Origin of the sequence: Microbacterium sp. GCM10027623 (assembly GCF_042666935.1) — a bacterium.
Classification (GTDB): Bacteria; Actinomycetota; Actinomycetes; order Actinomycetales; family Microbacteriaceae; genus Microbacterium.
In genome coordinates, this window is the sequence record NZ_JBHTHE010000004.1 from 1 (window position 1) to 225585 (window position 225585).

Below are 225585 nucleotides of genomic sequence, written 5' to 3' on the forward strand. Positions count from 1 at the left end.
GCCCGGTGCAATACCGGACCCAGACCCTCGCAGCATAGGCTTCAACTAAACCAGTCCAACAAACGCGGACCAGTTCAACGGCCACGCCCCTCCTGGTTCGCTGACCGGCGCCCTCATCGACCGGTCGGCACGCGCTCCAGACCCCGTTCGACGCGGTCGACCTCTTCTCCGATCGCAGTGATGCCGATCTCGTCGACGCTGCTCTCGCTGATGCTCGCCTCGTCGATGCCGCCGTCCGCGGCGCTCGGGTCAGTCACGCGGATCGTCTTGCGTGCGCGGGGGCGCGCGTGGGTGAAGTACAGCGGCAGCCCGACGAACAGCAGGCCGCCGAAGAGGTTCCCGATCACCGTGGGGATCTCGTTCCAGATCAGGTAGTCCCAGAGCGTGAAGTCCGCCCCCAGCATCAGGCCCGAGGGGAAGAGGAACATGTTCACGATCGAGTGCTCGAAGCCCATATAGAAGAACAGCGTGATCGGCAGCCACATCGCCAGGACCTTGCTGGACAGGCTGTCGGATGCCATGGCGAGGACGACACCGGTCGAGACGAGCCAGTTGCAGAGCACCCCGCGTATGAACAGCGTGAGCATCCCCGCGGCTCCATGATCGGCGTACCCCACCGTGCGGCCGTGTCCGATCTCGCCGATCGCGTGCCCGACGGCACTGGGCTCGGTGGAGAACCCATAGGTGAAGTAGATGGCCATCAGGACGGCCACCAGGACGGCCCCCATCAGGTTGCCCAGGAACACCAGGCCCCAGTTGCGCAGCATCGCGCGCACGGTGGCTCCCGGCCGCCGTGCGATCACCGCCAGCGGACCGAGCGTGAAGACACCGGTGAGCAGGTCGTAGCCGAAGAGGTAGAGGATGACGAAGCCGATCGGGAACAGCAGCGCTCCGAGCAGCGGCTGGCCGGTCTGGGTCGAAACGGTGACGGCGAACGCGGCTCCCATGGTGAGCAGCGCGGCTCCCATGAACGCGCGCACGAGGGTGTCGCGCGCGGCCAGCTGCATCTTGGCGGCGCCCGCCTCGACCATGCGATCGACGAGCTGAGGTGGCTTGATGTAGGACACGGAACCTCCAGTGACGGGAGCCCGGCGGGCTCGGCTGCACCCAGCGTCACCGCTCGCCGTTTCGCCTGATCGCACGCTCCGTTACGTGCGGGGAACGATCCGCTCACCACAACGCGATCCCGCTGTGAGGCCTTCGGGGCGGCCGGTGGTGTCCGCCGTCCCGACTAGCCTGGGAGGATGACGCCAGCCGCCCCCCTGCTCTCCGGGCAGACGCCGCTCGCCGTGCGGATGCGGCCGGTCTCCCTCGCCGAGGTCGCCGGGCAGAAGCACCTGCTGCGGGCGGGGTCGCCGATCGTGGCGCTGGCCGACCCCGATGCGAGTTCGCCCGGTGCGGTCTCCATCATCCTGTGGGGTCCGCCAGGCACGGGCAAGACCACCTTGGCGCAGGCGATCGCGCGTTCGTCGGGCCGCCGTTTCATCGAGCTCTCCGCGATCACGGCCGGCGTCAAGGACGTCCGTGAGGTGATGCAGGACGCCGTGACGCAGCGCGACCTCTACGGGCAGACGACCATTCTGTTCCTGGACGAGATCCACCGCTTCACGAAGGCCCAGCAGGATGCGCTGCTGCCTGGCGTCGAGAACGGCTGGGTGATCCTCATCGCCGCCACCACCGAGAACCCGTCGTTCTCGGTGATCTCGCCGCTGCTGTCCCGCTCGCTGCTGCTGACCCTGCAGCCGTTGACCGATGAGGACATCGGGGTGCTCGTCGACCGCGCGGTGACGGATGCCCGAGGTCTGAACGACGCGGTGACCGTCGCAGAAGACGCGCGGGCAGCGCTCATCCGGCTCGCATCGGGCGACGCACGTCGGGCACTCACCGGCCTCGAGGCCGCTGCGGCCGTGGCGCTCTCGCGGGCCGACGGCGATGACGCCGGTGCGATCACGGCGGACGACGTCGCGCAGGCCGTGGACCGCGCGCTGCTGCGCTACGACCGGCAGGGCGACGAGCACTACGACGTCATCAGCGCGTTCATCAAGTCCATCCGCGGCTCCGACCCGGACGCCGCGGTGCACTACCTGGCGCGCATGATCGAGGCGGGGGAGGACCCGCGCTTCATCGCGCGGCGACTCGTGATCTCCGCCGCCGAGGACATCGGGCTTGCCGATCCGCAGGCGCTCGTCATCGCCAACGCCGCTGCCGACGCCGTGGCGTTCATCGGGATGCCCGAGGGCCGCATCCCGCTCGCGGAGGCGACCATCTACCTGGCCACGACCGCCAAGTCGAATGCGGCGTACACGGCCATCAACCAGGCCGTCGCGGACGTGCGAGCCGGCGGGTTCGGCCGCGTCCCGATCCACCTGCGCGACGCGCACTACGCGGGCGCCAAACGACTCGGACATGGCAAGGGGTACCGGTATCCGCACGACAGCGACGCGGGCATCCTGCCGCAGCAGTATCTCCCCGACGAGCTGGACGGCCGGCGCTACTACGAGCCGAAACCGCTCGGCGCGGAGCGCGATGTCGCCGCCAGGCTCGAGCGCATCCGCCGTATTCTCGGCGACCGCTGAGGGCGGATCGCCGCATCTGTTAGCATTGAACGGCTCGAAACCCAGTTTTCGGGCATCCCTCCACTCCTGAACCACTTCCCGACGCGCCCCGGCGTGCGTGGCGAGAAGGCGGAATCGAGGCGATACGCCCGTGAGACGTGAAAGACGCGTCCACGTCATGGAAGGAACACTTCGTGGTCACGAAGTCCCAGGACCGCCGCAAGGTCCGTCTCAGCCGCGCGCTGGGCATCCCGCTCACCCCGAAGGCCGCCCGCTACCTCGAGAAGCGTCCCTACGCTCCCGGCGAGCACGGCCGGACCAAGCGCAAGGCCGACAGCGACTACGCCGTCCGTCTGCGCGAGAAGCAGCGCCTCCGCGAGCAGTACGGCATCCGCGAGAAGCAGCTGCGCATCGCCTTCAACGAGGCTCGCCGCAAGGACGGCCTGACCGGTGAGAACCTGGTCGAGCTGCTCGAGATGCGCCTCGACGCCCTCGTCGTCCGTGCCGGTTTCGCCCGCACCACCGCACAGGCCCGCCAGCTGGTCGTGCACCGTCACATCCTCGTCGACGGTCAGCTCGTCGACCGCCCGTCGTTCCGCGTGAAGCCGGGTCAGCTCATCCACGTCAAGGCGAAGTCGGAAGGCCTCGAGCCGTTCCAGGTCGCCGCGGCCGGCGGACACGCCGAGGTGCTGCCCCCGGTCCCCGGCTACCTCGAGGTCGAACTCGACAAGCTGCAGGCCCGTCTGGTCCGTCGTCCGAAGCGCGCCGAGGTCCCCGTGACCTGTGAAGTGCAGCTCGTCGTCGAGTACTACGCGGCTCGCTGATATCAGTGCACACGAGAGGCGCCGGGGGATCCCCCGGCGCCTCTCGTCGTAGGATGGCGGAATGAAGAGTCTGCTCTGGTTCCTGATCGGTGTGATCGGCGGGTTCATCGCCGCGCACTTCATGAACAAGGATCCCCGTGGTCAGGAGATCGTCGCCGACGTCGATGCCCGCATCTCGGAGTTCACCGGCATCCTCAGCGAGGCCTACCGCCAGCAGGAGGCGCGCCTGGCGGACTCCGCAGACGACTGACCACGATTCGAATCGAGCCGCGTCCGGATGGACGCGGCTCCGCCACGCAAGGAAACCCACGAGCCCTATGAGAACTGCGGAGATCGCGCAGCGCTACCTCGATTTCTTCGAGAAGAACGACCACCTCATCGTCCCCTCCGCCTCTCTGGTCAGTGACGATCCGTCGCTGCTGTTCACGGTCGCAGGCATGGTGCCGATGATCCCGTATCTGACGGGGGTCGTGCCCGCACCGCATCCGCGCATCGCCGACCTGCAGAAGTGCATCCGCACCAACGACATCGAAGAGGTCGGACGCACCGCGCGTCACGGCACCTTCTTCCAGATGCTGGGCAACTGGTCCTTCGGCGATTATTTCAAGGAAGGCGCGATCCGTTACGCGTGGGAGCTGCTGACCTCCTCGGAAGCCGACGGCGGACTCGGATTCGACGAGAAGGATCTCTGGGTCACGGTCTACGAGACCGACGACGAGGCGGAGGCGATCTGGCGCGACATCATCGGCCTCAAGCCGGAGCGCATCCAGCGGCTGGGCCGCGCGGACAACTACTGGAACACCGGTCAGCCGGGACCCGGCGGTCCGGACTCCGAGATCTTCTTCGACCGCGGCCCCGCTTACGGTCGCGACGGTGGTCCCGCTGTCGACGACACCCGGTTCCTGGAGATCTGGAACCTCGTGTTCATGCAGGACTTCATCGAGAACATCCGCGGCAAGACCGAGTTCGACATCACGGGCGAGCTGCCCATGAAGAACATCGACACCGGCATGGGCCTGGAGCGCGTCGCCTTCCTGAAGCAGGGCGTCGAGAACATGTACGAGACCGACCAGGTCCGCCCCGTCCTGGACCGCGCCGTGGAGCTCTCCGGCCGCACCTACGGCGCGGTGCACGAGGACGACGTGCGCTTCCGTGTCATCGCCGATCACGTGCGCTCCTCGCTGATGCTGCTCTCCGACGGCATCCGTCCCTCGAACGAGGGCCGCGGCTACATCCTGCGCCGTCTGATGCGCCGCACGGTCCGCGCGATGCGGCTTCTCGGCGTGGACGCGCCGTCGTTCCCCGCGCTCTTCGAGGCGTCGCGCGATGCCATGAAGTCCGCGTACCCCGAACTCGAGAAGGACTGGGGCGTGCTCTCCTCGGCCGCTTTCGCCGAGGAGGAGACCTTCCGGCGCACTCTCGCCCAGGGCTCGACCATCCTCGACCTCGCCCTCGACGAGACGAAGAAGAGCGGTGCCGCCACGCTCAGCGGCTCGGAGGCGTTCCTGCTGCACGACACCTACGGCTTCCCCATCGACCTCACGCTCGAGGTCGCCGAGGAGGCCGGGCTCTCGGTCGACCGCACCGCGTTCGACGCCCTCATGACCGAGCAGCGCGAGCGCGCGAAGGCCGATGCGCGCACCCGGAAGCGCCAGTTGGCGGACGTGTCGGTCTACCGGCAGTTCCGTGCGCTGGGGGAGACGGGATTCCTGGGGTACACGGATCTGCAGGCCGACTCGCGAGTCCTCGGCATCATCGTCGACGGCATGCCCGTGCAGACGGCATCCGAGGGTCAGGTCGCCGAAGTGGTTCTCGCCGAGACCACGCTGTACGCGGAGTCGGGCGGTCAGGTGGCCGACAAGGGCACCATCGTCGGCACCGGGTTCGAACTGGACGTCCTGGACGTGCAGCGCCCGGTGCCCGGGCTGATCAGCCACACCGTGCACGTCGCCTCGGGCAGCGTCGCGATCGATGACCGCGCGACGACCGTGGTGGATGCCGCCAACCGGCGCGCGGCCCGCCAGGCGCACTCCGCGACCCACCTCGTGCACGCCGCTCTGCGGGACACGCTCGGCAAGACCGCCACCCAGGCGGGATCACTGAACCGCGCGGGGTACATGCGCTTCGACTTCTCCTGGTCGCAGCCGCTGTCCGCCGAGACCCGGTCCGAGATCGAGGACATCACCAACCGGGCCGTCACCGATGCGCTCGAGGTCACGACCCGCATCGTGTCGCTCGACGAGGCGAAGGAAGCCGGCGCCATGGCGCTCTTCGGCGAGAAGTACGGCGACGTCGTGCGCATGGTGGACATCGGCGGCCCCTGGTCCCGCGAGCTCTGCGCGGGCACACATGTCTCGTCGAGCTCTGAGATCGGTCTCGTCAGCGTGGTCGGCGAATCGTCGGTCGGCGCGTCGAATCGCCGTATCGAGGCACTGGTCGGCCAGGACGCCTTCCGCGAGCTCGCCGCCGAGCGCACGATCGTCTCCCAGCTGTCCGCCGCGCTGAAGGCGCCCCGCGACCAGCTGGCGTCGCGCATCGAGGAGCTTCAGGCCAATCTGAAGTCCGCCGAGAAGCGCATCGCCCGGTTCGAGGCCAAGGAGCGCGAGGGCCGTGTTCCGGCACTGGTGGAGTCTGCGCGAACAGCCGGCGGACACCGTGTCGCGGCGACGTCGCTGGGTGAGATCGGCTCCGCCGACGACATCCGCACGCTTGCTCTCAGCGTGCGCGAGCGCCTCGGCTCGGAGGCGGCAGTGGTGGCTCTGGGCGGCATCGTCGGCGGACGTCCGATCGTCGTCGTCGCGACGAACGACGCCGCACGCGCCGCGGGTGCGAAGGCCGGCGCGCTCGTGCGGATCGCCGCCGGCGTGCTCGGCGGAGGCGGGGGCGGAAAGGACGACGTCGCTCAGGGCGGCGGAACCGACGCCTCGGCGATGGACGCCGCACTGGAAGCCATCGTCACGGAGCTCGCGGCAGCGTGACCACCTTCCGGCGCGGCATCCGACTCGGCATCGACGTCGGAAAGGCGCGCGTCGGCGTGTCGCGGTGCGACCCGGATGGCATGCTCGCGGTTCCCGTGGAGACGGTCCCGCGCTCGGAGGCCTCGCTCGACCGCATCCAGCAGCTCGCACAGGAGTGGGAGCCGCTGGAGATCGTGGTCGGTCTGCCGGTGAACATGCGCGGGGAGGACACCGCATCGACGACGGATGCGCGCGAGTTCGCCGCGGCGATCGCCCGGCGCACAGGCGTCGCCGTGCGGATGGTGGACGAGCGGCTCAGCACCGTCACGGCCCACGCCGCTCTGCGCTCTTCGGGTCGATCTCAGAAGAAGTCTCGTAGCATTGTCGATCAGGTAGCGGCGGTTGTGTTCCTGCAGCACGCCATCGACACCGAGAAGAGCACCGGTGTCCCGGCCGGTGCGTTGATCCACCTCGATGAGGAGTCCGTCCAAGATGACTGACGCCGACGGTTCCCCCCAGCGCGATCGGCTGAACGGCCTGTTCGACAACCTCCCGACCGCGGCCTCCCAGCTGCCCGAGCGCTCTGCGCGCGACGAGCCCGCGCCCGGATCGCGTCGCGCACTGCGCGCGGCGCGAGAGGGCGGCGGCAGCACCCAGCCGGGATCGGATGCGGCACCGGACGCGACGGTGCCCGCCACCGCATCGGCCGCGTCGGACTCATCGGCGGCGCCGGACGACCCCGTGTCCGCGGCCGCTCCGGCGCAGGACGTCAGGGGAGAGGCGGCTGCCGCCTCCACGGCCCGGCCCGGCGAGGCGAGCCCGCAGCCCGCCGACGCGGGGCTGCCGGACGTCAGCCCGCTCGAGGATCTGTTCGCCCCGGAGCAGCACCACGCGGTGCCGGCGAAGAAGCGCGGACGCGGCTGCCTGATCGGGCTGATCATCGTCCTCGTGGTGCTCGGCGGCATCGCCGCCGGCGGTGCGTGGGTCTACAACACGTACCAGGACAAGATCAACGACCTGATGGGCTGGGGAGAGCCGAAGGACTACGAGGCCGGCCAGGCGACCGGCGAGGCCCTCGTGACGATCAGGAAGGGCGACACGGGCTCGCCGGTCTCGACTGCGCTGTTCCAGGCGGGCGTGACCAAGACCGATCGCGTCTTCTACGACTACCTCATCCAGGAGGCGCCTGCGGCGACCTTCTACCCCGGGGTGTACAAGCTGCAGAAGAAGATGACCGCTGCCGCCGCGTTGAAGGCGCTCGAGGACCCGGCGTCGCGGATGGAGAACACCGTTCGCATCCCCGAGGGGAGCACGGTCGACTCCGCGCTGCCGCTGATCGTCGACGGCGTCGGCCTCGCGCTGGAGGACCTGAGCAGTGCCGTCAGCACGCCGTCCGACTTCGGCGTCCAGGCGGACAATCTCGAAGGCTGGCTGTTCCCCGCCGTGTACACCTTCGATCCCGGCTCCAGCGCGGAAGACGTCATCGCCCGCATGGTCGCCCGCACACGGGAGTCCCTCGCCAAGGCCGACGTGCCGGATGCGGATGCGCAGCGCGTGCTGACGATCGCCTCCATCATCGAGCGCGAGGGTCGCACACCTGACTTCGCGAAGATCTCGCGCGTCATCCAGAACCGCATCGACGACGGCATGATGCTGCAGATGGACTCCACCGCACAGTACGGCTACGGCGAGCTGCACGCGGGCAAGGCCAGCACGTCCGAAGAGGCGCAGCACAACGACAACCCCTGGAACACCTATGTGATCACGGGCCTGCCGGCGACGCCCATCTCCAACCCCGGCGACGCGGCGATCGAGGCCGCCATGCACCCCGCGGACGGTCCCTGGCTGTACTTCGTCACGGTGAACATGGCCACCGGAGAGACGCAGTTCTCCACCACTTACGACGAGCACCAGCAGGGCATCACGAAGATGCGCGCGTGGTGCAAGGCGAACCCCGGCTCGGGCTGCTGAGGTGCTCTCGCGCACCCGGCTCGCGGTGTGGGGAGACCCGATCGCGCACAGCAGATCACCGCGACTGCACGCCGCCGCCTACGAGCGACTGGGACTCGACTGGGACTACGGACGTCAGCGGGTCGACGCCGCGACCTTCCCGACGGCCCTGGCGGCACTGGACGGATCGTGGCGAGGCCTCTCGCTGACGATGCCGCTCAAGGAGGTCGCGCACGACGCCGCGGACGAGCTCGACGGGCATGCGCGCCTGACCGGCGCGGTGAACACACTCCTGCTCGACGAACGGCTGCAAGGATTCAACACCGACGTCGGAGGAATCGTCGACGCGTTCGCGCAGGCCGAGGTCGGCGAACTGGAAGAGGTCAGGATCCTCGGCGCGGGTGCGACCGCGGCATCCGCTCTCGTCGCCGCCGTCGAGCTCGGCGCGCAGCGCGTCGAGGTCCGCGCCCGCCGGCCTGAAGCCGCGGACCGCCTCCGGCGCATCGGAGGCGAACTCGGTGTCGCGGTCACCGCGGTTGCCTTCGACGCCCCGGCCGCCGATGTCGTGGCGACGATCGCGACCCTGCCCAGCGGCACCGTGCTCGAGCCCTCGGTGTCGGCTGCCCTGTCGTTCTCCGGCGGTGTGCTCTTCGAAGCCGCGTACGCCCCCTGGCCGTCCGCCCTCGCCGCCGGCTGGGGGTCGGCGACGGTCATCTCGGGGTTCGACATGCTGCTGCACCAGGCCGTCCGGCAGATCCGCATCTTCCTGCACGGCAGCCAGGACATCCTGCTGCCCGAGGAGGACGTCATCGTGGCGGTCATGCGGTCGGCGAGCATGGAAGACTAGAGGCATGCTCCGCGTGCTCACGGCCGGCGAATCCCACGGCCCCGAACTCATCGCCGTCATGGAGGGTCTTCCCTCCGGCGTCACGGTCACCGCCGAGGCCATTCAGGCCGATCTTCAGCGTCGCAAGCTCGGCTACGGACGCGGCTCCCGGATGAAGTTCGAGCAGGACGAGCTGACCATCTCCGGCGGCATCCGTCACGGCAAGAGCATGGGCAGTCCCATCGCGCTGCGCATCGGGAACACCGAGTGGCCGAAGTGGACCGAGGTGATGAACGCCGCTCCCACGGAGCTGACCGACAAGTCCCGCGGACGCGGCGCCGCCCTCACCCGTCCCCGTCCCGGGCACGCCGACCTGGTGGGCATGCAGAAGTACGACTTCGACGAGGCGCGGCCGATTCTGGAGCGCGCCAGCGCCCGCGAGACGGCGGCACGCGTGGCGCTGGGCGCCGTGGCCCGCGCGTTCCTCGCAGACCTCGGCATCCGTCTGGTCAGCCACACGCTCTCCATCGGCCCTGTGCGGGTGCCGGAGGGGTCGCCGTTGCCGCTGCCGGACGACGTGGACGCACTGGACGCCGATCCGCTGCGCTGCTTCGACTCCGAGACGTCCGCGCGGATGGTGGCCGAGGTCGATGACGCCCGCAAGGACGGCGACACCCTCGGCGGCATCATCGAGGTGCTGGCCTACGGGCTGCCGCCCGGGGTGGGCTCGCACGTGCACTGGGACCGCCGTCTGGACGGTCGCCTGGCACAGGCCCTGATGAGCATCCAGGCGATCAAGGGCGTGGAGATCGGAGACGGTTTCGAGACGACCCGTCGACGCGGCTCAGCCGCCCATGACGAACTGTTCCCGGCCGAGGGCGGCATCACTCGCGCGTCCGACCGCGCCGGCGGCACCGAGGGCGGCATGACCACCGGGACCGTGCTGCGCGTGCGCGCCGGCATGAAGCCCATCGCGACCGTGCCGCGTGCGCTGCGCACGATCGACGTCGCCTCCGGGGAGACGGCTACCGCCCACCACCAGCGCTCCGACGTGTGCGCGGTGCCGGCGGCCGGCGTCGTCGCCGAAGCGATGGTGGCGATCGAACTGGCGAACTCGCTGCTGGAGAAGTTCGGCGGCGACAGCGTCCGCGAGACCCGCCGCAACCTGGACGGCTACCTGGCGGGCATCCCCGAGACCCTGCGGACGGCTCCGGCGTCGGAGGCGGCGCTGCTCGCCCATGATGAGCTCTCCTGAGCGGCCCGACCCGCCGCTGACCCTGGTGCTCGTCGGCCCGATGGCCGCCGGCAAGACGAGTGTCGGGCGTCGCGTCGCACGCCTGCTCGAAGTCCCGTTCGTCGACACCGACAAGCGGATCGCCGCGCAGCACGGACCGATCCCGCAGATCTTCGCGGAGCACGGGGAACCGTACTTCCGCGCGCTGGAACGCGACGCCGTGGCGGCAGCGGTCGCGGAGGGAGGTGTCGTGTCGCTCGGCGGGGGAGCGGTGACGGATGCCGGGACGCGGACGCTGCTCGCACGGCATCCGGTGGCTTTCCTGACGGTGAGCCCCGAATCGGTCGCCCGCCGCATCACCGGGTCGGGACGCCCCCTGCTGGCGGGCGAGGGCGATCCGGTCGAACGTTGGCGGACGATCTTCGATGAGCGCCGCAGCTGGTACGAGGAGGTCGCGGATCTCACCGTCGACACCTCGCACCGGCCGATGCGGATGCTCGCAGAGGAGATCGCCGCGTGGAGGAAGGAACAGGCATGAGCACGAAGACCATCAGCGTGACGGGGCAGGCCGCGTACGACATCACCGTGGGCCGAGGCATCCTCGACGAGGTGCAGGCCGCCCTGGCACCCGAGGTGCGGAAGGTGCTCGTGGTTCATGCGCCGACTCTCGCGATCCGCGCCGGTGAGCTGCGCGACCGGTTGATGGCCGACGGCTCGCTGCAGGTGCTGCTGGCCGAGATCCCGGATGCCGAGGCGGGCAAGCGGATCGAGGTCGCGGCGTTCTGCTGGCAGATCATGGGACAGGCCGACTTCACCCGCACGGACGCCGTGATCGGGTACGGCGGCGGTTCCGTCACCGATGTCGCCGGCTTCGTGGCCGCCACCTGGCTGCGTGGCGTGCAGGTCGTGCAGGTCCCGACCACGGTGCTCGGTCTCGTCGATGCCGCCGTCGGCGGAAAGACGGGCGTCAACACCAACGAGGGCAAGAACCTGGTCGGCGCCTTCTGGGCCCCCCGCGCCGTGATCGGCGACCTGGACGAGCTCGGCAGCCTGAGCGCCAACGAGGCGACGGCCGGCTACGCCGAGGTCGTGAAGGCCGGGTTCATCTGGGCGCCCGAGATCCTCGACATCGTCGAGGCGGACCCGCAGCGCGCCGTGGACACGTCCTCCGAGGAGTTCCGCCGCACCGTCGAGCTGGCCATCGAGATGAAGGCGAAGGTCGTCTCCGACGACTTCCGCGAGGGCGGGCTGCGAGAGATCCTCAACTACGGCCACACCCTGGGTCACGCCATCGAGCATGCGGAGCGGTACCAGTGGCGGCACGGGGCGGCGATCTCGATCGGCATGATGTACGCCGCCGAGCTCTCCCGCCTGGCCGGCAGGCTCTCCGATGCGGCGGCCGAGCGGCATCGCACGGTTCTGGAGTCGCTGGGCCTGCCCACGACCTACCGTGCCGGGGCCTGGCAGGCCCTGCTGGCCACGATGCAGCGAGACAAGAAGGCGCGGGGCGGGATGCTGCGGTTCGTGCTGCTCGACGACATCGCCAAGCCGACCGTCCTGCAGGCACCCGACGAGTCGCTGATGTTCGCCGCGTACCAGGAGATCGGCGCCTGATACAGTCCGGTCATGCGGAGACCGGCACAGCTCGTGGCGACGGTGATCGTCGCCGTATCGGTGCTGACCGGGTGCGCCACGAGCGGCGCCGATGAGGCCGGGTTCGGCCTGGGGGCGCTCGCGACTCAGGAGGCCCATGCCGCGCTGGAGCGCGCGGGCGTCACCGCCGAAGAGCTGCGCGGCACGCTCCTGGTGCGGAGCGACGGATGCTTCACCTGGTCGGGCGACGAGGGCGATGGCGCCTGGATCGTCTGGCCGGACTCCGCCGTGCCCGATCCTGACGACGGTGGCCGGGTGGTGCTGCCGGGCGGGTCGGTCGTCTCCGACGGGTCGACGCTGTCGGGGCAGGGCTCGCTCGTCACGCTGGCTGATCTGCCCGACGGCGGCAGCCCGGACTCCTACTTCGGCTCCTTCGGCGGGTTCTGCGATGCCGACACCCGGGGAGTGATCCTGCTCACCGACGTCGCACCGGGCTGAGCGGCGGTCGGACCGGTCGCCGCGCTGGTAGTGTGCGGAGCGTGTCCGCACCGCTCCGCCTCCTGCTCCTGAACGGCCCGAACCTCAACCTCCTCGGCACGCGCGAGCCGGAGGTGTACGGCACCGACACCCTGGCCGATGTCGAGACGCTCACCGCACGGACGGCGCGCGAACTCGGGTACGAGGTGCGGGCGCTGCAGAGCAACCACGAGGGCGCGCTGATCGACGCGATCCATGCGGCGCGCGAGGACTGCGCGGGCATCGTCATCAATCCGGGCGGGCTGACGCACACCTCGGTGGCGCTGCGCGACGCCCTCACCGGGGTGAGCCTGCCGTTCGCCGAAGTGCACATCTCGGATGTGTACGCGCGGGAGACGTTCCGCCACTTCTCCTACCTCGACGACGTCGCCGCCGTGCGCGTGGTCGGCAGGGGGATCGAGGGCTACGCCGACGCCGTGCGCGAGCTGGCCGCGCTCATCGCAGACCACGGCGCCTGAGCGGAAGCGGCGTCTGCCAGGCAACCGGCCCATCGCCATCCGATAGAATCGACTCTCGGCCACTTTCTCCGCGCTTCCGCGCCCGGCCATCGAACCTTCTACACGAACGGACTCCACCAGCATGGCATCCACCGCAGACATCAAGAATGGCGTCGTCATCAAGATCGACGGGCAGCTCTGGAGCGTCGTGGAGTTCCAGCACGTCAAGCCGGGCAAGGGCGGCGCCTTCGTGCGCACCAAGCTCAAGAACGTGGTCACCGGCAAGACGGTCGACAAGACCTACAACGCCGGCACCAAGATCGAGATCGAGAACGTCGATCGCCGTGACTTCACCTACCTGTACACCGACGGCGACAGCTTCGTGTTCATGGACCAGGAGACCTACGACCAGATCAACGTGTCCTCCGCCACGGTCGGCGACGCGGCGAACTTCATGCTCGAGAATCAGCAGGTCCAGATCGCCCTGAACAACGACAACCCGCTGTACATCGAGCTCCCGGCCTCCGTCGTGCTCGAGGTCACCTACACCGAGCCCGGCCTGCAGGGCGACCGCTCCTCCGCCGGCACCAAGCCCGCCACGCTCGAGACCGGCTACGAGATCCAGGTCCCCCTGTTCCTCGACCAGGGCACGAAGGTCAAGGTCGACACCCGCACCGGTGGCTACCTCGGCCGGATCAACGACTGACCTTGAGCGCACGCACCAAGGCGCGCAAGCGCGCTCTCGACATCCTCTTCTCCGCCGATGTGCGGGGCGAGACGGTCCCCGTCACGCTGGCCGCCGCCGCGACCCGCGCGGCGAACGAACCGTCGCGTCAGGCCTCTTGGCTGTACGCCCGCGACATCGTCGACGGGATCATCGACCACCAGGACGAGATCGACGAGCAGATCACCACCCACAGCCGGGACTGGAAGCTGGACCGGATGCCGGCCGTGGACCGTGCGCTGCTGCGCATCGGCACGTGGGAGATTCTGTTCAACGACGAGGTGCCGACCGCCGTCGCGATCGACGAGGCCGTGGAGCTCGCCAAGGAGCTCTCGACCGAGGACTCCGGCGCGTTCGTCCACGGTGTACTCGCGCGCATCGACCGCTCACGCTGATCCGTCACGCCAGCCGCGCCCGGACCTGCGCCGGGCGCGTCGTGTCCGAAGCAGGCGGGAGGATGCCGAGATGAGCATCCCGCGCCCCACCGTGCAGCAGCTGCGCCGACTCGCCGGTGACGGCGGCTACCAGCGCGGCCTGGACTACGCCCGACGCGGGTACGTCCAGCGCACCTCGTGGGACGCCGATTCCCAGACGCTCACCGCCGACGTCTTCGGCAGCGGGGTCGCTCCCTATCGCTGTCGGGCGCAGTTCGACGGCGCCGCCATCCTCAGCACAGCCTGCTCGTGCCCCGTGCAGCGTGCATGCAAGCATGTGATCGCCGCGATGCTCGTCGCAGCGGAAGCCGAGTCCGCCGACGCCGCGGCCGAGGACAGACAGCGTGCTGAGCGCCGGGCGTCCTGGCGGCGTCTGCTTCCTCAGGCCGGCCCGACGAGACCGACGTCGGCGCTCGCTCTCGGTGTCGAGCTGCGCGTGCGCCCCTCTCGCAGCGTCGATCGCTGGGGAGCCGCCGCGGCGCGCACCGCCACGCCGCGGGAGCTGGTCCGCGAGCACGGTGAGGTGCAGTTGGCGGTCCGTCCGCTGATGCGCAGCGAATCGACCGGGAAGTGGATCCAGGGCGAGGCGACATGGGACGGCGTGCGACGACCCGGCATCCGATTCGATGCCGCGCAGGCGCGCTGGTTCACCGACTTCCTCGCGATCGCGCGCGACTCGCTCCTCTCCGGCACCGCCGGCGATTGGATCCCGCTCGACCGGGTCGAGTCGCCCCTGCTCTGGCAGCACCTGCACGCCCTGCGCGACCTCGGCATCCCGATGATCGCCACCCAGAAGCACACCGTCGTGCGCATCGCACGCACGGCCTCTACAGGGCTGCGCATCGATCCCGCCGAGGACGGCGGACTCTCCGTCGCAGCCGACGTGCGCATCGACGACACTCCGGTGCCTGCAGCCTCGGTGCGCCCGATCGGCTCCACGGGCATCTACCGATGGGAGGTGATCGGCGCGGCCGTCGAGGTCACGATCGCCCCCGCGCCGCTGACTCCGCCGGTGCGCGCCGCCATCCTCGCCGCGGAGACGATCGAGGTGGACGGCGAGGACCGCGAACTGTTCCTCACGGAGGCCTACCCCGTCATCGCACGCCAGGCGCCCCTCACCGTGGCATCCGGGCTCGAGCTCCCGGCCCCGGCGCGGCCCCAGCCGGTGCTGCGGGTGACGTTCGGCGCCGCCGATCGCATGGAGCACCGGTTCGAGTGGGAGTACCGCGGTCACGGCACCGTCCCGGTCATCGAGATCCCACCCGCACCGGGGGCCTCGGACTTCCGGGACGGGGACGCCGAGCGGCAGGGCCTGCGCGAACTCGAACGACTCTGGGCCTCGGCCAGCGATGAGGCATTCCAGGCGAGGGGAGTGCGCACGGGCGTCGCCACGGCGGAGTGGGCCGCGACCGTGCTGCCGGTGTTCGAGGAGAGCGAGGTGCGCGTCGTCGTCACCGGGCGACGCAAGAAGTACCGTGAGCTCTCGGGGACGCCCGACATCGCCGTGTCCACGGTCGACTCTCCGGATCCCGACTGGTTCGATCTGGGCATCCTCGTCAAGATCGACGGCGTCTCCATCCCCTTCACTCCGCTGTTCACGGCCCTGAGCATGCGGCGCACGAAGATGGTGCTCGTCGACGGCAGCTACTTCTCACTCGCGCACCCGGCGCTGCAGTCGCTGCGCGAGCTGATCGACGAGGCAGCCGACCTGGCGGAGTGGGAAACCGGGCCGCGCATCAGCCGCCATCAGACCGCGCTGTGGGCGGACTTCGAGGACCTCGCCGATCAGTCCGAAGCAGCCGTGTCGTGGCGCGCCCTCGCCCAGGGGCTGCGCAGCGTGGAGAGCATCCCGCCCGCCGCGGTTCCCCGCGCTCTGGGCGCACAGCTGCGGCCGTACCAGAAGCAGGGATTCGACTGGCTGGCCTTCCTCTGGCAGCACGGCCTGGGCGGTGTGCTCGCCGACGACATGGGCCTGGGCAAGACGCTGCAGCTGCTGACCCTGATCACGCACGCGCGTGAGGCGGGGGAGAGGCGCCCGTTCCTCGTGGTCGCCCCGACGTCCGTGCTCGGGACATGGCGCAGCGAGGCGGCGCGGTTCGCGCCCGGGCTGCGGCTGCGGATCGTCGAAGGCACCTCGGCGCGGCGTGACGACCGGATGACGGATGCCGTGCAGCAGGCCGACGTCATCGTCACCTCGTACACCCTGCTCAGGCTCGATGACGACGAGTACGCCGACGTCGACTGGGCAGGAGTCATCCTCGATGAGGCGCAGTTCGCGAAGAACCCGGCGACGAAGGCGCACAAGGCGATCGCGGCGCTGCGGGCACGAGTGAAGATCGCCGTCACCGGCACGCCGCTGGAGAACAGCCTCACCGACCTGTGGGCGCTGTTCTCGCTGACGGCCCCGGGGCTGTTCCCCTCTGCGCGCAGGTTCCGCGAGGACTACGTGCAACCCATCGAGAAGGGCAAGGTCCCCGACAACGAAGAGGGCGGCGAGTACCGCGCGCGCAGGCTGGCACGGCTGCGCCGCCGCATCCGTCCACTCATGCTGCGCCGCACGAAGGAACTCGTCGCGGCCGACCTGCCCGAGAAGCAGGTGCAGGAGATCTTCGTCGAACTGGCGCCCGCGCATCGCGCGCGCTACGACACCGTGCTGCAGCGCGAGCGGCAGAAGCTTCTGGGCCTGCTCGCCGACCTGGACCGCAACCGGTTCACCGTGTTCCGCTCCCTCACCATGCTGCGGATGCTGGCGCTCGCTCCCGGGCTGATCGACCCTGCCGACGCCGCCGTCCCGTCCAGCAAGCTCGATGTGCTCCTGGAGCACGTGCAGGAGCTGCGTGCCGAAGGACATCGCGCGCTCGTCTTCAGCCAGTTCACCAGCTTCCTCGACCTGGCGGCCGAGCGGCTCACTGCGGCCGGCATCGACCACGTGCACCTGGACGGCTCGACGCGTCGCCGCGAGGAGGTCATCGAGAGCTTCCGCGGCGGTGAGCAGCCCGTGTTCCTGATCAGCCTCAAGGCCGGCGGCTTCGGCCTCACCCTCACCGAAGCCGATTACGTGTTCCTGCTGGACCCGTGGTGGAACCCCGCGGCCGAGGCGCAGGCCATCGACCGCACGCACCGCATCGGGCAGGACCGACCGGTCTTCGTGTACCGGCTGATCGCGTCGGGCACCATCGAGGAGAAGGTGCTGGCGCTGCAGCAGCGCAAGGCGCGCCTGTTCACCGCGGTGGTGGACGATGAGGCGATCTTCTCGCAGGCGCTGACCGCCGACGACATCCGCGGTCTGCTGGAGTCCTGACCGAGACGGACTCGCCGCGCGTCGGATATCTCCGGCGCCTCCGCCCCGGTGCACAGGAACGCCTCGGTAGAATCGAGGCTGTCCACAGCGCGAGGAGAGATATGCGGATCACGGGACTCGGCCACGCCGGGATGTTCATCGAGACGGTCGGCGGGAACATCATCTGCGACCCTGTCATCGGTCCGTCCTTCTTCGGCTCCTGGTTCCCGTTCCCCGACAACCGCGGGCTGGACTGGGAGCGCCTCGGCCGCGAGGCCGACTTCCTGTACATCTCGCATCGCCACCGCGACCACTTCGATCCGCGGGCGCTGGAGCGCTACATCCGTAAGGACATCGAGGTGCTGCTGCCGGAGTACGTGACGGACGACCTCGAGAAGGACATCCGCGCCCTCGGCTATCAGAACATCTTCTACGCACCCGCAGGCCAGATCTTCGAGCGCGGCGGCACGAAGCTCATGATCACCCCGCTGCGGGCGCCCAGCGACGGCCCGATCGGCGATTCCTCGCTGAGTGTCGACGACGGCACCGCGTCGATCCTCAACCAGAACGACTCCCACCCGCTCGACCTCGATGCGCTGCTCTCCTTCGGCAAGCCTGAGGCGTACTTCACCCAGGTATCCGGCGCGATCTGGTGGCCCATGGTCTACGACCTGCCGCAGGACGCCAAGCAGAACTTCGCGAAGCTCAAGCGCGAAGCGCAGAACAAGCGCGCCATGTACTACATCGAGAAGGTCGACGCACCGCACGTGTTCCCGATGGCGGGACCGCCGATGTTCCTGCGCGATGACATCTTCCGCTACAACGGCACCGGCCAGGACGATGACTCGATCTTCACCGATCAGAAGGAGTTCCTCGCCCATCTCAAGGAGCAGGCGCCGCAGTACGACGGCCGGCTGTTCGTTCCCGGAACGGTCGTGGAGATGAACCACGGCGAGATGACCGTCTCCCAGTCGCTGTACACGGATGCCGAGATCGCGCACATCTTCGATGAGAAGTGGGACTACCTCGAGGAGCAGCGGGCGACCCGTCAGCAGGAACTGCGCGACGAGGAAGCCACCCGCGCCGAGATCCTGCCTCCGGCCGAGATGCTCGTCGCGATCAAGGAGTGGTGGGAGCCACTGATCAAGAAGTCCCGCACCATCCGCCTCGGCGTCGGCGGCAACGTGCGGTTCATCATCGGCGACCTGGACATGGTCGTCGACTTCCCCAAGGCCAAGGTGCGCGAGTACGCGGGGGAGGAGTGCATCTACTGGTACACGATCCCCGCCGACCTCGTCTCGACGAACATCCGCGATCACGAGATCGACTGGTCGAACTCGATCTTCCTGTCGATGCAGTTCTCCGTCGGCCGCAGCGGCAAATTCAACGAGTTCCTCACGACGTTCCTGAAGTGCCTGTCGGTGGACCGGATCGAGTACGTCGAGAACTGGTACCAGGAGCAGACCGATCAGACCGAGGACGCCGAGATCGGCGACTGGGTCGTCCAGCGGCGCTGCCCGCACCTGCGTGCCGACCTGACCCGCACCGGGAAGATCGACGAGGACGGCGTGCTCACCTGCAGCATGCACGACTGGAAGTGGGACCTGAAGACCGGGAAGTGCCTGACCACGACCGGTCACCCGATCCGCGTCTCGCAGTGCCCTCTCACCGATGAGGCGCTGCGCGTCGGAGCCTGAGCACGAGCTGCTTCAGCGCTGAGCGAGCAGCAGCTCTTTCAGCTCAGAGGGACGCAGGTCGAGCGCGCGCAGTTCGTCGCGCGTGACGAACTCGACCTCGTACGCTCCGCGTGAGGGGTCGTCGAACTCGGGGCCGTCGGCGGCGGTGGGATCGATCGACGTCAGCCGGGGGGTAGAAGACCTCGGAGCTGATGCTGTCGATCTGACGTGCTCCGCATCGTGCGCCAGCAGCCACTCGTGGAAGCGGCGCACCGCGGCATCCGGGATCTCCCAGCCTTCGTTCCGCGCGTCGAGCCGTCCCGCGATCCACGCCCCCCGCGCATCACTGAAGCCGTCGTGCACCCGCTCGACGCGATCGACCTCGCGAAAGGACGCGGCGGTGGCAACAGCCGATTCGGGGAGACCCAGTGCGAGCGCGACAGTCTGCACAGACTTGCGCTCGGGGCTGGACACCGCGCCAGAGTAGGGCGCGGTGACGAACGCCGGAGAGCGAGCGACAGACACGGCGTGTCGACGCGCGACACGCCGAGCTCGGCGCTGCAGCTCCGGTTGACGTCACCAAGACATCGCAACGCCACCGAGTCGCTAGACTGGAGGCATCACCCACCTTTAACACCGTCCTGTGAGGCGGAGAAGGGAAGTGGCCAGTGTCTGCACGTACCGTGCTGCAGGAAGCCGATATCGCGCGCGCTCTGACGCGCATCGCCCACGAGATCCTCGAATCCAACCGGGGCGCGGAGGGACTCGTCCTCCTCGGAATCCCCACCCGCGGCGTCACCCTCGCCGACCGGCTCGGACCGATCGTCTCCGGCATCGCCGGCAGCGAGATCCCCGTGGGATCGCTGGACATCACCCTCTTCCGCGACGACCTGTCCCGGCATCCCACCCGCTCGCCCAAGCGCACCGAGATCCCCGACGGCGGCATCGACGGCAGGACGGTCGTGCTCGTGGACGACGTGCTCTTCTCCGGCCGCAGCATCCGGGCCGCGCTGGACGCGATCCAGTCGATCGGCCGTCCCGCCGCCGTGCGCCTGGCGATCCTCGTCGACCGCGGCCATCGCGAACTCCCGATCCGGCCCGACTTCGTCGGCAAGAACATCCCCTCCGCCAGCTCCGAGCGCGTCAACGTGCGCCTGAAGGAGCTCGACGGCGTCGACGAGGTGACGATCGAATCATGAGGCACCTGCTCGACACCCGCAGTCTCGACCGCGAGACCGCCCTGCAGGTCCTCGACGTCGCCGAGGACATGGCCGACACCCAGTCCCGCCAGGTCAAGAAGCTGCCGACCCTGCTCGGCAAGACCGTCGTCAACCTCTTCTTCGAGGATTCCACCCGCACCCGCATCTCGTTCGAAGCGGCAGCCAAGCGCCTCTCCGCCGACGTGATCAACTTCGCCGCGAAGGGGTCCAGCGTCTCCAAGGGCGAGAGCCTGAAGGACACCGCGCAGACGTTGCAGGCGATGGGGGCGGATGCCGTCGTCGTGCGCCATTCCGCCTCCGGCGCGCCCCGCACGCTGGCCACCAGCGGCTGGATCTCCGCGGGCGTCGTGAACGCCGGAGACGGCACGCACGAGCATCCGACGCAGGCGCTGCTGGACGCGTTCACGATCCGCAAGCGGCGCTTCGGTGCCGACAGTCGCGGCCATGATCTCGCCGGCCTGCACGTCGTCATCGTCGGAGACGTGCTGCACTCCCGCGTCGCCCGGTCCAACGTCTGGCTGCTCGCGGCACTCGGCGCCGAGGTCACGCTGGTCACCCCGCCGACGCTGGTACCGCAGAACGTCTCGCAGTGGCCCGTCCGCGTCATGTACGACCTGGACGCAGCACTGGCCGCGGGACCCGACGCCGTGATGATGCTGCGCATCCAGGCCGAGCGCATGCACGCCGCTTATTTCCCGACTGAGCGGGAGTATTCGCGGCTGTGGGGACTGGACGCATTGCGCGCGGCCGGTCTGCCGGAGAGTAGCATTGTCATGCACCCCGGCCCCATGAACCGCGGCCTGGAGATCTCCTCCGAGGCCGCCGACTCCCCACGATCCACCGTGCTGGAGCAGGTCACGAACGGCGTCTCGGTGCGCATGGCAGTGCTGTACCTGCTTCTGGCAGGGGAGCGGAACGACGAACGAGGGGAAGTGAAGTGAGCCAGGCCCTCGTCATCGCAGGAGTCCAGCTGCTCGGGCGCGACAGCACCGACATCATCATCGAGAACGGCGTCATCACCGAGATGGGTTCAGGTCTGAGCCGATCGGGCGCACGCGTCATCGATGCGGCCGGGCTGGTCGCGCTGCCGGGTCTCGTCGACCTGCACACGCACCTCCGCGAACCCGGCTTCGAAGCATCCGAGACGGTGCTCACCGGAACCCGCGCTGCGGCGGCCGGCGGTTTCACCGCCGTGTTCGCCATGCCGAACACCCAGCCGGTCGCGGACACGGCGGGCGTGGTCGAGCAGGAACTCGCCCTCGGCGAGGCCGCCGGCTACGCCACCGTGCAGCCGATCGGAGCCGTCACCGTCGGACAGAAGGGCGAGCGGCTCGCGGAGCTCGGCGCCATGGCCTCCTCCCGGGCTCGTGTGCGCGTCTTCAGCGACGACGGCTTCTGCGTGTGGGATCCGCTGATCATGCGCCGCGCCCTCGAGTACGTGAAGTCCTTCGGCGGCGTGATCGCGCAGCATGCGCAGGATCCCCGTCTCACCGAGGGCGCCCAGATGAACGAGGGCGTCGTCTCCGCCGAGCTCGGCCTGGCCGGATGGCCCGCCGTCGCCGAGGAGTCGATCATCGCCCGCGACGTGCTGCTCGCCGAGCACGTCGGGTCCCGTCTGCACGTCTGCCACCTCTCCACGGCCGGGTCCGTCGACCTGATCCGCTGGGCCAAGAAGCGCGGCGTCCACGTCACCGCTGAGGTCACGCCGCACCACCTGCTGCTGACCGACGAGCTGGTCCGCGACTACGACGCGCGGTACAAGGTCAACCCGCCGCTGCGCACGCAGGAAGATGTGCTCGCCGTGCGAGAGGGCCTTGCCGACGGCACGATCGACATCGTCGCGACCGATCACGCCCCGCACCCGGCAGAGAACAAGGCCTGCGAATGGCAGGCGGCCGCGAACGGCATGGTCGGTCTGGAAAGCGCGCTGCGGGTGGTCCACCAGTCGATGGTGCAGACCGGGATGCTGGACTGGACCGACGTCGCGCGCGTGCTCAGCACGAAGCCGGCGCGCATCGGGCAGCTCGACGGCTTCGGCTCGCTCGAGGTCGGTCGTCCGGCGCACATCACCCTGTACGACGCGACCGCGCCTGGTGTCTTCTCGGAGGCCGATCTGCACGGACGCAGCCGCAACTCGCCCTACCTGGGACGCGACCTGCCGGGTCGGGTGCAGTGGACCATCCACGGCGGCGCCGTGACCGTCGACGACGGAGTCCTCGTCGAGGATCTGAGCGAGCGGGGCGAGTCGAAGTGACGCGCGAGATCGCCGCGCTGATCATCGCCGGTGCCACCGCCCTCATCCTCATCGCCATGTTCATCGGATGGCGACGACGAATCCGGCGGGACTCCGACCTGTCCGCGCCCATCGGAGTCCCGGAGCACGCCGAGGTCACCGCCCGCCATGAGGTGCTGTACGTCGCCACGACCCGGCACGACCAGCCTCTGGAGCGGGTCGCGGTCCAGCCGCTCGCGTACCGCGCACGCGGTGAGCTCGTGCTCACCGACAGGGGAGTGGCGCTGAGCCTCGACGGCACTCCCACCGTCTTCATCGCCTCGACACGACTCGTCGCCGCCGACCGCGCGACTGTCGCCGTCAATCGCGTCGTGGAGCCGAACGGATTGGTCCGCCTGGTCTGGCGGGTCGCCGACGGCGTCCTCGTGGATTCATTCCTGCGACTCACATCCGCTGAGCCTCAGCAGATACTTCCGGAGCTCGAGCGCCTCTGCGCCGCACCGGAGAACGGAGAACTGTCTTGACCGCTGCACACCCGGGGGCCTCGACCCCGCTGTCACCCGCCGTGCTCGTCCTCGAGGACGGCACCCGCTTCGAGGGCCGCTCCTACGGAGCTATCGGAACCACACTCGGCGAGGTCGTCTTCGCCACCGGAATGTCCGGCTACCAGGAGACGCTGACCGATCCGTCCTACGCGGGACAGATCGTGCTGCAGACCGCGCCGCACATCGGAAACACCGGCATGAACGCGCTCGACGCGGAATCCGAGCGGATCTGGGTCGCCGGATACGTGGTGCGCGACCCCGCCCGGCGCGTGTCGAACTGGCGATCCGAGGAGTCCCTCGACGACGCTCTCGTGCGCGACGGCATCGTCGGCATCAGCGGCATCGACACGCGCGCGCTGACCCGCCGCATCCGCGATGCCGGATCCATGCGCGGCGGCATCTTCTCCGGACCGGCCGCTGAGCTGGATGCCGACGAGCAGCTGCGTCAGGTGACCGATGCGCCCCGGATGGCAGGCCAGAACCTGTCCGCCGCGGTCTCCGTCACCCAGGAGCGCGTCATCCCCGCGACCACCGACCGCATCGGGAACCTGGCGGTCCTGGACCTGGGGATCAAGCAGTCCACCCTGGACAACCTCGCCGCACTCGGGTTCGACGTGCACGTGCTGCCGCAGTCCGCGAGCTTCGCCGACATCCGCGCGATCGATCCCGTCGGGGTCTTCTACTCCAACGGCCCCGGTGACCCCTCCGCTTCCGACGCCCAGGTCGCCGTGCTGCGGGAGGTGCTCGACGCGCGGCTGCCGTACTTCGGCATCTGCTTCGGAAACCAGCTCTTCGGTCGTGCACTGGGACTGGGCACGTACAAGCTCACCTTCGGCCACCGCGGCATCAACCAGCCGGTCCTCGACAAGTCGACCGGCCGGGTGGAGATCACCGCGCACAACCACGGATTCGCCGTCGAGGCCCCCCTCGATGGCACCTTCGCCAGCCCGAACGGCTACGGCACCGTGGAGGTGAGCCACGTCGGTCTGAACGACCAGGTCGTGGAGGGCCTGCGCGCGCACGACATCCCTGCCTTCTCGGTGCAGTACCACCCCGAAGCCGCGGCCGGGCCGCACGACGCCCACTACCTCTTCGCCAGGTTCCGCGACCTGGTTCTGTCAGACCTCATCCAGAAGGACGCCCAGTAATGCCGAAGCGCGAAGACATCAACTCCGTTCTGGTGATCGGCTCCGGCCCGATCGTCATCGGTCAGGCGTGCGAGTTCGACTACTCCGGCACCCAGGCGTGCCGCGTCCTGCGCGAGGAGGGCGTGCGCGTCATCCTGGTCAACTCCAACCCGGCCACGATCATGACCGACCCCGACTTCGCCGACGCGACTTACATCGAACCGATCACCCCTGAGGTGATCGAGACGATCATCGCCAAGGAGAAGCCGGATGCCATCCTGCCGACCCTCGGCGGTCAGACGGCCCTGAACGCCGCGATGACGCTGCATGAGCGCGGCATCCTGGACAAGTACGGTGTCGAGCTGATCGGCGCGAAGGTGGAGGCCATCCGCAAGGGCGAGGATCGTCAGATCTTCAAGGAACTGGTCCTGGAAGTGGGCGCCGACGTCGCCGACTCCCGCATCTGCCACACGATGGACGAGGTCCTCGCCGGTGCCGCCGAACTCGGCTACCCGCTGGTGGTCCGGCCGTCGTTCACGATGGGAGGCCTCGGCTCCGGCTTCGCCTACGACGAGGAGGACCTGCGCCGCATCGCCGGTGCCGGCCTGCACGACTCGCCCACCCATGAGGTGCTCCTGGAGGAGTCCATCCTCGGCTGGAAGGAGTACGAGCTCGAGCTCATGCGCGACACCGCCGACAACACCGTCGTCGTCTGCTCCATCGAGAACGTCGACCCGGTCGGCGTGCACACCGGCGACTCGATCACGGTGGCACCCGCCCTCACGCTCACCGACCGCGAGTACCAGAAGATGCGCGACATCTCGATCGACATCATCCGCTCCGTGGGCGTGGACACCGGCGGCTGCAACATCCAGTTCGCCGTGGACCCGACCAACGGCCGCATCATCGTCATCGAGATGAACCCGCGCGTGTCCCGCTCGTCGGCGCTGGCCTCCAAGGCGACCGGCTTCCCGATCGCCAAGCTCGCGGCCAAGCTCGCCCTGGGCTACCGGCTGGACGAGATCCCGAACGACATCACCGGTGTCACGCCGGCCAGCTTCGAGCCCACGCTGGATTACGTGGTGGTCAAGGTGCCGCGGTTCGCCTTCGAGAAGTTCCCGGCGGCGGATGCGACCCTGACGACCACCATGAAGTCGGTCGGCGAGGCGATGGCGATCGGACGCAACTACACGACCGCATTGCAGAAGGCCCTGCGCTCGCTCGAGCACCGCGGATCCTCGTTCCACTGGGGTCCCGAGGAGCGCACGGTCGAAGAGCTCCTGGAGATATCCCGGACGCCCACCGATGGTCGGATCGTGGTGCTGCAGCAGGCACTGCGCAAGGGTGCGACGATCGAGCAGGCGTTCGCCGCCACGTCGATCGACCCGTGGTTCCTCGACCAGATCGTCCTGATCAACGAGGTCGCCGAGCTCGTCGCCGGGGCACCGGAGCTGGATGCGGCCACGCTGCGTCACGCCAAGGAGCACGGCTTCTCGGACATCCAGATCGCGCAGCTGCGCGGTGTCAGCGACCTCGAGGTGCGCCGCATCCGTCACGACCTGGGCCTGCGACCGGTGTACAAGACGGTCGACACCTGCGCGGGGGAGTTCCCCGCGCTGACGCCGTACCACTACTCGAGCTATGACTTCGAGACCGAGGTCGCGCCCTCGGAGCGCACCAAGGTCGTCATCATCGGCTCCGGCCCCAACCGCATCGGTCAGGGCGTGGAGTTCGACTACTCGTGCGTGCACGCCTCGTTCGCGCTGTCGGATGCCGGCTACGAGACCGTCATGGTCAACTGCAACCCCGAGACCGTGTCGACAGACTACGACACCTCGGATCGCCTGTATTTCGAGCCCCTGACGCTCGAGGACGTGCTGGAGGTGCTCGACGCGGAGGCGCGCAGCGGCACCATCCTCGGCGTGGTCTGCCAGCTGGGCGGCCAGACGCCGCTGGGACTGGCGAAGGGCATCGAGGCGGCCGGCTACACCGTGCTGGGCACTAGCCCTGCGGCGATCGACCTCGCCGAGGAGCGCGAGCTCTTCTCGCGTCTGCTGGACCAGGCCGGTCTCGTCGCGCCGCGCAACGGCACGGCCATCGACGTCGAGGGCGCCGTCCGCATCGCGGAGGAGATCGGCTACCCGGTGCTCGTGCGGCCGAGCTTCGTGCTCGGCGGCCGCGGCATGGAGATCGTCTACGACACCCCCTCGCTGCGCGACTACTTCGTGCGCACCGCCGGCCAGGTCATCATCGAGGAGGGCAAACCGCTGCTGGTGGACCGCTTCCTCGACGACGCGATCGAGCTGGACGTCGACGCCCTGTTCGACGGCACCGACCTGTACATCGGCGGCATCATGGAACACCTCGAGGAGGCGGGCATCCACTCCGGCGACTCCAGCTGCACGCTGCCGCCCATCTCGCTCGGACGCAGCGATATCGACCGCGTCCGCGAGGCCACCAGGTCCATCGCCGAGGGCGTGGGCGTGCGCGGTCTGCTGAACGTGCAGTTCGCGATCAGCGCCGGCGTGCTCTACGTCATCGAGGCGAACCCGCGGGCGAGCCGCACCGTGCCGTTCGTGTCGAAGGCGCTGGGCATCCCGCTGGCCAAGGCCGCCAGCCGCATCATGGCGGGCGCGACCGTCGCGGAACTCATCGACGAGGGCATGATCCCCGTCCAGGACGGGTCGAAGGTGCCGCTGGGCGCCCCGATCGCCGTCAAGGAGGCCGTGCTGCCGTTCAAGCGATTCCGCACCCACGACGGCAAGGTGGTGGACTCGGTCCTCGGCCCCGAGATGCGCTCCACCGGAGAGGTCATGGGCATCGACAAGGACTTCCCGACGGCATTCGCGAAGAGCCAGGCCGCCGCGTACGGAGGCATGCCCACGTCGGGCACGGTCTTCATCTCCGTGGCCGACTCCGACAAGCGCGCCGTGATCCTGCCCGCTCACCGCCTGCAGCAGCTCGGCTTCTCCCTGGTGGCCACCGAGGGGACCGCGGAGATCCTCGGACGCAACGGCATCCACGTCAGTGTGGTGTCCAAGTACAGCGAAACGCAGGAGACCGGGGAGCGCAACATCGTCGACCTGATCAACGACGGTGAGATCGACATCGTCGTGAACACTCCGAGCGGCGGCGCGGCCCGCGCCGACGGCTACGAGATCCGTGCGGCCGCCGTCGCGGCGGACAAGGCGCTGTTCACCACGATGGCCGTTCTCGGCGCCGCCGTGAGCGGCATGGACGCGGCGAACGAGGGCTTCTCGGTGCGCAGCCTGCAGGAGTACGAGCTCGACCGCAGGTCGGCGAAGTGACCCAGTTCTCGGACGCTCCGCGCTCGTTCGGCGTCCGCCTCCGGGCGGCGCTGGACGAGCACGGGCCGCTGTGCGTCGGCATCGATCCGCATGCGTCGCTGCTGGAGCAGTGGGGTCTGCCGCAGGACGCCGACGGAGTGCGCTCCTTCGGACTCGCGGTGGTCGACGCCGCCGCGGGCCGGGTCGGCGTGGTCAAACCCCAGGTGGCGTTCTTCGAGCGCTTCGGATCGCGGGGCTTTGCCGCGCTCGAGGACGTGATCGCCCGCGCGCGGGAGGCAGGGCTGCTCGTGCTCGCCGACGCGAAGCGCGGCGACATCGGCTCGACGATGGCGGGATACGCGTCGGCGTGGCTCGAGCAGGGCGCGCCGCTGGAGTCGGATGCCGTCACGGTCAGCCCGTACCTCGGGCCCGAGTCGCTGCGCGAGACCATCACCACGGCCGTCCGCGCCGGCAAGGGCGTGTTCGTGCTGGCTGCGACCAGCAACCCCGAGGCCGCTGCGGTGCAGACCGCACGAACGGTCGATGTGGGTGCCGGCGACGAGCAGACGGTCGCACAGCGGGTCGTGCGCGACATCGCCTGGGCGAACGGCTCGGTGGCGTTCGAAGGCGGTCTGGGGCCGGTCGGCGTCGTCATCGGGGCGACCGTGGACCGCACCGAGTTCGCGCTCGATGACCGTGCTCTCGCCGGCACGCCGATCCTCGCACCCGGGTTCGGGGCGCAGGGCGCGGTGCCGGAGGACCTGGTCTCCCGGTACGGCGCGATCGCCTCACAGGTTCTCGCCAGTGAGAGCCGCAGTGTCCTCGATGCCGGCCCGGCAGGGATCGCGGCAGCCATACGCGAACGGGCCGCACGGTATCAGGAGGTTCTTCGTGGCTGAACATCGCATCGTCCCCGACGTCGATCGCCGGGCTGCGTCCCAGCGGGCGCTGGAGCGCAGGCGCGCGCGGGCGTCGATCAAACGCGACCTGACCACCCGGGTCACCACCGGCCAGGAGATCCTTCGACAGGCCGTCGAGGAGCCCGACTCGGATGCCGCGACCATGCGGGTGACGGACTTTCTGCTTGCGCTGCCCGCGATCGGCACGGGCAAGCGCGACCGCATCCTGGAAGAGCTGCACATCTCGCCGGTCAAGCGCCTGGGAGGTCTCGGCGTGCGTCAGCTGGCCGCACTGTCGGGATGGCTGGACGCGCGATTCCCCCCGCACACGGCGCGGCCCGGGCGCAGCCGCCTGCTGGTGCTCGCCGGACCGACCGCCGTCGGAAAGGGGACGGTCGCCGCGCACATCCGGGAGAGCCATCCGCAGATCCACCTGTCGGTGTCGGCCACGACCCGTGCGCCGCGGCCCGGGGAGATCGACGGCGTCCACTACTACTTCGTCGACGACGATGCCTTCGACCGGCTGATCGCGGAGAATCAGCTCCTCGAATACGCGACCGTGCACAACCGGCACCGCTACGGCACGCCGCGCGGTCCGGTCGATGAGGCGCTGGCGGCGGGAAAGACCGTTCTGCTCGAGATCGACCTGCAGGGCGCCAGACAGGTGCGCGCTGTCGAACCCTCGGCGACGCTGGTGTTCCTCCTGCCGCCCAGCTGGGACGAACTGGTGCAGCGGCTGGTCGGTCGGGGCACCGAGGACGCCGAGGAGCGCAGCCGCCGACTGCGCACCGCGCGCAAGGAACTGGCGGCCCAGAACGAGTTCGATTATCTCGTCGTGAACGCCGACGTCGCCACAGCGGCCCGCGAGGTCGTAGAATTGGCCTCAGGCTCTGCGCGCTGACCCGTCCGCCAGGACGATGAGTTCCTGAGCTCGCCCCAGGGCGCGCGCTCCGTTTCACCGATTTAGCGACACGTCATCGTCCGATGGCAGCGTCGCCTGACCAGGAGGTCCACCATGGCCGGACACAACCAGGGCATCATCGACCCGCCCATCGACAATCTGCTGGAGCGCGTCTCGTCGAAGTACGAGCTGGTGATCTTCGCGTCCAAGCGCGCGCGCCAGATCAACGACTACTACTCCGACCTGCACGAGGGGAACCTCTTCGACAACGTGGGCCCGCTGGTCGACTCGTCCGTCGAGGACAAGCCCCTCACGATCGCTCTGCACGAGATCAACGAGGACAAGCTGCGCATCCGCCACGCCGAGTGATCTCTCGCACCCTGTGAGCCGCCGACGTCCGGACCCGGATGTCGGCGGTTTCACGCATACTGGCGTCGAGCCGATCCCGGCTCCGCCCGACAACCCTGCTTTGGAGCATCGATGAGCGCGCTGCGCCTGTTCACGTCCGAGTCCGTCACCGAAGGGCACCCCGACAAGATCTGCGACCAGATCTCCGACAGCATCCTGGACGGTCTGCTCACCGTCGATCGAGATTCGCGCGTCGCCGTCGAGACCCTGGTGACGACGGGGCTCGTGCACGTGGCCGGTGAGATCCGCACGGAGGGATACGTCGACATTCCGACGATCGTGCGCGACGTCGTGAACGGCATCGGCTACACGTCGAGCGACATGGGCTTCGACGGCTCGTCCTGCGGCGTGAGCATCTCGGTGGGGGAGCAGTCCACCGACATCGCCCACGGCGTCGACCAGGCTCAGGAGCAGCGCGACGGAGGCTCCACGGACCCGCGCGACGAGCTCGGCGCAGGCGACCAGGGGATCATGTTCGGCTTCGCGACCAACGAGACCCCGCAGCTCATGCCGATGGCCGCCTGGACCGCCCATCGCATCGCCGAGCGCCTCACCGAGGTGCGCCGCTCCGGCGAGCTGGACTTCCTGCGCCCCGACGGCAAGACGCAGGTGACTCTCGGCTACGACGGCTTCACGCCCAAGAGCGTGGAAGCCGTGGTGCTCTCCACTCAGCACCACCCCGACATCTCGCAGGACGAGCTGAAGGCGCTCGTGCGGTCGAAGGTCATCGACCCCGTGCTCGCCCAGACCGGACTCGACCTGGCCGACGATCTGAGCTACTTCATCAACCCGGCGGGCCCCTTCGTCACCGGTGGGCCGAAGGGCGATGCGGGCCTGACCGGTCGCAAGATCATCATCGACACCTACGGCGGCGCCGCGCGCCACGGCGGCGGCGCCTTCAGCGGCAAGGACCCGTCGAAGGTCGATCGCTCGGCCGCGTACGCGATGCGCTGGGTGGCGAAGAACGTGGTCGCCGCCGGTCTGGCGGACCGCGCAGAGGTGCAGGTGGCCTACGCCATCGGCGTCGCCCGTCCGGTCGGTCTGTACGTCGAGACGTTCGGCACCGGAACGGTCTCCGACGATGCGATCACCCGCGCCATCGAGTCCGTGTTCGACCTGCGCCCGCAGGCGATCATCGAGGAGCTCGATCTGCTGCGTCCGATCTACGCCCAGACCGCCGCCTACGGTCATTTCGGCCGCGAGCTGCCCGACTTCACCTGGGAGCGCACCGACCGCGCAGACGAGCTGCGCCGCGCTGCCGGCGTCTGAGGCCGACGTGGCCCCGGAGCCGGTCACTCCCGCGCAGGCAGCGGCGGTCGGCGGCAGCGGCGCACGCCGTATCGCGCGCGTGCTCATCGACTCGCCTCTGCCCCAACTGGATCGTCTGTTCGACTACGCACTGCCCGACGAGCTCGGCGATGTCGCGCCCGGGGTCCGGGTCAAAGCGCCGCTGCGCACGGCCGGCCGCGTGATCGACGGATTCGTCGTCGAGATCGACGTCGAACCGGATGCCGGGCGGGCACTCTCCGAGATCGAGAGCGTCGTCTCGCCGACGGTCGTGCTGCCCGAACGGCTCTATCGTCTGGCGCGCCGCGCCGCCGACCGGGCCGCGGGATCGGCGGCCGACATCCTGCGCCTGGCGATCCCCAAGCGCCAGGTGCGCGTCGAGAAGGCCTGGCGCCCCGCAGCATCCGCTCCCGTCCCGGATGCGGGGGCGCTCACGCGCGCGCGGGAGACCATCGCCCTGTACGACGGACTCGCGACCCTGCTCGCCGCCGATGGACGCGCCGCGGTCGAGGCCATCCCCGTGTCACAGGACGACACGCCCTCGTGGGCTCTGCTGATGGCATCCGCCGCGGCCGTCCAGCTGAGCGAAGGACGCTCCAGCGTGCTGGTCGTGCCCGACTACCGCGATCAGGACGTGCTGCTCGCCGCCCTCGGAATGCTCGTCGCCGACGAAGCCGTGGTGCGTCACGATGCCAGGCAGACGAACCCCGATCGCTACCGCGCGTTCCTGCGCACCCTCGAGGACGCGCCGTGCGTCGTGGTGGGCAACCGCTCGGCGGTCTACTCACCGGCACGCGCCGGGCTGGTCGCCATCTGGGACGACGGCGACCCGCTGCTCGCCGAGCCCCTCGCCCCGTACGTGCACGCGCGTGACGCGGCGCTGATCCGTCAGGAGGAGGAGGGCAGCGCGCTGCTGCTGGTGGGGCACACCCGATCCACCGATGCCGAGCGGCTCGTCGCCCACGGATGGCTGCAGGACGTCACCGCCGCACGACGCGTCATACCTCAGGTTCGCCTCAGCACGCCGCAGGAGCTCGAGCAGACCGCGCAGCGCGTGCCGTCGAGCGCGTTCGCCACCGCACGCACCGCGATCGCGGACGGCCCCGTTCTCGTACAGGTCGCGCGCCCCGGCTTCTCACCGACCCTGGTGTGCGGCGGATGCCGCGCGCCGGCCCGCTGCGTGCACTGCGGTGGGCCTCTGGGCGCGCGGCGTCGGGGCGCGGTGCCGGTCTGCGGGTGGTGCGGTCGCTCCGCCCACTCCTGGCACTGCCCGGAGTGCTCCTCCGACCAGGTGCGACTGGCGTCATCCGGAACCGAGCGCACCGCTGACGAGCTGGGCCGCGCCTTCCCCGGCGTGCGGGTGATCGTCTCCGACGGCGCGCATCCGCTGCAGCATGTCGACGCCAAACCCGCGCTGGTCGTCGCCACACGGGGCGCGGAGCCGGCCGCCGTCGGCGGTTACCGTGCCGTGATCCTGCTGGACGGTGCACGGATGCTGCAGGCACCCGAACTGCGCATCGGCGAGTCGTGCCTGCGCTGGTGGGCGAACGCCGCGGCGCTGGCGGCCCCCGGCGCCCCGATCCACCTGGTCGGGGTCAACGGCCCCGTGGCGCGCGCCCTGGCCACCTGGTCGCCGGCTGCGTACGCCCGCAGCGAGCTCGAGGCGCGCCTGCCCCTGCGCATGCCGCCCACCGCGCGCGTCGCCCAGATCGAGGGGCCGGCCGAATCCGTGCGGACAGCCCTGGAGGCGCTCGCGGAGATCGGGATCACCGGTGAAGCGGTCCTCGGGCCGCTTCCGTCCGGCGACGACGGTCGCGTCCGAGCTCTGGTGCGGTTCGGCTACGCGGCAGGTCACAGCGTGGCTGGCACCCTGCGGGCGGCGGTCATCGCCGACGCCGCCCGACGGCGCCGCGGCCGCGGCACCTCGAGGAGCAGTCTCTCGGTGCACCTCGATATCCTCGAACCAGAGATCTGAACGCGTCCCGACCTCTGACCCCACCCGAACACCCCGAGCGGAGAACCTTCATGCGCCTCGTCTTCGCAGGCACGCCCGCCGTCGCGGTGCCCACCCTGCACGCCCTTGCCGCCGATCACGAGATCGTCGCGGTCATCACGCGGCCCGATGCGCCGCTGGGTCGCAAGCGCGTGCTGACTCCCTCGCCGGTCGCTGCGGCCGCCGCCATGCTCGGACTGCCGATCCTGAAGACGTCGCGACTGGATGAGGACGCGACCGCGTACATCTCGACCCTGAATGCCGACCTCGGCGTCATCGTCGCCTATGGCGGCATCGTCCGGGAGCCGCTGCTCTCGACGCCGCGGCACGGGTGGATCAATCTGCACTTCTCGCTGCTGCCCGCCTGGCGAGGCGCGGCTCCCGTTCAGCGCGCTCTGATCGCCGGGGACCGGGAACTGGGCGTCAGCGTGTTCCAGCTCGTGCCGGCACTGGACGCCGGTGACGTGTTCGCCCTGCGCACGGTGGACGTCCCGGTCGACGCCACCGCCGACGTCGCGCTCGAGCTGCTGGCGTCCGCGGGGGCGGGCGTCACCGAGGAGGTGGTCTCGGGTATCGCCGACGGGACCGCGGAGGCGACCCCCCAGCAGGGCCAGGTGACCCTCGCACCGAAGCTGACCCTCGAGGACGGCGCCCTGGATTGGACCCAGCCGGTGACGGCGGTCCACGCGCGGTACCGCGGTGTGACACCGGAGCCCGGGGCCCACACCACCGTCGACGGCGCACGGCTGAAAGTCCTCGCCGCACGGGTGGCGACCGACGCGCCGACGCTCGCCCCCGGCGAGCTGACCGGCAGGAGAACCGCCGTGCTGATCGGCTGCGCAGAGGGCGCCCTCGAGGTGACGCGTGTCCAGCCCGCAGGAAAGGGCGCGATGAACGCTGCGGACTGGTGGCGCGGACTGCGGGCCGGCGAGAACGTGCGGGCCGGCTCATGAGCGACAACGCACACGGCAAGCGCGGCATCCAGCCGGCGCGATGGGTCGCCTACGACGTGCTTCGTGCCGTGACGGACGACGACGCCTACGCGAACCTTCTGCTTCCGCGGCTCATCGCAGAAGCCGGCCTGGACGCTGCGGACGCGGGGCTGGCCACCGAGCTCGCCTACGGAACGCTGCGTCGCCGCGGCACGTACGACGCGATCATCGCGGCCGCCGCAGGGCGACCGGTCGGGGACATCGACGACGCGGTCCTGGACGCCCTGCGGCTGGGCGCCCATCAGCTGCTGGCGACGCGGGTCGCCCCGCACGCGGCGGTCAACGAGTCCGTGAACCTGGTCGCCGCGGAGGTGGGGCGGGGTGCGTCGGGTTTCGCCAACGCCGTGCTGCGTCGCATCGCACGCGACGATGCCGCCACCTGGCAGGAGCGCATCGAGTCCGGTGCCCGGTCGGACGACGAACGGCTGGCCCTGCGCACCGCCCATCCCGTCTGGGTGATCCGGGCACTGCGCCGCGCGCTGGCGGCAGAAGGACGCGCCGACGAGCTCGACGAGCTGCTGCGCGCCGACAACGTCTCGCCGGAGGTGACCCTGGTGGCCCTTCCCGGGCTCGCCGAGCGCGGGGAGCCGGCCCGGCCCTATGCGGCGACGGCCTTCGCGTCACCGGGCGGGGATCCGCGCGAGCTGCTCAGCGCGTCGGCGGGGACGATCCGCGTGCAGGACGAGGGCTCTCAGCTCGTCGCGCTCGCTCTGGCATCCGCCGCACCCGTGCGCGCGGGGGAGCGCTGGCTCGACCTGTGCGCGGGCCCCGGTGGCAAGACCGCGCTCCTGGCCGCGATCGCCCACCGCGACGGCGCGGCGCTCGAGGCCAACGAGGTCGTGCCCGTGCGGGCCGGCCTGGTCCGTCGGGCGCTCGGCCCGCTGCCGATCGACGTGCCCGTGCACGAGCAGGACGGACGCGAGTTCGCGGCGCAGCATCCGGGCGCCTTCGACCGCATCCTCGTCGACGCACCCTGCACCGGACTCGGCGCCCTGCGCCGCCGTCCGGAGGCGCGCTGGCGGAAGTCGCCCGCCGACGTCGCCGACCTGGTCGTGCTGCAGACGCAGCTGCTGGACGCCGCCCTCGATGCGCTGGCGCCCGGGGGCATCGTCGCCTACGTCACCTGCTCTCCGCACCTCGCCGAGACCTCAGGGGTCGTCTCGGAGGTGCTGCGGCACCGCGACGACGTCACCGAGCTCGACGCGCAGGCTGTGATCGCGGGCGTCGCCACTTCGCCCATCGATCTCGCGCCCCCCGCGGATGGCGAGCCCCGACGTGTGCAGCTGTGGCCACATCGTCACGGTACGGATGCCATGTTCCTCGCGCTCCTGCAGCGCGACACCCGTACCGCCCAGGACACCCGTACCGCCCAGGAAGGATGACCCGTGAATCTCCCCGTCGCCCCCCGCATCAATCCCAGCATCCTCGCCGCCGATTTCGTCAACATGCAGGCGGACCTCGCCCGCATCGCCACCGCCGACTTCGTGCACGTGGACGTCATGGACAACCACTTCGTCCCGAATCTCACGTTCGGCCCGCAGATGGTCGAGCGCATCCAGGCCACGAGCCCGATCCCGCTCGACGTGCACCTGATGATCACCGACCCCGACCGCTGGGCACCCGGATACGCCGAGCTCGGCGCGGCCAGTGTCACGTTCCACCTGGAGGCGGCCGGCGATCCCGTCGCCCTCGCCCGACGGCTGCGGGACATGGGGGCGCGTGCGGGAGTCGCGATCAAACCCGGAACCGCCGGCGAGGCGCTGTACTCGATCCTCGACGAGTTCGATCAGGTGCTGGTGATGACCGTGGAGCCCGGCTTCGGCGGACAGGGGTTCATGCCCGAGACCATGCCGAAGCTGCGCGCGATGCGCGAGGAGGCGCGCCGACGCGGATCGGATGTGTGGTTGCAGGTCGACGGGGGGATCTCCGACGCGACGATCGCCCAGGCGGCCGAGGCCGGTGCCGACACGTTCGTCGCCGGATCCGCGGTGTACGGTGCCGATGACATCGGGGCCGCCGTCACCCGGCTCCGGGAGCTCGCGAGAGCGGCTAGCCTGGAACCGTGAAGACATTCGACGAGCTGTTCGCCGAGCTCCAGCGCACCGCCGAGACCCGCCCGGAAGGCTCGAGCACCGTCGCGCAGCTGGATCGCGGCGTGCACGCGATCGGCAAGAAGATCGTCGAAGAGGCCGCCGAGGTGTGGATGGCCGCCGAGTACGAGAGCGACGAGAACGCCGCTGAGGAGATCTCCCAGCTGCTGTATCACCTGCAGGTGATGATGCTCGCCAAGGGGCTGAGCCTGGAGGACGTCTACCGACATCTGTGAGCGCGCACTCACCAGACCGCTCGAACAGAAAGACATCCATGCTGCGCATCGCCGTTCCGAACAAGGGCTCGCTCTCCGAGACCGCTGCCGAGATGCTCGCCGAAGCCGGGTACACCGGTCGGCGTGACCCCAAGACCCTGCATGTCGTCGACGCGGACAGCGACGTCGAGTTCTTCTACCTGCGCCCCCGCGACATCGCCACCTACGTGGCCTCCGGCGCGCTCGACGTCGGCATCACCGGGCGCGACCTGCTGCGCGACGTGCGTCAGGACGACGCGCGCGAGATCGAACAGCTGGGCTTCGCGCGCTCGACGTTCCGCTTCGCCGCCCCTCCCGGACGCTACGCGACGATCGCCGACCTCGAGGGCGTGCGTGTGGCATCCGCCTATCCGGGGCTCGTCGATGACTTCCTCCGCGAGCACGGGGTCAAGGCCGAGCTCGTGCCCCTGGACGGCGCCGTCGAGTCCGCCGTGCAGCTCGGCGTCGCCGATGTGATCGCCGACGTCGTCGAGACCGGCACGACCCTGCGCCAGGCGGGTCTGGAGATCTTCGGACCCGTGATCATCGAATCCGAGGCGGTGCTCATCAGCCGCCCCGGCGACGCACCGGGAACCGCTCGGCTGCTGCGCCGCCTGCGTGGGGTGATGGTCGCTCGCCGGTTCGTGCTGCTCGACTACGACCTGCCGGCCCGCCTGGTCGACCAGGCCGCAGCGATCGCCGGCGGCCGCGAATCGCCGACGATCTCGCCGTTGCGCGACCCCGACTGGGTGGCCGTGCGCGTCATGATCCCGCGCAAGGGTATGAACCAGGTGATGGACGACCTGTACGCGCTCGGCGCACGCGCGATCCTGGTCACCGCGATCCACGCGGCGAGGCTCTGATGACGCTGGCCGCCCGCGTCATCCCCTGCCTGGACGTGGCCGACGGCCGCGTCGTGAAGGGCGTGAACTTCAAGGACCTGCGGGACATGGGCGATCCGGTCGAGCTCGCCGTGCACTACGCGGCACAGGGTGCGGATGAGATCACCTTCCTCGATGTGACCGCCACGGTCGACGCCAGGGCGACGACCTACGAGGTCGTGCAGCGCACCGCCGAACAGGTGTTCGTGCCGCTGACCGTCGGTGGGGGAGTGCGCAGCGCTGAGGACGTCGCCCGTCTGCTGGCCGTGGGCGCCGACAAGGTGGGCGTGAACTCGGCCGCCATCGCGCGACCCGAGCTGATCGGCGAGATCGCCGACCGCTTCGGAGCGCAGGTGCTCGTGCTCTCTCTGGACGTCAAGCGTGCCGCCACGACCGCATCCGGGTTCGTCGTCACGACTCACGGCGGCCGGGCCGAGACCACTCTGGACGCCCTCCAGTGGGCGGTCGAGGCCATCGAGCGCGGTGCGGGTGAGCTGCTGGTGAACTCGATCGACGCGGACGGCACGAAGGACGGTTTCGACCTCGAACTGGTCCGCCTGATGCGCGACGTCTCCTCCGTGCCCGTGATCGCCTCCGGCGGCGCCGGCGCCGTCAGCGACTTCGCGCCGGCGATCGAGGCGGGCGCGGATGCCGTGCTCGCCGCCAGCGTCTTCCACAGCGGGCAGCTGACGGTCGGTGACGTCAAGGACGCCCTCAGGGCGGAAGGCGTGGTGGTGAGGTGAGCGACACAGCGGGAAACGGGATCGTCGAGAGCGAGATCGCGCGCGTGGTCTGGAACGACGCCGGGCTCGCGCCGGTCATCGTGCAGCAGCACGACACCCGCGAGGTGCTCATGCTCGCATGGATGAACGCCGAAGCGCTGCGGCGCACCCTCACCGGCGGACGTGCCGTGTACTGGTCGCGCTCGCGCGGGGAGTACTGGCGCAAGGGCGACACCTCCGGCCACACGCAGCATGTGCACGGCGTGGCCGTGGACTGCGACGGGGACGCCATCCTGCTCACCGTCCACCAGCAGGGGCCCGCCTGCCACACGGGAACCCGCACCTGCTTCGACGGCCGTGAGCTCACCCTGACCGGGGGCGAATGACGATGCTGCGACGTGCACGGATGCTCGCAGTGCTGGGATTCCTGATCGCGGGCGGCGTCGGCATCATCTCGTCGACGCAGACCTGGATCACGGTCCATCGCGCCGACACTGAGCAGCCCCTGCTCGTCTCGGGTGCGGATGCCCTCGCACTGCTCGCGCCGCTCTCGCTCGCCGTGCTCGCACTGGGCGCCGCGATGGCGATCGCGGGCCGCGTGCTGCGGTACGTGTTCTCGGTGCTCGGGGGTGCGGGGGCGGTCGTCCTGATCCTCGGCACCCTCCCGATCCTGTCCGACACGCCGCTCGCGGCCGTCGCACCATCGCTCACGGAGGCGACCGGACTCAGCGGGGTCAGTGCACTGAGCTCGATCGTCACGGCCCTGGAGCCCTCCGGATGGGCTGCAGCCGCGCTGACGGGCTGGCTGGTGCTGCTGGTCGCGTCCGTCTTCGTCCTCGCCACGGCGCACCGTTGGAAGGCCGGTGGCCGGCGCTACGAGCAGCCCGTGTCAGGTCATCACGACCAGGCCGGCCCGCTGGATCCGATCGACTCGTGGGACGAGCTGTCCCATGGCACCGATCCGACCGGGCCTTCCCGATAGACTGAGATCATCGCCGACCTCCCGGAGGAGAACATGACCAACCCGATCGCCGACCCCGGTCACGGACACTCGCCTGCAGCCTGGATTGCCGTGGTGATCATGCTGCTCGGCTTCGCCCTGGGCACGATCTTCTTCTGCCTGGAGCTGTCCGTCGGCGTCTGGGTCTCGGCTGCGATCGTCGTCATCGGCGCGATCTCCGGCTGGGCCCTCGCACGGGCCGGCTGGGGAGTGAAGGGCCCGAAGTACACGCCGAAGGCACACTGATGGTCCTCGCCGACCTGACGGCCGGCGCTGTCGAAGACGCCGAGCGTCGTGCACGGACCCGTCCGCTCGCCGCCGTGGAGCGCGACGCACGCGCACGGCCGGCCGCGCGCGACGCACTCGCCGCGCTGGCGCCCGCCGATCAGGTGAAGATCATCGCCGAGGTGAAGCGCGCCAGCCCGTCGCGGGGATCCCTCGCGGAGATCCCGGACCCCGCGCTGCAGGCGGCGCTGTACGAGCAGGGCGGCGCCTCTGCGATCAGCGTCCTCACGGAGGAGCGGCGTTTCGGCGGCAGTCTCGCCGATCTCGAAGCCGTGACCGCACGGGTGTCCCTGCCGGTGCTGCGCAAGGACTTCATCGCGACGCCCTACCAGGTGTTCGAGGCGCGTGCGGCCGGCGCCGACCTCGCCCTGCTCATCGTCGCTGGACTGTCGCGTTCCACGCTGGACGAACTGCACACCCTCATCCTCGAGCTCGGCATGACACCGCTGATCGAGACGCACTCCCCAGAGGAGCTCGAGGTCGCGATCGACCTGGGCGCCGCACTCATCGGCGTGAACGCGCGCAACCTGAAGACCCTCGAGCTGGACCGAGACCTGTTCGCGCGTCTGGCTGATCGGATCCCCGACACGGCGATCCGCGTCGCCGAGTCGGCGGTGCTCGCACCCGACGACGTCCGTCGCTACCGCGAGGCGGGGGCGGACGTGGTGCTCATCGGAGAGGCGCTGGTCACCGGCGACCCGGTTGCGACGCTGGCGAGCTACCTCGAGGCCGGATCGATGGTCGTCCGCGACCAGAAGGAGTCTCTGTGAGCCTGCGTGATCAGCACGGGCCATTCTTCGGCGAGTTCGGCGGGCGGTACATGCCCGAATCCCTCATCGCCGCGATCGATGAGCTCACCGTCGCGTACGAGGCCGCCATCGTCGACCCGGAGTTCCGCTCCGAGCTCGCCGCGCTGCTGCACTCGTACGCCGGCCGCCCGTCGCCGATCACCGAGGTCGCACGGTTCGCCGAGCACGCCGGGGGCGCACGGGTCTTCCTCAAGCGCGAGGATCTCAACCACACCGGATCCCACAAGATCAACAACGTGCTGGGACAGGCGCTGCTGACCAAGCGGCTGGGCAAGACCCGCGTCATCGCGGAGACCGGAGCAGGTCAGCACGGAGTCGCCACCGCGACCGCCGCCGCGCTGTTCGGGTTGGACTGCACGATCTACATGGGCGAGGTCGACACCGAACGGCAGGCACTCAACGTCGCCCGCATGCGACTGCTGGGCGCCGAGGTCGTGGCCGTCAGGACCGGGTCCCGCACTCTGAAGGACGCCATCAACGACGCCTACCGCGACTGGGTGGCGACGGTCGACACCACGAACTACATCTTCGGCACGGCGGCAGGACCGCACCCCTTCCCGGCGATGGTGCGCGACTTCCAGAAGATCATCGGCGAGGAAGCCCGCGAGCAGCTTCTCGCCGAGGCCGGACGCCTGCCGGATGCCGTCGTCGCCTGCGTCGGCGGCGGCTCGAACGCCATCGGGATGTTCGACGCCTTCCTGGACGACCAGGGCGTGAAGCTGTACGGCGTGGAGGCCGCAGGCGACGGCGTCGACACGCCGAAGCACGCCGCATCGATCGAGCGCGGCCGCCCCGGCGTGCTGCACGGCGCGAAGACCTACGTGCTGCAGGACGAGGACGGGCAGACCGTCGAATCGCACTCCATCTCCGCAGGCCTGGACTACCCGGGTGTCGGCCCCGAGCACGCGTGGCTGTCCGACATCGGCCGTGCCGAGTACATCCCCGCCACTGACGACGAGGCCATGCAGGCACTGCGACTGCTGAGCCGCACCGAGGGCATCATTCCCGCGATCGAGTCCGCCCATGCCCTCGCGGGCGCGCTGCGCATCGGACGCGAGCTGGGGTCCGAGGCGATCATCGCCGTCTGCCTCTCCGGTCGCGGCGATAAGGACATGGACACCGCTGCGCGGTACTTCGAGCTGTACGACCAGGAGGACCCTTCGTGAGCCGCGTCGAGAACGCCATCCGCAAGGCGCACGAGGCGGGACGCGGCGCGTTCGTCGGCTATCTGCCGATCGGGTTCCCCGACCTGAAGACCAGCATCGACGCCGCCCTCACGCTGGCGCGCAACGGCGTGGACGTCATCGAGCTCGGCCCGCCCTACTCCGACCCGGTCATGGACGGCGAGGTCATCCAGCAGGCCACCCAGCAGGCACTCGCGAACGGCTATCGCACACGCGACCTGTTCACCGTGGTCGAAGCGGTCACCGCGCAGACCGACGTCCCCGTCGTCGTCATGACCTACTGGAACCCCGTCATCCAGTACGGCGTGGACCGGTACGCCGACGATCTGCTCGCGGCCGGAGGAGCCGGCCTGATCACACCGGACATCACGCCGGAAGCCGCGGGGGAGTGGATCGCCGCGAGCGAGCGCACCGGACTGGACCGCATCTTCCTCGCCGCGCCGACGTCGACCGATGAACGGCTCGACCTGGTCATCTCAGCGTCGACGGGGTTCGTCTACACCGTCTCGACGATGGGCATCACCGGCGAACGCGCCGCCCTGGACCGCGCCGCACGCACCCTGGTCGATCGGATGCGCGAGCGGGGCGCTACCTCGGCGTGCGTCGGCATCGGCATCTCCAACGCCGAGCAGATCGCCGGGGTCGTCGAGTACGCCGACGGTGCGATCGTCGGAACCGCGCTGGTGAAGGCGCTGCGCGACGGCGGACTGCACCGTCTCGCCGAAACCACCCGAGCCCTGGCCGGCGGCACGCCGTCGGGCAGATTCGTGACAGGAAACTAGACTCTCTCTCATGTCCTTCGCGCTTCACAGCACCTTCACGAGCGTGCTCACCAGCATCCCGAGCCCTCCCTCCAACGGCTTCGAGATCGGCCCTGTGCCGATCCGCTACTACGCGCTGTGCATCATCGCGGGGATCATCGCGGCGACGCTGCTGACCAACCACCGCCTCACCAAGCGCGGCGCGGAGAGGTGGGTCGTCATCGACATCGCCATCCTCGCGGTGCCGCTGGCCATCATCGGCGCCCGCGTCTTCCACGTGCTCACCCACCCCGGCTTCTACTTCGGGCCGGGCAGCAATCCATGGAACCCCATGGAGTTCGGCTCGGTCTGGGCGATCTGGGAGGGCGGCATCGCCATCTTCGGCGCACTGCTCGGGGGCGCGGTCGGCGCCTGGCTGGGCTGCCGGTGGACGGGGATCCGGTTCTGGACCTTCGCCGACGCGCTCGCGCCGGGACTCCTCCTCGCGCAGGCGATGGGTCGTTTCGGCAACTGGTTCAACCACGAGCTCTTCGGGCTTCCCACCGACCTTCCGTGGGGCCTGGAGATCGAATCCACCAACCCGGCATTCCCTCCGGGGCTTCCCGAGGGCACGCTGTTCCACCCCACGTTCCTCTACGAGGTCGTCTGGAACGCCCTCGGCGTGCTGGTGCTGCTCTGGATCGGCAGAAAGCTGCACCTGCAGTGGGGCAAGCTGTTCGCCGTCTACCTGATCTGGTACTGCTCCGGACGCATCGTCTGGGAATCGATCCGGATCGACCCGAGCGAGATCTTCTTCGGCCTGCGCAGCAACGTCTGGGCGGCGATCATCGGCGTACTCGTCGGAGTCGTCATCCTCATCGTGCAGACGCGTCGTCATACCGGTGTGGAGCCGTCGCCGTACACGATCGGTCGGCACCGTGCTGATGCGGATGTAGAATCGCAGAACGAATCCCATGACTACGTCGACCTGAGTGAGCCTCCGGCCGATGAGATCGGCGCAGGAGCACCAGCCACAAGCACCGCTCCGTAGAGCGAGAGCATCATTCTGACGCCTCGCAGCATGCGGTCATTCCACACTGAACGAGCGGGCCAGCGCTGTCCCCGGTTTCACTCGACACTGAGGACGGTGACTGGTGTACTTCCAGCCTCCCTACGGCGCCTCCGGCGCTTACCCCCCGAAGCAGGGACTGTACGATCCGGCGTTCGAGAAGGACGCCTGCGGCCTGGCGATGGTCGCGACGCTGCGCGGCCGAGCCGGGCACGACATCATCGCGCTCGCGCTGGAAGCGCTGCGCAACCTGGAACACCGCGGTGCGATCGGCTCCGATGCCGGCACCGGCGATGGCGCCGGCATCCTGACCCAGATGCCGGACGTGTTCCTCCGATCGGTCACTGACTTCGATCTCCCCCCGGTCGGCGAGTACGCCGCGGGCCTCGCGTTCCTCCCCCGAGAGTCGAGCGCACGCCGCGAGCAGAAGGCCGGCATCGAGCGCATCGCCGCCGAAGAGGGCCTCACCGTGCTGGGCTGGCGCACGGTCCCCACCGCGAACGAGAATCTCGGCAAGCTCGCCGATGAAGCGCGCCCCGCGTTCGAACAGCTCTTCGTGTCCGCTCCCGGCGGTGCGTCCGGCATCGCCCTGGACCGCATCGCGTACCGCCTGCGCAAGCGCGCGGGTCACGAGCTGGACGCGTACTTCGTCTCCCTGTCGGCGCGCACCCTCGGCTACAAGGGCATGGTCACCACTCTGCAGCTGGAGCCGTTCTATCCCGACCTGCAGAACGAGCTGTTCGCCTCCGAGCTGGCGGTGGTGCACTCGCGGTACTCGACGAACACCTTCCCGTCCTGGCCGCTCGCGCAGCCTCTGCGCATGCTGGCGCACAACGGCGAGATCAACACCGTGGGCGGCAACCGCAACTGGATGCGCGCACGCCAGTCCCAGCTCGAATCCGAGCTGCTCGGCGACGTCACCCCGCTGCTGCCCATCTGCACGGAGGGGGCCAGCGACTCGGCATCCTTCGACGAGGTCCTCGAACTGCTCACCCTCACCGGCCGCAGCCTGCCGCACGCGGTCATGATGATGGTGCCGGAGGCCTGGGAGAAGCAGCCCGACCTCGACCCCGATCTGCGCGCCTTCTACGAGTACCACGCCAACCAGATGGAGCCGTGGGACGGTCCTGCCGCGCTGATCTTCACGGACGGAACCCAGGTCGGCGCCACGCTCGACCGCAACGGGCTGCGCCCCGGCCGCTGGACGGAGACCACCGACGGACTCGTCGTGATCGGCAGTGAGACGGGCGTGCTGGAGTTCGCTCCGGAGCGCATCAAGCGCCGGGGACGCCTCCAGCCAGGACGCATGTTCCTCGTCGACACCGCCCAGGGCCGCATCATCGAGGACGACGAGGTCAAGCGCGATCTCGCCACTCTGCAGCCATGGCGGGAATGGCTCGATCAGGGGGCGGTGCAACTGGCCGACCTGCCCGAGCGCGAGCACATCGTGCACCCGGCCGCCTCCATCACGCGCCGCCAGCGCACCTTCGGCTACACCGAGGAGGAAGTGCGGATCCTTCTCACGCCGATGGGGCAGAACGGCGCCGAGCCGCTCGGCGCGATGGGCACGGACACCCCGATCGCCGCGCTCAGCGACCGCCCCCGTCTGCTGTTCGACTACTTCGTGCAGGAGTTCGCACAGGTCACCAACCCGCCGCTGGACGCCATCCGCGAGGAGGTCGTGACGAGTCTGCGCCTCGGACTCGGCCCGGAGCGCAACCTGTTGACCTGGGGTCCTGAGCACGCGCGCACCGTGAGCCTCGACTTCCCCGTCATCGACAACGACGAGCTCGCGAAGATCCGACACATCGACCGTGCTCTGCCCGGTCGCTCGTCGGCGACGATCCGGGGTCTGTACCACTTCGATGCCGGACCGCACACACTGCAGCAGCGGCTGACCGAGATGTGCGCGGAAGCGGATGCCGCCATCGAGCGCGGTGCGGAGTTCCTGATCCTCTCCGATCGCGACTCGAACAAGGACCTCGTCCCGATCCCCTCGCTGCTCATGGTCGCCGCGGTTCATCACCACCTGATCCGCCGCGAGAACCGCATGAAGGTGGGGCTCGTCGTCGAGGCGGGCGATGTGCGCGAGGTGCACCACGTCGCGACGCTCATCGGCTACGGCGCCTCTGCCGTGAACCCGTACCTGGCGATGGAGACCGTCGAGCACCTGGTGCGCACCGGCTACATCACCGGTATCTCGCCGGAGCAGGCCGTGCACAACGTGATCCATGCGCTGGGCAAGGGCGTGCTGAAGATCATGTCCAAGATGGGCATCTCTACGGTGTCCTCCTATGCCGGCGCTCAGGTCTTCGAGGCGATCGGCCTCAGCCAGGAGCTCGTCGACGCCTACTTCACCGGCACCGAGACCCGCCTCGGCGGAATCGGCATCGAGGATCTGTTCGCCGAGAACCAGGCCAGGCACGACTACGCCTACCCGGAGGACTCCGCGGCACGGGCATACGAGCGCCTGTGGACCGGCGGGGAGTACCAGTGGCGCCGCGACGGCTCACCGCACCTGTTCAACCCGGACACGGTGTTCCGCCTGCAGCACTCCACGCGCACCCGCCGCTACGACATCTTCCGCGAGTACACCGCGCTGGTCGACGACCAGTCGCGGGAGCTGAAGACGCTGCGCGGGCTCTTCGAGCTGCGCACCGGGGAGCGTCCGGCCGTCCCCCTCGACGAGGTGGAGCCGGTCAGCTCGATCGTCAAGCGGTTCTCCACCGGAGCGATGAGCTACGGCTCGATCTCGAAGGAGGCGCACGAGACCCTCGCGATCGCGATGAATCGCCTCGGTGCTAAATCGAACACCGGCGAGGGCGGTGAAGACCCCGACCGGCTCGTCGACCCCGAACGTCGCAGTGCCATCAAGCAGGTGGCCTCGGGCCGCTTCGGCGTCACGAGCCAGTACCTCACGGAAGCGACCGACCTGCAGATCAAGCTCGCTCAGGGCGCCAAGCCCGGTGAGGGCGGGCAGCTGCCCCCGCAGAAGGTCTACCCGTGGGTGGCCCGCACCCGTCACGCCACACCCGGCGTCGGGCTGATCTCTCCGCCGCCGCATCACGACATCTACTCGATCGAAGACCTCAAGCAGCTGATCTTCGATCTGAAGCGGGCGAACCCCAAGGCCCGGATCCACACCAAGCTCGTCAGCCAGTCCGGCATCGGTGCTGTGGCCGCCGGTGTCGCCAAGGCCCTCAGCGACGTGATCCTGGTCGCCGGCCACGACGGCGGGACCGGCGCGAGTCCGCTGAACTCCCTCAAGCACGCGGGAACGCCATGGGAGCTCGGCCTGGCCGAGACCCAGCAGACGCTGATGCTCAACGGGATGCGCGACCGCGTGGTCGTCCAGGTCGACGGGCAGCTCAAGACGGGGCGCGACGTGATCATCGGGGCGCTGCTCGGCGCCGAGGAATTCGGATTCGCCACGGCGCCGCTGGTCGTCAGCGGCTGCATCATGATGCGCGTCTGTCACCTGGACACCTGCCCGGTGGGGGTCGCGACCCAGAACCCGCTGCTGCGCTCACGGTTCACGGGCAAGCCGGAGTTCGTCGTGAACTTCATGGAGTTCATCGCAGAAGAGGTGCGCGAACACCTCGCCGCGCTCGGTTTCCGCTCCCTGGACGAGATCATCGGGCACACCGAACTGCTGCGCACGGACGCCGTCGCGCAGCACGGCAAGGCCGCGGGCCTCGATCTCAGCCCCATCCTGAACGGGCCGGCGTTCCCGGCGAGCGAGCCTCGCAAGAGCGCCCGTCAGCAGGATCACGAGCTGCAGAAGCACTTCGACACCACGCTGATCGCCCTCTCCGCAGAAGCCCTCGACAACGGCGACCCGGTGCGGATCGACCTGCCCATCCGCAACACCGAGCGCGCCGTCGGCACGATGCTGGGCCACCATGTCACGTCGCGATACGGTGCGGCGGGCCTGCCGCCCGAGACCATCGACGTCACCCTGCGCGGCACGGCCGGGCAGTCGCTCGGAGCCTTCCTTCCCGCGGGCGTCATGCTGCGCTTGGAGGGCGACGCGAACGACTACGTGGGCAAGGGCCTCTCCGGAGGCGACATCGTGATCCGTCCGCCGCGGGACGCCTCCTTCGCGCCGCATCGCAATGTGATCGCGGGCAACGTGATCGGGTACGGGGCGACGAGCGGATCGATGTTCATCTCCGGGGTCGTGGGTGAGCGTTTCCTCGTCCGCAACTCCGGCGCCACCGCCGTCGTGGAAGGCGTCGGAGATCATGCGCTCGAGTACATGACCGGCGGCCTCGCCGTGATCCTCGGCGACACGGGGCGCAACCTGGGTGCCGGCATGTCCGGCGGCATCGCCTACGTGCAGGGCCTGCGCGAGGCGCAGGTCAACGCGGGTGCCCTCGCGACCGGGGAGCTGCGGCTCCTCGGCCTCGACGACGCCGACATCGCCGTGCTGCAGGGTCTGCTGACCGAGCATGTGGAGCGCACCGGATCGCCGCTGGCGGCCGAGCTGCTGGGCGACGCGGATGCCCTGCGCACGGCGTTCGTGAAGGTGCTGCCGCGTGATTATGCGGCCGTGCAGGAGATCCGTCGTGAAGCGGAGGCCGCCGGGGACGACCCCGATGGCGAGAGTATCTGGACCCGGATCCTGGAGGTGACCGGTGGCTGACCCCAGAGGTTTTCTGAAGACGACCGAGCGCGAGCTGCCCGCTCGCCGTCCGGTTCCTGTTCGGATCATGGACTGGAAGGAGGTGTACGAACCGACAGATCACACCATGCTGCGCCGTCAGGCCAGCCGGTGCATGGACTGCGGCGTGCCCTTCTGCCATTCGGGCTGTCCGCTGGGCAACCTCATCCCGGAGTGGAACGACCTGACCTGGCGGGACGAAGGCAGCGCGGCGAGCGATCGGCTGCACGCGACCAACAACTTCCCGGAGTTCACCGGACGGCTCTGCCCGGCACCGTGCGAGAGCGCGTGCGTGCTCGGCATCAACCAGCCGCCGGTGACCATCAAGCGCATCGAGCAGACCATCGCCGACGATGCTCTCGAGAACGGGTGGGTGCAGCCGCAGCCGCCGGAGCGCCTGACGGGCAAGACGGTCGCGGTCGTCGGTTCGGGGCCTGCGGGTCTCGCCGCGGCGCAGCAGCTGACGCGCGCAGGCCACACCGTCGTCGTGTACGAGCGCGAGGACCGCATCGGCGGTCTGCTGCGCTACGGCATCCCCGACTTCAAGATGGAGAAGCAGCTCGTCGACGCGCGCATCGAGCAGATGACCGCGGAGGGCACCCGGTTCCGCCCCGGTGTCGAGATCGGCGTCCAGCTCTCCTGGAGCGACCTGCGCGCGCGTTACGACGCCGTGCTCATCGCCACCGGATCCACGGTTCCCCGTGAGCTCCCGATTCCCGGGCGTGACCTGTCCGGCGTGCACTTCGCCATGGACTACCTGGTCCAGGCCAACCGCGTCGTGGCCGGCGACCGCGTCCCCGACCAGATCACCGCGGCGGGCAAGCACGTCGTCGTGATCGGGGGAGGGGACACCGGGTCCGACTGCATCGGCACCGCGCACCGTCAGGGCGCCCTGAGCGTGACGAACCTCGCGATCGGGCGCCAGCCCGCCGCGGAGCGCGGCGAGCACCAGCCCTGGCCCACGCAGCCCACCCTGTTCGAGGTGCAGTCCTCGCACGAGGAGGGCGGCGAGCGGACCTATCTGGCGTCCACCGTCGAGTTCCTCGCCGACGAGAACGGAGCCCTTCGCGCACTGCGCGTCGCCGAGACCGAGTACATCGACGGCAAGCGCGTGCCCCGAAGCGGAACCGAGCGCGAGATCCCGGCCGAACTCGTCCTCATCGCAATGGGGTTCACCGGCCCCGAGACCGGTGTGCTCGGCGACGAGAGCGTCCCGGCCGTCACCCGCATCGGCACCTACCGCCGCGACGCCCGTTTCGTCTCCTCCGAGCCGGGCGTGTACGTGGCGGGCGACGCCGGGCGCGGCCAGTCCCTCATCGTGTGGGCGATCGCGGAGGGCCGTGCCGCGGCTGCCACGATCGACAGCGACCTGATGGGCGCCTCGGTCCTGCCCGCGCCGGTCGCTGCAACGGATGTCGCACTCAGCGTCCAGCCCGCGTAGGCTGAGCGCGGCACCGTCGCCATTTTGTTCCCCTTCCCTTCTTACCCCTGGAGAAGCCGTTGAGACGCGCGAAAATCGTGGCCACACTCGGGCCTGCAACCTCGACCTATGAGACGGTCCGTGCATTGATCGAGGCCGGTGTGGACGTCGCTCGCCTGAACCTCAGCCACGGTGACTACACCGTGCACGAGACCAACTACGCCAATGTGCGGCGCGCCGCTGAGGACGCGGGTCGTGCGGTCGCCGTGCTCGTCGACCTGCAGGGCCCGAAGATCCGTCTCGGCAGGTTCGAGGACGGGCCGTACGAACTGGCCGTCGGCGACATCTTCAAGATCACCACCGAAGACATCGTCGGCAATCGTGAGATCTGCGGGACCACGTTCAAGGGGCTGCCTCAGGATGTGAAGCCGGGCGACTTCCTGCTGATCGATGACGGCAAGGTGCGCGTGCAGGTCCTCGACACGGATGGGACCGTCGTCACCACCGAGGTCATCGTCGCCGGCGCCGTGTCGAACAACAAGGGCATCAACCTGCCCGGTGTCGCCGTCAACGTCCCTGCGCTGAGCGAGAAGGACGAGGACGACCTGCGCTGGGGTCTGCGCACGGGCGCCGACCTGATCGCGCTGTCCTTCGTCCGCGACGCGTCGGACGTCGACCGCGTCCACGAGATCATGGCCGAGGAGGGCGTGCGCGTCCCCGTCATCGCCAAGATCGAGAAGCCGCAAGCAGTCGACGCGCTGGAGGAGATCGTCGACGCGTTCGACGGCATCATGGTCGCCCGTGGCGACCTGGGCGTGGAGCTCCCGCTGGAGGCCGTGCCGATCGTCCAGAAGCGCGCGGTGGAGCTGGCGAGGCGCATGGCGAAGCCGGTCATCGTCGCCACGCAGATGCTGGAGTCGATGATCTCCAGCCCGGTGCCGACACGCGCTGAGACCTCCGACGTCGCGAACGCGGTGCTCGACGGCGCCGACGCCGTCATGCTCTCCGGCGAGACGAGCGTGGGCGACTACCCGATCGTCGTCGTGGAGACCATGGCGCGCATCATCGAGTCCACCGAGGAGCACGGTCTGGAGCGCATCTCTCCGCTGACCAACAAACCTCGCACCCAGGGAGGTGCCATCACGCTCGCGGCTCTGGAGGTCGCCGCGTTCGTGGAGGCGAAGTTCCTGTGCGTCTTCACGCAGTCCGGAGACTCCGCACGCCGACTCTCCCGCCTGCGCTCGGGGATACCGATGCTGGCGTTCACCCCGGAGCCCAGCATCCGCCGGCGCATGGCGCTGACCTGGGGCATCAGCTCGGCCTTGGTCGACATGGTCCAGCACACCGATGCGATGTTCCACCAGGTCGACGAGTACCTGCTCAGCTCCGGACTGGCCCAGGAGGGCGACCGCGTCGTCGTGATCTCCGGGTCGCCTCCCGGGATCATCGGCTCCACGAACGACATCCGCGTCCACAAGGTCGGGGATGCCGTGGGCGGGGCCGCCCCGATCTACAAGAACGGCGTCTGAATCCGCACCGCAGCGCCGAGGAGAGGACCCGTGAGGAGTCCTCTCCTCGGCGCTGTGCTGCGCGGTGGGAGTACGGTGCGTGGATGGTGAAGGAGCCGTTGACGCAGCGGACGCACCGTGCAGGTGCCATGACGTTCCGCACGTCCCTGTCGCGCGGTTCGTCCGCGTCGATCTTCGTGCTCGTGCACGGCATCGGGATGTCGCACCGCTACCTGATGCGTCTGCACCGGGCGCTCCGCGCGCACGGCACGGTCGTCTCCGTCGACCTTCCCGGGTTCGGCGGGCTGCCCAAGCCGTCCCACGATGTCGATGTCACGCGGATGGCCGACGGCCTCGGCACCGTCATCGACGAGCTGGGCGTCGGTCCGGCGGTGCTTGTCGGCCACTCGATGGGGACCCAGTGGGTCGTCGAGCTGGCCGTGCGCCGTCCCGATCTCGCGCGCGCAGTCGTCACGATCGGTCCCGTCACCGATGACCGGGCGCGCACGGTGTGGCAGCAGGCCGCCGCGCTGACGCTGGACACCCTCGGCGAGCCGCCGGGCGCGAACGCCCTCGTCTTCGGCGACTATCTCCGCTGCGGCCCGGTGTGGTACATCCGACAGCTGCGGCACATGCTCGCCTACCCGATCGAGGACCGAGTGGGCGTCCTGGATGTGCCGCTCCTGATCGTGCGAGGCTCCCGCGACCCGATCGCGCCGCGCACCTGGTGCCGGCGGCTGCGCACGGCGGCGAACGACGCCGCACTGGTGGAGATCCCGGGTCGCGTGCACAACGCGCAGCACACGGCACCGCGGGCGGTCGCCTCCGCGATTCTGCACAATCTCGCGTCGGTGACCCAGCACGGACCGCTCCCATTTGCGCCCGCATGGCGGACAGCACCGTGAACCGGATCGTGCGTCGCGCGGCGTGGTGGGCGCAGGACTACGCCTATGCCGCGGCGCAGCAGATCCGCGCTGCCGCGACCCGGCGGCGGCCCGAGGCCTACATCTCGGGGCAGCGGACGCCGCTCGTCGTGCTGCCGGGGATCTACGAGACCTGGCAGTTCATGCATCCGCTCGTCCGTCGGATGCATGACCTGGGCCACCCCGTCCACGTCATCGACGTCCTGCGGCGCAATCTCGATACCGTGCCGGAGATCGCGGACCAGGTCGGCGGATACCTCGCCGCGCACGACCTCCGCGACGTCGTGCTGCTCGCACACAGCAAGGGAGGTCTTGCCGGCAAGCTCGCCATGCTCGGCCCGGAGGCGTCGAGAATCCGTGGGATGCTGGCGGTCGCCACGCCGTTCGGCGGATCGCGATACGCGCGGCTCATGCTCCCGCGCACGCTGCGCGCGCTGTCGCCGCGGGATCCATCCATCGTGAGTCTCGCCGGACAGCGCGCCGTCAACGCCCGGATCGTGTCCGTGTTCGCCGACTTCGATCCGCACATCCCGGAGGGCAGCGAACTGCCCGGAGGCAAGAACGTGCGCCTCGCGACCGGGGGCCACTTCCGGGTGCTCGCCCACCCGGACGTGTTCGCCGAGCTCAGGGCACTCGCCCGGTGAGCGACTCCCGGGGTGCGGCTGCGCTACAGTCGAAGTCGCAGCGCAGGCCGGCGTGGCGGAATGGCAGACGCGGAGCACTCAAAATGCTTTGTCCGTGAGGACGTGTGGGTTCGAGTCCCACCGCCGGCACCAGCTCGAACAAGGATTCACCCCGATAGGATGTAACCCGTGACCGAAGAACAGCCAGACCAGCCCACGGCATCCGCCCCGCGACGCGTCGTCGTCGCCGAGGATGAGTCGCTGATCCGCCTCGACATCGTCGAGATCCTGCGCGACAACGGATTCGACGTCGTCGGTGAGGCCGGTGATGGCGAGACCGCCGTGCAGCTGGCCACCGAACTGCGACCCGACCTCGTCGTGATGGACGTCAAGATGCCGCAGCTGGACGGCATCAGCGCCGCCGAGAAGCTGCACAAGGCGAACATCGCGCCCGTCGTGCTGCTCACCGCATTCAGCCAGAAGGAGCTGGTCGAGCGCGCCAGCGAAGCCGGTGCGCTCGCCTACGTGGTCAAGCCGTTCACGCCGAACGACCTGCTGCCGGCGATCGAGATCGCGCTGGCCCGCCACGAGCAGATCATCACGCTCGAGGCCGAGGTCTCCGACATGGTCGAGCGCTTCGAGACCCGCAAGCTCGTCGACAGGGCGAAGGGCCTCCTCAACGAGAAGATGGGTCTCAGCGAGCCCGAGGCGTTCCGCTGGATCCAGAAGGCGTCCATGGATCGCCGTCTGACGATGCAGGACGTCGCGAAGGCGATCATCGAGCAGCTCGCTCCCAAGAAGTCCTGACGCAATGCGAAGGCCCGGATGCCGTGCATCCGGGCCTTCGTCGTCTCCGCGTCCGGGATCCGCGCGTCAGGCGGACATCTCCCGGATCATGTTCGTGATGCGGATGGTCGAGCACCGTCGACCCTGATCGTCGCTCACCACGATCTCGTGGACGGCCATGCTGCGTCCGAGATGGATGGGGGTGCACACGCCGGTCACGATGCCGGAGGTCGCGGAACGGGTGTGCGTGGCGTTGATGTCGATGCCGACGGCCAGCCTCCCCGGACCCGCGTGCAGATTCGCCGCCATGGAGCCCAGCGACTCGCCGAGCACGACGTACGCCCCACCGTGCAGCAGGCCGACCGGCTGGGTGTTGCCCTCCACCGGCATGGTCGCCACGCTGCGCTCGATGGAGAACTCCGTGAAGACGATCCCCATCTTCTCGGCCAGTGCGCCCATTCCGCGCTGAGTGACCCACTCGATACCCGTCAGCTGTGCCTGATCCGTCACATACCCTCCTCGGCGAGTGTCCGTCGCGCTGGCTAGGCTTGCAGGGTGACGGACTCCGCAAAGCCTACCCTCATGGTCGTCGACGGCCACTCGCTCGCCTATCGGGCCTTCTTCGCCCTGCCGGTCGAGAATTTCACGACGAAGGACAATCAGCACACGAACGCCATCTACGGGTTCCTGTCGATGCTGGTCAACCTCATCAAGGCCGAGAAGCCCACGCACATGGCGATCGCGTTCGACACCTCGCGCCACTCCTTCCGCACCGAGGAGTACCCGGAGTACAAGGCGACGCGCTCCGAGTCCCCGCAGGAGTTCCGCGGGCAGATCCCGTTGCTGCAGGACTGTCTGGCGGCGATGTCGATCCCGGTGCTCACCAAGGAGGGCATCGAGGCCGACGACATCCTGGCCACCCTTGCGCGACAGGGTGCCGAGAAGGGGTACGACGTGCTGGTGGTGTCGGGCGACCGGGACTCGATCCAGCTCGTGAACGATGAGGTCACACTCCTGTACCCCTCGGTGCAGGGCGTCTCCCAGCTGAAGAGGTACGACGCGGCGGCCGTCCAGGAGCGCTACGGCGTGCGTCCCGAGCAGTACCCCGACATCGCCGCTCTTGTCGGGGAGACCAGTGACAACCTGCCGGGTGTGCCCAAGGTGGGGGAGAAGACCGCCGTCAAGTGGCTCACCCAGTTCGGCAGCCTCGATGCCCTGCTTGAGCGCGCCGACGAGATCAAGGGCGTCGTCGGGGGGAACCTGCGCGAGCACATCGAGGACGTGCGCCGCAATCGCAGACTGAACCGTCTGCTCGACGACGTGGAGCTGTCGCTCGGTCCGGACGAGCTGGCGGTCGCCCCCATCGACCCGCAGGCCGTGCGCGACATCTTCGCCCGCCTCGAGTTCCGCACCCTGCTGCCCCGGGTGTTCGAAGCAGTGGGGTCCGGAGATGAGCCGGTCCACGACACCCCCGCCGTCCAGATCCCGGCAGCCGTCGAGTCCTCGCCCGCCGACATGGCCGCCTGGCTGCGCTCCCGCACGGCCGAGGTCGCCGTGAACCTCTTGACCTCGGGCGGGTCGATCAGTCGTCTCGGTGTCGCCGAAGGCGGTGAACTGCGCGAGTGCGACTGGACCGAATCGGCCGGCGCAGAGCTTCGCGGCTGGCTCGAATCGGACGCCGTCAAGGTCATGCACGACGCGAAACCGCAGGTGAAGGCGCTGTCCGCCGTCGGCATCCGTCTCGGAGGTCTCGCCTACGACACGCTGCTCGCCGGCTGGCTGATGCGTCCGAGCCTGCCCGACAAGACACTGGCTCACCTGGTCAGCCGCTACCTGGACGAGAGGCTTCCGGAGTCCGATCCGACGCAGCTCGTGCCGGAGACGGAGGGGGCGACACCTGCCCAGGAGGCCTGGTTCACGCTGCGGACCGCCCAGGCGATCCGTGAGGCGATGCCCGAGTCGGTGGCCTCGGTCCTCACCGAGATCGAGCTGCCCACCCTGCTGGCCCTCGCCGACATGGAGATCGCCGGCGTCGCGGTCTCGCACGATGTGCTCACCGCTTTCTCCGGTGAGCTTCTCGCCCGCACCGACACGCTCGCCTCCGAGGCGTTCGCGCTCGTGGGCCGCGAGTTCAACCTCGGTTCCCCGAAACAGCTCCAGGAGGTGCTGTTCGAGGACCTCGCACTCCCGAAGACCCGCAAGACCAAGACCGGTTACTCCACGGATGCCGCGGTGCTGGCCGACCTCCAGGAGAGCCACCCCCATCGGTTCCTCGACCTGCTCCTGCAGCACCGCGAGGCCACCAAGCTGCGTCAGATCATCGAGTCGCTCGACTCGGCGATCGGCGCCGACGGCCGCGTGCACACCACATACGTGCAGACCGGCAGCCAGACCGGGCGCCTCTCCAGCACCGACCCGAACCTGCAGAACATCCCGGTGCGCACCGAGGAGTCGCGTCGCATCCGCAGTGCGTTCCAGGTCGGCGAGGGCTACGAGACGCTGCTGACCGCCGACTACTCGCAGATCGAGATGCGCATCATGGCGCACCTGTCCGGCGACGCGGGGCTCATCGAGGCGTTCCGGACCGGAGAGGACCTGCACCGCTTCGTCGGAGCCCGGGTCTTCGGCGTCGAACCGGAGGAGGTCAGCTCGGCCATGCGCACCAAGGTCAAGGCGATGTCCTACGGCCTGGTCTACGGCCTCAGCGCGTTCGGCCTGTCGAAGCAGCTGCGCATCGAGCAGTCCGAGGCCAAGCAGCTGATGATGGAGTACTTCGCTCGATTCGGCGCCGTGCGCGACTATCTGCGCGCGTCCGTCATGCAGGCGAAGGAGGACGGCTTCACCGAGACCATCTTCGGCCGTCGCCGGCCGTTCCCCGATCTCTCGAGCCCGAACCGCGTGCTGCGCGAGAATGCCGAGCGCGCCGCGCTGAACGCACCGATCCAGGGGAGCGCGGCCGACATCATGAAGCTCGCGCTGTTCCGCATCCATGCGGACCTGCGCGCGGCAGGGATGCGCTCGCGGGTTCTGCTGCAGATCCACGATGAGCTCGTCGTGGAGGTCGGCGCGGGGGAGTGGGACGCCGTGGAGAGCATCGTCCGCGATCGAATGGCCGGTGCCGCCGATCTGACGGTGCCGCTGGACGTGCAGGTCGGTCGTGGCCAGGACTGGAACGAGGCCGCGCACTGAGGCGACTCCACGATTAGGCTCGTCGGCATGACCGCTGAAGCCCGCACCCCGTCCGCCATCGATGACGTCGCCGAGCGCTGGGTCGACACGCTCGTCGAGCTGTCGCCGGTGCTCGCCACCTACATCGGCCGCAACGAGGCCAACGGGAGGCTCGACGACGTCAGTCCCGAGGGCCACGACCGGTCGGTCGCCGCCGCACGCGTCGCGCTGGCGGACCTGGATGCTCTCCAGCCCGTCGACGGCATCGACGAGGTGACCAAGGCCGACCTGTCCGCGGAGCTGCGCCTGCAGATCGAGCTGCACGACGCGCAGTGGCATCTGCGCGATCTGAACGTGATCGCGTCGGCTCCGCAGGACTTCCGGCAGGCCTTCGACCTCATGCCGACCTCGCAGGTGGAGGACTGGGCCGTCATCTCCGAGCGCCTCGCCGCCGTTCCCGCAGCGCTCCGCGGCTATGTGCAGTCGCTGCGCGAGGGGATCCGCAGCGGCGTGGTGCCCGCACGCCGGCAGGTGCGCGAGGTCGCGACCCAGATCGCACGGTACAGCGCTGACGACGGCTTCTTCGCCACCTTCGCGGCCGAGGCGGCCCCCGACGAGGGTCAGCTCCCGGCGTCCCTCGCACGCGACCTGTCCGACCGCGCGGGCGCCGCGCGCGTCGCGTACGACGAGCTGCGCTCGTTTCTCATCGGTGAACTCGCACCGGCGGCCTCTGAGGAGGACGCGGTCGGGCGCGACCTGTATGCGCTGAACTCCCGGCGGTTCCTCGGTGCGACCATCGATCTCGACGAGACGTACGAATGGGGTCGGGAAGAGCTCGCGCGCATGATCGATGAGCAGGGCGCGATCGCCGACGAGATCCTGCCCGGTGCCACCGTGGAAGAGGCCGTCGCGCACCTCGAAGCCGATTCCTCCCGCAAGCTGCACGGCACGGAAGCGCTGCAGAAGTGGATGCAGGAGACCAGCGACCGGGCCATCGCCGAGCTCGGCGCCAGCCATTTCGACATCCCCCAGGAGATCCGCGCCCTGGAGTGCATGATCGCGCCCACCCAGGAGGGCGGGATCTACTACACCGGTCCCACCGATGACTTCTCCCGCCCCGGGCGGATGTGGTGGTCCGTGCCCGAGGGCGTCACGGAGTTCGACACCTGGCGGGAACTGACCACCGTGTATCACGAGGGCGTTCCCGGCCACCATCTGCAGATCGCGCAGGCCACGTACAACCGCGCAGAGCTGAACACCTGGCGTCGGGTGCTCGCGGGCACCTCCGGCCACGCCGAGGGGTGGGCGCTGTACGCCGAACGGCTCATGGAGCAGCTGGGGTACCTGGACGATCCGGCCGACCGTCTGGGCATGCTGGACGGGCAGCGCCTGCGAGCGCTGCGGGTGGTGCTCGACATCGGCGTGCACCTGCGCAAGCCGCGTCTGGACGGCCAGGGCGTCTGGGACCACGACTACGCGCTCGAGATGATGCGACGCAACGTCAACATGTCCGACGAGTTCCGTCAGTTCGAGGTGAACCGCTATCTCGGCTGGCCGGGACAGGCACCCTCGTACAAGGTCGGCCAGCGGATCTGGGAGCAGGTCCGCGACGGCGTGCGCGAACGCGAGGGGGAGGCGTTCTCGTTCAAGGACTTCCACAAGCGCGCGCTCGACATCGGCGGTGTCGGTCTCGACACGCTGCGCGCCGTCCTGCTGGGCTGAGTCCCGGCGGCCGGGAGCAGTCACACACCGGCCCGCATCCAAGGTGCGGCTCTACGATGAGACCATGTCCGGACCCTCGCTCTCGAGCCGCTCGTCGCTCGCCGCCCGTCTCGATGCGCTGCCGTTCACGCGGTCGCATCTGCGGGTGCTGACCGGATCGGGGGTCGGCTGGGCGCTGGACGCCATGGACGTGGGTCTGATCTCGTTCATCATCGCCGTACTCGCCCAGCAGTGGTCCCTGACTCCCGCTGAGACCGGGTGGATCGCATCCGTCGGCTTCATCGGGATGGCGATCGGTGCCGGCGTCGGCGGTCTGCTGGCCGATCGGCTCGGCCGACGACAGGTCTTCGCCATCACGCTGCTGATCTACGGCGCCGCAACAGGTGCGAGCGCGCTGGTCGGGGGAGTGGCGATGCTGCTCGTACTGCGCTTCTTCGTCGGCCTCGGTCTCGGCGCGGAGCTGCCGGTCGCGTCGACCTATGTGAGCGAGTTCGCTCCTGCGGCCATCCGCGGCAGACTCATCGTCATCCTCGAGGCGTTCTGGGCGGTGGGATGGACGGCCGCCGCCCTCATCGGCTACTTCGTGATCCCGGCGTCGGAGAACGGCTGGCGCTGGGCCTTCGCGATCGGCGCCATCCCGGCCGTGTATGCGCTGGTCGTGCGCTGGGGCCTGCCCGAGTCCCCGCGCTGGCTGGCGTCCCGCGGGCGTATCGCGCAGGCCGACCGGATCGTCTCCTCACTCGAGACGGATGCCGCTCTGCAGCGCACGCGCGTCACCCGCCAGGAGTCCGCAGCCGCCCCCCTCGCGGCCACGGCATCCGGGCGCATGCGCACCCTGTGGGCGCCGGAGTTCCGCGTGCGCACGCTCAGCGTCTGGACGGTCTGGTTCTGCGTCAACTTCGCCTACTACGGCGCGTTCATCTGGATCCCGAGCATCCTCGTCGCGGCCGGCTACGACCTGGTGCGCTCCTTCGAGTTCACCCTGCTGATCACCCTCGCCCAGCTGCCGGGGTATGCGGTGGCGGCCTGGCTCATCGAGGTGTGGGGGCGACGCATCACACTGTCGGTGTTCCTCGCCGGATCCGCCGTCTCCGCCGTGCTGTTCGGCCTCGCCGACAGCCAGTTCACGATCATCGCCGCGGGCATGGCGCTGTCGTTCTTCAATCTCGGCGCGTGGGGCGCCCTGTATGCGGTCACGCCCGAGATCTATCCGACCTCGCTGCGAGCCACGGGGGCGGGGTGGGCGGCCGGGATCGGCCGCATCGCCTCGATCATCGCCCCGCTGCTGGTACCCATTCTGCTCGTCCAGGGCGGTGCGCCGCTGGCGTTCGTCGTCTTCTCCGGCTTCTTCGTCATCGCGACGGTGGCCGCCTGGGGCCTGGTCGACCAGCGCGGGAAGACCCTCGACGACCGCTGACGGGTCGCTGGGCGCCTCCCGGCGGTCATAGGCTGGGGCGCATGGCGGAAGTGCGATTCGTGGCGATCGGAGACTCGTTCACAGAGGGAGTCGGCGACGAGCTTCCCGACGGCACGGTTCGCGGCTGGGCCGACATCGCCGCACAGGGCTGGGCGGACGCCGCCGGTCACCGCATCCAGTACGCCAACCTGGCGATCCGCGGACGCCTCGCCTGGCCGATCGTGGAGCAGCAGCTGGAGCCGGCGCTGGCGCTGCGCCCGACCCATCTGTCCTTCAATGCCGGCGGCAACGACATGCTTCGCCCCAACGCCGACATCGAGCACATCGCCGATGCGTTCTCGCGCGTGCTGCGGCGGTGCGATGAAGAGGATGTACGGCTGATCGTGCTGTCCGGGGCGAACCCGAGCGGGCGCCTGCCGATGGGGCGGATGATCCAGCGTCGCGGTGACCTGCTGTCCGCTGCCGTCGTGCGCAGAATCGAGGACCGTCCCGATGTCATCCGTGCGCTGAACTGGCCGGACGCCGAGCTGTCGCGCGAGCCCTACTGGTCGCAGGACCGACTGCACATGAACATGCACGGCCACCACCGCGTCGCAGCGCGCGTGCTGCATGCGCTCGGTATCGAACCGCCGGCCGACTGGTGGTCTGCGACGTCGCATCCGGCCGCCGGGCCCGACGGCTACGCGTACTACCGGGAGTTCGTCGGCCCCTGGGTCCGGCGGCGGGTCACCCGCACGTCCTCCGGCGATGGACGCGCTGCGAAATACGCGGCCTGGGTCGAACGGACGCCGCAGTGATGACGAGGACGGGAAGACGTATGCCGAGGCGGATCGTCCAGTTGCTGATCGGGCTGTTCCTCTACGGCATCGGCATCGCGTTCATCATCCGCGGGGTACTCGGCGCCGCGCCCTGGGACGTGCTGTCGCAGGGCATCTCCATGCACCTGCCGCTGAGCTTCGGGGTGATCACGATCATCGTCAGCGGGATCGTGCTGCTGCTCTGGATCCCGATACGGCAGAAGCCGGGTGTGGGCACCATTCTCAATGCGGTCCTCGTCGGCCCGTCCGCGGACGTCGGATTCCTGTGGATCCCCGAGACGGAGCTGCTCTGGCTGCGTATCGCGTTCTTCATCATCGGCCTCACCACGCTCGCCGCCGCGACGGGTCTGTACATCGGTGCTCACTTCGGTCCCGGGCCCCGAGACGGACTCATGACGGGACTTCATCGGGTGACGGGTCGTCCGATCTGGATGGTGCGCACCGCGCTGGAGGTCACGGTCGTCGCGATCGGCTGGCTGCTGGGCGGCATCGTCGGGTTGGGCACCGTCGCTTTCGCGCTGCTCGTGGGTCCGATGTGCCAGTACTTCATGCGCATCTTCGACGTGAAGCTGCCCGTTCGCCGCACCGCACCGGACGGCGAAGAGGCGCGCCACGACCCGGTGTCCGGCTGACCGTGGAACTCACACCGATGCGGCCCATCGCGGCCGGCACCGTCAGGCTGCACGACGCACGTCGCAAGGAGCACAGGACCGTCCACCTCGAACCGTTCGAGATCGGCATGTATCCGGTCACCGAGGAGCTCTTCGCCGAACTGCTGGGTGTGCCCTCCCGGCATCCCCGCCGTCCCGCGCGAGACCTGACCTGGTTGCGCGCCGTGCGCTTCTGCAACGCCGCCTCGGAGTGGGAGGGGTACGACCCCGCGTACACCTACGACGGCGAGGACGTGACGTGGCACACCGACAGCGACGGGTACCGGCTGCCCACCGAAGCGGAGTGGGAGTTCGCGTGCCGCGCAGGATCGGTCGGTCCTCACTACGGACCGCTGGCGGACGTCGCCTGGACGGCGTTGGACGGGGTGAGCGAACCGCAGGACGTCGGCGGCAGGCTGCCGAACCTGCACGGCCTGTTCGACACCCTCGGCAACGTCTGGGAGTGGTGCTGGGACCTTCTCGACCCCGAGCGGTACGACGACTACCGCGTGTTCCGTGGCGGCGGCTTCGCCGACGAGGCCTGGAGCGTGCGTGCCTCCGTGCGCCGCGGCGGCGCGCCGCGCATGCACCATGACGATGTCGGGATGCGGTTGGCGCGCGGCGCATTCGACACGGCGGACGCCGCCCAGGGGTGGTCCGCTGCGGCTGACGTCGATCGCGGAGGCCGCGGGGGCCCGCGACCGATCGGATGGACGCCGCGGCGTTGAAGCGCTGCGAGCGAGTAGGACGACCACGAGGAGAAACGCATGTCACGCACGATGGATGTCATCATCTCGCAGGGGAGGGTCGGGGATCGCTCCGACGGCGCGCTTCCCGGCGCGCTCAAGGCCGGCCGGGCACTTGGCCGCCTGCTGGGCCTGGAGCCGCGCATCGTCGGCACGCCCTCTGCGGCGGTCACCGACGACTGGACGGTGAGCCTGCCCGCGGCATCCGAGACCCTGACCGCTCTGCGCGGCGCACTCCGCGAATCGCTCGACGCCGGCAACGTGCCCGTGTTGGCCACGAACACCTGCGGTGCGAGCGTGGGGACGCTTCCGACAGTCGCCGAACGGTTCCCCGATGCCATCGTGCTCTGGATCGACGCGCACGGCGATTTCAACACCCCCGACACGACGGAGTCCGGCTATCTCGGCGGCATGGTGCTGGCGGCGGCATGCGGGCTGTGGGACAGTGGACACGGCGCAGGTCTCGATCCGGCGCAGGCGATCATCGTAGGCGGGCGGGACATCGATCCTTCCGAGGCGGAACTGCTCGACGGAAGCGGTGTCACAGTGCTTCCTCCCGCGCAGAGCACCCCCGCTCGGGTCGCTGAGCTGGTCGGCGACCGCGACGTGTGGATCCACGTCGACTGGGATGTGCTCGAGCCCGGCTACATCCCCGCCGCGTACCGCGTCGAGCAGGGACTCCTGCCGCACGAGATCGCCGCCATCTTCGCGGCGCTGCCCACCGATCAGGTGCGGGGCGTCGAGCTGACCGAGTTCGAGGACGGAGACCCGGAGGTTCCGGCGCGCGTCAGCGTGGAGCTGATCCTGGAGACCTTCCAGGCACTGGGACTTCAGCAGTAGCCGCTCAGCGCCGGCGCTTGCGCTCGGGATCGACCCCGATGCGGATGCGGGTGCGCTTGCGTTCGATGATGATCATCGTGATGCCCAGAGCCCACAGCGGCAACTGGGTGAAGAACGCCCAGCGGAATGCATCCATCGAGTAGGTGGACGGTGTTCCTGCCCCCTGGAGGTCGAGCGTGAGGCCGATCAGGAAGATGGCCGTCAGCGCGGCGAGGAACCCACCTGAATTCGTGACCCCGGTGGCGGTGCTGAGCCGATGCGCGGGGTTGTGCGTGCGGGCGTGGTCGAAGGCGATCATGGATGCCGGACCACCGGCCCCCAGGCACATCACAAGCACGATCAGCAGCCAGATCGGCGCGGGCCCTGGCCAGAAGATCACCAGCAGCCACGCGATGATCTGCACGCCGATGCTCGGCAGGACGAGTGCGAGTGAACGGCGCAGCGGACTGCGCCGCGAGAGCTCGCCGAGAATCGGTCCCAGGACCATGGCCACGACGACGTTGAGGGACAGGAGACCCGCTGCGGCCGCGTTCGAGAGGCCTTCGCCCGCCGTCAAGAACGGCATGCCCCACAGTAGAAGGAACGCGGTGCCAGCGAAGGGGGTCGTGAAGTGGGACCAGAACGCGAGGCGGGTACCGGGATGCGCCCAAGCCGCGCGGATGCCGACGCCAGTGTCGATCGATGAGGTGACCACCCGGATCACTCCGGTCTCGGTGTCCACCGTGACGTCCGCTGCGCGCTCAGGGGGTCGGTTGCGCACGATCGACCAGACGAGGATGGCGAACAGCACGCCCAGTCCTGCGATGCTGCCGAAGGTGATCGTCCACGATGTGGAGTGCAGCAGGGCGGCGAGCGGCAGCAGCGAGACCAGCTGGCCGGCCTGACCGGCGATGCCCGTCATCTGAACCATCAGCGGGCCCCTCTGGGCAGGGAACCAGGTCGCGACCAGGCGCAGCACGGCGGGGAAGATGGCGGCGTCGCCCGCTCCGAGCAGCACCCGGGCGATGATCGCGACCCCGATGCTGGGGGACACCGCCATCACGAACTGACCGAGCGCCATGAGGAGCATCCCGATGACCATGATCGGCCGCGAACCATAGCGGTCCAGCAGAACGCCGATCGGGATCTGCATGCCTCCGTACACCGCGAGCTGCACCACCGCGAACAGAGACAGCGTGGCCGCATCCGCCTGGAACCGCTCGGCCGCATCGACGCCGACCGCACTCAGCGAGCTGCGATTGACGATGGCGAGCACGTATGCCGCAACCGCCACCGACCAGATCAACCAGGCGCGCCAACCCGGCGTCGCATGGGGGAGGGGAGCGGCAGTCACTTCATCGAGACTAGTCCACCCGGGGTAGGCGCTGGTCGGGGCGGAAAGCCCCTTCACCTGCGACGCATCCACGATCTACTCTCGACCCATGAGTCCGATCGGGCATCCCTTCATCGCCCTGCGCCGAGCCCGCATCCTGCCGCGCTGGGTGCGCAGGCTCGACGCCCGCACGTCGCGGGCCATCAACGGCCGGCGCGCTCCCGCGAGGGTGGACCGCGGCCTCGTCCGTCTCTCTCACCTCGCCGACCGAAGCCGACTGTGGCTGGATATCTCGGTTCTGCTGTACGTGATCGGCGGTCGCTCCCGACGCGGAGCCGTACGGGGCATGCTCTCCCTGCTCGTCGGCAGCGTGCTGGCCAACCTGGTCGGCAAGAAGGTCTTCGGCGGCGACAGGCCACTGCTGAAGGATGTGCCGGTGCCCCGGCGGCTGCGGACGTTCCCCGCATCGGCGTCGTTCCCGTCCGGGCATTCGGCGTCGGCGGCCGCGTTCGTCACCGGGGTCGCGCTGGAATCCCGCCGCGCCGGCGGCCTGCTCGCGCCGGTCGGTGCCGCGGTCGCATACTCGCGCCTTCACACGGGTGCCCACTGGCTCTCCGACGTGACCGGGGGGCTGGCGCTGGGAAGCGCGGTCGCCGTCCTGGGACGGATCCTGGTTCCCGCGCGGCCGGAGGCGCCGCACGCGCGATCCGCGCCGTCCGTCGAGTTGCCTGCCCTGCTCGACGGTGCCGGTGCATTCATCATCGTCAACGGGGCTTCGGGGATCGACCCGCGTCGCCCCGATCCCGTCGAGTTCCTCTCCGACGCGCTGCCGAACGCCCGCGTCCACACCCTCCAGGACGGCGACCGCATCGCAGACCTCATGCGCGATGCAGTGGCCTCCGCGCACCCCCCGCTGGCACTGGGCGTGTGGGGTGGGGACGGCACGGTGGCTGCCGCCGCCGATGCCGCGCGCCGCAACGGGGTCCCGTTGATCGTGTTTCCGGGCGGCACTTTCAACCATTTCGCCCGCACCGCCGGCATCCCGACGATCGAGGCCGCACTGGACGCGGTTCGCACGGGTGCCGGTCGGCGCGTGGACGTCGCCGAGCTCGCCCTGGACGGACGCGAGCCGTTCACCGTGCTGAATGCGACCTCCCTCGGCGTCTACGCGGATTTCGTCTCTGAGCGCGAACCGATGGAGAAGAGCCTCGGCAAACCGCTGGCCGCGCTGGTCGCCGCGATCAGGGTGCTCTCGCGCGCGGAGGCGATCCCGGTGAGTGTCGACGGACGTCCAGCCCGGGTCTGGTCCGTCGCGGTGGCGACCGGTGGGAACGACTCGGCATCCATGGTCCCGCTCCAGCGCCGCCGTCTCGACGACGGCGTCCTCGATGTGCGCGTCCTGCACGCCTACGGCAGGATGCCGCGGATTCGCGGTCTGGTGGCGCTGGCGTTCGGGGCACGAGCATCGTCGGTGGTGGACCGGGTTCCCGGGCGCGGCGGGCTCAGGACGATCGAGGCGTTCACCGCCCGGTCGGTGAGGATAGAGGCGGACGCCGGGCCCGACCGGACGATCGGCGTCACGCACGACGGCGAGGTGACGGAGAGCACACGCGGGGCGGGTGTGGTCGCGGCCGTCACGATCGCCGTCGGCGGCCTGGACGTGTACAGCACGGCGGCGCCTGACCTCGCCGGGTAGCACCGGGGTGGCGCCGCAGAATGGTCCGTGACAGAACGCCCGGGAACGCGCAGACTCGAGAAATGACACCGATTCCCTGGGTGCTCCATGTGGACATGGATCAGTTCATCGCCGCGGTCGAGGTGCTGAGGCGTCCGGAGCTCGCCGGGCGACCGGTCATCGTCGGTGGATCCGGGGACCCGACCGAGCGCGCGGTGGTCTCCACCGCGTCGTACGAGGCGCGCGCCTACGGGATCGGATCGGGGATGCCGATGAAGATCGCGGCGCGCAAGGCACCCGAGGACGCAGTCTTCCTTCCCGTCGATCACGCCGCCTACGAGGATGCTTCGGCCCACGTAATGCGTGCGCTGCGAGGACTGCCGGGCGTCATCCTGGAGATCATCGGCTGGGATGAGTGCTTTCTGGGCGTGACGACCGATGACCCCGAGCACGTCGCCCGGGAGGCGCAGCGAGTGGTGCTGGAGGCCACGTCGCTGCACTGCTCGGTCGGTATCGGCGACAACAAGGTGCGCGCGAAGATGGCAACCGGATTCGGCAAGCCCCGTGGAGTGTTCCGACTCACGGAACAGAACTGGTTCGACGTCATGGGGGAGAGGGCCACCCGTGACCTGTGGGGCGTCGGGTCGCGGGTGCAGCAACGCCTGGCGGAGCGCGGCATCCGGACGGTGCGCGAACTCGCGGATGCGGAAGAAGCCGAGATGGTGGACGAATTCGGCCCGAAGATGGGCGTCTGGTATCAGGGGCTCGGCTCCGGACTCGGTCCGGCGGTAGTCGATGACACGCCCTGGATCGCGCGCAGTCACAGTCGCGAGATCACCTTCCAGCAGAACCTCTCCACTCGCGCGGAGATCGACGCCGCCATCGGTGACCTCGCGCGTCAGGCATTCGCCGACTGCGCCGCGGAGGGCAGACCGGTCGTACGCGTGCACCTCAAAGTGCGCTACGCGCCTTTCGAGACGCGCACGACCGGACGCAAGCTGGCGGAACCTGCCACCGGCAGCGCGGAGTTCGTCGCGGCGGCGATGGAGCTGGGCGCGGCGATCGACGCCGACCGGGAGGTGCGGCTGCTGGGCGTGCGGGCCGAGATGGCCATGCCTGACGTCGACGGCACGGTGGAGCGCACTCCCGTGCGCGGGCGGATCTGACGAGATCCGCTCTCGAAATGCCGGGGAATGCGTCTCCGTGGGGCACCGCTGTAGTCTGGCCGTGCGCGCGCAGCGACAGACGGGGGAGAGGTGCGGTGTGACCGATCCTGAGCTTCGCGATTGGCGTGCGAGCTCGCGCGGATACCGACGTTCGGAGATCACGGCGCCCATCGGCCACGGCGAGGGCGTGTGGACCCGCGCGGCGGAGGGTGTGCTTCGTTGGGGTGTGAAGACGGCGAGCGGATTCACCGTCGACCCGCCACGTGCCGTCTCGCCGGGGGACCGGGTGATGGTCACCGTGCGCCTCCTCGCCATCACGATCAGGGAGCCTGTCGAAGTCGTCTCCGTCGTCGAGGAGAGCGATCGCGTCGGCTTCGCCTACCGCACCTTGCCCGGTCATCCCGTCAGCGGCGAAGAGGCGTTCATCGTGCATCGCGACGGCGGCGAGGTGCGGCTCACCGTTCGCTCACTCACGCGACCTGCGCCGCAGCAGCCGTGGAGAGCCCTGTACCCGTTGCTGCGGGTCGCGCAGCGGGTCGCACGACGCCGCTATCTGAGAGCTCTGCGGTGAATGCGACGGTGTTCGTCGCCGAAGATCCAGAACTCTGCACCGCGCGATGGTTTTCCTTTCTGACATAATGTGCATTATCGGCATTCTCTGACGTGGGTGCCGACTGCCGCGAGTGCGGCTGCGAGTGCATCATAATTGCGGGGTGCGTCCACTGCGTCTGTTCTATGTCCTGCCCGCATTCGCGCTCGCGCTGATGGCCGCTGTCGGCTGCACCGCCGACAAGTCGTCGACGGGAGTTCCGTCACCTGCTGCGCCGTCGGGCACTCCGGATGCGGTCGAAAGCACCGATCCGCGTGCATCCGAGGCCACCAGTCCTGAGCAGGCGTTCCGCGTCTGGCTTGCGGCCAGCCGCGAGCCAGACGCAGATGTCGCATGCGGGTACCTCACCGACGCGCTCGTGGATCGGATGCTGGCGGAACTGGAAGCCAGCGGGATGCCGGTGAGCTCCTGCGCCGAGATGGTGTCGACGACCGCGGCACTCTACAAGGCCGTCGGCGATAGCGGCGAGGTCGAGATCCAGACTCTCTCCGAAACAGAGACGGACGCGGTGCTCGACGTCACCTATCTCAGCGGCGACTGCGGGACCGTCGCGCTACAGCGCACTGGTGCCGACTGGATCATCACCGAGCAGACCGAGGAGCAGTGCTGACGACGCTCAGCCCACTCTGGCGACCGCGATGAGGTGCGCGCTCATGTCTCGGATTCCACGCAGAGAAGCCGCCGCCCTGGCGATCAGAAGAGTCGCCTCGACGAGCTCCTCCCCCGCTGATTCCATCGATTCCAGGAGGCCACCGGCGGGACCTTCGACGCCGACGACATCGACGACCGTGAGCCCCGCCGCAGCGACCTCGGCCTCCAGTTCTTCGGCCGTGTGGAAATGTCCTGCGGGGAAACGCATGCCGGATGCCGGCGTCCCTTCTGCCGCAAGCTCCACCCACTCCTCTGGGTACGGCTCTGGAACCGGTCGTCCCAGCGTGGCCTTCCCGAACGCGATATAACGCGAAAGCGCTGCCGCGAAGATGTATCCACCGGGGCGCACGACCCGCGCGGCCTCACGGATCGCCTGAAGACGCTCGTCCCGGGAGGCCAGGTGATAGAGCGGCCCCAGCATCAGTGCGGCATCGAAGTCAGCATCCGGGAACGGCAGATCTCGGGCGTCCGCGACCCGAGCACGCACCCCGGCGCGCTGCGCCTGGGCGACGTGGCGTGGAACCGGATCGACGAGATCGACCTCATATCGCGCGTCCTGCAACGCGCGAGCGTGGACGCCCGCACCGCCGCCGATGTCCAGAATCCTTCCCGAGGGGACGTGCCCACGGACGATCTCCTGCGTACGCGAGAACTCCGCAGGGCCTTGGGCCGACCGGGTGGTCAGCCGGACGTGCTCGTCGAAGACCTCACCGTAGTACGCCTGGATGCGTGCATCGATCTCTTCCTGGTTCGGTGCCGTCATGCACTCGAGAATAGGGCCTGACTCGCACGGTGCCCCGTGTCCTCATGACCCGACGTAGTCGGCGAGGTGCTGACCCGTCAGCGTCGTGCGGTCCGCGACGAGGTCCGCCGGCGTGCCCTCGAACACCACCCGGCCACCGTCATGTCCGGCGCCAGGGCCGATGTCGACGATCCAATCGGCGTGCGCCATCACGGCCTGGTGGTGCTCGATCACGATCACGGTCTTGCCCGAGTCCACCAGACGGTCCAGCACACCGAGGATCGTCGACACGTCTGCCAGATGGAGGCCGGTCGTCGGCTCGTCGAGCACGTAGACCTCGCCCTTCTCCCCCATGTGGATCGCCAGCTTCACGCGCTGACGTTCCCCGCCGGACAGCGTCGACAGCGGCTGACCCAGCGACAGATAGCCCAGTCCCACATCCTCGAGCCGGCTCAGGATCGCGACAGCCGCCGGAATCTTCGACTCACCGGCGGAGAAGAAGTCGCGCGCCTGCGCGACCGAAAGGTCCAGCACCTCCGTGATGTCCAGCCCGCCGAGCTTGTACTCCAGCACCGCAGCTTGGAAACGCTTACCCCCGCAGTCTTCGCACGGCGTCTCGATCGTGTCCATGAAGCCGAGCTCGGTGACGATCACACCGGCCCCCTTGCAGGTCGGACAGGCGCCCTCGGAGTTGGCGCTGAAGAGAGCCGGCTTCACGCCGTTCGCTTTCGCGAAGGCCTTGCGAATCGGCTCCAGCATCCCGGTGTAGGTGGCCGGATTGCTGCGTCGCGACCCCTTGATGGCGCTCTGATCGACCGACACCACTCCCTCGCGCGGCGAGACGGAGCCGTGGATGAGTGAACTCTTCCCAGACCCGGCCACGCCCGTGACGACCGTGAGGACACCCGTGGGGATGTCCACGTCCACATCCTGCAGATTGTTCGCCGACGCCCCGCGGATCTCGATGGCACCTGCGGCGGAGCGCACCGACTCCTTCAACGCGGCGCGGTCGTCCAGGTGCTGACCGGTGAGGGTCCCGCTCGACCGCAGGCCCTCCACCGTCCCTTCGAAGCAGATCTCTCCGCCGGACGCCCCCGCGCCGGGACCGAGATCCACGACATGGTCGGCGATCTCGATGGTCTCGGGCTTGTGCTCGACGACCAGGACGGTGTTGCCCTTGTCTCGCAGTTCGCGCAGCAGATTGTTCATCCGCTGGATGTCATGCGGATGCAGCCCGATGGTCGGCTCGTCGAAGACGTAGGTGACGTCCGTGAGGGAGGATCCCAGATGACGCAGCAGCTTGATGCGCTGCGCCTCTCCCCCGCTCAGCGTGCCCGACGGGCGGTCCAGGCTCAGGTAGCCGAGTCCCAGTTCGACGAAGGAGTCGAGATTCGCGCTCAGGGCCGTCAACAGCGGACCGGCGCCGGACAGGTCGAGGCCGCGCACCCATTCGGCGAGATCCGTGACCTGCATCCGGCAGGCGTCGGCGATGCTCACCCCGGCGATCTTCGACGACCGAGCGCCCTCCGTGAGCCGGGTGCCGTCGCACTCCGGACACGTGGCGAAGGTCGCGACCTTCTCGACGAAACGGCGGATGTGGGGCTGCAGGGCCTCCAGGTCCTTCGACAGCATGGACTTGGTGATCTTCGGGATCAGACCCTCGTAGGTGATGTTGATGCCGCTGATCTTGACCTTGGTCACCTCGCCGTAGAGGAACAGCTGCCGCTGCTTGTCGGTGAACGCCGAGATCGGCTTGTCGGCGGGATAGAAGCCCGATCCGGAGAACTGCTTCACCATCCAGCCGTCGGCGGTGTAGCCGGGAACCATGATCGCGCCCTCGTCGAGCGACTTCGACTCGTCGACGACCTGCGCGAGGTCGATGTCGGACACCGCTCCCCTGCCCTCGCATCGAGGGCACATGCCGCCCAAGTAGATGGCATCCTTGACGATCTTCTTCTCGCCCTTCGGCCCGGTCATCACCCCGCTCGCCTTCTGCGTCGGGATGTTGAACGAGAATGCGGTGGGGCCGCCGATGTAGGGCTGACCGAGCTTGGAGAACAGGATGCGCAGCATCGCGTTCGCATCCGTGACGGTACCGACCGTCGAGCGCGGGTTCGCACCCAGCCGCTCCTGGTCGACGATGATCGCCGTGGTCAGTCCTTCCAGGACATCCACATCCGGGCGCGGCACGGAGGGCATGAAGCCCTGCACGAAGGCGCTGTACGTCTCGTCGATCAGGCGGCGGGACTCCGCGGCGATCGTATCGAACACGAGGGAGCTCTTACCCGAACCGGAGACACCGGTGAAGACCGTCAGCCGCCGCTTCGGGAGCACGACGCTGACATCCTTGAGATTGTTCTCCCGTGCACCTTCGACACGGATGCGGTCATGGTTGTCGGCGATGTGCGCCATTGCTGACCTTTCGTTCACGCGGACTGCTGCAGACGCACCATATTGCCAGCAGGATCGCGGAACGCGCAGTCCCGCAGCCCGTAGGGCTGATCGATCGGCTCCTGCACCACATCCGCGCCCTTCGCCTCGATCTCGGCGAACGCGGCATCCACTTCGGGCGTCTCCAGGACGATTCCGCCGTAGCTGCCCTTCGCCATCAGCTCCAGGATGGTGGTGCGCTCGTCGTCGCTGATGCCCGGGTCCACGGCCGGCGGCGTCAGGACGATGGCCGTGTCGGGCTGGCCCACCGGACCGACGGTCACCCACCGCATCCGCCCCTGCCCGACGTCCATGCGCACCTCGAAGCCCAGTATGTCCCGGTAGAACGCGACCGACTCGTCGGCGTCGGTGTGCGGGAGGAAGCTTGATTTGATCGTGATCTCCATGACCGCGACGCTACTCGGAAGGCGGACGGCGCGCTTCTCGATTCCTGATCGGTCTGGTCGCCTGCTTCTCCAACCACGATGGAACACCCGGACCATGGCCGGGATCGGCCTTGTAGGCACTCGGCGGCACGCCCACGAGCTCGGCGAAGCGAGTACTGAACGTCCCGAGCGACGAGAAGCCGACCTCGAAGCACACCTCCGTGACCGACAGGTCGCCGCGGCGCAGCAGCGCCATCGCCCGCTCGATGCGCCTGGTCATGAGATAGGAGTACGGAGACTCCCCGAAGGTCTGCTTGAACCGACGGCTGAGATGCCCGGCGGACATGTGGACGCCCTGCGCGAGGGACTCGACATCCAGCGGCCGCGCGTACTCACGGTCGATCCGGTCCCGCACCCGGCGAAGCGCCGTCAGTTCGCGGATCCTGTCTTCAGAGGAGTTCGCATGCTGCGTCACACGGCTATCGTCGCACGCGCGACGCCTCATCCTTCCGGAGCGAAGCCGACCCCCGTTCGGCGGACCCGGGCACTATGCTGACCTCATCGTCCGAGCTTTCGAGAAAGGCACGTCATGGCCGACGCATCCACACACGTGAAGTCGTTCCTGTCCCTCGTCCGCCGGACCCTCGCCGTCTCCGGCGCCATCATGCTGCTGCTCGGCCTGTTCATCCTGATCTGGCCGACCAAGACCGCACTGTTCTTCGCGGGAATCATCGCCGTCTACCTGATCGTGCAGGGTCTGGTGTACATCGGCACCGGTGTCTTCTCGAAGAGCGACGGCGGATGGTCGCGTCTCGGACACGTCCTGCTCGGCGTCCTCTACGTCATCGGCGGCGCACTGGCGTTCGTGAATCTGTTCGCCTTCACCGCCACGCTGGTGCTGTTCATCGGCATCATGCTCGGCATCACGTGGATCATCGACGGTGTGGTGGCCCTCTCGCTGCTGAACCACGGCAGCTCGCGGGTGTGGACGATCGTCTACGCGATCCTCAGCATCATCGCCGGCGTGATCCTGCTGCTGTCACCGTTCTACGTCGCGGTGTTCTGGTGGCTCACCGGAATCGCGCTGGTGGCGTTGGGCATTCTGCAGATCGTGCGGTCCGTCACCCTCCGCAAAGACGCCGCCACGCTCACTCAGGAATGAAATCCGAGGTGTCGCCGATGAGGCGCGTGTTGTCTGCCGGAACGGGATCGACAGCCGCCTGAGCGACCTCGGCGGCGAACTCGGACACGTTGTACAGCTTGCCGGCGGACTCGCGACGCCCCGCGATGGCTCCGGGATTGGCGCGCTCGAGGAGCGTTGCGGTGATGGTGCCCTCGATCATGTCGCCGGAGACAACCGTGAAGCCGATGCCCTTCTCCGCCAGGCCGGGGATCAGCTCACGCAGCGCATCCTCACCGGCGCGCTTGGACCTGGCCACCGGCTCGTACTCCGGCATGGTCGGCGTCGTGCGGATGAAGTGCGCCTGGTGACTCGTGACGAAGACGACGCGTGCGCCGTCGCCCATCAGCGGCTCCGCCGCCTGCAGCACGCCCACCTGGGCGTCCCGGTTGAGGGTGAGCGCGTAGTCCTCAGCCATGCCGGATTCCATCCCGCCGGAGGCGTTCAGCACCAGCACATCCAGACGGCCGAACTCCCGGCGCACACTGTCGAACATGGCGGCGACGGACGCCGGGTCGGTCAGATCCGCGCCGACGACCAGCACGCGTCGGCCGAGCGCACGCAGTTCACCGGCGAGCTTCTCGGCGCGCGGGGCCTTGTTGCGGAAGTTGATGACGACGTCTGCGCCGGCCTCCGCGAAGTAGCGGACGGTGTCGGCACCGATTCCTCGGGACGAGCCGGTGACGAGTGCCACCTGGCCCTCGAGGGAGCCGGCGGGGAGAACCTGGGTCATTTCTGACTCCTCGTTGTGCGGGTGATCGCTCCGATGGCGACCTCCCAACCCTACAACGCGGCTCCCGCCGACCCGCGGGAGCACCCCCGTGATAGGTTGACCGCAGGAGGGCGCATGAACGGTCTGGAGACAGTGCTCGCAGGCATCGAGCAGTGGGCATGGATCGGTTGGATCGTGCTCATCGCGCTCTTCCTCGTGGTCGAGATGCTCACCCTCGATTTCACCTTCCTCATGCTCTCGTTCGGTGGTGCCGTGGGTCTGGTCACCGACCTGGTCGGCCTGCCGTTCTGGGCACAGGTGATCATCGCGGCCGCGGCCGCGGCCGCGTTCATCTTCTTCCTGAGACCGCCTCTGCTGCATCGGCTGCGGCGCGGCGAGGACCCCACCAAGTCCAACGTGGATGCACTGCTCGACCTGCATGGCACCGTGCTGCAGGACATCACCGAGATCTCGGGGCAGGTGAAGCTCAGCAACGGCGACACCTGGACCGCACGCAGTGCCGACGGCAAGGCCATCATCCGCGGCAGCCGCATCGCCGTCACGCAGATCAGCGGTGCGACCGCCATCGTCCGCCCCGTCACCGAATAGGAGCACTGATGGACGACTCCTCGTTCCTCCCCGCCGCGATCGCCTGGATCCTCGCGATCGCGGTCATCATCTTCGTGCTGGTCACGCTCGCCCGATCCATTCGGATCATCCCCCAGGCCACGGCCGGCGTCGTCGAGCGGCTGGGTCGGTATCACAAGACCCTCGCCCCCGGGCTGAACCTGCTCATCCCCTTCATCGACCGACTGAGGCCCCTGATCGACATGCGCGAGCAGGTCGTCTCCTTCCCGCCGCAGCCGGTGATCACCGAGGACAACCTCGTCGTCTCCATCGACACGGTCGTCTACTTCCAGGTGACCGATGCGAGGGCCGCGACGTATGAGATCGCCAACTATCTGGGAGCGGTCGAGCAGCTCACGACGACCACGCTGCGCAACGTCGTCGGCGGATTGAACCTCGAAGAGGCTCTCACCAGCCGCGACGAGATCAACGGCCAGCTGCGGGTCGTGCTGGACGAGGCCACGGGCAAGTGGGGCATCCGCGTGTCCCGCGTGGAACTGAAGGCCATCGACCCGCCCGTCTCGATCCAGGACTCGATGGAGAAGCAGATGCGCGCAGAGCGCGACCGGCGCGCTGCGATCCTGACCGCCGAAGGCTCGAAGCAGTCGCAGATCCTCGAAGCCGAGGGGCAGCGTCAAGCGGCCATCCTCAAGGCCGAGGGCGACAAGCAGGCGGCCGTCCTGCGGGCGCAGGGTGAGGCGGAAGCGATCCAGAACGTTTTCGCCTCCATCCACGAGGGCCGGCCCGACGACAAGCTCCTCGCCTACCAGTACCTGCAGATGCTGCCCAAGATCAGCGAGAGCCCCTCGAGCAAGCTGTGGATCATCCCCAGCGAGCTGACGGAGGCGCTCAAGGGGATAGGAACGGCGTTCACTCCCCGCACCGACCCGGCGTCGGCTGATTCGCAGCCGGACGCGTGACGCACCCCTTCTTCGCCGGAACACGACACCCGCGAGTCCTCGCCCATCGTGGGCTCGTGCCCTCGGACCAGGTCGGGCCGTCTCTGTGGGAGAACTCAGCAGGTGCGTTCGCGGCCGCGCAGGCTGCGGGCGCGGAGTACATCGAGACGGACTGTCAGGTCACAGCCGACGGAGACGTCGTGCTGTTCCACGACGACACGATCGAAAGGCTCACGGGTGACCCCCGGCCGGTCTCCTCGCTGCGCACCTCCGACCTCGCCGGGCTCTTCGCCGAGCACGGCGGTCTGCTGACGGTCGCGGACGCACTGGATGCGTTTCCGGAGAGTCGCTTCAACATCGACGTGAAGACGATCGCGGCCGCCGAACCGATCGGGGCGGTCCTCGCGCGGCATACGCATCGTGTGCTCGTCACCAGCTTCTCCTATCGCAACCGGCGCGCGGCACTGGCGTCCATCGAGCAGGCCGGTGCGGCGATGCCTCCCGCGACCTCATCCGGCAGGCGCACGATTCTCGCACTGCGCACCCTCTCGACCGTGCGCCTCTCCCCTGCCCGCCTGCTGCGCGACATCGACGCCGTGCAGATCCCCGAGCATCATGCCGGCATCCGCGTGCTGACGCCGGGCCTGCTCCGCGCCGCTCACGCTCTCGGCGTCGAGGTGCACGTCTGGACGGTGAACGAGCCCGAGACGATGCGGCGGCTCGTCGACGCCGGCGTGGACGGCATTGTCACCGATCGCGCGGACCTCGCGCTGAAGGCCGTCTGAGCGCTCATCTGAGCGGAGCGCTGGGATTCCTCTGTGAGTTCCTCACGGAACCAGCTCCCGTGGATGAAGCGCACAGGCGCGAACGTTATACCTGACATCGACGAGAGGACCACACAATGGCAGATCGCAGCCTTCGCGGCATCCGGCTGGGTGCCCAGAGCCTTCAGAGCGAAGAGGGAGTCGTGTTCATGGAACGCCGCTCCACGACGTACAAGTGCGAGTGCGGCCACGAGACGACCCTGATGTTCTCGGCCGAGGCCGAACCGCCGCAGACCTGGGAGTGCCGCGCATGCGGCGCCGAGGCCGTGCTGCAGGTCGACGGTGCCTCGGTGAAGCTCGAGGAGAGCGACCAGAAGGCGGCGCGCACGCACTGGGACATGCTCCTGGAGCGCCGCAGCAGGGATGAGCTCGAGGAGCTCCTCGAAGACCGGCTCGCGTACGTGCGTGCACGTCGCGGTTCGGGAGACGACCCCACTCAGGAGCGCATCGGCGCCTGAGTCATCTGCGCCGCCGCGCCACCAGGCCGGCGGCCACCAGTGCTCCCGGTCCCGTGATCACCAGCAGCAGCTGCACCCACGGACCCAGCACCACACCTGCCGTGAGGCCGGATCGCAGTTGGACATCTTCGAGCAGCGCTCCGGCCTCATCTGCATCCAGGCTCGCCACCGTGGACCCGTCCGGCCGAATGATCTGGCTGGTCCCCACCGTGGAGATGTTCACGACGCTGCGGCCCGTCTCGATCGCCCGCATCCGCGCGAAGGAGAGCTGCTGCAGGTTCTCGTCCGTCCCCCGGAAGTCGGCGTTGTTGGTCTGGAACACCAGCACCTGCGCACCGTCCTGCACACCCTCGCGGATGACCTCGTCGTAGATGACGTCGAAGCAGATCGCGAGCCCGACACCGACATCGCCGACCTTCACGACGGGAGCGTTGGTCCCCGGCGTGTACTCACGTCCGATCAGTCCGATCAGATCCGGCGCCAGGGCGTAAAAGAACGGACGATCCGGCACATACTCCCCGAAGGGCACGGGATGCCGCTTGTCGTGGATGTCCTCCGCCGTGCCGTCCGTCGTCCATAGGAACGAGGTGTTGAAGTACTCGCCGTCCCGCTTCGTCGCGGTGTTCGCCAGCAGCGGCGCGTCCATCGACGCGACCACACGGGTCAGTCGGCGTGCCGTGGACGGATCCCGGAACGGGTCGTAGTCGACGCCGCCCTCGGGCCAGACGACCAGGTCGACGTCCTCCCCCTCGAGCCCTTCGGTGGCCGCCATCTGCGCGTCGATGACGCCGTAGTCGACGCGCTCGTCGAAGTAGCCGGTCGTCCCGTTTCCCTGCACGGCCGCGATCCGCATCTCTCCGGAGGCCGTCGTCGGGAACAGCGGCGCGAACAGCATCACGACCAGGGTCACGACGAGCGGCGCGAGGCGGACAGGGCGACGCCAGGAGCGCAGCCGCACCACCTCGATCGCCAGCGCGACGACGAACACCATCAGGAAGCTCAGTCCGCTGACGCCGAGCCACGACGCGACGGGGGCGAACGGCCCCTCGGCCTGGGTCATTCCCAGCCGCGCCCAGGGGAATCCGCCGTAGGGCCAGTTGCCCAGGAAGAGCTCGTGCACGGTCCACACGGCCGCGACGACGGCGGGGAGCACCACCGTCCTGGCCCGGGGCCATGCCCGGGGCACCCAGCGGTACGCGAGCGCCACGAGCGCCAGGGAAGCGCCCGTGAGGACGCCCTGGAGCACGGCAAGGGCGATCCACGGCACCGGTCCGAGATAGCGCGCCGTCCACGACACCAGAAGCGAGAAGAACACCAGTCCGTAGCCGGAGCCGACCAGCAGAGCCGCCCCCGTCCTACGGCCCTCCAATGAGACCAGGAGGAGCGCGACCGCCACCATCGCCAGGGGCCAGACCGCCGCCGACGGGAACGCCAGATTCATCAGCAGCCCCGCCACGGCGGCCAGCCATGCGGCAGCCCACAGCGGCAGCAGCGGGCGCGCGGAGGCGACAGTTCGCTTCACACCCACGCTCACACCGCCGCGTAGGCGACGATGCCGCGTCGCACGCCGTCGAGGGCGCGCCGCGCCGTACGAGCCAGCTCGCCGTCCTCCGCGACGATGGAGAGCTGATCGAGCAGGTCGATGGCCTGTTTGGCCCAGCGGACGAAGTCTCCTGCCGCCATGTCGGCGTCGATCAGGACGCGGTCGAGCGACCCTCCGCGCGCCCAGGCGTGCATCGCCGCGGCGAGTCCGGGAGCCAGGGGCTCGGTGCGCGGCAGAGAGTAGTCGTGCTCGATGTCGTCCAGTTCCGCCCACAGACGGGTGGTGGCGTCGTACGCGATGCGGAACGCCCCGCGAGGCAGGCCCCGCTCTCCGGCGGTCTGCTCGTCGCGACGCGGCTCGTAGACCAGGCAGCTCGCCATCGCGGCCAGCGACGGCGCGTCCAGGTTGCGCCACAGCCCCTGGCGCAGCGACTCGGCCACGAGCAGGTCGCGGTCTCCGTAGATCCGCCGCATGGTGCGGCCGGCTTCGGTGAGTCGCAGATCGTCGCCCGCCCCGTCGAGGTAGTCGACGACCTGCAGGACGTCGATCACCCGGTCGAAGGTGCGCGCCACGGTGCCGGTGCGGCTCTCGATCTGCCGCCGGATGCGATCGGTGTCGCGCTTGAGGCTGAAGTACCGCTCCGACCATCGCGCATGCGCCTCGCGGTCCGGGCAGCTGTGGCAGGGGTGTCGCTGCATGCGGGTCCGCAGGCTCTGGATCTTCCGCATCCGCTTGTCGCGCGCGGTTCGCGGTCCTCCTGCGTCCTTCCGGTTCTTCTTCTCCAGGTCGCTGAGTTCACGGCGCAGCGCGGCGTACTCGAGGAAGTCGCCGTGATCGCAGCGCATGGCCTTCTGGTAGCCCTGCAGCGACTCCTCGGCGTCCTTGACCTTCTTGGCGAGTCCCACGACCGCGCGGTCGGCCTGGAACTGCGCGAACGACGATTCCAGGATCTCCCGCGCCCGCGACCGCCCGAAACGATCGATGAGGTTGACCGCCATGTTGTACGTCGGCCGGAAGCTGGAGTTCAGGGGGTAGGTGCGTCGGGATGCCAGAGCGGCGACCGCCTGTGGATCCATGCCCTCCGTCCACTGCACGACCGCGTGTCCCTCGACGTCGATCCCTCGCCGCCCGGCACGACCGGTGAGCTGGGTGTACTCCCCCGACGTGATGGCGACGCGTGCCTCGCCGTTGAACTTCTCCATCTTCTCGAGCACGACCGTGCGCGCCGGCATGTTGATGCCCAGCGCGAGGGTCTCCGTGGCGAAGACCGCCTTGACGAGCTTGCGCTGGAAGAGCTCCTCGACCACCTCCTTGAAGGCGGGCAGCATCCCGGCATGGTGGGCGGCGACGCCGCGCTCGAGGTTGTCGCGCCACTCCCAGAACCCCAGCACGTCGAGGTCCTCGTCCTGCAGCGATCGTGTGCGCTCGGTGACGATCCCGCGGATCTCCGCCCGCTCCTCCTGAGTGGTCAGGCGGATGCCGGCGCGGCGCACCTGCTGCACGGCGGCGTCGCAGCCGACGCGGCTGAAGATGAAGAAGATCGCGGGCAGGAGGTTCGCCCGCTCCAGCAGCTGCACGACATCGGGGCGGTCCATCCGCTCGATGCGCCGCATGTTCGACGCCCGCACCGGCCGCTTGCCTCCGCGGGGCGGGCGCTGCGCCTGACGTCCCGCATGCTTGCTGCTGACGTACTCCTGAGCCCGCCGGTTTCCCTCGTACCGGGAACCGGTCGAAGACCGGATGCGGAACAGCTCCTGATTCACCTGCGCCGTGGCGACCCCTGCTCGATCGTCGAAGAGCGGGAGCAGGTCGTCCCGCACCAGCACATGCTGCTCCAGCGGTACGGGCCTGGTCTCGGAGACGATGACGTCGGTGTCGCCCCGGACGGTGTCGAGCCAGTCGCCGAACTCCTCGGCGTTGGAGACCGTGGCACTGAGGGAGATGAGCCGCACGGCCTGCGGCAGGTGCAGGATCACCTCTTCCCAGACCGGACCGCGGAACCGGTCGGCGAGGTAGTGCACCTCGTCCATGACGACGTAGCGCAGACCGCGCAGCGCGTCCGAATCCGCATAGAGCATGTTGCGCAGCACCTCGGTGGTCATGACCACCACACGCGCATTGCCGTTGATGTTGGTGTCGCCGGTGAGCAGACCCACCTGGTCGGCGCCGTACACCTCGACGAGTTCGCGGAACTTCTGGTTCGACAGCGCCTTCATCGGCGTCGTGTAGAAGGCTTTCGTCCCTGGCGTCTGCATGGCGAGGTGGATGGCGAACTCGCCCACGATCGTCTTGCCCGCGCCGGTGGGCGCAGCGACGAGAACACTGCGACCGCCTTCCAGCGCGTGACACGCCGCGATCTGGAACGGATCCAGGTCGAACCTCTGCAGCGCGGCGAAATCGCGCGTCTGAGGATGCTGGGCGGCCGCCTGTGCGGCCGCATAGCGCTCAGCCGGCGAACTCATGCGGCGGGATTGTCCGGGTCGAGACCCGATGCGATCAGCTTCTTGCGTTTGCGTCGATCGAAGAAGAGCGACACGAACGCGGCAGCGAAGTACAGCACGATCAGGATGCCCGCCAGCATCAGCATCGACCCGATGTCCGCCGCGGGCGTCGCGATGGCGGCGAACAGCGAGGCGACGAGCACCGCCACCCGCCAGCCCTTCAGCATCGCCCTGCCGCTGATGACGCCGGCGAGGTTCAGCGCGACCATGAAGACCGGCAGGACGAAGGAGACGCCGATGACGAGGACGAACTTCAGGATGAAGTCGTAGTAGTAGTCCGAATCGAGGAAGTTCTTGCCGACGTCCGGGACGAAGTTCGACATCACCTCGATCACGTGCGGGGCGACCAGCACCGCCACGTATCCCCCGGCGAAGAACAGCGGAATCGCCGCCCCGACGAAAGCGATCGTGTACTTGATCTCCTTCTTGGTCAGGCCAGGCATGACGAACGCCCAGATCTGCCACAGCCACACCGGCGCGGACAGCAGCAGGCCGATGGACAAGGCCATCCGGATGCGCAGGTTGAATCCGGACGAGATCTTCGCGAAGACCAGTTCGGCGAACTGCGCGCCGCGCTCCTCGTTGATCGCGTTGATGGGCTCGGTGAGGAAGCTGATCACCGGGTCCGTCACGATGAATGCGATGATCATGCCCGCGGCGAGACCGATCACCGAGAAGATCAGGCGACGGCGAGCCTCGCGGAGGTGCTCGCCCAGCGACATCCGCCGATCGCGCTTCCCTTCGTCAGAAGGCGCGTCGACGCTCAGTTCCGTCACGACCTACGAAGCGCGAGGCGGCGTGTCCTGATCGGCAGGACGCTCAGCCGTGGATGCCGCGGTTCCGGCCGAGGGTGCCGCCGTTCCGGCCGACGCCGCCGTGGTGCCGTCCGCTGCCGGAGCATCCGTGTCGTCGTCGTTCTTCATGGCCTTCATCTCACCCTTGAACACGCGGGCGGACTGACCGAGGCTCTTCGCCAGCGCAGGCAGCTTCGCCGCGCCGAACAGAAGCAGGATGATGATCAGAATGATCCACAGGTGAGGGCCTGCGAAGAGATTGCCCATGGAGTACTCCTCTTGTGGGTCGGGATTCGGTTCAGTCTACCCGCGCATCGGGCGCATGTGGTCTAACCGTACAGGTCGAGTCCGGCAGCCGCCCAGTCCCTCGTGGCGACGCGGGCGATGGCGGGTTCGAGCACCTCCAGAGCTCCCCCGAACTTCGCTGCGATCCGCTTGATTCCGCGCGGGTCCGCCATTCCGATCCGTATCGTCACCACACCGTCCTGACGGGTGACCTCCTCATGCGCGAAGCAGCCGAGCAGCGGGATCAGTCGCTCCGGCACCCGCACGAGGACGTGTCCTGATGCGGCCTGCGAGCCGAACTCCGCGGGCACGGCCGCATCGGCGTGGGTGATCGCGATATCGGTCAGATGCGCTTCGCTCACCCTGTCGAGATGGAAGGTGCGCATCGCCTTGCGCAGGTGGCACCAGCCCTGCAGGTACCACTGGCCGTTGGTGATCAGGATCTGAGCGGGGTCGACGGTGCGGGTCGTGGGGTCGGCGTCCGGCGCCTGGTAGCGGAACGCGACGGCGACGCCCTCGTGCAGTGCGCGAGACACCACCTTCTGCACCTCGGTGACGGTCACCGGCGCGACGACGAGATCAGGCGGCGCGTCGGCCGATCCGCGGGAGAGCTTGGCGATGAGGCCTGAGACGAGCCCGGAATCGGCGACGGCGGGTACGGCTGCCACCATCTGCAGCCCCGCCAGCAGAGCCGCAGCCTCCCGGGCGGTGAAGCGCGGCACGCGGCGCAGCGCCACATCGTTGGTGATCTCGATGATGTCGTGCTCGTCGAGCAGGTCCCAGTCGATGTCGAACATCTCCTGAGGCAGCTGCCAGTAGCCGGAGTCGCCGGGCAGTCCGATGACGGTGAGCTTCTCGACCATCGAGCGCATCTCGCGTGGAGTCACACCGAAGTCGTTCGCCGCCTCGTCCAGCGTCACCTGTCCGCGCTCGAGCAGGTACGGCACGAGCGTGAGATACAGGCGCACACGATCGCCGGCGAGAAGCGGAGCGGATGCGGCGCTCATGCGCGCCCCTCCCCCGCGTGCACATCGACGATGGCCCGCAGTCTGGCCACCACGCTGTCTCGCAGATCGGCAGGCTCCACCACGCGCACCTCCGGACCGTACGTGGCCAGCTCATCGGCGAAGATGTGTCGGTCCACGTAGGGGACGCGCATGCCCTGCGCAGCAGGCGTGGAGCGCCTGCCCAGTCGCAGCGCGGCTTCTGTTCCCGGCGTGACCTCCAGCAGCGCGCTCTGCGAGGCCGCCACGGCGGCGAGGCCCGACAGGGCACGGTCGGCGGCGCCGTCGCGCAGCGCGGGATCGAACGTCTGCCCGGTCACCTTCACATCGCTGACGATGCGGCTCAGCAGGAACGTGCGTTCGCCGTCGGCGTCCACGTCGACTCCGAAGAGGTGCCAGCGCGCTTCGTACTCGACCAGGGCGAGCGGTCGCACGCGACGGCGAGTCGACGCCGCCTCCCCCGGCTTCAGGTAGTCGAAGACGACGACGCGGTTGCGCTCCATGCCTTCCTGGAGAGCGGGGAACGCGGCGTCGCGGACGGCGATGCGCGGGGCGAAGCCGATGATGGGCTCGTCGCCGTCGATGCCCAGTGCGCGGATCTTGCGCACGCCGGCCTGAGCATCCGAGGACACCGACTCGCTGCTCCAGACGCTGCCGGCGAGCCGCAGCACCGCCAGTTCCGCCTCGCTGAACTCGATGTCCGCCGGCAAGTCGTAGTCGGCCTGCGGGATGCGGTAGCGGGCCTCGCGGAGGTCCTGCGGATCGGAGGGGTCGCCGATGGTCTCCACCGGCATCCCGAGCGCACGCAGTTCGTCCTTGTCGCGCTCGAACATCTTCTCGAGTGCATCCATCTTGACGCCGGCCTCGCTGCGTTGGCGGTAGCCCGACACGTTCTCCAGGATCTGCTGCTTGGTCAGCCCGATCTCCGTGGCCATCAGCGCCACGACGAGATTCGTCAGGCGCTCCTCCGGCGGGATCTGAGCTCGGGTCATCCCCTCACCAGCTCCGGCGGGACGATCCCCAGAACGTCCACCACGTAGGCGGTCGCGTCGCCCTTCTCCCCCGGCACCACGACGAGCAGCTGCGAGCCGACGGTCGCCCGGGCGACCTGGTCCATGACCTGCTCGGGCAGAGTGGTCCTGTCGAACACCACGCCGGAGTCCCACGACGAGTTCCTGACCGTGCGGTCCGCCCAGGCCACGGCGGTGTAGTGGAACATCGCCAGGCCGTCCCCGACCTTCTTCCCCTCACCGGCGATGAGCGTCTGCGTCACATCCTTCCTGGGAGCCGCGCTGTCGGGGATGATGATCCCGGGACGTCCGCCCGGGGCACGGACGACGGTCGGCAGTCCTCGCGCGTCGTTGAAAACGTCTCGCCCCTCGGCGCTGGGCAGCAGCACCTCCTGGATGTCGATGGTGCCGACGATGCTGTCGTTCGCGCCCAGACCCGCCTGGCCGGCCAGCCCCTCGGGGAGATCGGCCGCGGGCACGGCGAAGGCGACGCGCGAACCGCCGGTCGCGCAGTCCAGAGCCGCCCCCGCACCGCCGAACTGGTCGCTGAGAGTCTTCTGCGACCAGACCCCCGCACCGCTGTCGATGATCTGACCCGTCGCACCGCTGAGCAGGGTGATGGTGCCCACCACGTCCTGGGCCGCTTCGCGGACGACCGGCCCGTCTCCGACGATGAGGTCGTCGTAGATCACGTGCGACGTGGGCACCGGCGAACTCAGCGACACCTTCGCCTCACCGATGTCACCGGTGGCCGTGACCGCCATCTGCAGCGCGGCGGAGCCGTCGCGGACGCAGCCGGAGGCGTCCGCGCCCGGCGCGGTCGAGCATCCGGTCAGGGCGAGAGCGGACAGGGCGAGAGCCGAGAGGGCAGCGGTCGATTTGCGCACGCGCCCCAGTCTATTCCGAAGCAGTGTCGCCTCCGCGCGACGCGGCGGCGATGCGCGCGCCCGCTGCCGCCTTCTGCGCCTCCCGCGCGCGCTTGCGCAGATTCTTGTCCGTGATCTCGCGGTCGCCGACGGCCCCGGGCGTCCAGAGCTCGACATCCTCGTCGGTGTAGCTGGACTTCGACGCGCGGCGCCGCACCTCGGGAGGAATCGCGCCGGGCGCGAGGCGGCGGGCCGTGAGCAGGAACCCGGTGTGCGCGACCATGCGATGGTCCGGACGGACCGCGAGTCCCTCGACGTGCCAGCCGCGCACCATGGTCTCCGATGCGTCCGGCTCGGTGAACAGTCCCGTCCCGCGGATGCACTCCGCCACCCGGGAGAGCTGGGTGGCGGTCGCGATGTAGCAGATCACCACTCCGCCCGGCGTGAGCGCGTCGGCGACGACGTCCATGCACTCCCAGGGTGCAAGCATGTCCAGCACCACCCGGTCGACGGTTCCGTTCTGGGCCTGCACGGGCAGCTCCGTCGCGAGGTCGCCGACGACCACGTTCCACGAGACCGGCAGTTCGCCGAAGAACGTCTCCACGTTCGCACGGGCGACCTCGGCGAAGTCCTCCCGTCGCTCGAAGGACGTCAGGCTGCCGTCCGCCCCGACGGCGCGCAGGAGAGCGAGCGAGAGCGCTCCCGAGCCGACCCCGGCCTCGACCACGACCGCTCCGGGGAAGATATCGGCCTGCATGAGGATCTGCGCGGAGTCCTTCGGGTAGACGATCGCCGCGCCGCGCGGCATCGACATGGCGAAATCGCGCAGCAGCGGCCGCAGTGCGAGATAGTCGTGCCCGGCGCTGTTCGCGACGACGGAGCCGTCCGGCAGCCCGATGAGGTCGCTGTGCGTGAGCACGCCGTGGTGCGTGTGCAGCTCGCCGTCGGCGCGCAGGGTGATGGTGTGCATCCGGCCCTTCGGCCCGGTGAGCTGCACGCGGTCGCCCTCTCGGAAGGGACCGCTGGGTCGTCTGGCGGTCATCGGGTGGTCTCCTTCGCGAAGCGACCGTGCAGGTCGCGGATGTCGGCGGTGCGGCGTCCGTCGAGCGTCGGCCACAGTTCATGAGCCGGCGCCCCGTCCAGGGGAACGATGTGCGGGACGCCCAGCGTCACGGCTCCGGACGCGCGACCGGCCCTGACACCGGTGAGGGAGTCCTCGATGACGACGGTGTCGGCGATGTCGACGTCCAGCATCTCAGCCGCCTGCAGGTAGGGGTCGGGGAACGGCTTGGGCCGGGCGACCTCATCGCCGCCCACGACGAGGTCGAATGCCGTGAAGTCGATCAGCGAGACCACATCCAGCGCCATCCGCTTCATCGACATGGTGACCAGGGCGGTGCGGATGCCGTCGGCGCGGAGCTGCGCGAGCAGCTCGCGAGCCCCGGGGCGGAACGGCACGCCGTCGGCGCGCAGTCGGGAGGCGACCTCGTCGGTGAGCCGCTGCACGATGGCCTCGGCGTCCATCTTCACGCCGTGACGCTGCAGGATGCCGGCACTGTCGAGCAGGCCGTTGCCCACGAGCTGCAGAGCATCCTGTTGCGTCCAGCGGCCTCCGAAGGACTCCACCAGCCCCGTTTCGGCATCCATCCAATAAGGTTCGGTGTCGACGAGGGTTCCGTCCATGTCCCACAGGACTGCACTGGGCTTGTTACTCACTTCACCCATGCTAGCCCGGGCGCCGTCCGACCTCGCCGTCGGGCGACTACCCTGGAGGAGTCCCCACGGGGCCCAGAGGAAGGAGAGCGGTGGACGTTCTCGGCTCACGGATCATCGTCGCCGCATTCGACGGCTGGAACGACGCCGGCGAGGCTGCCAGCGGCGCCATTGCCGCCCTGCGCGACTCTGTCGAATACGAGAAGGTTCACTCGGTGGATCCGGAACTGTACTTCGACTACCAGTACACGCGTCCGTCGACGCGGCTCGACGCCATGGGACGCCGGGAGCTGAACTGGCCGGAAGCCGCCCTGTGGCGTCCTGCCGTGCCCACCGATGGGCCCGAGTTGTGGCTGCTGACGGGATCCGAGCCCGCTCGTGCGTGGCAGGCCTTCGCGACCGAGTTCATCGACGTCGCCCTTCGCGACGACGTGACGGGCTTCATCACGCTGGGCGCCATGCTCTCCGATGTCCCGCACACCCGGCCGATCTCCATCTTCGCGGCGAGCCAGAACGATCGGGTGCGCAGTGCCCACGGCGTGGACAAGTCGACCTACGAAGGACCCGTCGGCATCCTCAGCGTGTTCGAGCACTATGCGGAGCGCGCCGAGATTCCCACGGCGAGCCTCTGGGCGAGCGTGCCCCATTACGTGGCCTCCGCGGCTCCGTCACCCAAAGCGACCCTCGCTCTGCTGGACCGGCTCGAGGAGCTGACCGGAGTGGGACCCGCTCGCGAGCACCTGCGCACCGAGGCGGCGGCGTGGGAGGCATCCATCGACGCCGCAGCAGCGGATGACGAGGACATGACCGAGTACATCCGTCAGCTGGAGCGCACACGCGATGCGTGGGACTCCCCTGACGCCTCAGGCGACGCCATCGCTCAGGCCTTCGAGCGCTACCTGCGGCGGCGCGGCGACGGACCCGACAAACGCTGAGCCTCTGAGGCCGTCGGTCCCTGAGCGGGTCGAAGGATCAGTTCGGCGGCAGCACGCCCACGGACAGCATCACGATCAGTGCGACGCCCAGCAGCACGCGGTAGATCACGAACGGCAGGAAGCTGCGCTTGGAGATCCAATTCATGAAGAACGCGATCACCCCGAGTGCCACGACGAACGCGATGCCCGTCGCCGCGAAGGTCTCGGCGAGCGTGAAGTACTGCGCTCCGTCGCCCCCGTGCTTGAACAGCTGGTAGAAGCCGCTCCCGAACACGGCGGGGATCGCGAGCAGGAAGGCGTAGCGGGCGGCGGCCGCGCGCTCGTAGCCGAGGAACAGTCCCATCGTGATCGTGCCCCCGGACCGGGAGACCCCGGGCACGAGGGCCAGCGCCTGCGCCACGCCGTACGCGATGCCGTGGGGATACGTCAGCTGGTTCAGCCGACGCTTCTTGGCGCCCACGTAGTCGGCGACGCCGAGCAGCAGGCCGAAGCCGATCAACATGATCGCGACGATCCACAGCGAACGCAGGGTCGTCTCGATCGTGTCCTGGAACACCAACCCCAGCACGACGATCGGGACGCTGCCGAGGATGATCAGCCACCCCATCCGCGCGTCGGGGTCGTTTCGCGCGACTCTGCCGCTCAGCGAGCCGAACCAGCGGCCGATGATGCGCACGATGTCGCGCCAGAAGAACACCACGACCGCGGCCTCGGTGCCGATCTGCGTGATCGCGGTGAACGCCGCCCCGGGGTCCGCACCGGACGGCAGCAGCGCTCCCGCGATCCGCAGGTGTGCGCTGGAGGAGATCGGAAGGAACTCGGTGAGTCCCTGGATCACGCCGAGGAAGAGGGCTTCGAGCAGGTTCATGCGGTGCTTTCATGAGGGGGCGCGTCTGCGCCTCGCGAGCGGATGCCGCTCAGCAGGTGCGCAGCAGGTCGGCCAGCACGCGCTGGCCGAACTCCAGAGATTCTACGGGTACCCGCTCGTCCACTCCGTGGAACATCCCGGTGAAATCGAGGTCCGCGGGCAGGCGCAGCGGCGCGAATCCATAGCCCGTGATGCCGATGGAGGCCAGCGCCTTGTTGTCGGTGCCCGCACCGAGCAGGTACGGGATGACCGGGACGCCGGGATCGTGGCGGCCCAGCGCCGCCACCATCGCCTCCACCAGGTCGCCGGCGAAGGCCGTCTCCATGCCGATGTCGCGCACCACCGTCTGGATCTCGATGTCGTCGCCGACGATCTTCTGCAGCTGGGTGAGCACATCGTCCTCCGTGCCGGGGATCACGCGCACATCGATCAGCGCGGTGGCCGTCTCCGGGATCACGTTGTGCTTGTAGCCTGCTTCGAGCATGGTCGGATTGGTCGTGGTGCGGAACGTGGAGCGCAGGAACGCCTCGGCGGGCCCCGCAGCTGCGGCCAGGGCGTCCGGATCGTCGACCGGGAGGCCGGTGAGGTCACTCAAGCCCTCGAGCAGCGCCTGCGTGGTCGCGGTCAGGCGTATCGGCCACCGGGTGCGGCCGATGGAGACCACCGCTTCGGAGAGCCGGATGAGCGCGTTGTCCTCGTGGTAGCGGCTTCCGTGGCCCGCGCGCCCCTTGGCGACCAGACGCAGCCACATCAGCGCCTTCTCCCCCACCTGCAGGAGATAGGCGCGGTGGTCGTCGACCGTGATCGAGTAGCCGCCGACCTCGCTGATCGCCTCCGTGGCGCCGGTGAACCACTCCGGCCTGTCGCGCACCACCAGCGCCGACCCCTCCACACCGCCGTTCTCCTCGTCGGCGAAGAAGACGAGGATCAGATCGCGCTCCGGCTGCTCGCCGGCACGCAGGATGTCGGCGACGGCCGTGAGGATCATCGCGTCCATGTTCTTCATGTCGACCGCGCCGCGCCCCCACAGCATGCCGTCCCGGACGACGCCCCCGAAGGGGTCGACGCTCCAGTCCTCCGCCACGGCGGGCACGACGTCGAGGTGCCCGTGCACGACCAGTGCGGGGCGCTCGGGATTGCGGCCCGGTACGCGCGCCATCACGTTGGTCCGCCGCGGGATGGGCTCGTAGTACTCCGGTTCGAGGCCGAGGGAGCTCAGGAACGCGCCGACATACTCGGCGGCCTCGCGTTCTCCGTTCGCCGTGCCACCGCCGTAGTTGGACGTGTCGATGCGGATCAGATCCTGAGCGATCCTGGCGACCTCGGGCAGTGAGCTGGCGGACATGTGCCCAGGCTATCGAAGACCGAGGCGCGCCCGGGCCGCGGCCCGGTTCGGTGCCGCCTGCCAAACCTGGTAATGTTTCTCTTCGGTCGGCAACGGCCTTCTCCACCTGCGCGGGTGGCGGAATGGTAGACGCGCTGCGTTGAGGTCGCAGTGCCCGCAAGGGCGTGGGGGTTCAAGTCCCCCTCCGCGCACAGACGAAACCGGCCCGGACCCTGAGGATCCGGGCCGGTTTCCGCGTCATGCCACGACACCTGCCGTTCTGTGCCGGAGTCTGTGCGCCCATCTTCTGGACGGGAACTCCCCCGGCCAGTGCATGATCACGGTGCGCATGCCGCGCCGCAGGCGACGAGCGAACGCCCGGCCCTCGCGCATCGGCCGGAACGAGATTCCCATGGGTGCCGACCGCAGCACCCCGATCCTGCCTCCGCGCCCGATGTGGAACGCGAGATCGAGGTCGTCGTGCACTTCCGGGTCATGCCGGTGCACCTGGTCCCGCACCCGCAGCCAGACCTCCTTGCGCAGCGCCATGTTCGACCCGAACAGAGGGAGGTGTCCCAGCGCGGGAGCCGTCGCGAGGACGTACGCACCCAGGTAGACGAGCGCCGCGACGGCACGCACGGCAGGGGGCCCGTCCAGAAAGCGTCCGGGACCCGTGACCGCGTCCAGCTCAGGGCGGCGCTGCAGCAGCGTGACGACGTCGGCGGTCCAGGACGGAGGGGGGACGCAGTCCGCGTCCAGTCGGAGGATGAGGTCGCCGTCGGCGGCGTCGTATCCGGCCGCGCTGGCCGCGGGGATGCCGCGTTCGACGCAGTGCACCACGCGCGCTCCCGCCGCCGTGGCGACGGCAGCGGAGCCGTCGACCGAATCGTTGTCGACGACGATCACCTCGTCGGCCGGAAGCCGCTGCTGCTGCAGTGCCCGCAGGCATCGCAGCAGCAGCCGTGCGTCGTCGCGGACCGGTATGACCACCGAGATCCGCGGCGACGGCTCAGGACTCGACGTCACCCCGCCACGCGCCCGTCGCCGCGCCGCCCCTGCCCTCGATGAACTCCTTGAAGTTGTCGAGGTCCTTCCGGACGGCGTGGGAGGCGATGCCCACCACGGAGCCGATCTTCTCGAGCAGTCCCTCCGGCTCCCAGTCGATCTGCACCGTCACGCGGGTGGAGGCGTCGCCGAGGCGGTGGAAGGTGACGGCGCCGGCGTGCGCGGTCTCTCCCCCGAGGCTGCGCCAGGCGACCCGTTCGTCGGGATGCTGCTCGGTGATCTCGGTGTCGAACTCGCGCTCCACACCGCCGACGTTGACGACCCAGTGGTTCCGGGTGTCATCGAGCTGGGTGATGGAGACGACCTCCTCCAGGAAATGCGGGAAGCTCTCGAACTGCGTCCACTGGTTGTACGCGGCGGTGACGGGGACGTCGACATCCACTGTCTCGATGATCTGCGTCATGCTGAACTCCTTGCTCTTCGAAGTGGGAAGACCCAGTCACTCGCACCCCGCGCGATTTCGCGAGGGGGTTGACGCTTCGACCGCTGCGGGTCAGACCGCGCCGATGCCGAACACCCATCCCAGGCCGTAGGTGATGGCGGCGGCCCCGAAGCCGATGGCGAGCTGGCGCAGGGCGCGGCGCAGTGGCGGTCCACCGGAGAGCACCCCGACCATGGCTCCGGTGACGAGCAGCGCCAGCCCCACCAGCAGCAGCGCGACCAGAATCGCCGTGATTCCGGTCAGACCGAAGATCCAGGGCAGCACCGGCACGATGGCACCGGACGCGAAGAGCAGGAAGCTGGATATCGCCGCGGTCCAGTCGCTGCCGACGATGTCGTGATCGCCGTGCGTGCCCAGCGGCCCGGTCGTGTCTCTGCGCGCACCTGCGCGCGCGGCCGCGACGACGCGCTGCGCGCGCTCCAGCGACTCCTCCTGCGCCATCCCGCGCGCCCGGTAGACGAGGGCGAGCTCGTTGGCATCGATATCGAGGTCACCGGCGGTGGCATCCGCGTTGTTGTTCGCCTCGGTCGCGGCGAGGAGCTCGCGCTGAGAGCGCACGGACACGAACTCGCCCGCTCCCATGGACAGCGCACCGGCGAGCAGCCCGGCGATGCCGCTGAACAGCACGAACCCGGAGCCGACCCCGGTGGCGCCGATGCCGAGCACCAGCGCGAGGTTCGACACGAGTCCGTCGTTCGCGCCGAACACGGCAGCGCGGAAGGAGCCTGACAGTCGACGCCGCCCGCGAGCGGCGAGCCCGCGCACGACCTCGTGATGCACCTTCTCGTCAGCCCGCATCGCCGGCGTCGCGTGCTCCTCGGCGTCATACGGCGACCGCGCCTCGGCGCTCTGCGCGAGGGCGAGCACGAAGATCGAGCCGAACCGGCCCGCCATCCAGCCGAGCATCCGCGACCGCAGACCCGCCTTGGGGAGGCGCTGCGGCTCACCGCCGAGCATGTCCAGCCAGTGCTGCTCGTGACGGCGCTCGGCCTCGGCGAGGGAGAGCAGGATCTCCCTCTCCTCACCGTGCTTGCGCGCGGCCAGGCGCGAATACACCGCGCCCTCCGCGCGCTCCTCGACGAGATAGCGAGCCCACTGCCGGCGCTCTGCGGCGGTGGACGGATCGGGCGCGGTCATGGTGCCTCCGGGCTCGTTGAGGGAACATCCCACCGTATCGAGCACGCCATCTCCACCCCGCACCAGAACGCGGATTGACAGGATTTCGGAGAGCCGAAGGTCACGCGCGAACGCGCTTGCGCAGCACGTCGATGCGCGACTGCAGCTGCGTGACCGTGGCTTGCGCGACGGCCGGGCCGCCGCAGACCCGGCGCAGCTCGGCATGCACCGACCCGTGCGGCTCCCCGCTCTGGCGGGCGTACAGACCGACCAGGCTGTTCAGAAGCTGCCTCTGCTCCCGCAGGGTGCGATGCAGCGGAGCGGGGAGCGTGCTCGTCGCCTCGGGCGGCGTCGACGCCTCGCGGGCTTCCCTGAGCCTGCTCTGACGGGCCTGGCGCTGCATGAGCAGCTCATGCACCGACTCGGGCTCCAGGAGGCCGGGCAGACCGATGAACTCCTCTTCCTCGGGGGTGCCGGGCTCGGCGAGCTGGCCGAAATCCTTGCCCTCGAACACGACCCGGTCGAAGTGCGCCAGCGAGGAGATGGCCTGGTAGCTGAACTCCTGGGTCAGGGCATCCGACGCCTCGTCCTCACGGTTCGCGCTCTCCAGCAGCGAGTCGTCGAGCCCGTCCTCGTCCTTCGCCTTCCTGTCGAGGGCGTGGTCGCGCTGGCGCTCCATCTCCCCCGCGAGCGTCATCAGCACCGGCACGTTGGGCAGGAACACGCTCGCCGCTTCGCCCCGCCGTCGGGCGCGGACGAAGCGCCCGATCGCCTGGGCGAAGAACAGCGGCGTCGAGGAGGACGTCGCATAGACGCCGACGGCGAGCCGCGGCACGTCGACTCCCTCGGAAACCATGCGCACGGCCACCATCCAGCGGCGCGTGCTGGAGCTGAACTGCTCGATCCGCTCGGATGCGGACGCGTCGTCGGACAGGACCACGACCGGCTGTTCTCCGGTGATGCTGTGCAGGATCTTCACGTAGGCGCGCGCGACGGTCTGGTCGGTCGCGAGGACCAGTCCTCCGGCATCCGGGACATGATGACGGATCTCGGTGAGGCGGCGGTCCGCGGCCGACAGCACCGCCGGCATCCACTCCCCCTCCGGATCCAGGGCGGTGCGCCACGCCTGAGAGGTGACGTCCTTGGTGTTGTCCTGCCCGAGGTGTGCCTCGAGCTCGTCCCCCGCGCTCGTGCGCCAGCGCATCTTGCCGGAGTACATGTGGAACAGCACCGGCCTGACCACGCCGTCTGCGAGAGCACGCCCGTAGCCGTAGCTGTAGTCGGTGGAGGACACCCGTGCGCCGGATTCATCGGGCTGGTACTGCACGAAGGGGATCGGCGCCGTGTCGCTGCGGAACGGCGTGCCCGACAGCAGCAGTCGACGACGCGCGGGACCGTACGCCTCCCTGATCGCATCGCCCCAGCTCAGCGCGTCTCCGCCATGGTGCACCTCGTCGAGGATCACGAGGGTCCTCGCCCCCTCGGTGAGGTGGCGGTGCAGGCCGGCCTTCGCCGCGACCTGCGCGTAGGTCACGACGACGCCGTGATAGTGCCGGGCCGGCGCCCAGTGGCTGTTGCGGAACCGCGGATCGAGGCGGATGCTGACCCGCGCGGCCGCGTCCGCCCACTGCGTCTTCAGGTGCTCGGTCGGGGCGACCACGATGACGCGGTCGACCTCGCCCATGCGCATCAGCTCGACCGCCAGCGTCAGGGCGAACGTGGTCTTCCCGGCGCCCGGGGTGGCGGCGACCAGGAAATCGCGCTGGTCGGCCTGGAAATACGTGTCCAGCGCCTCCCGCTGCCACGCCCGAAGCTTGTCGGCGGTACCCCATGGGGCGCGCTGCGGGAAGGACGGAGAGAGCATCGGATCTACGATAATCCAGCCCGGCGACATCCCCTCGCACGCCGCCCGATCCGCCCGGGTAGGCTCTCACCGGCGCTAGCGCCGCGGCCGACTGGACTGGCGAAGGAGAATCCCATGACTGACGACGAATCCCCCCGCGCCCCGTTCGTCGAGAACCAGGGGCCGCACCCCTGGCGGCGGTTCGTCGCGATCGGCGACTCCTTCACCGAGGGCATCGGCGACCCCGATCCCGCGCTCCCCGACGGCCATCGCGGCTGGGCGGACCGCGTCGCAGAGGTGCTCGCGCAGGAGGTCGACGACTTCGCCTACGCGAACCTCGCCGTCCGCGGCAAGCTGATCGCACAGATCGTCGCGGACCAGATCGAACCGGCCATCGCTCTCAAGCCGGACCTGATCTCGATCTCCGCGGGCGGCAACGACATCATCCGTCCCCGCACCGATCCCGATGACATCGCGGCGCAGCTGGAGGATGCCGTCGCACGACTGGCCGCCACCGGTGCGGCCGTCGTGCTCTTCACGGGCATCGACACCGCCTTCACGCCGGTGTTCCGCGCGTTCCGCGGCAAGGTCGCGATCTACAACGAGAACGTGCGGGCGATCGCGGAGCGACACGACTGCATCGTCGCCGACCAGTGGGCGCTGAAGGTCGTGCAGGACCCCCGGTTCTTCGACGACGACCGGCTGCACTACAACGCTCTCGGGCATCACGAAGTCGCGCGGATGGTGCTGCGGGCTCTGAACGTTCCGAACGACCTGCAGGCGATGCAGCCGGACCCGCTGCCGGTGCGCTCGTGGCGCGAGGCCCGCACCGAGGACATCGGCTGGGCGCGCGAGCATCTCGTCCCCTGGGTGCTGCGGCGTCTGCGCCACCAGTCCTCGGGCGACCACATCGCTGCGAAGCGTCCGGAGGCGAGCCCGGTGCGACTTCCCGGAGCGGACGGCTGATCGCGGGGTTCAGGCGCGCGTCATCTCCCAGAGGGCCACGGCCGCGGCAGACGCCACGTTGAGCGAGTCCACGCCGCCCCGCATGGGGATCGTGACGACGGTGTCGGCGGCATCGATCGCCTGGGCGGTCAGGCCGTCGCCCTCGGTGCCCATCACGAGCGCCACCCGCTCGGGACGGGTCGCCGCGTAGGCGTCCAGCCGGACCGCCTGGTCGCTGAGTGCGAGAGCGGCGATCTCGAACCCCAGGGCGTGCAGGACGGGTGCGGCGTCGCTCCAGCTGCCGATCCGGGTCCAGGGCACCTGGAACACCGTGCCCATGCTGACGCGCACGCTGCGGCGGTAGAGCGGGTCGGCGCACCGGGGGGTCACCAGCACGGCGTCGGCCCCGAGCGCTGCCGCCGCCCGGAAGGCCGCACCCACGTTGGTGTGGTCGGTGATGTCCTCCAGCACGAGCGCCAACCGAGCCGTCCGGAGCACATCCGTCAGGTCCGGTTCGACCGGTCGGTGCATGGACGCCAGTGGTCCGCGGTGGATCGCGAATCCCGTCACCCGCTCACTGACCTCCGGCGGCGCGAGATACACGGTCGCCTCGACGCCGGCCAGAGCCTGCTCCACGGCATCCAGCCACTTCTGCTGCGTCAGCACCGACCGTGGTCGGTGCCCGGCCTGCACGGCGCGCGCGATGACCTTGGCCGACTCGGCCATGTACAGGCCGCCCTCGGGCTCGTGCACGCGACGAAGCGCGACGTCGGTGAGCGACCGGTAGTCGTCGAGGCGAGGGTCGGAGGCGTCATCGACGTGCACGATGTTCATGCCGTCCACTCTGACAGGTGCGCGCCCGGCCCTTGCACCCGCGCCGGGTCGTAGACTTCGGATCGTGCAGGCGAGCGAGACGGATCACCCGATGGCCGCGCAGACCGTGCCGCAGGGCGAGATCGATCGCATCGCGGCGTTGCTCCGCGGGCGCCGGGTGGCGGTCCTCACCGGAGCGGGGATCTCCACCGACTCCGGCATCCCGGCCTACCGCGGAATCGGTGCACGCCCTCGCGCGAACCCGATGACCATCCAGACCTACCTGGCGGACGAGGCCGCTCGGCGGCGCTACTGGCTGGGCGGGCACCTGGGCTGGCGCGCCTTCACCTCTCCCGATCCGAACGAAGGTCACGTGGCTGTGGCGCGGATGGAGCGCGCCGGCGCGGTCAGCGGCGTGGTCACCCAGAACGTCGACGGCCTGCACCTGCGCGCCGGGAGCACGCGGGTCGTCGAGATCCACGGCACGATGCACCGCGTGCTCTGCCTGCGCTGCGGCCAGGTGCTGGACAGGCGTGCGGTCGCCGACCAGCTGGAAGAGCTCAACCCCTGGGTGCGCCGGCCCGAGGCCATCCAGCTGAATCCCGACGGCGACGTCACACCCGAGAGCACCGAGGGCTTCGTCATCCCCTCGTGCACGGTGTGCACAGGCATGCTGAAGCCCGAAGTGGTGTTCTTCGGCGAGTTCGTCCCTGCCGCCCGGTTCCGTGCCGCGGAGTCGCTGCTGCACGCCTCCGATGCCCTCCTGGTGGCGGGAACGTCGCTGATGGTCAACTCCGGCATCCGCATCATCGAGCGCGCTCGCCGCCGCGGCATCCCGCTGGTGATCGTGAACCGCGAGCCGACGCGCGCCGACGGCTGGGCCGACGCCGTCGTCACGGGCGGGACGAGCCCCGTGCTCAGCGCTCTCGCGGACAGGCTCGCGTAAGGTCGAAGCGTGACCCTCATCACTCTTGTGCGCCATGGCCAGACCGACTGGAACCTGGAGCGACGCATCCAGGGCAGCACCGACATCCCCCTCAACGACACCGGTCGCGCCGACGCGCTCGCCGCCGCCGAGGTCCTCGCCTCGGAATCGTACGACGCCGTCTACGCCAGCCCGCTGTCGCGTGCGCAGGAGACGGCGCGGATCATCGCCACCCGGCTCGGATTGGATGCGCCCGTGACCACCAAGGGCCTGCGCGAGCGGTCGTTCGGAGAGGGCGAGGGCATCGACGTCGCCGATTACATCGCCCGCTACGGCGGCTGGCACTCCGAGGTTCCGGGGGCTGAGAGCCTCGAGGAGGTGCGAGACCGGGCACTGGACTCCCTCGATCGCATCGTGCGCGCCTCACGCAGGCGATCGACACCGCATCAGGAATCGATCATCGTGGTCACCCATGGCGGCGTCATCCGAGCGCTGCTGCTGCACGCCTCGGGCGGCAGCCTGCCTCGCGAGGGCGATCTGCTCCGGAACGGCTCCGTGCACCGCTTCGTCGCCGAGCACGCCACCCTGCGCCTGCTGGAGCCGATCTCCGTCTGAGCGGGCGGCGCGGCGGCTCAGGCGCCGGCCGAGTCCAAGATCGCCCTGGCGTGCCGCAGCACCGGCTCGTCGACCATCCGGCCGTCGAAGCGGAACACTCCCCGCTCCCCGTCCGCGGCGGCCAGGACCGCCCGCGCCCATTCCACCGTGGCGGCATCGGGGCGATAGGCGTCGCGGATCGTGACCACCTGCTTCGGGTGGATGCAGGCAGTCGCGCGGAAGCCGGATGCCACGGCATCGGCCGCCTCGGCGGCGAGGCCGGACTCGTCGTCGATGTCCAGGTGCACGGCGTCGACGGCCGCCTTGCCGTGCGATGCGGCAGCGATGAGCACGGCCGACCGGGCGTGCCGCGCCACATCCCGGTAACGCCCGTCGGCGAAGCGGCTCGCCGTCCCCCCGAGGGAGGCGACCAGATCCTCGGCGCCCCACATCAGTGCGACCACCCGGGGGTGCGCCGCGATGTCCGCGGCGTGCACCACGCCTGCAGCCGTCTCGCACAGGGCGATCACGGAGAAGGACTCGTCGAAGGCGTCCAGCGCCGCCGGGTCCTCGGTCTTGGCGACCATGACGTTGCGATAGGGCGTGCGCGCGACCGCCGCGAGGTCGGCGGAGAACTCGACGGAAGCGGGGTCGTTCACGCGCACGATGACTCGGCCGGGGTCCAGATTCGACGCGAGGACGTTGTCCCGCGCAGACGCCTTGGCTGCGGGCAGCACGGCATCCTCGAGATCGAGGATCACCGCGTCGGCCTTCGCGAGCGCGCCCGCGAACCGTTCGGGGCGATCGGCCGGGCAGAACAGCAGCGCGGGACCCAGATGGAAGCTCATGATTCCCCTTCCGGCAGGCATCGCATGAGCGCCACACGGGTGGCGGTGGCGACGACGATGCCGTCCTGATTGCGCCCGGTGTGCTCGATCGTGCAGATCCCCTGCCCCGGGCGCGACGAGGACAGTCGCTTGTCGGTGATCACGCTCTCGGTGTACAGCGTGTCGCCGTGGAACACCGGGTGCGGGAACGCGATGTCGCTGAGCCCCAACTGGGCCACCAGGGTGCCCTGGGTGAGCTGGGCCACCGAGGCGCCGACCATGGTCGACAGCGTCCACATCGAGTTCATCAGCCGTTGCCCGAACGGCTGCTGGTCCGCGGAGAACGCGGCATCCAGGTGGAGGGACTGCGTGTTCATGGTCAGCGTGGTGAACAGGACGTTGTCGGCCTCGGTCGCCGTGCGCCCCGGGCGGTGCAGGTAGCGGGCGCCGAGCTCGAACTCCTCGTAATACAGCCCGCGCTGGACGATATCTGTCATGTGCGCACCCTACTTCCTCTCGAGGGCTCAGCCGGCCAGTCCCAGGCCGCGCGCGATCACGAGCAGCTGCACCTCGGTGGTGCCCTCACCGATCTCGAGGATCTTGGAGTCGCGGTAGTGCCTGCCGACGGAGTATTCGTTCATGAAGCCGTTGCCGCCGAAGATCTGCGTCGCATCGCGCGCGTTGTCCATCGCCGCGTCACCGGAGACGAGTTTGGCGATGGCTGCCGCCTCGGCGAAGGGCCGGCCTGCGTCGCGGAGCCGAGCCGCGTGGTGCCAGGCGAGCCGGGCGGTGTGCACCCGGGCCCGCATGCGGGCGAGTGTGAACTGGGCGTTCTGCCGCGTGCTGAGCGCGGCGCCGAAGACGGTGCGCTTCTTCGCGTAGTCGACGGCTGCCTCCAGACATCCCTCAGCCGCACCGGTCGCCAGCGCCGCGATGGCGATCCGGCCCTCGTCGAGGATGCTGAGGAAGTTGCCGAAGCCCAGCCCGCGCTCGCCCAGCAGGTTCTCCTCGGGCACGCGCACCCCCTGAAGCGTGAGCGGGTGGGTGTCGGAGGCATTCCAGCCGACCTTGTCGTAAGCGGGTTCGACGGTGAAGCCGGGAGTGCCGTTGGGCACGATGATGGTGGAGATCTCCTTGCGCTCGCCGTTCGCGCCGGGGCGGGAGCCGGTGACGGCCGTCACCGTGACGAAGCGCGTGATGGCCGTGCCCGAGTTGGTGATGAACTGCTTGGTGCCGTCGATCACCCACTCGCCGTTCTCCAGGCGCGCGCTCGTGCGGGTGGCGCCCGCGTCACTGCCCGCTTCGGGCTCGGTGAGCCCGAAACCCGCCAGCTGCCGTCCGGCGAGCAGCGAAGGCAGGTACTCGGCCTTCTGCTTCTCGGTGCCGAAGCGGTGGATGGGCATCGCGCCGAGACTCACACCCGCCTCGAGGGTGATGGCGATCGACTGGTCGACGCGCGCGAGCGCTTCGATCGCCAGGCCCAGGGCGAGGTAGTCGCCGCCCTGACCGCCGTGCTCCTCGGGGAAGGGCAGGCCGAACAGGCCCAGGTCCCCCATCTGCCGCACGACGTCGAGGTTGAGGGTGTGGGTGCGGTCGGCCTCGTAGGCCTGCGGCGCGACCACCTGCTCGGCGAAGTCGCGGACCATCGCGGCGAGTTCGCGCTGCTCCTCGTTCAGTCCGATGCTGCTGAGGTCGTCGGTCATGCTGTCTCCTGTTCGCTGACATGGGCGACGGGCTGGTCGCGCCGAACCTGATCGCCGAGGGCGACCCGCAGTTCCACGGTGCCGTCGTGCGGGGCGAGCACGGGGTGCTCCATCTTCATCGCCTCGATCGAGACAAGGGGGTCTCCGGCACGCACCACATCGCCGTCGGCGACGTGCACGGCGACGACGGCACCGGGCATCGGGGCCAGGCACTCGGGCTGTCGGGGACCCGAGGCCGTCGTGCGCTCGGCGATGCGGCGCCGCATCCGATCTCGACGGGACAGCGGCCGCAGCCGCAGGGTGATTCCGTCCTCGGCGACCCAGACGGCGCCCTCGGCGTCGACGGCCGCGGCCGCGGCGCGGGAGGGGTCGACGGTGGCGACGGCCTCGAGGATCTCGTCGCCGTCCGTGAGGAAAGCGGGTGATGCCGTGTCGGCCGCGGTGCCGAGGCGCCAGCCGAGTGCGGTCCGCCACAGTTCGCCGACCTGCGCTCCGGAGGGCGCAGGCGATGCGGATGCGGATGCGGCAGCCGAGAGCATCCGCTCGGACGGATGCTGCGCCGGCAACGGCAGCATCGTCTCGATCAGTCCGGTGTCCAGATCCCCGGCGACGACGCGCTCGTGCCCGCACAGCGCGCGCAGGAAGGCGATGTTCGTCTCCACTCCCAGCACGACGGTGCGCTTCAGCGCGGCGTCCAGCCGGCGCAGGGCGGTGTCGCGGTCCGCCGCGAACGCGATCACCTTGGCGATCATGGGGTCGTAGAACCCCGTCACCTCGGAACCGGTCTCGACCGCCGCATCCACACGGACGCCACGCGGTGCGTCGAAGAGCAGCACCTCCCCCGTGGAAGGCAGGAAGCCGCGTTCGGGGGATTCCGCGTACACGCGCGCCTCGATGGCATGACCGCGCACCTCCGGCGGCTCGGGCAGTGCGCGTCCTGCGGCGACGTCGAGCTGCAGGGCGACGAGGTCGAGGCGGGTGACCTCCTCGGTCACCGGATGCTCGACCTGCAGGCGCGTGTTCATCTCGATGAAGAAGAACTCGTCGACCGAGTCCGCCTCCACGAGGAACTCCACGGTGCCGGCGCCGACGTACTCGACACTCCGTGCGGCCGCCACCGCGGCCTCCAGCAGGCGCTGCCGCACGCTGTCGGGGAGGTGCGCGGCGGGGGCCTCCTCGATGACCTTCTGGTGCCGCCGCTGCAGAGTGCACTCGCGCTCCCCCAGCGCGATGACCGTGCCGTGCGTGTCGCCGAAGACCTGGACCTCGATGTGTCGTGGCCGCTGGATGAGCCGTTCGAGCACCATCGAGTCGTCGCCGAAAGCGGCCGTCGCCACGCGGCGGGCGGTCGCCAGAGCCGGCATCAACTCGTCGCCGGAGCGGACGACCTCCATGCCCTTGCCGCCACCGCCGGCGCTGGGCTTGACCAGCAGCGGGTAGCCGATGTCATCGGCGAGTGCGCGGATCCGCGCATCGTCCATCCCCGTCGCATTGAAGCCCGGAACCACCGGCACGCCGTGGGCCGAGACGTGATCGCGGGCTCGCGCCTTGTCGCCCATGATGTCGAGGGCGCGCACATCGGGCCCGATGAACACGATGTCGGCGTCCGCGCACGCGGCGGCGAGGGCGACGCTCTCGGAGAGGAATCCATAGCCGGGGTGGATCGCCTGGGCTCCGCTCCTTCTCGCGGCATCGATGATCGCGTCCACGCGCAGGTAGGACTCGGAGGCGGGGGCGGGGCCGATGCGCACGGCTTCGTCGGCCTCGCGGACGTGCGGCGCGCCGGCATCCGCGTCGCTGTAGACGGCGACGCTGCGGATGCCCCGGTCGCGCAGGGTGCGGATGATGCGGCATGCGATCTCGCCGCGGTTCGCGACGAGAACGGTGTCGAACCCTTCGGCGGGCTCAGGGAGCAGGGAATTCATGGCACTCACATCCGGAAGAGGCCGAAGCGCGGTTCGGGCAGCGGGCTGCGGGAGACGACGTCGAGGGCCAGCCCCAGCAGGTCACGCGTCTGGTCGGGGTCGACGATGCCGTCGTCCCAGAGGCGCGCCGTCGCATAGTACGGCTCGCCCTGGTCCTCGTACTGCGTCCGGATGGGCGCCTCGAACTCGGCGCGCTGCTCCGGGGTCCAGGATTCCCCGCGTGCGACCAGCTGGTCCTCCTTCACCGTGGCGAGGACGGATGCCGCCTGCGCGCCGCCCATGACCGAGATCCGGCTGGCGGGCCAGCTCCACAGGAACCGCGGCGAGTACGCCCGGCCGCACATCGAGTAGTTGCCCGCGCCGAACGAGCCCCCGATGATGACGGTGAGCTTGGGGACGCGGGTCGTCGCGACCGCTGTCACCATCTTGGCGCCGTCCTTCGCGATCCCGCCGGCTTCGGCGTCTTTGCCCACCATGAAGCCGGAGATGTTCTGCAGGAACAGCAGGGGGATGCCCCGCTGGTCGCACAGTTCGATGAAGTGCGCGCCCTTGAGCGCGGACTCGCTGAACAGCACGCCGTTGTTGGCGACGATGCCGACCGGGTGCCCGTGGAGCACCGCGAAGCCCGTGACGAGCGTGGTGCCGTACTCCGGCTTGAACTCGGTGAAGCTGTCGGCGTCGACGAGACGGTCGATCACGACGTGCACGTCGTACGCGGCGTTGACGTCGACGGGCACCACGTCGTACATCGATCCTGTCTCGCCGGCAGGGCGCGAGGCGATGACGTCCCAGGCGGGAGCCGCAGGGCGCGGCAGAGTCGCGACGATGTCGCGGAGGATCTCGAGGGCGTGCTCGTCGTCCTCGGCGAGGTGATCGACCACGCCGGAACGACGGGCGTGAAGCTCTCCGCCGCCGAGCTCCTCCGCAGTGACGATCTCGCCGATGGCGGCCTTCACCAGGGGCGGCCCGCCGAGGAAGATCGTGCCCTGGTCGCGCACGATCACCGTTTCATCGCTCATCGCGGGGACGTACGCGCCTCCGGCCGTGCACGAGCCCATCACAGCGGCGAGCTGCGGGATCCCCTCGGCCGACAGGCGCGCCTGGTTGAAGAAGATGCGCCCGAAGTGATCGCGGTCGGGGAAGACCTCGTCCTGCCTGGGGAGGAAGGCGCCGCCGGAATCGACGAGGTACAGGCAGGGCAGACGATTCTCGAGCGCGATCTCCTGCGCACGCAGATGCTTCTTGACGGTGAGAGGGAAGTACGTGCCGCCCTTCACCGTCGCGTCGTTGCAGACGACCATGACATGGCGGCCGTGCACCAGGCCGATACCGGCGATCACGCCGGCGCCCGGCGCCTCGCCGCCGTACATGCCGGATGCCGCGAGCGGGGCGATCTCGATGAACGGGCTCCCCTCATCGAGCAGGCGCGTCACGCGGTCGCGAGGCAGCATCTTGCCGCGCGCCACGTGGCGCTCGCGCGCGCGCTCCGGTCCGCCGAGGGCCGCCGTGTCGAGGCGCGTGCGCAGCTCGTCGGCCAGTTCCTGCTGGATCGGAGCCATCGTGGGTCCTCCTCGACTCACATTCGGTGCTGAAATTTCGCGTCAGATTGGTTAGTGTTCACTAACCCGACAATTCAGGTTAGCGAGGATTAACCGAAATGACAACGCCCGGAACCGCCCGCGACCGCGCCAAGGCCGAACGCACAGACGCGATCCTCGCCGCAGCCGCCGAGCTGTTCGCGCAACGGGGCTACTCCGGGGTGAGCCTGGAGGAGATCGGCGCTGCCGTCGGCGTGTCAGGACCGGCGGTGTACCGCCACTTCGCGGGAAAGCAGGCGCTGCTGGGCGCGCTGCTCATCGGCGTCAGCGAACGCCTGGTGGCCGGTGGCCTGGATGTCGCCTCCGCGGCGGCCTCAGCGGATCAGCGCATGAACGATCTGGTCGCCTTCCACGTGGACTTCGCCCTCGGCAATGCGGATGTCATCCGGGTGCAGGACCGGGATCTCGCCTACCTCTCCCCCGAGGGTCGTGCCGACGTGCGCCGCCTGCAGCGCGCCTACATCGACCTGTGGATCGACGCCCTCTCCGCCCTCGTCGATGAGGAGCGCGACGCGCTGCGTCTACGGGTCCAGGCATGCTTCGGACTGCTCAACTCCACGCCGCACAGCACGACCGCCGCTCTACGCGCGCGCGTAGACACGGCGGCGCTGCTGGGTGCGATGGCGCTGGCCGCACTGCGCGCCGACGGCTGAGCGGCGACTTCCGCCGTCCAGCCCCGGCGATCAGAAGAGCATGGCCCGTCCGGGCTGCTCGAGCAGGTCGGCGACGTCCTTCAGGAAGCGCGACCCTTCCGCGCCGTCCACGAGACGATGATCGAACGACACGCTGAGCGTCATCATCTGGCGGAGCGCGATCTCGCCCTTGTACTCCCACGGCTGCCGTCGCACCGCGCCGACGGCGAGGATCCCGGACTGTCCCGGCGGGAGGATCGGCGTTCCCGCATCGATTCCGAACACACCGATGTTCGTGATCGAGAAGGTCCCGCCGGCGAGCTCGGAGGGGCTCGTCTTCCCGGAACGCGCGGTCTGGGTCAGCTGCTGCAGGGCATCCGCCATCCCCGTCAGCGAGAGCTGCTCGGCGTCGCGGATGATCGGGACGATCAGCCCGCGCTGCGTCGCGGCCGCGATGCCGAGATCCACGTAGTGGTTCTCGATGATCTCCCCGGCGTCCTCGTCCCACGTCGCGTTCAGCGAGGGGTTGCGGCCGAGCGCCAGGCAGACCGCCTTGGCGACCAGCACGAGGGGGCCGATACGGTGCTCCGACAGCGATCGGTCGGCGCGCAGCTGATCGATGAGCTCCATGGTCGCCGTGACGTCGACCGTGTGGAAGGTCGTCACATGAGGCGCAGTGAAGGCGCTGCGCACCATGGCCTGAGCCGTGTGCTTGCGCACCCCCTTGACGGGGATCCGGGTCTGCGCGCGTTCGCGCGCGGTACCGGACGGCACCGACAGCCGCTGCGCGGGCGGAGCGGCGCTCTGCACGCCTTCCTCACGCGGACCCGCCCCCACGCGCTCGGCGTAGTCGTCCACGTCGGAGCGGGTGATGACGCGATCGCCCACCTCGGCGGCGACCAGTGCGAGGTCGACGCCCAGGCGCTTGGCATGGGCCCGCACCGGAGGCGTCGAGCGGGGGCGCTCGCCGACGACCGGTTCGGCCGCACTCGGCGGCAGGGCATCGTGCGGCGCGGCCTCGCGGACCGCGGCATCCGCGCTTGCGGCGGCCTCCCGCGGGGAGCCGCGACGAGCACGCCGGGCGGGGCGTCCGCTCGACGCGGGCGCAGCCCCGTAGCCGACCAGGTTCGGCTGAGCCCTGCCCTCGCCGGAATCCGGGTCGTCTGCGGCATCCGCCGCCGATGCGGCATCCGGCGGCGCCGGCTCGGCTCCGGCGATGTCGAAGGCGATCAGCGGTGCGCCGACCAGGACCGTGTCCCCCGCGCCGGCATGCAGCGACGCGACCGTCCCCTCGTAGGGCGAGGGAAGCTCGACCACGGCCTTGGCGGTCTCGACTTCCGCGAGCGTCTGATTGAGGCTGACCGCATCGCCGGGCTCGACCATCCACTGGACGACTTCGGCCTCGGTGAGCCCTTCACCGAGGTCGGGAAGACGGAATTCCGCGATCACTGTCGGGCCTCCTCAGCTGCGCTGAGACTGTTCGGACGGTCCATCACGCGGTCCACCGCATCGAGGATGCGGTCCAGGTCCGGGAGATGGAACTTCTCGAGCTTGGCCGGCGGATACGGGATGTCGTGGCCGGTCACCCGGACGGGGGCGGCCTCGAGGTACTCGAAGCAGAACTCGGTGATGCTGGCGATGATCTCCGCGCCGACGCCGGCCTCGCGCGACGCTTCGTGCGCGACCACGACCCGGCCGGTGCGGCGCACAGATGCGGACACCGTCTCGTAGTCGACCGGCGAAAGCGAGCGCAGATCGATGACCTCGAGCGAGATCCCCTCGTCCTCGGCCGCGGCGGCGGCATCGAGCGCCGTGCGCACCATTGCTCCGTAGGTGATGATCGTGGCGTCGGTCCCCGCCCGCACGACGCGTGCGAGGCCCATCGGCGGGGCGTCGGCGAGCGGAGCGTCCATGTCGACGTCGCCCTTGTGGTGGTAGAGGCGCTTGGGCTCGAAGAACAGCACCGGGTCGTCGCTCGCGATGGCCTGCCGCAGGCAGCGATAGGCGTCCTGCGGGTCGGACACGGCGATCACGCGCAGCCCCGCGGTGTGCACGAAGTACGCCTCGGGCGACTCGGAGTGGTGTTCGGCCGCGCCGATGCCGCCGGCCCAGGGCACGCGGATCGTGATCGGCATCTTCACCCGGCCCTGCGTGCGATAGTGCAGCTTGGCGACCTGGGAGACGATCTGATCGAACGCCGGATAGATGAACCCGTCGAACTGGATCTCGATCACGGGCCGGTATCCGCGGAACGCGAGACCGACCGCGGTGCCGACGATGCCCGACTCCGCCAGGGGCGTGTCGATGACCCGCTTGGCGCCGAACTCGTCGAGGAGGCCGTCGGTGATGCGGAACACGCCGCCGAGCGTGCCGATGTCCTCCCCCATCAGCACGACCTTGTCGTCATCGCGCATCGCCTGCCGGAGGCCGGCGTTGAGGGCCTTGCCCAACGTCATCTGCGTCATCTCAGGCCTCCGCGAAGGTCGCGAGGTAGGCGGCGTACTCGTCGCGCTCGCGCTCGAGTCCGGAGTGCGGTTCGGCGTACACCCGATCGAAGACGGCCATCGCGGGCCGGGTCGTCATGCCGAGGCAGGCGGCGCGCATCTCGCGCGCCATCTCGTCGGCCTGCTCCTGCACCGACGCGAGGTGGTCCTCGGTCAGCTCCCCGGCCGCGCGCAGGTGGGCCTCCAGCCGTGCGATCGGGTCGCGGCGACGCCACCGCTCGAGCTCCTCCTCGGACCGATACCGCTTGGGGTCGTCGGCGGTGGTGTGCGGACCCATCCGGTAGGTGACGGCCTCGAGGTACGCCGGTCCGTTCCCGGAACGCGCGTGATCCAGCGCCCAGCGCATGGCAGCGACGCAGGCGAGCACGTCGTTGCCGTCCACGCGCATGCTCGGGATGCCGAAGCCGGGCGCGCGCCCCGCCAGCGGGAACTGCGACTGCAGCCCGACCGGCTCGGAGATGGCCCAATGGTTGTTCTGGCAGACGAACACGACCGGTGCGCGGTACGAGGCCGCGAACACCATCGCCTCGTTCACGTCGCCCTGGCTGGTGGCGCCGTCGCCGAAGTAGGTGACGGCGACCTCGTCGGCATCCTCGAATCGGATGCCCATGGCGTACCCCACCGCGTGGAGGGTCTGGGCGCCGATGATGATCTGCAGCGGTGCGATGCGCAGTTCCGCGGGATCGTACGCAGCACCCTCTTCGCCGCGCCACATGCGGACGTAGTCCGCCGGCTTCGCGCCGCGGCTGTACATCACGCCGGTCTCCCGGTAGCTGGGGAAGACGAAATCACCGTCGCCGAGAGCTCGCCCCGTGCCGATCTGAGCGGCCTCCTGGCCGTTGCAGGGGGCCCAGAGACCCAGCTGCCCCTGGCGCTGCAGCGCGATCCCCTCGGCGTCGATGCGGCGCAGCACCACCATGTCGCGGTGCAGGTCGCGCAGCGCCTGGAAATCGACGTCCTGCACATACCGGTCGAGCTGGGGATTCGGCATCCGCGTGCCGTCCGGCGCGATGATGCGCTCAGTGAGTTCGAGATCGTTCTCCGTGTCGATGATCGGAGTGTTCTGCGGTGACATCGGCGTCCTCCTGACGTGGCGGCCCTTGTGGGGTGTGCACGGCTCTCCCGACGGCTCCGTCGGTGTCTCCGAGCGTACGTCGACCTGACACCTCGCTCAACCATCCCTGGCGATATTGAGCATGTTGCGAACTTCCCGTCGAACCGACCCTGATATCGTGTGGCACTATGCCCGCACTTGACCGTGTCGATCTCGAACTGCTCGTCGCCCTCTCGGAGGATCCGCGCACGACGGTGGTCGCGCTCGCGGAACGGTTGCGACTGTCGCGCAACACCATCCAAGCCCGCATGGCCCGGCTGGAGCAGACGGGCGTCTTCGAGTCCTATGAGAGGTCGTACTCGACCGAGGTCCTCGGCTTCCCGCTGCAGGCGTTCATCAGCATCGGCGTGCGCCAGACCGAACTTCCCCGGATCATCGCCGAACTGTCACGCGTTCCCGAGATCGTGCAGGCTCACGGCCTGAGCGGCTCCATCGACGTGCTCGCCCGTGTGGCGTGCCGCGACGCGCGTCACCTGTTCGACACCGACGCGCGCATCCTGTCGATCGACGGCGTCGAGCGCACCGAGACGTCGTTGGCGATGGGAGAGGTCATCCCGTTCCGCGTCGCCGGACTCATCGGCCTCGCGCGACGGGAAGCGTGAGGAAGCGGCAGATCGCACCGGCCGCTTCTGCGGGTGTCTCGTAGTGGATCAGGTGCCCGACATCGGCGATCTCGACGAGCAGCGCATCCGGGAACATCGTCGCCAGGCGCCGTTCGGCTTCGATGGGGGTGATGTCGTCGCGCTGCGCGGCGATGAGCAGCGTCGGGATGTCGATGACGCCGGCGAACGCGCGCACGTCGTGGGAGACGCTCGTCACGAAGGCGTCATGCAGCACGTCCCTGTCTGCGAAGCGCGAGAAGTAGGTGTCGTGCTGATGATGGATGAAACGCCGGAGCGCCGGATCCCGGGTCTTCGCCATGGCGATGCTCATCACCCGGACGATCAGCGGATTGCGCAGCAGCAGGGTTCCGACGCGCTCGGGAAGGCGGGCGCCGAGCCAGTAGTACAGCACGGCGAGGCGCGTCAGGAGCCCTTTGGGCCCCTCCAGCGCGGGAGCGCCGATGGGATTGATGAGGATCAGCCGAGGTGTGCTCAGGCCGCCCGCGACGGCGGCTGAGGAGACGATCGACCCGAACGAGTGGCCGAGGATCACCGCGCCGGGCGCGACGGCGCGGGCGAATTCCGCCAGCCAGCCCGCGTAGAGCGCGAGGTCGTGCTCGCGCCCGGGGATGGGAGCCGTCTCGCCGAAGCCCGGCAGGTCGGGCGAGATGACGCGCACCCCCGGCAGGTAGGCGATGACCGGCTCGAGGCCATGGTGTTCACCACGGAAGCCGTGCACGGCGACCACCGTCGGGGTCTCGTCGCCCTCCGGTCCGTACACCCAGTACGCCGTCGTGGAGCCCAGCACCTCGACCTCGCGTCGCAGCACGGGAATGCTCCCGAGTCGGGCGGCGTAAGGAGAGTGCGCGGGCATGCGCCGAGTCTACGGGACGCGATGTCGGTGGCCGTCCTTATGTTCGAAGGAGGAAAGGAGCAGACATGCACACTTCTTCGGGAACCCTCCCCTCGATCCTGTGGGAGACCCCTTCGCTGCACTCGCGCGACGAGCACCTGGAGCGCGCCGGAGACCATCTCTGGCGCGTCGTCGACACGCGGGGCGCCATCCGCGGCCACCTGCGCGTCGTGGCCGATCCGCTCGGCATCCGCTATCGCGCCGAGCGTCTGCACCTGGCGTCGGGGGTATTCCGTCTCGTCGGTGAGTTCTGGGATGCCGATGACGCCGTCGCCGCACTGCGGTTCTGAGCGGTCGGTGCCCCCTGCAGGATTCGAACCTGCGACCAACGGATTAGAAAGCCGATGCTCTTCCTCTGAGCTAAGGAGGCGGGATCCCCCTAGATTACCGTGTCCGTCCCGTCGATAGGATCGACCCATGGTTTCTGCGTCTGAGAATGATCGACTCGTCTGGATCGACTGCGAGATGACGGGCCTCGATCTCGCGATCGACGAGCTCGTCGAGATAGCGGTGGTCGTCACCGACTTCGAGCTGCGGCCCCTCGACGCGGGATTCCAGATCGTGATCAAGCCGAGCGACGCGGCTCTGTCCAACATGGGCGAGTTCGTCACCGACATGCATCGCACGTCCGGTCTGCTGGAGGAGATCCCCCACGGCGTCAGCCTCGCCGAGGCCGAGGAGAAGACGCTCGAGTACATCAGGCGTTTCGTCCCACTCGAGCGCAAGGCCCCGCTCGCAGGCAACACCATCGGCACCGATCGGATGTTCCTCGCGAAGTACATGCAGCGGGTCGACCAGTACCTGCACTACCGCAACGTCGACGTCTCCAGCGTCAAGGAACTGTCGCGCCGGTGGTACCCGCGGGTGTTCTTCCAGGCTCCGGAGAAGCACGGCGGACACCGCGCCCTCGCCGACATCCTGGAGTCGATCCGCGAACTGCAGTACTACCGTGGCGCCGTGTTCGTCGCCGAGCCCGGCCCCACCTCCGAGGAGGCTCGCGAGGTCTCTGCACGCACCGTGTCAGAGTTCGCCTCGAACATGTAATAGACTCGAAGAGTTGTCCGCTCCGGCGGACGCATGGTGGGTATAGCTCAGCTGGTAGAGCACCGCGTTGTGGTCGCGGGGGTCGCGGGTTCAAGCCCCGTTACTCACCCCGGATGGAAGCCCCGGACTCCCCGAGAGTCCGGGGCTTCTGCGTATCGGCGCCGCGCGCCGCGACACCTGGATAGCATCGATGCATGTCCTCGTACGTGCGTCCCGCAGCCGACAGCGACCTGGACGCGCTCGCCGGCATCGAGACCGCCGCGGATTCGCTGTTCGACCCCGTCTTCGGCGCCACGGGGTGGGATCCCGCCGCTTCCGGTGGCGACCTTCAGAGGGCAGGGGGGTTCATCCTCGTGGCCGCCGAACAGGACCAGGGTCCTGCAGTCGGATTCGTGCACGTGCTGGAGGTCGAGCACGCCGCCCACATCGAGCAGCTCTCGGTGCATCCGATGCACACCAGACGCGGTCACGGCACGGCGCTGCTCGAGGCTGCGATCGACGAGGCCGCCGAACGCGGGGCGACCGTGGTCACCCTGCGGACGTATGCGGACGTTCCCTGGAACGCCCCGTTCTACGCCGCAGCAGGCTTTGAGGAGCAACCCATCCCGGAGGACGACTTCCACCGCCGGCTGTCCGCCGCCGAAGCGGAGCTCGATCTCGCGCGCCACGGTCGACGCGTGCACATGGAGCTCCGTCTGGGCATGGAGCTGGACGCGGAGGCCTTCGAAGCGCTGGTGATCGACGAGCTCGACCGGCTGCCCGATGACATGGTGGACGGCCTGGAGAACGTCGTCTTCGTCGTCGAGGACGCTCCGGAGAACGGCGAGGAGCTGTTCGGAGTCTACGAGGGCTTCGCGCTGACCGAGCGCGGACAGTACGGATTGGGTGAGCTTCCCGACCGAATCGTCATTTACCGGCAGGCCCACCTCGCAGCCTGCCGCGACGAAGCCGAGCTGCGCGCCGAGATCCACACCACCCTGGTGCACGAGATCGCCCACTTCTACGGCATCGACGACGCGCAGCTGCACGAGTTGGGGTGGGCATGAGCAACCCCGCCTCCACCCCCGTCATCGACGAGCAGCTCACCTCGGCACCGCTGCTGCCTTGGGAGCTGGTCGTCTGGGATGACCCGGTGAATCTGATGAGCTACGTCGCGCGCGTGTTCCGCACGTACTTCGGGTATCCCGAGGAGAAGGCCACCCGCCTCATGCTGGCCGTGCACAACGACGGCCACGCCGTCGTCGCCACCGGCCCGCGGGAGACCATGGAGATGCACGCGCAGGCCATGCATGGCTTCGGCCTGTGGGCGACCGTGCGGAAGGCGCCCCAGTGAGCGTGCTGCGCATGCCTCTGGCACCGCTCGAGGGCCGTCACCTGCTCGCCGTCGTCGACGAGTACATCCTGCTGCTCGACGGCCCGAGGGACGACGACGAGGCTCTCGCGCGGCTGTCGCCGACGGCCTATCCGGACGACCCGGAGGCTGCGGACGAGTTCCGGCGGAGTACGCGCGACGAGGGCTTCGACCAACGCCGTGCGGATGCGCTGGAGGTGCGCACGGGCCTCGAACGCTTCGAGGGCGAGCGGGATGACGGGACGGCGGTGCTGGAGGTCAGCACCGCCGTGCTGGACGCGTGGCTGCGCACGCTGACCGGCATCCGACTTGTGCTCGCGTCCCGCCTCGGCGTCGATCGGACGGATGCGCATGACCCCGAGGATGTGCGATTCGGCACGTACGACTGGCTGGGCTACCGTCTCGAGGTCCTCATTCAGCTCGCCGATCAGCATGACGCCCGCTGACGTCTCCGGACGCTAGGGCGTGCGGACCGAGATTCCTGCGATCTCCTGGGGAGCGTGACGCGCGATGTGCGCGTCCTCCTGAGCCGCCCACATGCTCCAGTTCGCCCGGAAGCCCTCCCCGTCCCGCTCGAGGGCGCGCGCCCGTCGAGAGGCAGGGGGACCGTCCACCCAGACGGTGACATCGGCCAGCCGTGCGGATGTCGGCGTCAGCGCCCCGCATCCTTCGACGATGAGCCCGAGAGCGGGATCGACGGCGTGCGCCTCGGCCTGTTCACCATTCTCCCAGTCCCAGCGCCGCCAGATTCCCAGCCGTCCGCGCGCGTGCGGCGCGAGGATCGTCTCGCGGGCGATGTCCGCACCGCGTTCCAGCCCGTCCCAGCCCGGATAGAGCGAGTCGAGCGCGACGAGCTGGACGGGTGTGCGCAGCGGCCACTCCCGCGTGACGCGTGCGGCCAGGCTGCTCTTGCCCGCGCCGCTGCGGCCGTCGATGACCACCACCGGGTTCGACGCGGCCAGCGCGACGACGCCGGCACGGATACGGACGGTCGCCTCGGTGAGCGCCGCGTCGAACGGATCGTTATCTCTTGAGTGCACGGATGACGCGGCTCAGCGCTCGACCGGCGACCCACACGAACGGAATCGCGACGGCGAGAAGCGCCACAGGATTGGGTTCGAAGCGCAGGCCCTCCTCACGCCGCACGTACACGCCGAGAGGAATGGAGACCCCGCCGCCACCGCCTGCGCCGCTGTCGTCCTGGCCGGAGCCGCCTCCGAAGCCGGCCCAGGTCAGCGCGACCGGTGTGATGTTCACGCCGTCGACGTCCTGGGGCTCACCATAGGAGCTCTTCACGCCGAAGGAGGCGACCTGCTTACCCAATTCGAGTGCGATGTGCGGCATCCCCCCACGCTAGTGCAGGCTGACGCGCCGCGCGACGCTCACTCGCGCCCGAACGGGCGGGGTGCGTCCGTGGTCCCGCGGCCGCCGTGGCGGCCCAGGTGTCGCGCGCGTGTGATCGTCCCGGCACCGAACCGCTCTCTGGCATCGTCCAGCGCGCCCTCCAGGCGCCGCTGCTCCTCGTCGTCGTCCCACAGCGCCAGCGCACCCGCGCCGGTCGGCTGCAGCTTCTCCGCCCGAACGCCGACCAATCGCACCGGGTCGCGGCGTTCGATCTGATCGAACAGAGCCACCGCGGTCTCGCCGATCCGCTGGCCGACCTCGGTCGGCTCGGCCAGGGAGGTGGTGCGGCTGACGGTGCTGAAGTCGGCGAACCGGATCTTCACGGCGACAGCCCCCGCCTGCCACTGAGCGGCGCGCAGACGAGCGCCGACCCGGTCGGCGAGTCGCAGCAGTTCGGAGCGCAGCAGCGGTGCATCCAGGATGTCGCGCTCGAAGGTCTCCTCGTGTCCGATGCTCTTCTCGATCCGCTCGGTCTCCACGGCACGCGCATCCTCGCCGCGAGCGAGCTGCTGGATGCGCTGCGCGAGAGCGGGCCCGACCGCACGCGCCAGGGCTTCCCGCGGTGACTCCCGGACATCGCGGATCAGCCGGATTCCCCGGCGCTCCAGCGCTTCCGCGGCCTTCGGACCCACACCCCAGATGGATCCCACCGGTCGGGGGTCGAGGAACTCCTGCGTCCGCGCTGCCGGCACGATCAGCATCCCGTCGGGCTTGGAGATGGTGGATGCCATCTTCGCGACATGCTTGGTCGCCGCGACACCGACGCTGCAGGTGATCCCCACCTCCTGGAGCACGCGGCGACGCAGCAGCACCGCGATCTCTCCGGGGCTCCCCCACAGGCGCCGCACTCCGCGCACGTCGAGGAACGCCTCATCGATCGAGAGCTGCTCCACGAGCGGGGTGACGCTGTGGAAGACCTCCATCACGGCGTCGGACGCCGCGCGGTACCGCGTGAAGTCCGGGGCGACGATCCGTGCGCTCGGGCACAGCCGCAGCGCCTGCGACACGGGCATGGCGCTGCGCACGCCGAAGCGCCGCGCCTCGTAGGAAGCACTCGAGACGACCGACCGGCCGTCGGGAGCTCCGATGATCAGAGGCAGGCCGCGCAGGGAGGGATCGTGGAGGATCTCCACGGACGCGTAGAACGCATCCATGTCGACGTGCAGGATTCCGGTGCCGGTGTCGTCGGCGCCGGCACGAGACACAAGGCGTCCCGATCCGTCTCCACGTCCCATCCCTCCATTGTCGCGGAGGCCACGGACATCCGGGCGACTAGCCGGCCGCGCGCTCCAGGATCAGCTCCCGCACGCGGGCAGCATCCGCCTGGCCCTTCATCGCCTTCATGACGGCGCCGATGATGGCGCCGGCAGCCTGGACCTTGCCGTCCTTGATCTTGGCGAGCACGTCCGGCTGAGAAGCCAGCGCGTCGTCGATGGCGGCGATCAGCGCCCCGTCGTCCGACACCACCGCGAGACCGCGGGTGTCCACGACCTGCTGAGGGGTGCCCTCCCCCGCGATGACGCCTTCGAGCACCTGCCTGGCGAGCTTGTCGGTCAGCGTGCCGGCATCCACCAGCTGCTGCAGCGCGGCGACGTTCTCCGGGCTGATGAGCTCGGTGGATTCACGCTCTGCGGCGTTCGCGAGGCGCGAGATCTCACCGGTCCACCACTTGCGCGCCGCAGCGGGAGTCGCCCCCGCCGCGACTGTCGCCTCGACGACCTCGACCAGACCGCCGTTGCGGACGTCCTGGTACTCGAGGTCCGTGAACCCCCACTCCGCCTTCAGACGGCGACGACGGGCCACCGGCTGCTCGGGAAGAGCCGCGCGCAGCTCCTCCACCAGCTCGGGGGACGGCTGCACCGGCAGCAGGTCCGGTTCCGGGAAGTAGCGGTAGTCGTCGGCATCCGACTTGGGCCGCCCCGGAGAGGTGGTGCCGGTGTCCTCGTGCCAGTGACGGGTCTCCTGGGTGATCGTGCCGCCGTCGGCGAGGATCTGAGCCTGACGCTGGATCTCGTACCGCACGGCGCGCTCGACCGAGCGCATCGAGTTGACGTTCTTCGTCTCCGTGCGCGTTCCCAGCTTCGTCTCACCGCGCGGACGCAGCGAGACGTTGGCGTCGCAGCGCAGGTTGCCGCGCTCCAGGCGGGCCTCGGAGATGCCCAGTGAGCGGGCGATGTCGCGGATGGCGGCGATGTACGCCTTGGCGTACTCGGGCGCACGGTGCTCGGCCCCGATGATCACCTTCGTGACGATCTCCACCAGCGGCACGCCGGCCCGGTTGTAGTCCACCAGGGAGTACTCGGCTCCCTGGATGCGTCCGGTCGAGCCCATGTGCGTGAGCTTGCCGGCGTCCTCCTCCATGTGGGCGCGCTCGATCGGGATGGAGACCAGCGTGCCGTCCTCGAGCTCGATCTCGACGGCTCCCTCGAACGCGATCGGCTCGTCGTACTGGGAGATCTGGTAGTTCTTGCCGAGGTCGGGGTAGAAGTAGTTCTTCCTGGCGAAGCGGCTGGATTCGGCGATGGAGCAGCCGAGGGCGAGTCCCAGGCTGATTGCGGAGCGCACGGCGGTCTCGTTGACGACCGGGAGCGAGCCCGGAAGTCCGAGGTCGACCGGGGCGATCAGAGTGTTCGGGTCGGCGGCGTGGAACTCCTCGTTGGCCGGGTTCGGGGCGGCGGAGAACATCTTGGTGCGCGTGTTCAGCTCGACGTGCACCTCGAATCCGAGCACCGGCTCGAACAGCTCGAGCGCCTTGTCGTAGTCCATGAGCTTGGCGGTGGCCATCAGCGTGTTCCTCCCCTGGGTCCCTGTGCGTCGACGGGCTCAGCAGCCGCTCGAAGGGCGGGTGCCTTCTCGAGCAGGGGTGCGCCCCATGAATCCAGCAGCGCGGCCTCCGCCGCGGCGCCGACGCGGTACAGACGGGCGTCCTCGCGGGCGGGGGCGAGGAACTGGATGCCGACGGGCAGCCCGTCCTCGGCCGCCAGACCCGAGGGGATCGAGATCCCCGGGACACCGGCGAGGTTCGCCGGGATCGTGGTGAGGTCGTTCAGGTACATCTGCAGCGGGTCGTCGATCTTCTCGCCGATCCGGAACGCCGTGGTCGGCGCCGACGGCGTCGCGATGACGTCGACCTGCGCGAACGCCGCGTCGAAGTCGCGCTGGATGAGCGTGCGGACCTTCTGGGCGCTGCCGTAGTAGGCGTCGTAGTAGCCGGCCGACAGCGCGTAGGTGCCAAGGATGATGCGCCGCTTGACCTCCGGGCCGAAACCGACCTCGCGGGTGAGGGACATCACATCCTCGACCGTTCCGCCGCCTTCAGGGGTGACGCGCAGGCCGAACCGCACGGAGTCGAACTTGGCGAGGTTGCTGGACGCCTCGGCGGGAAGGATCAGGTAGTACGCGGCGACGCCGTACTCGAAGTGCGGTGCGGAGATCTCGACGATCTCCGCCCCCTGCTCCTCCAGGAGTGCGAGTGCGCTGCGGAAGGACGCCGCGACACCGGTCTGGAAGCCCGAGTCGGGCAGTTCCTTGACCACGCCGACCTTCAAACCCTTGAGGACCTGACCGGATGCCCCTTCCCGGGCGGCCTCGGCGAAGGAGGGCCACTCGTCCGGCAGCGACGTGGAGTCCTCAGGGTCGTGCCCGCCGATCACGTCGTGCAGCAGGGCGGCATCGAGCACGGTGCGCGCCACCGGTCCGACCTGGTCGAGGCTGGACGCCAGCGCGATGGACCCGTAGCGGCTGACTCCGCCATAGGTCGGCTTGATGCCCACGGTGCCCGTGACGTGCGCAGGCTGGCGGATGGAGCCACCGGTATCGGATCCGAGTGCGAGCGGCGCCTCGAAAGCGGCCACGGCCGCGGCCGAGCCGCCGCCGGAGCCGCCGGGGATGCGGTCCAGGTCCCACGGGTTGCGGGTGGGGCCGTATGCGGAGTGCTCCGTGGACGAGCCCATCGCGAACTCGTCCATGTTGGTCTTGCCGAGCGGGACGAGGCCGGCTGCGCGGGAGCGCGCGACCACCGTCGCGTCGTACGGCGACATGTAGCCCTCGAGGATCTTCGAGCCGCTCGTGGAGGGCTGATCCGTGGTGACGAGGACGTCCTTGATCGCGAGGGGCACTCCGGCGATGGGCCCCAGCTGCTCGCCGGCGGCGCGACGCGCGTCGATGTCGGCGGCGGCGGCGATTGCGTGCTCGTTGACGTGCAGGAACGCGTGCACGTCGCCGTCGACCGCGGCGATGCGGTCGAGGTGCGCCTGAGTGGCCTCGACGCTCGAGAGCTCCCCCGTGCTCAGCTTCTCGCCGAGCTCGGCGGCGGACAGCCGGATGATCTCGCTCACTGCTCTTCTCCCAGGATCGCGGTCACGCGGAAGCGCCCGTCTGCGGCATCCGGGGCGTTCTGCAGCACCTGCTCGTGCGTGAGCGTCTGCCCGACCTCGTCGGGGCGGAAGACGTTGGTCAGCGCGATGGGGTGACTGGTGGCCGGGACATCGGGCGTCGCCACCTCCGACACCTTCGCGATGTTGTCGACGATGGCATCGAGCTGACCGGTGAGCTGAGTCACCTCATCGTCGGAGAGCTGGATGCGCGCGAGCACGCCGAGATGCCGTACGAGTTCAGGGGTGATTTCAGACACCACCCCAGTCTACGAGAGTGCGTCCGTCATCCCGGTCCGGTGAGGTGATCGAAGTCGCCCCTGGCCCATCCGGCGTGCCTGGCCGCGGACGCGCGGACGGCAGCCCGCGCCTGTCGGCGGATGCTGTGGCCGAAGTTGTCGTAGATCCGGTCGAACGCGTACTGCTCCAGATGGCGGGCGATGCGCTCCGCAACGGCGGCGGAGAGCGGGATGCGGTTCGGGAACGACCTCATGAACGACAGCGTGGCACCATCCGGATTCACGAAGACGGTGTCCCCCGACAGCAGCACACCGCTCCCGTCGGCGCCGACCCAATGCACCACCACGCTCCCCGGGAAATGCCCGCCGGGCTGCGAGGCGACGACTCCGGGCACCAGCTCGATCCGACCATCCCAGAACCGCACCCGGTCGGGCTGCGCTCCCAGCCACTGTCTGTCGGCGGAGGAGAGGAAGACCTCCGCGTCGAACTCGCGCGCCCACATCGACTGCAGGCCGTACATGTGCGGGTGGGAGGCGATGACCGCACGCAGCGGTCCGAGTGCCCGCACCGCGGTCACCGCCTCGTCCGTGATGGCGGCGGGTGGCTCCGTCAGGCCGGGTTCGGGCTCGATGACCGAGATCCGGCCCGTGAAGTCCATCGGGTCGACCCAGTGCTGTCTGCGGTCTTCCGCGAGGTACTGCCGCTCGTCCACGCAGATCGGACACAGGGCGGGCAGGTCTCCCGCGTCGTATTCGACCCCGCACATCCGGCATTGCCGCACGATCGCCATCTCTCCTCCTTCATTCGACCTTCATCGTCGAACGTCCTGTGCGCGATCGACAACCCCAGGATGCGCTGCCGGCGAAGATCCGGGCGCGGGGCTTCTTACCCGCCGTCGAGATCCGGGCGCCGAGATCCGGGCGCCGAGATCCGGGCGCCGACGAATAAGCTGGCGGCGTGACGACGTTCGTACCGCCTCGCCCCTGGATCGCCAGCTACGCCGAGGGCGTGCCCGAGGATCTGCCGCCGGTATCCGGTTCGCTGGTCGACATCGTGGCGGCATCCGCACGCGATCACCCCGACGCGGTGGCCCTGCAGTTCTTCGGACGCGAGACCACCTACCGCGAGCTCCAGGATGCCATCGACCGTGCGGCGGCAGGCCTGCGCGATCTGGGTGTGAAGGCGGGTGACCCGGTCGCGATCGTGCTGCCGAACTGCCCGCAGCACATCATCGCGTTCTACGCCGTGCTCCGTCTCGGCGCCGTGGTCGTCGAGCACAACCCGCTCTACACCGCGCGGGAGCTGCGCAAGCAGTTCGAGGATCACGGCGCCGTCCACGCGATCGTGTGGAGCAAGGTCGTCGAGACCGTGCAGGACTTCCCCGACGACCTCGCCGTCACCAGCATCGTCTCCGTCGACTTGACCAGGGCCATGCCGTGGCTGACCCGGCTCGCGCTGAGGCTGCCGATCGCCAAGGCTCGCGCCTCCCGCGACGCGCTGACCACCAGGGTGCGGGGAGCGATCGGCTGGGACTCGCTCGTCGCATCCGCTCCCCTGCCCTCCTCGGCACCCAGCCCTCAGACCGACGACCTGGCGATCATCCAGTACACCTCCGGCACCACCGGCATCCCGAAGGGCGCCGCGCTGACGCACCGCAACCTGCTGGCGAACGCGGCGCAGGCGCAGGCCTGGGTGCCGTCCATCACTCGCGGCGACGGCTGCGTCGTGTATGCCGTGCTCCCGATGTTCCACGCCTACGGCCTGACGCTGTGCCTGACTTTCGCCATGTCCATGGGTGCGCGGCTGGTGCTGTTCCCGAAGTTCGACCCGGATCTCGTCCTGGAGGTCACCAAGAAGCACCCCGCGACCTTCCTGCCACTGGTTCCCCCCATCGCCGAGCGCCTGCTGGCGTCGGCGAGGGCGAAGGGCATCTCGCTGGCGGGCACCGAGGTCGCCATCTCCGGCGCGATGGCGCTCTCCCATGATCTCGTCGTTCCCTTCGAAGAGGCGTCGGGCGGTTTCCTCGTCGAGGGTTACGGCCTGAGCGAGTGCTCGCCCGTGCTGATGGCCAACCCCGTCGCGGACAACCGCGTCGCGGGCACCGTCGGTCTGCCCCTGCCCGGCACCGAATGCCGGGTGGTCGACCCGGAAGATCCGACCAGCGACGTTCCCGCCGGAACCCCGGGCGAGTTGATCGTGCGCGGGCCTCAGGTGTTCTCCGGCTATTACGGCAAACCCGAGGCCACGGAGGCGGTCTTCGTGGACGGCTGGTTCCGCACCGGCGACATCGTCACGATCGACGAGGCGGGTTTCGTGCGCATCGTGGACCGGATCAAGGAACTCATCATCACCGGCGGTTTCAACGTCGCCCCCACCGAGGTGGAGGTGGCGCTGCGGCAGCATCCGGACGTCGTCGACGCCGCCGTCGTCGGTCTGCCCAGCAGCCACTCGGGCGAGGAGGTCGTCGCCGCCATCGTCGTCGCCGAGGGCGAGGACGTGGATGTGGAGGCGATCCGCGAGTTCGTGCGCGGCATCCTCACTCCCTACAAGGTCCCGCGGCGCATCTTCATCGTCGACGAACTGCCCACCTCGCTGATCGGCAAGGTGCTGCGCCGTCAGGTCAAGGAGAAGCTCATCGCACTGAGCGGCGGACAGTGACCGGAGCCCGGCGAGCGGCCTCTCAGGTGGACGCGCTACGATCGGGAAGTGATTGCTGACGATACCGCCGCTGCTGTGCCCCCCGCCGATTCCCCCTCCGTGACCGCCGAGTCCACCGCTGAGGAGACGACGAAGCCCGGCTTCGAGCAGCTCGGACTGACCGGCCCCGTGCTCAAGGCGATCCGCGACCTCGGCTACGAGACCCCCTCGCCCATCCAGGCGGCGACGATCCCCCTCCTGCTCGAGGGACGGGACGTGCTCGGCACGGCGCAGACCGGCACCGGAAAGACCGCCGCATTCGCCCTTCCGGTGCTCGAGCACCTCGACCTGTCGCAGAAGACCCCGCAGGCGCTCGTCCTCGCGCCCACCCGTGAGCTGGCACTGCAGGTGTGCGAGGCGTTCGAGTCGTACTCGTCGCGCATGAAGGACGTCCGTGTGCTTCCGGTGTACGGCGGTCAGGGGTACGGCGTACAGCTGTCGGCCCTGCGCCGCGGTGTGCACATCGTCGTCGGCACTCCCGGACGCATCATGGATCACCAGGCCAAGGGCACGCTGGACCTGTCCGAGCTGAAGTATCTGGTGCTGGACGAGGCCGACGAGATGCTGAAGATGGGATTCGCGGAGGACGTCGAGCAGATCCTCGCGCAGACACCGAAGGAGAAGCAGGTCGCGCTGTTCTCCGCGACGATGCCCCCGGCGATCCGCCGACTCGCGCAGCAGTACCTGAATGCGCCCGAAGAGGTGGCGATCAAGGGCAAGACCACGACCAACCAGAACATCACCCAGCGCTACCTGGTCGTCTCCTACGCGCAGAAGGTCGATGCGCTCACCCGCATCCTCGAGGTCGAGAACTTCGACGGGATGATCGTCTTCGTCCGCACCAAGAACGAGACGGAGACCCTCGCCGAGAAGCTCCGCGCCCGCGGATACTCCGCGGCCGCCATCAACGGCGACGTCGCCCAGGTGCAGCGCGAGCGGAGCGTGAACCACCTGAAGGACGGCAAGCTCGACATCCTCGTCGCCACGGACGTCGCCGCGCGCGGCTTGGATGTCGAACGCATCAGCCACGTCGTCAACTTCGACATCCCCACGGACACCGAGTCCTACGTCCACCGCATCGGCCGCACCGGGCGCGCCGGGCGCAAGGGCGACGCGATCAGCTTCATCACCCCGCGCGAGCGCTATCTCCTCAAGCACATCGAGAAGGCGACGCGACAGCAGCCGGTGCAGATGCAGCTTCCGACGACCGAGGACGTCAACACCACGCGCCTCGCCCGCTTCGACGACGCGATCACGGCCGCGCTGGCGGAGACCGCGCGCATCGAGGCGTTCCGGGATGTCGTCGCGCATTACGTGCGGCACCACGACGTGCCGGAGGCCGATGTCGCAGCCGCGCTGGCTGTCGTCGCTCAGGGCGACACTCCCCTGCTGCTGGATCCCGAGCGCGATGAGCTGTCCCGTGCCGTGCAGCGCGACAACCGTCCGCCGCGCGAACGGTCCGAGCGCGGCGGTGACCGTGATCACGCACCGCGCGAACGGCGCGGCCGAGGTGATTACGCCGCCTACCGCATCGAGGTCGGCCGCCGCCACCGCGTCGAGCCGCGTCAGATCGTCGGCGCCCTGGCCAACGAGGGCGGCCTCGGCCGCGACGACTTCGGCGCCATCGCCATCAAGCCGGACTTCTCCATCGTCGAGCTGCCCGTGAACCTCGACGCCGGCGTGCTCGAGAAGCTGCGCGACACCCGCATCTCGGGCCGACTGATCGAGATCAAACCCGACCGAGGGGTGCCCGGGCGTCGTGCCCCGCGTGATGGCGGTGGTCCTGGATTCCAGGATGGCCGCAGGGGCCGCGACAGCGACCGGGGTCACCACCGGGATGATCGTCCGGCGCGGAAGCCGCGTCACAAGGGCTGACGAGGAGCCCGGCGGCGCCGGACTCACGTGCGGCGGGGGGGGTTCCGGCCGCGCTGCCGCCTGCGGCTCAGATGCGTCGTGAGAAGTGGTGCGCCACGATATCCATCCGCTCGCGCAGGTAGAAGCGATGCGCGTCGAATCGCTGCACGCCCGAGTCGAGATCGAGGAAGCGGCAACCTGCTTCCACCGCGCGCTCCTGCAGCGCGTCCAGCAGCAGGCGGCCGTAGCCGCGGGACCGTTCGGATTCCGCGGTCGAGAGATCGTCCACGTACATCTTGCGGGTGGCGCTGGTGTTCGCGATGATCCGCCACCCCGCGACGGCGACGCACCGACCGCCCGCGAACACCGCCGTGAAGCGCAGCCCTTGCGGTGCGCCCTCGTCCAGGACGCGAGCGAGCAGGTCTGCGGTCAGGTGCGGCCGCAGCTCCTGCAGCACCGGCAGCGCCTGCTCCCATCGCGCGTCGCCGGCGGCCAGGTCGATCAGTGTCGTGTCGTCCATGTCGACTCCTTGATGGCTCTCACGAGGGCGGGCAGGTCGACGGGCTCGGTCGTGTCGACGTGGATGACGGGGAAGCCCGTCATCGGCGCAGCGGCCGCGGCGGCGGCATCCCATTCGGCGGCGCGCCGGCGATCGTCGTGCACCGCATGGCGTTCACGGGTCAGAAAGCGGCGGCGCATCACGTCGATCGGCGCGGCGCACCAGAGCTCCAGCCCTGCCGGTGAGCCGGCGGACTCCCGTCCGCGTCGGAACCACTCCTCATCCCGTCCTGCGAGCCAGACGGACTCGATGAGCACCGTCCCCGCCAGCATGCCCGCGATCCGCCACTGCGCCTCGGCCGCAAGGGCACCGAGCGCACGGGTGGGAAGCGGCACGTCCACCGCGTCGCCCAGCGCCTCCTTGAGAGCATCCTTGGAGACCAGCGGGACGCCCAGCGCGGCCGCGAGCGGGCGCGAGAGCGTCGTCTTGCCTGCGCCGGACATGCCGTTGAGGACGATGATCCGATCAGCCATCCAGAGCGTCCGGCCCCTCGGTGACCAGGATGTGGAACTGTGCGGCGTCGAGAATGCGGATGCCGAGGTCCTCGGCCTTGGCGAGCTTGGAGCCCGCACCCGGTCCCGCAACGACGAAGTCGGTCTTCTTCGAGACCGAGGACGCCGCCTTGCCTCCGGCCTTGATGATGGCCTCCTGGGCGCCCTCACGGCTGTACCCGTCGAGGGAGCCGGTGGCCACGACGGTCAGCCCGTCGAGAACGCCTCCCGCGGCGGCAGCGGCGCCAGGCCCGGGGTGACCCGGCGTCGACCATCGCACCCCGGCCTGCGCCCACTGCTGCACGATGTCCTGGTGCCAGTCCACCTGGAACCAGTTCAGCAGCGAGTCGGCGATGATCTCCCCCACGCCCTCGACGGAGGCGAGCTCCTCGCGGGTGGCGGAGCGGATGGCGTCGAGCGATCCGAACCACTGCGCGAGAGCGCGGGCGGCGACAGGACCGACGTGACGGATGTTCAGCGACACGAGCAGCCGCCACAGGTCTTTGGTCTTGGCCTTCTCCAGCTCGGAGAGGAGCTTGACGGCCGCTGACGAAGGCTGCGGGCCCTCGAGGCCGTTCTTCCTCTCGGCTGCGGTCGGATTGCGACGGAACGGCGCGCGGGTCTTCACCACGCCGTCCTCGTCCTCCTTCGGCAGCCCCGTCTCCGCATCGCGCACGACGACGGAGATCGGCACCAACTGGTCCAGCGTCAGGGTGAACAGCCCCGCCTCCGTGTCCAGCGGCGGCACGGCGGGCGGGCTGGCCTGGGTCAGGGCGGCCGCGGTCACCTCGCCCAGTGCCTCCACGTCCAGAGCGCCACGCGAGCCGATGTGCTCGACGCGCCCCCGCACCTGCGCGGGGCACGATCGCGCGTTCGGGCAGCGCAGATCGATGTCGCCCTCCTTCATCGCCCGCAGCGGCGTCCTGCACTCGGGGCACCGATCCGGCATGACGAACTCCCGCTCGGTGCCGTCCCGTCGTTCGACGACGGGTCCGAGCACCTCGGGGATCACGTCGCCGGCCTTGCGCAGCACGACCGTGTCGCCGATCAGCACGCCCTTGGCCTTGACGACGTCCTTGTTGTGCAGGGTCGCCTGACGCACGACGGATCCTGCGACGTGGGCGGGAGCCATCACCGCGAACGGAGTGGCGCGGCCCGTGCGCCCCACCGACACGACGATGTCGAGCAGGGTGGTCTGCACCTCCTCCGGAGGGTACTTGTACGCGATCGCCCAGCGGGGTGCGCGGCTGGTCATGCCCAGTTCCGCGTGCAGGTCGAGCTCGTCGACCTTGACGACGATGCCGTCCAGCTCGTGCTCGATGTCGTGTCGGTGCTCTCCGTAGTGCTCCACGAACTCCGCCACCTCGTCGATCGAGTGACAGACCCGCGTGTGCGGACTTGTCGGAAGCCCCCATTCGGACAGCAGGTCGTACACCTCGCTCTGGGCGCCGACGGGCGGATTCTCCCAGGCGCCGACGCCGTGCACGTAGAGCGACAGCGAGTTCACGCGCAGCAGCCCGGCCTCGTGCTCCAGGCCCTCCTTCTTGTCGAGCTGCTGGCGCAGACCACCGCTGGCCGCGTTGCGCGGGTTGGCGAAGGACGGGAACCGTCGCGCTGCCGCCGCGCGCGCCTTCTCCTCGTCGAAGGGCCTCTTCGCCCCGGCACGCGCCTCCCACCGCGCCAGCGAGTCGGCGTAGGCGCGATCGCGGAACTCGGCCTGCGCGGCGTTGAGGCGTTCGAAGGCGGCGACCGGGATGAAGACCTCCCCGCGCACCTCGACGATCGGCGGATGCCCGGTGCCGGCCAGCCGTTCGGGGAGGTCCGCCAGGCGCAGCGCGTTCTCGGTGACGATCTCACCGACCCGCCCGTCGCCGCGCGTCGCCGCCGACGTCAGCACGCCGTTCTCGTAGCGCAGGTTGATCGCCAGACCGTCGATCTTCAGCTCGGTGAGCCAGGCGACATCGCGACCGGCCGCCGCGCGCGTCTTGGCCTGCCAGTCGCGCAGCTCGTCGAGCGAGAAGACGTTGTCGAGGCTCAGCATCCGCTCGGCGTGCTGGATGGTGTCCAATCCGGTGGTCTCCGCCGCTCCCACCATCTGCGTCGGCGAGTCCTGACCCTGCAGTTCGGGATGCAGCCGCTCCAGCTCCTCGAGCCGGCGCATCCAGCCGTCGTAGGTCGCGTCGTCGACCAGGGACGTGTCGCGCCCGTAGTAGGCGTCCTTGGCATCCAGGATGCGGGTGGTCAGTTCCTCCGCCTCGGCGCGGGCGGCTTCCAGCGAGATGTTCTCCGGCACCCCGCAAGTCTACGAGCGGGGTGCGACACCCGCCGTTCGACAGGCTCGGGGACCAGTGCTCACGCCCCGACGGGGACCGCGGACACCGTCGTGTCGATCGTGAACTGCCCGAGCACATGCGTGCCGACGTAGAGCACGGCGCTCTGCCCCGGCGCGACGCCGTCCAGCGGCACGTCCGGGACGACTCGGACGCCGGACTCGCTGACGAAGGCGTGGGCGGGCACGGGGTCCGCATGCGCGCGGATCTGCACCTCGCACGCGAAGTCGGATGCCGCCGGAGCAGCACCCGCCCACGAGAACCGCGCACCGGAGATCTCCGCGATCGCCAGCGCCTCCTTGGGGCCGACCACCACGGTGTTGGTGACGGGGCGCACCTCGAGCACGAAACGCGGCTTCCCGTCGGGGGCGGGCACCCCCAGGTGCAGTCCACGGCGCTGTCCCACGGTGAACGCGTGCGCGCCGTCGTGGGATCCGATCACGGTTCCCGTGCGATCCACGACCTCGCCGGTCTCGGCGCCGACCTTCTCGGCGAGCCACCCGCGCGTGTCGCCGTCGGGAATGAAGCAGATGTCGTGGCTGTCGGGCTTCTGCGCCACGCTGATCCCGCGCTCGGCCGCCTCGGCGCGCACGAGCGCCTTGGACGGCGTCGAGCCCAGCGGGAAGTAGGTGTGTGCGAGCTGCTCGGCGTTCAGCACGCCGAGCACGTAGGACTGGTCCTTCGCGCTGTCCGATGCCCGGTGCAGCTCCAGGCCGCCGGGTCCGTCCACCAGCGTGGCGTAGTGCCCGGTGCACACGGCGTCGAAGCCGAGCTCGATGGCCCGCTCCAGGAGGGCGGCGAACTTGATCTTCTCGTTGCAGCGCAGGCACGGGTTCGGGGTGCGTCCCGCCTTGTACTCCGAGATGAAGTCCTCGATCACGTCGTCGCGGAACCGCTCCGAGAAGTCCCAGACGTAGAACGGGATGCCGAGCAGATCCGACACGCGACGGGCGTCCAGCGCATCCTCGACCGTGCAGCATCCACGGCTCCCGGTGCGCAGGGTCCCCCCGGCCCGGGAGAGTGCGAGGTGCACGCCGACGACGTCGTGCCCGGCTTCGACGGCACGGGCCGCCGCCACTGCCGAGTCCACTCCACCGCTCATCGCCGCCAGTACACGCATGGCGTCCAGTCTACGAGCGGACGGCTGACCGGGCGCCGGATGCTCTCTCGTACACCTCGGCGATCACCGCGAGGACGGCGTCGACATCGGCGTCGGTCGAGGTCCTCCCCAAGGTGAACCGCAGTGCGCTGCGGGCATCGCGCTCGCTGCGCCCCATGGCCATCACGACGTGGGAGGGCTCGGCGACACCGGCCTGGCAGGCGGAGCCGGTCGACGCCGCGATGCCGGCCATGTCGAGCAGGAAGAGCAGGCTCTCCCCCACCGCGCCGGGAAAGAGCACGTGCGCGTTGCCCGGCAGGCGGTGGACGGGATCGCCGAGCAGCTCGGCCTGTGGAACGGCGAGACGGATGCCGGCGAGCAGTCGATCGCGCAGCTTCCGCAGCCGGACGTCCTCGGCATCCGCCTGCTCGGCTGCGGCCTCCAGCGCGGCCGCGAACGCCGCCGCACCTGCAACGTCCTGGGTTCCCGCCCGCAGACCGCGCTGCTGCGCGCCGCCGTGCAGGAGCGCCGTGAGTCGCGCCGAGCGGGCGACCACGAGCGCACCCGTGCCCACGGGCGCGCCGATCTTGTGCCCGGCCACGCTCATGGCGACCAGCCCGACAGCAGGGGCGGCGTCGCCCCGCAGACCTCGGAACGACAGCGGCACGTGACCCCACGCCGCCACCGCATCCAGGTGCAGCGGCACGGCGGCGACCGCGGCCTGCTGCGCCAGGGTCCTCGCGTCGTTGATCGTGCCGGCCTCGTTGTTGGCGACCAGCGCGGTCGCCAGAGCGGCGCCGTCCAGAGCGTCCCGGAACGCGGCGGAATCGATGCGGGCGGCGGAGTCGACCGGAACAGTCCGCACGACGGCCCCCTCCTGCTGCAGCGCCGCCACCGTGTCCATCGTGGCGTGATGCTCGGCGTCGGGCATCACCACCGCGTCCGCCCCCGCCGGGCGGGACCGCCAGAGCCCGTGCAGGGCGGTGTTGATCGACTCGGTGCCACCGGAGGTGAAGACCACCTCGATGGGGTCGCAGCCCAGAACCGCCGCTGCCCGCTCGCGGGACTCCTCCAGCATCCGCCGCGCATCCCTTCCCGCACCGTGGGTGGAGGAGGCATTGCCCAGCACGTCACCCGCGGCCAGCCAGGCATCCCGAGCTTCCGGCCGCAGAGGCGACGTCGCCGCATGATCGAGGTAGAACCGCATCCCTCCATTGTCCCCTGCGCACCGCCGGAGGGCACGGCCGGGACCCGGGTTCACGTGCGGCGGAACCCGGATTCACCCCGACCGCGGGCGCACGCCTAAGCTGTAGCCCATGCCTGCGCCGACGATCCGTTCTTTCGAGGGTCCCGCACTCGACGACCTCGGCGTCCGTCTGCACGACGGAGTCGGCACGCTTCGGGTGTGGTCGCAGAACGCGTCCTCCGTGGAACTGGTCGTCTTCGACACCGACGACCTCGACTGGGAGACGGCCCAGGCTCCGCTGGAGCGTCGCCCCGGTGGCGTGTGGGAGATCACCACCGAGCTGCTGCAGCCCGGCATCCGCTACGCGCTGCGGGTGGACGGACCCCACGGGCCCGGCCACATCTTCAACCCCGAGACGCTGCTGCTGGATCCCTACGGGCGCGGCCTGGCCCAGGGCGACGGCTACGAGCAGTGGCGCTCCGTGGTGATCGAGGACGGGTTCGACTGGGGCGGCGTCACCAAGCCGCAGACGCCGCTGGATCGCACGATCATCTACGAGGGGCACATCAAGGGCCTCACCAAGCGGCATCCGGACGTCACACCCGCCCTGCACGGCACCTACGCGGGCCTCGCCCATCCCGCGATGATCGAGTACCTGACGGACCTCGGCGTCACCGCCGTCGAACTGCTGCCCGTGCACGCCTTCGTCCCGGAGCCGCGCCTGCTGGAGCGCGGACTGACGAACTACTGGGGCTACAACACCCTCAACTTCTTCACGCCGCACACCGCCTACGCCACCGAGGCCGCGCGCAAGGGCGGCCCCGAAGCGGTGCTCGCCGAATTCAAGGGCATGGTCAAGCTGCTGCACGAGGCGGGGCTCGAAGTGATCCTCGACGTGGTCTACAACCACACCAGCGAGGAGGGCATCGGCGGCCCGCGCTCGAGTCTGCGCGGCATCGACAACGCCTCCTACTACCGCCAGCAGCCGGACGGCACGTACATCGACACCACGGGGGTCGGCAACACCCTGAACACCGCGACGGACGCGGCCGCGCGCCTGGTGCTGGACTCGCTGCGCTATTGGACGACGGAGATGCAGATCGACGGTTTCCGGTTCGATCTCGCCGCAGCGCTCGGGCGCGACGCCGATCATGAGTACGACCGCGAGCACCCGCTGCTGGCCGCGATCCGCGACGACCCCGCCCTGGCGGGCGCGAAGATCATCGCCGAGCCCTGGGATGTGGGTCTCGGCGGCTGGCAGACCGGCAACTTCCCGGACGGATGGAGCGAGTGGAACGACCGCTACCGCGATCGCGCCCGCAACTTCTGGCTCAGCGACATCGACTATGCGCGTCGGGCGAGCACCCCCGTCGGCATCGGCGGATTCGCCAACCGTCTCGCCGGCTCGGCCAACACCTACAGCGAGGAGCGCGGACCGCTCGCCAGCGTCAACTTCGTCACCGCCCACGACGGGTTCACGCTGCACGACCTGGTCTCGTACGACGGCAAGCACAACGAGGCCAACGGGGAGGGGAACCGCGACGGTGCGGACATGAACCGCTCGTTCAATCACGGTGTGGAGGGTCCCACCGACGATCCGACGGTCCTCGCGCTGCGTCGGAAGGCCATGCGCAACCTGATGGGCACACTGCTGCTCTCCGCAGGCGTCCCGATGATCACCGCCGGCGACGAGTTCGGCCGCACCCAGCGCGGGAACAACAACGCCTACTGCCAGGACTCACCGCTGAGCTGGCTGAACTGGGAGCATGAGCCGTGGCAGCGCGACCTGAGCGCACACGCGAGACTGCTCACGCATCTGCGCGCGCAGAACCCGGCCCTCCGGCCCAGCCGATACGCGCGTCTGGGCGAGCACATCCCGGAATCCAGTGTGATGGACTGGTTCGACCAGCACGGCGAGACCATGGAGGTCGAGCAGTGGAACGACCCCCGCAATCGCACCATGCAGTACGTCGCCGCGAGCGTTCCGGAGAACGGTGAATCCAACCGCATCCTGCTGATCGTGCACGGTACGGAGGCGCCGATCGACGTGCGGCTGCCGGACTCCATCGAGGGCGCGGCGGCCTTCGTCGAGCTGTGGTCGAGCGCGGACGAGATTCCGTCCACCGAGCACCGCCGCTGGGCTCCCGGCGATGTACTGCCCATCCCCGGCACGTCGATGCGGCTTTTCCGGATCGACTGAGCGCCGTCCGCCTGCCCCCGGTCCCCTGCACATGATCCGCCCGGGCGGTGTCGCGGCCCGCCCGGTGCAGGGCTGGCGCAGACCGTGCGGAGAGGTACATTCGAGATGTGGCAACACGAACCGCTCAAGAACCCGCGGCGCTGAGAAGCCCCGCCCGGATTCCTCTGCGGCCTGCCGCAGAGACCGATTCGCCCGGTGACACGCGAGCGGGGCGCATTCCGCTCTTCACGCCCACTCCCCACGTCCCGCTGGGTTACCCGCCCAAGGCGTTCGCCGGTGAGGTCGTCCCCTTCGGCGTGGTCGCCTTCCGGGAAGGGCACGACCGCATCGGCGCACACGTGCGCCTGGTCGATCCGTCCGGCGCCGAATCGCTGCATCGTCTCGCTCCCCTGCAGGACGGCACCGATCGGTGGCGCACCGAGATCGCGCTCGACCGGGTCGGACAGTGGAGCTACCGGTTCGAGGGTTTCGCCGACGACTTCGCCACCTGGGCGCATGCCGCTGAGGTCAAGGCCGAGGCGGGCGTGGATGTCGAAGTCATGAGCACGGCCGGCGCGCAGCTGCTCGCATCCGCGGCCGCGGAGAAGGACCGCCCGGCCGCGGAGCGCACCCTGCTGCGCGCTGCGGCGAAGCGACTGGGCGCTGCGGACGCCGCAGCGCTCACCGCCGTCTCGACGGATGCCGACATCGCGGCGGCGTTGGCGGACCGGCCGCTCGTCTCCCTCGGCTCGACCACCGAATGGCTTGCACTGACCGTCGAGCGCCGCAGGGCCGGCGTCGGCGCCTGGTACGAATTCTTCCCGCGCTCCGAGGGCGCCGTGCGGCGCAGCGACGGCTCCATCAGGAGCGGCACCTTCCGCACCGCGATGAAACGACTGCCCGGCGTCGCCGGGATGGGATTCGACGTGCTGTACCTCGTGCCGGTGCACCCGATCGGCGAGACCAACCGCAAGGGCCGGAACAACACCCTGGTCGCCGAGCCCGGTGACCCCGGCTCCCCCTACGCGATCGGCTCCGCCGACGGCGGCCACGACGCCCTCCACCCCGAACTCGGCACCGAGAAGGACTTCCGGGCCCTGCTGCGCGCGGCGCAGTCACACGGACTGGAGATCGCGCTCGATCTGGCTCTGCAGGCCTCTCCGGATCATCCCTGGGTCAGCGAGCATCCCGAGTGGTTCACCACGCTGCCCGACGGCACCATCGCCTACGCGGAGAACCCTCCGAAGAAGTATCAGGACATCTATCCGCTGAACTTCGACAACGACCCTGCCGGCATCTACGCCGAGATGCTGCGCGTGGTGATGCACTGGGTGGGACTCGGGGTGAAGATCTTCCGTGTGGACAACCCGCACACCAAGCCCCTGCAGTTCTGGGAGTGGCTGATCGCCGAGGTGAACCGAGCGGAACCGGGAGTCGTGTTCCTCGCCGAGGCGTTCACCCGCCCGGCGGTGATGCGCGCACTCGCCGCCGTCGGGTTCCAGCAGAGCTACTCGTACTTCACCTGGCGCAACACCAAGGCCGAGCTCGAGGAGTTCCTCACCAGCGTCTCGCAGGAGACCAGCGACTACATGCGGCCGAATCTGTTCGTCAACACGCATGACATCCTCACCGAGTACCTGCAGTTCGGCGGGCGGGCGGCGTACCGCATCCGCGCCTGCATCGCCGCGACCGCGGCACCCACCTGGGGCGTGTACGCCGGCTACGAGCTGATCGAGAACGTCGCACGGCCCGGGTCGGAGGAGAACATCGACAACGAGAAGTACGAGTTCAAGGTCCGCGACTGGGACGGCGCCGAGGAGCGCGGCGAGTCCCTGGCGCCGCTGCTGCGCCGCCTCAACGAGATCCGCCGCGACCACCCCGCACTGGGACAGCTGCGCAACATCTCGTTCCACTGGAGCGATGACGACGCCGTGCTGGTGTACTCGAAGCATCTCGACGCGGCCTTCACCGGCACGGGGGCGAGCGACACGCTGATCGTCGTCGCGAACCTCGACCCGCACTCGGTGCGGGAGACGACCGTGCATCTCGACACCCGCATCTGGGGCGTTCAGCCCGGTGAGGGTTTCGAGGTGGAGGATCTTCTCACAGGTGCCACGTGGACCTGGAACGAGCACAACTATGTGCGACTCGACGCGTTCGCCGAGCCGGTGCACATCCTGAAGGTGAAGGAGCGAACATGAGCCGCATCGATGATGTCTCCGTCTCCGAGGACTGGCAGAGAGCGGGCAACGGCTCGCATCACGACCCGCACATGCTCCTCGGCGCGCATCCCGCGACGGACGCGGCAGGACGCACGATCACCGTGATCCGCACCCGCCGCCCTCTCGCGGAGGCCGTCACCGCCGTCTTCCTGGACGGCGACCGGCTGCCGCTCGAGCATGTCGCGCACGGCATCTGGGAGGGCAGCCACTCCGGCCCTCCGTCCGCCTACCGGATCGCCACCGTCTACGCGGGTCAGAACGAGATCATCGCGGGCGATCCGTACCGGCATCTCTCGGCCATCGGGGAAGTCGACCTCCACCTCATCGGAGAGGGCCGTCACGAGCGTCTCTGGCAGGTGCTCGGCGCCCACCCGCGTGTGCTCGACGGCGACACCGGCGTCGATTTCGCCGTATGGGCTCCCCACGCACAGGCCGTCCGCATCTGCGGCGACTGGAACGCCTGGAACGGCGAGGGACACGCCATGCGCTCCATGGGAGCGAGCGGGGTGTGGGAGCTGTTCGTCCCCGACGTCTCCGTCGGCAGCCGTTACAAGTACGAGATCCTCACCGCAGACGGGCACTGGATCCTCAAGGCGGATCCGATGGCGCAGGCCGCAGAGACGCCGCCTGCCACGGCATCCGTGGTCACCCTCAGCGCCTACCGCTGGAACGACGGAGCCTGGCTCACGCGCCGAGCCGCCACGCATGCCGTCGCGCAGCCGATGTCGGTCTACGAGGTGCACCTGGGCTCGTGGCAGGAAGGGCTCACGTACCGCGACGCGGCCGATCCGCTGATCGAGCACATCCAGGCCACGGGCTTCACGCACGTGGAGTTCATGCCCTTGGCCGAGCACCCTTTCGGCGGGTCCTGGGGCTATCAGATCTCCGGCTACTACGCGCCGACGAGCCGGTACGGCACGCCTGATGACCTGCGGTATCTGATCGACCGGCTCCACCAGGCCGGTATCGGGGTGATCATGGACTGGGTACCCGGTCACTTCCCCAAGGACGAGTTCGCACTGGCACGATTCGATGGTCGTCCACTGTACGAGCACGCGGATCCCCGGCGCGGCGAGCACCAGGACTGGGGCACCCTGATCTTCGACTACGGACGCAACGAGGTGCGCAACTTCCTCGTCGCGAACGCCCTGTACTGGCTCAGCGAGTTCCACGTGGATGGCCTGCGGGTGGACGCCGTGGCCTCCATGCTCTATCTGGACTATTCCCGCAGGCCAGGCGAGTGGGAGCCCAACGCGCACGGGGGCAGAGAGAACCTCGAGGCCATCCGCTTCCTGCAGGAGGTCACCGCGACCGCCTACCGCCTGCACAAGGGCATCGTCATGATCGCCGAGGAGTCCACAGCCTTCCCGGGAGTGACCGCCCCCACCGACCATGCCGGACTGGGATTCGGGTTCAAGTGGAACATGGGGTGGATGAACGACTCCCTGGAATACATGAAGCGCGATCCCCTGCACCGTTCGCATCACGAGGGCGAGATCACCTTCTCCTTCGTCTACGGCTTCGGCGAGAACTACCTGCTTCCCATCAGCCATGACGAGGTCGTGCACGGCAAGGGCACACTGGTCTCACGGATGCCGGGTGATCACCATCACAAGCTCGCGAACGTCCGCGCCTACCTCGGGTACATGTGGGGTCACCCGGGAAAGAAGCTGCTGTTCATGGGGCAGGAGTTCGGGCAGATCGGTGAATGGTCGGTGGATCGCGAACTGGACTGGTGGCTGCTGGATCAGCCGGCGCACGCCCAGCTGCAGCACTTCGTCAGCGCGATGAACACCGTCTACCGCCGTCAGGCGCCGCTCTGGGAGCGCGACAACGACAGCCGCTCGTTCACGCGACTGGGAGCGCCGACCTGGGATCCCAGCGTCGTGGCGTTCGAGCGCAGAGACGCCCACGGTGGACGGCTCGCGGTCGTCTCCAACTTCTCGGGTGTCACACTCACCGGCTATCGGCTGGCTCTGCCCGCCGAGGGCCCCTGGCAGGAGGTGCTGAACACCGATGCAGCCGAGTACGGCGGCGCGGCGAACGGCAACCTCGGCCTCATCGAGGCGCGCAGGCACGACGACGACTCTCCGGCGATCGCCACGGCGACGCTCCCCGCACTGTCGACGATCTGGTTCCGTCACCAGGCCGACCCGCACGTCCCGACCATCAGTCGGGGCTGAACCCGGAGAACGCCGCAGCCGTCAGAACAGCAGCGAAGCGAGGCGCGTCCGCGCGGCGACCACGCGGGGGTCGGCAGCGCCGATCAGCTCGAACAGCTCGACGAGTCGCTCCCGCACCGGCCCTCGCCGATCGTGCTCGACCGCGGTGAACAGGTCGAGAAGACGGTCGAATGCATCCTCGACGTGCCCGCCGGCGAGGTCCAGATCGGCGACGCGGAACTGCGCCTCGGGATCGAGAGGGGCAGCAGCCGCCTCCGCCCGCACCTGCTGCAGGTCGAGGCCCTGCACGCGGTCCAGCAGGCGCACCTGTCCCAGCCCGGCCTTGGCTTCCGCGTCTCGCGGGTTCTCGGCCAGCGCGCGCTCATAAGCGGAGATCGCGCGGGCGTAGTCGCCGGCCTCAATCGCGGCGTACGCCTCGGCGTGCAGCGGGGGAAGCGGCGCCTCGGCCGGTTCCTCCGCCTCCGCCCCACCGGTCGCATCATCCGCGCCGTCGACGGGAACGGACCCCGTCACGCCGTTCTGGGCGGCGACCTCGAGCAGCTTGGCGAACACCTCGCGCACCTGCTCCTCGGGAACCGCGCCGGTGAACATCGGCACCGGCTGGCCGCCGATCAGGGCGACCACCAACGGGATCGACTGGGCGCGGAACGCCTGAGCGATCTGCGGGTTGGCGTCCACGTCGACCTTGGCGAGCACGACGCGCCCCTGCTGCTCGCGCGTGACCTTCTCGATGATGGGGCTCAGCGTCTTGCACGGTTCGCACCATTCGGCCCAGAGGTCGACGACCACGGGCACCGTGCGCGACAACTCGAGGATCTCACCGAACGTGGCGTCGCTCACGTCGACGACGACACCGCCGCCCGATGTCGGCGGGGCGGCCTCGGCGGCGTTCGGGGTCGGCTGTGCGGCACGCCCGCGCAGCGAGGACAGATCGACGGCACCGCGGAGCGCGGCGGCGGAGATATCGGTCACTTGATCACCTTCACGTTGAGGATGTCCTGATGGAATCCGAGCAGCCGGATCTGCTCGTTCGAGCCCTGGGCCGGCACGGCGAAGAAGAGCTGGATGCCCCACGTCGTCTCGACCCCCTTGGCCGACTCGGTGACACCCGTGAGAGCCTTCGCCTCTGCGTTGTCACCGAATCGGATCGTCACGTCCGCACTCGACGGCGTGATCGTCTCCTTGTCGTCGACGGTGACCGCCACGACGGCGCCGCTGTCCAGGGTGGCCATCGACAGCGGTTCGTCCGCGCCGGCGGTCATGTCGAACGCCGCCTTCGTCGTCTTGGCCGCGCCCTTGTCCGCGAGGCCCTTGACGACCGCCGCCCGGCTGTCGCGCACGGACTGGGCGAGCTTCTGCGCCGCCTCGTCGAAACGGCCCGCGAACTCGCTCTTGTCCCCGTTGTCGACGAAGTCCGCGAACGCGTCGGCGAGACCAGCGGGTGGCAGGGACAGGAACGCGGACTCCGCAGGCACCCGCGTCGTGCCCAGCCACGCCGGCGCGACGTCGGGGAACTTGCCGGAGGCGGGCATGTCCGCGGCCTCCGAGACCCGGTAGTTGCTCCAGGGGTCCGCCTGCACCATGGTGAGCAGCACCGGCGGCTTGGTGTCGTCCTTCTCGGACGCGGTGAGAACCAGCACCGTGCGCGGCCAGCCGCTCGTGGCTTCGGGAAGCAGGATCTTGACCCGGTCCAGTGGGGTCACCAGTGCGTCCTTGCGGTCGGCGATCTTTCCGCGCAGAACATACTCGGTCTTGCGCGCGGCCAGCGCGGCACCGGTCAGACGGGTCTCGGCGAGTGCGGCGTCGAGCTCGCCGTCGGATTTCGCGAGGGTCGCGGCGATGTCGGAGACGATCCGCTGTCCCTGCTTCTCGGTGATGACCGGAGGCTTCTGGTTCTCCGGAGTCACCACGGTCGGGGTGGGAGTGGGCGTCGGCGTGCTGCTGCCGAACTGCGGCCAGGAGTCAGCCGAGCACCCTGTCACCAGCACCGCAGTGAGAGCGAACGCCGGCAGGGCCAGTGCGAGGCGACGGCGTGAGGATGCCGTGCGCTGGGCGCGTCCTCCGTCGGCGGGGTCATCGAGCTCATCGCGCTGCGGCACCGTGATCGGCTGCGTCTCGGGCAGTGGACCAGGGCCCTTCCGTCGCGGGCCGCGACCGCGGCGTTGGAAGCGGATCGCGAGCACGTAGAGGACCAGGCCGACCGCGAGCAGCAGCGCTCCGGCGGCCATCAAGGGTCCCGCCCAGGGCGTGCGCGTGTCCAGTCCCCACGTCACCAGCACGTCCGACGGCGCGGGCTCCACACCGTCCCGGGCGACGAGGACGCTGTTTCCCGCGGTGAGCTGCAGTTCGGCGACCAGTGAGTCCTCGTCGGCGAAGGAATCGAGCCACAGGTCCGAACCGACCGGAGACCGGCCGGAGATGTCGCCGCCGGATGCCGGTTCCTGCTGCGCCTCCACACGGGCCGTCTTGGGCTTGTCGGACTTGGTCAGGGTCACGCGATCGTAGGCGGTGTCCGAGAGCCATGCCTTCATGTCGTCGGTGCGGCCGTAGGCGACGAAGATGTCGCCCTTGCCCCGCACGAGAAGCGTCTGCAGCCCGGCATGCGCGCGCAGCACGTCGGCGTCGATGAGCACGTACGGCGTCGGCTCGTCGACCGTCAACTCCATCCGCAGCTCCGACGGACCCATGAAGATGGTCCGCTGCGCGATTCCCGCTCCGATGAGAACCGTGGCCAGCACGAAGGCCACGACGGCCCATACGAATCGCACGAATCAACTCCCTTACGTGGCCTCGGGCATCCCCGACGGTCTCCGCTCGACGTTCCAGACTATCCAAAGCACCTGTGTGTTGCCCACCAGACGGATGCGGCACGGCGTTCTCGCTCTCGGCGCTCGGAGCAATAGGCTTGCTCGCATCCGATCAGGAGAAGCATGAAGATCCACAGTCCCTTCCGCACCGCGCTGGTCGCCACACTCGGCGTCGGCCTCGGCATCGTGCTGCTCACGAGCGCGCAGACGCTGTCGACCGTCATCCTCTACATCGGCACCGCGCTCTTCCTCAGCCTGGGGCTGGACCCGCTGGTCTCCTTCCTCGAGGGGCGCGGGCTGCCGCGCTGGGCGGCGGTCCTGTCCACCATTCTCGCCGTGCTGGGCGTCTTCACCGTGATCGTGCTCATTGTGCTGCCCGTCGTGGTCGAGCAGATCTCCCAACTGGTCTCGCAGGTGACCGCCCTGATCGTGGACGGCGACACCACGGTGCAGAACTTCCGGGAGTGGCTGACCGAGACGTTCCCCAACCTCCAGGTGGACGCGGTGTTCGCGTACGTGGAGAACTGGATGCTGGAGGAGGACTGGGCGAAAAACGTCACCGAGTGGAGCGCATCGATCGGTCAGGGCGTGCTCGTCGTCGGCGGGGCCGTGCTGGCGGGTCTGTTCGGCGCCTTCATCGTGCTCGTGCTCACGATCTACCTGACGGCGTCCACTCCCTCGCTCAAGCGAGCCGTCTACCAGCTCGTGCCGGCCTCTCGGCGCGAGCGCTTCATCGACATCGCCGACCAGATCACCGACTCGGTCGGGCACTACGTCATGGGACAGGTGTCGCTGGGGGTGATCAACGGCATCCTGAGCTCCATCTACCTGAGCATCATCGGCGCTCCGTTCACCGCCGTCCTCGCGGTCATCGCGTTCTTCTTCTCGCTCATCCCGCTCGTGGGCACGCTCACCGGGTCCACCATCATCGTGCTGACCTGTCTGCTGCCGGGGGTCGGGTCGCCCGGCACCGCCCTGGCCGCCGCGATCTACTACCTGATCTACATGCAGGTGGAGGCGTACCTCCTCGCGCCGCGCATCATGAGCCGCGCCGTCGCGGTCCCCGGTGCCGTCGTCGTGATCGCCGCCCTCTCCGGCGGCGCGCTGCTCGGTCTGCTCGGGGCGTTGATCGCCATCCCCGTGGCCGCGAGCATCCTGATCATCTACCGCCAGGTGCTGATCCCGCGCATGAACGAGCGCTGACCGGCCCTCCGTCGTCCCAGGTGGTGCTCAGTGGCAGCGCGGCGGGATTCACCGCCGCGACGATCTCGGTCATCACGCGACGGGTCTGGCTCTCGCCGACCCACAGGTGCCTCGCGCCGTCCACCGCGATCAGCTTCGCGTGCGGCACCGGGGCGAACCGTTCCCTGGCCTCGGCGGGCCGCAGGTAGTCGTCGTGCTCGGGTACGAGGACGACGACCTCGCGCTCGTCCCCGTGCCACGCCGCGACGTCCCGGTCGGTGGCACGATGCAACGGCGGCGAGAGCAGGATGATGCCCTCGACGTCGTGGGCGCGCCCGTACTTCAGGGCGAGCTCGGTGCCGAACGACCATCCCAGCAGCCAGGGTCGCGGCAGGCCTCGCCCGCGCACGAAGTCCACGGCCGCGGCGACGTCGAACTGCTCGCCTGCTCCCCCGTCGAACACCCCCTCGCTGGTCCCCCGCGGAGAGGACGTGCCGCGCGTGTTGAAGCGCAGAACGGAGATATCGGCCTGTGCGGGCAGCCGGGCGGCGGTCTTTCGGATGATGTGCGAGTCCATGCAGCCGCCGGCTGTGGGCAGCGGATGCAGCGTGATCAGTGTCGCCACCGGCGGACGATCACGCGGTACCGAGAGCTCGCCCACCAGCGTCAGCCCATCAGCGGTGCGGAGATCGACGTGGGCGCGATCAGCCGGCAGCAGGACGGGCCCGCGGATCTCGACGCTCACGCGATCCGCCAGCAGCCCGTGTGCCAGTGCCGCCGTGCCGCGAGATCCGCCGCCTCGCCCATCACGCCGTCTGCGCGCCAGATGACCAGATGCGCCGTCGACGGCACGATGGCGCGCCCGCAGCCCGGGCAGGTGTACTCCTTCACGGCCTGGATCGCGGAGATCGGCTGAACGGTCCACTCGTGACCACGGCGGGTCTCCGTCCGCTTCCATCCCGTGAGCAGACGATCGAAGGACTCGTCTGCTCGCGACGGCTCAGGCCGTCGTCGGCGGGATCGTGCCATGCGTGCGGCTCACCACCAGTGGTGGCTGGTCCAGAACTTGTAGGCCCCTGCCCAGCTGCCGTACCGGCCCGACGCGTATCCGGACGCCCAGCGCAGGTTGTCGACCGGGTTGTAGCCGTTTCCGGGAACCTTGCTGCACGGCAGCGCCTGCACGAGACCGCATGCCCCGGACGACTTGTTCGTCGCGTTCGGGTTCCAGCCGCTCTCGCGGGAGACGATGTAATCGACGTACGCCCAGTCGCTGGAGGCGATCCCGGCCGCCGTCATCCATTCCTCCTTGGAGCCGCCGCCGCTGTACTTCGGGCGCGACGGAGCGCTGCTGCCGGAGCCCGCTTTGGACGACGCCGGCTGCGCGGTCGGCTTGGGCTTGGGCTTCGGCTTGACGTAGACCTCGAACTGACCGCGGGAGACGGCTTCGATCTTCGCGCCCTCGACCGTCACCGTGATGTTCTGCGTGTCCTCGGCGGCCAGCGAATAGGCGGTGAGGCTCGCATCGGGTGTGCTGCTGGGGTCGGCGATCGCCGTTCCCGTGGGTGCGAGGAGGGCCGCGGAGAAGCCGACCACCGCGAGCCCCGCGCCGACGGCGCTCAGCCGCCGTCGCCAGGGATTCGTCGTCGCCCTGGACGACGCGTTCGGGCGCGTCGAGGACGATATCAATTCGTTATCGGGAGTCACGATGGGCATCAGTCTACGCAGAACAATCTGAAACCTCCATGGGAGCCTCGCCTGCCGGGAAGATCACCGGACGGCGAGCATCACTTCGACGGTGGCATCCAGGAGCGCGTCGACCTGCTCCTCCCGGTATCCACCGCGCTGCATCCGGAACGCCGCGTCGCGCACCTGATCCACGGTCAGTGCGTCTCCGTCTCGCAGATAGGCGGCGATGCGCTCGGCGACATGGTCGACCTCGTCGACGCGGTACCCGAACGTGAGCCCGCTCGTCCGCGCGAACCTCTGACGCGGCGCACGGGAGACGTGGTCGAGGATCCGCTGGGCGTCCTCCCTGGCGCGGGCGACCCACTCGTCCACGCCGATCTCGCGCACGGCGCGCGCTCGAGCGCGCTCGGCGAAGGCATCCTCGACCCGTCCGAGAGCGGCGTCGACGTCGGCGATCACGTAGCCGTGCTTGACGAGGGGGAAGGAGGCGATGCGGACGTCCGCGGCTCCGAAGTCGGAACGGTCGTCCTCGAACGCGCCCCGCGCGGCTTCGAGGAACGCATCCACCGCCGAGCGGTGATAGCCCCGCTGTCGTCCCGACGTCAGCGGGAAGGCCGGAGGGGTCTCCCCCTGATCGTGGAAAACGTCGAGGTCTGCGTCGGTCATCATGAGCCAATCCACGGAGAGAGCAGGAAGTAGAGCGCGAGAGCCGGCACCGTGGAGGGCAGGATGCTGTCCAGGCGATCGAGCAGGCCGCCGTGGCCGGGAAGCCACGAGCTCATGTCCTTGATGCCGAGGTCGCGCTTGAGCATGGACTCGCCCAGGTCGCCCAGTGTCGCGGAGACGAGGATGGCGGCACCGAGGACGAGCCCGCCCCACCATTCGAGATGCAGCAGGAAGATCGCGAGCAGCACGCCGACCAGAAGCGATCCGAGAACCGCCCCCGCGAACCCCTCCCACGTCTTCTTCGGACTGATGCGCGGAGCCATCGGATGCCTGCCGAAGGCGAGACCGGCGGCGTAGGCGCATGTGTCGGCGGCGACGGCGATGGCGACGAAGGACAGCACCCACCACTGGCCGTTCTCCTGGAAGAGCAGGATGATCGCGACCGAGGTGAGGAAGGGAACGTAGATCTGCACGAACGCGCCGACGATGACGTCGGCGAGGACGTCGCCGTAGGTACGGCCGTCCTTCACGACCATCTGGGCCACCATCCGCCAGACGGCGATGAACGACACGGCGACGATCAGCACGACCCAGCTGATCCAGAACTCTCCGGATGCCGCCGCGAACAGCACGCCGGCAGCGGCGATCAGCTGCGGCACGATGTCGACGCGGCGCCCGCCGGCGCGGAGGGCACGGGACAGCTCGTACGTGCCCAGGAGACCGGCGGCCAGTGCTATCGGCACGAAGAGCCATTTCACGAACAGCAATGACGCCACGAGGGCGGCGCCGAAGGCCACCCCGATGATGATCGCGAGGATGAGGTTGCGTCCGGTGCGCTCCTTGATGCGCTCGTTGGCCTGATCGAAGTGGTCCCGCGCCTGTGTGACGTGCGTCTCGATCTCATCGCGCTTCGCGCGCCACTGATCGCGGATGGCTCCCTGGGAGCCGGTGATCGGGCCGGGCCCCCGCCCCGTCGCGCCTGTGGCGGGAACGGGCGGGCGCGGCGGGATCTGTGAGGCGTCGAACGCGGGGAACGCGTTGTCGGCGAGCGGCTCGGCAGTGGGAGACGCCGAGGCCGGCCGCGGGATGCCGCGTACCGGAGTGTCGAGCTCCTCCACGTCGTCGTCCCCGTGAGGGTCCGAGGCGGCAGGCGGAACCGAGCCGGCCTGCCGGCGGCGCTGGCGCGATGCAGGTCGATCCTCGGAGTTGTTCTCGCCGGACATGCCGATCAGACCTCGAGGAGCTCTGCCTCTTTGCGCTTGAGGGCGTCGTCGATGGCGTCGACATGCTGGCGGGTCAGAGCATCCAGCTCCTTCTCGCCGCGTGCGACCTCGTCCTCGCCGACCTCGTCCTTCAGCGCATCCAGTTCGTCCTTGGCCTTGCGACGGATGCCGCGCACGCGGACCTTCGCGTCCTCGGCCTTGGAGCGCACCAGCTTGACGTACTCCTTGCGCCGTTCCATCGTCAGCTCCGGCATCGTCACACGGACGATGTTGCCGTCGTTGGTGGGATTCGCGCCCAGATTGGGCATGTCGCGGATCGCCTGCTCGATGGCTCGGAGTGCCGACTTGTCATAGGGCGTGACGATGAGCGAACGCGCCTCGGGGTTCGCGAGCGACGCGAGCTGTGCGAGCGGAGTCGGCGAGCCGTAGTAGTCCACCATCACCTTCTGGAACATCTGCGGGTTGGCACGCCCGGTGCGGACCGTGGTGAAGTCCTCCTTGGCAGCTTCGACCGCACGCGCCATGCGTCCGGTGGTCTCGGCGAGGACATCCGCGATCACGAGGGCTCCTTAGGGTCAGGGGTTTCAGACGATTCTATCCGGCGCAGGGACGCCGAACGTGAGCGACAGGGCGCTCAGGCGGTGACGAGCGTGCCGATCGGCTCGCCCAGCAGCGCCCTGGTGACGTTGCCCGCCGGCTCCATGCCGAACACGCGCATGTCCATCGCATTGTCCATGCAGAGGCTGAATGCCGTGGAGTCGACGACCTTGAGACCGCGCTGCAGGGCGTCGCGGTAGGTGACCCGCTCGATGCGCTCCGCCGTGGCGTCCTTGTGCGGGTCGGCGGTGTAGATCGCGTCGACGCCGTTCTTGGCGACGAGCACCTCCTGAGCGCCGATCTCCAGCGCACGCTGGGCCGCGACGGTGTCCGTGGAGAAGTACGGCAGGCCCGCTCCGGCACCGAAGATCACGACACGGCCCTTCTCCATGTGCCGCTCCGCCCGAAGGGGGATGTACGGCTCGGCGACCTGCGTCATCGAGATGGCCGACTGCACGCGCGTGGCCGCGCCCGCCTGCTCGAGGAAATCCTGCAGGGCGAGGGCGTTCATGACCGTGCCCAGCATGCCCATGTAGTCGGCGCGCCCGCGGTCCATGCCGCGCTGGCTGAGTTCCGCCCCGCGGAAGAAGTTGCCGCCTCCGACGACCACGGCGACCTCCACCCGATCCACCGCTGCGGCGATGTCCCGGGCGATCTGGCCGACCACATCGGGGTTGACGCCGAGCTGACCTCCCCCGAACGCTTCGCCGGAGAGCTTGAGGAGAACGCGACGGCGTCCTGTGCTTTCGGTCATGGGGTGTGTCCTCTCGTCCGGTTTCAAGATAGTGCCTCGGCCCGGGCCGGGCATGCAGAAGGGGTTCGGATCGAATGGATCCGAACCCCTTCTCGGGTGTTACGCGCCGACCTTGAACCGGGCGAAGTCGGTGACGGTGATACCGGCATCCTTCGCGACCTGGCTCACGGACAGCTTGTTGTCCTTGGCGTAGTCCTGCTCGAGAAGCGCGACCTGCTTGAAGAACGCGGTGACGCGGCCCTCGACGATCTTCGGCAGTGCGGCCTCGGGCTTGCCCTCGTTGCGAGAGATCTCGGTGACGATCTCGCGCTCCTTCTCCACGTCGGCCGCGGGGACGTCCTCGCGGGTCAGGTAGGAGGGGTTCGCGAACGAGATGTGCTGCGCGATGCTGCGAGCAGTCTCCGCGTCGTCTCCCGTGTAGGCGACGACGACGCCGATCTGGGGCGGCAGGTCCTTGCTGGTGCGGTGCAGGTAGACCGACAGGCCTTCGCCCTTGACGGTGCGGACCTTGCGGAGCTCGACCTTCTCACCGATGATCGCCGCCTCATCCGAGATGAGCTGGTCGACGGTCTGGTCACCGGCCGGTGCGGCCAGTGCCGCCTCGACGGAGTCCGCGCCGACGGCGGCGACCGCGTCGGCCACCTTGTCGGCGAGGGTGATGAACCGCTCGTTCTTCGCGACGAAGTCGGTCTCGCAGGCGAGCTCGATCAGCGTCACGGCGCCGTCCGTCTCACGAGCGACGACGAGGCCCTCGCTGGTGGAGCGGTCGGCACGCTTCGCGTTGCCCTTGGCACCCTTCAGGCGCAGGATCTCGGTGGCCTTCTCGACGTCTCCGCCGGCCTCCTCGAGCGCCTTCTTGGTGTCGACCATTCCCGTGCCGAGCTGCTCGCGCAGCGCCTTGATGTCGGCGATGGTGAAGTTGGCCATGTGTGGTGGCTCCTTGCTTCGTATCTGTGCGTGTGGGCGGTGTGCTTACTTGGCGTCTGCGTCCGCAGCGGCCTCGGCCGGTGCTTCTGCGGCTTCTCCGGCCTCGGCCGATGCTTCTGCGGCTTCTGCGGCGGGAGCCTCGACGGTCTCCTCGGCTGCGGGAGCCTCCTCAGCAGGGGCCTCCTCGGCGGCAGGCGCGTCAGCGGCAGGCGCGTCAGCGGCAGGCGCGTCAGAGCCCTCGAGGAGCTCCTTCTCCCACTCGGCCAGCGGCTCGGCGTCGCCCGACTCGGGGTTGTGCTTCTGCTGCAAGCCCTCGGCCGCGGCGTCGGCGATGATGCGGGTCAGCAGCGAGACGGAGCGGATCGCGTCGTCGTTGCCGGGAATCGGGTACTGGAAGTCGTCCGGGTCGGCATTCGTGTCGAGGATGCCGATCACGGGGATGCCGAGCTTCTTGGCCTCATCGATCGCGAGGTGCTCGCGCTTGGCGTCGACGACCCACAGGGCGGACGGCGTCTTGGTGAGGTTGCGGATGCCGCCGAGCGACTTGTGCAGCTTGTCGAGCTCGCGCTTCTTGAGCAGCAGCTCCTTCTTGGTGAAGCCGGAGACCGAGGGGGTCTCGTAGTCGAGCTCCTCGAGCTCCTTCATGCGAGCCAGACGCTTTGCGATGGTCTGGAAGTTGGTGAGGAGTCCACCGAGCCAGCGCTGGTTCACGAAGGGCTGGCCGACGCGGGTCGCCTGCTCGGCGAGGATCTCCTGAGCCTGCTTCTTGGTGCCGACGAAGAGGATCGTGCCACCACGGGCGACGGTCTCCTTGACGAAGTCGTACGCCGAGTCGATGTACCCCAGCGACTGCTGCAGGTCGATGATGTGGATGCCGCTGCGCTCAGTGAGGATGAAGCGCTTCACCTTCGGGTTCCACCGACGGGTCTGGTGTCCGAAGTGCACGCCGCTGTCGAGCAGCTGGCGGATGGTGACCACAGCCATGGTCGTCTCCTGGTTCTGACGCTCTCGCGTCGTTGAGGTTGTCTCGCCGATCGAGTGATCGGCATTCCTGGCGCCCGGCGCACACCCACCCGTTCTGCGAACGGGACCTGTGGGTGTGGGATGCCGCGACCGTGGTCGCTCTGGGCACGCGTAGTCACCCCGAGTTCGGGGTGCTCCCCCAGTGTACAGGATGGCGACGCACCGAAACCGCAGGCCGTCGCCGCTTCCTCCTGCACATTCCGCTCGCGGACGCACGTTGTGCACGGATGCCGTGATCGCGCGGCCGCGCCACCGGCTCGCCTGTCACAGTGACGGGATGAGTACGGACATCGCGGCGGGCCGGCGCCTGCGGAACCGGGTCCGAGGACTGCTGCTCGCCATCGCGCTCGGGCTGGTCTCGGCAGTCTCGGGCGTTCCATCCGACGTGGCGGCGGCCGGTGCCGTCCGCACCGACATGAACTCCGCCGAAGGCCCTGATGGCGTGGCGCCGGGCTATCCGTGGCGATGGCCGGTCGACGGCCGCCACGTGATCATCGTGCCCTTCCGGGCGCCCGCTCACGACTACGGGCCCGGTCATCGCGGCATGGACGCGGCCGCAGAGCCGGGTGCGGACGTGCACGCGCCCGCCGGCGGTGTCATCGCGTTCCGCGGCACGGTCGTCGATCGTCCTCTGATCACGATCGACCATGGTGGCGGGTACGTCACGACCCTGGAGCCGGTGGCATCCGATCTCTCACCGGGAGACGCCGTGACCGCGGGCGCACTCGTCGGCGTGGTGGCCGGTGGCGGCCATGCCCCCATCGGCACGCTGCACGTCGGCGTCCGGGTCGACGACGTGTACGTGAACCCGCGCGGTCTGTTCGGCCGCCCGCCGCGGGCGATCCTGCTCCCCTGCTGCGAGAGCTGATCGCTCACGCCCGCGGGTGGGCGAGACGATAACTGGCTGTCAGGCGCTCGGCGGAGACGTGCGTGTAGATCTGGGTGGTGCCCAGGCTGGCGTGGCCGAGGATCTCCTGCACGGCGCGCAGGTCCGCTCCGCCGTCGAGGAGGTGGGTTGCGGCGGAGTGCCGCAGGGCGTGCGGCCCGACGTGCTCGGTGCCCACGACGGGAGCGAGCACCCGGGCGACGACGCTGTACACGGCCCTGGGGCCCATCCGCCCGCCGCGGGCACCCAGGAACAGCGCCGGCGTGGCCCTGTCCGCACGGGCAAGGAGGCCGGGGCGTCCTCGGGTCAGGAAGGCGCCGAGCGCGTCGGCAGCGGGCCCACCGAACGGGACGACGCGCTCCTTGGAGCCCTTGCCGAGCACGCGCACCGTGCGGCGCTGCAGGTCGAGGTCGTCGACGTCGATGCCGCACAGTTCGGACACCCGGATGGCGGCCGCGTAGAGCAGTTCCAGCAGCGCGTGATCGCGCAGCGCGACCGGGTCGCCGTCGGAAGCGGCGGAGCGCTGCTGCTCCAGGAGCGTGCGCATGCCGTCGGCGGACGCCACCACCGGCAGGGTCTTCGGGCGCCGCGGCGTCACGAGCCGCAGGCTGGGGTCGACGCTGATGAGATCCGTCTCGTGGGCCCAGGTGAAGAAGGAGCGCACCGCGGCCGCCCGTCGTGCCATCGTCGAGCGTGCATCACCGCGCTGCGTCGCCTGCCACAGCCAGTCGCGCAGGGCTTCCAGATCGATGTCGGTGATGTCGACGTCGCCGACGGTCCGCCCGAGGTCCGTGAGATCGGAGCGGTAGGCGCGCACCGTCGCCGGCGAGAGCCGACGCACCTGCGCGAGGTGCGTCGTGAACGCGTCCGCCGCCTCCGAGAACCTCATGACTCCAGGATGCCGTTCGTCGGCTCGACCGCCCTGATCCCGCGCCGGAGCGGGTCGGTCGCGGGATCACGAGGCGCGTCGCCAGCCGTCCCGCACCTGCTCCACCGTCCCGTCCAGTCCCAGGAGGCCGAGCAGGCTCCGCACGCGCAGCGCGTCCAGACCGCTGAGGCGCGCGATCTCCGACACGTGGCGCGGTGTGCGCGTGCTGAGGGCGTCCAGGAGCCGGGTCTGATCGGGGCTGACCGTATCCGTCGGGGCGGGCTCGTTCAGGGTGCCGGACCACAGTTCGCGGACCTCCTGCGCGCTGGTCACGCACACGGCGTCGTATTCGCGCAGCAGGCGATGGCATCCTGCGGACGCCGCCGACGAGACGGGCCCGGGCACGGCGCCGAGCGGTCGTCCGAGCGCCGCCGCGTGGCCGGCGGTGTTCAGCGATCCACTGCGCCATCCGGCCTCGACGACCACGGTGGCCAGGCCCGCAGCGGCGATGAGGCGGTTCCGCTGCAGGAATCGCCACTTCGTCGGCGCACTGCCGCACGGCACCTCGCTGAGGACGGCACCGCGTGCGCGGATGCGGTCGAACAGCTGCTGGTGCCCGGTCGGGTACGCCCGGTCGATCCCCCCGGCGAGGAAGGCTATCGTCGTCCCGCCGGCGCCCAGTGCCGCCCGGTGGGCGGCGCCGTCGATGCCGTACGCCCCGCCGGAGATGACGACCACCCCGCTCGCGGCGAGGTCGCCGGCGAGTTCCGCTGCGACGGATTCGCCGTAGCCGGTCGCCGCGCGGGCGCCGACGATCGACACGGCCGCCGACCCGACGCACGCGCTGACGTCTCCCCGCGCCCACAGCACTACCGGGGCGTGCACGCCGAGGTCGTCCAGTCCTGCCGGCCACAGGTCGTCTCCCGGAAGCAGGAGGCGGCCTCCGATCTGCACACAGGACTGCAGGGCATCCAGGACGGCCTGCGGTCGTGCACGAGGATGCCACCGCGCCAGCGCTTCGGACAACTGTGTGGCCCCGAGTGAGCCCGGCGTCAGCAGACCCGACTCGGCCGTGGTCATCTCCAGCGCCCGACGTGCGCCGTGCTCCGCGATGAGTGTGCCCGCCACGCCATCACCCGGCTCTACGAGCACGGACCACGCGACGCGAGCGATCACCTCGTCCGGGTCCGCGTCCGGCCTCAGGCGCGCCGCCGCCGGTCGCAGTCGCGCATCGTCCAGCATCCTGATCAGTGCAGCAGTCATGCCAGCAGTCCCTTCTTGAGAAACAGAGCCCGTCCGAGTTCCTCGACGCCCGGTGACGTGCGGCCTGCCAAGTCGGCGACCGTCCAGGCGATGCGCAGCACGCGGTCGTAGGCCCGAAGGGTGACGGTGCCGCGTTCCAGCGCCTGGTCCAGGGGCGCACGCGCCGCGGCGGGCAGTCGCAGCCCGCCGTGCCGGAGCCGTTCGCCTGGCACCTCGCCGTTCACGCGCCAGGGCGAGCGTCGCCAGCGCTCCGCGGCCGCCCCGCGCGCCGCGAGGACGGCATCGCGCGCGGCGGCCGACGTCGTCGTCGAACGCTCACCGGAGGTCGCGCGCGACGCGGCGACCCGCGCGACCTGCAGATCGATGTCGATGCGATCGCGCAGCGGCCCGGACAGCCGGGACGAGTAGCGCCGGATCGCCATCGGTGGGCAGGTGCATTCCGCTCCCCGCACCCCGTAATTCCCGCAGGGGCACGGATTCATCGCCAGGATGAGCTGGAACCTCGCCGGATAGCTCGCTGTGAAGCCGGCCCGGTGCACCTCTATCCGGCCGGACTCCAGAGGCTGGCGCAGCGCGTCGAGCGCGGTGCGCTGGAACTCCGGGGTCTCGTCGAGGAAGAGCACACCGCGGTGCGCCCTGACGATGGCGCCCGGTCGCGCCACTCGTGATCCGCCGCCGACCAGCGCAGCGGATGAGGCGCTGTGATGCGGTGCGACGAACGGCGCGACGGGGTCTAGCGTCCGGACGGGTTCCCCCGCGAGCGAGCGGATCGCCGCCACTTCCAGCGCCTGTGCGTCATCCAGCAGTGGCAGGATGCCGGGCAGCCGGCGGGCCAGCATCGTCTTGCCTGCACCGGGCGGACCGCTCAACATCATGTGATGCCCTCCGGCCGCGGCGATGATCAGGGCATCCACTGCCTCCTCCTGGCCCACCACGTCGGCGAGGTCGAGCGCATCGGAGGCTCCGGTATCCGGTGCGGTCATCTCCACGGGCTCGACATCCGGCACCTCCACCTCGGCGCCGTGCATCGCCGCGACCTCGCTCAGCGACGCCGCCGCGCGCACCTCGATGCCCGGTACCAGCGCCGCCTCCGCGGCATTCGCGTGCGGGATGACGACGCGCGCGAAGCCGGCACGGGCAGCCGCGTACACGGCAGGAAGAACCCCGGGCACCGGGCGCAGCCTGCCGTCCAGGCCGAGCTCGCCGATGTGCACGGTGGAGCGGATCGCCTCCGGCGGGAGCGCGCCGCCGGCCGCAGCGGTGGCGACGGCGATGCTCAGGTCGAACCCGGAGCCGTGCTTGGGCAGGCTGGCCGGCGAGAGATTGACCGTCAGTCGACGCCGGGGCACATCGATGCCAGCGTTGCTGCAGGCATTCCAGACGCGTTGCACCGCCTCGCCGAGAGCCTTGTCGGGCAGCCCGATGATCTTGAACTCGGGCGTCTGAGTGGAGAAATCGGCCTCGACCTCCACCATGTGACCGTCGACGCCGGTAAGGGCGACCGCCCACGTGCGGGCCGTGCTCACAGCAGATCCACGAGGTGCTCGAGCCGGGCGGTCTCGGCGTCCGAACCGATCAGCCCCACGACCTCCAGCCGAAGCGTGCGCCGCCGCGCGGCGTCGGGATGGGCCGCCGACCAGGCGAAGGCCAGACGCCACAGCCGCCGTCGTTTGCGCTCGTCCACGGCCTCGAACGGATGCCCGTAGCGGTCGCTGCGCCGCGTCTTGACCTCGACGATGCACAGCACGTCATCCACGGCCGCCACGATGTCGATCTCGCCCTGCTCGCATCGCCAGTTGCGGTCGAGGATGGCGTAGCCCCGGGCCCTCAGATACTGCGCGGCGCGTTCTTCGCCCGCCCTGCCCAACACGTCTTTCGCTGCCATGTCGACAGCCTGACGGTCTGCACCGACGCGGAACGGGGCCGATCACGTCGGCTGGGGACAACCCGAGCGGATCAGCGAACTGTGGACAGAAGTGGGCTCACTTGCCGTCGAGCGAGAGCTCGTCCGGCAGTTCGAACTCGCGGCGCTGCAGCTCCTCGACGTTGACGTCCTTGAAGGTCAGCACGCGCACGGCCTTCACGAAGCGGTCGGCGCGGTAGATGTCCCACACCCACACGTCCTTCATCGATATCTCGAAGTAGAAGTCGTTCTCGGTGTCACGACGGACGACGTTGACCTCGTTGGCCAGGTAGAACCGACGCTCGGTCTCGACGACGAACTGGAACTGCGCCACCACATCCCGGTACTCGCGGAAGAGGGCGAGTTCGAGCTCGCGGTCGTAGTCGTCGAACGAATCGTCATCCATGGTGACTCCATCCTAGAAGAGAGTCGGAGCGTCGGCGATCGCCCACGACGCGCGGTGCAGCGGCGACAGGCCGCGCTCCCGGATCGCCCGGCGGTGCTCGATGCTGGCATAGCCCTTGTTGCGGTCCCACTGATAGTCGGGGTGATCCGCGTGCAGGCCCACCATCAGGTCGTCACGGGCCACCTTCGCGATCACCGATGCCGCCGACACGGACGCGCAGTCGCGGTCGCCCTTGACCACGGTGCGCACGGTCAGCGGCTCCGGATGCACCCGGGAGACGTAGTCGTGATTTCCGTCGAGGACCACCAGCGCGCGCTCCAGCGACGCGCCGAGCTCCACGACTCCCTGCACGGCGCGCGACGCGGCGAGGCCGAGTGCTCGCATGATCCCGACCTGATCGATCTCGGCGGCGCTCGCCCATCCCACCGCGGATGCCATCACCCAGCTCCGCGCGCGCTCCGCCATGGCAGGCCGACGCAGCTCCGTGATGAGCTTGGAGTCGCGCAGACCCTCCGGAACGCGACGGCGCGCACCTGCGGCGTCCATGACCGCGGCGCCGACCGCGACCGGTCCCGCCAGCGCGCCACGGCCCACCTCGTCGAGCGCGATGATCAGATCGCACTCCTTGAACAGCATCCGCTCCAGGCGCAGGGTGGGCGAGACGACGGTCATCTCGGCTCCGGCACCGCTCGGAAGACGTCGTCGTGGGTGTCGATCAGCCCGAAGCGGTCCAGCGGCCAGGTGGTCAGGAATGCGCGTCCGACCACGCCCTCCAGGGGCACGAAGCCGCCACCCGGCAGCTCCTGGTGGGCACGCGAATCCTGCGAGCGGTCGCGGTTGTCGCCCATCACCCAGATGGAACCGGCGGGTACGGTCACGTCGAAATCGGTGTTGGACGCGGCCGTGTCGCCCTCGGGCAGGTTGAGATAGGAGAGCTCGTCGATCGGAGACCCGTTGACCGTGATCTGGCCGAGCGCGTTGCAGCAGACCACGTGGTCGCCGGGCAGCCCGAGCAGGCGCTTGACGAGGTGATTGCGCGCATCCGACGTCGACAGCCCCACGAAGGTGAGCACCCAGTCGGTCGCGGCGACCAGCGGGGGCTGCGCGGGCGTCCGCGGTGCGGGCGGCAACCAGCCACCCGGGTCCTCGAACACCACCACGTCGCCGCGCTCGTAGCCCGCCCAGCGCGGGGTCAGCTCGTCCACGAGGATGCGGTCGTTGATCAGCAGCGTGCGCTCCATCGACCCGGAGGGGATGTAGAACGAGCGGACGACGAACGTCTTCACCACGAAGGAGACGAGCGCCGCGATGAGGATGATCACGATCACGTCCCGCAGGAACGCCAGTACCCCTCGTCGCCGTGGCGGGTTCTCCGCGGCTTCGGCGGCGTCGGCTGTCATGTGCACTCTCTTCTTCGTTCCGCCGCACGGTGACGGCATCTACCAGGGTCGCACATCCCGGTGCAGACGACAGAACCCCGGGACGACGTGTCCCGGGGTTCTGGATGGATTCCGCGCGTCAGCCGCGCTTCTCCTTGATCTTCGCCTTCTTGCCGCGGAGGTTGCGCAGGTAGTACAGCTTCGCGCGACGCACGTCGCCGCGGGTGACGACCTCGATGCGCTCGAGCACAGGCGAGTGCACCGGGAAGGTGCGCTCCACGCCCACCTGGAAGCTGATCTTGCGGACGGTGAACGTCTCGCGCACGCCGTCGCCCTGGCGACCGAGCACGACGCCCTGGAACACCTGGACGCGCGAACGGCTTCCCTCGGTGATGTTCACGTGCACCTTGACGGTGTCACCGGGGTTGAAGTCAGGGATGTCGGAACGGAGCGATGCCGCATCGACGGCGTCAAGGATCTGCATGATCGTCTCTCTCTGCACCCGCCACAGGTCGGGTACATGATTCAAAGGAACAAGAACGGGGTGTGTGCCGAGCGGTGCGCAGGGCGTCCGCGGGCTCCCCTGAGGCAGAGCCGGATGACGGCACAAACATCTATTCTGCCATGGATCGCCCGCCGCGCGAACCACGTGTGCGCTCAGTCGCGCCGCTGGCGCTCCTCGAGCACGATCACCTCGGGGTCGGCCTGTGCGGCGGGTCGGTCCATCTGCGTAGCCGTGCGCCAGCTCACCGTCTCGCGGATGCGGACTCCGGTGCCCCGTGCTTCGTTCCAGAGCTGCCACAACTGCAGCCAGAACAGGCCGATCGCGGCGATGATCGCGCCGGTCAGCAACCAGCCGAAACCGCCGTCGAGGAAGAGGCCGACTCCGATCGTCAGCAGATGCCAGACGGCGAACCCCGCGACGTCCCACCATGAGAGTGCCCGTTCGGCGCGCACGGACGGCCGCGAGCGGGTCAGCAGAGTGAGGACCAGCTGCCCGAGGAACACCGCGGGCATCGCCATGAGCAGCACCCACAGCAGCGCCCAGGCGCTCTGGCCGAAGATCGCCCACCCGACGAAGATCCACAGCGGCAGCACGAACGCCGCCGGCAGGAGCCACCGGAAGAACGCCTGACGCAACCACATGCTTCGATCTTACGGCGACGTGCCGGCCGTGCGTCAGTGGTTCGCTGTGAGCTTGCCGCGCGCGCATCGGGGAGAATGGATGCTGACGAGAGGATCTTCCCCATGATCGAACTGCGCACTCCGGCCGAGATCGACGAGATGCGCGCCGCCGGCCGCTTCGTCGCCGAGACGCTGGCGACGCTGCGCGACGAGGCGAAAGTGGGCACCAACCTGCTCTCGATCGACCGGCATGCGCACGACCTGATCCGCAAGGCGGGAGCGGAGTCCTGCTACATCGACTACGCGCCGTCCTTCGGCAACGGGCCTTTCGGGAAGGTGATCTGCACGTCGATCAATGACGCCGTCCTGCACGGTCTCCCCCATGACTACTCGCTGCGCGACGGCGACCTGGTCTCGCTGGACTTCGCTGTCTCGGTCGACGGCTGGGTGGCGGACTCCGCGGTCTCGTTCATCGTCGGTACGCCGCGTGACGAGGACCTCCGCCTGATCGACACCACTGAACGCGCACTGGACGCCGCGATCGAAGCCGCCGTGGTGGGAAACAGGATCGGCGACATCTCGGCGGCGATCGCCGCCGTCGCACGGCGCGAGGGCTACTCCATCAACACCGACTTCGGCGGGCACGGCGTCGGGCGCATCATGCACGGTGACCCGCACGTGCCCAACGACGGCCGCGCGGGTCGCGGGTTCCCCCTGCGCGAAGGGCTGGTGTTCGCCCTGGAGCCCTGGTTCCTCGCCACCACCGACGAGCTCAGGACGGATGCCGACGGCTGGACGCTGCGCAGCGCGGACGGATCCCGCGGGTCGCACTCCGAGCACACCGTGGCGGTCACGAAGGACGGCCCGATCGTGCTCACGGACCGCTCGTTCCTCGGCGTCGACTGAGCTCCGCTGCTCGACTGAGCTCCGCTGCTCGACTGCAACCGATACTCGGCCGAACTGCGCTGGACGCCCTGGCGCGATCCGGTCCGCGGTCAGGCCGAGGCCTGGTAGACGTACACATCGGTGAGCTGCGGCAGCTCGAACTCGTCGTGTCCGGCCGTCTCCGGGTCCGTGTCGAGGATCTGCTCCACCTCGGCCACCATGCGGGCGCGTTCGACTTCGGATGCCGCCAGGAACGAGCTGACGGTCAGCCAGCGGGCGATGTAGTCGGCGCGAGTGAGGCGCTCCCGCCAGGGGATCTGGACGAACCGGGGCGCATCGAACCCGGGCAGCAGCTCGACGGCATCCGGGGAGGCGGTGAGTCCCTCGGACAGGCCGGGATGCGCGACCCGGGCGCACGCGCGATCCCAGGCACAGGAGGCGTCGGAGTGATTCCAGAGCAGGCCGAGGACACCGCCCGGTACGAGAACGCGCCGGATCTCGGCGCACGCCGGCTCCCGGTCGAACCAGTGGAACGCCTGCGCGACCGTCACCACGTCGACCCCCGCGTCCGGGACGGGGATGGTCTCGGCGGTGCCCGTCAGCGCCTCGACTCCCGGCAGCTTCGCCCGCAGCACCGCGAGCATCCGCTCGGACGGCTCGACGGCGATCACCTGCAAGGCCCGGTCGATCAGGCGCTCGGTGAACTTGCCGGTGCCCGCTCCGAGGTCCAGCGCCACCCGCACAGGTGCGTCGATGATGGCATCCGCCGCGGCATCCGGGAACCCCGGTCGGAACCGGTCGTAGTCCTCCCCCGCCTCGAGGAAGGACTTCGCCAGCACGTCATCAGCCATGAGTCGACGGTAACAGGCGGGCGAAAGGAGTCGGATGTCGGCCATACGGGTCCGAGAACCGGCATACGGCTCCCCTCACGCGCCGGGCGCGCGGGCGCGGGGGGCGCGCGGGCGGGACGGGGTCAGTCGAGCAGGTCGGGGCGTCGCGCGCGGGTGCGCTCGAGCTGCTGATCGCGGCGCCAGGCGGCGATCGCGCCGTGGTTGCCGCTGAGCAGGATCGGAGGCACCTCCCGATCACGCCAGAGCGCCGGCTTCGTGTACGACGGATACTCCAGCAGTCCGTCCTCGTGGGATTCCTCGACGAGGCTCTCGGGATTGCCGACGACGCCGGGGATCAGCCGACCGATGGCTTCGACCATCGCCATGACGGCGACCTCTCCGCCGTTCAGCACATAGTCGCCGAGGCTGATCAGGCGCACCTCGCCGAGGGATGCCGCGTACTCGAACACCCGTTCGTCGATGCCCTCGTAGCGTCCGCAGCCGAAGATCAGGTGCTCCCGTGCGGCGAGGTCGCGAGCGGTCGCCTGGGTGAAGACCTCACCGGCGGGCGAGGGAAAGATGATGGTCGGCGCGCCCTTCGACGAGTTCAAGGCGCCGTTCTCGGAGGAGGCGAGCTGATCGAGCGCGGCACCCCAGGGCTCCGGCTTCATGACCATTCCGGCGCCGCCGCCGTACGGCGTGTCATCGACGGTGCGATGCCGGTCGTGCGTCCAGTCGCGCAGGTCGTGCACGTGCAGGTCGAGGATGCCGGTCTCCCGTGCCTTGCCCAGCAGGGAGAGCGTCAGCCCGTCGAAGTAGGACGGGAAGATGGAGACGACGTCGACACGCATGGCTGCGGAATGCTCAGTCGGATGCGGCGGAGGAGTCGTCCGCGGCCGGCGCAGCGGCGTCCGGGGCCGGAAGCTCCTCGAACAGCCCGGCGGGAGGCGTGACGATCACGCGTCCCGCGGCGATGTCGACGGTCGGCACGATGGCTTCGACGAACGGAACCATCACCTCGGCGGTGTCCGTCTTCACGATCAGCAGGTCCTGCGCGGGCAGGTGCTCGACGCGGATGATCTGACCGAGCACGACGTCGTCGCGCACGACGTCCAGGCCCACGAGCTGGTGCGCGTACCAGGCGTCGTCCTCGACCTCGTCGTCCTCGTCCATCCAGAGGATCGCCCGGACGAGGGTCTCGGCGGCAGTGCGGTCCTCGACGCCTTCGAGGAAGACGACGGAGCTGCCGTTCATGACGCGGTACTCGCGGATGGTGACGGTCTTGCCGTGCCACGCGGATGCCTCGGGAACCTGCAGCGTGAATTCGGCGCCGGGCACGAAACGGCGCTCCGGGTTGTCGGTGTACAGCTCGAGTTTGAACGCGCCCTTGAGACCGTGCGCCTTGAGCAGGCGGCCGACGCGAAGCTGGTTCTTCTCGCTCGCCACGTCAGTCGTCCGCGACATCGACGCGGACGCGGCGTCCGTCGGCGAGGGCGGAGATGAGAGTGCGCAGCGCTTTGGCTGTGCGGCCGCCGCGCCCGATCACGCGACCACGGTCATCCGGGTGCACGTGCACCTCGAGCAGATCGCCTCGGGGCGATGCGGATTCGGTGATGCGGACATCGTCCGGGTGATCGACGATCCCCTTGACGACGTGTTCGAGCGCGGCGGCGAGCACGGCGGATTACTCTGCGTCGGCGGCGGGAGCCTCAGCGGCCTCCGCGTCAGCAGCGGCGGGTGCTTCGACCGGCTCGGCCTTCTTCTCCGCCTTGGGCTTGACGACGGACTTCTTGGTCGCGTCGATCTCGAAGGCGGCCTTGGGCTCCGCGACCTGCACGGTGGACTTCGCGTCCTTGTCGCCCTTGAACTTGCCCCAGTCGCCCGTGAGCTTGAGGAGCACGGCGACCTGCTCGGTCGGCTGTGCGCCGACGGAGAGCCAGTACTGCGCGCGCTCCGAGTCGATCTCGATGAACGAGGGCTGCTCGGTCGGGTGGTACTTGCCGATCTCCTCGATCACGCGACCATCGCGCTTGGTCTTCGAGTCGGCGACGACGATGCGGTAGAACGGCGCACGGATCTTGCCGAAGCGCTTGAGACGGATCTTGACAGCCACGATTCTCCTGAATGGTGTGGAAAGGAAGATGAACGACGCCTGGAGCGTGGGGTGCACACCCGGCGGAAGCTCTGAGGGGGGAGGACTGCTGGATAGAGGGTCGAGCAGCCTTCCGACCCTCCATTCTGCCAGATGTCGGCGCCCACCGCGAAATGACACGACACGGCGCGCGCTGCGGCGACTCGCCCCGTGTCAGAATGTGCGCGTGCCGATCGAATTCGCCTCTTCCCCGCGCTCCACCGTCGGGCTCGAGTGGGAGGTCATGCTCGCCGATCCCGTGACCGGCGATCTGGTCGGGCGCGCTCCCGAGCTGCTCACCCGGTTGGAGGCGCAGAGCGTCCCGCAGCGGTACACGGTCACGGGTGAGCTGCTCACCAACACCATCGAGGTCACGAGTGGTGTGGGCACCACCGTCTCGGATGCCGTGGACGACATCGCCGCGGCGATCGCCGCCGTGCGCCGCTCCACGGATCCTGCCGGGATCGAACTGCTCTCCGCGGGAAGTCACCCGTATGCCCAGTGGTTCAATCAGCGCGTCACCGACAAGACCCGCTATCACAAGCTCATCGAGCGCACCCAGTGGTGGGGTCGCAACATGATGATCTGGGGCATCCACGTGCATGTGGGCGTCGACGACCGCGACAAGGTGCTGCCCATCATCGGCGCCCTCTCCGCATTCCTGCCGCACCTGCAGGCGCTGTCGGCGTCCAGCCCGTACTGGGCCGGTGAGCGCACCGGCTACGCCTCGAACCGCTCGCTCGTCTTCCAGCAGCTGCCCACGGCCGGACTGCCCTGGGTCATCGAGACCTGGGCGGAGTTCGAGTCATTCGTCGACGACATGACCCGCACGGGCGTGATGGCGGATCCCTCCGAGATCCGCTGGGACATCCGCCCCGCGCCGCGGTGGGGAACCATCGAGGTGCGCGCCTGCGACGGCATGTCCACGCTGACCGAACTGGCCTCGGTCGCCGCCCTGACGCAGACGCTGGTGGAGCACTTCTCCCGCGAGCTCGACGAAGGGCGCGAGCTGCCGACGCTGCAGACCTGGTTCCACCGCGAGAACAAGTGGCGCGCCGCACGGTACGGCCTGGACGCCCGCGTCATCATCGACAGGGCCGGCTCGCAGGTGCCGGTGCGCGAGCACATCGCCGCGGTCACCGAGGAGCTGCTCCCGGTCGCGCGCGACCTCGGCTGCGCCCGCGAGCTGGACGGCATCGCCGCGATCCTGCAGGACGGGGCGAGCTATGCCCGTCAGCTGAATGCGGCGGACGCCGCACAGGGCGATCTGCGTGAGGTCGTGCACCACCTCATCCGCGAGTTCCGGGCGGGGCCGGAGCGCTCCGTCGGCTGAGCGCCGTTCATCCCCGCACCCGTTGGCCCCCGTCCGTTGAACCCCCGTCGCGTTCAGCTCCGTCGCGTTCAGCTCCGTCGCGTTCAGCCCGCTCGCGTTCAGCCCGCGTCGAGGAGCAGGCGTGCGAGCGTCTCGTCGAGCACGACGTCGGTGATGATCTCCGCGGCGATGGCGGCACGGAGCGAGCCGAGCTTCGCGGTGCCCGATACGACGCACACCCGCCGCGGCACGCGACGGAGGCGGTCCAGGCCGGGGCCCGTCGAGCGGGCGTTCAGTCGGATGTCCTTCCAGCTGCCGTCGGCGCGGAAGAACACCGTGGCCACGTCGCCGATCGCCCCGTCCTCCCGGAGGCTGCGGTAGTCGTCGCGGTTGAGATAGCCGCCCACGTAGACGCGGCTGGGCACCTCCGCCTGCGGCGAGCCGAGCCCGAACACGGCGATGTCCATCGTCGACTGGAACGCCAGCACCCGTCGGGTGCTGCGCTCGCGCCACATCGCCTCGCGCGTATCCGGGTTGTCGAAGAACGCGGGCACCGGGAACTGCTCGACCTGGGCGCCGAACGCCGCGCCGAAGCGCTGCAGGATGTCGCTGGAGTACTCCAGGCCGCTGGTCTGGATGTTGCCCGCGCCGTTGAGCTGCACGAACGTGGTGCCGTGCGTCTCCTTGTGCACGAGCGACCGGCTCACGGTGCTGATCGTCGACCCCCACGCGATGCCGACCGTCATGTTGGACTCGATGAACTGCGACAGCATCCTCCCGGCCGTCAGTCCCACGCGCTCCAGACGCTCGACCTCGCTGACGATCCCCGACATGGGCACGATGTGCGCGGCGATCCGGAAGCGGCTGCGCAGTCGATCCTCCAGCTCCCCCACGCGCTCGAAGGGCGAATTGACGCGGATGTCGACCAGGCCGCTGTCTCGGGCGTAGGACAGCAGCCGGGAGACCGAGGATCGGGAGGTGTCCAGCTCGGCGGCGATGGCGTCCATCGTCATGTCCTGCAGGTAGTAGAGCTTCGCGGCCGTGAGCGCGGCGTGCACCCTCGCGTCGTGCCGAGCGGCATCCGCTGCCATCCTGACCACCCCCGGGGAGCCCGCGTGCACATTCGTGCACGTCGTTTGCATGATTCTGTCATGCGACGGATGCTGGAAGCCGCGAAGAGGGAGAAGATGATGGTCGAGATGACGCGGCACGCACGCCGAGACGACGAGCTGGCAGCGGTGCGGGAGGCGGGGCGGACCACCGTCCTGATCATCGGAGCGGGCATCAACGGCATCTCCCTGTTCCGTGACCTGGCTCTGCAGGGAGTCGATGCCGTGATCGTCGATCGCGGAGATTTCGCGAGCGGCGCGACGTCGGCATCCAGCCACATGATCCACGGCGGCATCCGCTACCTGGAGAACGGCGAGTTCCGGCTCGTGCGCGAGTCGGTGCGCGAGCGCAACGGTCTTCTGCGCATCGCCCCGCACTATGTGAAGCCGCTCGAGACGACCATTCCCATCTACTCGACGTTCTCGGGCATCCTCTCCGCTCCCCTGCGCTTCCTGACCCACCGCAGCGGCAAGCCGCAGGAGCGCGGCGCGCTGCTCATCAAGGCGGGCCTCACGCTGTACGACACGTTCTCCCGAGACGGCGGGTCCGTTCCCCGGCATCGGTTCCTCGGCCGCACGTCGTCGCTGGCGGAGCTGCCCCACCTCGACCCGAAGATCAAGTACACCGCCACGTACTACGACGCCTCCATGCACGACCCCGAGCGCCTGGCGCTGGACGTGCTGCAGGACGGTCGCGCCGCGAACGCCCGATCCTTCGCGCTCAACTATGTGGAGGCCGTGGGCCGCAACGGCGACGAGGTCGTGCTGCGCGACCGGGAGACTGCCGAGGAGTTCACGGTCAGCGCCGACGTCGTCGTGAACACCTCCGGACCGTGGACCGACCTCACCAACGACGCGCTCGGCGAGCCGACCCGATTCATGGGTGGCACGAAGGGCTCGCACATCGTGCTGGATCACCCGGAACTGCTGGCGGCGACCCAGGGCCGCGAGATCTTCTTCGAGCACTCCGACGGCCGCATCGTACTCATCTACCCGCTCAAGGGCAAGGTGCTCGTGGGAACCACCGACCTCGAGGCGGATCCCCGTGAGCCCGCACGCTGCACCGAGGAGGAGGTCGACTACTTCTTCGAGCTCATCCGCCACGTGTTCCCCCGCATCGAGGTGTCCCGCGAGCAGATCGTCTACCGGTTCTCCGGCATCCGTCCTCTCCCCCGGCATGAGGACACCGCGCCCGGTTTCGTGTCACGCGACTACCGCATCGAACTGGACGATTCCCGGGTCACTCCGCTGCTGAGTCTGGTCGGCGGCAAGTGGACCACCTTCCGCGCCCTGGGCGAGCACCTCGCCGACCGCACGCTCGCCCTGCTGGGGCGCACGCGCTCGGTGTCCACCGAAGGGCTGCAGATCGGCGGCGGGCACGGCTTCCCGCGCACCACCCGCGCCCGTGCTGCGTGGAAGCGCACCAACCTTCCCGGCGCCGATGCCGCCCGCGGCGACCAGCTCCTGACCCGGTACGGAACGCGCGCGGCACAGGTCTGGGCTCACATCGCGCAGGAGCCGGATCAGCCGCTCGCCGGCGGTGCGCTCTCCACGCGCGAGCTGGAGTGGATGGTCGAGAGCGAGATGGTCGTGCGTCTGATCGACGTCGTGCTGCGCCGCACGAGCATCGCGTTCACGGGCGAGGTCACCGGTGAGGTGCTCACCGAACTGGCCGGTGCCCTTGCTCCTCTGATGGGATGGGATGCGGATCGCCGCGATGCGGAGGTCGAAGCCGCCGTCCAGCTGTTGAACGACGCTCACGGCCTGTCGATCGTGGCGCCCGCGCGCCACTGAGTGATCCGGCAGCTGCGGGACGATGAGATGCGGGTCGCCGGTGTCCCGCTGAAGGAGGAACAGCATGGCCGAATACGTTCTGTCGATCGATCAGGGCACGACCTCGTCCCGCGCGATCATCTTCGACCGCGCGGGAACCGTCGTGGCGTCCGGTCAGAAGGAGCATGAGCAGATCCTCCCCCGCGCCGGGTGGGTCGAGCACGACCCGGCGGAGATCTGGCGCAACGTGCAGGAGGTCATCGGTCTGGCTCTGACCCGTGCCCACCTCACCCGCCATGACATCGCCGCGGTGGGCATCACCAACCAGCGCGAGACCGCGGTGGTCTGGGACCGCCGCACGGGTGACCCGGTGTACAACGCGATCGTCTGGCAGGACACCCGCACCCAGGAGATCGTCGACCGCCTCGCCGCCGACGGCGGCATCGACCGCTTCGCCGCCGTCGTCGGCCTGCCGCTGGCGACGTACTTCTCCGGCACGAAGATCGCGTGGATCCTCGAGAACGTCGCCGGTGCACGGGAGAAGGCGGATGCCGGCGACCTGATGTTCGGCACGACCGACACCTGGGTGCTGTGGAACCTCACCGGAGGCGTCGACGGTGGCGTGCACGCCACCGACGTCACCAACGCGTCGCGCACCATGTTCATGGATCTGGAGACGCTGCAGTGGCGGGACGACATCCTTCAGGCGTTCGGGGTGCCGGCGTCGATGCTGCCGGAGATCCGGTCCTCGTCGGAGGTCTACGGCACGGCGGAGAACTCCTCGCTGCTGCGTGAGACTCCGATCGCCGGCATCCTGGGCGACCAGCAGGCGGCGACGTTCGGGCAGGCGGCGTTCCGCGCCGGCGAGAGCAAGAACACGTACGGCACCGGCTGCTTCCTGATCTTCAACACGGGCGAGGAGATCGTGCGTTCGCAGAACGGACTGCTGACGACCGTCGGCTACAAGCTCGGCGACGCTCCGACCCACTATGCGCTGGAGGGGTCGATCGCCGTGGCGGGCTCGCTGATCCAATGGCTGCGCGACCAGCTGGGACTGATCTCGTCCGCCCCCGAGGTCGAGGAGCTCGCCTCGCAGGTGGAGGACAACGGCGGCGTCTACATCGTGCCGGCCTTCTCCGGACTGTTCACGCCCTACTGGCGCCCGGATGCCAGAGGCGCGATCGTCGGTCTCACCCGCTTCGCCAACCGCAATCACATCGCCCGCGCGGCGCTGGAGGCGGTCGCCTTCCAGACCCGGGACGTCCTGGACGCGGTCAACGCCGATGCGGGCGTCGACCTGAAGGAGTTGAAGGTGGACGGCGGAATGGTCGCCAACGACGCGCTCATGCAGTTCCAGGCGGACGTGCTGGGCGCGAGCGTCGTGCGACCGAAGGTCGCCGAGACCACCGCGCTGGGCGCGGCCTATGCAGCCGGGCTCGCCGTCGGCTTCTGGAGCGACCTCGACGACCTGGCGGCGAACTGGCAGGAGGATCGACGCTGGGAGCCGACCATGGACCGGCCCGAGAGCGAGCGTCTGCTGCGTCTGTGGCGCAAGGCCGTCGGCAAGTCGATGGACTGGGTCGACGACGACGTTCGCTGAGCGCGGAGAACCTGCCCACCTGTCAGTTCGGCCGGCGGTCAGCCCTTGCCGAAGAGCTTCTGGATCTCGGCGAGGTCGGTCGCGCTCGGCGCCTTCTGACCGCCGCCGAGACCGAAGCCGGACCCGGTCGGGTTCGAGGAGGCGGTCGGAAGTCCGGCGTTCTCGGCGGCGCGCTTGGCGGGGTTGCCCGACCGCGAGCCGCCCTTGCTCTTCGCGCCCTTCTTGCCGCGCTTCGCCGATGCTCCCGGCTTGCCCATCGGTCCCATGCCGGGGATCTGCGGGGTGCCGCCGCGCGCGACGGTCTTCATCATCTTCGCGGCCTGCTCGAAGCGCTGCACCAGCTGGTTCACATCCGTGACGGTCATGCCCGAACCCTTCGCGATGCGCAGCCGGCGGGAACCGTTGAGCATCTTGGGCGAGCGCCGCTCGCTCGGGGTCATCGAGCGGATGATCGCCTCGGTGCGGTCGATCTCGCGCTCGTCGAAGTCGTCCAGCTGCTGCTTCATCTGCCCCATGCCCGGGAGCATCCCGAGCATCTTCTTCATCGAGCCCATCTTCTTCATCTGCTGAAGCTGCTCGAGGAAGTCCTCGAGCGTGAAGGCCTCGGTGGCGAGCTTCTCGGCCATCTTCATGGCCTCTTCCTCATCGAAGGCCTGCTGGGCCTGCTCGATGAGGGTCAGGATGTCGCCGAGGTCGAGGATGCGGCTCGCCATGCGGTCGGGGTGGAACGGCTCGAGGTCCTCGAGGTTCTCGCCGGTGGAGGCGAAGATGATCGGGCGACCGGTGACCGACGCCACGGACAGCGCGGCCCCACCGCGGGCATCGCCGTCGAGCTTGGAGAGGACGACGCCGGTGAAGTCCACACCCTCCTGGAACGCCTTCGCGGTGTTGACCGCATCCTGACCGATCATCGCATCGATGACGAACAGCACCTCGTCCGGGTCGGTCGCCTTGCGGATGTCCGAGGCCTGTCTCATCAACTCGGCGTCCACGCCGAGGCGTCCGGCGGTGTCGATGATGACCACGTCGTGCTGCTGACGGCGAGCGTGCTCGACGCCGGCCTTGGAGACCTGCACGGGGTCCCCGACGCCGTTGCCCGGCTCCGGCGCGAAGACTGCGGCACCCGCGCGCTCGGCGACGACCTGCAGCTGGGTCACGGCGTTCGGGCGCTGTAGATCGGCGGCGACCAGCAGCGGCGTGTGCCCGTCTGCCTGGAGCTGCCGGGCGAGCTTGCCGGCGAAGGTGGTCTTGCCGGAGCCCTGGAGCCCGGCGAGCATGATCACGGTCGGCGGGGTCTTGGCGAACTCCAACCGACGCTGCTCCCCGCCGAGGATCGCGACGAGCTCCTCGTTCACGATCTGGACGACCTGCTGCGCGGGGTTCAGCGCCTTGTTGACCTCGTCGCCCAGTGCGCGTTCTCGTACCTTGGCGGTGAAGTCCTTGACGACCACGAGGGCGACGTCGGCATCGAGCAGGGCGCGACGGATCTCACGGACGGTGCCGTCCACGTCGGCGGGGCTCAGCTTTCCCTTCGTGCGCAGGTTGCGGAAGGTCTCGGTGAGCCGATCGGAGAGCGTGCCAAAGGTAGCCATGGTGCCTTCGATTCTACGGGAGCACGGCTCTGGCGCAGCGCAGACCCACACCCAGGTGATCAGCCGACATGCAATACCACATACGACGTGATCGCGGGCCGTCCGGTTCGCTCACGGCCCCGAGTATCTCCATTCGACCTGCTGATATCTCACATCCGGTATATTTGCCATCATGACGATGGATTCCGTACGGTCAGCACCTCGCAGCGACAGCACTCCCGACTCAGAGGAGCCGCTGCAGACCACCGCAGCCCGCCTGATCCGTGACGCCCGCGTCGCCCAGCACCTCACGCAGGCGCAGCTCGCCGCTCGAGTCGGCACCAGCCAGAGCGCGATCAACCGCATCGAGCGCGGCGGACAGAACCTCACCCTCGAGCTGCTGGCACGCGTCAACGCCGCCCTGGGCAACGAGATCCTCACCCTCGGTCAGCCCAGCACCAGCCAGCACATCCGCGTGCAGGGCGGACGACCGCTGAGCGGGTCGATCACGGTCAACTCCAGCAAAAACGGTGCGGTCGCCCTGCTGTGTGCGAGCCTGCTCAACCGCGGACGCACCACCCTGCACCGCGTGGCCCGCATCGTCGAGGTCGATCGCATCCTCGACGTGCTGCGCAGCTTCGGCGTCTCCGCCGTGTGGTCGGAGAACGGCGAGGATCTGGAGATCCGCGTGCCGCAGCAGCTGGACCTCAGCGCGATCAACGCGGACGCCGGACGCCGCACCCGCAGCGTGATCATGTTCCTCGGTCCGCTGCTGGGCCGTCACAAGGAGTTCTCGCTCCCCTATGCGGGCGGCTGCGACCTCGGCACGCGGACCGTGGAACCGCACATGCTGGCGCTGCGGCGCTTCGGACTCTCGGTCGAGGCGACCACGGGCTGGTACCGGGCGACCGTCACCGAGGTCGGCGACGACGAGTTGCACGTGGTGCTCACCGAGCGCGGCGACACCGTCACCGAGAACGCGATCATGGCGGCCGCCGGCCGTGACGGCGTGACCGTCATCCGCAACGCCAGCCCGAACTACATGGTGCAGGATCTGTGCTTCTACCTGGAGCTGCTGGGCATCCGCATCGAGGGCGTCGGCACCACCACGCTGCGCATCCATGGCAGGAGCGAGATCGACGAGGACGTCGACTACTGGCCAGGCGAGGATCCTGTCGAGGCGATGACCCTGCTCACCGCGGGCATCGTGACCGGATCGGAGATCACCGTGAGGCGGGTGCCGATCGAGTTCATGGAGATCGAGCTGGGCGTGCTCACCGAGATGGGACTGCGCTACGACCTCACCCCCGAGTACCGAGGCGCGAACGGACGCACCCGACTGGTCGACCTCACCGTGCACCCGTCGACGATGCACGCTCCCGTCGACAAGATCCATTCCATGCCGTTCCCCGGGATCAACATCGACAACCTGCCGTTCTTCGCGGTCATCGCCGCCAGCGCCGAGGGCACCACGCTCATCCACGACTGGGTGTACGAGGGACGCGCGATCCATCTCTCCGATCTCACCCGGCTCGGCGCCGACATCCGTCTGCGCGACCCGCATCGGCTGGACGTCACCGGCCCCACACGGTGGTCGGCCGCCGACGTGATCTGCCCGCCCGCGCTGCGCCCGGCCGTGGTGCTCCTGCTCGCGATGCTCGCCTCGAAGGGCACCAGCGTGCTGCGCAACATCGCCGTGATCGAACGCGGCTACGAGGGCCTGTGGGCGCGCCTGAACGAGATCGGTGCGGCGATCACGCCCTTCCGGGATTGATCCGGCGCCGAGCCGGACCCGGTTCGTCCCTCACCCCCAGGGCAGGTCGTGGATGCTGCGCAGCGCGTCATCGAACTGGGCCTCCAGCGAGGCCTGACCGGCGCCGCGCTCGGACCAGACCCGCAGCGAGGACAGCAGCGCGGTGGCCAGCGCCGAGCCGAGGATGTCGGCGCGGATCTCGTCGATTCCCGCGCTGCGCGCCGCCCCCGCGACGGCGGAGGAGATCCGGGCGTGACGCAGCCCGGTATCGCGCAGGAGCTCGGTCTCGAGCCCCATCGCCGCCGCGTTGCGCAGTGCGAGCGCGAGCGGGTCAGGTGCGAAACCGCGGACGATCGGTTCGAGAGCGCCGCGGACCGCGGGGCCGTCGGCATCCGTCCCCAGTGCCGCCAGCGCCACGGATGCCGTCGCGATGCGCGCATCGAGCCCCGACCACAGCACATCGCTCTTCGAGGCGAAGTAGTTGAAGAAGCTCGAGCGGCTCACCCCCGCGCGCTGCGCGATGTCGACGATGGATGTCGCCTCGTAGCCCTTCTCGAGGAACAGCTCGCACGCCGCCTCGGCCAGGGTCTCCCGCGAAGACGCCCGGGGGCGTCCTGCACGAGCATCCGATGTCATGCACGTCAGCGTAGCCGTCGCAGCCTCCCCACCGCGCCCGCGATCAGGCGTATGCTGTCTCGAGCACCATTCTTGTACCGCATCCAACAACTTCGGACCCATGCCCAAGGGAGTGCCCATGCTCGACATCCGCTTCGCCGGCCTCGCACCGGACTACGTGCCCTATCTGGACGGTTGGGAGATGCAGCGCAGCGTCCACCGCGATGTCGTCGCCGGCGAGCGCCCCGACACCCTCCTGCTGCTCGAGCACGAGGCGGTGTACACGGCCGGCAAGCGCACCGAGCCGGAGGAGAGGCCGAAGGACGGCACGCCGGTGATCGATGTCGACCGCGGCGGGAAGATCACCTGGCACGGTCCCGGGCAGCTGGTCGGCTATCCGATCGTGCGACTGCCGGAGCCGATGGACGTCGTCGCGCACGTGCGGCGCATGGAGCGACTGCTGATCCGCATCCTCGAGCCCCTCGGCGTCGACGGCCACCAGGTCGCGGGCCGCAGCGGCGTCTGGGTGCGCAGGCCCCTGTCGGAGGACAAGGTCGCCGCCATCGGCGTCCGTGTGCAGCAGGGCGTGACCATGCACGGCTTCGCCATCAACTGCGACAACACGCTCGCCGGGTTCGACGGCATCATCCCCTGTGGGATCACGGATGCGGGCGTCACGACGGTGAGCGAGGTCGTCGGGGCCGACGTCTCCCCCATCGACATCGTGCAGGCGGTAGCGGACGGTTTCGCCGCCGAATACGCGACGGCCACGAGCGAAGGAGCAGCAGCATGACCACCGCAGCACCGGAGGGTCGCAGACTGCTGCGCCTGGAGATCCGCAACGCAGCCACGCCGATCGAGCGCAAGCCCGAGTGGATCCGCACCAAGGCGAAGATGGGGCCGGAATACCAGGCCCTGCACGCCCTCGTGAAGGAGGAGGACCTGCACACGGTGTGCCAGGAGGCCGGCTGCCCCAACATCTTCGAGTGCTGGGAGGACCGCGAGGCGACCTTCCTCATCGGCGGCTCGCAGTGCACGCGGCGGTGCGACTTCTGCCAGATCGACACCGGCAAGCCCGCCGCCTACGACACCGACGAACCGCGCCGGGTCGCCGAGAGCGTCACCCGGATGGGCCTGCGCTACGCCACCGTCACCAGCGTCGCACGCGACGACCTGCCCGACACGGGCGCATGGCTGAACGCCGAGACGGTGCGCCAGATCCACGCGCAGAACCCGAACACCGGCGTCGAACTGCTCGCAAACGACCACAGCGGCAACCCCGACTTCCTCGGCCAGATCTTCGACGCCCGCCCCGAGGTCTTCGCACACAACGTCGAGACGGTGCCGAGGATCTTCCGCCGCATCCGTCCCGCGTTCACGTACGAGCGCTCGCTGAATGTGATCACCCAGGGCCACGAGGCCGGACTGATCACCAAGTCGAACCTCATCCTCGGCATGGGCGAGGAGCCGGCGGAGGTCATCGAGGCTCTGCAGGATCTGCACGACGCCGGATGCGACATCATCACGATCACCCAGTACCTGCGCCCCACGCCCCGCCACCTGCCCGTGGCCCGCTGGGTGAAGCCGGATGAGTTCGTCGAGTTCAAGGCGGAGGCGGAGCGGATCGGCTTCCTGGGTGTGCTCGCCGGCCCGCTGGTGCGCTCCTCGTACCGCGCCGGTCGCCTGTGGGCCCAGTCGATGCTGTCGAAGGGACGCGAGATCCCCGCGCATCTCGCACACATCGCGGAGGGGGTCGAGCGGGGCTTCGCACAGGCTGTCTGAGTTCTCTGGCATGGTGCTCCCGGCCCCGGATCGGGCACAATCGGAGGCGATGCGGGGACACCGCGCGGTCTGGGGGCAGGTGTGGGCACGGACGAGAGCAGCAGGAGCATCTTCGCGGTGGCGAACGCGGAGGCGGAGGCGGCGCGCGAATGGCTGTCAGCCGCCTTCACCGCTCAGCGCGCAGCGGGTTCGCCGCACGCATTGAGCCGGGAGCGGCAGCAGGACATCCGCGAAGTGCTCAGCCTGGACTGGTGGCAGAGCGCGGTGGCGGACGGCGCGCACGACGGTCACGCCGCCCTCGGCGTCCGACTCGGGAATCTGCTTCCCCCGGCCGTGCGTGCCGCCTCGGACCTTCCCCTCGGCGGAGTCGTACTGGCGATGTACCTGAGGAATCTCGTCAACGAGGCCTGGGAGCTCAACTGGGATCACTCGCTGATCCGGGCGGCGGTCAACGCCGCCGTCGACACGGCGAGATCCCTCTCGCTCGACGGGGCTGAAGCGGTCGCCTGGGACCTGCTGGGATTCATGAACCAGGAGTTCGACGTCGAAGCCGCGCTCCTGACGGGCGATCTGCGCGCCGTGGTGATCGTCACGGAAGAGGCGATGGCGAGGATCACCCCGGTGCGGCAGGCTGCCGGCAGCCTGTCCGGGCACCCGGGACGGGAGATCCTCGTCGCCGAGACGCGCTCGGAGCACCGCTACTACCGCGCGATCCATGAGATCGCCGTCGCCACCTCGGCGCTTCTCGCACGTCAAACCCAGGATGTCAGCGCCGACATCGCACGGATCGCCGCACAGATCGACAACGGCGGCTTCCGTCCCGTCGACGCCAGCGAGCTCCGCGGTCACCTCGCCTCCCTCGAGACCGTCCAAGCCGCCGTCGAGCGGCCGTGGCTGCATGTCGACGAGGGTCGCGTGCGGATCGTCTACGGGTTCGGCATCCTGCAGCAGGGATCGCAGGAGCTCTCCGCGGATCTCGACGCCGTCCGCGAACTGGCGGACGCTCCGGGAGAGAACCGCCGGCTGGGCCCGCTTCACGTGACGAAGGTCATGCGCCGGCTCACTCTGAGCGATGTCTGGCAGGGCACCGACAGCCTCGGGCGCCGCTACCGCGGCTCGACGTTCCAGCTGGAGGAGCTGCTGCTGACCGTTCCCGGTGCGGATGCCGAGCCGGTGAGCATCCGCACCCAGGTCCAGCTCTCCGAGCTGGGAAACCATGCGGTCCTGTTCGACATCGACCTCGCGGACGCACCGGCGTTCGAAGTGGCGCGGATCGTGAACCTCGCGACGCCGCTGTTCGGGGATCTCACCGAGATCCCGCACGTGCTGCATCTGCATCCGCGGTCCGATCCCCGCGTCCGTCTGTCCCGGCTCTCTGATGTCGTCACCGCCGTCCTCGGTGACCTTCGCGTCCTCCTGCGGCGCGTGCGCGGCGATCACGACGTCGCTCACGGGCGCCGGGCCGACATCGCGGCCGGACGCGGAGTCGACCACCCGACGGACCCGATCTCCGCCAGGGCGGGTTCGTTCGGAGTGCTGGTGACCGTGGAGCGCGCGTCGCGCGACGTCTCGGGAGTGCGCACGCCCCTGGGCTCCGCGCGGGAGATCAACGGCCTGTGGGGAGCGCAACCGCTGCTGCATCCCCTTCCCGCCGGCGCCTCGGGAGTGGCGGACTGGGCCATGTACGACGTGGACGCCGTACGGCCGTTCACCCTGCTGCACCTGAACGATGAGCTGGTCGCCGCGAACTCCAACGTGACCCTGCTGGCCAGCTTCCGCTCGCCCGACTACGCGGTGAGCGAGATCGAGAGCTTCATCACGTTCGCGCACACCATGCACGGCATGTACCAGTCCTGGCAGAGCAGGGTGCGCGAGCATGCGGAGACCATCTCGGGGCTGCTGAACGATGTCGAGCGCCTGATCGGGGCGGCGGATGCGGCGGGCTCCGGCGCCGACTACGCCGCGCAGCAGCAGATCACCGAGCAGCTCGGCGACCTCATCGGCGTCATCGAGCGCGCCGAGCTGGAGCTGCAGTCGTTCGTCCAGTCGAAGCAGGCCATCATGCTGTTCGTGGAATCCCCCGCGATCGTCTCGTCGCCCGCCCTGCGCGTCGATCTCGACACGGTGCTGCGTTCGAACCGCTACGACCTGCTGCGCGAGGGGTTCGAGCGCGCCGTGCGCGATGTGCTCGGATCCCGCCTGCAGCCGCTGTTGGACGTCTGTCACCGGAGGTTCGAGCGCATCCTCGATGATCGGCAGGCCGACCGGGAGCGTCGCGCCGAGCGTGTCGAGCGCGTGCTCGGCGTCATCCTCGCGGTGATCGGCATCTCCGGCATCGCGTCGCTGCTCCAGGAGGGCTTCGGCCTGCGAGGCGAGATCACGTGGTGGTTCGTCGTTGCGATCCTGGTGATCGCCGTGGCCATCGGGGTGATGATGATCGTGATGTCACGCCGTGCCCGCGGCCACGGGCGACGCCGGCGCCGGACACGGGCGGCGCCGTGATCTCCTACGAGATCAGCACCGACGCCGATGTGCTGCGCGACGCGCACCGATCGCTGATGACACCGTCGTTCCGGCCCGACGAGCTCGTGCCCGAGGACGATTTCGTCGCCCAGTTCGAGGAGGGCGCCCAGGCGGTGCTCGCCCGCGATGGGCGCGGACGGCTGCTCGGCGCCGCGGTCCTCGAGCCGTTCGGTGACGCCGTGCTGCTCGAATATCTGGTCGCCGCCCCTCAGTCGCGGGGAACGGGGGTGGGATCGGGCCTGATGTCGAGGGTCCTGTCCGACTGGGGCGCCTCGGCTCTCCTGCTGGCGGAGTTCGACCGCCCGGACGTGCAGCAACCGCATCCGCTGTACGGCGATCCGTCGGCCCGTCTGCGGTTCTACGACCGATTCGGAGCGCTCGCACTGGATCTGCCGTACTTCCAGCCCCCCGTCTCGCAGACCAGCGCCCGCGAGTACGGGATGCTTCTGGCGGTGTTCGACCGGGACGGGAGCATCGCGGAGCGCGGCGCGCTGGACTCCGCGCAGCAGGGCGCTGTCCAGCGCTATCTCGATGAGATCCTCCAGACGGCGACCGATCCCGACGCGCAGCGGCTGCGCACCGCGGCGGCTGCGCCCGACGGTCTCCTGGCGCTCCCGCTGAACCGCTATGACCGGATCGTGCGCTCCCCGCTCTGAGGACCGCCGCGCGTCGTCAGTCCGCGCTCATGACGGACTGCACCGAGCCGTCGTCGGCGAGGTTCACCAGCAGCACGTCGTCGGTGGCGTCCGCATCGAGTGCGTACTCCATGACGGCGAACGGATCGGTTCCACCGTGCTCGTCGGCGAGGATCGTCATGCTCATCAGGCTCAGCGAGCGGATGATGTCGACGGCGGCGTCACCGCTCACATCGACCAGCACGTCCTCCAGCTCGTCGCCGTAGGCCTCCTGCTGCTGCAGGATGAACTCGGTCACCTCGCTCGTGCGGTCATCGACCTCGGTGAGCATCGCCCGGCGCACCACGGCGTCCAGGTTCTCGATGCCGGCGATCAGCGCCGCTGCCACGTCGAGCGCGGCCTGCGAGACGTCGTCCTGATCCGGAGCGGTCAGATCGACGGTGACCGACTGGTCGCCGAACTCGACCCGCTCGGTCCAGAAGATGGCACCGTCGGGTCCGGAGGAGAGAACCCCGAAGTAGTCGTGTTCGATCGCCATATCGCTATGAAACCAGCCTCTGTGTCCGTCCGGTAGTCCTAGGCGTCGACGAGCGACTGCACGAAGACGTGCGGGGTGAATCCGGTGAGGTCGTCGATGCCCTCGCCCTGGCCGAGCAGCTTGACCGGGATGCCGGTGCGCTCCTGTACGGCGAGGATGAAGCCGCCCTTCGCCGACCCGTCCAGCTTGGTGATCACCAGTCCGGTGACGCCGGCGTGTTGCAGGAACGCCTCGGCCTGGAGCACACCGTTCTGGCCGGTGGTGGCGTCGAGCACGAGCAGCACCTCGCTGATCGGCGCGAGCTTCTCGACGACGCGGCGCACCTTCGACAACTCGTCCATGAGCCCGCCCTTGGTGTGCAGACGACCCGCCGTGTCGATGATCGCGATCTCGATGCCCTGCTGCTTGGCGTAGTCGACGGTCTGATAGGCGACGGATGCCGGGTCCTGGCCCTCATGCTGAGGTCGAACCATCGCCGCTCCTCCGCGCTGTGCCCAGGTGGCGAGCTGCTCGACGGCCGCCGCGCGGAAGGTGTCGGCGCCGCCGACGACCACGCTGCGCTCGAAGCCGCGCAGGAACTTCGTGAACTTGCCGATGGTCGTGGTCTTGCCGACCCCGTTGACGCCGACCACGAGCACGACGGCGGGGCGCTCGGAGAGCTTGAGGGTCGTGTCGAATCTCGCGAAGCGCTCCTCGAGCGTCTCGCGCAGCATGCGCTGCAGATCCTTCGGGTCCGTCGTACGGTACCGGTCCACCTTCGCGTGCAGTTCTTCCAGGAGCTGCTCGGTGATGTCGGGGCCGAAATCCGCGGTGATCAGCGCGGTCTCCAAGTCCTCCCACGTCGTCTCATCGATGGTGGGCTTGACGAACATGCCGCGCAGTGCGCGGCCGAGGGACCAGGATTTCTCCGCCATGCCCCCAGCCTACGATGGTCGGCATGAGCATCCGTCGATAGTCGTCACTGCCGCGCCACAGCCGCGGGCAGTGTCGTCGCCCGGAGTCACGCGGCGTGTCGGCCCACCGGAGGGCACGACACGCCGTCGGAGCAGCTGAGGCTCCGGACGACGAGACGCCCGATCGCCGCGCCGCCCGTCAGACGGATGCCATCGCCCGGTCCCCGACACGCTGTCCGACGACCGCCGATACGCCGTCCTGGCGCATCGAGACCCCGTACAGGGCGTCGGCGATCTCCATCGTGCGCTTCTGGTGGGTGATGACCAGCAGCTGCGAGTTCTCCCTCAGCTGCTCGAACACGGTCAGCAGACGTCCGAGGTTGGCATCGTCGAGCGCGGCTTCGACCTCGTCGAGGATGTAGAACGGGCTGGGTCGGGCCTTGAAGATGGCCACCAGCAGCGCCACGGCCGCCAGCGACCGCTCACCTCCGGACAGAAGCGACAGTCGCTCGATCTTCTTGCCGACCGGGCGCACCGCCACCTCGATGCCCGTGGTGAGCATGTCGTCGGGATCGGTCAGCGAGATGCTGCCGGATCCTCCGGGGAACAGCAGCGGGAAGACTTCGCCGAACGCCTGCCTGGTGTCCTCGAACGCCGCCGCGAAGATCACCTGCATCCGCTCGTCGAGCTCGGCGATGATCGAGAGCAGGTCCTGCCTCGTCTTCGTCAGATCCGCCAGCTGCTCAGTGAGGAACGCGTGTCGCTGTTCGAGCGCGGCGAACTCCTCCAGTGCCAACGGATTGACCCTGCCCAGTTGCGCGAGCTTGCGCTCGGCATCCTTCAGGCGGCGCTCCTGGATGCGACGGTCGAAGGGTATCGCGGTGTCCTCATCCGGTTCCTCCGCTCCCGGATCGCGTGGCACCGGCTGATCCGGGCCATATTCCGCAATCAGAATATCTTCGTCGAGGGCAAGCTCCGAGGCGACGCGCTCGAGCAGGCTCGTCAGGTGGAGCTTCTTCTCGTGGATCTGCAGCTCGAGCCCGTGCACGCTCTCGGTGAGGCCTGCCAGACGCTCCCGCAGCGAGCCCTCCTGCGCGCGCAGGGCCGTCAGCTCCTCGTTGTGCGCCGATCGCTCGGATTCGGCCGCAGCCAGCGCCACACGGGCTTCGGTGACGGAGCGGTCGATGGAATCCAGTACGCGCGGCACCTCCTCGGCGACGGCGGACGCGGCTGCCCGCTGGGCGCGGCGGATGACGGCGCGACGTGCAGCCTCGGCCGCGGCATCGCGCTCCTGCGCTCGCTGGCGCTCCAGCGACGCGACTCGCGCCTGCGCCGCCCGGACGCGCTCCCGCAGCGTCTCGATCTCCAGCCGGGCGCGCACCTCGCCCTCGCGCGCCGACTCCAGCGCCTCCAGCAGGCCATCGCGCGCCGAAGCGTCCAGCACCGGACGGGGCTCGGACTCCGCCTGGTCCAGCTCGGCCTGGGCCCGATCGGCCGCGGCTTCGGCATCCGACACGGCCGCCTGCGCCTGCGCGAGCCCGCTCTCCAGGCGCTCGCACTCCGCGATCGCGGCCTCGTGCTGCACGGTCACGCGGTTGACCTGCTCGGCGTGCGTGGCGAGGGCGGCGTCATGCTCGCGCAGCATGCGCAGAGCGTCCTTGGCGCGGCGACGCGCCTCCTCGACGGACTGCGTCGCGGCTTCGCGTGCGTCGCGAAGCTCCGACGCCGTGACACGCACCTGCGCGAGCCGCTCGGTGGCGGCATCGCGCTCGGCCGCGAGCTCGAGACGGGAGGCCTCTCCCGACCCCGCGCGCATCGTGTGGGCGGTGATCACCTCGCCGGTCTTCGCCACGATGGTCGTCCTGGTATCCGACAGTGCATCCAGCGCCGTGCGGGCCGTGCGCGCGGCGGCCAGGTCATCGGCGATCAGCACGGCGGCGAGGACCCCGCGAAGGCCGACGGGGGCGTCGACCACGTCGGCGGCGGAGACGGTTCCCGGAATGTCGAGTGAGGCGGATGACGCGCTCAGGACCGACTCGGCGATGACGAAGTCGACCGTCCCCCGTGCTCCCCCGGAGGCGACCAGCCGGAAGGCGGCGTCGACGTCGTCCACCAGGACGCCCTCGGTGAGAGGCCCGAGCACCGCGGCGATCGCGGCCTCGTACCCGGCGCGCACCTGCACGGCATCGCCGACCAGACCGCGCACCCCAGGAGCTCCCGACGCCACGATCTCCGCAGCCCCGCCGGACAGCGCCAGCGCACTGCCGAGTGCGGCCGCCTTCGCCGTCAGCGAGTCGGCCTCCCGCTCGGCTTCGTGCAGGCGCTCGCGGAGCGCGTCGCGCGCGCTCTCCGCCTCGGCGACCTGCTTCTGCGCCTCGTCGTAGGCGGCGGCGTACTCGGCGGCCGTGCCCTCCGGCGCCTCCGCGTCCGCGATGGAGTCGAACGCCTCCGCCGCTTCGCGCCTTCGCGCGTGAGCCGCTTCCAGGGCGAGCTCCTGCCTGGCGACCGCACCGCGGACGGCTGCGAGAGCGGATGCCGCCGCATCGGCGTTACCGCGCAGGGAGCTGAGCCGCATGTCGTACTGCGAGACCAGAGCGCTCTGCTCGGCGATGTCCACGTCCAGCGTGTCCAGCTCCGCGCGCGCGTCGACCACCGCGCGGCTGGCGACCACGGCGGCGTCCTGCGCGTCGCCCAGCCCCTCGGAGATGCGAGTGATCTCGTCCTTGGCCTCATCGATCGTGTCCTGCGTCACGGTGATCGCGGAGATCGTGTCGTCGTCCTCGGTTCCGAGCAGGGCGAGCCGCTGGTTCGCGAGCGTGTACAGGCTCCGCATCCGCTCCTGTGCCTGTTCCAGCCCGAACGTCACGCGCCGCGCCTCGTCGACGGCGGCGGAGTTCTGCTGCGCCTCCAGACGCTGGATGCCGGTGCGCACGTTGTCTGCCTGCTCCGAGAGCACCAGCCGTTCGGTGTGCCGTTCCTGTTCGGTGCGGGTGTGGTCGGCCAGAGCCGTGCGCAGCGCGACCACATCGTCGGCGAAGATGCGCGCCTTGGCGTCGCGGACGATCGCCGCGATCCCCGCCGCCTCGCGGGCGATCTCGGCCTGTTTCCCGAGGGGCTTGAGCTGGCGGCGGATCTCGCCTGCCAGATCGCTCAGGCGGGTGAGGTTGGTCTCCATGGCGTCGAGCTTGCGGAGGGTCTTCTCCTTGCGCCGGCGGTGCTTGAGGATGCCGGCGGCCTCCTCGATGAATCCGCGGCGATCCTCCGGGGAGGCCTGCAGCACCGTGTCGAGGCGCCCCTGGCCGACGATCACGTGCATCTCGCGTCCGAGGCCCGAGTCGCTGAGCAACTCCTGCACGTCCAGCAGTCGGCAGCCGGAGCCGTTGATGGCGTACTCGCTGGAGCCGTTGCGGAACAGCGTGCGGCTGATCGTCACCTCCGCGTACTCGATCGGCAGGGCTCCGTCGCTGTTGTCGATGGTCAGCGTCACCTCGGCGCGCCCGAGCGGGCCCCGCGTGGAGGTGCCGGCGAAGATGACGTCCTCCATCTTGCCGCCGCGGAGCGTCTTGGCGCCCTGCTCCCCCATGACCCATGCGAGAGCATCGACCACGTTCGACTTGCCTGATCCGTTCGGTCCGACGATGCACGTGACGCCCGGTTCGAACACGAACGAGGTGGGCTGGGCGAAGGACTTGAAGCCCTTGAGCGTCAGGCTCTTCAGATGCATGCGCGCACCGTTCGTCGTGCTGGCCGGCCGGGGAGAATCACGCCGCCACGCTACCGGAAACCGGGTCTGGACTGAGGATCCCGCGCGGCAGTGAGCAGGATCCGCACCGCACACGACACGCCGAAGATCAGAAAATTCTTGACGTCCGCCGTGAAGACGCACTAGCTTTGCAAACCGGATCGCTCACGAAAGGAGGACGCTCATGATCACTGCACATGTCACGGCACCAGCCGCAGGCTACGATGCGACGCGCACCGCGGATCAGACGCCCTCCCGCTTCGGCTTCCGACGCAGCGCGCTCTCGTAGAACTGCCGCCCGAGATCTCCTCTTCAGGAGTCTGATCTCCGCCGGTTCCCGCCGCTCCCGCATCGGTCGATGACCTCGACCCTCTGCATCCCGCGATGTCTCCCCGCCGGGGACCTCTCGCCCGCGCCCCGTCCGTCATCGGACGCTTCCGCGTCGGACCATCCGGTCGACGCCGGCCGCTCCCGGCCGCATTCGGAAGCCGCGCACCGTCCCCTGAAGAACAACAAGAATCGAGCACTCTCGTGAGTACTGAAGCACTGCTTCGCCAGACCGTCCATCCCCCGTGTACCGAGGACGAGGAGATCCTGGAGATCACCGTTCCCACCGACCGCGCCGAGCTGGCGTTCAGCGACCGGCTCTCGCTGCGGATCGGTTTGTGGCTCCTGCTGCGCGCACAGCGCACTCCGCGCCGCGGCGGCACCCCGAGTCGAGAGGACGTCCTGCGACGCCTCGAGCGGCCCCGCGTCACCGAGCGCGAGGCCATCACCCTGCTCACCTACGACCTTCAGCGCCGGCTGCGCTGAGCGGGAGGCCGTGATGACCATCTCCCTCACTGGAACAGCGGTTCTGCTTCCGCTCGAGCTCCCGGCTCGAGCGGAAACAGGGCCGACCACGACCGTTCGCCGGTACGCCGCGGTCCGCAACGCCTCGATCCTGGAGATCACCGGCCGTGACGACGATGCCTTCACCGCAGAGGAGCTGCTGCCGGGGCTGTACAGCACAGCAGATCGGGAACGCCGCCAATGGTACGTGGAACTCGACGGCGAGCTCGTCGGATGCTGCGCGCTCGACATCCTGCAGGACGATGGCGGGCGCACGGGAATGGTCACTATCGCCCTGCTTCGTCGGGTATGGGGCCGCGGGATCGGCTCGTCTGCCTATGCGCATGTGGAGACCGCGGCGCGCGAAGCCGGCGTCCGCAAGCTGCTGCACTGGTCGGCCCACCACGATGATGGAACCGCGCAGCCGGTGCTGGAATCACCGACGGGGTTCGGTTCGGTCCCGGTCGACCACGGCGCCCGGTTCCTGCTGCGCCACGGATTTCGGCTGGAACAGGTCGAGCGCGCAAGCGCCCTGACGTGGTCCGACGCCACCCGGGCTCGCCTCGAAGCGCTGCGAGGCGAGGCGCAGGGCCAGGCGGTCGGCTATCGCCTCGTGCAGTGGACGATCCCCACCCCGCCCGAGCACCTCGACGGCTATGCGTGGATGAAATCCCGGATGTCCACGGATGTGCCGGATGCGGACCTCGGCTCGCCCGAGGAGGCCTGGGATCATGCGCGAGTGCGCCGCCAGGACGAGCGTCTGGCGCAACGCGGATGGACGATGCTGGTCACCGCCGCCCAGCACCTCGGCACAGGGCAGCTGTGCGCCTTCAACGAGCTGGCGGTCGGCTCCGATCCGACGCGGAGCACCCACCAGTACGACACGCTGGTCCTCTCCGAGCACCGCGGTCACCGACTGGGAATGCTCGTCAAGACGGCCGGCCTCATCACGTGGCGGGAACAGCATCCCGACTCGCCGAGCGTCATCACCTACAACGCCGAGGAGAACCGTCCGATGCTGGACATCAACGAGACCATCGGCTTCGCACCGATCGACTACGAAGGCGCTTGGAAGAAGGAGCTGACATGACAGACATCCTGATCACCCCGCTGGTCGTCCCGGCGGCCGCCGACGCCCCGGACGCCGACGAGTTCCGCGCGATGGTCGATCTGGGCAACCGGGCGGCTGAGCTGGACGCCGGCATCACCGACCTCAGCGACACCGCCGAGCAGCTGCTGCCCTCGTGGCTCGACGAGTCCGATCGCCTCCATCGTGGCTTCATCGCCCGGCGCGGGGGCGTGATGGTCGGAGCTGCCTCCATCACGACGGCGACGGAGCAGGGAGCGACTTCGGCCGAGTTCGACCTCATGCTGCTCCCGCCGCACGCGGAGGACGGTGTCGGCGCCGCACTCCTGCAGCGTGTGGAGGAGGAGGTGGGCACCCTCGGCCGCAGCACCCTGCAGAGCTGGACCCTGCATCCCGCGTCCGAGGGTGAGCGGATGCTGACCCCCGCCACGGGTTGGGGGCGCGTGGCGACCACGGCGCTGAGCGACCTGCTCGAGGCGAACGGATACTCCCTGGAGCAGGTCGAGCGCAACAGCATCCTTCCGCTCGACGGCGCCCTCGGGGATGCGGAGACGCGTCTCGCCGAGGCGGTCGCCTTCGCCGGAGACGACTACCGCATCGTCACCTGGACCCTGCCGACACCGCCGGAACTGCGTGCCGGCTACGGCAGCATGATCGCCCGGATGGCCACGGACGTACCCAGCGGCGACCTGGACATCCCCGAGGAGACCTGGGACCCGGCACGCGTCGCGCGACGCGATGCCACCTTCGCCGCCGGCGGACAGACGATGTCCGTCGCCGCCGTGGTGCACGAGCCGTCGGGCGCGATGGTCGCCTTCAACGAGCTGAACATCGGCGCGGACCTCACCGGGGTGACGCACCAGTGGGGCACGCTCGTGGTGAAGGAGCACCGCGGCAAGCGGTTGGGAACGATCGTGAAGTGCGCCAACATCCTGCGCTGGAAGGAGATCGCCCCGCACTCCCCCAAGATCTCCACCTTCAACGCCGAGGAGAACCGGCCGATGCTGGACATCAACGAGTCGATCGGCTTCGTTGCCGCCTCGTACGCGGGTGCGTGGCAGAAGCGGCTGCACTGAATCATCCTGAAGGATGAGAGCGGTGGGGCAGGGTCATCCGCAGGGTCGATGATCCTGCCCCCTGCCGGGCCGGAAGCTGGAACCATGAACGATTCCGTCCTGCATGCGAACGCCCTCACCAAGACCTACGGCACCACCCGCGCTCTCGCCGAAGTGGATGTGACCGTTCGGCGTGGTGAATCCCTTGCCATCATGGGCGCGTCCGGATCCGGGAAGACCACCCTGCTGCACGTCCTGGCGGGCATCGTCGCACCCGACGCCGGGTCGGTTTCGTTCCTCTCCGCGTCAGGAGCTCCGATCGAGCTCACGGGGCAGTCCGAGACCACTCGCTCGCAGCTGCGCCGGGAACGCTTCGGCTTCGTCTTCCAGCAGGGTCTGCTCATTCCCGAACTGACCACCGTCGAGAACGTGGCCCTGGCGCTGATGATCAACGGAACCCCGCGACAGCAGGCCACGGCTCTGGCCGCGGACTGGCTGCAGTCGCTGGGACTGGCCGGCATGGAGGACCGCCGCATCGGCGAGCTCTCGGGCGGGCAGGCACAGCGGGTGGCCATCGCGCGCGCGCAGGTGACGGGTGCCGAGCTGATCTTCGCCGACGAGCCGACCGGGGCGCTCGACTCACGCACATCCGCCGAGGTGATGGATGCGCTGCTCTGGTCCACGACCGGTCAGGGCCGCACGCTGATCGTCGTGACGCATGATCCGCAGGTGGCGGCCCGGTGCTCGCGCACGCTGTCCATGCGCGACGGCGCCATCGTCGATGCGGAGGTCGCCGCATGAATGCCGCGACCATTCGCATGCTGCTGCGTCCGGCACCTGGCAGCAGGGCGACCGTCGCTATTCCCGCCACGGCCTTCGCCATCGTCACAGCGCTGGTGCTCACCGTCGTCGGCGGAGCGCAGTCGTTCTGGGGGTGGACCGACCCCGAGGCGCCGGTCTATCAGATGCTGGCCGTCGTGGCCCTGGTGCTGCTGATCATGCCGCTGGCATCTCTCGGGGGTGCTGCCGCACGGCTCTCCGCACGCCGACGCGATGAGCGCCTCTCGACCCTCAGACTGCTCGGGGTCGCCCCGATGGGCGTGAGCGTGCTGACGGTCATCGAGTCGATGGTGATCGCCGGCAGCGGCGTGCTCGCCGGCATACTGGGACATCTCGTGCTGGCCCCGGCGGTCGGGCTCATCCCGTTCCGCGGCGCGCCCCTCGGAGTCGGCGCCGTGCTCCTCCCACCGGCCCTGATCGCCGCCGTGTGCTCCGGAGCGCTGCTGCTCGCGGCCGTCAGCTCGGTCCTCGGCCTGCGCCGGCTCGTCGTCTCGCCGCTCGGTGTGCGGATGCGCGCACAGGCGAAGGGCGTGCACTGGGTCCGCGCCGTGCTCGCCGCAGCCCTGCTCGCCGTCGCCTTCCTCGGCGCTCAGGCCGTGCCGTCGATGGCGGGCGCGGTCGCGATCACCGCCGTGCTGGCGGTGCTGTTCGCCGGTGCCATCGGGCTGTTGAACCTGGTCGGCCCGTGGACGCTGAAAGCGCGCTCACGCCGTCAGGCGAAGCGCGCGGAGACGCCGGAGCGACTCCTCGCCGCCCGCATCGTGCTGGACGATCCGAAGGCCGCCTGGCGGCAGGTGAGCGGCATCGCCATGATCAGCTTCGTCGCGGTCTTCGCCGGCACGGGGATGTCGGTCATGAACCTCATCAGCTCATCCGGCGCTTCGGCAGAGGATATCGCGCTGCTCGCGGACATGCGCACCGGCCTGATCATCACCCTGGTCGTGTCGTTCCTCATGGTCGCGGCATCGGTGGGTGTCTCGCAGGCGTCGGACCTGCTCGACCAGCGGCCGCTGCATCGCAGCCTGCATCACCTCGGCGTCCCTCTGCACACAGTCGACGCCGCGCGGCGGCGGGCGGTCATGACACCGCTGCTGCAGACCGCCGTCGGCGCCGCGCTGTGCGGCGGGGTCCTGGTCCTGCCGCTGCTGGGCCTGGCCGTCATCGCCGCACCCCTGTCGCTGATGACCATCGCGCTGGTACTGGCGGTCGGGATCCTCCTCGTGTGGCTGAGCACCCGCGCGACGCGTCCACTGCTGCGCCCCGCGTTTGCCGCGCAGTGAGTCAGAATGGAGCGATGCTGCTGCGCACGACGCGCCTCGAACTGCGCGAGATGACCGACGAAGATCTGCCCGCGCTGCGGGCGATCCTGCAGGATGCCGAGACGATGAGCGCCTACGAGGGCGCGTTCGACGAGCGGATGGTGCAGGACTGGCTGGCGCGCATGCGACGGCGTTACCGCGACGACGGCTTCGGCATGTGGGCGGTGGTGCACCGCGACACCGGACAGATGATCGGGCAGTGCGGGCTCACCCGTCAGCACATTCTCGGCGCCGACGTCATCGAGGTCGGGTATCTGTTCAACCGCGAGCACTGGCATCACGGCTATGCGGTCGAAGCGGCGACAGCGTCTCGGGATCACGCGTTCGACGTGCTCGACGTCGACCGCGTGTTCGCGCAGATCCGCGATACGAACGTCGCCTCGATGAATGTGGCGATCCGGCTGGGGATGACGGTGCGCGGGCGGTTCGTGAAGCACTACCGCGGCGTCGACATGCCGCACCTGGCGTTCGCGATCGATCGGATGGATCGGCGCGCCTCTCAGACCGGTCGGATCTGAGCGGTCGGCGTCGGCGCTCCATCGCAGGAGCCGGTCAGCGTCGCCGCTGGCACCGCGGGCAGTAGTGGCTCGAGCGGTTCATGAACGCCGCGCGGGTGATCGGACCGCCGCAGCGCGGGCAGGGCAGTCCCGCCCGGCCGTAGACGTTGAGGGAGTGGGCGAAGTAACCCGCCTGGCCGTTCACGTTGACGTATTGGGCGTCGAAGCTGGTGCCGCCCTCGGCCAGCGCCTTCTCCAGTACCAGCCGCACCTCGGCCACCAGTCGACGCACGGCCTGCGCCGACAGCGCACGTCCCTCGGTCTCTGGATGGATGCGGGCGGCCCAGAGCGACTCGTCGGCGTAGATGTTGCCGATGCCGCTGACGAGGGTCTGGTCCAGCAGGATGCGCTTGATGGCGCTGGCGCGCCGACGCACGGATGCGATGAACCGCGACTCGTCGAAGGCGGGGTCCAGCGCGTCACGCGCGATGTGCGCGACCTGGGTGGGCACAAGAGGCAGGGCCGTGCCGATGCCCGCAGCCGAACCGTCCGGAGTCTCTCGGAGCTCGTCGACCGCCAGGGACCCGAACGTGCGCTGGTCGGCGAACACGACGGCGAGCCCGCCGTGCTGCGGGTGATCGATGTGCAGCCGGATGCGCTCGTGCCGCTCGGGTGCAGCGCCCGGCGCGCGCAGCAGCATCTGCCCGCTCATTCCCAGGTGCGCGACCATCGCATCCGCGTCGCCCTCCAGTACGAGCCAGAGGAACTTCCCCCGCCTCGCCGCGGCGGTGAAGGCGCGCGCCTCGAGGCGTGCGACGAAGTCGGCCGCTCCCCCGGGATGCCGAGTGAGCGCGCGCTCGTCCAGAACGTCGACCGCGCTCACTCGCGCACCCACGATCGCCGGCGCCAGACCGGCGCGGACGACCTCGACCTCGGGGAGTTCAGGCACTGCGGAGCTCAGGCGCCCGACGGCTCGGTGCTGGCGCTGAGCTCGCGCCACGCGGTCAGCGCGGCCGACATCTCGGCGGTCTTCTTGCTGGTGCCGGTCCCGCTGCAGCTCAGGTCGCCCACGACGACCGTGGCGGTGAACACGCGATCGTGATCCGGGCCGGCGGCCTGAACGGAGTACTGCGGCGGGGTGGCGCTGAGTCGCGCGGCGAGCTCCTGCAGACTGGTTTTCGGGTCCATCGCGGCGCCGTAGCGCTCGGGGTCGGCCAGCAGCGGCCCGGTCAGGCGCAGCACCAGGGACTCGGCGGCCTCCGGGCCGGCGGAGAGGTAGGCCGCACCGAAGACGGCTTCCATCGTGTCCGCCAGGATCGAGTCCTTGTCACGGCCGCCGGTGTGCTCCTCACCGCGTCCCAAACGGAGGTGAGCTCCGAGCCCGATGCCTCGCGCCACCTCGGCCAGTGCCACCGTCGAGACGACGCTCGCACGCCGCTTGGCCAGTTCGCCCTCGTCGAGATCGGGATGCGTGGTGAACAGCATCACGGTCACGGAGATGCCGAGCACGGAGTCCCCGAGGAACTCCAGTCGTTCATTGTGCGGGATCCCACCGTGCTCGTACGCGTACGAGCGGTGAGTCAGCGCCAGCTCAAGAAGCTCGGCGTCGATCTCGACGCCGAGCTTCTGAGTAAGAGTCCGAATCCCCGCGGAATCCTCCGCCATGATCGTCGGATCAGACGTCGGCGACCTTGCGGCCCTTGTACTCGAGGAACAACTCGGTGCCCTGCGAGTCGGTGACGACCTTCGCCTGGTGCGGGCGGCTGTAGACGACCTTGCCGTTCTCGATGGTCTTCACCAGCGCGATGGGCGCTGCCTTCCACTGCGCGCGGCGCGAGCGGGTGTTCGAACGGGAGACCTTGCGCTTCGGGGGGTTACCGGCCATGACTAGCTCTCTTCTTTCTCGGCGCCACGGCTCTCTGTCGCGGCGTCCTGGTCTGTGATCTGTCGGAGCGCACTCCATCGAGGATCAATGGGAGCAGTGCTCTCTGCGTCGGTGCTCACGGCCAGCTTCTCACCCGTACTCGGGTCGAGGCCCGGGCAATCCGGCTGACACACCGGCTGAAATGGAAGCGACAACACGACCGCATCCCTGACCAGATTTTCAAGATCCACGTGGTCGTCTTGAACTTCGAAGTCAGTTTCTTCCTCACCAGGATACGCGAAAAGCTCCTGGAATTCGACTTCGACGGGCGCGACGATGTCGGTGAGGCAGCGACCGCACACCCCGGTGTAATCGGAGTCGGCCGTTCCGGAGACGAGGATCCCCTCGTGAACCGACTCCAGACGCACATCGATATCGACGGTCTCACCCGCTTCGACCGCGACGATGCCCTCACCCCACTTGTCGGCGAGGGTCACGGAGATGGTGTGCTCGCGCATCTCTCCGGGCTTGCGGACGATATCGCGGACGGGAAGGAAAAACGGGCCGTTCACTCGGGACTTCACCCCGCCATGCTACCGGCCCTGACGCTGAGAGGCTCCGGCATGCGGTGTCGGCAGCGAGGTGTCGTCAGAGGCCCCGGGCACCCGTGTCCAGGAAGGACGCCACCACGGGAGGGACGAACGGCGAGACATCGCCGCCGAGGGAGGCGACCTGGCGCACGAGCGAGCTGGATACCATCGCGTGTGCCGGATCCGGCAGCAGGAAGACCGTCTCGATGTCGGCGAGATGGCGGTTCACGATGGCCATCGGAGACTCGTAGGCGACGTCGACCTGCGAACGGATGCCCTTGACGAGGACGCCCGCGTCCACGTCGCGTGCGTAGTCGACGAGCAGGCCCATGCTCCAGGACCCGACGATGATGTGACCCTCCACGCCCGCCTCGGCGATCGACTGCTCCAGCAGGGTCATGCGCTGGGCGATGGGCAGCATCGCCTCCTTGCCGGGGTTGTGCACGACGAGCACATGCAGCTCGTCGTACAGACGCGCCGCTCGACGGATCACGTCGAGGTGGCCGAGTGTGGGCGGATCGAACGAGCCCGGGACGACGGCGATCCGACTGTTCACATGATCTCCTTCGCTGGGAGGACTCGGCACATGCCCCCAGCCTAGAACAGAAGACTCTCAGTTCTTGCCGAGCGCGGCACGGTCGGCATCCGTCACGCGTCGCTCGATGGTGGCACGCAGTGCCGGATGCCTCTCCAGGGTGGGGTCATCCGCGAAGATCGCGGCCGCGATCTCACGGGCACGCACGATCAGGTCGGCATCCTTCACGACGCGCAGCAGCCGCAGCGACGAGCGCGCGCCGGACTGAGAGGCGCCCAGCACGTCGCCCTCACCGCGCAGCTCGAGGTCGACCTCGGCGAGCTGGAAGCCGTCGAGGGTCGCGGCCACCGCGTCGACCCGCTCACGCGCGATGGAGCCTGCTTCCGCCTCGGTCACGAGCAGGCACAGCCCGGGATGCTCACCGCGACCGACCCGGCCGCGCAGCTGGTGCAGCTGAGAGACGCCGAAGCGGTCCGCCTCCATGATGATCATCGTGGAGGCGTTGGGTACGTCGACGCCGACTTCGATCACGGTCGTCGCGATGAGGAGGTCGATCTCACCCCGCGCGAAGGCCCGCATGACGGCATCCTTCTCGTCGGCGGGCATCTTCCCGTGCAGCACACCGCGCCGCACCTTCGACAGTTGCGGATGCGTGGCCAGCAGCTCGGCCAGCTGCACGACACCCCACCGCGGCCCCTTGCCCTCCTCGTCGGGAGGCGGGGCCGCGCCGTCGGAGTCGACGGAGTCCTTCGCGGTGTCGATGGCCGCGCATACCGCGAACACCTGCCGCCCCGCGGCGATCTCCTCGGCCGCGCGTGTCCACACCCGCTGGAACCAGGACGGGTGCTCGGCGAGCGGCGCGGTGAAGGTCTGGATGCCCGCCCGACCGGACGGCATGCTGCGGATCACCGACGTGTCCAGATCCCCGAAGACCGTCATGGCGACCGTGCGTGGGATCGGTGTGGCGGTGAGGACCAGCGCGTGCGGTGCGGTGCCCTTGGCGCGCAGCGCCTCTCGCTGCTCCACCCCGAACCGGTGCTGCTCATCGACGACGACCAGAGCGAGATCGGCGAAGGTGGTCTTCTCGGAGAGCAGGGCGTGCGTGCCGATCACGATGAGCGATTGCCCCGATGCCACACGCAGCGCCGCCTTCCGGCGTTCGGGTGCCGACATCTGTCCGGTCAGCAGGGTGGGCATCAGCTGCGGTGCCAGGTCGCGGCCGAGCATCTTCGTGATGGAGCGCAGGTGCTGTCCGGCGAGCACCTCGGTCGGCGCGATGAGCGCTGCCTGTCCCCCGCTCTCGGCCACCTGCACCATGGCACGCAGCGCGACCAGGGTCTTTCCCGAACCCACCTCCCCTTGGACGAGCCTGTTCATCGGACGTCGAGCCGTGAGGTCGTCCGCGATCTCCGCACCGACCAGCCGCTGATCCTCGGTGAGCGAGAACGGCAGCGACGCGTCGAAGCGCTCCAGCAGCCCGCCCGGCTTCGTCTCGCGCGGGACCGCGGTCAGTGCACGCACCTGCTCGCGCTGCTGCAGCAGCGCCGCCTGCAACGTGAGCGCCTCGTGCACTCGGAGGGTGCGCACGGCGGGGGCGATGTCTCCGCGCTGCTGCGGACGATGGATGCGCTCCAGGGCGTCCCGGGCGGTCAGCAGGTCCTCCGACAGCCGCAGGGCGTCAGGCAGGGGCTCGGGAACGTCGCCGAGTCCGTCCAGGACGGGGCCGATGATCTTGGCGATCTGCCAGCTCTGAATCGTGGATGTGGCCGGATAGATCGGGATCGGCACGTTCCGGCGCGAGTCCGCCCGTCGCTGTGCGGCATCGAGGTCGTCGAAGAGCTCATACTCCGGGTGCGCGAACTGAACCGTCTCCCGGAACATGCCGACCTTGCCGGAGAAGATACCGCGCCGGCCCGGTGCGAGCTCCTTCTGCCGCCATTGCGCCTGACTCAGATTCTTCGCGAAGAACGTCAGCGACATCCGGCCGATGCCGTCGCTGATGACGGCCTCCGTCATCGCGCCGCGGCGATTGCGCATCGCGCGCGCACTGGAGCTCACCACCTCCGCGACGATCGTGACCGTCTCCCCGATCGGAAGTTCGCGGATCGGCGTCAGCTCACCCGGATCCGCGTACCGGCGGGGGTAATGCCCGAGCAGCTCCCCCACGACCGTCATCCCGAAGGCACGATCCAGGGTGCGGGCCGATGTGGCGCCGACGGCCTGAGCCAGCGGCGTGTCGAGCTCGAAGGACATGCTCCGAGTCTAGGGACGGCCGCCGACCTCGGTGCGCACGGCCGACGAGTCCTCGTGTCGTATCGTGAACGGGTGACGAGGATCATCGCCGGAACCGCTCGCGGCATCCGACTGGAGGTGCCGGGCGCAGGCACCCGTCCCACCAGCGACCGCGTGCGGGAGTCCGTCTTCGGCGCCCTGGAGTCGCTGCAGGCGATCGACGGCGCGCGCGTCCTCGACCTCTACGCGGGCAGCGGCGCCCTCGGCCTGGAGGCCTGGAGCCGCGGGGCGCTGTCCGTCGACCTGGTGGAGCGCTCCCGGCCGGCCGCCGCGACCATCGGACGGAACATCACCGCCGTCGCCAAGGCGCTGGGAGCGCCGAGCGGAGCGAGAGTGCATCAGAGTGCCGTGAGCGCGTTCCTGAACCGCACGGCGGGCCCGTACGACCTGGTCTTCACGGACCCGCCGTACGACCTGGACGACGCGGCGATGACAGCCGATCTCCGATCGCTGACCCCGCTGCTCTCCGCCGGCGCCGTGGTCGTGATCGAACGCGCGCGGCGTTCCAGTCCTCCGGACCTGGAGGTCGCAGGGCTCTCCCTTCTGCGGGAGAAGGTCTACGGCGACACCGCCGTGTGGTGGGCCCTTCGACACGCTCAGGGACCGGAGGGACCGGCTCAGGGACCCGAGGGCGATCAACCGGAGACGACGCCGTCCCAGTCTCGGTAGGGATCCCAGCCCCCCGGGGGGATCGCGGCGCCGTCCAGCAGCACCGCATCGGCCGTGCGGGCGACGACGGAGCCGATCGCGCGGAAGCCCTCCGGCAGCACCGCATCCGTCGGGAACGTCGCCAGCAGCCCATGGTCCTCCCCGCCGCGAAGGGCGCGGGATCGATCTCCCCCGAAGGCGAGCACGTCGATCGCGGCGCTCGCGAAGTCGATCGACACCTGTGACGCCTCCGCGATCCGGCCGGCATCCAGGGCCAGTCCGTCAGACACATCCATCATCGCGGTCGCACCGGCGTCCGCTGCCGCACCGCCCAGGGCGATCGGCGGCACGGGACGCAGCTGCCTGTCCAGCGCGTGCAGCTGCCCGGCATCCATCCCGGTGCGTACCAGCGGCACCGGCGTGGTCCCCTCACGGCCCCGGTCGAACAGGATCTCCAAGCCCGCTGCCGCGGCACCCAGTTCGCCGGCGAGTGCGACGACGTCACCGGGGCGTGCGCCGCTGCGCAGCACGGCGTTCCGGCCGCCCAGGTCGCCGAGCGCGGTCACGGCGATCGTCAGCAGGTCCGAGACGGTGAGGTCTCCCCCGACCACCGCGCAGCCGGGCGCGAGCGCATCGCACGCGTCGCGGAATCCGTCGGCCATGTCGGCCACGAACGACAGCCGGACGTCCCGCGGAACGGCGAGGGCGACCAGCAGCGCGGTCGGAACCGCACCCATCGCCGCCACGTCGGCGAGGTTGACCGCGGCGGCCTTCCAGCCGAGGTCGCGGCCGCTGGACCACGCGGACCGGAAGTCCGGCCCGTCCACCAGCGTGTCCGTCGTCGCCACCACCGAACCGGACGGCACGGCGATGACCGCTGCATCGTCGCCCGGGCCGAGGAGCGCGTGACGAGCCGTGCCCGTGCGCGCGAGGATCGCTCTGAGAACCGTGCCCTCCGAGACGTCGCCGATGCGAGGGTCGTCGGAATCGGATGCCATGCCGACAACGGTAGCCTGGAATCATGCTCCGTCGTCTCGCCCCGCTCGCCGGAGTGCTGGCCCTTCTCGCCCTGTCCGGCTGCTCGAGCACCGTCGCGCTGAAGCCGGCACCGGATGCCAACAACCCGGCCTGCGCCGAGGTGACCGTGCGGCTGCCCAGCGCGATCGACGGCTTCGACCGGCGATGGACCGACGCGCAGGCCACCGGTGCGTACGGCGACCCCACCACCATCATCATCGCCTGCGGGGTGGCTGTCCCGGGGCCCACGGCCACCCTGCAGTGCGTCACGCTCGAAGGGATCGACTGGCTGGTCGATGAATCCGCGGCCCCCTGGATGCGGATGACGACCTACGGTCGGGATCCGGCCGTGCAGGTGTTCGTCGACACGAAGAAGGCCGGAGCCAACGAGGTGCTCACGAACAGCAACCTTGTCGGCGCCGTCCGGACGACCCCCGCGACGGGCGAATGCACGACCCCCGACGAGCTGCCCGAGTAGGCCTTCGACGAGCTCAGGGCCCACCCTCGACGAGCTCAGGAAGCCGAACTCACTGGCGGCTCAGTCCGGCCTCGATGAGCTCGGTGATCAGCTCGGTGTAGCTCAGGCCCGACGCGACCCAGCACTTCGGGAACATCGAGAACCGGGTGAACCCGGGCATGGTGTTGAGCTCGTTGACGATCAGCTCGCCGTCCGCCGTCACGAAGAAGTCCACCCGTGCCAGCCCTCTGCCGTCCACGGCTTCGAAGGCGCGCACGGCGGTGTCCTGCAGGCGGGTCACGAGGTCGTCGTCGACATCCGCCGGGCAGACGATCTCCACGCCCTCGCCGCCGAGGTACTTGCCCTCGAAGTCGTAGAAGCTGCGCGAGGTCAGCACGACCTCTCCGGGCAGTGACGCCCGTGCCCTGCTGCGCGCGCGCCCGGCGAGCACGCCGACCTCGATCTCACGCCCGATGATGCGCGACTCGACGAGAACCTTGTCGTCCTCCGCGAACGCGATGCGCAGGGCTTCGTCCAGCCCCTCGCCGTCCTCCACGCGGGAGACGCCGACGCTGGATCCGGCGCTCGCAGGCTTGACGAAGACCACGGCGCCCAGGCCCAGGATGCGCGCCCGCACGCCGTCCGCGTCCGCATCCCACTCGCCTCTGCGCACGGTGATCCCGGGGGCCACCGCGATTCCTGCCGCCGAGAGCGCCAGCTTCGTGAAGTGCTTGTCGAGACACACCGCGGAATCGAGGATCCCTCCGCCGGCGTAAGGCACATCGAGCACGTCGAAGAAGCCCTGGATGGCGCCGTCCTCGCCGTGCAGACCATGCAGCAGCGGCAGGACCACGTCGATCTCACCGAGATCGATCGTCGAACCGTCGGGGGCTGCGACGCGCAGCATCCGGTCGCCACCGGGCTCCGGCCAGCGCACGCGCGTGCCGTTGTCGATGACCTCGGGCATGTTCGCGGCGTCCAGCGCGAACCGGGAGGGGTCGTCCTGCTCGAGGACGAAGGCGCCGTCGCGGGTGATCCCGACCGGGATCACCGCATAGCGATCACGATCGATCGCCGCCAGCACCCCGCCCGCCGTTGCGGAACTGATCGAATGCTCGCTGGAACGCCCGCCGAAGAGCACCACCACCGTCTGCTTGTCCATGATTGGTCCTCTCCTCCTGCGGAGTGTCGTCATCGGTCGTCAGGTGCGGGGCGATGTGCCGGGGATCCATCCGCCCGTCGAGCACCATCTTCACCTGCTCGACGATCGGCATGTACACGTCGGATTCGTGCGCGAGCTGGAGGATCGGCGCCACGGAGGCGAGTCCCTCCGCGGTCTGATTCATCTGCTTCACGACGTCCTGGAAGCCGTACCCCTGCCCGAGCAGGCGGCCGGCGGTGTTGTTCCGGCTCAGCGGCGACTGACAGGTGGCGATCAGGTCTCCCAGACCCGCCAGTCCCTGCAGCGTCTCGGGCCTCGCACCGTTCGCGACGGCGAAATCCGTCATCTCGACCAGACCCCGCGTGATGATCGATGCCTTCGTGTTCTCGCCGTAGCCGACGCCGTCGACGATGCCGATCGCGACGGCGATGAGATTCTTCAGCACGCCGCCGAACTCCGTGCCGATCACGTCGGTGTTGACGAAGGAGCGGAAGTAGTGGTTGCGCGCGGTGCGCGCCACGGCATCGGCGGTCTCCTGGCTGAGCGAGGCGATCACCGCCGCCGTCGGCTGCTCGCGGGCGATCTCGAGAGCGAGGTTCGGGCCGGAGGCCACCGCGATGCGGTTCGGATCGCACCGGAGCTCCTGCTCGATGACCTGGCTCATGCGCAGCCCGGTCGTGCGCTCGACGCCCTTCATCAGGCTGATGATCGGGGCTTCGCTGTCGGCGATCAGAGGGCGCAGCGCCTTCAGGTTCTCGCGCAGCGACTGGCTGGGCACTGACAGGTAGATCTGATCGGCGCCGTCGAGCGCGCGAGCGATCTCATGCGTGGCCGCGATCGAGCGCGGCAGATTGATGCCGGGCAGATACTGGGAGTTGCGCTTGGCCTCGGAGATCTCCTGCGCCAGTTCGGGGCGCCTGGCCCACATCATCACCTGGGAGCCGCCGTCGACGAGGATCTTGCCGAACGTCGTGCCCCAGCTTCCCGCGCCGATCACCGCGGCCCGGGTTCCTGTTCCTTCCGGGGAGCGCCTAGGAGTCAAGACGCCCCGTCTCGTTCTGACCGTGCTCCGCCGGATTCCAGCGTCGTTCGGGTGCCTTCTCTCCGCGCAGCTCCTCCAGCAGGGCGGTGATCGCATTCATCAGACGATCGGTGGCCTCGTTCAGCGCGCCCGGCTCCCCCGCCCGCCCTCTCAGATCCGACAGGTCGACCGGGTCTCCGACGAGCACCCGTACGCGCTTGCGCAACGGCCACAGGCTGAGGCCTTTCTGGTACCGCCCCATGATCTGCTGGGTTCCCCACTGCGCCATGGGAATCAGCGGGATGTCGCCGGAGAGCGCCAGGCGCACGGCGCCCGACTTGCCGCGCATCGGCCACAGCTCGGGGTCGCGCGTCAGCGTTCCCTCCGGATAGACGATGACGCCACGGCCGTTCTCGACCAGCTCCCGCGACTGCAGCATCGTCTGCTTCGCGGAGGTCGCAGACGAAGCGCGGGCGACGGGGATCATTCCGGTGCGCGTGAGGACCCAGCCCAGCACGGGAATCCGGAACAGGCTCTCCTTCGCCATGAAGCGCGGAAGCCGGCCGATACGGTAGACGGCCATCGCCACGATCAGCGGATCGAACTCGGAGTAGTGATTGGGGGCGAGAACGAAGGCGCCCTGACGCGGCAGCTTGTGGGCGTCTTCGGTGGTGACCTTCGCCAGCAGCGACAGCGGGGGGATGACGATCGCCGCCAGCGGCCAGAAAAGGCTCGGACGGCTCCGCTCGGAAGCAGCCATCAGATCACCGGACGACGTCGAAGTCGGCGCCCAGCGCCAGCAGCTTGTCGAGGAACTTCTCGTAGCCGCGGCTGAGGATGTCGACACCGGACACCTGCGACTCGCCTTCAGCGGTGAGCGCGGCGATCACATGGCTGTATCCGCCGCGCAGGTCGGGCACGACGATGTCGGCAGCATGCAGCGGCGTCGGACCGGTGATGACGGCGGCCTGCTCCAGCTCGCGACGCGGCACGCGACGAGGCCCGTTCTGCAGTCCGTGCGGGTGCACGACGATGTCGGCGCCCATCTTGACGAGGGCCTGAGTGAAACCGAAGCGGTTCTCGTAGACCGTCTCGTGCACGATCGAGCGACCCTTCGCCTGGGTCAGGGCGACGATGAGCGGCTGCTGCCAATCGGTCATGAACCCGGGGTGCACGTCGGTCTCGACGACGACGGGCTTGAGCTCGCCGTCACGGCGGAAGAGGATCCCGTCCTCCTGCACGTCGAACCAGCCGCCGGCCTTGCGGAAGACGTTGAGGAAGGTGAGCATCTCCTGCTGCTTCGCGCCGGCGACGAAGATCTCGCCGTCGGTGGCCAGGGCCGCGCACGCCCAGGAAGCGGCCTCGTTGCGGTCGAAGATGCAGCGGTGGTCGTAGCCGCGCAGCGACTCGACGCCCTCGATGAGGATCACGCGGTTGGGCTCGTAGGAGATGATGGCGCCCATCTTCTGCAACAGGGCGATCAGGTCCATGATCTCGGGCTCGATGGCCGCGTTGCGCAGTTCGGTGGTGCCCTTCGCCCGCACGGCGGTCAACAGGACCTGCTCGGTCGCACCGACGCTGGGGTACGGCAGGTGGATGTTGGCGCCCCGCAACCCGTTCGGGGCGGAGAGCCGGATGCCGCTCGGCTGCTTCTCGACGATGGCGCCGAACTTGCGCAGCGCGTCGAGGTGGAAGTCGATAGGCCGGTCGCCGATGCGGCATCCGCCCAGATCGGGGATGAACGCCTGGCCGAGCCTGTGCAGCAGCGGCCCGCAGAACAGGATCGGGATGCGCGACGCACCCGCGTGCGCGTCGATCTCCTCGTAATGAGCCGACTCGACGTCGCTCGGATCGAGCAGCAGCGAGCCGGGCTCATCGCCCTCGGTGACCCGTACGCCGTGCACTTCGAGCAGCGAGCGCACGACGGCGACGTCGCTCAGGTCCGGGACATCGCGCAGCGTGCTGGTGCTCTCTCCGAGGAGAGCAGCCACCATCGCTTTGGTCGCGAGGTTCTTCGCGCCTTTGACATCGACGCGGCCGCGCAGCGGCCGGCCTCCGCGGATCGCGAGTACGGACCCGGTGGGAACCGGAGCCTCGTCGACTGAAGCGTCGCGGAGCGATGTCGTCATTCGGGCCTCTTCTTCATCAGGACAGCACGGCGGTGGCCGTGAATATCTCATCCAATCACGGCTGGTGCCGCAGGGGTTCGTGACCCCAGGCCCACCGCGCTTCCCGTTCTATCGGACGGGGAGCGTACGTGGCCGCCACGATTCGCGGCGGGCCTCGAACTGCGCGATCTTGTCTTCGTTGCGCAGCGTGAGCCCGATGTCATCGAGCCCTTCGAGTAGCCGCCACCTAGTGTAATCGTCGATCCCGATGGCGACCTGGAAGCCCCCGATCGTAGCGGTGCGCGCTTCGAGGTCGACCGTGATCTCCCGCCCGGGCTCCTCGTCGATCAGCGTCCAGATGCGTTCGATGTCGGCGTCGTCCACCGTGGCCGCCAGCAGCCCCTGCTTGCCCGAGTTGCCGCGGAAGATGTCGGCGAAGCGAGAGCTGAGCACGACCTTGAAGCCGTAGTCTCGCAGCGCCCAGACAGCGTGCTCGCGGCTCGATCCGGTGCCGAAGTCGGGACCGGCGACGAGTACGGATGCCGCGCGGAACGGCTCCTGGTTGAGCACGAACTCGGGGTCCTTGCGCCACTCGTGGAACAGCGCGTCCTCGAAACCGGTCTTGGTGACGCGCTTGAGGAAGACGGCCGGGATGATCTGGTCGGTGTCGACGTTGGAGCGCTTCAGAGCGGCGGCGACGCCGGTGTGCGTGGTGAACTTCTCCATGTTTCAGACCCCCTCGGCGACCAGGTCGCTCGGACTGGACAGTGTGCCGCGGATCGCGGTGGCCGCGGCCACGAGAGGCGAGACGAGGTGCGTGCGGCCGCCCTTGCCCTGACGGCCCTCGAAGTTGCGGTTGGATGTGGAAGCGCACCGCTCACCGGGGGCGAGCTGATCGGGATTCATGCCCAGGCACATCGAGCATCCGGCGAAACGCCACTCGGCGCCGAACGCCTCGACGATCTTGTCGATGCCCTCCGCCTCGGCCTCCAGCCGCACACGTGCAGAGCCGGGGACGACCATGACGCGAACCCCGTCTGCCTTCTTCTTGCCCTCGATGATCGATGCGAATGCCCGCAGATCCTCGATCCGGCTGTTCGTGCAGGAACCCATGAACACGGCATCCACCCGGACGTCCTTCAGCGGGGTGCCGGGGGTGAGGTCCATGTACTCCAGCGCCCGCTCGGCGTTGGCGCGCTCGTTGGCATCCGCGATGTCGGCGGGGTCCGGCACTGCTGCCGACAGCGAGCTGCCCTGACCGGGGTTCGTGCCCCACGTGACGAAGGGTTCGAGCTCGTTCGCGTCGAGGTGCACCTCGGCGTCGAAGACGGCATCCTCGTCGGTCGGGAGAGTGCGCCAGTAGGCGACCGCATCATCCCAGTCCTGCCCCTGCGGAGCGTGGGGGCGTCCCTTGAGGTAGGCGAACGTCGTCTCGTCCGGTGCGACCATCCCGGCGCGGGCTCCGGCCTCGATCGACATGTTGCAGATCGTCATGCGACCCTCCATGGAGAGGTCGCGGATGGCGCTGCCGCGGTACTCGAGCACGTAGCCCTGCCCGCCGCCCGTGCCGATCTTCGCGATGACGGCGAGGATGATGTCCTTCGCGGTCACACCGGGGCGCAGGGTGCCCTCGACATTGATCGCCATGGTCTTGAAGGGCTTCAGCGGCAGTGTCTGGGTGGCCATGACGTGCTCGACCTCGCTGGTGCCGATGCCGAACGCCATCGCGCCGAAGGCGCCGTGGGTGGAGGTGTGCGAGTCGCCGCACACCACCGTGATCCCGGGCATGGTCAGCCCGAGCTGCGGTCCGACGACGTGCACGATGCCCTGCTCGGCGTCGCCGAGCGAGTGCAGACGCACACCGAACTCGGCGGCGTTGCGTCGCAGCGTCTCGATCTGCGTGCGGCTGGTGAGATCCGCGATCGGCTTGTCGATGTTCAGCGTCGGGGTGTTGTGATCCTCGGTCGCGATCGTCAGGTCGAGCCGGCGCAGCGGCCTGCCCTCGGTGCGCAGGCCGTCGAACGCCTGGGGGCTGGTGACCTCGTGCACCAGGTGCAGGTCGATGTAGATGAGGTCGGGTTCCCCGTTCTCGCCCTTGACGACGAGGTGGTCGTCCCACACCTTCTCGGCGAGGGTGCGGGGTCGGGTGATATCACTGCTCATGTGGCGCTGTCTCCTGAGGTATCGAATCGGCCCATGCAGGATGCCGCGACGAGGAAGGCCTAGATCGAGGTCTCGTCGCGGCTGCTAAGGAGGAGAGCCGCTCGCATCCCGTCAGGCTACCACCGCGCGCGGGCGCGTCGGACCAGCGTGACATCCGCCGCCGCGGCCGGGTCAGCTCTCGACCCGGGCCGATCTCTTCTCCCGCGACGACGCGACGAGGCTCGCGACGGTGGCGACCGCCATGGACCCGAAGATGACGCCGAGGGACATCCAGTTGTCGATGTCCGGCGCCCACTCGATGGGCTTGCCTCCGTTGATGAACGGGAGCTCGTTGATGTGCATGGCGTGCAGCACGAGCTTCACGCCGATGAAGGCGAGGATGAAGGCGACGCCGTAGTGCAGGTAGCGGAGACGGTCGAGCAGGTTGCCCAGCAGGAAGTACAGCTGGCGCAGCCCCATCAGGGCGAACAGGTTCGCGGTGAAGACGATGAACGGATTCGTGGTTATGCCGAAGATCGCCGGGATCGAGTCGACCGCGAACATCAGGTCGGTGACGCCGAGCGACACGAAGACGATCAGCATCGGCGTCCAGATCTTCTTGCCGTCGACGACCGTGCGCAGCTTGGGTCCGTCGTAGGAGTCGCTGATGGGGATCACCCGACGGATCTGACGGACGATGAAGTTCTCGGTCTCCGCATCGTCCGCCTGCTTCTCGGGGAGGGACTGACGGATGGCGGTGAACAGCAGGAATGCGCCGAACACGTAGAAGATCGGGCTGAGGTGCTCCACCGCGGCGCCGACGATGATGATGAAGATCGCGCGCAGCACCAGGGCGATGATGATGCCCACCATCAGCGCCTCCTGCTGATAGCGGCGAGGCACCGAGAACTGGGTCATGATCAGAATGAACACGAACAGGTTGTCGATGGAGAGGCTGTACTCCATCGCCCAGCCGGTGAGGAAGTCCAGAGAGGTCTTGGCGTCGCCGACGACGTACAGCACGCCGGCGAAGATCAGTGCGAGCACCACGTAGAACGCGACCCAGAGCGCGGATTCCCGGGTGGAGGGGATGTGCGGACGCTTGAGGATGAGCAGCAGGTCGCCGATGAGGACGGCGGTCAGCACGACCAGCGCAGTGATCTCGAACCAGACGGGGATGTCCAAGGGAGCAGTGCCTTTCGAAGGGTGGCGGAAGATCCGAAAGTCTCTCCCCGCACCGTGGTGCGCCGCGCGGCCGGAGCAGCGATGACGATGCTCGTGATGACGATCCGCGCGATGACGGGATACTCCCCTTCGCTCGAACGATCGTACCCGAGTCTGAGACGATGAGTGATCCCTCGACACTCTCAGGTGAGAGACGAACTGCGAAAGCAACCGATCGGAACAGGAATGCCGACGAACAGCGACGACCGCGTATGGGCCGAGCGGGCAGCATCCGGTGACCAGGATGCCTTCCGCGCGATCTATCGCGCATACGTCAGGCCGGTGTACTGGATCGCGCACGGCATCCTGGGCGCCCCCGCGGATGCCGAGGACATCGCGCAGGAGACGTTCGTCGTCGCCTGGCGGAAGCTGCCGGCGCTGCAGCTGACGGGGACCTCGCTGCTGCCCTGGCTGGCGACGATCTGCCGCTTCCAGGCGGCGAACCGGCTTCGGGTGCTGCGGCGCGATCGGGCGAACACGGCGGACAGTCTGGACGAGACGATCCCCGACACGGTCAGCGTGGAGGATCAGGTGATCTCGGCCGAGCTCGCGGAGCGCATCGCCGACGAGGTCGGCGGGCTCGACGAACTGGATCGCGCCATCTTCCGCCTCTGCGCGGTCGATGGGTACGCCTACCAGGTGGCGGCGGAGGAGCTCGGGGTCAGTCATGCCGTGGTCCGCAACCGTCTCTCCCGGGTGCGCACGCGACTTCGCGGCGCGGTGAAGGAAGTGAGAGACGCATGAGCGAGAACACCGGCATCGCACTGCCGCCGCTGAGCGACGAGAGCATCGCCCGGATCGAGAGCGCCGTATTCGACGAGATCGGCGAGGAGGCTGCGGAGCCCGAGCGTCGTGGGCAGCAGACCCACCGGGTGCGTCGCCGCTGGGTGACGGGGTTGAGCATCGCGGCCGCGTTCGTCGTCGGTGCGCTCATCACGCCGCCACTGATCTCGGTGGTGTCGGCCGGCCAGGGAGCCGCGGATTCCGCGGCGGATGGCGTGAGCACCACGTTCGACGGCGGGCCGGTTCCGGCGATCGGGCAGCCCGAGATCATGAGGGATGCGGGCGGAGCAGTCGGCGCGGCGGACGAGGCGGTGGATGCCGACCGCGACATCATCACGACTTCTCAGCTGACGCTGCGGGTCGGCGATGTCGCGAAGGCCGCGGATGCCATCGCCGACCTGGCCGCGGCGCAGGGCGGTTATGTGGAGTCGACCGACCTCGGTCTGGCGCCCGGCGCCCCGATCGATTCGACCAGAGAGCCGTCGCCGGACCGCGGCGAAGGCTGGATCAGCATCCGCGTCCCCGCTGCGAAGCTGTCCGACGCGATGCGGGCCGCCGAGGCAGAAGGTCAGGTGCTCGGGTCGTCGATCTCCCGCCAGGACGTCACGTCGACGGCTGTCGACCTGCGGGCGCGCGTGGGCGCCTCTCGTGCGTCGGTGCAACGGCTGACCGAGCTGATGTCCAAGTCGGGGTCGGTCGCGGATCTGATCGCGGCCGAGTCGGCGCTGAGCGAGCGTCAGGCCCAGCTGGAGAGCTACGAGCAGCAGCTGAAGAGCATCGACGAGCAGGTGGCGATGTCGAGCATCCGCATTCAGCTGACCGAGCGCCCGACCGCGACGACCGCAGATCCGGCCGGGTTCGCTGACGGACTCCTCGCGGGCTGGAACGGGCTCATCATCTCGCTGAACGCGCTCGTGGTGGCTTTCGGATTCCTGCTCCCCTGGCTCGCGATCGCCGGCGTAGCCCTCCTCGTGATCTGGCTGATCCGGCGTCGCCGACACCGCACCGCGCCTTGATTTTCCGCGGTATACAAGAAGCCTTGTGAGTATTCGACTTCGGCTTTAGCGTGGTGGCCGTGGAAGACATCTCGGTCATCACGGCCATCTCGCATCCGCTCCGACGACGCATCGTCGACCGTCTCCTGCTGCACGGCGCGACCCAGGTCGGTGTGCTCGCCCGGGCGCTCGACGCGCAGGTGGGCAGCATCAGCCATCATCTGCGGATGCTGCAGAAGGCGGGCGTCGTCGAACAGGTCGACCCGCCGGACGGCGATCGACGTGCCAGCTGGTGGCAGCTCGCCCGGCGGTCGTTCAGCTGGTCCTCGGCGGATTTCGACTCCCCGTCGGATGCCCTGCTCGCCCGGGAGGCGCAGCGCGCCAACGTGCGCAATCAGCTGGAGCGCCTGCAGCGGTGGTACCGCGTCTCGGCGCAGAGCGAGATCGAAGCGTTCAACACCGATTCACTTGCCTGGGCGACGCCCGAGGAGCTGTCGGATCTCCAGCACCGACTGAGCGCCATGCTCGACGAGTGGAGGGCAGGGATCGACCGCGAGGACGGCCAGGAGCGCATGCCGGTGTACTTCTTCGCCCACGGCTTCCCGACGGAGGTGTGAGATGACCACGGGTGAACCGCGGATGCTGCATCGTCCGCCTGCCTTCCGGAAGGACCGCATGGTGCAGGCCTGGCTCACGATCAAAGCGGTGTCGGATGCGGGCGACGCGGTGTTCCTGATCGCATTCGCCTGGACGGCGGTGCAGATCGCCTCCCCCGCGGTCGCCGGACTCGTGGTCGCGGCGGGCACCCTGCCGCGTGCCGTGGTGCTGCTGATCGGCGGCGCCTACGCGGATCGCGCAGACGCCAGGCGGCTGATGATCCTGTTCAACATGCTGCGGATCGTGGTGCTGGTCACCGTCACGGTGTGGTGCCTCGCGACGACACCCACCGTCGCGCTGCTGTTGGCGGCGAGCGTGGCCTTCGGCCTGTGCGACGCCTTCTTCGAGCCGGCTGCGGGCACCATGCCCCGGCAGCTGGTGGACGTCGCGGACCTGCCCGCCTACTCCGCTCTCAGCCAGACCCTGTCGCGTCTGGGCACGATGGCGGGTTCGGCGATCGGCGGGTTCCTCGTCGCGGCGTACGGCATCGCGGGCAGCGCGGGCCTGAACACGGTCACCTACGTGGTCGTCGTCGTCTTCATCCTGCTGTGCCTGCGGCCGCGCTTCGCGCTGCCGCGTTCGGGTGCGCAGCAGAGCGTGCTGCGTGACGTCGCTGACGGCTTCCGGCACCTCGGGCGGGAGCGCGCCACCCGCACGCTGGTAATCGCGCTGTCCGGGTTGAACCTGGCGGTCGGACCGGCGATCTCGATCGGACTGACTCTGCAGGCGACCGCGAGGGGCTGGGGCGCCGGCGCTGTGGGCGTGTTCGAAGCGCTGGTCGGCGGCGGCGCCATGATCGGCGCCCTGGTGGTCGTGCGCTGGCGTCCGCGCCACGAGGCGGTGGGCGGTTTCAGTGCGCTGATCGCTCAGGGCATGGGCATCATTGCGCTCGGTGTCGGCTCTCCCGTCGTGGTGGGTGCCGGATGCCTCGTGGTCGGCCTGACCGCCGGGTTCGCCTCGGTGCTGCTCGGCTCGACGTTCGCGGCGACGGCGGCACCCGATCATCTCGGCAGGCTCGGGTCGATTCTGCGACTGGGCGATGATTGTCTGATGCCGCTCGCGATGGCCGCGTTCGGGCTGCTCGCGGGCATGCTTCCGCTCTTCGTGCCGTTCGCGCTGTACGGCGGCGCGATGGCGCTGCTGATGATCATGCCGTTGCGCAATCCGCAGATCCGGCGCATCGCGCTGTCAACCCCTGTCGATTCGTGAGCCGCTCCGGATAGCCTTCCCGGCATGATGACAGACGACTTCCTTCCCCGCCACGCCATCGTCACGGCCTCCGACTCCGGCATCGGCGCAGCCACCGCCATCGCCCTCGCCGACGCCGGAATGGATGTCGGCATCACGTGGCACAGCGATCAGGAGGGGGCCGAGCGGACAGCGGCGGCGGTGCGCGAGCGGGGCCGCACTGCCGTGGTCGCGCGTTTCGATGCGACCCAGTTCGATGCTGTGCCGGGCGTCATCGACGATCTGCGCGACCGACTGGGCGGACTGGACGTGTTCGTGAACAACGCGGGCGCGAGCACACCCCGATCGGTTCTGGACATCTCGATGCAGGAATGGCTGGACACGATGGCTCTGAACGTCGACGGTGCATTCCTCGGGATGCAGACCGCCGCGCGGCACATGGTGCGTGCCGGCTCGGGTGGTCGGCTGATCGCGGTGACCAGCGTGCACGCGCACCAGCCGCGCGTCGGTCTGGGGGCGTACATCGCCGCCAAGCACGCTCTCTCCGGGCTGATCAAGACAATGGCGCAGGAGCTGGGCGGCCACGGGATAACGGCCAACGCCGTGGCGCCGGGTGAGATCGCCACGGCCGCCAGCGGACGCACCTCCGAGGATGCCGAGCGCACGCACCGACCGGGCATCCCGCTGAGCCGGCCGGGCAAGGCCGAGGAGGTCGCGGCCGTGATCGCCTTCCTGGCTTCTCCCGCGTCGAGCTATGTCACGGGCGCCGACTGGTCGGTGGACGGCGGGATGCTGCAGATGGGTCCGGAAGCCGGTTCGCATGTGCAGGATGATTCCTGGCGCGAGGTGTGACATCAGAACGGCGCGAGGGGTCCCAGTGCGGTGGCCCACGGGCCGGCCCGTCGTTGCGCGGGGACACGGCTGGGAGCGTCGCCCGGAAAGGCGTCGGTGAAGGTGACCGTGTTGGGTTGCGGCGGCTTGTCGATGTAGACGCGGCGGGTGGGACTCGTCCATTCCAGCAGCCCGTCGCCGAGTTGTCGCACCTGCCAGGGTGAGTGGTGTCTGAGGATGTGGTGTCGCCGACAGAGCGCCGCGAGGTTCGCTTCGTCCGTGGGACCGCCGGCGGCGGCGTCCTGCGTGTGATCGAGGTCGCTGTGGCGGGCGGGGATGCCGCAAACCGGGGAATCGGCAGCGTTGATCGCGACCGATCAGGTGTCGTTTCAGTGATTCGGAGGGCCGGTAGCGGTCCACGGCGAGCACCCCTCCGGTGACGGGGTGGGTGAGCACCCGGTCCCATCCCGCGGCGGCGCCGGCCAGCGTGCGAGCCGTGACCGGATCGATCGGGCACCGTCCGTCGAGTTCTGCGGCGGGCCCGGGCTCGCCCATCAGCGTGGTGACCGGGACGGTGACATTGATGTGCGCGGCGATCGCCGACAGCAGCCCGTCAGCAGTGTCGTGCCCGGCCGGCGTGCCGGTCAGCAGCAGATCCAGGGCGAGATCCGCCCGCGTCTGCGACAGGGTCCGCGGATCGACGGCACTCGAGGCAGCCGTGTCGCCAGCAGCACCAGCACCAGCACCAGCACCAGCACCAGCACCAGCACCAGCACCAGCACCAGCACCAGCACCAGCGTGCTGGTCGAGAGCCTGGCCGTCGGCGGTCTGGCCGCTGGCATCCGTCTGGCGATCGGCATCCGTCTGGCGATCGGCATCCGTCTGGCGATCGGCATCCGTCTGGCGGGAAGCGGCAGCGACGGTCTTGGCCATCTCGGTGAGTCGTTCGTACGCGCCATGCCGTACTACAGCCCTTCGGACGCGGCTGCGGGGTTCCAGCAGATTCGGTACCAGCAGGCGATCGAGTCTGCTGGCGCGGCGGTTGACGCCGGTGACGTCGACGCCGTGCGCACGATATGGAACGACACCCTCAAGGGCATGTTCGTGAACCAGGAGACCATCGCAGCGATCCAGAAGGTCGTCGACGCTGGCGACCTCGACGCGCTTCGCCAGCTCTTCTCCTGACTCAGCACCACGGAGCAGCGCGCCTGCCGGCGCGGGCGCCCAAGCCGGAGAACACGAGAGGTGCGAGCAGCCTGCGCGTCACCGGAGGAATGCGAAAACCCTCGGCATGGCCGAGGGCTTTCGGTCAGTGACCCCAGCGGGATTCGAACCCGCGTTACCGCCGTGAGAGGGCGGCGTACTAGGCCGCTATACGATGGGGCCGTCACTGCAACCGTTCAAGTATGCCATGACGACAGAGCCGGTCAAAATCGGCACCGCGCACCCGCTCAGCGGCTCAGCGGCTCAGCGGCTCAGCGGCTCAGCGGCTCAGCGGCTCAGGCGAGCATGTCCTTCACCAGCGGAACGACCTTCTCCCCGTACAGCCCGATGGAGTTCATCATCGTGTCATGGCTGATCTGACTCTGGTCGTACTTGAAGTCGAAGCGGTCCACGCGCAGTGTCTTCAGCGTCGCGACGATCTTGCGCGCCACCGTCTCCGGCGATCCGACGTACAGCGACCCCGTCTCGATCTCGCGCTCGAAGTCGCCCACCGCCGGCGGCGCCCAGCCGCGCTCCTGGCCCAGGCGCGTGCGCATCGCGACCCAGCCGTCGTGCGTCAGCGCGCGGGCCTGCTCGTCGGTCTCGGCGACCAGGCCGGGCGAGTGCACCGCGACGGGTTTGTGCTCGACGCCGAACTGATCCTGTGCACGGTCGAAGAGGTCGATGTACGGCACGAATCGCGATGCCGGACCTCCGATGATCGCGAGGGCCAGGCCGAAGTTGTACCGCGCCGTGCGGACGACCGAGTCCGGGCTGCCGCCGACACCCACCCAGGTCGGCAGCCCGCCGGCCGTCGTCGGGAAGACGCGCTGATTCTCCAGAGCGGCCCGGGTGTTCCCCTGCCAGGTGACGGGCTCCTCCTTCAGCAGCTGCGACAGCAGGTCGAGCCGCTCCTCGAACAGCTCCTCGTACTGGCGCAGGTCGAAGCCGAACAACTGGAACGATTCGATGAACGATCCCCGCCCCACGACGATCTCGGCGCGGCCGTCGGAGACGGCATCCAGCGTCGCGAAGCGTTCGAAGACCCGCACCGGGTCATCCGAACTCAGTACCGTCACCGCGGAGCCGAGGCGGATCCTCTCGGTACGGGACGCGATCGCCGCCAGCACCATCTCGGGGCTGGAGACCGCGAAGTCGGGACGGTGGTGCTCCCCCACCCCGAAGGAGTCCAGACCCGCCCTGTCGGCGAGCACGGCCTGCTCGACGATGTCTCGGATCACCTGCGGATGCGGCACGGGCGAGCCGTCGGAGTCCGTCGTCACGCCGCCGAACGTGTCGAGTCCGAATTCGATGTCAGCCATGCCACACACAACCTCATCCTCGAAGAATTCATTCCGACGCATAGATATCATCCCCTGCGATCAGGGAACGACGAAGGCCCCCCGATGTCTCGGAGGGCCTTCCGTGTCTGTGACCCCAGCGGGATTCGAACCCGCGTTACCGCCGTGAGAGGGCGGCGTACTAGGCCGCTATACGATGGGGCCGTCCGGCCCCGGAGGGCCGTTCAGGCAACCGTTCAAGTGTGCCATGGCGCCTGAACCAGTCCAAATCAGGCGACCTGCACCGCTCGGATCGGGCGTGTCGCTCGGGCGCCTGCACCCGCCGGAGTTTGCCGACGTCGAGCTGAGAGGTGTTGAATCTGCTCATGCGTCTCACCAAGTTCGAACACGCCGCACTCCGCCTGGATCACCTCGGGCAGACCCTGATCATCGACCCGGGGACGTTCACCGCGCCGCTGGACGACCTCTCGACTCTCGTCGCCGTCGTGATCACCCACGAGCATCCCGATCACTGGACGCTCGAGCATCTCGACCGCCTGCTCGGCGCCGCGCCGGGGATTCCGATCTTCGCCCCGTCGGGCGTCGCCGCGGCCGCGGAGGGCTACGACATCACGGTCGTCGCACCCGGCGAGAGCGTGACGGCGGGGCAGTTCGACATCCGCTTCTTCGGCGGACAGCACGCCGTCATCCACGCCTCGCTGCCGACGGTCGAGAACATCGGCGTGCTCGTCAACGACGAGCTGTACTACCCGGGTGACTCGTATGCGGTCCCCGAGGGCGTACGGGTCCACACACTCGCCGCGCCACTGGGCGCGCCCTGGCTCAAGATCGGCGACGCGATGGACTTCGTGCTGGCCGTCGCCCCGAGGCGGGCCTTCGGCACCCACGATGTGCCCCTCTCCGAGATCGGTCGCACGATGCATCAGCAGCGTCTGCAGTGGGCGGCGGAGCAGGGCGGCGGGCAGTACCACGACCTCAGGGCCGGAGACTCGATAGAGCTCTGACCGCGCTGCGGGCTCAGCCGTGCTGAGCCGCACGGACGCGCAGGTCGCGCGCGAGGTCGTCCCGGCACTCGATCACCAGGCGGCGCAGCGCCCCGGGCGCGTCCGTGTTCCGTTCCAGCCAGGCATCGGCGTGTGCGGTCGTCGGCGACGCGGGGAAGAGCCCGACCACGAGACGCTGGGCCAGCTCGATGCTGCGCGCCGACCAGACGTCGCGGATGCGTTCGAAGTACTCCTCGTCGAACGAGGCGATGAGGTCTCGTCGCCCCCCGGCCCGGAAGCCGCCGATCGTGGCATCCAGGTGGTCGTTGGTGAGCGTCCCGTCGTTCCAGGCGGAGTCCCATGCCGCCGCACGCGTCGCGGCGTCCGGCAGCGACGCCAGCGCGCGGATCTCGGCGGTGCGGCCGGTCGCGGTGTCGTCCTGCACACGCTCGGCGGCGATCTCGGCCGTCGTCGCATGACCGGTCGTCGCGAGCGCCGTCAACATCATCCACCTCAGGTCGGCGTCCACCGGCAGGCCGCGCGGTGCACGACCGTCGAGGATGCCGCGCACGTCATCGGCCCGGGCGTCGCTGAACCCCGATGCCTCGGCGAAGGCGCGCGCCCAGGCCAGCTGTGCGTCCCCGCCGGCATCCGCGGACTGCAGCGCGGCCCAGGTCGAGTCGACCCAGGCGCGGCTCTGACCCTCACGGGCATTGTCGGCGACGTAGTGGCGCACAGCGAAGGACGCGTTGGCGAGCACAGCGGTGAGCAGGGCGATGTTCGGCTCGGCCGGAGCGTGCCGTCGCACGATGTCGAGGTAGTGCTCGGCGCCGAGCTCGCCGTCGCGCGTCGCGTTCCACAGCGATGACCACACCAGTCCGCGCACGAGGTCGTCCTCGAGCGCGGACAGCGACTCGGTCACGGTGGCCAGGGAGCGCTCATCGAGCCGCGCCTTGGCGTAGCTGAGATCGTCGTCGTTGAGCAGCACCAGGTCGGCATCCGGGATCTCCACCGGCGTGCGCTCGTCCTCGATGCCGAGCTCGATGCGCTCCCGCAGCGCGAGCCGGCCCTCGTGCAGGTCGTACACACCCACCCGCAGGCGGTGCGGGCGCGGGCCCGCGTCGCCACCGTCCTGCACGAGCGTGCGGCGGCCCTCGCCATCCGTCTCCAGCCACAGCGTCGCGACGCCGCTGGTCTCCAGCCACGCGCGCGACCAGGCACGCAGATCCTCGCCGGAGACCTCCTCGAGCTTGTCGAGCAGGGCGCCGAGCGTCGTGTTGCCGAAGGCATGGGCGGAGAAGTAGCGACGCGCGCCCTCGAAGAACGCCTCCTCACCGACGAATGCGACGAGCTGCTTGAGCACGGCGGCGCCCTTCGCGTACGTGATGCCGTCGAAGTTCAGCTTGGCCGCCTCGAGGTCGGGGATGTCCGCGACGATCGGGTGGGTGGTGGGCAACTGGTCCTGCCGGTACGCCCAGGTCTTGCGGCTGTTCGCGAAGCGCGCCCAGGCGTCGGTGAACCGGGTCGCGGTCGCCGAGGCGTGCGTGCCCATGTAGTCGGCGAAGGACTCCTTGAGCCACAGGTCGTCCCACCAGCGCATGGTGACCAGATCACCGAACCACATGTGCGCCATCTCGTGGAGGATCGTGTTCGCCCGTCCGCCGCGCTGCGCGTCGGTCGCGGCGCCGCGGTTGATGTACGACTCGGTGAAGGTGACCAGACCCGGGTTCTCCATGGCTCCGAGGTTGTATTCGGGAACGAAGATCTGATCGTATTTGCCCCACGGGTAGGGGTAGGCGAAGGCGTCGCTGAAGAAGTCCAGCCCCTGCCGCGTGATCTCCAGGATCTCATCGGCCTCCAGGTGCTCGGCCAGCGATGCACGGCACAGCACACCCAGGTCGATGCGCTGCTCGCCCCGCGACCACTCCCCGTCGATGCGCGCGTAAGCGCCTGCGGCCACCGCGGTGATGTAGCTGGAGATCGGCAGCGTCGGCGCGAACTCCACCCGCTGCATGCCGATCCCCTCGTGCACGCGCTCGGGCGACTGGTTGGAGAGCACATGCCATCCGGCGGGCACGGTGACGTCGAAGGTGTACGAGGCCTTCATATCCGGCTGCTCGAAGCACGCCATGACGCGGCGCGAATCGGCCGGCTCGTACTGCGTGTACAGGTACGTCTCACCGTCGACGGGGTCATGGAAGCGGTGCAGGCCCTCGCCCGAACGGCTGTAGGCCGCGATCGCCTCGACGCGCACCTCGTTGTGCTCCTCCAGGCCGTCCAGGAAGATGCGCGCACCGTCGTACCGCACATCGCGCTCCTCGCCGTTGATGACGACACGGGAGACGGTCTCGCCGATGAAATCCAGCCAGGTCTCCGGCGCCGCGGCGTCGAAGGTCAGAGTCGTGACGCTCGGGAACCCCGTCCGCGCCCGCTCGGGGGCACCGGTCAGATCCAGCTCCACCCGGATGCCGTGCACGGTGATGCGCGACGCCCGCTCAGCAGTCTCTTCACGGCTGAGGTTGGCGGTCGCGTTCGCAGAACTCATTGCTCCATCGTGTCACGTCGGTGGGACCTTCGCAGGTGGTGGCGAGGTCGTCAGGACCCTCAGACCGAGACGGTCGGGGACTGCGCCTTGGCGAGCGCCTGCTCGAGATCCGCGAGCAGATCGTCGACGTTCTCCACCCCGACCGAGAGGCGCACGATGTCCGCCCCTGGTCGCGCCTCCGCCGCCACCGGACGGTGCGTGAGGGCGGCCGGGTGCTGGATCAGCGAGTCCACTCCCCCGAGCGAGACCGCGTGCGTGAACAGGCGCACGGCTCCGGTGAGCGCCTCCGCCGCGGCGTATCCACCGGCGAGCCGGATCGCGATCATCGCGCCTCCGCCCCGCATCTGCCGCCCGACGATGCCGCGGACGTCGTTCAGCTCCGGGTAGAACACCTCGGCCACCGCGGGGTTGTCCCGGAGCCGCTCGACCATCGCGCGCGCGTTCGCCTGCTGCGCCTGCAACCGGACCGGCAGGGTCGCGAGCCCGCGGTGCAGCAGGTAGGCGCCCAGCGGATGCAGCAGTGCCCCGGTGATCGCGCGGACCCGTCGTAGAGCCTGAGCCGTCTTCTCGGAGCACGCGATGACGCCGGCGATCACGTCGCCGTGTCCGCCGATGTACTTCGTCGCACTGTGCAGCGACATGGCGGCGCCCAGGTCGAGCGGGTTCTGCAGCAGCGGTGTCGCGAAGGTGTTGTCCACCATCACCGGGACGCCCTGGGCCTGCGCGACGACCGCAGCGATGTCGACGAGATCGAGAGTCGGGTTCGCGGGTGTCTCCAGCACGACCAGGCCCGTGTCCGGGCGGATGCTGTCGTGCACCTCGTCCTCGTGGCAGAAGGTGACCTCCGCACCGAGCAGCCCCGAGTCCAGCAGGTGGTCGGTGCCGCCGTACAGCGGGCGCACCGCGACGATGTGGCGCTTTCCCGCGCCGGTGATGTGCGAGAGGATCGCCGCGGTCGTCGCGGCCATGCCGGAGCTGAAGGCGACGGCGGCCTCGGCGTGCTCGAGCTCGGCCAGCGCCTCCTCGAAGCGGGCGACCGTCGGGTTCCACAGGCGGGCGTAGACGTTGCCGCCGTCGGGCTGGGGATGCCCGCCGTTCGCCATCGATTCGTAGGAGTCGCCGCCGTGCAGGATGTCCGGGAGCGGATTGGTCGACGACAGGTCGATCGGGGCGGCGTGCACCCCCAGCGCGGCGAAATCGGATCGTCCGGCGTGGACGGCGACGGTGTCGGGATGCAGGGGCAGGTCGGACATGACACCAGGATGCTCCCTGCGGCGCGCACCTGCCAGCGTCGTTGTTCGCCGATCGCCCCTCCGCGGGCTTAGGTTGTTCTCAGAGCAAAGATGCGGACTCATCGGGAGCGAGAATTGGCAGCAGGGCATTCCGCCGTGGCGGACGAACTCGATCTGCGCATCCTCGCCGCGCTGACCGCGCAGCCGGATGCACCGGTCAAGCAGCTCGCGACGGTTCTCGGCATCCCGGCGTCGACGTGCGCCTTCCGCTTGCGCGCGCTGCGCTCGCGCGGTGTGATCACCGGCCTGCGGGTGGTCATCGATCCGGCAGCCTTGGGTGCGACCGTGCAGGCGATGATCCGGGTGCGGCTCGCCAACCACAACAAGAACGGGGTCGACGCGCTGTTCGACGCCCTCGTCGGGACCCCAGGTGTGCTGCAGGTCTTTCACATCGCCGGCGCCGACGACTTCCTCGTGCACGTCGCGGTGACGGATGCCGCAGCGTTGCGCGACATCGTGCTGGAGCACATCACCGTGCACGACGTCGTGCGCGCGACGGAGACGCAGCTGGTCTTCGAGCGGCGCGAGGGCGACGGAATGCTGCCGAGGAGCTGACCCGGCGCGGTCAGCGCCTCGGGCTCACGCCACGGTGGTGGCGTCACGCCGTGGGAGCACCCAGCCGGCACGCGGGAAGTGGCAGGTGTACCCGTCGGGGTAGCGCTGCAGGTAGTCCTGATGCTCGGGCTCGGCCTCCCAGAACGGACCCGGCTGCTCGATCGTGGTGACGACCGCTCCCGGCCAGAGACCCGAGGCGTCGACGTCGGCGATCGTGTCGCGGGCGATCCGCTCCTGCTCGGTGTCCAACGGGAAGATCGCCGACCGGTAGCTGGTGCCGATGTCGTTGCCCTGGCGGTTCAGCGTGGACGGATCGTGGATCTGGAAGAAGAACACGAGGATGTCGCGGTAGGTGGTCTTCGTCGGGTCGTAGACGATCTCGAGGGCCTCGGCGTGACCGGGGTGGTTGCGATAGGTCGCGTGGTCGTTCTCGCCGCCCGTGTAGCCGACCCGGGTGGCGAGCACACCGGGCTGACGGCGGACGAGGTCCTCCATGCCCCAGAAGCAGCCGCCCGCGAGCACGGCCGTCTCGGTGCCCGGCCGTCGGGTGATTGCGCCTGTGTCGCTGATGCCGTTGGTCATCACGGTGCTCCTCTGCTCGTCGGTGGTGTCGCTGTTCCATTGTCCCCCTTGCACGACACCGCAGCACCGCACTGGGGAATGCCGCCGAAGCCCTCTAGGTTGGTGCTGACGGCGGTTCGCCGCGCCACCCGCATCCGAGGAGGAGTCATGCGTCCGTATCTGGACAAGTCCGCGCCCGAGGTCTGGAAGGCGGCAGCGGCCTACTCGGCGGCCGTCGCCAAGCACGCGGAGAGCAATGGACTCTCCGTGCAGGAGGCGGAGTACATCAAGGTGCGCGCCTCGCAGCTGAACGCCTGCTCGTTCTGCCTGGACCTGCACTCGCGTGAAGCGCGCGCTGCCGGCATCCCGCAGCAGAAGCTCGATCTGCTTCCGGCCTGGCGCGAGACGTCGCTGTTCACCGAACGCGAGACCGCGGTCCTCGCCGTGGCGGAGGCTGCCACGCGGATGCCGTTGAGCGAGGAGTCCAAGGCGGACCTGGCCGGCGCGCGTGCGGTGCTGGGTGACGCCGCGTTCGGCGCCGCGGAGTGGGTCGGATTGACCATCAACACGTTCAACCGGATCTCGATCCTCAGCGAGCACCCGGTGCGTCCGCGCGGCGACGATGGGCAGCTGCTGGCCTGACCCGGTCCCCGCTACTGCCGCGGGCGCAGTGTGACCGTCGGCATGGGCGGCGCGGGAAGCGCGGCGAGCTGGCCGTCGGCGTAGGGACCGAACAGCGCCGGCTTCCCTGCGTCGCGCGGGTCGTGCGGTTCGAAGCCGAGTTCGGCTTGGTATCTCCGGCGGAACTCGACGATCTCGTCGTGACTGCGACCGATGAAGTTCCACCACATCACGATCTGCTCTCCCAGTGGCACCCCGCCGAGCAGGATCACTCTGGCGCCGTCGGCGCCGGCCTCGATGCGCAGCGTGTCGGCGCCGGTCGGTGCGTAGCCGAGACGGCGATGCGACACGGGTGTGCCGTTCATGACGATGGTCCCGGTCTCCGCGAGCGCCGCGTGCTCGAAGTCGGCGCGGGCCTGCAGGATGACCTCGGCATGGGGCCTGAGGATGATCTCGGCACCGAGCAGGTCGGGTGTGCGGGTGTCGACCGGTGAGGTCGCCCCGTGCAGCGATCCGATGAACACGCGCAGCTCGGCCCCGGGCAGTGCGATCGGCGCGGGGATGTAATGCGCGAAGTCGTGCGCGGAGAAGCGAGTGGCGTCCGGCATCGCGTACCAGAGCTGCACACCGTGCAGGACGGTCGTCTCCGGTGTGCTGATCTCCTGATGCGTGATGCCTCGGCCGGCGATCATGAGGTTCAGCTCGCCTGGCAGCACCGCAGCGGCGACGCCGTTCGAGTCCAGGTGGTCGATCCGCCCGGTGAAGAGCCACGAGACCGTCGCGAGACCGGTGTGCGGATGCCGGGGCACGACCATTCCCCCGGAGTCGGAGACGTCGTCGGGGCCGTAGTGATCGAGGAAGCACCAGGCGCCGACGAGTGAGCGCTGCTTCTGCGGCAGGGTGCGGTACACGGTCATCGCCCGCGGTCCGCCGAGGGGCACCTCACGCGGTGTGAGCACCTCGACGTCGGTGCAGGGCAGACCGGGTTGCAGGACGCTCTCAGGCGGGTTCTTCTCCAGGTTGGTCATGCGGACCTCCTCCGGCGTGCAGACTCGTGCTGGTGTCAGCGTAGCGCCAGCCGAGCTGGAGCGATCGATCCGCTGGGGGCTCTGCGGCTAGCCGCGGTCGCCGGCTTTGCCGCCCTTGTCGATTTCGTCGAGCAGATCCTTCAGTGCCTTCTCGATGGACTCGTGGTCGTACTGTCCTGCTCGGCTCTCGCCGGAGATGACGGCGCACCGGTGCAGCTTGCGGAAGTCGCCGAAGGGGAATTTGCAGCGCCCTTTGGTCCCTTCGCTCTCCTCGGTGTCCTCGCCGAGATGCCACCGCGCGAACTCCGCCATGCCGTGATCGTCGATGAAGGCGTTCTCCTCGTCGGTGCTGGGCGCGTGCTCACTCCAGTCATCGCGCTCGTCGCGTTCGACCTCTCCATCGCGAAGCAGGCTGCGCGCAAGTGAGAGCGCTTGCTTGTTCAACCGCACCACCATATGGGATTCTCCTTCCGATCCGGTTCGGTCCAGGTGATCGGACCACTCGACACGATGCCGTCAGGGCCGCGCGTGCAGAAGGGCCTGGTGGGCATCGGCGCTCGGTGATAAACGCAGAGGGGGAAATCACCGTCTAGCGCGAGAACGCTGGGGAATCCACCCCGTTTTCAGACGCGGTTCATCGCGCGATGCTGGGTGCAACAGGAGGTTCCCATGTCTCACCGCACGCCCGACCCCGGAGGCTCTGGACCCGGCCTCGACCCGACGAAGGTGATCAGCCAGCCCGCGCTGCAGACATCGTCCGGCGTGATCTGGCTGGTCTCCTCGAGCATTTTCACTGCTGTGTGCCTGGTCCCGTTGATAGGCATCGTCGTCTCAGGCGGCGGCGCGGCCGCCGTCGCGCTGGTCGCGGTGGTCCTGCTGGTGTGCCTGCTCGCGGCGATGTTCCTCGTGCGCTTCCAGGCTGATCCCGGGCCGCGTCGGCTGAAGTGGCTCGCGGCCTGCATGCTGGCGATGGCGGTCGTGGCGCTGCTCGCGATGATCATCTGCGTGGCCATCGTCTGGGGGTCCGCCGGGCGCTGACCGGGTGCGCACGGCCAGCCGTCGCCTTCGATGACAGAAGCCCGGGTGGACCCGCATCATGCGGATTCCCGGGCTTCTGTGGAAGTGCTGGGGTACCTGGACTCGAACCAAGAACAACTGAACCAGAATCAGCCGTGTTGCCAATTACACCATACCCCAAGGGCGAAACCGGAGCCTCGCACCGAGGTTCAAGCTTACCCGACCGGTGGACGGATGGCGAATCGGTACGGCCCGGGCGCGCCTCCCGCACGGGTCTCAGATCCGGACGACCCGACCGGATTGCGCGGGTCGTATCCACCCCTCGAGCTCGTACCCCTGCGAGCGGGCGGTGTCGAGATACGAGCTCTCCACATCGTCGGCGATTCGATGGTCCCTGGACAGCAGCCAGAGATGCTTGCGGTCGGGTGTGCCCACGAGCGCGTTCTCGTACCGCTCGTCGATGCGCAGCACCCAGTAGTCCGCCTTCGTGAAGGGGATCCAGCGCAGCGCGGCGGGCAGGAACGTCACCTGCAGTCGTCCCGGATGCTGTTCATCGGGAACGCCCTGACCGAGCGCCTGCGTCGGCTCGTCCTTGTCGTCGAGACAACGGTTGTCGACCCGCACCGTTCCGTCGTCGTTCAGGGAGTATTCGGCGGTGACGTCCTTCGCGCCCTCGTCCTCGAAGCGCAACGGCAGCCGCCCCACTTCGAACCAGAGCCCCAGGTACCGCCCGAGTTCCAGCGTCGGCACCGACCGCACATCTCCGTCGCCCATCGCACTGCTCCTTCGCTCGCACGCCAGACTACGGAGCACGTCCACCCTGACGAAGGGGGTTGCGGGCGTCGCGGGCCATCGGCTACCGCGGCGTCCGTCGCCGGCGATCCGTCAGAGCTCGCCCATCCGTGCCGGCTTCGCCCAGCGCAGGAACACCGTGGAGCGAGTGATCCGGGCGAGGTCCGCGAGCAGCGCGCCCACCTTGGTTCCGATGCACAGGCTGAGGAACATCATCGGCGCCGACACCAGGGCCTGGGCGTCGAAGCTGGCGAGCGCGACCAGGCCGACCGTCCCGGGAACCAGCAGCAGGAACGCCGGCTGGAAGGAGACGGTCGCCGGAATCGAGAGTGTGAGTCGCTCCAGCACCCGAGCGGCGACGAACAGCACGGCGGCAGCGAGTCCCGTCGCCACGATGCTGCCGACCTGCGGGCTGAACAGCGCCAGCAGGGCGTAGGTGCCCGTCATCACGACCACGCACACCACCGTGAGCCGGAATCCGGAGCCGAATGCGAGCCCGATGCCGATCGCCAGCGCGATCACCGCGATCCAGGCGGACCACAGCGGCGGGAGCGCTTCCCATCCGCCGCGGTCGGTGGTGAGCCGCACGGCTTCACCGACCAGCGCCGCGGATGCCGAGTCGATGCGCAGTCCGGTCAGTGCGGCTCCGGAGTAGACGCCGGCTGCCATGAACGCCAGCATGATCAGCCCGTACATCAACCGGGATGCGCCCGTCACGATGTCCGTGGAGGTCAGCTCCAGCAGCGCATTGGTGATGAGCGCGCCCGGCACCAGGATCGCGATCGGGGCGCACACCGCGAACAGGGGAACCGGTCCCAGCTCCAGCCAGCGCGCCACGGCACCCACCAGCACCGTGGACAGGAACGCCGAGACGAAGGGAGCGACGGCCGCCGCCGCGCGCACACGCATCATCAGCATCGTCGATCCGCCGACCAGCAGTCCGACCAGGAGCGCGAGCACGATCGCCCACCACGGGCAGCGGAACAGCCAGGCGAGCGAGAGCGACAGCAACCCGCAGCCGATCACGTTCTGCAGAGCGGGGCGATGCCTCGGCGTGGCGCGGATGGATGCCATTGTGGCGGGTGCCTCGATCAGCGGTGTCGATCCCGATTCGAGATCGCGCACCAGCCTGCTCGCGCGTGCCGACTGCCGGAACGTGCGCGCCTCGCCCTTGCCGATGACGGTCGTCGTCGCCGAGGCGGAGCCGGGGCGGCTGACCATCACCATCTCAGGAAGGATCGCGAACTCGAGCGACGTGCCCGGCACGGTGCGCTGACTCACCTGCTCCAGGGATCCGCGCACGTCGGTCACGGACGTGCCGCACTCCAGCAGCAGCACCCCGAGGTCCCCCAGGATGACATCGACGTCGGCTGCCGGCAGCGGGAGATCGGTCACTGCGTCCTGCCGCCGCGATCAGGGACGCAGCACACGTCGCGGCCCTGCCCGATCAGGCGAGTTCGTCGGCGAGGGCGCGCAGTCGACGCAGCGTCTCGTCCTTGCCGAGCAGCTCCATCGACTCGAACAGCGGCGGCGACACGCGGCGGCCGCTGAGCGCGACGCGCGGCGGGCCGTACGCGATGCGCGGCTTGAGGCCCAACTCGTCCACGAGCTTCGCCGAGAGCGCCTCCTTGACGGCATCCGTCGTGAACGTCTCCACCGGATCGAGTGCCGCGACGCACGCCGTCAGCACCTCGGCGGCGTTGGCGGGCAGCCCCTTCATCGCGTCGTCCTGATACTCGATCTGCTCGGTGAAGAGGAACCCGAGCAGCCCGGGGGCCTCGCCCAGCAGCTGCATCCGCTCCTGCACGAGCGGTGCGGCGCGGAACGCGAGCACGATCTGCTCGTGCGTGGGCTCGCCGGCCCCGAACACGCCGTCGGCCGCGAGGTAGGGCAGCATGCGCTCGGCGAAGTCCCGCTCCCCCAGCAGGCGGATGTGGTCGCCGTTGATCGATTCGGCCTTCTTCTGGTCGAAGCGGGCGGGGTTGGGGTTCACGTTCTCGATGTCGAACGCCTCGATGAACTCCTCCAGTGAGAAGACGTCGCGGTCGGGCCCGATCGACCATCCCAGCAGGGCCAGGTAGTTCAGCAGCCCTTCGTGGATGAAGCCGCGTTCGCGGTGCAGGAACAGGTCGGCCTGCGGGTCCCGCTTGGAGAGCTTCTTGTTCCCGGTCTCGCCCAGGACCAGCGGCATGTGCGCGAAACGGGGCACGAAGGTGGTCACCCCGGCACTGATCAGCGCGTCGTAGAGCACCAGCTGTCGGGCCGTCGAGGGCATGATGTCCTCGCCCCGCAGCACGTGGGTGATGCCCATCAGCGCGTCGTCCACCGGGTTCACGAACGTGTACAGCGGCTGACCGTTCGGGCGAACCAGCACGTAGTCGGGGAACGAGCCGGCCGGGAAGGTCACCTCGCCGCGGATCAGGTCGACGTAGGTGAGGTCCTCGTCGGGCACGCGCAGTCGCAGCGCCGGCTGCCGGCCTTCGGCGCGGAACGCGGCCTTCTGCTCTTCGGTGAGATCCCGATCGTAGTTGTCGTAGCCGAGCTGCTTGGCGCGCCCGTTGGCCTCGTTGCGCGCGTCGATCTCCTCCGCCGTGGAGAAGCTCTCGTACACCGCACCACTGGCCTTGAGCTTCTCGATCACGTCGCGATAGATGTCGTGGCGCAGCGACTGCCGGTACGGAGCGTGCGGGCCGCCCACCTCGACGCCCTCGTCCCAGTCGATCTTCATCCAGGTGAGGGCGTCCACCAGCTGCCGGAAGCTCTCCTCGCTGTCGCGCGCGGCGTCGGTGTCCTCGATGCGGAAGATGAGCTTGCCGCCGTTGTGCCGTGCGTACGCCCAGTTGAACAGCGCCGTGCGCACCATGCCGACATGCGGCAGGCCCGTCGGCGAGGGGCAGAAGCGCACACGGATGTCAGACCCGGTGGCGGTGGTGGTGAGGGGATGCACGGTAGCCATATCCCTCGATTCTACCGGGGGCGGGCGCCGTGACCTGGACAGTCGACAGCGTCAGCTCATGCACCGCCAGCTCATGCCGCTTGGCGGATCCTGCCGAGCGGCGACAGCGCGGCGATCGCGATCACCAGCACCAGCGCGACCGCCCCCAGCCCCGCGTAGTCGAACTGGGTGAGCACCCAGCCCGCGCCGGCCGCGCCGGCCGCTGCTGTGAGGCTCATGAGCGAATCGCTGAGGCCCTGGCGGCGCGGGCGCATGGTCACCGTGGACGATTCCGTCAGCAGCGCCGCACCGGCGACCGTCGCGGCACTCCAGCCGAGCCCGAGCAGGATCAGGGCGACCATCACGCCCGCGGACGACCGACCGGCGACGATGGCCGTCACCAGCGACGCGGCCAGCAGGCCCTGCCCGAGCAGCACGACGCGGATCCGCCCCCAGCGGTCGGCGAGGATGCCGAACAGCGGCGAGAGTCCGTACATCCCCGCGACATGCAGGGCGATCGTGAGGCCGACGAGCAGCGTCACGTCGGTGCTCGACGGCATCCCGCCGTCCATGCTGTGGGCCATGTGCTTCAGATGGATGGGCGTCATGGCCATCACCGAGGCCATCACCGCGTGCGAACCCGAGACGGCGAAGACGGCGTAGCGCGCCGCCCGCGGATGATCGACGCTCGCGCCGAGCACGGCGGCGCGCGACGGCGAGCCGGCGATGTTCAGCGCCGTGAGCAGCGGGTCCGGGCGCAGGGCCACCAGATACAGCACGAGCGCGGCGGCCTGTGCGACGAGCGAGAACAGGTAGGAACCCGTCAACGGCGGCATCCCGATCGCCTGCCCGAGGATCTCCCCCGGAGTCAGCAGGAGCGGGCCGGCCACGCCGCCGACGGTGGTGGACCAGACGACGACGGACAGGTCGCGCCCGCGATGCTGCGGCGATGCCAGATCGGTGGCGGCGAAGCGGGACTGCAGGTTCCCGGCGTTGCCCATGCCGATCATGATGATGCCGGCCAGCAGCAGCGGGAACACCCGGGTCGCGGCGGCGAGGATCACGATCGACACCCCGACCAGGGCCAGCACGTTCCCCGCAGTCAGCGAAAGACGGCGCCCCCTCCGTGCGGCGAAGCGCGCGAGCGGGATCGCGAAGGCGGCGGCGCCGAGGGTGACGGATGCCGTGGCCAGGCCCGACAGCGCGTCATCGCCGGAGAGATCGGCGGCCAGCAGCGCGCCCAACGACACGGTCGCGCCGAACGCGATCCCGCCGAGCACCTGACCGACGGACAACACCAGGACGGTGCGATGCTGCAGCGCCGAGAGCTGATCGACGGAGAGATCGCTCACGGGACTGGGACGGCGTCGCGCACGGGATTGCGCAGCGTGCCCACTCCGGTGACCTCGATCTCGATGATGTCACCGGCGATCACCGGACCGACGCCCGCGGGCGTACCGGTCATGATCACGTCCCCTGGCAGCAGTGTGAACGCCGCGGAGGCGTAGGCGATGATGTCGGCGACGGAGTGGATCATGTCGGTCAGTGGCGCCTGCTGACGCACCTCGCCGTTCACCCGTGTCTCGATGCGCGCCGAGGCCGGGTCGAAGTCCGTCTCGATGGCCGGACCGAGCGGGCAGAAGGTGTCGAAGCCCTTGCCGCGGGTCCACTGCCCGTCCTTGCGCTGGATGTCGCGGGCGGTGAAGTCGTTGCCGACCGTGTAGCCGAACACGTAGTCCAGGGCGTCCTCCGCGCGCACGTTCTTCGCGATGCGGCCGATGACCACGACCAGCTCGCCTTCGAACTCGGTGCGCTCGGAGATCGCCGGACGCATGATCGCGTCGCCTGGCCCGATGACTGACGTATTCGGCTTCAGGAACAGCAGCGGCTCCTCTGGGGCGACGTTGCCGAACTCGGCGGCGTGCTCGTGGTAGTTGCGGCCCACGCACACGACCTTCGAGCGCGGGATGACCGGTGCGAGCAGTGCGGCATCCGCCAGCGGGATCCGCTCCCCCGTGGTCTCGAATCCGGCGAACATGGGGTCGCCCGCGAGCACGACGAGCTCGCTCTCGTCGACGATGCCGTACCGGATGCCTTCGCTGTGGCTGAATCGTGCGATCTTCACCCGCACAGCCTAGCTGGAGCACTGCCGCACCGCCGAGCCACTGCCGGACGGGTACGGTCCCTGTCAACCCCATGCTGGAGGGAGCGGCCGACCCCCTAGCCTGGCCGGGTGAGCAAAGAGACTGCCGACTCTGTGACCCAGCATCACGCGGGAGCGGGAGGACCCGATCCGACCCGCCTGCGTCGGGCCATCACCGGACCTCTGCTGTTCGCATTCATCCTCGGCGACGTGCTCGGGGCCGGCATCTACGCCCTCATGGGCGTGCTCTCCGAGAAGGTCGGCGGGATGCTCTGGGCTCCCCTGCTGCTGGCCCTCGGGCTCGCACTGCTCACCGCCGGCTCGTACGCGGAACTCGTCACGAAGTATCCGCGCGCCGGTGGTGCCGCGGTCTTCGCGGAACGCGCCTTCCGCAGCCCGCTGGTCTCGTTCCTGATCGGCTTCTGCATGCTCGCGGCCGGTGTGACCAGCGCCGCAGGGCTCGCGATCGCCTTTGCGGGAGACTACTTCCGCACCTTCATCGATCTGCCGACGATCCCCGTCGCGATCGCCTTTCTCGCGGTCGTCGCGCTGCTCAACGCTCGTGGGGTGCGCGAGTCGCTGGGCGCCAACCTGGTGATGACGGCGATCGAGCTGAGCGGACTGCTGATCGTCATCGTCGTCGTCGCCGTCTTCTTCGGAGGCGGAGGCGGCGACCCGTCCCGCGTCATGGAGACCCCGGAGGGCACCAATGCGGCCGTCTCGCTGCTGGCCGGTGCGGTGATCGCCTATTACTCGTTCGTAGGTTTCGAGACCTCCGCGAACATGATCGAGGAGGTCAAGGATCCCCGCCGCACCTACCCGCGCGCGCTCTTCGCCGCGCTGTTCACGGCGGGGGCCGTCTACCTGTTGGTGGGACTGGCGAGTTCCATCGCCCTTCCGCCCAGCGAACTGCAGGAGTCGACCGGCCCGCTGCTCGCCGTGGTCGAGGCGACCGGCGTCAGCATCCCGTCCTGGCTGTTCAGCCTCATCGCCCTGATCGCGGTCGCCAACGGTGCACTGCTGACGATGATCATGGTCAGCCGTCTCACCTACGGCATGGCGGAACAGACCCTGCTGCCATCGCTTCTGGCCCGCGTGCTCCCGAAGCGGAAGACGCCCTGGATGGCGATCCTCGTCACGACGCTGGTCGCCATGGGCCTCACGCTCGTGGGCGACCTGGCGACCCTCGCCGAGACGGTCGTGCTCCTTCTTCTCTTCGTCTTCCTGAGCGCGAACGTGTCGGTGCTGATCCTGCGCCGCGACAGAGTGGAGCACGACCACTTCCGGGTGTGGACCTTCGTCCCTGTCCTGGGGATCGCGTCCTGCGTCCTGCTGCTCACGCAGCAGCGCCCGATCGTCTGGCTGTTCGGCGGTCTGCTGCTGGCGGTCGGAGTGATCCTCCACTTCGTCGCCCGGTGGGGACGCCGACGCTCCGCCCAGCGCTGACACGCGCTGCCGAGCGCCGCCACGCTGCGGGGCTCAGGCGTCGAGTCGCAGCAGCCAGCCGTGCTTGTCCGGCCGGCGGCCGTACTGGATGTCGGTGAGCTCCTCGCGCAGCGAGAGCGCGAGGTCGCCGAGAGGCTGCTCGTCCTCGAAGCCGTCGCCGACCAGCGCGCCGATCGGGGTGACGACCGCGGCCGTGCCGCAGGCGAACACCTCGACGATGTCGCCGGACGCCACGCCGTCGCGCCATTCGTCGAGCGAGACCGCCCGACGTTCCACGCTCAGACCGCGATCCTCGGCGAGCTGCAGCAGCGAGTCACGCGTGATCCCCTCGAGGATGGACTCGGATGCCGGGGTCACCACACGACCGTCCTTGAACACGAACACGACGTTCATGCCTCCGAGCTCCTCGACGTTGCGGTGCTGATCGAGGAACACCACCTGGTCGCAGCCCTTCTCGTAGGCCTCGGCCTGCGGCAGCAGGCTGGACGCGTAGTTGCCACCCGTCTTCGCCGCACCGGTGCCGCCCTTGCCCGCACGGGCGTAGTTCTCGCTCAGCCAGATGCGCACCGGCTTCACACCGCCGGAGAAGTACGCGCCCGCCGGGCTCGCGATGAGGTAGAAGGCGACCTTCTTCGCCGGGCGCACGCCGAGGAACGCCTCCTTGGCGAACATGAACGGCCGCAGGTACAGGCTCTGATCCGCACCGGACGGCACCCAGGGACCGTCGACCGCGATCAGCTCGCGCAACGACTGGATGAAGTACTCGGTGGGCAGCTCGGGCAGGGCCAGTCGCCGGGCGCTGGTCTGCATGCGGGCAGCGTTGCGGTCGGCGCGGAAGGTGTACACCGAGCCGTCGGCATGCCGATACGCCTTGATGCCCTCGAAGATCTCCTGGCCGTAGTGCAGCACCGCTGCCGCCGGGTCGAGAGCGATCGGGCCGTAGGGCTGTACGCGCGGGCGGTGCCAGCCTCCCTTCTCCGACCAGCAGATGTCGACCATGTGGTCGGTGAAGCTGGTCCCGAAGCCGGGGTTCTGCAGGATCTCGTCGCGCTGAGCCGGGCTCTTGGCTGCGAGGTTCTTCGTCACGGCGAACGTGAGCTCACCGGTGGGGGCGCTGGTTGCGGTGTCGGTCATGTCTGTCCTCGATCGTGGTGCGGCGGCGGTGCGCGCGTGGTCTCAGATTACGCCTGCAGCCGAGCGATCACGGCGTCGCCGATCTCGCTCGTGCTCCGGCTGCCCTCACGGGCGGCGATGTCCTGCTCGACCGCGCGCTGCACGCGCACGGCGTCGTCGTGCAGCCCGAGGTGATCGAGCAGCAGGCCGACGGAGAGGATGGCGGCCGTGGGATCCGCCTTCTGCTGGCCTGCGATGTCCGGAGCCGAACCGTGCACGGGCTCGAACATCGAGGGGAAGGCGCCACTGGGATTGATGTTTCCCGAGGCTGCGAGGCCGATGCCACCGGTGACGGCACCTGCCAGATCCGTGAGGATGTCGCCGAAGAGGTTGTCGGTGACGATCACATCGAAGCGGGAGGGTTCTGTCACGAGGAAGATCGTGGCCGCGTCGACGTGCAGGTAGTCTACGGCCACGTCGGGGTGCTCGGATGCCACCTCGTCGACGATGCGCTTCCAGATCGCGCCGGCGTGCACCAGGACGTTCGTCTTGTGCACGAGGGTGAGCCTGCCGCGGCGACGCTCGGCGAGGGCGAAGGCATAGCGCACGAGACGCTCCACCCCGAATGCGGTGTTGACGCTGGTCTCGTTGGCGATCTCGTTCGGCGTTCCCGTGCGGATGCTGCCGCCATTGCCGACGTACGGGCCCTCGGTGCCCTCGCGGACGACGACGAAATCAATGTCGCCGGGATCCGCCAGCGGGCCCGGCGCCCCGGCGAAGAGCTTCGACGGCCGCAGATTCACGTAGTGGTCCAGCTCGAAGCGCAGCTTGAGCAGCAGTCCTCGCTCGATGTTGGCGTCTTTCAGACGAACATCGCCCGGCACTCCGCCGACCGCGCCGAGCAGGATCGCGTCGTGCGTGCGAATCGACTCGAGGTCATCGTCAGTGAGTGTGTCCCCGGTCTCGAGATAGCGCGACGCCCCCAGGGCGAACCGCGTCTTCTCGAAGACGACCTCGCTGTTCGCTGTGGCCGCGTCGAGCACGCGCTCGGCCTGCTCGATGACCTCAGGGCCGATCCCGTCTCCTGGAATGACGGCCAGCTTCACGACGCGCGACATGGATCTCCCTCGCAACCACGACTGTCCGCAGCGCGAGTCGCCGCGGACACTGGATTCCAGCGTACCGGCGGGCGGACCGGCCTTCCGACGCGGTGACGGCTGGCAGGAGACGGGAGCGGCTCCGACTGCTGCCGGAGCCGCTCCCGTGCTCGGTGTGGCGCTCAGGCCTCGGTGATCTCGATCTGCCGGAACAGATCGGCCTCGATGGACGCGCTGATGTCGGCGAGCAGCTCGTCCGAGACCGGCGAGTCCAGCGTGAGCACGCTCAGAGCCTGCGCGCCGGCCGCCTCGCGCGCGATCTGCATGCCGGCGATGTTGATGCCGGCCTCGCCGAACTTCTGCCCGTAGACGGCGACGATTCCGGGCCGGTCGGTGTACATCATCACGACGTGGTGCTTCTCGATGGGCAGCTCGATCGCGTGGCCGTTGATCGACACGAGCTTCTCGACCTGCTTCGGGCCGGTGAGAGTGCCCGAGACGGCGAGCTGCGAGCCGTCCGACAGTGCGCCGCGCAGCGTGATGACGTTGCGGTACTCCTCGCTGACCTCGTCCTGCAGCAGGCGCACGGCGACACCGCGCTGCTCGGCGAGGAGCGGGGCATTCACGTAGGACACGCTCTCGCTGACGATGTTCGTGAAGATGCCCTTGAGCGCTGCGAGCTTGAGCACGCTCACGTCGTAGTCGTTCAGCTCACCGTGCACCTCGACGTCGAGGCTGGTGAGCGGTGACTGCGAGAGGGCGGAGAAGATCTGGCCGAGCTTCTCGACCAGGGCGATGCCGGGGCGCACGTACGGGTCGATGACGCCGCCGGCGACGTTCACGGCGTCCGGCACGAGGTCGCCGCCGAGCGCGAGGCGCACGGAGCGGGCCACGGAGACGCCGGCCTTCTCCTGCGCCTCCTCCGTGCTCGCGCCGAGGTGCGGGGTGACGACGACGTTCGGCAGTGCGAGCAGCTGGGCTGCGGTCCCGCCCTCCGCGGGCGGCTCGGAGGTGAACACATCCAGACCCGCACCGGCGATCTCGCCCGCGACGAGCGCCTCGTGCAGGGCCGCCTCGTCGATCAGCCCGCCTCGGGCGACGTTGACGACGAAGGCCGTCGGCTTCATGGCAGCGAACTGCTCGGCGCCGATCATGCCGGTCGTCTCGGGCGTCTTCGGCATGTGGATGGTGAGGAAGTCGGCTTCGGCGACGAGTTCGTCGAGTGTCACCAGCTGCACTCCGAGCTGCTGGGCACGCGCGCTCGTGACGTAAGGGTCGTAGGCGATGACGCGCATGTCGAAGGCGTTCAGTCGAGCAGCGACGAGGGCACCGATGCGGCCGAGACCCACGATGCCCACGGTCTTCTCGAACAGCTCCGCACCAGTGAAGGAACTGCGCTTCCAGGCGCCGCCCGACAGCGAGGCGTGCGCGGCGGGGATGCGACGCGCGAGGCTGAGGATGTGGCCGATGGTCAGCTCGGCGGCGGAGACGATGTTCGAGGTGGGAGCGTTGACGACCATCACGCCCGCGGTGGTGGCCGCCTTGATGTCCACGTTGTCCAGCCCGACGCCGGCACGCGCCACGACCTTCAGCTTGGGTGCATGCGAGAGCGCCTCGGCATCGATCCGGGTCGCAGAGCGAACCAGGACGGCATCCGCGTCCGCGAGTGCCGCGAACAGCGCGTCGCGGTCGGTGCCGTCGACGGTGCGGACGTCGAAGTCGGGGCCCAGAGCCTCGATCGTCGCGGGTGAGAGGACCTCCGCGAGGAGGACGACGGGCTTGGACTCAGACTGATTCGGCACAGATATCCTTCGGGGCAGCACACGGTGGGTTAGCCGATGCGCCGCACGCCGTCGGGGCGCGATCGGGACACACTTTACCGCAGCAGGGACGCCGCTCCCGACCGTGTGACGCGGTCAGCCGCCCGTCAGCGCCTCGAGGTTGCGGAGGACATAGCTGAAGGTGTTGAGCAGGAAGACCGCGCTGAGCCCGAGTCCGGCCAGCAGGACCAGCGCGAACACCCCGACGGTGCGTCGGCGGCTCAGCGCGAACGCGATCGCGAAGATCGCCGCGGACACGATCGCCGGAAGCAGGAGCAGAACCCACCCGGAGCCGGTCATCCCGCCGGCCGAGAGCTGGATGGCGTAGAACACCGCCGTCCAGACGACGAACGCGTACGCGAGTCCGCCCAGACCGGTGACGAAGCCCCGGAGGGCACGCAGAAGCCGACCGGACGACCCGGGCACCGCCTGGGTCGATGCGCTCTCGCTCACAGTGCCACTCCTCCCCCGGAGACGACGAACGGCCATGGGATCAGCAGCACGGCTCCCGCCAGGAGCCAGACCATCCGCACCCACGACCTCGAGCCGCGCGTCGCAGCGAGCACCGCGAGGAACCACAGTGCCGGGGCCAGGACCGCGAGCCAGAGCGCGCCCTGGTAGAGGACGACGGGAAGCGTGAAGGTCACGGGCAGCTGCATCCCGATTCCACCCAGGACCCAGCCGATCGTGTAGAGCAGGTAGATCCCGCCCAGGACTCCGAGCATCAGCAGGGACACGGTGCCGATCACGGGCAGCGGCTCGTCCGCTCCCGTGTCGGGCTCGTGCGCCGACGCGGGCGCCGCGTCCGGCTCGTGCCCCGACGCTGGTGCGGCGGCGGATTCCGCCGGCACCGCCGAGACTGCGGGCCTCGCCGGCACCGACCTGCCGCCCTCCGGGTGCCGCGCCTCGAGCGCATCATCGCCCTCCCAGGTGAGAGCGTCGTCATCGCCGTCGGATTTCATCCCCTCAGCGTACCGGCGTCCGCGTATTCGCCCCACTATGCTCAGGGGCGACACCGCACCGGGGAGGAACATCGTGGCAGAGAACAAGAGGCAGGCCGTCCGGCCGGACGCGAACGCGGACGGATCCGCCTCGCGCACCTGGGTGCCCACCGCCGAGGCCAAGAAGAAGGCGACGACCTTCCGCTGGATCGCCGCGGCGCTGTGGGCGCTCGCGATCGTCGGCGAGGCCGTCGGCATCTTCTGGCTGCTGCGGCAGCGTGTCGTCACGACCGAGGGCGGACTCGAGCGCGACCCCGACACGGGACTCCTGCAGGAGCAGATCGAGACGGCGACCTTCCCGCAGTGGGCGTTCATCTCCCTTCTCGTGCTGCTGGTGGTCATCGCCGCCCTCTCCATCACGGGATCCGTGCTGTGGAAGAAGGCGAACCGCCTCGACCCGGCGAAGAAGTCCGACACGGTCCGGTTCTTCGTCCAGAACCAGCTCGGCGCGATCATCGCGATCATCGCCTTCGTGCCGCTGATCATCCTCGTCTTCCTGAACAAGGACATGGACAAGGGGCAGAAGTCCACCGCCGGGATCGTGGGCATCGTCCTCGCCGCTCTCGCGGTGTTCATCGGCGTGGACTTCAACCCGCCGTCCGTGGAGAAGTACACCGCCGACCAGTCCACCGTCATCCAGCTGCTCGGCCAGGACGAAGTCACCTGGGTCGCGGGCGGCGCCGTCTACCACGTGTGCGACGAGGTGTCCGACATCCAGACCGGGAGCGAGATCCTGACCGGCACGACCGCCGAGGCCATCGAGGCCGGCAAGCAGCGTCTGACGCTGAAGTTCGCCTCCGAGCTGCGCGCGTGCGATCTGCCGGTTCCCGAGAACGCCTCCGAGATCGCCGACGCGCTGCGGCAGATCCAGGGCGGTCAGACGGTGACGCTGCCCGCCCCGGTCTGGGGCGAAGGCGTCACGCCGCCGGCCACCGTTGAGGACGCGGCTCCTGCGACGAGCTGAGCGGACCACCACGAACGAAGAAGGGGCGCCCCGTGCTGAACTGCTCCCTGGAAGTTGGACTGATGAATTCAGTTCCGACATCCAGGGAGCAGTTTCGTGCATCCACGTAGTTC

Annotated in this window: 217 protein-coding genes, 7 tRNA genes and 2 pseudogenes; 113 read left to right on the forward strand and 113 right to left on the reverse strand. The window is 69.2% G+C overall.

Translation table 11 applies throughout. The features are described from left to right. Positions 1 to 113: 113 nt before the first annotated feature. The gene (locus ACFQY2_RS15130) at positions 114 to 1067 is read right to left on the reverse strand and encodes a formate/nitrite transporter family protein (protein WP_378746813.1); all 954 of its coding nucleotides are present in this window, start codon (positions 1065 to 1067) and stop codon (positions 114 to 116) included. Between the two features lie 177 nt (positions 1068 to 1244). On the opposite strand from ACFQY2_RS15130, the gene ACFQY2_RS15135 reads away from it, so the two are divergent. The 16 genes from ACFQY2_RS15135 to ACFQY2_RS15210 all read left to right on the forward strand — a co-directional run bounded on the left by ACFQY2_RS15135 (position 1245) and on the right by ACFQY2_RS15210 (position 19048). Then, on the forward strand, positions 1245 to 2576 hold the full coding sequence (locus ACFQY2_RS15135; RefSeq protein ID WP_378746815.1) for a replication-associated recombination protein A: 1332 nt from the start codon (positions 1245 to 1247) through the stop codon (positions 2574 to 2576). A gap of 173 nt (positions 2577 to 2749) precedes the next feature. Then, entirely contained in the window at positions 2750 to 3379 is a 630-nt protein-coding gene (gene rpsD / locus ACFQY2_RS15140; RefSeq protein ID WP_337331178.1) for a 30S ribosomal protein S4, read from the forward strand. A 61-nt stretch (positions 3380 to 3440) separates the two neighbouring features. Further along, the gene (locus ACFQY2_RS15145) at positions 3441 to 3629 is read left to right on the forward strand and encodes a hypothetical protein (RefSeq protein ID WP_378746816.1); all 189 of its coding nucleotides are present in this window, start codon (positions 3441 to 3443) and stop codon (positions 3627 to 3629) included. 67 nt (positions 3630 to 3696) lie between these two features. Further along, on the forward strand, positions 3697 to 6357 hold the full coding sequence (gene alaS, locus ACFQY2_RS15150) for an alanine--tRNA ligase (RefSeq protein ID WP_378746818.1): 2661 nt from the start codon (positions 3697 to 3699) through the stop codon (positions 6355 to 6357). Next, on the forward strand, positions 6354 to 6836 hold the full coding sequence (gene ruvX / locus ACFQY2_RS15155) for a Holliday junction resolvase RuvX (RefSeq protein WP_378746819.1): 483 nt from the start codon (positions 6354 to 6356) through the stop codon (positions 6834 to 6836). The genes alaS and ruvX overlap by 4 nt, the downstream gene beginning before the upstream one ends. Then, positions 6829 to 8307 (forward strand): endolytic transglycosylase MltG, encoded by a 1479-nt coding sequence (gene mltG / locus ACFQY2_RS15160; RefSeq protein WP_378746820.1) that lies wholly within the window; start codon positions 6829 to 6831, stop codon positions 8305 to 8307. Before ruvX ends, mltG begins: the two co-directional genes overlap by 8 nt. A 1-nt stretch (position 8308) precedes the next feature. Further along, positions 8309 to 9133: a shikimate dehydrogenase gene (locus ACFQY2_RS15165; protein WP_378746821.1), complete on the forward strand. Its 825-nt coding sequence runs from the start codon at positions 8309 to 8311 to the stop codon at positions 9131 to 9133. Between the two features lie 4 nt (positions 9134 to 9137). Next, complete coding sequence (gene aroC, locus ACFQY2_RS15170; protein WP_378746823.1) at positions 9138 to 10367, forward strand: chorismate synthase; 1230 nt, start codon at positions 9138 to 9140, stop codon at positions 10365 to 10367. After that, complete coding sequence (locus tag ACFQY2_RS15175; protein WP_378747050.1) at positions 10354 to 10884, forward strand: shikimate kinase; 531 nt, start codon at positions 10354 to 10356, stop codon at positions 10882 to 10884. The genes aroC and ACFQY2_RS15175 overlap by 14 nt, the downstream gene beginning before the upstream one ends. Next, positions 10881 to 11960, forward strand: coding sequence for a 3-dehydroquinate synthase (gene aroB / locus ACFQY2_RS15180; protein ID WP_378746824.1), 1080 nt, complete (start codon positions 10881 to 10883; stop codon positions 11958 to 11960). Before ACFQY2_RS15175 ends, aroB begins: the two co-directional genes overlap by 4 nt. Positions 11961 to 11972: 12 nt before the next feature. Then, positions 11973 to 12437 (forward strand): hypothetical protein, encoded by a 465-nt coding sequence (locus ACFQY2_RS15185; RefSeq protein ID WP_378746825.1) that lies wholly within the window; start codon positions 11973 to 11975, stop codon positions 12435 to 12437. 41 nt (positions 12438 to 12478) lie between these two features. Further along, positions 12479 to 12934 carry a type II 3-dehydroquinate dehydratase gene (gene aroQ, locus ACFQY2_RS15190; protein WP_378746826.1) on the forward strand — a complete coding sequence of 152 codons (456 nt, stop codon included), beginning with the start codon at positions 12479 to 12481 and terminating at the stop codon, positions 12932 to 12934. Positions 12935 to 13055: 121 nt separating this feature from the next. After that, entirely contained in the window at positions 13056 to 13619 is a 564-nt protein-coding gene (efp, locus tag ACFQY2_RS15195; RefSeq protein WP_378746828.1) for an elongation factor P, read from the forward strand. A 2-nt stretch (positions 13620 to 13621) separates the two neighbouring features. Further along, positions 13622 to 14032, forward strand: a complete 411-nt coding sequence (gene nusB, locus ACFQY2_RS15200; protein WP_378746829.1) for a transcription antitermination factor NusB — start codon at positions 13622 to 13624, stop codon at positions 14030 to 14032. A 70-nt stretch (positions 14033 to 14102) separates the two neighbouring features. Continuing rightward, positions 14103 to 17372, forward strand: coding sequence for an SNF2-related protein (locus ACFQY2_RS15205; RefSeq protein WP_378746830.1), 3270 nt, complete (start codon positions 14103 to 14105; stop codon positions 17370 to 17372). A 101-nt stretch (positions 17373 to 17473) separates the two neighbouring features. Next, positions 17474 to 19048 carry a Rieske 2Fe-2S domain-containing protein gene (locus tag ACFQY2_RS15210; RefSeq protein WP_378746832.1) on the forward strand — a complete coding sequence of 525 codons (1575 nt, stop codon included), beginning with the start codon at positions 17474 to 17476 and terminating at the stop codon, positions 19046 to 19048. A 12-nt stretch (positions 19049 to 19060) separates the two neighbouring features. On the opposite strand, the gene ACFQY2_RS15215 is transcribed toward ACFQY2_RS15210, so the two are convergent. Beyond that, complete coding sequence (locus tag ACFQY2_RS15215; protein ID WP_378746833.1) at positions 19061 to 19501, reverse strand: hypothetical protein; 441 nt, start codon at positions 19499 to 19501, stop codon at positions 19061 to 19063. Positions 19502 to 19695: 194 nt separating this feature from the next. On the opposite strand from ACFQY2_RS15215, the gene pyrR reads away from it, so the two are divergent. The 31 genes from pyrR to ACFQY2_RS15370 all read left to right on the forward strand — a co-directional run bounded on the left by pyrR (position 19696) and on the right by ACFQY2_RS15370 (position 52897). Then, positions 19696 to 20226 carry a bifunctional pyr operon transcriptional regulator/uracil phosphoribosyltransferase PyrR gene (pyrR, locus tag ACFQY2_RS15220; protein ID WP_378746834.1) on the forward strand — a complete coding sequence of 177 codons (531 nt, stop codon included), beginning with the start codon at positions 19696 to 19698 and terminating at the stop codon, positions 20224 to 20226. Then, entirely contained in the window at positions 20223 to 21188 is a 966-nt protein-coding gene (locus ACFQY2_RS15225) for an aspartate carbamoyltransferase catalytic subunit (RefSeq protein ID WP_378746836.1), read from the forward strand. The genes pyrR and ACFQY2_RS15225 overlap by 4 nt, the downstream gene beginning before the upstream one ends. Further along, the gene (locus tag ACFQY2_RS15230; protein WP_378746837.1) at positions 21185 to 22501 is read left to right on the forward strand and encodes a dihydroorotase; all 1317 of its coding nucleotides are present in this window, start codon (positions 21185 to 21187) and stop codon (positions 22499 to 22501) included. Before ACFQY2_RS15225 ends, ACFQY2_RS15230 begins: the two co-directional genes overlap by 4 nt. Continuing rightward, positions 22498 to 23004: a hypothetical protein gene (locus ACFQY2_RS15235; protein ID WP_378746838.1), complete on the forward strand. Its 507-nt coding sequence runs from the start codon at positions 22498 to 22500 to the stop codon at positions 23002 to 23004. Before ACFQY2_RS15230 ends, ACFQY2_RS15235 begins: the two co-directional genes overlap by 4 nt. Continuing rightward, positions 23001 to 24173, forward strand: a complete 1173-nt coding sequence (carA, locus tag ACFQY2_RS15240) for a glutamine-hydrolyzing carbamoyl-phosphate synthase small subunit (protein WP_378746840.1) — start codon at positions 23001 to 23003, stop codon at positions 24171 to 24173. Before ACFQY2_RS15235 ends, carA begins: the two co-directional genes overlap by 4 nt. After that, a complete protein-coding gene (gene carB, locus ACFQY2_RS15245) occupies positions 24173 to 27460 on the forward strand; it encodes a carbamoyl-phosphate synthase large subunit (RefSeq protein WP_378746841.1) in 3288 nt (1095 codons plus the stop codon). Before carA ends, carB begins: the two co-directional genes overlap by 1 nt. Then, on the forward strand, positions 27457 to 28338 hold the full coding sequence (gene pyrF, locus ACFQY2_RS15250) for an orotidine-5'-phosphate decarboxylase (RefSeq protein ID WP_378746843.1): 882 nt from the start codon (positions 27457 to 27459) through the stop codon (positions 28336 to 28338). The genes carB and pyrF overlap by 4 nt, the downstream gene beginning before the upstream one ends. After that, positions 28331 to 29239, forward strand: a complete 909-nt coding sequence (gene gmk, locus ACFQY2_RS15255) for a guanylate kinase (RefSeq protein WP_378746844.1) — start codon at positions 28331 to 28333, stop codon at positions 29237 to 29239. The genes pyrF and gmk overlap by 8 nt, the downstream gene beginning before the upstream one ends. 114 nt (positions 29240 to 29353) lie before the next feature. After that, positions 29354 to 29608 (forward strand): DNA-directed RNA polymerase subunit omega, encoded by a 255-nt coding sequence (rpoZ, locus tag ACFQY2_RS15260; protein ID WP_286302125.1) that lies wholly within the window; start codon positions 29354 to 29356, stop codon positions 29606 to 29608. Between the two features lie 111 nt (positions 29609 to 29719). Next, a complete protein-coding gene (metK, locus tag ACFQY2_RS15265) occupies positions 29720 to 30916 on the forward strand; it encodes a methionine adenosyltransferase (protein WP_378746846.1) in 1197 nt (398 codons plus the stop codon). A 7-nt stretch (positions 30917 to 30923) separates the two neighbouring features. Next, positions 30924 to 32909 carry a primosomal protein N' gene (locus tag ACFQY2_RS15270; RefSeq protein WP_378746848.1) on the forward strand — a complete coding sequence of 662 codons (1986 nt, stop codon included), beginning with the start codon at positions 30924 to 30926 and terminating at the stop codon, positions 32907 to 32909. A 50-nt stretch (positions 32910 to 32959) separates the two neighbouring features. Beyond that, positions 32960 to 33880: a methionyl-tRNA formyltransferase gene (gene fmt, locus ACFQY2_RS15275; RefSeq protein WP_378746849.1), complete on the forward strand. Its 921-nt coding sequence runs from the start codon at positions 32960 to 32962 to the stop codon at positions 33878 to 33880. Then, positions 33877 to 35301 (forward strand): RsmB/NOP family class I SAM-dependent RNA methyltransferase, encoded by a 1425-nt coding sequence (locus tag ACFQY2_RS15280; protein WP_378746850.1) that lies wholly within the window; start codon positions 33877 to 33879, stop codon positions 35299 to 35301. Before fmt ends, ACFQY2_RS15280 begins: the two co-directional genes overlap by 4 nt. A gap of 3 nt (positions 35302 to 35304) precedes the next feature. Then, complete coding sequence (rpe, locus tag ACFQY2_RS15285) at positions 35305 to 35985, forward strand: ribulose-phosphate 3-epimerase (RefSeq protein WP_378746851.1); 681 nt, start codon at positions 35305 to 35307, stop codon at positions 35983 to 35985. Beyond that, a complete protein-coding gene (locus tag ACFQY2_RS15290; protein WP_378746852.1) occupies positions 35982 to 36245 on the forward strand; it encodes a phosphoribosyl-ATP diphosphatase in 264 nt (87 codons plus the stop codon). The genes rpe and ACFQY2_RS15290 overlap by 4 nt, the downstream gene beginning before the upstream one ends. A 38-nt stretch (positions 36246 to 36283) precedes the next feature. Beyond that, positions 36284 to 37126 (forward strand): ATP phosphoribosyltransferase, encoded by an 843-nt coding sequence (gene hisG / locus ACFQY2_RS15295; RefSeq protein ID WP_378746854.1) that lies wholly within the window; start codon positions 36284 to 36286, stop codon positions 37124 to 37126. Continuing rightward, complete coding sequence (gene hisF / locus ACFQY2_RS15300; RefSeq protein ID WP_378746855.1) at positions 37126 to 37887, forward strand: imidazole glycerol phosphate synthase subunit HisF; 762 nt, start codon at positions 37126 to 37128, stop codon at positions 37885 to 37887. The genes hisG and hisF overlap by 1 nt, the downstream gene beginning before the upstream one ends. Next, positions 37884 to 38252, forward strand: a complete 369-nt coding sequence (gene hisI / locus ACFQY2_RS15305) for a phosphoribosyl-AMP cyclohydrolase (protein WP_378746856.1) — start codon at positions 37884 to 37886, stop codon at positions 38250 to 38252. The genes hisF and hisI overlap by 4 nt, the downstream gene beginning before the upstream one ends. Continuing rightward, entirely contained in the window at positions 38249 to 38848 is a 600-nt protein-coding gene (locus ACFQY2_RS15310; protein WP_378746857.1) for a Trp biosynthesis-associated membrane protein, read from the forward strand. The genes hisI and ACFQY2_RS15310 overlap by 4 nt, the downstream gene beginning before the upstream one ends. A gap of 33 nt (positions 38849 to 38881) precedes the next feature. Beyond that, a complete protein-coding gene (locus ACFQY2_RS15315) occupies positions 38882 to 39112 on the forward strand; it encodes a DUF6704 family protein (protein WP_378746858.1) in 231 nt (76 codons plus the stop codon). Beyond that, positions 39112 to 39921, forward strand: a complete 810-nt coding sequence (gene trpC, locus ACFQY2_RS15320; RefSeq protein ID WP_378746859.1) for an indole-3-glycerol phosphate synthase TrpC — start codon at positions 39112 to 39114, stop codon at positions 39919 to 39921. Before ACFQY2_RS15315 ends, trpC begins: the two co-directional genes overlap by 1 nt. Next, the gene (gene trpB / locus ACFQY2_RS15325; protein ID WP_378746860.1) at positions 39918 to 41126 is read left to right on the forward strand and encodes a tryptophan synthase subunit beta; all 1209 of its coding nucleotides are present in this window, start codon (positions 39918 to 39920) and stop codon (positions 41124 to 41126) included. Before trpC ends, trpB begins: the two co-directional genes overlap by 4 nt. Next, positions 41123 to 41926, forward strand: coding sequence for a tryptophan synthase subunit alpha (gene trpA / locus ACFQY2_RS15330; RefSeq protein WP_378746861.1), 804 nt, complete (start codon positions 41123 to 41125; stop codon positions 41924 to 41926). Before trpB ends, trpA begins: the two co-directional genes overlap by 4 nt. A gap of 10 nt (positions 41927 to 41936) precedes the next feature. Next, positions 41937 to 42935, forward strand: a complete 999-nt coding sequence (gene lgt / locus ACFQY2_RS15335) for a prolipoprotein diacylglyceryl transferase (protein ID WP_378746862.1) — start codon at positions 41937 to 41939, stop codon at positions 42933 to 42935. Between the two features lie 103 nt (positions 42936 to 43038). Further along, positions 43039 to 47598: a glutamate synthase large subunit gene (gene gltB / locus ACFQY2_RS15340; RefSeq protein WP_378746864.1), complete on the forward strand. Its 4560-nt coding sequence runs from the start codon at positions 43039 to 43041 to the stop codon at positions 47596 to 47598. Then, on the forward strand, positions 47591 to 49057 hold the full coding sequence (locus ACFQY2_RS15345) for a glutamate synthase subunit beta (protein WP_378746865.1): 1467 nt from the start codon (positions 47591 to 47593) through the stop codon (positions 49055 to 49057). Before gltB ends, ACFQY2_RS15345 begins: the two co-directional genes overlap by 8 nt. Positions 49058 to 49116: 59 nt before the next feature. Then, entirely contained in the window at positions 49117 to 50565 is a 1449-nt protein-coding gene (pyk, locus tag ACFQY2_RS15350) for a pyruvate kinase (RefSeq protein WP_378746866.1), read from the forward strand. Between the two features lie 128 nt (positions 50566 to 50693). Further along, positions 50694 to 51449 (forward strand): alpha/beta fold hydrolase, encoded by a 756-nt coding sequence (locus tag ACFQY2_RS15355; protein ID WP_378746868.1) that lies wholly within the window; start codon positions 50694 to 50696, stop codon positions 51447 to 51449. Beyond that, positions 51431 to 52111, forward strand: a complete 681-nt coding sequence (locus ACFQY2_RS15360) for an esterase/lipase family protein (RefSeq protein WP_378746869.1) — start codon at positions 51431 to 51433, stop codon at positions 52109 to 52111. Before ACFQY2_RS15355 ends, ACFQY2_RS15360 begins: the two co-directional genes overlap by 19 nt. 46 nt (positions 52112 to 52157) lie before the next feature. Continuing rightward, positions 52158 to 52243 (forward strand) — tRNA-Leu (locus ACFQY2_RS15365). A 36-nt stretch (positions 52244 to 52279) separates the two neighbouring features. Next, complete coding sequence (locus tag ACFQY2_RS15370; protein ID WP_378746871.1) at positions 52280 to 52897, forward strand: ANTAR domain-containing response regulator; 618 nt, start codon at positions 52280 to 52282, stop codon at positions 52895 to 52897. A gap of 66 nt (positions 52898 to 52963) precedes the next feature. On the opposite strand, the gene ACFQY2_RS15375 is transcribed toward ACFQY2_RS15370, so the two are convergent. Next, positions 52964 to 53335, reverse strand: a complete 372-nt coding sequence (locus ACFQY2_RS15375; RefSeq protein ID WP_378747051.1) for a hotdog fold thioesterase — start codon at positions 53333 to 53335, stop codon at positions 52964 to 52966. A 123-nt stretch (positions 53336 to 53458) separates the two neighbouring features. Between ACFQY2_RS15375 and polA the strand changes: the two genes are divergently transcribed. From polA to ACFQY2_RS15410, 7 genes are all read left to right on the forward strand, one after another. After that, a complete protein-coding gene (gene polA, locus ACFQY2_RS15380) occupies positions 53459 to 56065 on the forward strand; it encodes a DNA polymerase I (RefSeq protein WP_378747052.1) in 2607 nt (868 codons plus the stop codon). Between the two features lie 27 nt (positions 56066 to 56092). Further along, positions 56093 to 57766, forward strand: a complete 1674-nt coding sequence (locus ACFQY2_RS15385) for a DUF885 domain-containing protein (RefSeq protein WP_378746872.1) — start codon at positions 56093 to 56095, stop codon at positions 57764 to 57766. A gap of 64 nt (positions 57767 to 57830) precedes the next feature. After that, complete coding sequence (locus ACFQY2_RS15390) at positions 57831 to 59183, forward strand: MFS transporter (RefSeq protein WP_378746874.1); 1353 nt, start codon at positions 57831 to 57833, stop codon at positions 59181 to 59183. A gap of 41 nt (positions 59184 to 59224) precedes the next feature. Continuing rightward, the gene (locus ACFQY2_RS15395; protein WP_378746875.1) at positions 59225 to 59980 is read left to right on the forward strand and encodes an SGNH/GDSL hydrolase family protein; all 756 of its coding nucleotides are present in this window, start codon (positions 59225 to 59227) and stop codon (positions 59978 to 59980) included. Positions 59981 to 60000: 20 nt separating this feature from the next. Next, positions 60001 to 60633: a YitT family protein gene (locus ACFQY2_RS15400; protein ID WP_378746876.1), complete on the forward strand. Its 633-nt coding sequence runs from the start codon at positions 60001 to 60003 to the stop codon at positions 60631 to 60633. A gap of 17 nt (positions 60634 to 60650) precedes the next feature. Continuing rightward, positions 60651 to 61379: a formylglycine-generating enzyme family protein gene (locus ACFQY2_RS15405; RefSeq protein WP_378747053.1), complete on the forward strand. Its 729-nt coding sequence runs from the start codon at positions 60651 to 60653 to the stop codon at positions 61377 to 61379. A 39-nt stretch (positions 61380 to 61418) separates the two neighbouring features. Next, on the forward strand, positions 61419 to 62237 hold the full coding sequence (locus ACFQY2_RS15410; protein WP_378746877.1) for an arginase family protein: 819 nt from the start codon (positions 61419 to 61421) through the stop codon (positions 62235 to 62237). Between the two features lie 4 nt (positions 62238 to 62241). Here the strand turns inward: ACFQY2_RS15410 and ACFQY2_RS15415 are convergent, their stop codons facing one another. After that, positions 62242 to 63570, reverse strand: a complete 1329-nt coding sequence (locus tag ACFQY2_RS15415) for a nitrate/nitrite transporter (protein WP_378746879.1) — start codon at positions 63568 to 63570, stop codon at positions 62242 to 62244. An 88-nt stretch (positions 63571 to 63658) separates the two neighbouring features. Here ACFQY2_RS15415 and ACFQY2_RS15420 point away from each other — a divergent pair, with 88 nt between their 5' ends. The 4 genes from ACFQY2_RS15420 to ACFQY2_RS15435 all read left to right on the forward strand — a co-directional run bounded on the left by ACFQY2_RS15420 (position 63659) and on the right by ACFQY2_RS15435 (position 67610). Then, entirely contained in the window at positions 63659 to 65245 is a 1587-nt protein-coding gene (locus ACFQY2_RS15420; protein WP_378746880.1) for a phosphatase PAP2 family protein, read from the forward strand. A 62-nt stretch (positions 65246 to 65307) separates the two neighbouring features. Continuing rightward, positions 65308 to 66390 (forward strand): DNA polymerase IV, encoded by a 1083-nt coding sequence (locus ACFQY2_RS15425; protein WP_378746881.1) that lies wholly within the window; start codon positions 65308 to 65310, stop codon positions 66388 to 66390. A 97-nt stretch (positions 66391 to 66487) separates the two neighbouring features. Continuing rightward, on the forward strand, positions 66488 to 66961 hold the full coding sequence (locus tag ACFQY2_RS15430) for a DUF1990 family protein (protein ID WP_378746882.1): 474 nt from the start codon (positions 66488 to 66490) through the stop codon (positions 66959 to 66961). Between the two features lie 142 nt (positions 66962 to 67103). Continuing rightward, positions 67104 to 67610: a hypothetical protein gene (locus ACFQY2_RS15435; protein WP_378746884.1), complete on the forward strand. Its 507-nt coding sequence runs from the start codon at positions 67104 to 67106 to the stop codon at positions 67608 to 67610. 6 nt (positions 67611 to 67616) lie between these two features. Here the strand turns inward: ACFQY2_RS15435 and ACFQY2_RS15440 are convergent, their stop codons facing one another. From ACFQY2_RS15440 to ACFQY2_RS15455, 4 genes are read right to left on the reverse strand one after another with little or no spacing between them, the layout of a single operon-like run. Beyond that, positions 67617 to 68414: a class I SAM-dependent methyltransferase gene (locus ACFQY2_RS15440; protein WP_378746885.1), complete on the reverse strand. Its 798-nt coding sequence runs from the start codon at positions 68412 to 68414 to the stop codon at positions 67617 to 67619. Positions 68415 to 68456: 42 nt separating this feature from the next. Next, positions 68457 to 70805 (reverse strand): ATP-binding cassette domain-containing protein, encoded by a 2349-nt coding sequence (locus ACFQY2_RS15445; RefSeq protein ID WP_378746887.1) that lies wholly within the window; start codon positions 70803 to 70805, stop codon positions 68457 to 68459. Between the two features lie 14 nt (positions 70806 to 70819). Then, positions 70820 to 71230, reverse strand: coding sequence for a VOC family protein (locus ACFQY2_RS15450; RefSeq protein ID WP_378746888.1), 411 nt, complete (start codon positions 71228 to 71230; stop codon positions 70820 to 70822). Between the two features lie 10 nt (positions 71231 to 71240). Then, the gene (locus ACFQY2_RS15455) at positions 71241 to 71684 is read right to left on the reverse strand and encodes a helix-turn-helix transcriptional regulator (protein ID WP_378746889.1); all 444 of its coding nucleotides are present in this window, start codon (positions 71682 to 71684) and stop codon (positions 71241 to 71243) included. A 114-nt stretch (positions 71685 to 71798) separates the two neighbouring features. Here ACFQY2_RS15455 and ACFQY2_RS15460 point away from each other — a divergent pair, with 114 nt between their 5' ends. Then, complete coding sequence (locus ACFQY2_RS15460) at positions 71799 to 72371, forward strand: HdeD family acid-resistance protein (RefSeq protein WP_378746890.1); 573 nt, start codon at positions 71799 to 71801, stop codon at positions 72369 to 72371. Here the strand turns inward: ACFQY2_RS15460 and ACFQY2_RS15465 are convergent. Then, positions 72358 to 73122 carry an SDR family oxidoreductase gene (locus ACFQY2_RS15465; protein ID WP_378746892.1) on the reverse strand — a complete coding sequence of 255 codons (765 nt, stop codon included), beginning with the start codon at positions 73120 to 73122 and terminating at the stop codon, positions 72358 to 72360. The two genes, ACFQY2_RS15460 and ACFQY2_RS15465, sit on opposite strands and share 14 nt — an antisense overlap. Positions 73123 to 73236: 114 nt before the next feature. Here ACFQY2_RS15465 and ACFQY2_RS15470 point away from each other — a divergent pair, with 114 nt between their 5' ends. From ACFQY2_RS15470 to ACFQY2_RS15485, 4 genes are all read left to right on the forward strand, one after another. Continuing rightward, entirely contained in the window at positions 73237 to 73710 is a 474-nt protein-coding gene (locus ACFQY2_RS15470) for an NfeD family protein (RefSeq protein WP_378746893.1), read from the forward strand. Positions 73711 to 73718: 8 nt separating this feature from the next. Next, on the forward strand, positions 73719 to 74648 hold the full coding sequence (locus tag ACFQY2_RS15475) for an SPFH domain-containing protein (protein WP_378746894.1): 930 nt from the start codon (positions 73719 to 73721) through the stop codon (positions 74646 to 74648). Continuing rightward, the gene (locus tag ACFQY2_RS15480; protein WP_378746896.1) at positions 74645 to 75412 is read left to right on the forward strand and encodes a glycerophosphodiester phosphodiesterase family protein; all 768 of its coding nucleotides are present in this window, start codon (positions 74645 to 74647) and stop codon (positions 75410 to 75412) included. The genes ACFQY2_RS15475 and ACFQY2_RS15480 overlap by 4 nt, the downstream gene beginning before the upstream one ends. Positions 75413 to 75528: 116 nt before the next feature. Then, positions 75529 to 75909 carry an RNA polymerase-binding protein RbpA gene (locus ACFQY2_RS15485; RefSeq protein WP_378746897.1) on the forward strand — a complete coding sequence of 127 codons (381 nt, stop codon included), beginning with the start codon at positions 75529 to 75531 and terminating at the stop codon, positions 75907 to 75909. Position 75910: 1 nt separating this feature from the next. Here ACFQY2_RS15485 and lnt read toward each other — a convergent pair whose 3' ends face one another. From lnt to ACFQY2_RS15530, 9 genes are all read right to left on the reverse strand, one after another. After that, positions 75911 to 77350 carry an apolipoprotein N-acyltransferase gene (gene lnt, locus ACFQY2_RS15490; protein WP_378747054.1) on the reverse strand — a complete coding sequence of 480 codons (1440 nt, stop codon included), beginning with the start codon at positions 77348 to 77350 and terminating at the stop codon, positions 75911 to 75913. Between the two features lie 89 nt (positions 77351 to 77439). Then, the gene (locus tag ACFQY2_RS15495) at positions 77440 to 79914 is read right to left on the reverse strand and encodes a DEAD/DEAH box helicase (RefSeq protein WP_378746898.1); all 2475 of its coding nucleotides are present in this window, start codon (positions 79912 to 79914) and stop codon (positions 77440 to 77442) included. Then, the gene (gene tatC / locus ACFQY2_RS15500) at positions 79911 to 80729 is read right to left on the reverse strand and encodes a twin-arginine translocase subunit TatC (protein ID WP_378746900.1); all 819 of its coding nucleotides are present in this window, start codon (positions 80727 to 80729) and stop codon (positions 79911 to 79913) included. The genes ACFQY2_RS15495 and tatC overlap by 4 nt, the downstream gene beginning before the upstream one ends. A 3-nt stretch (positions 80730 to 80732) precedes the next feature. Then, positions 80733 to 81014, reverse strand: coding sequence for a Sec-independent protein translocase subunit TatA (gene tatA / locus ACFQY2_RS15505; RefSeq protein ID WP_378746901.1), 282 nt, complete (start codon positions 81012 to 81014; stop codon positions 80733 to 80735). A gap of 62 nt (positions 81015 to 81076) precedes the next feature. Then, positions 81077 to 82039 (reverse strand): helix-turn-helix transcriptional regulator, encoded by a 963-nt coding sequence (locus ACFQY2_RS15510; RefSeq protein ID WP_378746902.1) that lies wholly within the window; start codon positions 82037 to 82039, stop codon positions 81077 to 81079. After that, positions 82036 to 83028, reverse strand: a complete 993-nt coding sequence (locus tag ACFQY2_RS15515) for a helix-turn-helix transcriptional regulator (protein ID WP_378746903.1) — start codon at positions 83026 to 83028, stop codon at positions 82036 to 82038. Before ACFQY2_RS15515 ends, ACFQY2_RS15510 begins: the two co-directional genes overlap by 4 nt. Beyond that, complete coding sequence (locus ACFQY2_RS15520) at positions 83025 to 83933, reverse strand: peptidylprolyl isomerase (protein ID WP_378746904.1); 909 nt, start codon at positions 83931 to 83933, stop codon at positions 83025 to 83027. The genes ACFQY2_RS15515 and ACFQY2_RS15520 overlap by 4 nt, the downstream gene beginning before the upstream one ends. A 10-nt stretch (positions 83934 to 83943) precedes the next feature. Then, positions 83944 to 84954: a tRNA (adenine-N1)-methyltransferase gene (locus ACFQY2_RS15525; RefSeq protein WP_378746905.1), complete on the reverse strand. Its 1011-nt coding sequence runs from the start codon at positions 84952 to 84954 to the stop codon at positions 83944 to 83946. Next, positions 84951 to 85637 carry an HAD family hydrolase gene (locus ACFQY2_RS15530; RefSeq protein WP_378746906.1) on the reverse strand — a complete coding sequence of 229 codons (687 nt, stop codon included), beginning with the start codon at positions 85635 to 85637 and terminating at the stop codon, positions 84951 to 84953. Before ACFQY2_RS15530 ends, ACFQY2_RS15525 begins: the two co-directional genes overlap by 4 nt. 80 nt (positions 85638 to 85717) lie before the next feature. On the opposite strand from ACFQY2_RS15530, the gene ACFQY2_RS15535 reads away from it, so the two are divergent. Next, positions 85718 to 86560 (forward strand): PAC2 family protein, encoded by an 843-nt coding sequence (locus ACFQY2_RS15535; RefSeq protein ID WP_378746907.1) that lies wholly within the window; start codon positions 85718 to 85720, stop codon positions 86558 to 86560. A gap of 37 nt (positions 86561 to 86597) precedes the next feature. Here the strand turns inward: ACFQY2_RS15535 and ACFQY2_RS15540 are convergent, their stop codons facing one another. Both ACFQY2_RS15540 and ACFQY2_RS15545 read right to left on the reverse strand, forming a co-directional pair. Continuing rightward, a complete protein-coding gene (locus ACFQY2_RS15540) occupies positions 86598 to 87428 on the reverse strand; it encodes an undecaprenyl-diphosphate phosphatase (protein WP_378746909.1) in 831 nt (276 codons plus the stop codon). Positions 87429 to 87477: 49 nt separating this feature from the next. After that, positions 87478 to 88773, reverse strand: a complete 1296-nt coding sequence (locus ACFQY2_RS15545; RefSeq protein ID WP_378746910.1) for a M20/M25/M40 family metallo-hydrolase — start codon at positions 88771 to 88773, stop codon at positions 87478 to 87480. Between the two features lie 108 nt (positions 88774 to 88881). Here ACFQY2_RS15545 and ACFQY2_RS15550 point away from each other — a divergent pair. Further along, positions 88882 to 88964: transfer RNA gene (locus tag ACFQY2_RS15550), tRNA-Leu, on the forward strand. Between the two features lie 46 nt (positions 88965 to 89010). Here ACFQY2_RS15550 and ACFQY2_RS15555 read toward each other — a convergent pair. The 4 genes from ACFQY2_RS15555 to ACFQY2_RS15570 all read right to left on the reverse strand — a co-directional run bounded on the left by ACFQY2_RS15555 (position 89011) and on the right by ACFQY2_RS15570 (position 93239). After that, a complete protein-coding gene (locus ACFQY2_RS15555; protein WP_378746911.1) occupies positions 89011 to 89742 on the reverse strand; it encodes a glycosyltransferase in 732 nt (243 codons plus the stop codon). Between the two features lie 19 nt (positions 89743 to 89761). Continuing rightward, on the reverse strand, positions 89762 to 90220 hold the full coding sequence (locus ACFQY2_RS15560) for an SRPBCC family protein (protein WP_378746913.1): 459 nt from the start codon (positions 90218 to 90220) through the stop codon (positions 89762 to 89764). A 90-nt stretch (positions 90221 to 90310) separates the two neighbouring features. Further along, positions 90311 to 91396: a VIT1/CCC1 family protein gene (locus ACFQY2_RS15565; protein ID WP_378746914.1), complete on the reverse strand. Its 1086-nt coding sequence runs from the start codon at positions 91394 to 91396 to the stop codon at positions 90311 to 90313. Positions 91397 to 91496: 100 nt separating this feature from the next. Then, positions 91497 to 93239 (reverse strand): DEAD/DEAH box helicase, encoded by a 1743-nt coding sequence (locus ACFQY2_RS15570; protein ID WP_378746915.1) that lies wholly within the window; start codon positions 93237 to 93239, stop codon positions 91497 to 91499. A 114-nt stretch (positions 93240 to 93353) separates the two neighbouring features. On the opposite strand from ACFQY2_RS15570, the gene ACFQY2_RS15575 reads away from it, so the two are divergent. Beyond that, on the forward strand, positions 93354 to 94184 hold the full coding sequence (locus ACFQY2_RS15575) for an SGNH/GDSL hydrolase family protein (RefSeq protein WP_378746916.1): 831 nt from the start codon (positions 93354 to 93356) through the stop codon (positions 94182 to 94184). 9 nt (positions 94185 to 94193) lie between these two features. On the opposite strand, the gene ACFQY2_RS15580 is transcribed toward ACFQY2_RS15575, so the two are convergent. Beyond that, a complete protein-coding gene (locus tag ACFQY2_RS15580) occupies positions 94194 to 94997 on the reverse strand; it encodes a TrmH family RNA methyltransferase (protein ID WP_378746918.1) in 804 nt (267 codons plus the stop codon). A 91-nt stretch (positions 94998 to 95088) separates the two neighbouring features. Between ACFQY2_RS15580 and ACFQY2_RS15585 the strand changes: the two genes are divergently transcribed. After that, positions 95089 to 95922, forward strand: coding sequence for a Sir2 family NAD-dependent protein deacetylase (locus ACFQY2_RS15585; RefSeq protein WP_378747055.1), 834 nt, complete (start codon positions 95089 to 95091; stop codon positions 95920 to 95922). Positions 95923 to 95931: 9 nt separating this feature from the next. After that, the gene (locus ACFQY2_RS15590; protein WP_378746919.1) at positions 95932 to 96516 is read left to right on the forward strand and encodes a histidine phosphatase family protein; all 585 of its coding nucleotides are present in this window, start codon (positions 95932 to 95934) and stop codon (positions 96514 to 96516) included. Between the two features lie 17 nt (positions 96517 to 96533). Here ACFQY2_RS15590 and ACFQY2_RS15595 read toward each other — a convergent pair whose 3' ends face one another. The 5 genes from ACFQY2_RS15595 to ACFQY2_RS15615 are packed head-to-tail and all read right to left on the reverse strand — an operon-like array spanning position 96534 to position 102509. Next, positions 96534 to 97343, reverse strand: coding sequence for an HpcH/HpaI aldolase/citrate lyase family protein (locus tag ACFQY2_RS15595; protein WP_378746920.1), 810 nt, complete (start codon positions 97341 to 97343; stop codon positions 96534 to 96536). Then, positions 97340 to 97819, reverse strand: a complete 480-nt coding sequence (locus ACFQY2_RS15600) for a MaoC family dehydratase (RefSeq protein ID WP_378746922.1) — start codon at positions 97817 to 97819, stop codon at positions 97340 to 97342. The genes ACFQY2_RS15595 and ACFQY2_RS15600 overlap by 4 nt, the downstream gene beginning before the upstream one ends. Before the next feature lie 27 nt (positions 97820 to 97846). Continuing rightward, positions 97847 to 99025: an acyl-CoA dehydrogenase family protein gene (locus tag ACFQY2_RS15605; RefSeq protein ID WP_378746923.1), complete on the reverse strand. Its 1179-nt coding sequence runs from the start codon at positions 99023 to 99025 to the stop codon at positions 97847 to 97849. After that, on the reverse strand, positions 99022 to 100950 hold the full coding sequence (locus ACFQY2_RS15610; RefSeq protein ID WP_378746924.1) for an acetyl/propionyl/methylcrotonyl-CoA carboxylase subunit alpha: 1929 nt from the start codon (positions 100948 to 100950) through the stop codon (positions 99022 to 99024). Before ACFQY2_RS15610 ends, ACFQY2_RS15605 begins: the two co-directional genes overlap by 4 nt. 5 nt (positions 100951 to 100955) lie before the next feature. Beyond that, on the reverse strand, positions 100956 to 102509 hold the full coding sequence (locus ACFQY2_RS15615; RefSeq protein ID WP_378746925.1) for a carboxyl transferase domain-containing protein: 1554 nt from the start codon (positions 102507 to 102509) through the stop codon (positions 100956 to 100958). Between the two features lie 98 nt (positions 102510 to 102607). On the opposite strand from ACFQY2_RS15615, the gene ACFQY2_RS15620 reads away from it, so the two are divergent. Next, positions 102608 to 103201: a TetR/AcrR family transcriptional regulator gene (locus tag ACFQY2_RS15620; protein WP_378746926.1), complete on the forward strand. Its 594-nt coding sequence runs from the start codon at positions 102608 to 102610 to the stop codon at positions 103199 to 103201. Between the two features lie 30 nt (positions 103202 to 103231). Here the strand turns inward: ACFQY2_RS15620 and ACFQY2_RS15625 are convergent, their stop codons facing one another. From ACFQY2_RS15625 to pdhA, 3 genes are read right to left on the reverse strand one after another with little or no spacing between them, the layout of a single operon-like run. Then, on the reverse strand, positions 103232 to 104629 hold the full coding sequence (locus ACFQY2_RS15625; protein ID WP_378746927.1) for a dihydrolipoamide acetyltransferase family protein: 1398 nt from the start codon (positions 104627 to 104629) through the stop codon (positions 103232 to 103234). Further along, positions 104626 to 105645: an alpha-ketoacid dehydrogenase subunit beta gene (locus tag ACFQY2_RS15630; protein ID WP_378746928.1), complete on the reverse strand. Its 1020-nt coding sequence runs from the start codon at positions 105643 to 105645 to the stop codon at positions 104626 to 104628. Before ACFQY2_RS15630 ends, ACFQY2_RS15625 begins: the two co-directional genes overlap by 4 nt. Position 105646: 1 nt before the next feature. Beyond that, positions 105647 to 106759: a pyruvate dehydrogenase (acetyl-transferring) E1 component subunit alpha gene (gene pdhA / locus ACFQY2_RS15635; protein WP_378746929.1), complete on the reverse strand. Its 1113-nt coding sequence runs from the start codon at positions 106757 to 106759 to the stop codon at positions 105647 to 105649. 167 nt (positions 106760 to 106926) lie between these two features. Here pdhA and ACFQY2_RS15640 point away from each other — a divergent pair, with 167 nt between their 5' ends. Next, positions 106927 to 107400 (forward strand): Lrp/AsnC family transcriptional regulator, encoded by a 474-nt coding sequence (locus ACFQY2_RS15640; protein ID WP_378746931.1) that lies wholly within the window; start codon positions 106927 to 106929, stop codon positions 107398 to 107400. On the opposite strand, the gene ACFQY2_RS15645 is transcribed toward ACFQY2_RS15640, so the two are convergent. Further along, on the reverse strand, positions 107372 to 108274 hold the full coding sequence (locus ACFQY2_RS15645; protein ID WP_378746932.1) for an alpha/beta fold hydrolase: 903 nt from the start codon (positions 108272 to 108274) through the stop codon (positions 107372 to 107374). The two genes, ACFQY2_RS15640 and ACFQY2_RS15645, sit on opposite strands and share 29 nt — an antisense overlap. Positions 108275 to 108339: 65 nt before the next feature. On the opposite strand from ACFQY2_RS15645, the gene ACFQY2_RS15650 reads away from it, so the two are divergent. Beyond that, on the forward strand, positions 108340 to 108603 hold the full coding sequence (locus tag ACFQY2_RS15650; RefSeq protein ID WP_378746934.1) for a hypothetical protein: 264 nt from the start codon (positions 108340 to 108342) through the stop codon (positions 108601 to 108603). Between the two features lie 8 nt (positions 108604 to 108611). Here ACFQY2_RS15650 and ACFQY2_RS15655 read toward each other — a convergent pair. Next, a tRNA-Arg gene (locus tag ACFQY2_RS15655) sits at positions 108612 to 108683 on the reverse strand. A gap of 47 nt (positions 108684 to 108730) precedes the next feature. On the opposite strand from ACFQY2_RS15655, the gene orn reads away from it, so the two are divergent. From orn to ACFQY2_RS15685, 6 genes and pseudogenes are all read left to right on the forward strand, one after another. Beyond that, positions 108731 to 109357 (forward strand): oligoribonuclease, encoded by a 627-nt coding sequence (orn, locus tag ACFQY2_RS15660; RefSeq protein ID WP_378746935.1) that lies wholly within the window; start codon positions 108731 to 108733, stop codon positions 109355 to 109357. A gap of 36 nt (positions 109358 to 109393) precedes the next feature. Next, positions 109394 to 109466: transfer RNA gene (locus ACFQY2_RS15665), tRNA-His, on the forward strand. A gap of 85 nt (positions 109467 to 109551) precedes the next feature. Next, positions 109552 to 109944 (forward strand): annotated as a pseudogene (locus tag ACFQY2_RS15670) (GNAT family N-acetyltransferase); the annotation flags it as partial. A 114-nt stretch (positions 109945 to 110058) separates the two neighbouring features. After that, a complete protein-coding gene (locus ACFQY2_RS15675; protein WP_378747056.1) occupies positions 110059 to 110403 on the forward strand; it encodes a metallopeptidase family protein in 345 nt (114 codons plus the stop codon). Further along, a complete protein-coding gene (gene clpS / locus ACFQY2_RS15680) occupies positions 110400 to 110690 on the forward strand; it encodes an ATP-dependent Clp protease adapter ClpS (protein ID WP_378746936.1) in 291 nt (96 codons plus the stop codon). The genes ACFQY2_RS15675 and clpS overlap by 4 nt, the downstream gene beginning before the upstream one ends. Continuing rightward, entirely contained in the window at positions 110687 to 111154 is a 468-nt protein-coding gene (locus ACFQY2_RS15685; protein ID WP_378746938.1) for a DUF2017 family protein, read from the forward strand. The genes clpS and ACFQY2_RS15685 overlap by 4 nt, the downstream gene beginning before the upstream one ends. A gap of 12 nt (positions 111155 to 111166) precedes the next feature. On the opposite strand, the gene ACFQY2_RS15690 is transcribed toward ACFQY2_RS15685, so the two are convergent. From ACFQY2_RS15690 to ACFQY2_RS15720, 7 genes are read right to left on the reverse strand one after another with little or no spacing between them, the layout of a single operon-like run. Next, complete coding sequence (locus ACFQY2_RS15690; RefSeq protein ID WP_378746939.1) at positions 111167 to 111748, reverse strand: hypothetical protein; 582 nt, start codon at positions 111746 to 111748, stop codon at positions 111167 to 111169. Continuing rightward, on the reverse strand, positions 111732 to 112052 hold the full coding sequence (locus tag ACFQY2_RS15695) for a hypothetical protein (RefSeq protein WP_378746940.1): 321 nt from the start codon (positions 112050 to 112052) through the stop codon (positions 111732 to 111734). Before ACFQY2_RS15695 ends, ACFQY2_RS15690 begins: the two co-directional genes overlap by 17 nt. A 38-nt stretch (positions 112053 to 112090) precedes the next feature. Further along, a complete protein-coding gene (dinB, locus tag ACFQY2_RS15700; protein WP_378746941.1) occupies positions 112091 to 113347 on the reverse strand; it encodes a DNA polymerase IV in 1257 nt (418 codons plus the stop codon). Positions 113348 to 113384: 37 nt separating this feature from the next. Then, a complete protein-coding gene (gene gatB / locus ACFQY2_RS15705) occupies positions 113385 to 114896 on the reverse strand; it encodes an Asp-tRNA(Asn)/Glu-tRNA(Gln) amidotransferase subunit GatB (protein WP_378746943.1) in 1512 nt (503 codons plus the stop codon). Further along, a complete protein-coding gene (gene gatA, locus ACFQY2_RS15710) occupies positions 114896 to 116449 on the reverse strand; it encodes an Asp-tRNA(Asn)/Glu-tRNA(Gln) amidotransferase subunit GatA (protein ID WP_378746944.1) in 1554 nt (517 codons plus the stop codon). The genes gatB and gatA overlap by 1 nt, the downstream gene beginning before the upstream one ends. Beyond that, the gene (gatC, locus tag ACFQY2_RS15715) at positions 116446 to 116745 is read right to left on the reverse strand and encodes an Asp-tRNA(Asn)/Glu-tRNA(Gln) amidotransferase subunit GatC (protein ID WP_378746945.1); all 300 of its coding nucleotides are present in this window, start codon (positions 116743 to 116745) and stop codon (positions 116446 to 116448) included. Before gatC ends, gatA begins: the two co-directional genes overlap by 4 nt. A 26-nt stretch (positions 116746 to 116771) precedes the next feature. Then, positions 116772 to 117515, reverse strand: a complete 744-nt coding sequence (locus ACFQY2_RS15720) for an MBL fold metallo-hydrolase (RefSeq protein ID WP_378746947.1) — start codon at positions 117513 to 117515, stop codon at positions 116772 to 116774. Between the two features lie 167 nt (positions 117516 to 117682). Between ACFQY2_RS15720 and ACFQY2_RS15725 the strand changes: the two genes are divergently transcribed. Both ACFQY2_RS15725 and ACFQY2_RS15730 read left to right on the forward strand, forming a co-directional pair. Continuing rightward, positions 117683 to 119383: a long-chain-fatty-acid--CoA ligase gene (locus tag ACFQY2_RS15725; RefSeq protein ID WP_378746948.1), complete on the forward strand. Its 1701-nt coding sequence runs from the start codon at positions 117683 to 117685 to the stop codon at positions 119381 to 119383. 99 nt (positions 119384 to 119482) lie between these two features. Then, positions 119483 to 121297, forward strand: coding sequence for a DEAD/DEAH box helicase (locus ACFQY2_RS15730; protein ID WP_378747057.1), 1815 nt, complete (start codon positions 119483 to 119485; stop codon positions 121295 to 121297). A gap of 67 nt (positions 121298 to 121364) precedes the next feature. On the opposite strand, the gene ACFQY2_RS15735 is transcribed toward ACFQY2_RS15730, so the two are convergent. Genes ACFQY2_RS15735 through ACFQY2_RS15755 form a run of 5 tightly spaced genes read right to left on the reverse strand, consistent with a single transcriptional unit; the run spans position 121365 to position 126962 of the window. Beyond that, positions 121365 to 121796, reverse strand: a complete 432-nt coding sequence (locus ACFQY2_RS15735; RefSeq protein WP_378746949.1) for a GNAT family N-acetyltransferase — start codon at positions 121794 to 121796, stop codon at positions 121365 to 121367. Beyond that, positions 121778 to 122308 carry an AAA family ATPase gene (locus ACFQY2_RS15740; protein WP_378746950.1) on the reverse strand — a complete coding sequence of 177 codons (531 nt, stop codon included), beginning with the start codon at positions 122306 to 122308 and terminating at the stop codon, positions 121778 to 121780. Before ACFQY2_RS15740 ends, ACFQY2_RS15735 begins: the two co-directional genes overlap by 19 nt. Further along, positions 122301 to 124619, reverse strand: coding sequence for an NAD-dependent DNA ligase LigA (gene ligA / locus ACFQY2_RS15745; protein WP_378746952.1), 2319 nt, complete (start codon positions 124617 to 124619; stop codon positions 122301 to 122303). Before ligA ends, ACFQY2_RS15740 begins: the two co-directional genes overlap by 8 nt. Before the next feature lie 59 nt (positions 124620 to 124678). Continuing rightward, positions 124679 to 125776 (reverse strand): tRNA 2-thiouridine(34) synthase MnmA, encoded by a 1098-nt coding sequence (mnmA, locus tag ACFQY2_RS15750; RefSeq protein ID WP_378746953.1) that lies wholly within the window; start codon positions 125774 to 125776, stop codon positions 124679 to 124681. A 10-nt stretch (positions 125777 to 125786) separates the two neighbouring features. Beyond that, entirely contained in the window at positions 125787 to 126962 is a 1176-nt protein-coding gene (locus tag ACFQY2_RS15755; protein ID WP_378746954.1) for a cysteine desulfurase family protein, read from the reverse strand. Between the two features lie 109 nt (positions 126963 to 127071). On the opposite strand from ACFQY2_RS15755, the gene glgX reads away from it, so the two are divergent. The 3 genes from glgX (at position 127072) to glgB (ending at position 133525) form a co-directional block, all read left to right on the forward strand. After that, a complete protein-coding gene (gene glgX, locus ACFQY2_RS15760) occupies positions 127072 to 129141 on the forward strand; it encodes a glycogen debranching protein GlgX (RefSeq protein WP_378746956.1) in 2070 nt (689 codons plus the stop codon). Positions 129142 to 129248: 107 nt separating this feature from the next. Beyond that, positions 129249 to 131321: a maltotransferase domain-containing protein gene (locus tag ACFQY2_RS15765; protein ID WP_378746957.1), complete on the forward strand. Its 2073-nt coding sequence runs from the start codon at positions 129249 to 129251 to the stop codon at positions 131319 to 131321. Continuing rightward, positions 131318 to 133525, forward strand: coding sequence for a 1,4-alpha-glucan branching protein GlgB (glgB, locus tag ACFQY2_RS15770; protein WP_378746958.1), 2208 nt, complete (start codon positions 131318 to 131320; stop codon positions 133523 to 133525). The genes ACFQY2_RS15765 and glgB overlap by 4 nt, the downstream gene beginning before the upstream one ends. 21 nt (positions 133526 to 133546) lie before the next feature. On the opposite strand, the gene ACFQY2_RS15775 is transcribed toward glgB, so the two are convergent. Next, entirely contained in the window at positions 133547 to 134497 is a 951-nt protein-coding gene (locus ACFQY2_RS15775) for a tetratricopeptide repeat protein (RefSeq protein ID WP_378746959.1), read from the reverse strand. Further along, complete coding sequence (locus ACFQY2_RS15780) at positions 134494 to 136293, reverse strand: glycosyl transferase (protein ID WP_378746961.1); 1800 nt, start codon at positions 136291 to 136293, stop codon at positions 134494 to 134496. The genes ACFQY2_RS15775 and ACFQY2_RS15780 overlap by 4 nt, the downstream gene beginning before the upstream one ends. A gap of 162 nt (positions 136294 to 136455) precedes the next feature. Between ACFQY2_RS15780 and ACFQY2_RS15785 the strand changes: the two genes are divergently transcribed. After that, complete coding sequence (locus tag ACFQY2_RS15785; protein ID WP_378746962.1) at positions 136456 to 137535, forward strand: AI-2E family transporter; 1080 nt, start codon at positions 136456 to 136458, stop codon at positions 137533 to 137535. Here the strand turns inward: ACFQY2_RS15785 and ACFQY2_RS15790 are convergent. The 9 genes from ACFQY2_RS15790 to rpsB form a co-directional block, all read right to left on the reverse strand. Further along, the gene (locus tag ACFQY2_RS15790; RefSeq protein ID WP_378746963.1) at positions 137492 to 138259 is read right to left on the reverse strand and encodes an alpha/beta hydrolase; all 768 of its coding nucleotides are present in this window, start codon (positions 138257 to 138259) and stop codon (positions 137492 to 137494) included. The genes ACFQY2_RS15785 and ACFQY2_RS15790 overlap by 44 nt on opposite strands. Next, positions 138256 to 138543, reverse strand: coding sequence for a hypothetical protein (locus ACFQY2_RS15795; RefSeq protein ID WP_378746964.1), 288 nt, complete (start codon positions 138541 to 138543; stop codon positions 138256 to 138258). Before ACFQY2_RS15795 ends, ACFQY2_RS15790 begins: the two co-directional genes overlap by 4 nt. A gap of 9 nt (positions 138544 to 138552) precedes the next feature. Continuing rightward, complete coding sequence (locus tag ACFQY2_RS15800; RefSeq protein WP_378746965.1) at positions 138553 to 139218, reverse strand: transglycosylase SLT domain-containing protein; 666 nt, start codon at positions 139216 to 139218, stop codon at positions 138553 to 138555. Positions 139219 to 139281: 63 nt separating this feature from the next. Beyond that, entirely contained in the window at positions 139282 to 139869 is a 588-nt protein-coding gene (locus ACFQY2_RS15805) for a DivIVA domain-containing protein (protein WP_378746967.1), read from the reverse strand. Further along, positions 139866 to 141089, reverse strand: coding sequence for a phosphatidate cytidylyltransferase (locus ACFQY2_RS15810; protein WP_378746968.1), 1224 nt, complete (start codon positions 141087 to 141089; stop codon positions 139866 to 139868). Before ACFQY2_RS15810 ends, ACFQY2_RS15805 begins: the two co-directional genes overlap by 4 nt. Before the next feature lie 5 nt (positions 141090 to 141094). Continuing rightward, entirely contained in the window at positions 141095 to 141649 is a 555-nt protein-coding gene (frr, locus tag ACFQY2_RS15815; protein WP_378746970.1) for a ribosome recycling factor, read from the reverse strand. Positions 141650 to 141723: 74 nt separating this feature from the next. Further along, a complete protein-coding gene (gene pyrH, locus ACFQY2_RS15820) occupies positions 141724 to 142440 on the reverse strand; it encodes a UMP kinase (RefSeq protein WP_378746971.1) in 717 nt (238 codons plus the stop codon). A 99-nt stretch (positions 142441 to 142539) separates the two neighbouring features. Further along, complete coding sequence (tsf, locus tag ACFQY2_RS15825; RefSeq protein WP_378746972.1) at positions 142540 to 143367, reverse strand: translation elongation factor Ts; 828 nt, start codon at positions 143365 to 143367, stop codon at positions 142540 to 142542. Between the two features lie 45 nt (positions 143368 to 143412). Continuing rightward, complete coding sequence (rpsB, locus tag ACFQY2_RS15830; protein ID WP_378746973.1) at positions 143413 to 144351, reverse strand: 30S ribosomal protein S2; 939 nt, start codon at positions 144349 to 144351, stop codon at positions 143413 to 143415. A 316-nt stretch (positions 144352 to 144667) separates the two neighbouring features. Between rpsB and ACFQY2_RS15835 the strand changes: the two genes are divergently transcribed. Then, entirely contained in the window at positions 144668 to 145258 is a 591-nt protein-coding gene (locus ACFQY2_RS15835) for a murein hydrolase activator EnvC family protein (protein WP_378746974.1), read from the forward strand. A 4-nt stretch (positions 145259 to 145262) separates the two neighbouring features. Here ACFQY2_RS15835 and ACFQY2_RS15840 read toward each other — a convergent pair whose 3' ends face one another. The 9 genes from ACFQY2_RS15840 to ACFQY2_RS15880 form a co-directional block, all read right to left on the reverse strand. Then, a complete protein-coding gene (locus tag ACFQY2_RS15840) occupies positions 145263 to 146165 on the reverse strand; it encodes a tyrosine recombinase XerC (RefSeq protein WP_378746975.1) in 903 nt (300 codons plus the stop codon). 66 nt (positions 146166 to 146231) lie between these two features. After that, the gene (gene dprA, locus ACFQY2_RS15845; RefSeq protein ID WP_378746976.1) at positions 146232 to 147407 is read right to left on the reverse strand and encodes a DNA-processing protein DprA; all 1176 of its coding nucleotides are present in this window, start codon (positions 147405 to 147407) and stop codon (positions 146232 to 146234) included. Beyond that, the gene (locus tag ACFQY2_RS15850) at positions 147404 to 148933 is read right to left on the reverse strand and encodes a YifB family Mg chelatase-like AAA ATPase (protein ID WP_378746977.1); all 1530 of its coding nucleotides are present in this window, start codon (positions 148931 to 148933) and stop codon (positions 147404 to 147406) included. The genes dprA and ACFQY2_RS15850 overlap by 4 nt, the downstream gene beginning before the upstream one ends. Next, on the reverse strand, positions 148930 to 149292 hold the full coding sequence (locus tag ACFQY2_RS15855) for a YraN family protein (protein ID WP_378746978.1): 363 nt from the start codon (positions 149290 to 149292) through the stop codon (positions 148930 to 148932). Before ACFQY2_RS15855 ends, ACFQY2_RS15850 begins: the two co-directional genes overlap by 4 nt. A 97-nt stretch (positions 149293 to 149389) precedes the next feature. Then, positions 149390 to 149716 carry a DUF2469 family protein gene (locus ACFQY2_RS15860; protein ID WP_378746979.1) on the reverse strand — a complete coding sequence of 109 codons (327 nt, stop codon included), beginning with the start codon at positions 149714 to 149716 and terminating at the stop codon, positions 149390 to 149392. A gap of 12 nt (positions 149717 to 149728) precedes the next feature. After that, positions 149729 to 150388, reverse strand: coding sequence for a ribonuclease HII (locus tag ACFQY2_RS15865; protein ID WP_378746980.1), 660 nt, complete (start codon positions 150386 to 150388; stop codon positions 149729 to 149731). Beyond that, positions 150385 to 151116: a signal peptidase I gene (gene lepB, locus ACFQY2_RS15870; RefSeq protein ID WP_378746981.1), complete on the reverse strand. Its 732-nt coding sequence runs from the start codon at positions 151114 to 151116 to the stop codon at positions 150385 to 150387. The genes ACFQY2_RS15865 and lepB overlap by 4 nt, the downstream gene beginning before the upstream one ends. Positions 151117 to 151234: 118 nt before the next feature. Continuing rightward, positions 151235 to 151579, reverse strand: coding sequence for a 50S ribosomal protein L19 (gene rplS, locus ACFQY2_RS15875; RefSeq protein WP_307366103.1), 345 nt, complete (start codon positions 151577 to 151579; stop codon positions 151235 to 151237). Positions 151580 to 151752: 173 nt separating this feature from the next. Beyond that, a complete protein-coding gene (locus tag ACFQY2_RS15880) occupies positions 151753 to 152241 on the reverse strand; it encodes an MFS transporter permease (RefSeq protein ID WP_378746982.1) in 489 nt (162 codons plus the stop codon). Between the two features lie 102 nt (positions 152242 to 152343). Between ACFQY2_RS15880 and map the strand changes: the two genes are divergently transcribed. Further along, positions 152344 to 153126, forward strand: a complete 783-nt coding sequence (gene map / locus ACFQY2_RS15885; protein WP_378746983.1) for a type I methionyl aminopeptidase — start codon at positions 152344 to 152346, stop codon at positions 153124 to 153126. 89 nt (positions 153127 to 153215) lie between these two features. Here the strand turns inward: map and ACFQY2_RS15890 are convergent, their stop codons facing one another. From ACFQY2_RS15890 to rpsP, 5 genes are all read right to left on the reverse strand, one after another. After that, positions 153216 to 153956: a class I SAM-dependent methyltransferase gene (locus tag ACFQY2_RS15890; protein ID WP_378746984.1), complete on the reverse strand. Its 741-nt coding sequence runs from the start codon at positions 153954 to 153956 to the stop codon at positions 153216 to 153218. A gap of 122 nt (positions 153957 to 154078) precedes the next feature. After that, positions 154079 to 154786, reverse strand: coding sequence for a tRNA (guanosine(37)-N1)-methyltransferase TrmD (trmD, locus tag ACFQY2_RS15895; RefSeq protein WP_378746985.1), 708 nt, complete (start codon positions 154784 to 154786; stop codon positions 154079 to 154081). A 13-nt stretch (positions 154787 to 154799) separates the two neighbouring features. After that, complete coding sequence (gene rimM, locus ACFQY2_RS15900; RefSeq protein WP_378746986.1) at positions 154800 to 155399, reverse strand: ribosome maturation factor RimM; 600 nt, start codon at positions 155397 to 155399, stop codon at positions 154800 to 154802. After that, positions 155383 to 155613: an RNA-binding protein gene (locus ACFQY2_RS15905; RefSeq protein ID WP_378746987.1), complete on the reverse strand. Its 231-nt coding sequence runs from the start codon at positions 155611 to 155613 to the stop codon at positions 155383 to 155385. Before ACFQY2_RS15905 ends, rimM begins: the two co-directional genes overlap by 17 nt. A 6-nt stretch (positions 155614 to 155619) precedes the next feature. Then, positions 155620 to 156048, reverse strand: coding sequence for a 30S ribosomal protein S16 (gene rpsP / locus ACFQY2_RS15910; protein ID WP_378746988.1), 429 nt, complete (start codon positions 156046 to 156048; stop codon positions 155620 to 155622). A 205-nt stretch (positions 156049 to 156253) separates the two neighbouring features. Here rpsP and ACFQY2_RS15915 point away from each other — a divergent pair, with 205 nt between their 5' ends. After that, positions 156254 to 157399, forward strand: a complete 1146-nt coding sequence (locus ACFQY2_RS15915; protein WP_378746989.1) for a glutamate--cysteine ligase — start codon at positions 156254 to 156256, stop codon at positions 157397 to 157399. A gap of 98 nt (positions 157400 to 157497) precedes the next feature. Here ACFQY2_RS15915 and ACFQY2_RS15920 read toward each other — a convergent pair whose 3' ends face one another. Next, positions 157498 to 158469 (reverse strand): sugar-binding transcriptional regulator, encoded by a 972-nt coding sequence (locus ACFQY2_RS15920; RefSeq protein WP_378746990.1) that lies wholly within the window; start codon positions 158467 to 158469, stop codon positions 157498 to 157500. Between the two features lie 108 nt (positions 158470 to 158577). Between ACFQY2_RS15920 and ACFQY2_RS15925 the strand changes: the two genes are divergently transcribed. Beyond that, positions 158578 to 160281, forward strand: a complete 1704-nt coding sequence (locus ACFQY2_RS15925; RefSeq protein WP_378747058.1) for an FAD-dependent oxidoreductase — start codon at positions 158578 to 158580, stop codon at positions 160279 to 160281. Between the two features lie 64 nt (positions 160282 to 160345). Beyond that, on the forward strand, positions 160346 to 161860 hold the full coding sequence (gene glpK, locus ACFQY2_RS15930) for a glycerol kinase GlpK (RefSeq protein WP_378746991.1): 1515 nt from the start codon (positions 160346 to 160348) through the stop codon (positions 161858 to 161860). 38 nt (positions 161861 to 161898) lie between these two features. Here glpK and ffh read toward each other — a convergent pair whose 3' ends face one another. Beyond that, complete coding sequence (ffh, locus tag ACFQY2_RS15935; RefSeq protein ID WP_378746992.1) at positions 161899 to 163452, reverse strand: signal recognition particle protein; 1554 nt, start codon at positions 163450 to 163452, stop codon at positions 161899 to 161901. A gap of 172 nt (positions 163453 to 163624) precedes the next feature. Here ffh and ACFQY2_RS15940 point away from each other — a divergent pair, with 172 nt between their 5' ends. Then, the gene (locus ACFQY2_RS15940) at positions 163625 to 165205 is read left to right on the forward strand and encodes a helix-turn-helix domain-containing protein (protein WP_378746993.1); all 1581 of its coding nucleotides are present in this window, start codon (positions 163625 to 163627) and stop codon (positions 165203 to 165205) included. 30 nt (positions 165206 to 165235) lie between these two features. Here the strand turns inward: ACFQY2_RS15940 and ACFQY2_RS15945 are convergent, their stop codons facing one another. Continuing rightward, the gene (locus tag ACFQY2_RS15945; protein ID WP_378746994.1) at positions 165236 to 165820 is read right to left on the reverse strand and encodes a TetR/AcrR family transcriptional regulator; all 585 of its coding nucleotides are present in this window, start codon (positions 165818 to 165820) and stop codon (positions 165236 to 165238) included. Positions 165821 to 165938: 118 nt separating this feature from the next. Here ACFQY2_RS15945 and lipB point away from each other — a divergent pair, with 118 nt between their 5' ends. The 4 genes from lipB (at position 165939) to ACFQY2_RS15965 (ending at position 170760) form a co-directional block, all read left to right on the forward strand. After that, positions 165939 to 166592, forward strand: coding sequence for a lipoyl(octanoyl) transferase LipB (lipB, locus tag ACFQY2_RS15950; protein WP_378746995.1), 654 nt, complete (start codon positions 165939 to 165941; stop codon positions 166590 to 166592). Continuing rightward, positions 166589 to 167581, forward strand: a complete 993-nt coding sequence (lipA, locus tag ACFQY2_RS15955; RefSeq protein ID WP_378746996.1) for a lipoyl synthase — start codon at positions 166589 to 166591, stop codon at positions 167579 to 167581. Before lipB ends, lipA begins: the two co-directional genes overlap by 4 nt. 117 nt (positions 167582 to 167698) lie before the next feature. Further along, positions 167699 to 170083, forward strand: a complete 2385-nt coding sequence (locus tag ACFQY2_RS15960) for a hypothetical protein (protein ID WP_378746997.1) — start codon at positions 167699 to 167701, stop codon at positions 170081 to 170083. Further along, complete coding sequence (locus tag ACFQY2_RS15965; protein ID WP_378746998.1) at positions 170080 to 170760, forward strand: GNAT family N-acetyltransferase; 681 nt, start codon at positions 170080 to 170082, stop codon at positions 170758 to 170760. The genes ACFQY2_RS15960 and ACFQY2_RS15965 overlap by 4 nt, the downstream gene beginning before the upstream one ends. 16 nt (positions 170761 to 170776) lie before the next feature. On the opposite strand, the gene ACFQY2_RS15970 is transcribed toward ACFQY2_RS15965, so the two are convergent. From ACFQY2_RS15970 to smc, 3 genes are all read right to left on the reverse strand, one after another. Further along, the gene (locus tag ACFQY2_RS15970; RefSeq protein WP_378746999.1) at positions 170777 to 171277 is read right to left on the reverse strand and encodes a DUF2004 domain-containing protein; all 501 of its coding nucleotides are present in this window, start codon (positions 171275 to 171277) and stop codon (positions 170777 to 170779) included. Positions 171278 to 171315: 38 nt separating this feature from the next. Continuing rightward, the gene (gene ftsY / locus ACFQY2_RS15975) at positions 171316 to 172191 is read right to left on the reverse strand and encodes a signal recognition particle-docking protein FtsY (protein ID WP_378747000.1); all 876 of its coding nucleotides are present in this window, start codon (positions 172189 to 172191) and stop codon (positions 171316 to 171318) included. Positions 172192 to 172369: 178 nt separating this feature from the next. After that, complete coding sequence (gene smc / locus ACFQY2_RS15980; RefSeq protein WP_378747001.1) at positions 172370 to 175894, reverse strand: chromosome segregation protein SMC; 3525 nt, start codon at positions 175892 to 175894, stop codon at positions 172370 to 172372. A 549-nt stretch (positions 175895 to 176443) separates the two neighbouring features. Here smc and ACFQY2_RS15985 point away from each other — a divergent pair. The 6 genes from ACFQY2_RS15985 (at position 176444) to ACFQY2_RS16010 (ending at position 181562) form a co-directional block, all read left to right on the forward strand. Continuing rightward, entirely contained in the window at positions 176444 to 176725 is a 282-nt protein-coding gene (locus ACFQY2_RS15985) for a hypothetical protein (RefSeq protein WP_378747002.1), read from the forward strand. Between the two features lie 13 nt (positions 176726 to 176738). Further along, positions 176739 to 177833: a GNAT family N-acetyltransferase gene (locus tag ACFQY2_RS15990; RefSeq protein WP_378747003.1), complete on the forward strand. Its 1095-nt coding sequence runs from the start codon at positions 176739 to 176741 to the stop codon at positions 177831 to 177833. Then, on the forward strand, positions 177830 to 178906 hold the full coding sequence (locus ACFQY2_RS15995) for a GNAT family N-acetyltransferase (protein WP_378747004.1): 1077 nt from the start codon (positions 177830 to 177832) through the stop codon (positions 178904 to 178906). The genes ACFQY2_RS15990 and ACFQY2_RS15995 overlap by 4 nt, the downstream gene beginning before the upstream one ends. 84 nt (positions 178907 to 178990) lie before the next feature. Beyond that, positions 178991 to 179686 carry an ABC transporter ATP-binding protein gene (locus tag ACFQY2_RS16000; protein ID WP_378747005.1) on the forward strand — a complete coding sequence of 232 codons (696 nt, stop codon included), beginning with the start codon at positions 178991 to 178993 and terminating at the stop codon, positions 179684 to 179686. Next, positions 179683 to 181005, forward strand: a complete 1323-nt coding sequence (locus tag ACFQY2_RS16005; RefSeq protein WP_378747006.1) for a permease — start codon at positions 179683 to 179685, stop codon at positions 181003 to 181005. Before ACFQY2_RS16000 ends, ACFQY2_RS16005 begins: the two co-directional genes overlap by 4 nt. A 14-nt stretch (positions 181006 to 181019) precedes the next feature. Then, positions 181020 to 181562: a GNAT family N-acetyltransferase gene (locus ACFQY2_RS16010; protein ID WP_378747007.1), complete on the forward strand. Its 543-nt coding sequence runs from the start codon at positions 181020 to 181022 to the stop codon at positions 181560 to 181562. A gap of 34 nt (positions 181563 to 181596) precedes the next feature. Here ACFQY2_RS16010 and mutM read toward each other — a convergent pair whose 3' ends face one another. From mutM to ACFQY2_RS16040, 6 genes are all read right to left on the reverse strand, one after another. Beyond that, the gene (mutM, locus tag ACFQY2_RS16015) at positions 181597 to 182490 is read right to left on the reverse strand and encodes a bifunctional DNA-formamidopyrimidine glycosylase/DNA-(apurinic or apyrimidinic site) lyase (RefSeq protein WP_378747008.1); all 894 of its coding nucleotides are present in this window, start codon (positions 182488 to 182490) and stop codon (positions 181597 to 181599) included. Between the two features lie 8 nt (positions 182491 to 182498). Then, positions 182499 to 183206, reverse strand: coding sequence for a ribonuclease III (gene rnc / locus ACFQY2_RS16020; RefSeq protein ID WP_378747009.1), 708 nt, complete (start codon positions 183204 to 183206; stop codon positions 182499 to 182501). Positions 183207 to 183216: 10 nt separating this feature from the next. After that, complete coding sequence (gene rpmF / locus ACFQY2_RS16025) at positions 183217 to 183426, reverse strand: 50S ribosomal protein L32 (protein WP_105668338.1); 210 nt, start codon at positions 183424 to 183426, stop codon at positions 183217 to 183219. A 2-nt stretch (positions 183427 to 183428) separates the two neighbouring features. Beyond that, positions 183429 to 183977 (reverse strand): YceD family protein, encoded by a 549-nt coding sequence (locus tag ACFQY2_RS16030; protein WP_378747059.1) that lies wholly within the window; start codon positions 183975 to 183977, stop codon positions 183429 to 183431. A 76-nt stretch (positions 183978 to 184053) separates the two neighbouring features. After that, complete coding sequence (coaD, locus tag ACFQY2_RS16035; RefSeq protein ID WP_378747010.1) at positions 184054 to 184551, reverse strand: pantetheine-phosphate adenylyltransferase; 498 nt, start codon at positions 184549 to 184551, stop codon at positions 184054 to 184056. A gap of 57 nt (positions 184552 to 184608) precedes the next feature. After that, positions 184609 to 186783 carry an ATP-dependent DNA helicase RecG gene (locus tag ACFQY2_RS16040; RefSeq protein ID WP_378747011.1) on the reverse strand — a complete coding sequence of 725 codons (2175 nt, stop codon included), beginning with the start codon at positions 186781 to 186783 and terminating at the stop codon, positions 184609 to 184611. Positions 186784 to 186855: 72 nt separating this feature from the next. Here ACFQY2_RS16040 and rsmD point away from each other — a divergent pair, with 72 nt between their 5' ends. Next, a complete protein-coding gene (gene rsmD, locus ACFQY2_RS16045; RefSeq protein WP_378747012.1) occupies positions 186856 to 187491 on the forward strand; it encodes a 16S rRNA (guanine(966)-N(2))-methyltransferase RsmD in 636 nt (211 codons plus the stop codon). On the opposite strand, the gene thiL is transcribed toward rsmD, so the two are convergent. Further along, the gene (gene thiL, locus ACFQY2_RS16050; protein ID WP_378747013.1) at positions 187458 to 188468 is read right to left on the reverse strand and encodes a thiamine-phosphate kinase; all 1011 of its coding nucleotides are present in this window, start codon (positions 188466 to 188468) and stop codon (positions 187458 to 187460) included. The genes rsmD and thiL overlap by 34 nt on opposite strands. 23 nt (positions 188469 to 188491) lie before the next feature. Here thiL and ACFQY2_RS16055 point away from each other — a divergent pair, with 23 nt between their 5' ends. After that, positions 188492 to 188965 carry a DUF3515 family protein gene (locus ACFQY2_RS16055; protein ID WP_378747014.1) on the forward strand — a complete coding sequence of 158 codons (474 nt, stop codon included), beginning with the start codon at positions 188492 to 188494 and terminating at the stop codon, positions 188963 to 188965. A gap of 49 nt (positions 188966 to 189014) precedes the next feature. On the opposite strand, the gene ACFQY2_RS16060 is transcribed toward ACFQY2_RS16055, so the two are convergent. From ACFQY2_RS16060 to ACFQY2_RS16090, 7 genes are all read right to left on the reverse strand, one after another. Further along, on the reverse strand, positions 189015 to 190106 hold the full coding sequence (locus tag ACFQY2_RS16060) for a D-alanine--D-alanine ligase family protein (protein WP_378747015.1): 1092 nt from the start codon (positions 190104 to 190106) through the stop codon (positions 189015 to 189017). Next, positions 190006 to 191103: an NAD(P)H-dependent glycerol-3-phosphate dehydrogenase gene (locus ACFQY2_RS16065; protein ID WP_378747016.1), complete on the reverse strand. Its 1098-nt coding sequence runs from the start codon at positions 191101 to 191103 to the stop codon at positions 190006 to 190008. The genes ACFQY2_RS16060 and ACFQY2_RS16065 overlap by 101 nt, the downstream gene beginning before the upstream one ends. Before the next feature lie 34 nt (positions 191104 to 191137). Then, on the reverse strand, positions 191138 to 191887 hold the full coding sequence (locus ACFQY2_RS16070) for a lysophospholipid acyltransferase family protein (protein ID WP_378747017.1): 750 nt from the start codon (positions 191885 to 191887) through the stop codon (positions 191138 to 191140). A 4-nt stretch (positions 191888 to 191891) separates the two neighbouring features. After that, complete coding sequence (gene murA / locus ACFQY2_RS16075; RefSeq protein WP_378747018.1) at positions 191892 to 193256, reverse strand: UDP-N-acetylglucosamine 1-carboxyvinyltransferase; 1365 nt, start codon at positions 193254 to 193256, stop codon at positions 191892 to 191894. 108 nt (positions 193257 to 193364) lie between these two features. Next, positions 193365 to 193961, reverse strand: coding sequence for a 3-isopropylmalate dehydratase small subunit (gene leuD / locus ACFQY2_RS16080; protein ID WP_378747019.1), 597 nt, complete (start codon positions 193959 to 193961; stop codon positions 193365 to 193367). 3 nt (positions 193962 to 193964) lie between these two features. Beyond that, positions 193965 to 195398 (reverse strand): 3-isopropylmalate dehydratase large subunit, encoded by a 1434-nt coding sequence (gene leuC, locus ACFQY2_RS16085; RefSeq protein ID WP_378747020.1) that lies wholly within the window; start codon positions 195396 to 195398, stop codon positions 193965 to 193967. Positions 195399 to 195569: 171 nt separating this feature from the next. Beyond that, entirely contained in the window at positions 195570 to 196562 is a 993-nt protein-coding gene (locus tag ACFQY2_RS16090) for a TerC family protein (RefSeq protein ID WP_378747021.1), read from the reverse strand. Positions 196563 to 196787: 225 nt separating this feature from the next. Here ACFQY2_RS16090 and ACFQY2_RS16095 point away from each other — a divergent pair, with 225 nt between their 5' ends. Genes ACFQY2_RS16095 through ACFQY2_RS16115 form a run of 5 tightly spaced genes read left to right on the forward strand, consistent with a single transcriptional unit; the run spans position 196788 to position 201076 of the window. Next, positions 196788 to 197345 carry an RNA polymerase sigma factor gene (locus ACFQY2_RS16095; RefSeq protein ID WP_378747022.1) on the forward strand — a complete coding sequence of 186 codons (558 nt, stop codon included), beginning with the start codon at positions 196788 to 196790 and terminating at the stop codon, positions 197343 to 197345. Next, positions 197342 to 198400: a DUF4349 domain-containing protein gene (locus ACFQY2_RS16100; protein ID WP_378747023.1), complete on the forward strand. Its 1059-nt coding sequence runs from the start codon at positions 197342 to 197344 to the stop codon at positions 198398 to 198400. Before ACFQY2_RS16095 ends, ACFQY2_RS16100 begins: the two co-directional genes overlap by 4 nt. 59 nt (positions 198401 to 198459) lie before the next feature. After that, positions 198460 to 198996 carry an ArsR/SmtB family transcription factor gene (locus ACFQY2_RS16105; protein WP_378747024.1) on the forward strand — a complete coding sequence of 179 codons (537 nt, stop codon included), beginning with the start codon at positions 198460 to 198462 and terminating at the stop codon, positions 198994 to 198996. 1 nt (position 198997) lies between these two features. Beyond that, entirely contained in the window at positions 198998 to 200245 is a 1248-nt protein-coding gene (locus tag ACFQY2_RS16110; RefSeq protein WP_378747025.1) for an MFS transporter, read from the forward strand. 24 nt (positions 200246 to 200269) lie between these two features. After that, positions 200270 to 201076 carry an SDR family oxidoreductase gene (locus ACFQY2_RS16115; RefSeq protein ID WP_378747026.1) on the forward strand — a complete coding sequence of 269 codons (807 nt, stop codon included), beginning with the start codon at positions 200270 to 200272 and terminating at the stop codon, positions 201074 to 201076. Positions 201077 to 201078: 2 nt separating this feature from the next. Here ACFQY2_RS16115 and ACFQY2_RS16120 read toward each other — a convergent pair whose 3' ends face one another. Both ACFQY2_RS16120 and ACFQY2_RS16125 read right to left on the reverse strand, forming a co-directional pair. Beyond that, positions 201079 to 201267 (reverse strand): hypothetical protein, encoded by a 189-nt coding sequence (locus ACFQY2_RS16120; protein ID WP_378747027.1) that lies wholly within the window; start codon positions 201265 to 201267, stop codon positions 201079 to 201081. 72 nt (positions 201268 to 201339) lie between these two features. Next, positions 201340 to 201423 (reverse strand): annotated as a pseudogene (locus ACFQY2_RS16125) (hypothetical protein); the annotation flags it as partial. A gap of 76 nt (positions 201424 to 201499) precedes the next feature. On the opposite strand from ACFQY2_RS16125, the gene ACFQY2_RS16130 reads away from it, so the two are divergent. Beyond that, positions 201500 to 202240 carry a hypothetical protein gene (locus ACFQY2_RS16130; RefSeq protein ID WP_378747028.1) on the forward strand — a complete coding sequence of 247 codons (741 nt, stop codon included), beginning with the start codon at positions 201500 to 201502 and terminating at the stop codon, positions 202238 to 202240. A gap of 128 nt (positions 202241 to 202368) precedes the next feature. Here ACFQY2_RS16130 and ACFQY2_RS16135 read toward each other — a convergent pair. From ACFQY2_RS16135 to ACFQY2_RS16145, 3 genes are all read right to left on the reverse strand, one after another. Further along, positions 202369 to 202441 (reverse strand) — tRNA-Glu (locus tag ACFQY2_RS16135). 113 nt (positions 202442 to 202554) lie between these two features. Next, the gene (locus ACFQY2_RS16140; RefSeq protein ID WP_378747029.1) at positions 202555 to 203580 is read right to left on the reverse strand and encodes an LLM class flavin-dependent oxidoreductase; all 1026 of its coding nucleotides are present in this window, start codon (positions 203578 to 203580) and stop codon (positions 202555 to 202557) included. A 110-nt stretch (positions 203581 to 203690) separates the two neighbouring features. Next, positions 203691 to 203763, reverse strand: a tRNA-Glu gene (locus ACFQY2_RS16145). Positions 203764 to 203924: 161 nt separating this feature from the next. Between ACFQY2_RS16145 and ACFQY2_RS16150 the strand changes: the two genes are divergently transcribed. After that, positions 203925 to 204563: an MBL fold metallo-hydrolase gene (locus ACFQY2_RS16150; protein WP_378747030.1), complete on the forward strand. Its 639-nt coding sequence runs from the start codon at positions 203925 to 203927 to the stop codon at positions 204561 to 204563. Between the two features lie 13 nt (positions 204564 to 204576). On the opposite strand, the gene pepN is transcribed toward ACFQY2_RS16150, so the two are convergent. After that, a complete protein-coding gene (gene pepN, locus ACFQY2_RS16155) occupies positions 204577 to 207087 on the reverse strand; it encodes an aminopeptidase N (protein WP_378747031.1) in 2511 nt (836 codons plus the stop codon). A 59-nt stretch (positions 207088 to 207146) separates the two neighbouring features. Continuing rightward, positions 207147 to 208340, reverse strand: coding sequence for a trans-sulfuration enzyme family protein (locus ACFQY2_RS16160; RefSeq protein ID WP_378747032.1), 1194 nt, complete (start codon positions 208338 to 208340; stop codon positions 207147 to 207149). Between the two features lie 135 nt (positions 208341 to 208475). Here ACFQY2_RS16160 and ACFQY2_RS16165 point away from each other — a divergent pair, with 135 nt between their 5' ends. Next, on the forward strand, positions 208476 to 208934 hold the full coding sequence (locus ACFQY2_RS16165; protein ID WP_378747033.1) for an Lrp/AsnC family transcriptional regulator: 459 nt from the start codon (positions 208476 to 208478) through the stop codon (positions 208932 to 208934). A 24-nt stretch (positions 208935 to 208958) separates the two neighbouring features. Here ACFQY2_RS16165 and msrA read toward each other — a convergent pair whose 3' ends face one another. Beyond that, positions 208959 to 209516, reverse strand: a complete 558-nt coding sequence (gene msrA, locus ACFQY2_RS16170; RefSeq protein ID WP_378747034.1) for a peptide-methionine (S)-S-oxide reductase MsrA — start codon at positions 209514 to 209516, stop codon at positions 208959 to 208961. 147 nt (positions 209517 to 209663) lie between these two features. Here msrA and ACFQY2_RS16175 point away from each other — a divergent pair, with 147 nt between their 5' ends. Next, entirely contained in the window at positions 209664 to 210137 is a 474-nt protein-coding gene (locus tag ACFQY2_RS16175) for a carboxymuconolactone decarboxylase family protein (protein ID WP_378747035.1), read from the forward strand. Positions 210138 to 210148: 11 nt separating this feature from the next. On the opposite strand, the gene ACFQY2_RS16180 is transcribed toward ACFQY2_RS16175, so the two are convergent. Continuing rightward, complete coding sequence (locus ACFQY2_RS16180) at positions 210149 to 211144, reverse strand: pirin family protein (protein WP_378747036.1); 996 nt, start codon at positions 211142 to 211144, stop codon at positions 210149 to 210151. Positions 211145 to 211231: 87 nt separating this feature from the next. Continuing rightward, complete coding sequence (locus tag ACFQY2_RS16185) at positions 211232 to 211600, reverse strand: hypothetical protein (RefSeq protein WP_378747037.1); 369 nt, start codon at positions 211598 to 211600, stop codon at positions 211232 to 211234. A gap of 213 nt (positions 211601 to 211813) precedes the next feature. Here ACFQY2_RS16185 and ACFQY2_RS16190 point away from each other — a divergent pair, with 213 nt between their 5' ends. Then, positions 211814 to 212182: a hypothetical protein gene (locus tag ACFQY2_RS16190; protein ID WP_378747038.1), complete on the forward strand. Its 369-nt coding sequence runs from the start codon at positions 211814 to 211816 to the stop codon at positions 212180 to 212182. A gap of 87 nt (positions 212183 to 212269) precedes the next feature. Here the strand turns inward: ACFQY2_RS16190 and ACFQY2_RS16195 are convergent. From ACFQY2_RS16195 to ACFQY2_RS16220, 6 genes are all read right to left on the reverse strand, one after another. Beyond that, a tRNA-Gln gene (locus ACFQY2_RS16195) sits at positions 212270 to 212341 on the reverse strand. A 96-nt stretch (positions 212342 to 212437) separates the two neighbouring features. Further along, a complete protein-coding gene (locus tag ACFQY2_RS16200; RefSeq protein ID WP_378747039.1) occupies positions 212438 to 212935 on the reverse strand; it encodes a lipocalin family protein in 498 nt (165 codons plus the stop codon). A 111-nt stretch (positions 212936 to 213046) separates the two neighbouring features. Continuing rightward, complete coding sequence (locus ACFQY2_RS16205) at positions 213047 to 214348, reverse strand: threonine/serine exporter family protein (RefSeq protein ID WP_378747040.1); 1302 nt, start codon at positions 214346 to 214348, stop codon at positions 213047 to 213049. Positions 214349 to 214400: 52 nt separating this feature from the next. Continuing rightward, complete coding sequence (gltX, locus tag ACFQY2_RS16210; protein WP_378747041.1) at positions 214401 to 215909, reverse strand: glutamate--tRNA ligase; 1509 nt, start codon at positions 215907 to 215909, stop codon at positions 214401 to 214403. A 71-nt stretch (positions 215910 to 215980) separates the two neighbouring features. Then, a complete protein-coding gene (locus ACFQY2_RS16215; RefSeq protein ID WP_378747042.1) occupies positions 215981 to 217240 on the reverse strand; it encodes an MFS transporter in 1260 nt (419 codons plus the stop codon). Next, positions 217237 to 218013, reverse strand: a complete 777-nt coding sequence (locus tag ACFQY2_RS16220; protein ID WP_378747043.1) for a fumarylacetoacetate hydrolase family protein — start codon at positions 218011 to 218013, stop codon at positions 217237 to 217239. The genes ACFQY2_RS16215 and ACFQY2_RS16220 overlap by 4 nt, the downstream gene beginning before the upstream one ends. A gap of 132 nt (positions 218014 to 218145) precedes the next feature. Between ACFQY2_RS16220 and ACFQY2_RS16225 the strand changes: the two genes are divergently transcribed. Then, positions 218146 to 219477 carry an APC family permease gene (locus ACFQY2_RS16225; protein WP_378747060.1) on the forward strand — a complete coding sequence of 444 codons (1332 nt, stop codon included), beginning with the start codon at positions 218146 to 218148 and terminating at the stop codon, positions 219475 to 219477. 33 nt (positions 219478 to 219510) lie between these two features. Here the strand turns inward: ACFQY2_RS16225 and ACFQY2_RS16230 are convergent, their stop codons facing one another. The 5 genes from ACFQY2_RS16230 to ACFQY2_RS16250 all read right to left on the reverse strand — a co-directional run bounded on the left by ACFQY2_RS16230 (position 219511) and on the right by ACFQY2_RS16250 (position 224469). Next, positions 219511 to 220611 carry a branched-chain amino acid aminotransferase gene (locus ACFQY2_RS16230; protein WP_378747044.1) on the reverse strand — a complete coding sequence of 367 codons (1101 nt, stop codon included), beginning with the start codon at positions 220609 to 220611 and terminating at the stop codon, positions 219511 to 219513. 47 nt (positions 220612 to 220658) lie between these two features. After that, a complete protein-coding gene (locus tag ACFQY2_RS16235; RefSeq protein WP_378747045.1) occupies positions 220659 to 221708 on the reverse strand; it encodes a 3-isopropylmalate dehydrogenase in 1050 nt (349 codons plus the stop codon). 161 nt (positions 221709 to 221869) lie between these two features. Beyond that, complete coding sequence (serA, locus tag ACFQY2_RS16240; RefSeq protein WP_378747046.1) at positions 221870 to 223489, reverse strand: phosphoglycerate dehydrogenase; 1620 nt, start codon at positions 223487 to 223489, stop codon at positions 221870 to 221872. Positions 223490 to 223603: 114 nt separating this feature from the next. Beyond that, a complete protein-coding gene (locus ACFQY2_RS16245) occupies positions 223604 to 223960 on the reverse strand; it encodes a hypothetical protein (protein WP_378747047.1) in 357 nt (118 codons plus the stop codon). Further along, the gene (locus ACFQY2_RS16250; protein WP_378747048.1) at positions 223957 to 224469 is read right to left on the reverse strand and encodes a DNA polymerase III subunit gamma/tau; all 513 of its coding nucleotides are present in this window, start codon (positions 224467 to 224469) and stop codon (positions 223957 to 223959) included. The genes ACFQY2_RS16245 and ACFQY2_RS16250 overlap by 4 nt, the downstream gene beginning before the upstream one ends. A 73-nt stretch (positions 224470 to 224542) precedes the next feature. Here ACFQY2_RS16250 and ACFQY2_RS16255 point away from each other — a divergent pair, with 73 nt between their 5' ends. After that, positions 224543 to 225472: a hypothetical protein gene (locus ACFQY2_RS16255; protein ID WP_378747049.1), complete on the forward strand. Its 930-nt coding sequence runs from the start codon at positions 224543 to 224545 to the stop codon at positions 225470 to 225472. The last annotated feature ends 113 nt before the right edge of the window (positions 225473 to 225585 follow it).

What these genes read in the sequence shown, in the direction of transcription:
- mltG (WP_378746820.1), top strand. Translation starts at nt 6,829, where the DNA reads ATGACTGACGCCGACGGTTCCCCCCAGCGCGATCGGCTGAACGGCCTG.
- gltX (WP_378747041.1), bottom strand. Translation starts at nt 215,909, where the DNA reads ATGGCTACCGTGCATCCCCTCACCACCACCGCCACCGGGTCTGACATC.
- ACFQY2_RS16095 (WP_378747022.1), top strand. Translation starts at nt 196,788, where the DNA reads ATGCCGACGAACAGCGACGACCGCGTATGGGCCGAGCGGGCAGCATCC.
- glgB (WP_378746958.1), top strand. Translation starts at nt 131,318, where the DNA reads ATGAGCCGCATCGATGATGTCTCCGTCTCCGAGGACTGGCAGAGAGCG.
- ACFQY2_RS15460 (WP_378746890.1), top strand. Translation starts at nt 71,799, where the DNA reads ATGGCCGACGCATCCACACACGTGAAGTCGTTCCTGTCCCTCGTCCGC.
- ACFQY2_RS15855 (WP_378746978.1), bottom strand. Translation starts at nt 149,292, where the DNA reads ATGGCAGCGAAAGACGTGTTGGGCAGGGCGGGCGAAGAACGCGCCGCG.
- dinB (WP_378746941.1), bottom strand. Translation starts at nt 113,347, where the DNA reads ATGGGACGTGGAGACGGATCGGGACGCCTTGTGTCTCGTGCCGGCGCC.
- ACFQY2_RS15525 (WP_378746905.1), bottom strand. Translation starts at nt 84,954, where the DNA reads ATGACCGCCAGACGACCCAGCGGTCCCTTCCGAGAGGGCGACCGCGTG.
- ffh (WP_378746992.1), bottom strand. Translation starts at nt 163,452, where the DNA reads ATGGCTACCTTTGGCACGCTCTCCGATCGGCTCACCGAGACCTTCCGC.
- ACFQY2_RS15225 (WP_378746836.1), top strand. Translation starts at nt 20,223, where the DNA reads ATGAGGCACCTGCTCGACACCCGCAGTCTCGACCGCGAGACCGCCCTG.
- ACFQY2_RS15385 (WP_378746872.1), top strand. Translation starts at nt 56,093, where the DNA reads ATGACCGCTGAAGCCCGCACCCCGTCCGCCATCGATGACGTCGCCGAG.
- ACFQY2_RS16110 (WP_378747025.1), top strand. Translation starts at nt 198,998, where the DNA reads ATGACCACGGGTGAACCGCGGATGCTGCATCGTCCGCCTGCCTTCCGG.
- ftsY (WP_378747000.1), bottom strand. Translation starts at nt 172,191, where the DNA reads ATGGCGGAGAAATCCTGGTCCCTCGGCCGCGCACTGCGCGGCATGTTC.
- lipB (WP_378746995.1), top strand. Translation starts at nt 165,939, where the DNA reads ATGCTCGACATCCGCTTCGCCGGCCTCGCACCGGACTACGTGCCCTAT.
- ACFQY2_RS15595 (WP_378746920.1), bottom strand. Translation starts at nt 97,343, where the DNA reads ATGAGCTTCCATCTGGGTCCCGCGCTGCTGTTCTGCCCGGCCGATCGC.
- rpmF (WP_105668338.1), bottom strand. Translation starts at nt 183,426, where the DNA reads ATGGCCGGTAACCCCCCGAAGCGCAAGGTCTCCCGTTCGAACACCCGC.
- ACFQY2_RS15545 (WP_378746910.1), bottom strand. Translation starts at nt 88,773, where the DNA reads ATGTCCGCCAGCTCACTGCCCGAGGTCGCCAGGATCGCTCAGGATCTG.
- ACFQY2_RS15540 (WP_378746909.1), bottom strand. Translation starts at nt 87,428, where the DNA reads ATGAACCTGCTCGAAGCCCTCTTCCTCGGCGTGATCCAGGGACTCACC.
- glpK (WP_378746991.1), top strand. Translation starts at nt 160,346, where the DNA reads ATGGCCGAATACGTTCTGTCGATCGATCAGGGCACGACCTCGTCCCGC.
- polA (WP_378747052.1), top strand. Translation starts at nt 53,459, where the DNA reads ATGGTCGTCGACGGCCACTCGCTCGCCTATCGGGCCTTCTTCGCCCTG.
- ACFQY2_RS15575 (WP_378746916.1), top strand. Translation starts at nt 93,354, where the DNA reads ATGACTGACGACGAATCCCCCCGCGCCCCGTTCGTCGAGAACCAGGGG.
- rpoZ (WP_286302125.1), top strand. Translation starts at nt 29,354, where the DNA reads ATGGCCGGACACAACCAGGGCATCATCGACCCGCCCATCGACAATCTG.
- ACFQY2_RS16160 (WP_378747032.1), bottom strand. Translation starts at nt 208,340, where the DNA reads ATGTCCGACCTGCCCCTGCATCCCGACACCGTCGCCGTCCACGCCGGA.
- lnt (WP_378747054.1), bottom strand. Translation starts at nt 77,350, where the DNA reads ATGAATCTGGCGTTCCCGTCGGCGGCGGTCTGGCCCCTGGCGATGGTG.
- ACFQY2_RS16175 (WP_378747035.1), top strand. Translation starts at nt 209,664, where the DNA reads ATGCGTCCGTATCTGGACAAGTCCGCGCCCGAGGTCTGGAAGGCGGCA.
- ACFQY2_RS15880 (WP_378746982.1), bottom strand. Translation starts at nt 152,241, where the DNA reads ATGTGGTTGCGTCAGGCGTTCTTCCGGTGGCTCCTGCCGGCGGCGTTC.
- ACFQY2_RS16180 (WP_378747036.1), bottom strand. Translation starts at nt 211,144, where the DNA reads ATGACCAACCTGGAGAAGAACCCGCCTGAGAGCGTCCTGCAACCCGGT.
- murA (WP_378747018.1), bottom strand. Translation starts at nt 193,256, where the DNA reads ATGACGACATCGCTCCGCGACGCTTCAGTCGACGAGGCTCCGGTTCCC.
- orn (WP_378746935.1), top strand. Translation starts at nt 108,731, where the DNA reads ATGGTTTCTGCGTCTGAGAATGATCGACTCGTCTGGATCGACTGCGAG.
- ACFQY2_RS15440 (WP_378746885.1), bottom strand. Translation starts at nt 68,414, where the DNA reads ATGACGGCACCGAACCAGGAAGAGATCGATGCACGCATCCAGGCGTAC.
- ACFQY2_RS15495 (WP_378746898.1), bottom strand. Translation starts at nt 79,914, where the DNA reads ATGAGTTCGCCGGCTGAGCGCTATGCGGCCGCACAGGCGGCCGCCCAG.
- ACFQY2_RS15840 (WP_378746975.1), bottom strand. Translation starts at nt 146,165, where the DNA reads ATGAGGTTCTCGGAGGCGGCGGACGCGTTCACGACGCACCTCGCGCAG.
- ACFQY2_RS15860 (WP_378746979.1), bottom strand. Translation starts at nt 149,716, where the DNA reads ATGGATGACGATTCGTTCGACGACTACGACCGCGAGCTCGAACTCGCC.
- ACFQY2_RS15565 (WP_378746914.1), bottom strand. Translation starts at nt 91,396, where the DNA reads ATGACCGCGCCCGATCCGTCCACCGCCGCAGAGCGCCGGCAGTGGGCT.
- ACFQY2_RS15185 (WP_378746825.1), top strand. Translation starts at nt 11,973, where the DNA reads ATGCGGAGACCGGCACAGCTCGTGGCGACGGTGATCGTCGCCGTATCG.
- ACFQY2_RS15580 (WP_378746918.1), bottom strand. Translation starts at nt 94,997, where the DNA reads ATGAACATCGTGCACGTCGATGACGCCTCCGACCCTCGCCTCGACGAC.
- ACFQY2_RS15610 (WP_378746924.1), bottom strand. Translation starts at nt 100,950, where the DNA reads ATGAATTCCCTGCTCCCTGAGCCCGCCGAAGGGTTCGACACCGTTCTC.
- ACFQY2_RS15620 (WP_378746926.1), top strand. Translation starts at nt 102,608, where the DNA reads ATGACAACGCCCGGAACCGCCCGCGACCGCGCCAAGGCCGAACGCACA.
- hisF (WP_378746855.1), top strand. Translation starts at nt 37,126, where the DNA reads ATGACGCTGGCCGCCCGCGTCATCCCCTGCCTGGACGTGGCCGACGGC.
- ACFQY2_RS15735 (WP_378746949.1), bottom strand. Translation starts at nt 121,796, where the DNA reads ATGGACGACACGACACTGATCGACCTGGCCGCCGGCGACGCGCGATGG.
- ACFQY2_RS15445 (WP_378746887.1), bottom strand. Translation starts at nt 70,805, where the DNA reads ATGGCGCACATCGCCGACAACCATGACCGCATCCGTGTCGAAGGTGCA.
- ACFQY2_RS15865 (WP_378746980.1), bottom strand. Translation starts at nt 150,388, where the DNA reads ATGACCGTCGTCTCGCCCACCCTGCGCCTGGAGCGGATGCTGTTCAAG.
- pyrH (WP_378746971.1), bottom strand. Translation starts at nt 142,440, where the DNA reads ATGACCGAAAGCACAGGACGCCGTCGCGTTCTCCTCAAGCTCTCCGGC.
- ACFQY2_RS16235 (WP_378747045.1), bottom strand. Translation starts at nt 221,708, where the DNA reads ATGTCGCGCGTCGTGAAGCTGGCCGTCATTCCAGGAGACGGGATCGGC.
- ACFQY2_RS15145 (WP_378746816.1), top strand. Translation starts at nt 3,441, where the DNA reads ATGAAGAGTCTGCTCTGGTTCCTGATCGGTGTGATCGGCGGGTTCATC.
- ACFQY2_RS16250 (WP_378747048.1), bottom strand. Translation starts at nt 224,469, where the DNA reads ATGAAATCCGACGGCGATGACGACGCTCTCACCTGGGAGGGCGATGAT.
- ACFQY2_RS15410 (WP_378746877.1), top strand. Translation starts at nt 61,419, where the DNA reads ATGTCACGCACGATGGATGTCATCATCTCGCAGGGGAGGGTCGGGGAT.
- rplS (WP_307366103.1), bottom strand. Translation starts at nt 151,579, where the DNA reads ATGCAGATCCTTGACGCCGTCGATGCGGCATCGCTCCGTTCCGACATC.
- rnc (WP_378747009.1), bottom strand. Translation starts at nt 183,206, where the DNA reads ATGGCGGAGGATTCCGCGGGGATTCGGACTCTTACTCAGAAGCTCGGC.
- thiL (WP_378747013.1), bottom strand. Translation starts at nt 188,468, where the DNA reads ATGGCATCCGATTCCGACGACCCTCGCATCGGCGACGTCTCGGAGGGC.
- ACFQY2_RS15740 (WP_378746950.1), bottom strand. Translation starts at nt 122,308, where the DNA reads ATGGCTGATCGGATCATCGTCCTCAACGGCATGTCCGGCGCAGGCAAG.
- ACFQY2_RS15785 (WP_378746962.1), top strand. Translation starts at nt 136,456, where the DNA reads ATGAAGATCCACAGTCCCTTCCGCACCGCGCTGGTCGCCACACTCGGC.
- ACFQY2_RS15310 (WP_378746857.1), top strand. Translation starts at nt 38,249, where the DNA reads ATGACGATGCTGCGACGTGCACGGATGCTCGCAGTGCTGGGATTCCTG.
- ACFQY2_RS15395 (WP_378746875.1), top strand. Translation starts at nt 59,225, where the DNA reads ATGGCGGAAGTGCGATTCGTGGCGATCGGAGACTCGTTCACAGAGGGA.
- ACFQY2_RS15995 (WP_378747004.1), top strand. Translation starts at nt 177,830, where the DNA reads ATGACAGACATCCTGATCACCCCGCTGGTCGTCCCGGCGGCCGCCGAC.
- ACFQY2_RS15615 (WP_378746925.1), bottom strand. Translation starts at nt 102,509, where the DNA reads ATGGCTCCGATCCAGCAGGAACTGGCCGACGAGCTGCGCACGCGCCTC.
- leuD (WP_378747019.1), bottom strand. Translation starts at nt 193,961, where the DNA reads ATGGAGAAGTTCACCACGCACACCGGCGTCGCCGCCGCTCTGAAGCGC.
- ACFQY2_RS16115 (WP_378747026.1), top strand. Translation starts at nt 200,270, where the DNA reads ATGATGACAGACGACTTCCTTCCCCGCCACGCCATCGTCACGGCCTCC.
- ACFQY2_RS15630 (WP_378746928.1), bottom strand. Translation starts at nt 105,645, where the DNA reads ATGACGCAGATGACGTTGGGCAAGGCCCTCAACGCCGGCCTCCGGCAG.
- ACFQY2_RS16230 (WP_378747044.1), bottom strand. Translation starts at nt 220,611, where the DNA reads ATGACCGACACCGCAACCAGCGCCCCCACCGGTGAGCTCACGTTCGCC.
- msrA (WP_378747034.1), bottom strand. Translation starts at nt 209,516, where the DNA reads ATGACCAACGGCATCAGCGACACAGGCGCAATCACCCGACGGCCGGGC.
- ACFQY2_RS15475 (WP_378746894.1), top strand. Translation starts at nt 73,719, where the DNA reads ATGGACGACTCCTCGTTCCTCCCCGCCGCGATCGCCTGGATCCTCGCG.
- efp (WP_378746828.1), top strand. Translation starts at nt 13,056, where the DNA reads ATGGCATCCACCGCAGACATCAAGAATGGCGTCGTCATCAAGATCGAC.
- rimM (WP_378746986.1), bottom strand. Translation starts at nt 155,399, where the DNA reads ATGTCGCGGACGACTGACGTGGCGAGCGAGAAGAACCAGCTTCGCGTC.
- ACFQY2_RS15585 (WP_378747055.1), top strand. Translation starts at nt 95,089, where the DNA reads ATGGCCGCGCAGACCGTGCCGCAGGGCGAGATCGATCGCATCGCGGCG.
- ACFQY2_RS15970 (WP_378746999.1), bottom strand. Translation starts at nt 171,277, where the DNA reads ATGGCGATCGAACACGACTACTTCGGGGTTCTCTCCTCCGGACCCGAC.
- ACFQY2_RS15675 (WP_378747056.1), top strand. Translation starts at nt 110,059, where the DNA reads ATGGAGCTGGACGCGGAGGCCTTCGAAGCGCTGGTGATCGACGAGCTC.
- ACFQY2_RS15360 (WP_378746869.1), top strand. Translation starts at nt 51,431, where the DNA reads ATGGCGGACAGCACCGTGAACCGGATCGTGCGTCGCGCGGCGTGGTGG.
- ACFQY2_RS16060 (WP_378747015.1), bottom strand. Translation starts at nt 190,106, where the DNA reads ATGGACAAGCAGACGGTGGTGGTGCTCTTCGGCGGGCGTTCCAGCGAG.
- ACFQY2_RS16040 (WP_378747011.1), bottom strand. Translation starts at nt 186,783, where the DNA reads ATGTCCTTCGAGCTCGACACGCCGCTGGCTCAGGCCGTCGGCGCCACA.
- mnmA (WP_378746953.1), bottom strand. Translation starts at nt 125,776, where the DNA reads ATGCGTGTACTGGCGGCGATGAGCGGTGGAGTGGACTCGGCAGTGGCG.
- ACFQY2_RS15645 (WP_378746932.1), bottom strand. Translation starts at nt 108,274, where the DNA reads ATGCCCGCGCACTCTCCTTACGCCGCCCGACTCGGGAGCATTCCCGTG.
- clpS (WP_378746936.1), top strand. Translation starts at nt 110,400, where the DNA reads ATGAGCAACCCCGCCTCCACCCCCGTCATCGACGAGCAGCTCACCTCG.
- aroC (WP_378746823.1), top strand. Translation starts at nt 9,138, where the DNA reads ATGCTCCGCGTGCTCACGGCCGGCGAATCCCACGGCCCCGAACTCATC.
- ACFQY2_RS15450 (WP_378746888.1), bottom strand. Translation starts at nt 71,230, where the DNA reads ATGGAGATCACGATCAAATCAAGCTTCCTCCCGCACACCGACGCCGAC.
- ACFQY2_RS15805 (WP_378746967.1), bottom strand. Translation starts at nt 139,869, where the DNA reads ATGATGACCGACGCAGACCTCGACGTTTTCCACGATCAGGGGGAGACC.
- ACFQY2_RS16150 (WP_378747030.1), top strand. Translation starts at nt 203,925, where the DNA reads ATGCGTCTCACCAAGTTCGAACACGCCGCACTCCGCCTGGATCACCTC.
- rpsB (WP_378746973.1), bottom strand. Translation starts at nt 144,351, where the DNA reads ATGGCTGTGGTCACCATCCGCCAGCTGCTCGACAGCGGCGTGCACTTC.
- ACFQY2_RS15425 (WP_378746881.1), top strand. Translation starts at nt 65,308, where the DNA reads ATGACACCGATTCCCTGGGTGCTCCATGTGGACATGGATCAGTTCATC.
- ACFQY2_RS15570 (WP_378746915.1), bottom strand. Translation starts at nt 93,239, where the DNA reads ATGCTCTCTCCGTCCTTCCCGCAGCGCGCCCCATGGGGTACCGCCGAC.
- ACFQY2_RS15470 (WP_378746893.1), top strand. Translation starts at nt 73,237, where the DNA reads ATGAACGGTCTGGAGACAGTGCTCGCAGGCATCGAGCAGTGGGCATGG.
- dprA (WP_378746976.1), bottom strand. Translation starts at nt 147,407, where the DNA reads ATGACTGCTGCACTGATCAGGATGCTGGACGATGCGCGACTGCGACCG.
- smc (WP_378747001.1), bottom strand. Translation starts at nt 175,894, where the DNA reads ATGCATCTGAAGAGCCTGACGCTCAAGGGCTTCAAGTCCTTCGCCCAG.
- ACFQY2_RS16055 (WP_378747014.1), top strand. Translation starts at nt 188,492, where the DNA reads ATGCTCCGTCGTCTCGCCCCGCTCGCCGGAGTGCTGGCCCTTCTCGCC.
- ACFQY2_RS15650 (WP_378746934.1), top strand. Translation starts at nt 108,340, where the DNA reads ATGCACACTTCTTCGGGAACCCTCCCCTCGATCCTGTGGGAGACCCCT.
- ACFQY2_RS15600 (WP_378746922.1), bottom strand. Translation starts at nt 97,819, where the DNA reads ATGACAGATATCGTCCAGCGCGGGCTGTATTACGAGGAGTTCGAGCTC.
- ACFQY2_RS15390 (WP_378746874.1), top strand. Translation starts at nt 57,831, where the DNA reads ATGTCCGGACCCTCGCTCTCGAGCCGCTCGTCGCTCGCCGCCCGTCTC.
- lgt (WP_378746862.1), top strand. Translation starts at nt 41,937, where the DNA reads ATGTCCTTCGCGCTTCACAGCACCTTCACGAGCGTGCTCACCAGCATC.
- lepB (WP_378746981.1), bottom strand. Translation starts at nt 151,116, where the DNA reads ATGACAGCCGACGCCGCCGAAGCCGCGGAGAACCCGCCACGGCGACGA.
- ACFQY2_RS16005 (WP_378747006.1), top strand. Translation starts at nt 179,683, where the DNA reads ATGAATGCCGCGACCATTCGCATGCTGCTGCGTCCGGCACCTGGCAGC.
- ACFQY2_RS15755 (WP_378746954.1), bottom strand. Translation starts at nt 126,962, where the DNA reads ATGCGGTTCTACCTCGATCATGCGGCGACGTCGCCTCTGCGGCCGGAA.
- ACFQY2_RS15515 (WP_378746903.1), bottom strand. Translation starts at nt 83,028, where the DNA reads ATGACCCGAGCTCAGATCCCGCCGGAGGAGCGCCTGACGAATCTCGTC.
- ACFQY2_RS15400 (WP_378746876.1), top strand. Translation starts at nt 60,001, where the DNA reads ATGCCGAGGCGGATCGTCCAGTTGCTGATCGGGCTGTTCCTCTACGGC.
- ACFQY2_RS15510 (WP_378746902.1), bottom strand. Translation starts at nt 82,039, where the DNA reads ATGAGCGCCGCATCCGCTCCGCTTCTCGCCGGCGATCGTGTGCGCCTG.
- ACFQY2_RS15810 (WP_378746968.1), bottom strand. Translation starts at nt 141,089, where the DNA reads ATGTCCGGCGAGAACAACTCCGAGGATCGACCTGCATCGCGCCAGCGC.
- ACFQY2_RS15640 (WP_378746931.1), top strand. Translation starts at nt 106,927, where the DNA reads ATGCCCGCACTTGACCGTGTCGATCTCGAACTGCTCGTCGCCCTCTCG.
- tatA (WP_378746901.1), bottom strand. Translation starts at nt 81,014, where the DNA reads ATGGGCAATCTCTTCGCAGGCCCTCACCTGTGGATCATTCTGATCATC.
- ACFQY2_RS16190 (WP_378747038.1), top strand. Translation starts at nt 211,814, where the DNA reads ATGTCTCACCGCACGCCCGACCCCGGAGGCTCTGGACCCGGCCTCGAC.
- ACFQY2_RS15530 (WP_378746906.1), bottom strand. Translation starts at nt 85,637, where the DNA reads ATGGGTGAAGTGAGTAACAAGCCCAGTGCAGTCCTGTGGGACATGGAC.
- ACFQY2_RS15465 (WP_378746892.1), bottom strand. Translation starts at nt 73,122, where the DNA reads ATGACCCAGGTTCTCCCCGCCGGCTCCCTCGAGGGCCAGGTGGCACTC.
- tsf (WP_378746972.1), bottom strand. Translation starts at nt 143,367, where the DNA reads ATGGCCAACTTCACCATCGCCGACATCAAGGCGCTGCGCGAGCAGCTC.
- ACFQY2_RS15315 (WP_378746858.1), top strand. Translation starts at nt 38,882, where the DNA reads ATGACCAACCCGATCGCCGACCCCGGTCACGGACACTCGCCTGCAGCC.
- fmt (WP_378746849.1), top strand. Translation starts at nt 32,960, where the DNA reads ATGCGCCTCGTCTTCGCAGGCACGCCCGCCGTCGCGGTGCCCACCCTG.
- ACFQY2_RS15280 (WP_378746850.1), top strand. Translation starts at nt 33,877, where the DNA reads ATGAGCGACAACGCACACGGCAAGCGCGGCATCCAGCCGGCGCGATGG.
- ACFQY2_RS15835 (WP_378746974.1), top strand. Translation starts at nt 144,668, where the DNA reads ATGAGTACGGACATCGCGGCGGGCCGGCGCCTGCGGAACCGGGTCCGA.
- ACFQY2_RS15420 (WP_378746880.1), top strand. Translation starts at nt 63,659, where the DNA reads ATGAGTCCGATCGGGCATCCCTTCATCGCCCTGCGCCGAGCCCGCATC.
- trpC (WP_378746859.1), top strand. Translation starts at nt 39,112, where the DNA reads ATGGTCCTCGCCGACCTGACGGCCGGCGCTGTCGAAGACGCCGAGCGT.
- ACFQY2_RS15405 (WP_378747053.1), top strand. Translation starts at nt 60,651, where the DNA reads ATGCGGCCCATCGCGGCCGGCACCGTCAGGCTGCACGACGCACGTCGC.
- ACFQY2_RS16010 (WP_378747007.1), top strand. Translation starts at nt 181,020, where the DNA reads ATGCTGCTGCGCACGACGCGCCTCGAACTGCGCGAGATGACCGACGAA.
- ACFQY2_RS15890 (WP_378746984.1), bottom strand. Translation starts at nt 153,956, where the DNA reads ATGGCTGATGACGTGCTGGCGAAGTCCTTCCTCGAGGCGGGGGAGGAC.
- ACFQY2_RS15175 (WP_378747050.1), top strand. Translation starts at nt 10,354, where the DNA reads ATGAGCTCTCCTGAGCGGCCCGACCCGCCGCTGACCCTGGTGCTCGTC.
- alaS (WP_378746818.1), top strand. Translation starts at nt 3,697, where the DNA reads ATGAGAACTGCGGAGATCGCGCAGCGCTACCTCGATTTCTTCGAGAAG.
- ACFQY2_RS15990 (WP_378747003.1), top strand. Translation starts at nt 176,739, where the DNA reads ATGACCATCTCCCTCACTGGAACAGCGGTTCTGCTTCCGCTCGAGCTC.
- metK (WP_378746846.1), top strand. Translation starts at nt 29,720, where the DNA reads ATGAGCGCGCTGCGCCTGTTCACGTCCGAGTCCGTCACCGAAGGGCAC.
- ACFQY2_RS16185 (WP_378747037.1), bottom strand. Translation starts at nt 211,600, where the DNA reads ATGGTGGTGCGGTTGAACAAGCAAGCGCTCTCACTTGCGCGCAGCCTG.
- leuC (WP_378747020.1), bottom strand. Translation starts at nt 195,398, where the DNA reads ATGAGCAGTGATATCACCCGACCCCGCACCCTCGCCGAGAAGGTGTGG.
- ACFQY2_RS15605 (WP_378746923.1), bottom strand. Translation starts at nt 99,025, where the DNA reads ATGACCGACGACCTCAGCAGCATCGGACTGAACGAGGAGCAGCGCGAA.
- ACFQY2_RS15720 (WP_378746947.1), bottom strand. Translation starts at nt 117,515, where the DNA reads ATGGCGATCGTGCGGCAATGCCGGATGTGCGGGGTCGAATACGACGCG.
- ACFQY2_RS15135 (WP_378746815.1), top strand. Translation starts at nt 1,245, where the DNA reads ATGACGCCAGCCGCCCCCCTGCTCTCCGGGCAGACGCCGCTCGCCGTG.
- carB (WP_378746841.1), top strand. Translation starts at nt 24,173, where the DNA reads ATGCCGAAGCGCGAAGACATCAACTCCGTTCTGGTGATCGGCTCCGGC.
- trmD (WP_378746985.1), bottom strand. Translation starts at nt 154,786, where the DNA reads ATGCGTGTCGACGTCGTCTCCATCTTCCCGTCCTACTTCGACGGGCTG.
- glgX (WP_378746956.1), top strand. Translation starts at nt 127,072, where the DNA reads ATGCCTGCGCCGACGATCCGTTCTTTCGAGGGTCCCGCACTCGACGAC.
- ACFQY2_RS16000 (WP_378747005.1), top strand. Translation starts at nt 178,991, where the DNA reads ATGAACGATTCCGTCCTGCATGCGAACGCCCTCACCAAGACCTACGGC.
- ACFQY2_RS16140 (WP_378747029.1), bottom strand. Translation starts at nt 203,580, where the DNA reads ATGGCTGACATCGAATTCGGACTCGACACGTTCGGCGGCGTGACGACG.
- ACFQY2_RS15375 (WP_378747051.1), bottom strand. Translation starts at nt 53,335, where the DNA reads ATGGGCGCACTGGCCGAGAAGATGGGGATCGTCTTCACGGAGTTCTCC.
- pepN (WP_378747031.1), bottom strand. Translation starts at nt 207,087, where the DNA reads ATGAGTTCTGCGAACGCGACCGCCAACCTCAGCCGTGAAGAGACTGCT.
- ACFQY2_RS16070 (WP_378747017.1), bottom strand. Translation starts at nt 191,887, where the DNA reads ATGGCTGCTTCCGAGCGGAGCCGTCCGAGCCTTTTCTGGCCGCTGGCG.
- hisG (WP_378746854.1), top strand. Translation starts at nt 36,284, where the DNA reads ATGCTGCGCATCGCCGTTCCGAACAAGGGCTCGCTCTCCGAGACCGCT.
- ACFQY2_RS15940 (WP_378746993.1), top strand. Translation starts at nt 163,625, where the DNA reads ATGACGATGGATTCCGTACGGTCAGCACCTCGCAGCGACAGCACTCCC.
- ACFQY2_RS15945 (WP_378746994.1), bottom strand. Translation starts at nt 165,820, where the DNA reads ATGACATCGGATGCTCGTGCAGGACGCCCCCGGGCGTCTTCGCGGGAG.
- ACFQY2_RS15210 (WP_378746832.1), top strand. Translation starts at nt 17,474, where the DNA reads ATGCGGATCACGGGACTCGGCCACGCCGGGATGTTCATCGAGACGGTC.
- ACFQY2_RS15925 (WP_378747058.1), top strand. Translation starts at nt 158,578, where the DNA reads ATGACGCGGCACGCACGCCGAGACGACGAGCTGGCAGCGGTGCGGGAG.
- ACFQY2_RS15695 (WP_378746940.1), bottom strand. Translation starts at nt 112,052, where the DNA reads ATGCCGCACATCGCACTCGAATTGGGTAAGCAGGTCGCCTCCTTCGGC.
- ACFQY2_RS16100 (WP_378747023.1), top strand. Translation starts at nt 197,342, where the DNA reads ATGAGCGAGAACACCGGCATCGCACTGCCGCCGCTGAGCGACGAGAGC.
- ACFQY2_RS15795 (WP_378746964.1), bottom strand. Translation starts at nt 138,543, where the DNA reads ATGGCACGATCCCGCCGACGACGGCCTGAGCCGTCGCGAGCAGACGAG.
- pdhA (WP_378746929.1), bottom strand. Translation starts at nt 106,759, where the DNA reads ATGTCACCGCAGAACACTCCGATCATCGACACGGAGAACGATCTCGAA.
- ACFQY2_RS15920 (WP_378746990.1), bottom strand. Translation starts at nt 158,469, where the DNA reads ATGGCAGCGGATGCCGCTCGGCACGACGCGAGGGTGCACGCCGCGCTC.
- ACFQY2_RS15355 (WP_378746868.1), top strand. Translation starts at nt 50,694, where the DNA reads ATGACGTTCCGCACGTCCCTGTCGCGCGGTTCGTCCGCGTCGATCTTC.
- gatB (WP_378746943.1), bottom strand. Translation starts at nt 114,896, where the DNA reads ATGGCCACCGCCAAGCTCATGGACTACGACAAGGCGCTCGAGCTGTTC.
- map (WP_378746983.1), top strand. Translation starts at nt 152,344, where the DNA reads ATGATCGAACTGCGCACTCCGGCCGAGATCGACGAGATGCGCGCCGCC.
- ACFQY2_RS16200 (WP_378747039.1), bottom strand. Translation starts at nt 212,935, where the DNA reads ATGGGCGACGGAGATGTGCGGTCGGTGCCGACGCTGGAACTCGGGCGG.
- aroB (WP_378746824.1), top strand. Translation starts at nt 10,881, where the DNA reads ATGAGCACGAAGACCATCAGCGTGACGGGGCAGGCCGCGTACGACATC.
- ACFQY2_RS15485 (WP_378746897.1), top strand. Translation starts at nt 75,529, where the DNA reads ATGGCAGATCGCAGCCTTCGCGGCATCCGGCTGGGTGCCCAGAGCCTT.
- lipA (WP_378746996.1), top strand. Translation starts at nt 166,589, where the DNA reads ATGACCACCGCAGCACCGGAGGGTCGCAGACTGCTGCGCCTGGAGATC.
- ACFQY2_RS15205 (WP_378746830.1), top strand. Translation starts at nt 14,103, where the DNA reads ATGAGCATCCCGCGCCCCACCGTGCAGCAGCTGCGCCGACTCGCCGGT.
- ACFQY2_RS15560 (WP_378746913.1), bottom strand. Translation starts at nt 90,220, where the DNA reads ATGACGCAGATCATCGAGACAGTGGATGTCGACGTCCCCGTCACCGCC.